General features: G+C 44.3%; 190 protein-coding genes, 7 tRNA genes, 6 pseudogenes and 1 other annotated feature (1 of these 204 running past the window's edge). Of the genes and pseudogenes, 70 read left to right on the top strand and 133 right to left on the bottom strand.

All coding sequences use genetic code 11. The features are described from left to right. Nucleotides 1-658: the 3' portion of a nitrate/nitrite transporter gene (locus LQ247_RS06645; RefSeq protein WP_023857806.1), read on the top strand. The gene continues 548 nt to the left of window position 1, outside the view; only the last 658 of its 1,206 coding nucleotides appear in the window; the start codon falls outside the window, past its left edge; the stop codon is at nucleotides 656-658. An 88-nt stretch (nucleotides 659-746) separates the two neighbouring features. Here LQ247_RS06645 and LQ247_RS06650 read toward each other — a convergent pair whose 3' ends face one another. From LQ247_RS06650 to LQ247_RS06695, 10 genes are all read right to left on the bottom strand, one after another. Beyond that, complete coding sequence (locus tag LQ247_RS06650; RefSeq protein WP_025810794.1) at nucleotides 747-947, bottom strand: hypothetical protein; 201 nt, start codon at nucleotides 945-947, stop codon at nucleotides 747-749. Nucleotides 948-981: 34 nt separating this feature from the next. Beyond that, the gene (locus LQ247_RS06655; RefSeq protein ID WP_026580495.1) at nucleotides 982-1,683 is read right to left on the bottom strand and encodes a cytochrome c biogenesis CcdA family protein; all 702 of its coding nucleotides are present in this window, start codon (nucleotides 1,681-1,683) and stop codon (nucleotides 982-984) included. Between the two features lie 151 nt (nucleotides 1,684-1,834). Continuing rightward, complete coding sequence (locus tag LQ247_RS06660; RefSeq protein ID WP_020450069.1) at nucleotides 1,835-2,929, bottom strand: toxic anion resistance protein; 1,095 nt, start codon at nucleotides 2,927-2,929, stop codon at nucleotides 1,835-1,837. 16 nt (nucleotides 2,930-2,945) lie between these two features. Beyond that, nucleotides 2,946-4,550: a YceG family protein gene (locus LQ247_RS06665; RefSeq protein ID WP_231005768.1), complete on the bottom strand. Its 1,605-nt coding sequence runs from the start codon at nucleotides 4,548-4,550 to the stop codon at nucleotides 2,946-2,948. Nucleotides 4,551-4,555: 5 nt separating this feature from the next. Then, nucleotides 4,556-4,777, bottom strand: a complete 222-nt coding sequence (locus LQ247_RS06670; protein WP_003178729.1) for a helix-turn-helix domain-containing protein — start codon at nucleotides 4,775-4,777, stop codon at nucleotides 4,556-4,558. A gap of 150 nt (nucleotides 4,778-4,927) precedes the next feature. Continuing rightward, nucleotides 4,928-6,109, bottom strand: a complete 1,182-nt coding sequence (locus tag LQ247_RS06675) for an HpcH/HpaI aldolase/citrate lyase family protein (protein ID WP_020450067.1) — start codon at nucleotides 6,107-6,109, stop codon at nucleotides 4,928-4,930. Between the two features lie 92 nt (nucleotides 6,110-6,201). Then, nucleotides 6,202-6,975 (bottom strand): TerC family protein, encoded by a 774-nt coding sequence (locus LQ247_RS06680; protein ID WP_020450066.1) that lies wholly within the window; start codon nucleotides 6,973-6,975, stop codon nucleotides 6,202-6,204. Between the two features lie 65 nt (nucleotides 6,976-7,040). Next, on the bottom strand, nucleotides 7,041-7,619 hold the full coding sequence (locus LQ247_RS06685) for a TerD family protein (RefSeq protein ID WP_020450065.1): 579 nt from the start codon (nucleotides 7,617-7,619) through the stop codon (nucleotides 7,041-7,043). Nucleotides 7,620-7,698: 79 nt separating this feature from the next. After that, nucleotides 7,699-8,280 (bottom strand): TerD family protein, encoded by a 582-nt coding sequence (locus LQ247_RS06690; protein ID WP_020450064.1) that lies wholly within the window; start codon nucleotides 8,278-8,280, stop codon nucleotides 7,699-7,701. A 27-nt stretch (nucleotides 8,281-8,307) separates the two neighbouring features. Next, nucleotides 8,308-8,910, bottom strand: a complete 603-nt coding sequence (locus tag LQ247_RS06695; protein ID WP_020450063.1) for a TerD family protein — start codon at nucleotides 8,908-8,910, stop codon at nucleotides 8,308-8,310. Between the two features lie 315 nt (nucleotides 8,911-9,225). Between LQ247_RS06695 and LQ247_RS06700 the strand changes: the two genes are divergently transcribed. Next, nucleotides 9,226-9,789: a PadR family transcriptional regulator gene (locus LQ247_RS06700; protein WP_025810795.1), complete on the top strand. Its 564-nt coding sequence runs from the start codon at nucleotides 9,226-9,228 to the stop codon at nucleotides 9,787-9,789. Further along, nucleotides 9,782-10,270, top strand: a complete 489-nt coding sequence (locus LQ247_RS06705; protein ID WP_023857802.1) for a DUF4188 domain-containing protein — start codon at nucleotides 9,782-9,784, stop codon at nucleotides 10,268-10,270. Before LQ247_RS06700 ends, LQ247_RS06705 begins: the two co-directional genes overlap by 8 nt. 44 nt (nucleotides 10,271-10,314) lie before the next feature. On the opposite strand, the gene LQ247_RS06710 is transcribed toward LQ247_RS06705, so the two are convergent. Beyond that, nucleotides 10,315-12,210, bottom strand: a complete 1,896-nt coding sequence (locus LQ247_RS06710; protein ID WP_231005769.1) for a DUF2207 domain-containing protein — start codon at nucleotides 12,208-12,210, stop codon at nucleotides 10,315-10,317. Nucleotides 12,211-12,323: 113 nt separating this feature from the next. Then, nucleotides 12,324-12,911, bottom strand: a complete 588-nt coding sequence (locus LQ247_RS06715) for a TetR/AcrR family transcriptional regulator (RefSeq protein ID WP_023857800.1) — start codon at nucleotides 12,909-12,911, stop codon at nucleotides 12,324-12,326. Between the two features lie 148 nt (nucleotides 12,912-13,059). On the opposite strand from LQ247_RS06715, the gene LQ247_RS06720 reads away from it, so the two are divergent. Both LQ247_RS06720 and LQ247_RS06725 read left to right on the top strand, forming a co-directional pair. Further along, nucleotides 13,060-13,947, top strand: a complete 888-nt coding sequence (locus LQ247_RS06720; RefSeq protein WP_212110303.1) for an ABC transporter ATP-binding protein — start codon at nucleotides 13,060-13,062, stop codon at nucleotides 13,945-13,947. Next, the gene (locus LQ247_RS06725) at nucleotides 13,944-14,756 is read left to right on the top strand and encodes an ABC transporter permease subunit (RefSeq protein WP_023857798.1); all 813 of its coding nucleotides are present in this window, start codon (nucleotides 13,944-13,946) and stop codon (nucleotides 14,754-14,756) included. The genes LQ247_RS06720 and LQ247_RS06725 overlap by 4 nt, the downstream gene beginning before the upstream one ends. Nucleotides 14,757-14,807: 51 nt before the next feature. Here LQ247_RS06725 and LQ247_RS06730 read toward each other — a convergent pair whose 3' ends face one another. Further along, complete coding sequence (locus LQ247_RS06730; protein ID WP_043054039.1) at nucleotides 14,808-16,154, bottom strand: C40 family peptidase; 1,347 nt, start codon at nucleotides 16,152-16,154, stop codon at nucleotides 14,808-14,810. A 297-nt stretch (nucleotides 16,155-16,451) separates the two neighbouring features. Here LQ247_RS06730 and LQ247_RS06735 point away from each other — a divergent pair, with 297 nt between their 5' ends. Beyond that, nucleotides 16,452-17,444 (top strand): LLM class flavin-dependent oxidoreductase, encoded by a 993-nt coding sequence (locus LQ247_RS06735; RefSeq protein WP_223254832.1) that lies wholly within the window; start codon nucleotides 16,452-16,454, stop codon nucleotides 17,442-17,444. Nucleotides 17,445-17,490: 46 nt separating this feature from the next. Here LQ247_RS06735 and LQ247_RS06740 read toward each other — a convergent pair whose 3' ends face one another. Further along, on the bottom strand, nucleotides 17,491-17,919 hold the full coding sequence (locus LQ247_RS06740) for a cell wall hydrolase (RefSeq protein WP_023857795.1): 429 nt from the start codon (nucleotides 17,917-17,919) through the stop codon (nucleotides 17,491-17,493). A gap of 154 nt (nucleotides 17,920-18,073) precedes the next feature. Here LQ247_RS06740 and LQ247_RS06745 point away from each other — a divergent pair, with 154 nt between their 5' ends. Next, nucleotides 18,074-18,925, top strand: a complete 852-nt coding sequence (locus LQ247_RS06745; RefSeq protein ID WP_231005771.1) for a sulfurtransferase — start codon at nucleotides 18,074-18,076, stop codon at nucleotides 18,923-18,925. Between the two features lie 53 nt (nucleotides 18,926-18,978). Here the strand turns inward: LQ247_RS06745 and LQ247_RS06750 are convergent, their stop codons facing one another. From LQ247_RS06750 to LQ247_RS06760, 3 genes are all read right to left on the bottom strand, one after another. Beyond that, nucleotides 18,979-20,376: a YcdB/YcdC domain-containing protein gene (locus LQ247_RS06750; RefSeq protein WP_231005773.1), complete on the bottom strand. Its 1,398-nt coding sequence runs from the start codon at nucleotides 20,374-20,376 to the stop codon at nucleotides 18,979-18,981. Between the two features lie 86 nt (nucleotides 20,377-20,462). Next, nucleotides 20,463-21,293, bottom strand: coding sequence for a DUF1835 domain-containing protein (locus tag LQ247_RS06755; RefSeq protein WP_231005775.1), 831 nt, complete (start codon nucleotides 21,291-21,293; stop codon nucleotides 20,463-20,465). Between the two features lie 157 nt (nucleotides 21,294-21,450). Next, nucleotides 21,451-22,224: a glucose 1-dehydrogenase gene (locus LQ247_RS06760; protein ID WP_020450052.1), complete on the bottom strand. Its 774-nt coding sequence runs from the start codon at nucleotides 22,222-22,224 to the stop codon at nucleotides 21,451-21,453. Nucleotides 22,225-22,395: 171 nt separating this feature from the next. Here LQ247_RS06760 and LQ247_RS06765 point away from each other — a divergent pair, with 171 nt between their 5' ends. Then, nucleotides 22,396-23,346 carry a trypsin-like serine peptidase gene (locus LQ247_RS06765; protein WP_023857791.1) on the top strand — a complete coding sequence of 317 codons (951 nt, stop codon included), beginning with the start codon at nucleotides 22,396-22,398 and terminating at the stop codon, nucleotides 23,344-23,346. A 58-nt stretch (nucleotides 23,347-23,404) separates the two neighbouring features. Here the strand turns inward: LQ247_RS06765 and LQ247_RS06770 are convergent, their stop codons facing one another. From LQ247_RS06770 to LQ247_RS06785, 4 genes are all read right to left on the bottom strand, one after another. Further along, nucleotides 23,405-25,486, bottom strand: coding sequence for a glycosyl hydrolase family 18 protein (locus LQ247_RS06770; protein ID WP_231005777.1), 2,082 nt, complete (start codon nucleotides 25,484-25,486; stop codon nucleotides 23,405-23,407). Between the two features lie 90 nt (nucleotides 25,487-25,576). Next, nucleotides 25,577-27,373 (bottom strand): glycosyl hydrolase family 18 protein, encoded by a 1,797-nt coding sequence (locus LQ247_RS06775; protein ID WP_023857789.1) that lies wholly within the window; start codon nucleotides 27,371-27,373, stop codon nucleotides 25,577-25,579. A gap of 403 nt (nucleotides 27,374-27,776) precedes the next feature. After that, the gene (gene chbG / locus LQ247_RS06780) at nucleotides 27,777-28,511 is read right to left on the bottom strand and encodes a chitin disaccharide deacetylase (RefSeq protein ID WP_023857788.1); all 735 of its coding nucleotides are present in this window, start codon (nucleotides 28,509-28,511) and stop codon (nucleotides 27,777-27,779) included. Continuing rightward, complete coding sequence (locus tag LQ247_RS06785; protein WP_020450047.1) at nucleotides 28,508-29,242, bottom strand: GntR family transcriptional regulator; 735 nt, start codon at nucleotides 29,240-29,242, stop codon at nucleotides 28,508-28,510. Before LQ247_RS06785 ends, chbG (LQ247_RS06780) begins: the two co-directional genes overlap by 4 nt. 162 nt (nucleotides 29,243-29,404) lie before the next feature. On the opposite strand from LQ247_RS06785, the gene LQ247_RS06790 reads away from it, so the two are divergent. The 6 genes from LQ247_RS06790 (at nucleotide 29,405) to LQ247_RS06815 (ending at nucleotide 35,511) form a co-directional block, all read left to right on the top strand. Continuing rightward, nucleotides 29,405-30,739: a 6-phospho-beta-glucosidase gene (locus LQ247_RS06790; protein WP_101561653.1), complete on the top strand. Its 1,335-nt coding sequence runs from the start codon at nucleotides 29,405-29,407 to the stop codon at nucleotides 30,737-30,739. Next, nucleotides 30,726-32,012 carry a PTS cellobiose transporter subunit IIC gene (gene celB / locus LQ247_RS06795; RefSeq protein WP_020450045.1) on the top strand — a complete coding sequence of 429 codons (1,287 nt, stop codon included), beginning with the start codon at nucleotides 30,726-30,728 and terminating at the stop codon, nucleotides 32,010-32,012. The genes LQ247_RS06790 and celB overlap by 14 nt, the downstream gene beginning before the upstream one ends. A gap of 16 nt (nucleotides 32,013-32,028) precedes the next feature. Beyond that, on the top strand, nucleotides 32,029-32,361 hold the full coding sequence (locus tag LQ247_RS06800; RefSeq protein ID WP_020450044.1) for a PTS lactose/cellobiose transporter subunit IIA: 333 nt from the start codon (nucleotides 32,029-32,031) through the stop codon (nucleotides 32,359-32,361). Beyond that, entirely contained in the window at nucleotides 32,358-32,660 is a 303-nt protein-coding gene (locus tag LQ247_RS06805) for a PTS sugar transporter subunit IIB (protein ID WP_023857786.1), read from the top strand. The genes LQ247_RS06800 and LQ247_RS06805 overlap by 4 nt, the downstream gene beginning before the upstream one ends. 119 nt (nucleotides 32,661-32,779) lie before the next feature. Beyond that, a complete protein-coding gene (gene glcD / locus LQ247_RS06810) occupies nucleotides 32,780-34,192 on the top strand; it encodes a glycolate oxidase subunit GlcD (RefSeq protein ID WP_023857785.1) in 1,413 nt (470 codons plus the stop codon). After that, nucleotides 34,189-35,511, top strand: a complete 1,323-nt coding sequence (locus tag LQ247_RS06815; protein ID WP_231005780.1) for a (Fe-S)-binding protein — start codon at nucleotides 34,189-34,191, stop codon at nucleotides 35,509-35,511. Before glcD ends, LQ247_RS06815 begins: the two co-directional genes overlap by 4 nt. Nucleotides 35,512-35,570: 59 nt before the next feature. Here LQ247_RS06815 and LQ247_RS06820 read toward each other — a convergent pair whose 3' ends face one another. Then, on the bottom strand, nucleotides 35,571-37,286 hold the full coding sequence (locus LQ247_RS06820; protein ID WP_020450040.1) for a serine hydrolase: 1,716 nt from the start codon (nucleotides 37,284-37,286) through the stop codon (nucleotides 35,571-35,573). A 170-nt stretch (nucleotides 37,287-37,456) separates the two neighbouring features. On the opposite strand from LQ247_RS06820, the gene LQ247_RS06825 reads away from it, so the two are divergent. Both LQ247_RS06825 and pepF read left to right on the top strand, forming a co-directional pair. Next, on the top strand, nucleotides 37,457-37,726 hold the full coding sequence (locus LQ247_RS06825; RefSeq protein ID WP_017474015.1) for a GlsB/YeaQ/YmgE family stress response membrane protein: 270 nt from the start codon (nucleotides 37,457-37,459) through the stop codon (nucleotides 37,724-37,726). Between the two features lie 111 nt (nucleotides 37,727-37,837). Beyond that, nucleotides 37,838-39,673, top strand: coding sequence for an oligoendopeptidase F (gene pepF, locus LQ247_RS06830; protein ID WP_231005783.1), 1,836 nt, complete (start codon nucleotides 37,838-37,840; stop codon nucleotides 39,671-39,673). A 22-nt stretch (nucleotides 39,674-39,695) separates the two neighbouring features. Here the strand turns inward: pepF and LQ247_RS06835 are convergent, their stop codons facing one another. Continuing rightward, nucleotides 39,696-41,195 (bottom strand): amidase, encoded by a 1,500-nt coding sequence (locus tag LQ247_RS06835; protein ID WP_020450038.1) that lies wholly within the window; start codon nucleotides 41,193-41,195, stop codon nucleotides 39,696-39,698. A 100-nt stretch (nucleotides 41,196-41,295) separates the two neighbouring features. Between LQ247_RS06835 and LQ247_RS06840 the strand changes: the two genes are divergently transcribed. Beyond that, nucleotides 41,296-41,748 (top strand): GNAT family N-acetyltransferase, encoded by a 453-nt coding sequence (locus tag LQ247_RS06840; protein ID WP_020450037.1) that lies wholly within the window; start codon nucleotides 41,296-41,298, stop codon nucleotides 41,746-41,748. A gap of 31 nt (nucleotides 41,749-41,779) precedes the next feature. On the opposite strand, the gene LQ247_RS06845 is transcribed toward LQ247_RS06840, so the two are convergent. After that, nucleotides 41,780-42,910, bottom strand: a complete 1,131-nt coding sequence (locus LQ247_RS06845) for a type II asparaginase (protein WP_216921582.1) — start codon at nucleotides 42,908-42,910, stop codon at nucleotides 41,780-41,782. 173 nt (nucleotides 42,911-43,083) lie between these two features. Then, entirely contained in the window at nucleotides 43,084-44,253 is a 1,170-nt protein-coding gene (locus LQ247_RS06850) for a M20 family metallopeptidase (RefSeq protein WP_020450035.1), read from the bottom strand. A gap of 125 nt (nucleotides 44,254-44,378) precedes the next feature. Between LQ247_RS06850 and LQ247_RS06855 the strand changes: the two genes are divergently transcribed. Next, nucleotides 44,379-45,779, top strand: coding sequence for a YfcC family protein (locus LQ247_RS06855; protein WP_231005785.1), 1,401 nt, complete (start codon nucleotides 44,379-44,381; stop codon nucleotides 45,777-45,779). Between the two features lie 618 nt (nucleotides 45,780-46,397). After that, complete coding sequence (locus LQ247_RS06860) at nucleotides 46,398-47,474, top strand: DUF4352 domain-containing protein (protein ID WP_020450033.1); 1,077 nt, start codon at nucleotides 46,398-46,400, stop codon at nucleotides 47,472-47,474. A 10-nt stretch (nucleotides 47,475-47,484) separates the two neighbouring features. Here the strand turns inward: LQ247_RS06860 and LQ247_RS06865 are convergent, their stop codons facing one another. The 3 genes from LQ247_RS06865 to LQ247_RS06875 all read right to left on the bottom strand — a co-directional run bounded on the left by LQ247_RS06865 (nucleotide 47,485) and on the right by LQ247_RS06875 (nucleotide 50,797). Next, the gene (locus LQ247_RS06865; protein WP_231005786.1) at nucleotides 47,485-49,569 is read right to left on the bottom strand and encodes a class I SAM-dependent methyltransferase; all 2,085 of its coding nucleotides are present in this window, start codon (nucleotides 49,567-49,569) and stop codon (nucleotides 47,485-47,487) included. Between the two features lie 87 nt (nucleotides 49,570-49,656). After that, a complete protein-coding gene (locus LQ247_RS06870) occupies nucleotides 49,657-50,397 on the bottom strand; it encodes an SDR family NAD(P)-dependent oxidoreductase (protein ID WP_231005787.1) in 741 nt (246 codons plus the stop codon). After that, complete coding sequence (locus LQ247_RS06875) at nucleotides 50,381-50,797, bottom strand: tautomerase family protein (RefSeq protein WP_130569400.1); 417 nt, start codon at nucleotides 50,795-50,797, stop codon at nucleotides 50,381-50,383. Before LQ247_RS06875 ends, LQ247_RS06870 begins: the two co-directional genes overlap by 17 nt. Nucleotides 50,798-50,906: 109 nt before the next feature. Here LQ247_RS06875 and LQ247_RS06880 point away from each other — a divergent pair, with 109 nt between their 5' ends. Next, nucleotides 50,907-51,806 carry a LysR family transcriptional regulator gene (locus LQ247_RS06880; RefSeq protein ID WP_144498657.1) on the top strand — a complete coding sequence of 300 codons (900 nt, stop codon included), beginning with the start codon at nucleotides 50,907-50,909 and terminating at the stop codon, nucleotides 51,804-51,806. Nucleotides 51,807-51,862: 56 nt separating this feature from the next. Here the strand turns inward: LQ247_RS06880 and LQ247_RS06885 are convergent, their stop codons facing one another. The 16 genes from LQ247_RS06885 to LQ247_RS06960 form a co-directional block, all read right to left on the bottom strand. Further along, nucleotides 51,863-53,233: a sensor histidine kinase gene (locus tag LQ247_RS06885; protein WP_075213797.1), complete on the bottom strand. Its 1,371-nt coding sequence runs from the start codon at nucleotides 53,231-53,233 to the stop codon at nucleotides 51,863-51,865. Then, the gene (locus LQ247_RS06890; protein WP_020450027.1) at nucleotides 53,224-53,886 is read right to left on the bottom strand and encodes a response regulator transcription factor; all 663 of its coding nucleotides are present in this window, start codon (nucleotides 53,884-53,886) and stop codon (nucleotides 53,224-53,226) included. Before LQ247_RS06890 ends, LQ247_RS06885 begins: the two co-directional genes overlap by 10 nt. Before the next feature lie 20 nt (nucleotides 53,887-53,906). After that, complete coding sequence (locus tag LQ247_RS06895) at nucleotides 53,907-54,677, bottom strand: lantibiotic immunity ABC transporter MutG family permease subunit (RefSeq protein WP_020450026.1); 771 nt, start codon at nucleotides 54,675-54,677, stop codon at nucleotides 53,907-53,909. 1 nt (nucleotide 54,678) lies between these two features. Further along, the gene (locus tag LQ247_RS06900; RefSeq protein ID WP_039073152.1) at nucleotides 54,679-55,437 is read right to left on the bottom strand and encodes a lantibiotic immunity ABC transporter MutE/EpiE family permease subunit; all 759 of its coding nucleotides are present in this window, start codon (nucleotides 55,435-55,437) and stop codon (nucleotides 54,679-54,681) included. After that, on the bottom strand, nucleotides 55,434-56,150 hold the full coding sequence (locus tag LQ247_RS06905) for a lantibiotic protection ABC transporter ATP-binding protein (RefSeq protein ID WP_020450024.1): 717 nt from the start codon (nucleotides 56,148-56,150) through the stop codon (nucleotides 55,434-55,436). Before LQ247_RS06905 ends, LQ247_RS06900 begins: the two co-directional genes overlap by 4 nt. 120 nt (nucleotides 56,151-56,270) lie before the next feature. Next, complete coding sequence (locus tag LQ247_RS06910; RefSeq protein WP_231005788.1) at nucleotides 56,271-57,338, bottom strand: YecA family protein; 1,068 nt, start codon at nucleotides 57,336-57,338, stop codon at nucleotides 56,271-56,273. A gap of 537 nt (nucleotides 57,339-57,875) precedes the next feature. Continuing rightward, a complete protein-coding gene (locus LQ247_RS06915; protein ID WP_216921603.1) occupies nucleotides 57,876-58,820 on the bottom strand; it encodes a DMT family transporter in 945 nt (314 codons plus the stop codon). 19 nt (nucleotides 58,821-58,839) lie between these two features. Beyond that, a complete protein-coding gene (locus tag LQ247_RS06920; RefSeq protein WP_020450020.1) occupies nucleotides 58,840-59,001 on the bottom strand; it encodes an anti-TRAP regulator RtpA in 162 nt (53 codons plus the stop codon). A 100-nt stretch (nucleotides 59,002-59,101) separates the two neighbouring features. Further along, nucleotides 59,102-59,360: a binding site (T-box leader), on the bottom strand. A gap of 58 nt (nucleotides 59,361-59,418) precedes the next feature. Further along, complete coding sequence (locus LQ247_RS06925; RefSeq protein WP_231005789.1) at nucleotides 59,419-59,934, bottom strand: DUF2812 domain-containing protein; 516 nt, start codon at nucleotides 59,932-59,934, stop codon at nucleotides 59,419-59,421. Continuing rightward, the gene (locus LQ247_RS06930) at nucleotides 59,927-60,274 is read right to left on the bottom strand and encodes a PadR family transcriptional regulator (RefSeq protein ID WP_020450018.1); all 348 of its coding nucleotides are present in this window, start codon (nucleotides 60,272-60,274) and stop codon (nucleotides 59,927-59,929) included. The genes LQ247_RS06925 and LQ247_RS06930 overlap by 8 nt, the downstream gene beginning before the upstream one ends. Nucleotides 60,275-60,289: 15 nt before the next feature. Further along, on the bottom strand, nucleotides 60,290-60,469 hold the full coding sequence (locus LQ247_RS06935; RefSeq protein WP_146874279.1) for a hypothetical protein: 180 nt from the start codon (nucleotides 60,467-60,469) through the stop codon (nucleotides 60,290-60,292). A 211-nt stretch (nucleotides 60,470-60,680) separates the two neighbouring features. Next, complete coding sequence (locus tag LQ247_RS06940) at nucleotides 60,681-61,433, bottom strand: MerR family transcriptional regulator (protein ID WP_020450017.1); 753 nt, start codon at nucleotides 61,431-61,433, stop codon at nucleotides 60,681-60,683. A gap of 117 nt (nucleotides 61,434-61,550) precedes the next feature. Beyond that, entirely contained in the window at nucleotides 61,551-62,378 is an 828-nt protein-coding gene (locus LQ247_RS06945; RefSeq protein ID WP_231005790.1) for a DUF4885 domain-containing protein, read from the bottom strand. 26 nt (nucleotides 62,379-62,404) lie between these two features. After that, nucleotides 62,405-62,752, bottom strand: coding sequence for a hypothetical protein (locus tag LQ247_RS06950; protein ID WP_231005792.1), 348 nt, complete (start codon nucleotides 62,750-62,752; stop codon nucleotides 62,405-62,407). Nucleotides 62,753-62,863: 111 nt separating this feature from the next. Next, on the bottom strand, nucleotides 62,864-64,078 hold the full coding sequence (locus LQ247_RS06955; RefSeq protein WP_231005794.1) for a serpin family protein: 1,215 nt from the start codon (nucleotides 64,076-64,078) through the stop codon (nucleotides 62,864-62,866). A gap of 107 nt (nucleotides 64,079-64,185) precedes the next feature. Continuing rightward, nucleotides 64,186-65,697, bottom strand: coding sequence for a class I adenylate-forming enzyme family protein (locus LQ247_RS06960; protein ID WP_231005796.1), 1,512 nt, complete (start codon nucleotides 65,695-65,697; stop codon nucleotides 64,186-64,188). 277 nt (nucleotides 65,698-65,974) lie between these two features. Here LQ247_RS06960 and LQ247_RS06965 point away from each other — a divergent pair, with 277 nt between their 5' ends. After that, complete coding sequence (locus LQ247_RS06965; protein WP_231005798.1) at nucleotides 65,975-66,394, top strand: MarR family winged helix-turn-helix transcriptional regulator; 420 nt, start codon at nucleotides 65,975-65,977, stop codon at nucleotides 66,392-66,394. A gap of 34 nt (nucleotides 66,395-66,428) precedes the next feature. Here the strand turns inward: LQ247_RS06965 and LQ247_RS06970 are convergent, their stop codons facing one another. The 21 genes from LQ247_RS06970 to blaP form a co-directional block, all read right to left on the bottom strand. Continuing rightward, a complete protein-coding gene (locus LQ247_RS06970; protein ID WP_231005800.1) occupies nucleotides 66,429-67,340 on the bottom strand; it encodes a macrolide 2'-phosphotransferase in 912 nt (303 codons plus the stop codon). Between the two features lie 417 nt (nucleotides 67,341-67,757). After that, a complete protein-coding gene (locus LQ247_RS06975; RefSeq protein ID WP_035337348.1) occupies nucleotides 67,758-68,930 on the bottom strand; it encodes a DUF4885 domain-containing protein in 1,173 nt (390 codons plus the stop codon). 150 nt (nucleotides 68,931-69,080) lie between these two features. Continuing rightward, nucleotides 69,081-70,154 (bottom strand): DUF3900 domain-containing protein, encoded by a 1,074-nt coding sequence (locus LQ247_RS06980; RefSeq protein ID WP_020450009.1) that lies wholly within the window; start codon nucleotides 70,152-70,154, stop codon nucleotides 69,081-69,083. A gap of 96 nt (nucleotides 70,155-70,250) precedes the next feature. Continuing rightward, complete coding sequence (locus tag LQ247_RS06985) at nucleotides 70,251-70,949, bottom strand: ABC transporter permease (RefSeq protein WP_231005801.1); 699 nt, start codon at nucleotides 70,947-70,949, stop codon at nucleotides 70,251-70,253. 15 nt (nucleotides 70,950-70,964) lie between these two features. Further along, the gene (locus LQ247_RS06990; protein WP_145929793.1) at nucleotides 70,965-71,648 is read right to left on the bottom strand and encodes an ABC transporter permease; all 684 of its coding nucleotides are present in this window, start codon (nucleotides 71,646-71,648) and stop codon (nucleotides 70,965-70,967) included. Beyond that, nucleotides 71,642-72,586 carry an ABC transporter ATP-binding protein gene (locus LQ247_RS06995; protein ID WP_025810825.1) on the bottom strand — a complete coding sequence of 315 codons (945 nt, stop codon included), beginning with the start codon at nucleotides 72,584-72,586 and terminating at the stop codon, nucleotides 71,642-71,644. Before LQ247_RS06995 ends, LQ247_RS06990 begins: the two co-directional genes overlap by 7 nt. 94 nt (nucleotides 72,587-72,680) lie before the next feature. After that, nucleotides 72,681-73,616 carry a HAMP domain-containing histidine kinase gene (locus tag LQ247_RS07000; protein WP_023857761.1) on the bottom strand — a complete coding sequence of 312 codons (936 nt, stop codon included), beginning with the start codon at nucleotides 73,614-73,616 and terminating at the stop codon, nucleotides 72,681-72,683. A 1-nt stretch (nucleotide 73,617) separates the two neighbouring features. Continuing rightward, nucleotides 73,618-74,295, bottom strand: coding sequence for a response regulator transcription factor (locus LQ247_RS07005; protein ID WP_126430477.1), 678 nt, complete (start codon nucleotides 74,293-74,295; stop codon nucleotides 73,618-73,620). Nucleotides 74,296-74,547: 252 nt separating this feature from the next. Next, on the bottom strand, nucleotides 74,548-74,901 hold the full coding sequence (locus LQ247_RS07010) for a hypothetical protein (RefSeq protein WP_020450003.1): 354 nt from the start codon (nucleotides 74,899-74,901) through the stop codon (nucleotides 74,548-74,550). 15 nt (nucleotides 74,902-74,916) lie between these two features. Then, on the bottom strand, nucleotides 74,917-76,839 hold the full coding sequence (locus tag LQ247_RS07015) for a DUF6792 domain-containing protein (protein ID WP_231005803.1): 1,923 nt from the start codon (nucleotides 76,837-76,839) through the stop codon (nucleotides 74,917-74,919). Nucleotide 76,840: 1 nt separating this feature from the next. Further along, nucleotides 76,841-77,551 (bottom strand): hypothetical protein, encoded by a 711-nt coding sequence (locus LQ247_RS07020; protein ID WP_020450001.1) that lies wholly within the window; start codon nucleotides 77,549-77,551, stop codon nucleotides 76,841-76,843. Between the two features lie 311 nt (nucleotides 77,552-77,862). Continuing rightward, nucleotides 77,863-79,389, bottom strand: coding sequence for a galactarate dehydratase (gene garD / locus LQ247_RS07025; protein ID WP_033155080.1), 1,527 nt, complete (start codon nucleotides 79,387-79,389; stop codon nucleotides 77,863-77,865). A gap of 88 nt (nucleotides 79,390-79,477) precedes the next feature. Continuing rightward, nucleotides 79,478-80,179: a FadR/GntR family transcriptional regulator gene (locus LQ247_RS07030; protein ID WP_154495802.1), complete on the bottom strand. Its 702-nt coding sequence runs from the start codon at nucleotides 80,177-80,179 to the stop codon at nucleotides 79,478-79,480. A 106-nt stretch (nucleotides 80,180-80,285) separates the two neighbouring features. After that, on the bottom strand, nucleotides 80,286-81,653 hold the full coding sequence (gene gudD, locus LQ247_RS07035) for a glucarate dehydratase (protein WP_231005805.1): 1,368 nt from the start codon (nucleotides 81,651-81,653) through the stop codon (nucleotides 80,286-80,288). A 37-nt stretch (nucleotides 81,654-81,690) separates the two neighbouring features. Further along, nucleotides 81,691-83,067, bottom strand: a complete 1,377-nt coding sequence (locus LQ247_RS07040; protein ID WP_020449998.1) for an MFS transporter — start codon at nucleotides 83,065-83,067, stop codon at nucleotides 81,691-81,693. A gap of 40 nt (nucleotides 83,068-83,107) precedes the next feature. Continuing rightward, nucleotides 83,108-84,574, bottom strand: a complete 1,467-nt coding sequence (gene gucD / locus LQ247_RS07045) for an alpha-ketoglutaric semialdehyde dehydrogenase GucD (RefSeq protein WP_020449997.1) — start codon at nucleotides 84,572-84,574, stop codon at nucleotides 83,108-83,110. Between the two features lie 20 nt (nucleotides 84,575-84,594). Continuing rightward, nucleotides 84,595-85,521: a 5-dehydro-4-deoxyglucarate dehydratase gene (gene kdgD / locus LQ247_RS07050; RefSeq protein ID WP_020449996.1), complete on the bottom strand. Its 927-nt coding sequence runs from the start codon at nucleotides 85,519-85,521 to the stop codon at nucleotides 84,595-84,597. A gap of 194 nt (nucleotides 85,522-85,715) precedes the next feature. Beyond that, nucleotides 85,716-86,450 (bottom strand): twin-arginine translocase subunit TatC, encoded by a 735-nt coding sequence (gene tatC, locus LQ247_RS07055; RefSeq protein WP_020449995.1) that lies wholly within the window; start codon nucleotides 86,448-86,450, stop codon nucleotides 85,716-85,718. A 75-nt stretch (nucleotides 86,451-86,525) separates the two neighbouring features. Beyond that, the gene (locus LQ247_RS07060) at nucleotides 86,526-86,738 is read right to left on the bottom strand and encodes a twin-arginine translocase TatA/TatE family subunit (protein ID WP_020449994.1); all 213 of its coding nucleotides are present in this window, start codon (nucleotides 86,736-86,738) and stop codon (nucleotides 86,526-86,528) included. 22 nt (nucleotides 86,739-86,760) lie between these two features. Further along, complete coding sequence (locus LQ247_RS07065; protein WP_020449993.1) at nucleotides 86,761-88,512, bottom strand: alkaline phosphatase D family protein; 1,752 nt, start codon at nucleotides 88,510-88,512, stop codon at nucleotides 86,761-86,763. Nucleotides 88,513-88,854: 342 nt separating this feature from the next. Then, nucleotides 88,855-89,778, bottom strand: a complete 924-nt coding sequence (blaP, locus tag LQ247_RS07070) for a class A beta-lactamase BlaP (protein ID WP_020449992.1) — start codon at nucleotides 89,776-89,778, stop codon at nucleotides 88,855-88,857. A gap of 364 nt (nucleotides 89,779-90,142) precedes the next feature. Here blaP and LQ247_RS07075 point away from each other — a divergent pair, with 364 nt between their 5' ends. From LQ247_RS07075 to LQ247_RS07085, 3 genes are all read left to right on the top strand, one after another. Beyond that, nucleotides 90,143-90,529 (top strand): BlaI/MecI/CopY family transcriptional regulator, encoded by a 387-nt coding sequence (locus LQ247_RS07075; protein ID WP_020449991.1) that lies wholly within the window; start codon nucleotides 90,143-90,145, stop codon nucleotides 90,527-90,529. Between the two features lies 1 nt (nucleotide 90,530). Continuing rightward, a complete protein-coding gene (locus LQ247_RS07080; protein ID WP_075212974.1) occupies nucleotides 90,531-92,336 on the top strand; it encodes a BlaR1 family beta-lactam sensor/signal transducer in 1,806 nt (601 codons plus the stop codon). A gap of 93 nt (nucleotides 92,337-92,429) precedes the next feature. Beyond that, nucleotides 92,430-92,966: a GNAT family N-acetyltransferase gene (locus LQ247_RS07085; protein WP_020449989.1), complete on the top strand. Its 537-nt coding sequence runs from the start codon at nucleotides 92,430-92,432 to the stop codon at nucleotides 92,964-92,966. 42 nt (nucleotides 92,967-93,008) lie between these two features. Here LQ247_RS07085 and LQ247_RS07090 read toward each other — a convergent pair whose 3' ends face one another. Continuing rightward, nucleotides 93,009-93,944, bottom strand: coding sequence for a DNA-binding domain-containing protein (locus tag LQ247_RS07090; RefSeq protein WP_020449988.1), 936 nt, complete (start codon nucleotides 93,942-93,944; stop codon nucleotides 93,009-93,011). Between the two features lie 6 nt (nucleotides 93,945-93,950). Further along, nucleotides 93,951-95,279 carry a sensor histidine kinase gene (locus LQ247_RS07095; protein WP_025810837.1) on the bottom strand — a complete coding sequence of 443 codons (1,329 nt, stop codon included), beginning with the start codon at nucleotides 95,277-95,279 and terminating at the stop codon, nucleotides 93,951-93,953. A 388-nt stretch (nucleotides 95,280-95,667) separates the two neighbouring features. Between LQ247_RS07095 and LQ247_RS07100 the strand changes: the two genes are divergently transcribed. The 3 genes from LQ247_RS07100 (at nucleotide 95,668) to LQ247_RS07110 (ending at nucleotide 98,636) form a co-directional block, all read left to right on the top strand. After that, nucleotides 95,668-96,651 carry a glutaminase gene (locus tag LQ247_RS07100; protein WP_231005807.1) on the top strand — a complete coding sequence of 328 codons (984 nt, stop codon included), beginning with the start codon at nucleotides 95,668-95,670 and terminating at the stop codon, nucleotides 96,649-96,651. 23 nt (nucleotides 96,652-96,674) lie between these two features. Beyond that, complete coding sequence (locus LQ247_RS07105) at nucleotides 96,675-98,105, top strand: alanine/glycine:cation symporter family protein (RefSeq protein WP_020449985.1); 1,431 nt, start codon at nucleotides 96,675-96,677, stop codon at nucleotides 98,103-98,105. A gap of 132 nt (nucleotides 98,106-98,237) precedes the next feature. Continuing rightward, entirely contained in the window at nucleotides 98,238-98,636 is a 399-nt protein-coding gene (locus LQ247_RS07110; protein WP_023857752.1) for a ribosomal maturation YjgA family protein, read from the top strand. Between the two features lie 220 nt (nucleotides 98,637-98,856). Here LQ247_RS07110 and LQ247_RS22025 read toward each other — a convergent pair whose 3' ends face one another. Together LQ247_RS22025 and LQ247_RS07115 are read right to left on the bottom strand one after the other, a co-directional pair. Continuing rightward, nucleotides 98,857-98,991 (bottom strand): hypothetical protein, encoded by a 135-nt coding sequence (locus LQ247_RS22025; protein WP_257878920.1) that lies wholly within the window; start codon nucleotides 98,989-98,991, stop codon nucleotides 98,857-98,859. An 86-nt stretch (nucleotides 98,992-99,077) separates the two neighbouring features. Continuing rightward, nucleotides 99,078-99,296 carry a hypothetical protein gene (locus tag LQ247_RS07115; RefSeq protein ID WP_101561661.1) on the bottom strand — a complete coding sequence of 73 codons (219 nt, stop codon included), beginning with the start codon at nucleotides 99,294-99,296 and terminating at the stop codon, nucleotides 99,078-99,080. 259 nt (nucleotides 99,297-99,555) lie between these two features. Between LQ247_RS07115 and LQ247_RS07120 the strand changes: the two genes are divergently transcribed. Both LQ247_RS07120 and LQ247_RS07125 read left to right on the top strand, forming a co-directional pair. Next, a complete protein-coding gene (locus tag LQ247_RS07120) occupies nucleotides 99,556-100,266 on the top strand; it encodes a gamma carbonic anhydrase family protein (protein WP_023857749.1) in 711 nt (236 codons plus the stop codon). Further along, nucleotides 100,254-100,976, top strand: coding sequence for a DUF421 domain-containing protein (locus tag LQ247_RS07125; protein WP_026580456.1), 723 nt, complete (start codon nucleotides 100,254-100,256; stop codon nucleotides 100,974-100,976). Before LQ247_RS07120 ends, LQ247_RS07125 begins: the two co-directional genes overlap by 13 nt. An 18-nt stretch (nucleotides 100,977-100,994) precedes the next feature. Here the strand turns inward: LQ247_RS07125 and LQ247_RS07130 are convergent, their stop codons facing one another. From LQ247_RS07130 to chbG (LQ247_RS07140), 3 genes are all read right to left on the bottom strand, one after another. Next, a complete protein-coding gene (locus tag LQ247_RS07130; RefSeq protein ID WP_144498636.1) occupies nucleotides 100,995-101,771 on the bottom strand; it encodes a MerR family transcriptional regulator in 777 nt (258 codons plus the stop codon). Nucleotides 101,772-101,892: 121 nt separating this feature from the next. Further along, nucleotides 101,893-103,266 carry a PTS transporter subunit EIIC gene (locus LQ247_RS07135; RefSeq protein WP_101561664.1) on the bottom strand — a complete coding sequence of 458 codons (1,374 nt, stop codon included), beginning with the start codon at nucleotides 103,264-103,266 and terminating at the stop codon, nucleotides 101,893-101,895. Between the two features lie 13 nt (nucleotides 103,267-103,279). Next, the gene (chbG, locus tag LQ247_RS07140) at nucleotides 103,280-104,020 is read right to left on the bottom strand and encodes a chitin disaccharide deacetylase (protein ID WP_101561665.1); all 741 of its coding nucleotides are present in this window, start codon (nucleotides 104,018-104,020) and stop codon (nucleotides 103,280-103,282) included. 211 nt (nucleotides 104,021-104,231) lie between these two features. Here chbG (LQ247_RS07140) and mmuM point away from each other — a divergent pair, with 211 nt between their 5' ends. Genes mmuM through LQ247_RS07155 form a run of 3 tightly spaced genes read left to right on the top strand, consistent with a single transcriptional unit; the run spans nucleotide 104,232 to nucleotide 107,040 of the window. Next, the gene (gene mmuM / locus LQ247_RS07145) at nucleotides 104,232-105,179 is read left to right on the top strand and encodes a homocysteine S-methyltransferase (protein WP_023857745.1); all 948 of its coding nucleotides are present in this window, start codon (nucleotides 104,232-104,234) and stop codon (nucleotides 105,177-105,179) included. Continuing rightward, nucleotides 105,179-106,633, top strand: a complete 1,455-nt coding sequence (gene mmuP / locus LQ247_RS07150; RefSeq protein ID WP_020449975.1) for an S-methylmethionine permease — start codon at nucleotides 105,179-105,181, stop codon at nucleotides 106,631-106,633. The genes mmuM and mmuP overlap by 1 nt, the downstream gene beginning before the upstream one ends. Nucleotides 106,634-106,659: 26 nt before the next feature. Next, on the top strand, nucleotides 106,660-107,040 hold the full coding sequence (locus LQ247_RS07155) for a DUF2512 family protein (RefSeq protein WP_025810846.1): 381 nt from the start codon (nucleotides 106,660-106,662) through the stop codon (nucleotides 107,038-107,040). Between the two features lie 33 nt (nucleotides 107,041-107,073). Here LQ247_RS07155 and LQ247_RS07160 read toward each other — a convergent pair whose 3' ends face one another. Continuing rightward, a complete protein-coding gene (locus LQ247_RS07160; RefSeq protein WP_231005808.1) occupies nucleotides 107,074-107,961 on the bottom strand; it encodes a Vgb family protein in 888 nt (295 codons plus the stop codon). A gap of 342 nt (nucleotides 107,962-108,303) precedes the next feature. Here LQ247_RS07160 and LQ247_RS07165 point away from each other — a divergent pair, with 342 nt between their 5' ends. After that, nucleotides 108,304-109,068, top strand: coding sequence for a sulfotransferase family 2 domain-containing protein (locus tag LQ247_RS07165; RefSeq protein WP_231005809.1), 765 nt, complete (start codon nucleotides 108,304-108,306; stop codon nucleotides 109,066-109,068). A 154-nt stretch (nucleotides 109,069-109,222) separates the two neighbouring features. Continuing rightward, entirely contained in the window at nucleotides 109,223-109,990 is a 768-nt protein-coding gene (locus tag LQ247_RS07170) for a SurA N-terminal domain-containing protein (protein WP_020449972.1), read from the top strand. A 50-nt stretch (nucleotides 109,991-110,040) separates the two neighbouring features. On the opposite strand, the gene LQ247_RS07175 is transcribed toward LQ247_RS07170, so the two are convergent. The 3 genes from LQ247_RS07175 to LQ247_RS07185 are packed head-to-tail and all read right to left on the bottom strand — an operon-like array spanning nucleotide 110,041 to nucleotide 112,918. After that, nucleotides 110,041-111,096 (bottom strand): iron-containing alcohol dehydrogenase family protein, encoded by a 1,056-nt coding sequence (locus LQ247_RS07175; protein ID WP_144498640.1) that lies wholly within the window; start codon nucleotides 111,094-111,096, stop codon nucleotides 110,041-110,043. A 17-nt stretch (nucleotides 111,097-111,113) separates the two neighbouring features. Continuing rightward, entirely contained in the window at nucleotides 111,114-112,229 is a 1,116-nt protein-coding gene (locus LQ247_RS07180) for a saccharopine dehydrogenase family protein (RefSeq protein ID WP_231005810.1), read from the bottom strand. Beyond that, complete coding sequence (locus LQ247_RS07185; RefSeq protein WP_231005811.1) at nucleotides 112,226-112,918, bottom strand: class I SAM-dependent methyltransferase; 693 nt, start codon at nucleotides 112,916-112,918, stop codon at nucleotides 112,226-112,228. Before LQ247_RS07185 ends, LQ247_RS07180 begins: the two co-directional genes overlap by 4 nt. A 111-nt stretch (nucleotides 112,919-113,029) precedes the next feature. Here LQ247_RS07185 and LQ247_RS07190 point away from each other — a divergent pair, with 111 nt between their 5' ends. Next, nucleotides 113,030-114,076: a helix-turn-helix transcriptional regulator gene (locus tag LQ247_RS07190; RefSeq protein WP_231005812.1), complete on the top strand. Its 1,047-nt coding sequence runs from the start codon at nucleotides 113,030-113,032 to the stop codon at nucleotides 114,074-114,076. A 118-nt stretch (nucleotides 114,077-114,194) separates the two neighbouring features. On the opposite strand, the gene LQ247_RS07195 is transcribed toward LQ247_RS07190, so the two are convergent. Then, complete coding sequence (locus tag LQ247_RS07195; protein WP_025810853.1) at nucleotides 114,195-114,662, bottom strand: helix-turn-helix domain-containing protein; 468 nt, start codon at nucleotides 114,660-114,662, stop codon at nucleotides 114,195-114,197. 252 nt (nucleotides 114,663-114,914) lie between these two features. Between LQ247_RS07195 and LQ247_RS07200 the strand changes: the two genes are divergently transcribed. The 5 genes from LQ247_RS07200 (at nucleotide 114,915) to LQ247_RS07220 (ending at nucleotide 119,957) form a co-directional block, all read left to right on the top strand. Next, complete coding sequence (locus LQ247_RS07200) at nucleotides 114,915-115,751, top strand: AraC family ligand binding domain-containing protein (RefSeq protein ID WP_231005813.1); 837 nt, start codon at nucleotides 114,915-114,917, stop codon at nucleotides 115,749-115,751. Then, nucleotides 115,748-116,656 (top strand): DMT family transporter, encoded by a 909-nt coding sequence (locus LQ247_RS07205; protein WP_231005814.1) that lies wholly within the window; start codon nucleotides 115,748-115,750, stop codon nucleotides 116,654-116,656. The genes LQ247_RS07200 and LQ247_RS07205 overlap by 4 nt, the downstream gene beginning before the upstream one ends. Next, entirely contained in the window at nucleotides 116,653-117,072 is a 420-nt protein-coding gene (locus LQ247_RS07210) for a DUF2000 domain-containing protein (RefSeq protein WP_231005816.1), read from the top strand. The genes LQ247_RS07205 and LQ247_RS07210 overlap by 4 nt, the downstream gene beginning before the upstream one ends. 117 nt (nucleotides 117,073-117,189) lie before the next feature. Then, entirely contained in the window at nucleotides 117,190-119,379 is a 2,190-nt protein-coding gene (locus tag LQ247_RS07215; RefSeq protein WP_231005817.1) for a glycoside hydrolase domain-containing protein, read from the top strand. A 113-nt stretch (nucleotides 119,380-119,492) separates the two neighbouring features. Next, on the top strand, nucleotides 119,493-119,957 hold the full coding sequence (locus LQ247_RS07220) for a tripartite tricarboxylate transporter TctB family protein (protein WP_231005818.1): 465 nt from the start codon (nucleotides 119,493-119,495) through the stop codon (nucleotides 119,955-119,957). Nucleotides 119,958-119,988: 31 nt separating this feature from the next. On the opposite strand, the gene LQ247_RS07225 is transcribed toward LQ247_RS07220, so the two are convergent. Beyond that, nucleotides 119,989-120,249 (bottom strand): YiaA/YiaB family inner membrane protein, encoded by a 261-nt coding sequence (locus LQ247_RS07225; RefSeq protein WP_231005819.1) that lies wholly within the window; start codon nucleotides 120,247-120,249, stop codon nucleotides 119,989-119,991. 149 nt (nucleotides 120,250-120,398) lie between these two features. Then, the gene (locus LQ247_RS07230) at nucleotides 120,399-122,033 is read right to left on the bottom strand and encodes a Na/Pi cotransporter family protein (RefSeq protein WP_231005820.1); all 1,635 of its coding nucleotides are present in this window, start codon (nucleotides 122,031-122,033) and stop codon (nucleotides 120,399-120,401) included. A 239-nt stretch (nucleotides 122,034-122,272) separates the two neighbouring features. On the opposite strand from LQ247_RS07230, the gene LQ247_RS07235 reads away from it, so the two are divergent. The 6 genes from LQ247_RS07235 to LQ247_RS07260 all read left to right on the top strand — a co-directional run bounded on the left by LQ247_RS07235 (nucleotide 122,273) and on the right by LQ247_RS07260 (nucleotide 126,576). Continuing rightward, complete coding sequence (locus LQ247_RS07235; RefSeq protein ID WP_231005821.1) at nucleotides 122,273-122,779, top strand: DUF1648 domain-containing protein; 507 nt, start codon at nucleotides 122,273-122,275, stop codon at nucleotides 122,777-122,779. A gap of 457 nt (nucleotides 122,780-123,236) precedes the next feature. Next, nucleotides 123,237-123,674, top strand: coding sequence for a DUF2712 domain-containing protein (locus LQ247_RS07240; protein ID WP_231005822.1), 438 nt, complete (start codon nucleotides 123,237-123,239; stop codon nucleotides 123,672-123,674). 91 nt (nucleotides 123,675-123,765) lie between these two features. Continuing rightward, complete coding sequence (locus tag LQ247_RS07245; protein ID WP_231005823.1) at nucleotides 123,766-124,521, top strand: hypothetical protein; 756 nt, start codon at nucleotides 123,766-123,768, stop codon at nucleotides 124,519-124,521. After that, the gene (locus tag LQ247_RS07250; RefSeq protein ID WP_231005824.1) at nucleotides 124,511-125,221 is read left to right on the top strand and encodes a WxPxxD family membrane protein; all 711 of its coding nucleotides are present in this window, start codon (nucleotides 124,511-124,513) and stop codon (nucleotides 125,219-125,221) included. Before LQ247_RS07245 ends, LQ247_RS07250 begins: the two co-directional genes overlap by 11 nt. Continuing rightward, nucleotides 125,218-125,931 carry a DUF2705 family protein gene (locus LQ247_RS07255; protein ID WP_231005825.1) on the top strand — a complete coding sequence of 238 codons (714 nt, stop codon included), beginning with the start codon at nucleotides 125,218-125,220 and terminating at the stop codon, nucleotides 125,929-125,931. Before LQ247_RS07250 ends, LQ247_RS07255 begins: the two co-directional genes overlap by 4 nt. 15 nt (nucleotides 125,932-125,946) lie before the next feature. Next, complete coding sequence (locus tag LQ247_RS07260) at nucleotides 125,947-126,576, top strand: ABC transporter ATP-binding protein (protein WP_231005827.1); 630 nt, start codon at nucleotides 125,947-125,949, stop codon at nucleotides 126,574-126,576. A 355-nt stretch (nucleotides 126,577-126,931) separates the two neighbouring features. On the opposite strand, the gene LQ247_RS07265 is transcribed toward LQ247_RS07260, so the two are convergent. Further along, the gene (locus tag LQ247_RS07265; protein WP_231005828.1) at nucleotides 126,932-127,804 is read right to left on the bottom strand and encodes an SDR family oxidoreductase; all 873 of its coding nucleotides are present in this window, start codon (nucleotides 127,802-127,804) and stop codon (nucleotides 126,932-126,934) included. A 266-nt stretch (nucleotides 127,805-128,070) separates the two neighbouring features. Here LQ247_RS07265 and LQ247_RS07270 point away from each other — a divergent pair, with 266 nt between their 5' ends. Together LQ247_RS07270 and LQ247_RS07275 are read left to right on the top strand one after the other, a co-directional pair. Next, nucleotides 128,071-128,808 (top strand): sulfite exporter TauE/SafE family protein, encoded by a 738-nt coding sequence (locus LQ247_RS07270; protein ID WP_035337405.1) that lies wholly within the window; start codon nucleotides 128,071-128,073, stop codon nucleotides 128,806-128,808. Nucleotides 128,809-128,882: 74 nt separating this feature from the next. Continuing rightward, entirely contained in the window at nucleotides 128,883-129,548 is a 666-nt protein-coding gene (locus tag LQ247_RS07275) for a GntR family transcriptional regulator (RefSeq protein WP_039073258.1), read from the top strand. 39 nt (nucleotides 129,549-129,587) lie between these two features. Here the strand turns inward: LQ247_RS07275 and LQ247_RS07280 are convergent, their stop codons facing one another. Then, nucleotides 129,588-130,205 carry a nitroreductase family protein gene (locus tag LQ247_RS07280; protein WP_020449953.1) on the bottom strand — a complete coding sequence of 206 codons (618 nt, stop codon included), beginning with the start codon at nucleotides 130,203-130,205 and terminating at the stop codon, nucleotides 129,588-129,590. A 289-nt stretch (nucleotides 130,206-130,494) separates the two neighbouring features. Here LQ247_RS07280 and LQ247_RS07285 point away from each other — a divergent pair, with 289 nt between their 5' ends. Together LQ247_RS07285 and LQ247_RS07290 are read left to right on the top strand one after the other, a co-directional pair. Beyond that, nucleotides 130,495-131,934, top strand: a complete 1,440-nt coding sequence (locus tag LQ247_RS07285; protein ID WP_231005829.1) for a pyridoxal phosphate-dependent decarboxylase family protein — start codon at nucleotides 130,495-130,497, stop codon at nucleotides 131,932-131,934. A gap of 33 nt (nucleotides 131,935-131,967) precedes the next feature. Then, nucleotides 131,968-132,741, top strand: coding sequence for a class I SAM-dependent methyltransferase (locus LQ247_RS07290; protein WP_144497529.1), 774 nt, complete (start codon nucleotides 131,968-131,970; stop codon nucleotides 132,739-132,741). Between the two features lie 24 nt (nucleotides 132,742-132,765). On the opposite strand, the pseudogene LQ247_RS07295 reads toward LQ247_RS07290, so the two are convergent. The 7 genes and pseudogenes from LQ247_RS07295 to LQ247_RS07325 all read right to left on the bottom strand — a co-directional run. Next, nucleotides 132,766-133,212 (bottom strand): annotated as a pseudogene (locus LQ247_RS07295) (MFS transporter); the annotation flags it as partial. 925 nt (nucleotides 133,213-134,137) lie between these two features. Further along, nucleotides 134,138-134,470, bottom strand: a pseudogene (locus tag LQ247_RS07300) (O-methyltransferase); the annotation flags it as partial. A gap of 412 nt (nucleotides 134,471-134,882) precedes the next feature. Beyond that, nucleotides 134,883-135,167: an AbrB/MazE/SpoVT family DNA-binding domain-containing protein gene (locus LQ247_RS07305; protein ID WP_268342021.1), complete on the bottom strand. Its 285-nt coding sequence runs from the start codon at nucleotides 135,165-135,167 to the stop codon at nucleotides 134,883-134,885. Between the two features lie 59 nt (nucleotides 135,168-135,226). Beyond that, nucleotides 135,227-135,472: a hypothetical protein gene (locus LQ247_RS07310; protein WP_035337421.1), complete on the bottom strand. Its 246-nt coding sequence runs from the start codon at nucleotides 135,470-135,472 to the stop codon at nucleotides 135,227-135,229. A gap of 198 nt (nucleotides 135,473-135,670) precedes the next feature. Then, entirely contained in the window at nucleotides 135,671-136,231 is a 561-nt protein-coding gene (locus LQ247_RS07315; protein WP_035337424.1) for a class D sortase, read from the bottom strand. 8 nt (nucleotides 136,232-136,239) lie between these two features. Next, on the bottom strand, nucleotides 136,240-140,526 hold the full coding sequence (locus tag LQ247_RS07320; protein ID WP_231005830.1) for an isopeptide-forming domain-containing fimbrial protein: 4,287 nt from the start codon (nucleotides 140,524-140,526) through the stop codon (nucleotides 136,240-136,242). 1,066 nt (nucleotides 140,527-141,592) lie between these two features. Further along, a pseudogene (locus LQ247_RS07325) lies at nucleotides 141,593-141,808 on the bottom strand (ATP-binding protein); the annotation flags it as partial. Nucleotides 141,809-141,810: 2 nt separating this feature from the next. Between LQ247_RS07325 and LQ247_RS07330 the strand changes: the two are divergent. Both LQ247_RS07330 and LQ247_RS07335 read left to right on the top strand, forming a co-directional pair. Beyond that, nucleotides 141,811-142,040, top strand: a pseudogene (locus LQ247_RS07330) (hypothetical protein); the annotation flags it as partial. Nucleotides 142,041-142,077: 37 nt separating this feature from the next. After that, a pseudogene (locus LQ247_RS07335) lies at nucleotides 142,078-142,245 on the top strand (DUF255 domain-containing protein); the annotation flags it as partial. 293 nt (nucleotides 142,246-142,538) lie between these two features. On the opposite strand, the gene LQ247_RS07340 reads toward LQ247_RS07335, so the two are convergent. The 3 genes from LQ247_RS07340 to LQ247_RS07350 form a co-directional block, all read right to left on the bottom strand. Then, complete coding sequence (locus tag LQ247_RS07340; RefSeq protein WP_144497531.1) at nucleotides 142,539-143,330, bottom strand: SDR family NAD(P)-dependent oxidoreductase; 792 nt, start codon at nucleotides 143,328-143,330, stop codon at nucleotides 142,539-142,541. Nucleotides 143,331-143,380: 50 nt separating this feature from the next. Next, nucleotides 143,381-144,490 (bottom strand): NADH:flavin oxidoreductase, encoded by a 1,110-nt coding sequence (locus tag LQ247_RS07345; protein ID WP_231005831.1) that lies wholly within the window; start codon nucleotides 144,488-144,490, stop codon nucleotides 143,381-143,383. 68 nt (nucleotides 144,491-144,558) lie between these two features. Further along, complete coding sequence (locus LQ247_RS07350; RefSeq protein ID WP_315897828.1) at nucleotides 144,559-145,176, bottom strand: TetR/AcrR family transcriptional regulator; 618 nt, start codon at nucleotides 145,174-145,176, stop codon at nucleotides 144,559-144,561. 265 nt (nucleotides 145,177-145,441) lie between these two features. On the opposite strand from LQ247_RS07350, the gene LQ247_RS07355 reads away from it, so the two are divergent. Both LQ247_RS07355 and LQ247_RS07360 read left to right on the top strand, forming a co-directional pair. Further along, a complete protein-coding gene (locus LQ247_RS07355; RefSeq protein WP_231005832.1) occupies nucleotides 145,442-147,499 on the top strand; it encodes a thioredoxin domain-containing protein in 2,058 nt (685 codons plus the stop codon). A gap of 58 nt (nucleotides 147,500-147,557) precedes the next feature. Continuing rightward, nucleotides 147,558-147,824 carry a hypothetical protein gene (locus tag LQ247_RS07360; protein WP_020449946.1) on the top strand — a complete coding sequence of 89 codons (267 nt, stop codon included), beginning with the start codon at nucleotides 147,558-147,560 and terminating at the stop codon, nucleotides 147,822-147,824. A gap of 119 nt (nucleotides 147,825-147,943) precedes the next feature. Here the strand turns inward: LQ247_RS07360 and LQ247_RS07365 are convergent, their stop codons facing one another. From LQ247_RS07365 to LQ247_RS07380, 4 genes are all read right to left on the bottom strand, one after another. Beyond that, nucleotides 147,944-148,135: a YbxH family protein gene (locus LQ247_RS07365; protein ID WP_003178500.1), complete on the bottom strand. Its 192-nt coding sequence runs from the start codon at nucleotides 148,133-148,135 to the stop codon at nucleotides 147,944-147,946. A 16-nt stretch (nucleotides 148,136-148,151) separates the two neighbouring features. Continuing rightward, nucleotides 148,152-148,400: a sigma-G-dependent sporulation-specific acid-soluble spore protein CsgA gene (locus tag LQ247_RS07370; RefSeq protein WP_003178498.1), complete on the bottom strand. Its 249-nt coding sequence runs from the start codon at nucleotides 148,398-148,400 to the stop codon at nucleotides 148,152-148,154. A 71-nt stretch (nucleotides 148,401-148,471) separates the two neighbouring features. Further along, on the bottom strand, nucleotides 148,472-149,698 hold the full coding sequence (locus LQ247_RS07375) for an MDR family MFS transporter (protein WP_144497534.1): 1,227 nt from the start codon (nucleotides 149,696-149,698) through the stop codon (nucleotides 148,472-148,474). Then, nucleotides 149,682-150,899: an ATP-grasp domain-containing protein gene (locus tag LQ247_RS07380; protein ID WP_105979379.1), complete on the bottom strand. Its 1,218-nt coding sequence runs from the start codon at nucleotides 150,897-150,899 to the stop codon at nucleotides 149,682-149,684. The genes LQ247_RS07375 and LQ247_RS07380 overlap by 17 nt, the downstream gene beginning before the upstream one ends. 122 nt (nucleotides 150,900-151,021) lie before the next feature. On the opposite strand from LQ247_RS07380, the gene LQ247_RS07385 reads away from it, so the two are divergent. Then, on the top strand, nucleotides 151,022-151,915 hold the full coding sequence (locus LQ247_RS07385) for a LysR family transcriptional regulator (RefSeq protein ID WP_231005834.1): 894 nt from the start codon (nucleotides 151,022-151,024) through the stop codon (nucleotides 151,913-151,915). A gap of 144 nt (nucleotides 151,916-152,059) precedes the next feature. Here LQ247_RS07385 and LQ247_RS07390 read toward each other — a convergent pair whose 3' ends face one another. The 8 genes and pseudogenes from LQ247_RS07390 to LQ247_RS07420 form a co-directional block, all read right to left on the bottom strand. After that, the gene (locus LQ247_RS07390) at nucleotides 152,060-152,767 is read right to left on the bottom strand and encodes a YjjG family noncanonical pyrimidine nucleotidase (protein WP_020449940.1); all 708 of its coding nucleotides are present in this window, start codon (nucleotides 152,765-152,767) and stop codon (nucleotides 152,060-152,062) included. Nucleotides 152,768-152,789: 22 nt separating this feature from the next. After that, nucleotides 152,790-153,737, bottom strand: coding sequence for an aminoglycoside phosphotransferase family protein (locus LQ247_RS07395; RefSeq protein ID WP_231005835.1), 948 nt, complete (start codon nucleotides 153,735-153,737; stop codon nucleotides 152,790-152,792). Between the two features lie 63 nt (nucleotides 153,738-153,800). Further along, nucleotides 153,801-154,670, bottom strand: coding sequence for an aminoglycoside 6-adenylyltransferase (locus LQ247_RS07400; protein ID WP_039073120.1), 870 nt, complete (start codon nucleotides 154,668-154,670; stop codon nucleotides 153,801-153,803). A 235-nt stretch (nucleotides 154,671-154,905) separates the two neighbouring features. Next, nucleotides 154,906-155,043, bottom strand: a complete 138-nt coding sequence (locus LQ247_RS07405) for a hypothetical protein (RefSeq protein ID WP_153247060.1) — start codon at nucleotides 155,041-155,043, stop codon at nucleotides 154,906-154,908. 196 nt (nucleotides 155,044-155,239) lie between these two features. Next, the gene (locus tag LQ247_RS07410) at nucleotides 155,240-156,379 is read right to left on the bottom strand and encodes an erythromycin esterase family protein (protein ID WP_231005836.1); all 1,140 of its coding nucleotides are present in this window, start codon (nucleotides 156,377-156,379) and stop codon (nucleotides 155,240-155,242) included. 4 nt (nucleotides 156,380-156,383) lie between these two features. Then, nucleotides 156,384-156,560, bottom strand: a pseudogene (locus LQ247_RS22285) (hypothetical protein); the annotation flags it as partial. Between the two features lie 66 nt (nucleotides 156,561-156,626). Next, the gene (locus tag LQ247_RS07415) at nucleotides 156,627-157,046 is read right to left on the bottom strand and encodes a hypothetical protein (protein ID WP_145624763.1); all 420 of its coding nucleotides are present in this window, start codon (nucleotides 157,044-157,046) and stop codon (nucleotides 156,627-156,629) included. 73 nt (nucleotides 157,047-157,119) lie between these two features. Next, the gene (locus tag LQ247_RS07420; RefSeq protein ID WP_039073117.1) at nucleotides 157,120-157,764 is read right to left on the bottom strand and encodes a DsbA family oxidoreductase; all 645 of its coding nucleotides are present in this window, start codon (nucleotides 157,762-157,764) and stop codon (nucleotides 157,120-157,122) included. Nucleotides 157,765-157,959: 195 nt separating this feature from the next. Between LQ247_RS07420 and LQ247_RS07425 the strand changes: the two genes are divergently transcribed. Then, a complete protein-coding gene (locus tag LQ247_RS07425; RefSeq protein ID WP_025810869.1) occupies nucleotides 157,960-159,696 on the top strand; it encodes an ABC transporter ATP-binding protein in 1,737 nt (578 codons plus the stop codon). Nucleotides 159,697-159,813: 117 nt separating this feature from the next. On the opposite strand, the gene LQ247_RS07430 is transcribed toward LQ247_RS07425, so the two are convergent. The 10 genes from LQ247_RS07430 to LQ247_RS07475 all read right to left on the bottom strand — a co-directional run bounded on the left by LQ247_RS07430 (nucleotide 159,814) and on the right by LQ247_RS07475 (nucleotide 171,137). Continuing rightward, entirely contained in the window at nucleotides 159,814-161,172 is a 1,359-nt protein-coding gene (locus LQ247_RS07430) for a sensor histidine kinase (RefSeq protein ID WP_145929768.1), read from the bottom strand. Continuing rightward, nucleotides 161,163-161,831 carry a response regulator transcription factor gene (locus LQ247_RS07435; RefSeq protein ID WP_023857702.1) on the bottom strand — a complete coding sequence of 223 codons (669 nt, stop codon included), beginning with the start codon at nucleotides 161,829-161,831 and terminating at the stop codon, nucleotides 161,163-161,165. Before LQ247_RS07435 ends, LQ247_RS07430 begins: the two co-directional genes overlap by 10 nt. Nucleotides 161,832-161,844: 13 nt before the next feature. Further along, a complete protein-coding gene (locus tag LQ247_RS07440) occupies nucleotides 161,845-162,612 on the bottom strand; it encodes a lantibiotic immunity ABC transporter MutG family permease subunit (RefSeq protein ID WP_023857701.1) in 768 nt (255 codons plus the stop codon). Then, entirely contained in the window at nucleotides 162,612-163,370 is a 759-nt protein-coding gene (locus tag LQ247_RS07445; protein ID WP_026580431.1) for a lantibiotic immunity ABC transporter MutE/EpiE family permease subunit, read from the bottom strand. The genes LQ247_RS07440 and LQ247_RS07445 overlap by 1 nt, the downstream gene beginning before the upstream one ends. 11 nt (nucleotides 163,371-163,381) lie before the next feature. Next, the gene (locus LQ247_RS07450) at nucleotides 163,382-164,086 is read right to left on the bottom strand and encodes a lantibiotic protection ABC transporter ATP-binding protein (protein WP_023857699.1); all 705 of its coding nucleotides are present in this window, start codon (nucleotides 164,084-164,086) and stop codon (nucleotides 163,382-163,384) included. Between the two features lie 126 nt (nucleotides 164,087-164,212). Next, entirely contained in the window at nucleotides 164,213-167,290 is a 3,078-nt protein-coding gene (locus LQ247_RS07455) for a lantibiotic dehydratase (protein ID WP_186440098.1), read from the bottom strand. Nucleotides 167,291-167,312: 22 nt separating this feature from the next. Next, on the bottom strand, nucleotides 167,313-168,626 hold the full coding sequence (locus LQ247_RS07460; RefSeq protein WP_145929766.1) for a lanthionine synthetase C family protein: 1,314 nt from the start codon (nucleotides 168,624-168,626) through the stop codon (nucleotides 167,313-167,315). Between the two features lie 65 nt (nucleotides 168,627-168,691). Further along, nucleotides 168,692-170,482 (bottom strand): ABC transporter ATP-binding protein, encoded by a 1,791-nt coding sequence (locus tag LQ247_RS07465; protein WP_231005837.1) that lies wholly within the window; start codon nucleotides 170,480-170,482, stop codon nucleotides 168,692-168,694. 203 nt (nucleotides 170,483-170,685) lie between these two features. Continuing rightward, entirely contained in the window at nucleotides 170,686-170,859 is a 174-nt protein-coding gene (locus tag LQ247_RS22290; protein ID WP_396021762.1) for a gallidermin/nisin family lantibiotic, read from the bottom strand. 140 nt (nucleotides 170,860-170,999) lie between these two features. Then, nucleotides 171,000-171,137, bottom strand: coding sequence for a gallidermin/nisin family lantibiotic (locus LQ247_RS07475; RefSeq protein WP_006639978.1), 138 nt, complete (start codon nucleotides 171,135-171,137; stop codon nucleotides 171,000-171,002). 679 nt (nucleotides 171,138-171,816) lie between these two features. Here LQ247_RS07475 and LQ247_RS07480 point away from each other — a divergent pair. After that, complete coding sequence (locus tag LQ247_RS07480; protein ID WP_224066838.1) at nucleotides 171,817-171,966, top strand: hypothetical protein; 150 nt, start codon at nucleotides 171,817-171,819, stop codon at nucleotides 171,964-171,966. 480 nt (nucleotides 171,967-172,446) lie between these two features. Next, nucleotides 172,447-172,971 (top strand): DinB family protein, encoded by a 525-nt coding sequence (locus tag LQ247_RS07485; RefSeq protein ID WP_231005838.1) that lies wholly within the window; start codon nucleotides 172,447-172,449, stop codon nucleotides 172,969-172,971. A 137-nt stretch (nucleotides 172,972-173,108) separates the two neighbouring features. On the opposite strand, the gene LQ247_RS07490 is transcribed toward LQ247_RS07485, so the two are convergent. Continuing rightward, a complete protein-coding gene (locus LQ247_RS07490) occupies nucleotides 173,109-174,290 on the bottom strand; it encodes an MFS transporter (protein WP_145929763.1) in 1,182 nt (393 codons plus the stop codon). A 142-nt stretch (nucleotides 174,291-174,432) separates the two neighbouring features. Next, the gene (locus tag LQ247_RS07495; protein ID WP_095292708.1) at nucleotides 174,433-174,735 is read right to left on the bottom strand and encodes an ArsR/SmtB family transcription factor; all 303 of its coding nucleotides are present in this window, start codon (nucleotides 174,733-174,735) and stop codon (nucleotides 174,433-174,435) included. Nucleotides 174,736-174,925: 190 nt separating this feature from the next. Here LQ247_RS07495 and LQ247_RS07500 point away from each other — a divergent pair, with 190 nt between their 5' ends. From LQ247_RS07500 to LQ247_RS07510, 3 genes are read left to right on the top strand one after another with little or no spacing between them, the layout of a single operon-like run. Further along, the gene (locus LQ247_RS07500) at nucleotides 174,926-175,303 is read left to right on the top strand and encodes a GntR family transcriptional regulator (protein ID WP_023857690.1); all 378 of its coding nucleotides are present in this window, start codon (nucleotides 174,926-174,928) and stop codon (nucleotides 175,301-175,303) included. After that, complete coding sequence (locus LQ247_RS07505) at nucleotides 175,303-176,184, top strand: ABC transporter ATP-binding protein (RefSeq protein ID WP_023857689.1); 882 nt, start codon at nucleotides 175,303-175,305, stop codon at nucleotides 176,182-176,184. Before LQ247_RS07500 ends, LQ247_RS07505 begins: the two co-directional genes overlap by 1 nt. Then, nucleotides 176,165-176,773 carry an ABC-2 transporter permease gene (locus LQ247_RS07510; RefSeq protein ID WP_101561680.1) on the top strand — a complete coding sequence of 203 codons (609 nt, stop codon included), beginning with the start codon at nucleotides 176,165-176,167 and terminating at the stop codon, nucleotides 176,771-176,773. Before LQ247_RS07505 ends, LQ247_RS07510 begins: the two co-directional genes overlap by 20 nt. A gap of 139 nt (nucleotides 176,774-176,912) precedes the next feature. On the opposite strand, the gene LQ247_RS07515 is transcribed toward LQ247_RS07510, so the two are convergent. The 13 genes from LQ247_RS07515 to LQ247_RS07575 form a co-directional block, all read right to left on the bottom strand. After that, nucleotides 176,913-177,233, bottom strand: coding sequence for a hypothetical protein (locus tag LQ247_RS07515; protein ID WP_025810876.1), 321 nt, complete (start codon nucleotides 177,231-177,233; stop codon nucleotides 176,913-176,915). A 149-nt stretch (nucleotides 177,234-177,382) separates the two neighbouring features. Next, the gene (glmS, locus tag LQ247_RS07520) at nucleotides 177,383-179,185 is read right to left on the bottom strand and encodes a glutamine--fructose-6-phosphate transaminase (isomerizing) (RefSeq protein WP_231005839.1); all 1,803 of its coding nucleotides are present in this window, start codon (nucleotides 179,183-179,185) and stop codon (nucleotides 177,383-177,385) included. Nucleotides 179,186-179,626: 441 nt separating this feature from the next. Further along, nucleotides 179,627-180,973, bottom strand: coding sequence for a phosphoglucosamine mutase (gene glmM / locus LQ247_RS07525; RefSeq protein WP_023857685.1), 1,347 nt, complete (start codon nucleotides 180,971-180,973; stop codon nucleotides 179,627-179,629). A gap of 20 nt (nucleotides 180,974-180,993) precedes the next feature. Then, nucleotides 180,994-182,310 carry a CdaR family protein gene (locus tag LQ247_RS07530; RefSeq protein WP_231005840.1) on the bottom strand — a complete coding sequence of 439 codons (1,317 nt, stop codon included), beginning with the start codon at nucleotides 182,308-182,310 and terminating at the stop codon, nucleotides 180,994-180,996. After that, nucleotides 182,303-183,124 (bottom strand): diadenylate cyclase CdaA, encoded by an 822-nt coding sequence (cdaA, locus tag LQ247_RS07535; RefSeq protein WP_003178443.1) that lies wholly within the window; start codon nucleotides 183,122-183,124, stop codon nucleotides 182,303-182,305. Before cdaA ends, LQ247_RS07530 begins: the two co-directional genes overlap by 8 nt. A 165-nt stretch (nucleotides 183,125-183,289) precedes the next feature. Then, nucleotides 183,290-183,910, bottom strand: a complete 621-nt coding sequence (gene rsiW / locus LQ247_RS07540) for an anti-sigma-W factor RsiW (protein ID WP_035337451.1) — start codon at nucleotides 183,908-183,910, stop codon at nucleotides 183,290-183,292. A 13-nt stretch (nucleotides 183,911-183,923) separates the two neighbouring features. After that, a complete protein-coding gene (sigW, locus tag LQ247_RS07545) occupies nucleotides 183,924-184,487 on the bottom strand; it encodes an RNA polymerase sigma factor SigW (protein WP_003178438.1) in 564 nt (187 codons plus the stop codon). Between the two features lie 225 nt (nucleotides 184,488-184,712). Next, nucleotides 184,713-185,627, bottom strand: coding sequence for an arginase (rocF, locus tag LQ247_RS07550; protein ID WP_025810878.1), 915 nt, complete (start codon nucleotides 185,625-185,627; stop codon nucleotides 184,713-184,715). A 125-nt stretch (nucleotides 185,628-185,752) separates the two neighbouring features. After that, a tRNA-Gln gene (locus LQ247_RS07555) sits at nucleotides 185,753-185,824 on the bottom strand. 4 nt (nucleotides 185,825-185,828) lie between these two features. Beyond that, a tRNA-Tyr gene (locus tag LQ247_RS07560) sits at nucleotides 185,829-185,913 on the bottom strand. A gap of 8 nt (nucleotides 185,914-185,921) precedes the next feature. After that, nucleotides 185,922-185,994, bottom strand: a tRNA-Thr gene (locus LQ247_RS07565). Nucleotides 185,995-186,053: 59 nt separating this feature from the next. After that, a tRNA-Val gene (locus tag LQ247_RS07570) sits at nucleotides 186,054-186,129 on the bottom strand. A 105-nt stretch (nucleotides 186,130-186,234) separates the two neighbouring features. After that, nucleotides 186,235-186,309: transfer RNA gene (locus tag LQ247_RS07575), tRNA-Glu, on the bottom strand. Nucleotides 186,310-186,493: 184 nt separating this feature from the next. On the opposite strand from LQ247_RS07575, the gene LQ247_RS07580 reads away from it, so the two are divergent. From LQ247_RS07580 to LQ247_RS07615, 8 genes are all read left to right on the top strand, one after another. Continuing rightward, nucleotides 186,494-186,946 (top strand): DUF523 domain-containing protein, encoded by a 453-nt coding sequence (locus LQ247_RS07580; protein ID WP_231005842.1) that lies wholly within the window; start codon nucleotides 186,494-186,496, stop codon nucleotides 186,944-186,946. 174 nt (nucleotides 186,947-187,120) lie between these two features. Beyond that, complete coding sequence (gene murQ / locus LQ247_RS07585) at nucleotides 187,121-188,038, top strand: N-acetylmuramic acid 6-phosphate etherase (RefSeq protein ID WP_231005844.1); 918 nt, start codon at nucleotides 187,121-187,123, stop codon at nucleotides 188,036-188,038. A gap of 18 nt (nucleotides 188,039-188,056) precedes the next feature. Then, nucleotides 188,057-188,914, top strand: a complete 858-nt coding sequence (locus LQ247_RS07590; RefSeq protein WP_020449916.1) for a MurR/RpiR family transcriptional regulator — start codon at nucleotides 188,057-188,059, stop codon at nucleotides 188,912-188,914. A gap of 16 nt (nucleotides 188,915-188,930) precedes the next feature. Continuing rightward, a complete protein-coding gene (locus LQ247_RS07595) occupies nucleotides 188,931-190,298 on the top strand; it encodes a PTS transporter subunit EIIC (protein WP_216922164.1) in 1,368 nt (455 codons plus the stop codon). A 66-nt stretch (nucleotides 190,299-190,364) separates the two neighbouring features. Continuing rightward, nucleotides 190,365-191,714: a penicillin binding protein PBP4B gene (gene pbp4b / locus LQ247_RS07600; RefSeq protein ID WP_145929762.1), complete on the top strand. Its 1,350-nt coding sequence runs from the start codon at nucleotides 190,365-190,367 to the stop codon at nucleotides 191,712-191,714. Between the two features lie 14 nt (nucleotides 191,715-191,728). Further along, complete coding sequence (locus tag LQ247_RS07605; protein ID WP_231005846.1) at nucleotides 191,729-193,663, top strand: glycoside hydrolase family 3 protein; 1,935 nt, start codon at nucleotides 191,729-191,731, stop codon at nucleotides 193,661-193,663. Then, nucleotides 193,660-194,889, top strand: a complete 1,230-nt coding sequence (locus LQ247_RS07610; protein ID WP_020449912.1) for an exo-beta-N-acetylmuramidase NamZ family protein — start codon at nucleotides 193,660-193,662, stop codon at nucleotides 194,887-194,889. Before LQ247_RS07605 ends, LQ247_RS07610 begins: the two co-directional genes overlap by 4 nt. Before the next feature lie 118 nt (nucleotides 194,890-195,007). Then, nucleotides 195,008-195,877 carry a PhzF family phenazine biosynthesis protein gene (locus tag LQ247_RS07615; protein ID WP_025810886.1) on the top strand — a complete coding sequence of 290 codons (870 nt, stop codon included), beginning with the start codon at nucleotides 195,008-195,010 and terminating at the stop codon, nucleotides 195,875-195,877. 29 nt (nucleotides 195,878-195,906) lie between these two features. Here the strand turns inward: LQ247_RS07615 and LQ247_RS07620 are convergent, their stop codons facing one another. The 3 genes from LQ247_RS07620 to LQ247_RS07630 form a co-directional block, all read right to left on the bottom strand. After that, nucleotides 195,907-196,320: a DUF5391 family protein gene (locus LQ247_RS07620; RefSeq protein ID WP_130569415.1), complete on the bottom strand. Its 414-nt coding sequence runs from the start codon at nucleotides 196,318-196,320 to the stop codon at nucleotides 195,907-195,909. A gap of 34 nt (nucleotides 196,321-196,354) precedes the next feature. Then, nucleotides 196,355-197,296, bottom strand: a complete 942-nt coding sequence (locus tag LQ247_RS07625; RefSeq protein ID WP_231005855.1) for a bile acid:sodium symporter family protein — start codon at nucleotides 197,294-197,296, stop codon at nucleotides 196,355-196,357. A 149-nt stretch (nucleotides 197,297-197,445) separates the two neighbouring features. After that, nucleotides 197,446-197,667: a hypothetical protein gene (locus LQ247_RS07630; RefSeq protein WP_020449908.1), complete on the bottom strand. Its 222-nt coding sequence runs from the start codon at nucleotides 197,665-197,667 to the stop codon at nucleotides 197,446-197,448. A gap of 175 nt (nucleotides 197,668-197,842) precedes the next feature. On the opposite strand from LQ247_RS07630, the gene LQ247_RS07635 reads away from it, so the two are divergent. After that, nucleotides 197,843-199,012: a serine hydrolase domain-containing protein gene (locus LQ247_RS07635; protein WP_231005848.1), complete on the top strand. Its 1,170-nt coding sequence runs from the start codon at nucleotides 197,843-197,845 to the stop codon at nucleotides 199,010-199,012. Nucleotides 199,013-199,446: 434 nt separating this feature from the next. Here the strand turns inward: LQ247_RS07635 and LQ247_RS07640 are convergent. Together LQ247_RS07640 and LQ247_RS07645 are read right to left on the bottom strand one after the other, a co-directional pair. After that, a tRNA-Thr gene (locus tag LQ247_RS07640) sits at nucleotides 199,447-199,519 on the bottom strand. 2 nt (nucleotides 199,520-199,521) lie between these two features. Further along, a tRNA-Asn gene (locus LQ247_RS07645) sits at nucleotides 199,522-199,596 on the bottom strand. Nucleotides 199,597-199,598: the final 2 nt, after the last annotated feature.

The raw sequence follows: 199,598 nt of genomic DNA on the forward strand, positions 1-199,598 counted from the left end.
TTTCCTTATGGCAAAAGAACCTCCGAATCAGCCGGCGCCTAAACCGCTCAAAGACTATTTTGCTGTTTTCAAAGAAAGGGACACTTGGTATTTTTGCCTTCTCTACAGCGTAACATTCGGAGGTTTTGTCGGCTTGTCCAACTTTTTAAGCTACTTTTTTGCATCCCAATATGCCGTTCCGGCGGTAAGGGCCGGCGAATTTGTCACGCTCGTCGTTGCATCGGGAAGCTGCCTCCGCCCTGTCGGCGGGTTGATTGCCGATAAAATCGGCGGCGTGCGTCTGCTGCAATTCCTCTTTATCGGGGTGGCTCTGTGCATGTTCTCAGTCAGTATGCTCCCGTCTCTTGGCGTTGTCACAGCCGCATTATTTATCGGCATGGGCTGCCTCGGGATGGGGAACGGCGCGATATTCCAGCTTGTACCGCAGCGATTTCAGCAAGAGATCGGGATGGTGACGGGAGTCGTGGGCGCTGCGGGGGGAATCGGCGGATTCTTCCTCCCGAATATTCTCGGAACGCTGAAGCAAATCACGGGTACGTATTCAAGCGGATTCCTCACCTTTACCGTTATCGCATTTTTGGCACTCGGACTGCTTTTGCTTGCTCAGGCCGGATGGAAAAAACAGTGGAAAACCGAGGAGAAATCAATTCGAATATAAAGGGAGCCGCTCGATTCTTTTCGAGCGGTTTTCTATTCCTGCCAGGACCGTGACGATTGGATGCTCGTGTGAATAGAAGCAGCGTATATCACCCTGATCCTCCCGATTGTTGAAATGAAGATTCAAGCACTTTTTTCGCGAATTCCAGCATCCCGCTATCGAGCGGGTAAAGCCCGTTTGGCTCTTCAGATTTGCGAACCTTCCAAAATCGATTGGCTAAATCCTCATGTCCCTTAAATGAGTGATCAAACAAGCACATGATATCCTCCGCGATTTTGCTGTTTTTCACAATCTTACTCACATAATGCGGCGCGGGAAGCTTTTCAAAAGAGATTCGTCAAATTCGAATACCAGATATTCATCCATATCATGTTGTCCGTATAAAGCAGGATGCCGATGACGATCATCAGCGCGCCGCCGATTTTCATGAGCATATTCGAATATTTCATAAGCGGCCTGATGTTTCCGATAAAAAACGCCATGAGCAAAAAAGGAATGGCAAAACCTAGAGAATATGCGGTGATCATCATGAATGCGCTCCCAAAATCAGGGTTCTGAAAATTTGCATATGCGATCGTTCCGAATATAGGCCCGATGCACGGCGTCCAGCCCGCCGCAAAAACCATTCCGACAAGCATTGAATTCAACAAGCCTATTTTCCCTCTTCTAAACGAAAGGCGCCGCTCCTTCATCATGAAAGCCGGCCGGAAAACGCCGAGGAGGAACAGGCCCATGACGACGACAAATATTCCACCCAGCATGCGGATCAAGTTATGGTATTGCAAAAACAGCAGGCCAAACGAGCTGGCGGAGAAACCCAATATGTAAAAAATTACAGAAAAGCCGACCAAAAAAGCAGCCGCGTGAATCATCACCGATTGTTTGATGCGCTTTGCATCTCGGTCTTTCAAATCGCTGACCGAAATCCCGGTGATGTAGGAAATAAATGATGGATACAAAGGCAGGCAGCACGGAGAAATAAACGACAGGAAACCGCCGCCGAATGCCAGCCATAAAGCGGCCATATACTTCCATCCCCTTCATGTTTATATATTTTTTACCATGCGATTCTCTTTCTCTAGCATAACATAAAAAACCGCCTATCATGGCGGTGATTTTTTGTATATTTGAAGCCGTCGCCAGATCATCCGGCGGACGGCTTCTTCACTATCCTTTTTAACCGTTTAAAGCGGCTTTTTTCATATTGTCCTGAAGTTCCAATATGCGTTTGGCCCCTTCTTCGCGCAGGCGTTTGTTCTCATCTTCAATCTGCTTCGTCTCCTGCATGCCTTTGACAATCGTATTCCAAGACTGTTCGATCGTTTCAATATCGATGCTCGGCCTTCCGGACATTCTCGCGATTTCAACGGACTGGCTCGAAATATTTTCCGCGTTTCGCTTCAGCATTTCGTTGGTGCGGCGGTCGAGTTCGCTCATTGAATCGGCGACAAGCTTTTGGCGCTTGGCGGTCACCGCCTGGATGATGCCGTTTTTGAAAATCGGAATCGTAATGATGAATGCCGAGTTGATTTTTCCGATCAGCTTTGTGTTTCCGCGCTGGAGCAGACGGATTTGCGGCGCGGTTTGAATCGCAACCATCCGCGCCATATCGAGATCATACACCCGTTCTTCCAGCGCTTGAATACCATTTCGAAGCGTATCAAGCTCCATCTGTGCCATTTGGTTACCGCTGGCCGCTTTCGCTTCATATTCAGGGATGAGCTGCTGCAATTCTTCTATTTTCATCTGGCCGGCTACGACGTATTTCTCCAGCTCCACATAGTAATTGAGGTTGCTTTCATACATTTCATCAAGCGTCACGGTCGATTTTGTCATTTCATCTTTATATTTCGAAATTTCGACGTTGATTTTTTCGATTTCACCGCCGAGCGTTTGATATTTTTTAAATATTTTCTCGATCATGCTGTTGCCGCGCTTAAATAACTTGGAAAGCAGGCCTTTCTGTTCTTCAAAGTCATTCTTGTCAAAGCGGTCCATGATTTTACCGAGCTGCGTCAACATCGCACCTGAATCTGTCACACTGTTTGTTCTCATCATAGAGAGAATACGGTCTGAGAACTTGGATATTTCAAGAGCGGGCTCTTTTCCGAATTCTAAAAGCTCCACTTGGTTTTTCACGTCAATTTGCCGTGTCAGAGCTTGCACATCGGGCTCCCGGCGGAGTTTGGCACGGATGTCTTCCGCTTTTTCAATCGTGATCTCTTCCTCTTTACTGATATTGACGATGCTTGTTTCATTTGGATTTGCCATCAGAGTGGCTCCCTCCTTAAAAGATTTTATTGATGAACTTCCGGACGATTGACGGCTCTTTAAACTCCTGGTTGAAGGACATGTCATCAAGCCAATGGATATCGAAATGCTGTCCATCGATATAGCGGTCAATACACTTATAGCCCGGCGGATTATAGATGATGATATCGATGCCGATTTCATTTAACAAAAGCAAGGCGGCCGCGTCTGAACGGGTGAGTGTTCCCGTCTGTTCAGTGTGGTACAAGATCAGCTTCGGCACTGTCTGTGAATAGTCAAATGTCTGAATCATATTCAAAAGCGCTGCCGGAAGCTGTACCGCCTGGGTGAACAAATACAGCTGCACATCGGCTGATTTTTCATTGTTCAAGGCCAGCATCTTCGGGCTTTTGCACAGCCTGGAAACCGCTTGGGCAATGCCGCGCTGCACTCCCTCAGGCAAATGCTTGTAGCGCCATATATTGCTCTCCATTAATCGGCCCGGATCGATCGTCCCCGTTTGATCAAGCGCATGGCTGTAATGGAATTGATAATTGGACGTCTCTTCCTTTGTAAACGGGAAGCGCCGGATCGTATGCGACTCCTTATACTCCGTCAGCGTCTGCAGACGGTCCCAGTACTCTTTTTCATTGCCGGAGACGCCCATGACCATCGCGAATAAGTTCGGAATGTTGACCGTTGATTGAGACGCTTGAAAATCGGGTCTGATAAAGGCGCGTTCCTTCGCAATTAAAAACAGTTCATCATACGTGGTCTTCAAAGTCACGGAGACCGGGGTATGCTCCCTGAACTGCCAAGGTTTGTACATGAGCGAATCCTCATTGTGCAGAACAGTATCCAGCTCCTTCGCGGAACGGTACGCCACCGTTGATTTTCGCTGAGGCTTTTCAGTCGGGAACGGCTCTAATGCAGACGTGCCCGGGTATGTGAAAACAAAAGAAAGCTTTTGCTCAGGATCAAGCTGGCGAAATTCGTCTTTTCCCTCCGGATGAAACAGCAGCACATCACATCCGACAAGCATCAAATAGTATAAAAAATACCGTTGGCTCTTTGTGGTGTCCCCATACCAAACCACTTTCGGCATCGCATTTTCGCAGTCGGCTTCTTTCAGCCACTTCTCCAAATGATTGCCCATCCATTTGACAAGGTCGAGGAGGACCCGGCGAAACTCCGGATCGTTCAATCCTTTTTCATGAAAGGACTGAAACATCTGCAGCACTTCGATAAGCGCCTTCCTTAAATGGCGGTGCATCGCGGCGTCAGGGTGCTTAGGAATGAGCTGCTCCCCGTCGAGAAAAGCGGCAAACCGATTGACGGAAAGCCCTTTTTCTCTCTGATTGACCATATGGATGCGCTGTATGGCCTGAAACCTTTCCGGAGAAATGGTCTTATCAAGCGTCTCGCTTAACACATGCACATCACCGGACTCATACAGCTCATGGAGATATATGTAGTAATCCGTTTCATCGTGCGGCGTTCCGAGAATCCGTCCCGCCAGACGGCTTATCATCAGATGTCCGTTTTTTTCATACGGGGTTCTCTCCGGCAGCGGCTTCTTGATGATCTGCTTCCATTCATCATCATTGACCAGGGCGTTTTGAATATTAATCTCTTGATTCATAGCGCTCAGCCGTCTCCCCTTTCTTCTGAGTCAGTGTCACTTTTCCGTCCAAATACGGCACACATGCCCGCTCTTGTTACGGCATAGGTTGTCCCGAACTTTCGGATTGTTCCTGCAGGAAAATCATGCGCTCTCTTTCGGAGCGTAGACGAATCAATCCCCCACTCTTCACAAGCCTGCTGGGAACTGAGAATCTCGCTGCTCGTGAGATCGACTATTTTCATCATGGCTGTTCATCCTAAACATTCATTTGTTTTCTCCTGAGAATATTCACAATATATGATTGCCGTCTACGGCTCTTATTTTTGAGACCGGAGAGATGGTGCGGCATTTATACAGCAAAGGCGCTTTGCCCATTTCTCAACACCCGGCCCGGCCTAACTTCCGAACGATCCAAGATTTGAAAGCGGTTTGGACGCTCTAAGTATGTCTGTATAGCTGCGGTTTTCATGATATACACCGTAGATTTCAGCCTTTAATAATATTTTTTTGGCCCAGCTGAGGTACGGCTTGATTTCGATCATTTTATTTGAAAAAGAGCTTTTCACAACGCCTCGGGTGCCGTCGGCACTTTCGACGATGCTCAGGGCATCCAGATAATCTTCCATTGAGATAACGTGCAGGCTTTGGACCGCTTTTATTTGTGACGGATGAATCACGCTCTTGCCGTGAATGCCGTTGGCCAGATCAAGAAGCGTTTCATTGATCAATCCGTCTATATACCGATTGATCACAAGCGAAGATTCCCCCGCATCAGCCCAATTCGGCCCAAAAGTCTGAACTGTTCGCGAAGCATCTTCAAAGTACTCCCAGACAGGCCCCGAAATCACAAATTGCAAGCCGAAATAATTGACGATATCTTTGATGAAATCAGAGATGACCAAAACGTCATAAATCGGCGTTTCCGGTTTTCTTCTTATCCCATACAGACCGCACAAATCAGTCGCGCCGATCCTAATATTCAGAACGATATCTTGATAAAAGCCCAGCGTTGATTTTAATTCCTGCAGCGCCTTTGCCCTCGTTTCCATTGCCAGCAGGTCGGGTGTCTCAAAGATCGGCATTCCGTACAGCACAATGCCGGATTCTTGCGACAATTTCGTTAAAGTATCAAGATAGTGCTCCGCATTCAGCATCGAAAACTTCGGAAATACGAATCCGGTAAACAAGTGAAGCGCGCGGCCGAGCTTGTTGCCCAATTCGAGCATTTGCTCCGGTTCCCGCACCCGGATAAACATCAGCGGCAGCACATCGCCGCTGATGTTCTGCAGTTTTTGCGCCTGGTAAATCATGTCGGCCTGACTGACAAGATTGTTTTCAGCCTGGAGAACCTCACAATCGCCGATCGAATCTTCAAGGCAAAAAACGACCGAGCACAGCTCAGGATACTTGTTATTGATCATGACATCTGCTATATCTTTTCGGTTCCCCGGAACATAAAGCGCAGCTCCAAGCGCATGCTCCAGAATGTGCTTCGGAGAGTCTTTAGTAACCGAACCCGGCAGTTTGAAAAAGACATCTTCTTTTTGAGAGGCGGATAAAAAATCAAAGTATTGCATATGGGTCACCTTCTTTGAATAAGAATCATACACCCCTTTGATGTAAAAAAGGGCGGAGCAGATATACTCCCCCCTTTATGTTTTGCAGTTTGTTATTCTTCCTTTGACGCCGCCGTTTGCTCTTTCACAGCTTTTTGCTTGTTCATATAGTGAATGATGAATGTCACGGCAAAAGCGATAATCAGAATGATAAAGAAGACGCTGTGCGGCATTTCAATATGCCATACACTCGCAGCCATTTTCAGTGCGATGATCCCGATTAAAACAAAGGCCGTTGCTTCAAGTTCAGGCACTTTGTCAATCAGCGTCAGGAAGAATTTCGCAACGGTTCTCATCATTAAGATGCCGAGCATGCCGCCGATCAGAAGCACCCATACCTTTTCAGATACGGCAAATGCCGCTAGGATGCTGTCCACCGAAAATGCGAGGTCCATGAGTTCTACCGAAATGACAGTCGCCCAGAAGACCCCGAAAACGCGTACCATCCAGCTGTCTTTTTTGATGGCGTTTGATTCATCATCGCCCTCACCGATGAAGAAGTGCTTGATGACGAGCCATGCCAGATATGCGGCTCCGAGCAGTTTGATCCACCAGAATTTAATCAGGATCATACCAAGTCCAATGAATAGAAACCTAAAGAAGTAGGCTCCGATTAAACCGTACGTCAACGCTTTTTTGCGCTGTTTTTCCGGTAGGTGCTTTACCATGACGGCGAGAACGAGAGCGTTATCCGCCGATAAAAGCCCTTCCAGCACGACCAGCGAGCCGATCAGCCCCCATGAAACGGGGTCCGTTAATACTTCCACCCACATTTCCCAATCGAAAAATGAGGCGTAAACTGACATAATATGATGAAATAAATCCACTTTGGTTACCTCCTAATGATGAAAAAGCAAGACTGAACCACGCAAACGTGATTCAGCCGGCAAAACTAGACTTGCAGGCCGTAGTTGCGGCAAAGCGATGCCAATCCGCCGGAAAATCCGCTGCCGATCGCATTGAATTTCCAATCGGCTCCGTGACGGTACAATTCGCAAACAACAACCGCTGTCTCAATCGAAAAATCCTCTCCCAAGTCAAAGCGAAGCAGCTCCTCATTTGTTGATTCATCAACGAGCCGGACAAACGCATTTGAGACTTGTCCAAAGTTTTGGCTGCGGCTTTCCGCCTCGTGAATCGTCACCGTGATGCCGATCTTTTCAACATGGTCGGGTATTTTTGAGAAATCGACGATGATTTGCTCGTCATCGCCTTCACCTTCTCCTGTCCGGTTGTCACCCGTATGAATCACGGCGCCGCTCGGATGCTCGAGGTTGTTGTAAAAGACGAAGTCGCGTTCATTGATGCAACGATCGTTCTGATCGACAAGAAAAGCCGACGCATCCAAATCAAAATCGGCGCCGCCAGTATATTTGTTTGTATCCCAGCCTAAACCGATCAGCGCTTTCGTCAAACCGGGGTTCGTTTTCGTTAAATCGATCCTTTGCCCTTTAGATAATTGAATCGCCATCGATAGGACCTCCTTTAAGAAATGTCAGGCACCGGACAAACGGACGCCAGGGCGGCGACTGCTGTCCGGATCGTCAAAATCAGCCGACCTGCAGGCCGAAATCGGTGGCGATCCTCGCCAGTCCGCCTTGATAGCCTGAGCCGATCGCTGAGAATTTCCATTCTTCTCCGTGACGGTACAGCTCTCCCGTGATCAGCGCTGTTTCAATCGAGAAATCTTCACCCAGATCATAGCGGATTAACTCTTCATTCGAGTCTTCATTGATCACGCGAACATAAGCATTTGACACCTGTCCAAAGTTTTGGCGGCGCGCTTCCGCTTCATGAATCGTAATCACAAAAGAAATCTTTTGAATGTCGGCAGGCACTGCATTCAAATTGATTTTTACCTGCTCATCGTCTCCTTCGCCTTCACCTGTCCGATTATCGCCTGTATGTATGACAGCTCCGCCTGCGCCTTCGGTCTGATTATAGAAAATAAAGTCCTTTTCAGAAGCGCATTTGCCTTCTGCATTGAGCAGAAACACGCTCGCATCCAGGTCAAAATCAGCGCCGCCGTCATATTGATTGACGTCCCAGCCAAGGCCCACGACGACTTTCGACAATCCGGGATTTGTTTTTGTTAAATCGATCTTTTGTCCTTTCGCTAATGAAATTGCCATGTTATCTCCCCATTTCTTTTATGAATGTCAGGCGTAGCGTTTGACGATTTCCGTAATGCTCGTATCGTTTGTGCCTTCTCCGACAGCGGTGAATTTCCACTCGGCGCCGTCACGGTAAATCTCGCCCGCGATCAGGCTTGTCCGTCCAGAATAATCGTCCCGCAGATTGTATTTGACCATCTCCACGCGATCGTTCATATTGACGATGCGTATGAAGGCATTTTCAATCATTCCGAAATGCTGGCTTCGTTTCACGCAATCGTATATATTCACGACAAAGACAAGCTTATGAATATGCGAAGGAACTTTTTGCAAATCTACGATGATTTGTTCATCATCTCCGCTGCCTTCCCCTGTCAGATTATCTCCGGTATGTTCGATGCTGCCGCATCTGCTCTTCAAGTTTCCGAAATAAATGACGTTCTTGTTCTCTGTGACTCTTCCGTTTTCCAGCATCAGCACGGATGCGTCACAGTCAATATTCGGGGCTCCTCCTCCAAACAGCTTTCCAAAAAAACCGCCGCTTCCGGATGCTACCGGGTCCCAGCCGAGACCGACCAAAATCTTCGAAAGCCCCGCTTTCCCTTTTGTTAAATCAATCCGCTGACCTTTCTCTAAAGAAATAGCCAAACTGTTCACTCCTCCGTTGAATCATGACTTTCAAGATCACAGTGCTGGATGAGAATAAGAGTTTGATAGATCCAATTATCACGCCAGCGTGATTCATATCTTCACAACTACAAGACCAATGAATCATTATTTAACCTGCTTAACTATATATACGGAAAGATTCAGGGGAAAGTTTCGCGGTTTTTCAATATTTTTTTATCATCTTTTCATCCTGGCCAAAAGAGAGACGACAATAGTAGCGATTGCACGAAGTCATCGTGTTTGGTATAGTATATCTAAAAGATATATATCAAAAAGATACAGAAGGCGGTATGTATGACAAAAAGAAATCACACGACTTACGCTCTCCTTGGATTGATTACGGCCGGCTACCAGACGGGTTACGAAATGAAACGAATGATCGACCAAAGTTTGAATCATTTTTGGAAAATCAGCTACGGCCAAATTTATCCCGCGCTGCGCCAATTAACAGAAGCAGGCTGGGTCGCTGCATCTCCGACGCTCTCGGACAAAAAGCCGGACAGAAAAGAGTACCTGATTACCGATGAAGGTCAAAAAGCGCTGCATAGCTGGCTTGAAGAACCGATCAATGGCATCGCCTCAGAAAAAAACGAATTTTTGCTGAAGCTGTTTTTCAGCAAGGAAGAAGAGCGGGAGAAAACCGCTTTGAAAGTCAAGGAGTACCAACGAAAGCTTGAAGAACGGCTTGAGGCATATCAAGCAATCGAGCAGTCAATTCTTTCATGCAGCTCCCATTCAAAGGACAGAGAGTACTGGCTTTTCACTTTGGATTATGGAAAACGCACCACCTCGGCCGGAATTGAATGGTGTGAAGCCACAATCAACCGGCTGAATGGAAAGGAAGGGACCAATGGGTAAAACGATCATCAACAAGCCTTTTACTGCCGCCCCTGAAGATGAAGTCGTTGTATTTGTGATCGGGATGAGAATAAACAAGTGGCATGCTGTTCATAAATGGTGGCCGGTTTTTACCGCCATGGCCCCAATGATAAAAGAGCTTCATCAAAACAAAGACCTCGGCTTTCTGGCAACGGAATCATCCATCAATTTCAGGACGATTTTTCTCATTCAATATTGGCGTTCTTTCGAAGATTTGACAGCATATGCAAAGGCTGATAAACATATGGCGGCTTGGCGCCGTTTTTATCAGAAAACTGCCGCATCAGGAGCCGTTGGCATCTATCATGAAACGTATACTGTTCCAAAAGGGCGCTATGAGGCTTTTTACCATAACATGCCGTTGTTCGGCTTGGCAAAAGCATACGGACATCAACCTGTCACCAGCAGAATCAAAACCGCTGAGCAGCGAATGCGGGGATCAGATATAGCGGGAAAATAAGCAGAAAGGAGCCTTATCGGTTACCCGATAGGCCCCTTTTCTGCTTAAAAAGCTCCTGCCCCGTCGCCTCCGCCCGCTCCGGGACCGCCCGCATCATATGCCCCGGCGTGCTCCTGCGAAGACGGCAGCTGCCAGCTGTAAAACGGATAATGCAAACAGCCTGCTGCGGCCATACCCAGGACAGGGGAAGCGTAATCAAGCCTGCTTGCTGATTGATTAAACCATCCTGCAAATTCATCCTCAACTTCAAGCACAATTGCATAGATCATCGTCTTTTCGTTTTGAGACAGGCTTCTCCCTGAAAACAAATCTTCTTTTCTCAGATGGTTTCTCCAAGAAAGAATCGATCTTCGGCAGATGGAAGCGTACCTGCTCTCTTTTACGGCCGGAATGGAGGCAATCAATAAGATAGACAGCCCGACGCATATGCCGTAATACAAAATGGTATGGATGCTGTCGATAAACACAGATGCTAAAAACAAGCCGGCCAAAAACAAAATCGTATACAGCTTTGATTTTGCAAGAACAATGCCCGCCGACAGTGCAAAGCCAAATATGACGCAAGCCGCCATGAATCCGGCCTGATGCACCACGTCTGCATACAGGATAAAGAGCAGGAGTCCGGTATGGACCGAAAGCAGTGAAAGCGACAGCATTCTCAGCCAGCGGTTTTCTTGAAACAGCTCCTTGAATTCAGGCGCTTGTCTGACACTTTCCGTCCATTTTTGAACCACGTTTTGAAGAATGATCCTCTTTCGTTCATATTTGCCCAGCTGTTCCTTATGCTTGCATTCTTCCTCAGTCGGCCCGCTGAGGGAATCCAGCCTGAACATATAGGTATCGCTGCCCGTTTGCTCAAAAAGTTTTTCAATTAAGAGCTGATCAGGCTTTGGCAAATCCGCCTTGCTCCCGGAAAATTCGAATTGGTATGTGTCATCAGGCGCCTCAGGATCGTCAAGAAACCTTTCTTCCGCCTGTACCTTCCGCATAGTGACCAATCCCCGTTGATAAAGCGAAAGCATGCCGGCCAGGAGATCACGGTCTGTGAAACGGCCTTTTTTGTAAAGAAAAGCGACAAGTACAGGATCTAAGGACTCGAGTTCTGCAAACGAAAGCATGGCACGGCGTCTCTTCTTCAAAAACGAAAGCATGACAGCCATGATGACCATGAACCCGACAATCCCCGAAAATATCCAAATCATCCTGTCTGCGCCGGCAATCCGTTCATCCCGATCGGCGTAGCGTTTCGCCTCGTCTTTCTCCTCCTTCAGCAGCTCATCCTTTGTCTGATAAGAAGGGTGCCGGACCGCCTCTTTCAAGGCGCTCTGCGGAAAATATATCCTCAGTTCCGAGCCCGTGCCTGCGCGATAGAGTCCTGTCTCGTAGATGACTGATGAATCGTTCACCTTCGTAATCTTTCCGTTTCCTTTTTCACGCAAAAACGCATGAATATCACGTGCCTTTACCGAATCAGGCAGATGCACTTCAATCTTTACCCGGCCGAAATCCGTATTTGCCTTTTGGTAAAATGAATGAATCAAAATCGACGTGTCTTCAAACTTTTGGGCGGCATCTTCGATCACATAGCGAAACATCACTTTTTTTGTTTCATCCTTTGATGCCGAATAAGCATAATAAGTCCCGTCTTCTTTCTTTGTCTTCAACGGGATGGCTTGATCGCCTTTTTTTTGATGATTGGGAAGCAGATAGGCTTTAAAATTCTTCAAGCGGCTCGCGGTTTCTTCGCTGAACGATCTTGTCGCCCCTTCGAAAGAGCCTTTAAAATCGTATGTGTAAACTTCCTCTACGCTTAAATTACCGTTTTCTTTTACTGTCGCGCGTATATCAGCCCGCTCGATCGAAAAGGATTTGCCTGCTTCAGAAAAGCCTGTGACGAGAAAAAAGGCAATGAACATAAAAAAGAAAAAGGAGTGCTTCATCGTTTAGTAAATCCTTTCGTTTTTTGTATCTGCCTTATATACGGAAAAGCAAGGAAATTGTTTCAGCGGTTCACAGAAATGACAGAGATGACAATTTTATTATAAAAGCACATCTACGGTCTGCCGCACAAGCCATAAAAGAAAATATGCATCATTTCCTCTGTAAACTGTCTGTTTTTTTCAAAGGCTTCACCCAAAGTTTTTGAATGTTCAATGATCATATTCATAAAGATGAGAAAGCTTTCCGCGGTGATCTTGGGAGAGATTTCGCCTGACCGATGACCTTTTTCAATCATTTGGAGCATAAGGGGAATGATTTTTTCATCGTATTGCCGCTTTACATAATCCATTATTTCACTGTCTTCGATCATCACCTCTTTGACGACCGTTAGAGCAAATTTTTGATTATTGGCTTCCCTTTTCTGCAAAATCATCAATTCGATCTTTTCTTTAACGGAAATATCTTTGTTCATATATTCTTCAAAATCGCTGATGGACTGATCGATATAGTCTTTGAAAACCTCTTTCAGGAGCGCTTCTTTGCTTCCAAAGTAATTATAGATCGTCACCTGCGAAACATTTGCCGCTTTTGCGATATCGGTTATCCGGATGCGCTTTGGCTCCCATGTTTTGAGCATATCCAAAGCCGTCTTTTTGATTTTCTCTTTAATCAGCAAAGCCCTTTTTTCAAATCCGTTCATATAACCATCCTTACATATCTTTCTTAATGAAATTATAACATAAAAATATTTCACTAATTCCGTTGACAAAAAAGTTCATAAGAACGTAAAATTAGTTTTGTAATTATTAATCACTATTATTTCATAATTTTCATTTTGGAGGTGTCACATGCTGACAGTTGAACGTCTTACGAAAAAGTTTTCCAATGGCAAAGGTATATTTGATGTTTCATTTCATGTTCAAAAAGGTGAAGTGTTTGGATTTTTAGGTCCAAACGGAGCTGGAAAATCAACAACCATTCGACATATCATGGGGTTTATGAAGCCTGATCAAGGCGATATCAAAGTAAACGGAATGAACGTCCGGAATCATCAAGGCGACATTCAGCGGCATATCGGCTATCTTCCCGGAGAGATTGCATTTATCGAAGGAATGACGGGAAAACAATTTCTCGATTTCATGGCAAACATGCACGGTTTAAAAGATACAGCTAAGCGCAATGAACTCATCGAACGGCTCCAATTCGATGTTCATACGCCGATCAGAAAAATGTCGAAAGGAATGAAGCAAAAAGTCGGGATTGTCGCTGCCTTTATGCACAGCCCTGAAGTCATCATTCTTGACGAACCGACATCAGGCCTCGATCCGCTGATGCAAAAAGTGTTTATTGAAATCGTGCTCGAAGAAAAAGCGAGAGGAACGACGTTTTTAATGTCTTCCCACAGCTTTCCTGAAATCGAACGAACCTGTGACAGAGCCGCCATTATAAAAGACGGCATCATCATTGCCGTCAAAGATATCCATGAACTGCAGTCGATGCAGCGAAAGGTATTCGAAGTTACATTTGAAAAAAAGGGCGACATTCCCGCCTTCATGAATTCGGGTCTGCAAATCGAATCCCGGACGGACAATCGTGTCAAAGTGGCCGTTTTAGGGAACCATGATCAATTTATTAAAGAAACCGCCAAATATCACATTCGGCACATTGATTCTTCTTCACAAAGCCTGGAAGAGATTTTCATGAACTACTATGACAGAAAGGGGACAGTGAAATGAACTTCTCCCTGTACAAACAAATGATGAGAACAAACATGAAAGGAATCATAAGCTACGGGGCAGGCTCCGCTTTCTATATTCTTTTGATACTGGGCATTTATCCAAGCATCGCGGGCAATGCGGAGGATATTGAGAAAATGATCAAATCAATGCCGGAAGGCTTTCTCAATGCTTTTGGGTTTGAAAACGGACTGGGGAATCTTGAAGATTTTATGTCTGGAGAGTATTACGGTTTAATCTTTATCGTGATTTTGTCGATCTTCTCTGTCATGCTGTCGACTAAGCTTTTGGCAAAGCTCGTGGATCAAGGGTCAATGGCCTATATTCTGTCTGCGCCGACAACGCGCGGCAAAGTGGCTTTCACCCAAGCAGCCGTTTTAACGACAGGTCTTTTGATCATTATGGCCGTGACGACAGCGGCCGGGCTGGCGGGCTACCATTTGATGCTGGGCGGTGATTACGATTTTAATGTGTCAAGGTTTCTCGTTCTGAACTTGCTCGGCTTTCTGCTCTTCTTTGCCGTCGGCGGCATCTCGTTCCTCTTTTCGGCCATTTCAAATGACGAAAAAAGAGCCCTCGGACTTTCCGGAGGCATCACGTTTTTATTCTTCAGCTTCGACTTGCTCGGCAAACTAAGCGAAAAGACGGAATGGATGAGGAGCCTATCGGTTTTCTCTTTATTCAGACCTGGCGATATTGTAAACGGGAGCGCCGATATCGCTCAAGTGTCTCTTGTTCTTGCCGCGGTCGGTTTTGCCGCCTTCGCACTCAGCATTCTCATCTTTAAAAAGCGCGACTTGCCGCTGTAATATAAAAACGCCGCTCCCGATCAGGAACGGCGTTTGTTTCTGTATGATATTTTATTCAACGACCCGTCTGACAACTCCGCTGAAGGCTTTCTTCCAATACGGGTTGCTCATAGAATCGACGGATACCCCGCGTGAGCTATTATCGTTCAAGAATGTGCCATTGCCAAGATAAATACCCACGTGGCCGTTCGTTTTGTATGTGTCAAAGAAGACCAAGTCTCCACGCTTCATTTCAGACGCGCTCACAGCTCGTCCTTTGCCGACAAGCGTGCTTGTTGTCGCACCGAATCCAAGCTCTACGCCTGCTGATGCATAAGCCCAGCGTACGAATGATGAGCAGTCGAAACGACGGTTGTCGATATCAGCTTGAGAACGTCCGCCTCCCCATACGTACGGAGATCTGCCGACGATGCTTGAACCTGTGCTGATGGCAGCTTCAATCGCGTTTCCATTGCTGCTGACAACAGAACCGGAAGAGTAGTTTCTTGACGGGCTGCTGCTTTTCTTGCTGCTTGAAGAACCGCTGTTGGACGATCCGTTGGATTTGCTGACTGAACCTGAGGTTGATCCTGAGTCTGATTTTTCAGCCGTAGCAGATTCTTCTTTCGCTTTTGCTGCTGCAGCCGCTGCAGCTCTTTCTTCTTTAAGTTTTTGTTCAAGAGCGGCTTCTTCTTTTGTCAGTGAGCCCGCTTCTTTTTTCAGATCGCTCAGCTCTGATTCTGCTGCCGCCTGTTTCGTTTGCAGCTGCTTAGAAAGGTTCGCCTGTTCTTTCAGCTGTTTATCAAGATCCGATTTAAGCGTTTTTAAATCGGCTAAAGTTTTTTGGATTTCATCCAGTTTTGTATTTAAGTCAGACATTGCTTTTTCAAGCTTGTTTTTATCTTTCTCCTGCTCGTCAAGCAGGTCTTTATCCGCGTCAACAATTGTTGAAACAGCCGTTGCACGAGTGATAAAATCTCCGAAGCTTTGTGCGCCCAGAAGGACATTCAGATAGTTTTGGGATCCGCCGTTTTCCTGCAGGCTGCGCACGCGATTTTTAATCACTTTTGAACGCTCTTCAATCCGCTTTTCAGTTTCTTTGATTTCTTTTTTCAGAGCTTCCACTTCTTTTTTGGTTTTTTTGTTTTCTTTTTCTTTGTCTTCGATTTTGTTGCTTGTTTCAAGTGCTTTTTTATCAAGCTCTTGGATTTTGGCTTCAAGCTTTTTCTGCTCGTCTTGCAGCTTGGCGATTTCTTTCCGTTTGCCCTCGATGCCTGAATTCACTTCAGAACGCTTTTGCTGAATTTCTTGTTTTTGCTGAGAGGTTTCTGCCGATGCCGTGTTGTTCATAAAGGGGGTAAATAGACTAGCTGTTCCGAGAATCGACGCTAAACCAAAAGTATAAACCTTTTTTTTCACTTTCTACTCCTCTTTCCTTTATGTATTCTTGTTTTTTCATTATGTAAATTCGCTTGAACATTATTAAAAAATGAATCTTATGACCTATGATTAATATATCCGTTACCGATGTACAGACGTTATTATACCATCTATTTTCGACAATAGGCGTCAATTTATATTACATTTATATTTCGTTTTTGTTTCAGCAGTGTCATGTTTTGACTCATCTTGTTTTAACTCTCGTATTCTCTTCGATTTGACCCTTCCTGCTGTTTTTCATATGCTTGTCTTACTGAAAAGGAAGGCCGGTGACAAATGATGCAGCTCAGTGTTCTTGACCAGGTTCCAATATCAAAAGGCTCAGATGCGTATTCAGCCTTGAAGCATTCTGCAGAGCTGGCGGAGCTCGCGGATCAATGGGGGTACAAAAGGTATTGGTTTGCCGAGCATCACAGCACACGCGGACTTGCCAGCACCGCTCCCGAAATCATGATCGCACACATTGCGGCAAAAACTGCAAACATTCGCGTCGGTTCGGGCGGTGTTCTGCTTCCTCAATACAGTCCCTTTAAAGTGGCTGAAAGCTTTCGGCAGCTTGAAGCCCTTTATCCCGGGAGGATTGACCTGGGGATCGGCCGCTCTCCGGGAGGCACAGCCAAAACGAGGCTGGCGCTGACAGACGGGGTTCATAAAAGCCTGGACGAATTCCCGAGACAGCTTCAAGACTTGTTGGGCTTTTTGACTGATTCCGTCCCTTCCGGACACGATTATTTCGGAATCAAAGCGGCCCCTTTGACAGATTCGCCGCCGGAGGTGTGGCTTTTAGGGCTTGGAGAAAACAGCGCGAAATTGGCCGGTGACATGGGAGCGGGATACGTATTCGGACATTTCATCAATTCCGCAAGAGGGAGGAACGCCTTTCAATTATATCGGGAAAGCTTTCGGCCTTCTCCTTTCTTTAAGCGCCCCCAATCTTTGGCCGCCGTTTTCGTCGTTTGTGCGGAATCCGATGAAAAAGCTGAGGAGCTTTGCTTGAGCCAGGATTTATGGCTTCTAAGAGTTGAAAAAGGATTGGACAGTCTTGTCCCAAGCATTGAGGAGGCAAGATCTGCCGCTTACACCGCTGCCGATAAAAAAAAGCTTGCCCACAACCGCAGCCGTATGGTGATCGGGTCTCCTCGAACGGTCAAAAGAAAACTGCTCGAGCTCTCTGACCGATATCAAACAGATGAGTTTATGGTTTTGACGAACGTTTACCGGTTTGAAGATAAGAAGCAGTCTTACGAAAGACTTGCAGAGTTATTTTGATCAAAAAACATCCCTTTTCAAAATCCGTTGAAAAGGGATGTTTTTATTAAAACGTATTATAGACATTCTCACACTCTTCCGCTGTCGGCTCATAAAAACAATGCGCTTTAAAGCGGCCGACATGCGGCTGATTATACCACTGTGCGGGACACGCCCCTGCCGGTCTGAAATACCACAAACTGAACTTTGCCGGCCAGAGCCGCTCTCCGTTGATCGCCCTGCGCGCCAAGCGCCTTTCGCTTTCCCGTGCCCTTTGATAGAAATAACCGTGCGTCACGGCTTCAAACGCATGCGGCTGATGGATCATCTGCGGAATGGTGCGAAGTCCCACAAAGTCGGAACAGTTTGCCCTGATGCGGTTGATTCCGACATTTCCGACCATCAGCATTCCTTGCACGCCTTCGCCTTCAGCCTCCGCTCTCAAAAGTCTGGCCAAAAGATTGATATCTTTAGAAGAAGCCTTAACTACTGCCATATTAGTCACCCCCATGATGTCGTCACCTTTATCATATTCTGTTTCATTTAGGTGATGACGATTTCGGGATTTATCTTTGACATTCCCCTTGAAAGAAAGCTATTCTTCTATTATCAGAACCCGAGAAAAAACAAAGGGGAGCGGAGGGATCGGATTGTCAGTATTGAAAAGCCCTGAATGGGTATACAAACGATTAAGGGAAAATCCGGACCAAACGGTTATTGTCGATGTGAGGTTTCATTTGACAAAACCGGACGAAGGCCGGAAAACGTATACGAAAAGCCATGTGCCGAGAGCCGTTTACATTGATTTAAAAGAGGATCTGTCGCGTAATGCGGAAGTGCACGGCGGCAGACATCCGCTTCAAGACCCTGACCGTCTGGCCGCAAAGCTTGGGAAAATCGGCATTGACCGGGAAACAGATGTCATTGTTTATGATGACAGCGGCGGCATGTTTGCAGCGCGCTTTTGGTGGCAGCTTCACTACCTCGGGCATGACAGCGTCTATATTATGGATGGGGGTCTGTCCAACTGGATCAAATCGGGCTATGCGATGACCGCCGAGGTTCCCCGTCCTATCCAGCGCGAGTTTAAGCCAGCGCTCAGAGAAAACGAACTCCTTGATGCCGGAGACGTGCTGAAGCGAATCGGCAGAAAAGGCTCCATCCTGATTGATGCGCGTGATCCTTCCCGATACACAGGGGAAAACGAACCACTCGATCACCGGGCCGGCCATATTCCCGGAGCCAAAAACTTTTTTTGGAAAGGCAATCTGACCGAAAGCGGATTATGGAAAAGCAAAGAACAACTCAGACAGCACTATGCTGTTTTAGACCCGGACAGTGAAATTGTCGTCTATTGCGGATCGGGCGTATCAGCCTGCCCAAATGTGCTCGGCCTGAAAGAAGCCGGATTTGAAAATGTGAAGCTGTATGCCGGCAGCTGGAGCGATTGGATCAGCTACCCCGACCATCCGATCTCCACTGGGAAAGAGGACGACACCTGATCTTACAAGAGACGGCGGCCGGGGGCCTTTGTGCCTTAGCCAGCCGCCGTTTATTACATGTTTTTGCTCATAAACGCCTTTCCGTCATGGGCATCGATAAAGTACGGGTAGACCGGCCGGTAAATAAGCCTGTAGAAGTCATCCTTTTCCCGACTGTAATCCCTTTCCCATTGCAGCTTCACATCAAATGCCGCTGCAAAAACCGCTTTCGCTTCTTCCTCTGAAATAGATGGCGAAGGACTCAGATCGGCCAGCGCTTCCGGCTCGATTTCCGGACCGTTATAACCGACGACCCTGCCGGTTGTCCGACTGATACTGATATTGGCAGAGCCAAGCCTTAACGGCACCTCTTTGTATTGAAGATCAAATTGAAAAAAAGCGTTTTGCCTGTCCCCGTCATTTTCCGCCGGATGCATTCGAAAAAGCTGATCTGCGCCGGGATAAAGCTTGTACAAAAATTGCAGCGCCCGTTTCAAGCAGTCTTCCACGCTCAAGGAAAGGTGTCCTTCTGATTTGATGAAAGAAGCTACCCCTTTGAGCATCCCTGACTTTTTATCTTTCATGATTTTCAACGTATTTTTGTTCCATGTTTCGAAGTAGCCGGCTATACTCCGGTCTCTTGGCTCAGGATCGTTTCCCAGGCGCCATACCGTTCCAATTGACTCTCCCATATCGGTTTCACGGATTTTCCGCATCGAAGGAGTATAGCCGATCATGTCATCGATATCAGCATGACGGTCAGCCTCAGGCAGCAAAGGGAGCGGCAATGTTTTCTCCTCTTCCTCTTCATCCGCCGCAGGCTTCATATGGCATTTTTCCGTGATATCGGCAGGATAGCTGAAAAACGGCAAGTCTGCTTCGTAAATGAGATGCGGGCGATCATCTCCCCCTTCATAAAGCTCACTGCGGACTTTTTCGACCGCCAATTCGAATTGAATATGTTTAAGATAATCGGCTGTCACCGATTCCTTATCAGCGATCTGCTTTGGAATGGAGAAAGAGCTTGTTCCACCGTTATAGCGAAACTCCATCACCTCTCCGTTCTTGGCGACCTTGACGTAAAAGCCTGTTTGCGGCAGCGGAAGATCAAGGACAGTCTGAACATACGTAAAACGGACGAATTGTTCTGTTTCCTTCTTTTCATGGTAAACAAATTCATGAGACGCACTCGGGTAATGCTGTTCTGTAAACTGAAGGGCGATTTTCAGCAGCCTTTCCTCCGGAAGAGATTCCTCGACCGCCGGTTCATACTCTTTTGTCAAACTGATTAAGCGGCCGTGATGATCTAACTCTACCGATATGTCCTGATCCGGCTCTTCAATATCCTGCCAGACGAAAAAAACCGGCCTCTCTTTTTCGTCCTTTTCTCCGTAATCTTCGATCATGAGCTGATAATGTGAGGGAACCTTACTGATGGACTGCGCTTTTTGTTTTAACTGTTCACGAACCAAATCCTGTCTACCTCTCTTTCATTTTCGTCTCCTTATGTATACGAAATATACCATTAATCGTTTCATGAAAATTGAGATAATTGGATTTAAATGGTGAACTTACATGGCGATTTTAACTTTATGCTAAAATATCTCATTCCTTTTGGTACGCCTTCCATCTCAAAAATGCCTTTGCGGATCAGCTCTAAAATGCGGTACTCGATGAATTCATCTCCGATGTTCTCCTTCAGATGGCCAATGACTTCGCCGATCAGGCGGGGACAGTTGATAAAGGTATTGGTTGAACGGTTTTTTTGAAGCTGTGCGAGCTTGCCGATGATGAACGAATCATAAAAGTCTTCTTTCACGCTTTTAATTCTGCCGTCTTCCCATACTCGCAACACGCTTGTCTGCTGAGACAGCGCTGTCCATTCCTCCGCAAGGCCCCGTCTTTCAGCGGCTGTCAAAGCCGACTGATCCCCTTGTTCATAAATGAATCTCAGTTTTTCATCATTCAATTCACCAGAACTTCGGGTATAGGGAAAGTACTTCGACGTATTCAGATGGAAAACAGCCAGGTTCATTTGCCTAAGGATATGATGTACAAATCTCAGGCCCGTTTGTTCGTGTGCATGATCGCCCGTCCACATAAAGACGGAGGCTTGCTCCTGAATACGGCTTAATGCAGAAACCGCATCTTCAAAACGGCTGTATATCTCTCCAAGCTCGTGAAATCGGTCATTGAGATATGTTTTCAACCATTCATAACGATTGACCCTGCCTTCTTTAATTTCCAGGTTTTGAAGCGGCCCGATGGAAAATAATTCAGGAAGGACGATCAGACTCTTTTCCTGGGTTCCTCCCGACTGTTTGAGCATCATGTTAATACTGCCGCCGGCAGATTCGCCGAAGGCAATGTGAACGACATTGTTTTGCATTATAATCTCCTTGTTAGTTAAGTTGTAATAGCATTAAAGCTATTAAACTCATCTTTTTAACTATTATATACAAAAACAGGATATAAAAGGTGACGCAATAAAAAACCCCCATTCCGCCATTCGAAAAAGGCAGAACGGGAGCTGAAAAATGCACTTGCTATTCCAGCTGTGACGGGTAAAGCGTCATACCGCCGTCAACGAACAAAGTCGCGCCCGTTACATAGGCGGCTTCTTTCGACACAAGCCATGCCGCTGCGGAAGCCACTTGTTCAGGCTCGCCAAATTCGTTCATCGGTATCTTTTTCAGCTGTGCCGACTTGTGGCTTCCCTCCAAGTCTTCATTGCTTTCGGTTGCGATCGTTCCCGGCGCGATCGAATTGACGCGGATTCCTTTGTCCGCATAATCAAGGGCAAGCGTTTCTGTCAAAAGCTTCATTCCGCCTTTTGAAGCGGAGTAATGAACATTTTTCGGTCTCGGAATTTGCTGATGAACGCTTGATATATTGAGTATGCTCCCTTTCATGTGGCGGTCCGCCATATATCTTAAGGCTTCCCGTGCGCCGAGAAACGTACCGGTTAAATTAACGTCGATCACTTTCTGCCATTCACCAAGTTCAAGTTCGTGCGGGAGGGCTTCTGCGCCGTTAAATCCTGAATTATTGACCATGACATCAAGTGAGCCGAAATGTTCAACTGCTGATTTAATCAGCTTTTTTATATCCTCTTCAGAAGACACGTCAGCTTCTACCGCAAGGGCGTTTCCGCCCGCTGCTTGAATATTGTCGACGGCTTCCCGTGCGCCTCCGGGATCGCTGTGATAATTGACAACCACATTCATCTTTTCTTTTCCAAACCGTTCTGCAACCGCCTTGCCTATACCTTTTGAAGAACCGGTCACAATTGCTGTTTTTCCTTTTAAATCACTGTACAACTTAAACCCCCCTCAATTTCTTTTCTTCATGTACATTACCCGGTATCAATATGATCAAACAAAATGTGAATACATGCCTCTAGCATGATCTTTTTTAAACATATGGAAAATTCAGAATTATTTTGTTAATATCTAACTTGAACTTACAACAAAATAAGGAAGTGATACGATTTGGTTAGTAAAAAGAGTGTTAAACGAGGTTTGATCACAGGTCTCATTGGTATTTCTATTTATTCTTTAGGTATCCACCCGGCCCAAGCCGCACCATCGCCTCATTCTCCTGTTTCAAGCGATCCTTCATACAAAGCGGAAACATCGGTTACCTATGATCCAAACATGAAAAGCGATCAATACGGCTCGTATTCAAAGGCATTTACAGGCACCGGCAAAGTGAATGAAACAAAGGAAAAAACGGCAAAAGAGTCCTCCGCCAAAGCTCCTTACAGCATTAAATCGGTGATTGGTTCTGATGATCGGACAAGGGTGACCAACACAAGCGCATATCCGTACAGAGCGATCGTTCATATTTCAAGCAGCATCGGTTCGTGCACCGGATGGATGATCGGTCCGAAAACCGTCGCAACAGCCGGACATTGCATCTATGACACATCAAGCGGTTCATTTGCCGGGACAGCTACTGTTTCGCCGGGACGGAACGGGACAAGCTACCCTTACGGCTCTGTTAAATCGACGCGCTACTTTATTCCGTCAGGATGGAGAAGCGGTAACACCAATTACGATTACGGTGCAATCGAACTAAGCGAACCAATCGGCAATACTGTCGGATACTTCGGATACTCGTACACCACTTCATCACTTGTCGGGACAACTGTTACTATCAGCGGTTATCCAGGCGATAAAACAACAGGCACACAATGGCAGCATTCAGGACCGATTGCCATCTCCGAAACGTATAAATTGCAGTATGCAATGGACACGTACGGAGGCCAGAGCGGTTCACCGGTATTCGAACAAAGCAGTTCAAGAACGAACTGCAGCGGTCCATGCTCGCTTGCCGTCCACACAAATGGAGTATACGGCGGCTCTTCGTACAACAGAGGCACCCGGATTACAAAAGAAGTGTTTGACAATTTGAGCAACTGGAAAAACAGCGCCCAATAACACACGAAGACAGCCCGCCTCCTTTTGGAACGGGCTGTTATATCTAACGGCTGCACACTTACTTCACTTTAAGCCTGTACTTTTTTCCATCTATTGATATCGTGAAATTTGAAGGGCCGCTGATCGGCAAATAATAAACAAGCTGAAACTCCGCCGCCTCACCAGGTTTAATCGTTTTCCAGCTTGATAGAGTCACTCCGATGCGGTGGAAATCTCCCGTCAGTCCGCCAATGTTCGGTCCCGTATGCCCTTTAGCAATCACTTCAACTTGATCGCCGCTCCAGCTTCCAAACCGAGGGGAAGTGGATGTCGGCACATCAAATTCGATAACAGAACCTCCCGTAATCGTGACATCGCTGTTATTGATCAGCTTCATTACCGGGTGGATCGGGTAATTTTGATCTCCTAATGGAAAGTTCGTCAGCTCTATGTCTACATCCAATGATTCATCAGGAAAAGGCGATGTGCTGAGCCGGTTATCGTATGGTGTTGTATCCGAGAATTTGTGATACAGCGTGCTCGTTAAAGTATTGCCAATATCGTATTCTCCTTTATTGCCGTTTCGTTCGGGATACCAGTCATAATCACCGCTCAAATCCCAAAACATGACACCCCCGATTCCTTTATCAACGACATAATCCGCCTTCGTTTTGATCGATTCCTCATCCTCTGTCGATAGAAACACTTTCTTTTCTGGATTCCAAAGCCAAGGCGCTGCCAGCCCCGCGTCATAATGCCTTTGATAAGCGCCTGTCAAATCAGCCTTGCTCAATCCATACCTTTCCAGATAAGAACCGGCAATGCCCTTTTCAAGGTTTTTGGCGTGCCACATCGGGTTTGCCCCTGCTCCAATTTCATTCCCCTGCTCATCTTTATCGTGCCAAATATTATCGATTCCGGTTGCTCCGTCACCGCACTGCCTGAGTCCCTGAGGACAATCTGCGCTTTTGGATGTTCCCCACAGCCCGTTTACTCCGCCGTTCACATTCTTCCAGCCTCTCGTATAATAAGGAACACCGATATTGATTCGCCCCGATTCCATAGCTCCTCTAAAATAATGGTAAGCCCAGTCCGTATTTAAATATCCGATCCCTTCATATTCCGGCGTAGTATATATGTTGGAATGCTTGAGTTCGGCATCTTCGCCGTTATCGAATAAAGAAGCGTTCGGTCCGACAAACTCATTCCAGGCTCCATGAAGATCATAGGACATGATATTGACATAATCGACATATCGAAGCGGCTTAAACGTTTCCATCCCTCTCAGTAAATATGCCGATGATGGCGCTGCAATGGTCAGCATGTAGTACTTTCCATCTTCAGCGGACGCTTGATCAAGCTTTTCTCTTAATATTTTCATCAATGCCTCAAAGCTTTTATTTAACCCGTTGCGCCGCGGATTGGCGATGTTCCAATCTGCAGGATTCCCTGCATCCTGCATTGATGTAGGGTACTCATAGTCAATATCGATTCCATCGATCTCGTATTTTCTGAGAAACGCAACGACCGACTCCGCAAAGGTGTGAATACCCTTGTGGTTTACAGATCCGTCTCCATTCGTTGTCATCGAATAAAAGCCGCCGCTTGGAATCCGCTTCCCGTCCCTGTCAACATAACCGCCGGTTTCGGCCCAACCGCCGACAGCCGCCAAAACTTTTACATTCGGGTATTTCTCTTTATATTGATGGATAAGGTTAAAATGCCCCTTATACGGCAAGGTTTGATCCATTTTTACATCGGAATGCTCCGGCCAGGTCATCCCGATGGACGGGTTGTTCTCATCTGTCTCATCTCCGACTGAAATCCGATGATCTTCCCCGATGTGGGCAAACGCATAATTAATGTGGCTCAAGTACTTCCAGGGGATACCATTTACTAAATAACGATCTTGATTGCCTTTTCCAGTACGCCAGCTTGTAAAGTACCCGATGATTCTCCGGTCTAACTGATTGGCAAGCTTTTCACGGCCGTCCCGGTCGTATACATCGCAGTACGGCACATGTTCAACGCCTGAGTCCCAAAGCCCTTCCGGACGGCAGTCCGGTTGTTCATTTGAAGTCTCTGCAGAAATGTGCCGGTTCGGGATAAAAAGCGCAAGGAGCAGCACACAGGATAAAATAGATGAAGCGGCTATCTTCATGTTTATTCAGACTCCTTTGTCCATAAAGAGAGACGTGAGAAGCTTTTTCCCAAATCTCTCTTTATCGTTTTCTATCCATTTGACTTTCTGTTATTCGCAGCCTCCGACCAGCCGCCATACGCCCCATTCACCGGATTGATCCGGCCGGTCGCCTTTCGTCCACCATTTCGCTTCATACACTTTTCCGTTAAATGCAACCCGCTCTCCGCCCGTGTATGCGTTCGTCTCTTTCCATTCGTCATATGAACATGCCTGGTCAGAATTCGTCGTGACCTTTACTGTTGGTCCGGTATGGAGCTCTCCATCGGCATCCTTTGCTGAAACTGTAAATGAGTAGGCCGTACCCGGCTTCAAGTTGCCGATTTCCGCTGATGTTTCTTTTACAGATATCGACCGGCTTTCAAATGACACGACATATTCCGTAATGTTTGCTCCGCTGCTCGGCGCATCCCACGCCAGGCTGACACTTGTAGCAGTTTTTCCGGTTACACGCACATTCACAGGTGCCGATGAAGGCGGCTCCGGATTGCCTCCGTCCGGTGCAAAATCTAAATCGGCTGCCAATTTATTGAGAAGCGTCCGATTGGAATCGCCGCTGAAATCCCAGAACATCGCTCCGCTTAATCCGTTTGCTTTAATAAAATCCGTTTTGTGGCCGAATGATTGTTCATCATCATAAGTGATGAAATTGCCATTTTCCGCGTTATACAAAAACGGCACTTTCGCTTGATCGTTCCAATACCTTTTATAGCCGTTTTGATTTACATAATTCTTTTCAAGATCTGAAAAGTCGAATACTCCATTTTCCCATGTCCCTTCTTTCGCCGGTCCGCACTTCTGATATTCTCCGTGGCCGCCGGACTCACAACCGCTCCAGCCCCTTCCGTAGAACGGTGTTCCAAGCACTAATTTGTCCCCCTTAACACCGGCTTCCTTATAGCGCTTCACAGTGTTTTCAATGTTGTAGGTCTCAGCATTTGGAACGCCTGCTTCTTTTGCTTTTGGATCATAGAACAGCGGCGCATTATGGGCGCTTATGCTTTGCCATCCGCCATTAAAGTCATAGGTCATGATGTTAATCCAATCCACGGTTTGAGCAATTTTATCAAGCTCAGTGTTGCTCACATACTCCGGACTTGCGCCGGATGCGATCGTCAGCAAGTATTCCTTGCCGTCCTTTGCTTCTGCAGCATCAAGTTTTTTACGCACCTCTTGCAGGAGCAGCGTGTAATTTCTTTTATCTTCCGGCCGTGTACTATTCCCCGGCAATCCTCCGCTGACCGGGTATTCCCAGTCAAGATCGACCCCGTCAAACCCGTATTTCCTTAAAAATTCAACGGCCGAAGCGGCGAAATTCCCCCTTGCCACAGGATCTGCCGCGACATCTGAAAAGCGGTTAGACCAAGTCCATCCGCCGACCGATATGAACGTTTTCAAATGAGGGTGGCTCTTTTTCAGCTTCAGCAATTGTTTAAAGTTGCCGCGGATCGGTTCATCCCAGACATCCCCGGGATTTGACTTTTGTGCGTCAATCCAGGGATCGCCCATTACGATTGTTCCATTTGGCGCGTCGATCACTCCTTTTTCATCCTGACATGACCATGTTTGGGGATTGGGGCCTGTCGGATCGGGGTTCCCGTGCCTTCCTTCCCAGCAAATATCAGCAAAAGCATAATTAATGTGGCTGACTTTTGAAACGTCCATATCCCAAACTTGAAAATTCCTTCCGTAAGCACCCCATGATGGATAGTAGCCGATGATTTTATAGTTTTTTCCGGAATCGGCCTTTGCAACTTCCCCATTTACAAATGACAAGCTCAGCAACATGACAAAAATGAAAGAAAAAACGAAAAACTTTTTGCTTTTGTTGACCAACACGATGTTCATCTCCTTTTCATCCAATTTTTTTGACAAACCATGAAACTAGAAATCTCCTATTCCTCCTCACCGCCTTTTTTGTTTGTTTTATATTTTTCCTTGTCATCTAATAGCTGCAGCTGCACAGAAGCCAACAAGGGAAAACGCTTACATAAATGAGATTGACATCATGATTTCATTAAAATTTCGGGTGTGTTCGTTTGGAAAAGCTGGTTGTGCTGAGGGTGAAACACGTATAGATGTCTATACATTTGCGTATAAAAGAAGACTTTTTAATGGCGAAGGGTTGCTGAATTTGTTATGACAAATCTATATTAATCAGAATTTTCTGAACTGTCAACTTGAAGACATTGACTACACAACCGCCGCTTTCTACTCCATTTAAGGAATAGAAGCGGCGCCTCTAGCCTCTTCATAGACTAGCGTAAGACGTAAGACGAATATCCGGACATTGTTGCAAAGCCGATTTAAGAGAAGGTTCCGTCAGCAGTGAAAGTTCATATACCCGAGGATAATGGAAAGACGATTTTTCAAGCAGACATTTATCGACGTAAGCCGGATGGCACATCACTTCAATCACTGCTGCGTCTTGATAATCACGAAGGATGCTCGAAAGATCCTTCAATCGATCGACTTTCAGCTCAAAAGCATCGTTCGACCTTACACCCTTCCACAGTGAAGGATGATCATGATTGACCTTTCTGCATGGCAGGTCATACTCTTTCGCAAGCTTTACAAACACCTCAGGGAGATTTCCGTATGTATGAATATGATGATGGCTGTCGATATGTGTCGGATTTAAACCGAAAGACAAAGCTTTCTCTATTTGCGCTTTCCACTCTCGGTATACTTCATCAAGGTCAATGTCGAAGAAACCCTGGTAGTACAAAAGCTTGCGAAAATTCCCTTCTTCATCCGTTATCGTATGCAGTCCGCCGAGAATCGGGCGCCCGGCCGTCAATGCCAAGTGGACGCCGACTCCGAGTTCACGATTTTGCCGTGCGAGTTCGACGGCATGCTCCGCTTCTTGCATATTGACCATGAGCGTAGTCGATGTGAGCACCCCGTGCTGGAAAGCTTCAATGATTCCAAGGTTGACTCCCCTTGAAAATCCAAAATCATCCGCATTTATGATTAGAGATTTCACCTTTCATTCCCCCTTTGTTCATAATCACGTTCAATGAAGAACTCAACACGGTCACCGCGAAAATAGGCCATAGAATACTCGACGACTTCTTCCGACGCCAAAAATGTTTGCGTCGATATCTGGAAGCAAGGTGTGCCTTGTGTAATATTTAAATGTTGTGCAATCTCCTCATCAGAAATCACAATTTTGATTTGTTCTTCTGTTCTTTTTATGTTGTTTCCTTGCCTGCTGATGCACTGGTAAAGTGAAATATTCGCCATTTCTTCCGTTACTTCGGGGACGAGATCCGTTCTGATATAGGCTGTTTCAAACTGGATTTCTTCATCGTCCGCATAGCGGATTCTTTTGATTTGATAGACCATTTGTTCAGCGTCGATTCCGAGGAGGGTTTGGATTTTTTCAGACGGCTTTATTTTTTGCAAATCAACAACTTTGATTTTCGGTTTAAAGCCTTGAGCCTTCAATTGCTCTGCATAACGGAGGCTGCTGGAGCTCAAGATCTGCTTTACTTTTCCTTTGGCGACAAATGTCCCTTTTCCCTGCTTTCGGTAAATGGCCCCTTCCATAAGCAAATGATTCAGCGCGGTCCGCAGCGTCGTCCGGCTGACATCATACAGTTTGCAAAACTCGGACTCCGTCGGCAGCAGGCTGCCAGGCGGATAATAACCGCTTTCAATCTTATCTACAATATCTTGTTTAATTTGACTGTGGAGCTGTGGTTGTTTCGCCATACATGTTCTCCTTTGGGGTGTGTTCGTAATTATAGAATAACACAAAAGGTTCCTAAAAAAAACAATTTGTCATAACAAATATGTATGGACAAATTTGTTATGACATGTTAAGTTTCAATTGTGTGAAGCGCTTTCATATAAAGAGAATGAAGGAGGGGGATTATGGCGCTGAAAGTAGTTGTTATAGGTGGAGGGTCCAGCTACACACCGGAAATTATTGAAGGCATCATCAAACGGCAGCATCAATTTCCGGTGAATGAGATTGCACTTGTTGATATCGAGGAGGGCAAAGAAAAACTTCGCATCGTCTCAGAACTCGCGAAGCGAATGATCAGGCATGCGGGGGTTCCCATCGAACTGAGCCATACAATAGATCGGGCAGAAGCGTTGCAAGGTGCCGATTTCGTCACGGTTCAAATCAGAGTCGGCGGACTGAAGGCGAGAGCTTTAGACGAAAAAATTCCGCTCAGCCACGGCCTAATCGGGCAGGAAACAAACGGAGCCGGCGGTATGTTTAAAGCTTTCCGCACAATTCCTGTCATGCTGGATATCGCTCGCGATATCCAAAAGATTTGTCCCGAAGCATGGCTGATCAACTTTACCAATCCGGCCGGCATCGTGACGGAAGCTTTGCTGAAGCACGGACCTCATCAAAAGGTCGTCGGGGTATGCAATATTCCTTACAACATGAAAAATAGCATTGCAGAAATATTCGGCGTGGATGTGAACCGCGTCATGATTGAATTCGCAGGCCTCAACCATTTTGTTTTCGGAAAAAGGGTATGGATCGACGGCATCGACCGGACGGAAGAGACGATTGAGCATCTGTTGAATGATTACCTCGGCTACTCGCCCTCCAATATTGCGGCGTTGCCGTGGAATCGCCAATTTCTGCGGTCTTTACGTATGCTTCCGAGCCCGTACCATCAGTACTATTATCAACATGAAGATGCGCTCGCAAAAGATATCGAAGCGTACAATAACAACGGAACGCGAGCGGAAACCGTCATGGAAGTGGAGCGGCAGCTGTTTGAGAAATACAAAGACGCCGAGATCCATGAGAAGCCTAAAGAACTGGAAGGCCGCGGCGGGGCTTACTATAGTGAATCAGCCTGCTCATTAATGAACTCGCTTTATCATCATTCAATGGATATTCAGACCGTGAACACACTGAATAAAGGAAGCATACCAGACCTTCCCGATGATGCGGTGATCGAAGTCAACAGTGTCATTACAAAAAGCGGACCGAGTCCTCTGACCGTCGGAAAACTGCCTGCTGCCATTTGCGGGCCGATCTGCCTGATGAAAAAATTTGAACAATTAGTGATTGAAGCTGCGGTCACCGGCGACTACAATACGGCATATTCAGCCATGATCACCAATCCGTTGGTCTCCTCTGATCACAAAGCTCAAAAGGTACTGGATGAAATGCTCGAGGCGCATAAACGTTACCTCCCGCAATTTTTTGAGGAGGTCTGTGAACATGAAACAAAATAAAATGATGGCATTCATCGAAGCAAACATCATGCCGATCGCCGGAAAGATCGGTTCCCAAAGACACCTGATTGCAATACGCGACGGATTCATCGCCATTATGCCTCTTATTATCATCGGTTCCCTCGCCATCCTGGTTAATAATTTTCCAATACCGGCGTTTCAAAACTTTATGACCGGCCTGTTCGGAGAGGGATGGACTGCTGTCGGCGGGGCGATATGGAATGGCTCTTTTGCTCTGTTGAGCCTTTTAGCCGTTGCGGCTGTCAGCTTTAAGCTGGCCGAGTCCTATCACACAGATGGCCTGTCTGCCGCATTAATCGGGATTGGCGCATTCGCCGTGCTTACGCCGACCACTGAAGACTTTGGCTTTTCAATGACTTGGCTGGGAGCACAAGGCCTGTTCGTCGGCTTAATCGTGGCTTTGCTGTCGACGGAAGTCTTCCGGCTGTTTTCACAAAATGAGAAATGGAAAATCAAAATGCCTGAAGGAGTGCCTGACGGCGTCACAAAATCCTTGAATGCTCTATTGCCGGCTGCCGTCATCTTATCCACTGCCGGGCTATGTAATGCTCTGATTGTTCATTATTCGGGACAAAGCATCCATGAGCTTGTTTTCAGCACGATTCAAGAGCCGCTTCAAGGTCTTTCCAACACGGTTGGGTCAGCCTTGATTTTCACTTTCTTGAATCATTTGCTCTGGTTCTTTGGATTGCATGGAACAAATATCCTCGGGCCGATCATGGAATCCGTCTACCTCCCGCTCATTCAGGAAAATCAACACTTATTCTCGCAAGGAATGAGCGCTTTTGAAGTGCCTTATATTGTGACAAAGCCTTTCTTCGATTCTTACGTATTTATGGGGGGATCGGGAACGACATTGGCTCTGCTTGCCGGCATTTTAATTGCCGTGAAATCGAAGCACTACAAAACGATCGGGAAGGTGTCTCTCGCACCCGGCCTTTTTAACATCAATGAGCCCGTTCTGTTCGGACTTCCTATTGTATTAAACCCGATCATGTTCATTCCGTTTATCTTGATTCCATTAATTTTAACGATTACGTCATATGTCGCTTTGGCTTCCGGTCTCGTCCCGAAAACTGTCGCGATCCTTCCGTGGACAACGCCGCCGATTGTCAGCGGGTATCTCGTCACCGGAGGATCAGTCCGGGGAGTCTTATTGCAAATCTTCAACCTGGTGCTGGCCACCCTGCTCTACCTCCCGTTTATAAAAGCAGCAGAACGTTCCGCCTTGCACCAGACAGAAAACGAATAAGTAAGGAGTGAATGTTATGGCAGATACACTACAATTGGAACAGGTCTCATTTGAAATCATTCTTCACGCCGGAAATGCGCGTTCTTCTGCAATGGAAGCATTGCAGCTTGTGAAACAACACGAATGGGAAACCGGATATCAAAAAATACAAGAAGCAGAATCGGAGCTGAGCCAAGCTCATCAGGCGCAAACCCGCCTTCTGCAAAAAGAAGCACAAGGCGAAGGCCTTTCACCCAATCTATTATTAATCCATGCGCAGGACCATTTAATGACAGCCATGACTGTAAAAGATTTGGCGAAAGAATTGATTCATTTATATCAAGAGCTTCAGAAAGGAAGGGAAAAATGAAGATCGCACTTGTATGTTCAGCCGGAATGTCTACGAGTATACTGGTCAAAAAAATGAGGGAAGAAGCGAAAAACCGTTCATTGAAGGCCGAAATTAATGCATATGCGGAGGCAGATTTGCCAAGTCATCTGGATGAAATTGATGTGATACTGATTGGTCCGCAGGTCCGGTATTTAAAAGGGCAAATGACAGAGCGCGCCGAGCCTTATCATACGCCCGTGGCCGTCATTGATCAAATGGCTTATGGAATGATGGACGGAGCAAAAGTGCTGAATCAGGCAATCAGCCTTGCAACCTGATGCCTCCTGCAAAGAACCGCGTTTTCTTTGAAAACGGGTTCTTTTTTTTGAAGTTTAAAAGAATGATTTTTTGAAAGCGTTTGTTTTTGTATAATAATTGGTAAAGGATGTGATCATACATGATTTCCTCACAAGTGAAATCCCAGTTGATTGAAATTGTCGGCTCTGTCAATTATGACGATTCGAACGCCGGACGGCTCGTCTATTCTTATGATGCGACACCCCAGTTTCAATCGATGCCTGACGCGGTCATAGCCCCGCGCAGCACAGAAGAAGTATCGCAAATCGTGAAAATCTGCAACACGCACCGCATTCCGATTGTGCCGAGAGGTTCAGGTACAAATCTTTGCGCCGGCACATGCCCGACTGAAGGAGGAATTGTCCTCCTGTTTAAGCATATGAATCGAATTTTAGAAATCGATGAAGAAAACTTAACGATAACCGTTCAGCCCGGCGTGATCACACTTGATTTAATTCACGCCGCTGAAGAAAAGGGATTATTTTATCCGCCCGATCCGAGCTCGATGAAGATCTCGACAATCGGCGGCAACATCAATGAAAACTCGGGCGGCCTCCGCGGGCTGAAATACGGAGTGACACGCGATTATGTCATGGCGCTTGAAGTCGTTCTCGCAAACGGGGATATCATCCGCACTGGCGGCAAACTCGCCAAAGACGTTGCCGGCTATGATTTGACGCGTCTTTTCGTCGGTTCTGAAGGAACGCTCGGCATCATTACTGAAGCAACATTGAAACTCATCCCGGCACCCGAAACAAAAAAAACCGTCCTCGCCCTCTATCAAGATATCGACTCTGCAGCCCAAACGGTTTCAAATATCATCGCACACAAAATCATTCCGACGACGCTCGAATTTCTCGATCAGCCCACGATTCAGGTGATCGAAGACTTCGCGAAAATCGGCCTTCCCGTCCATGCCAAAGCGGTTCTCCTGATCGAACAGGACGGCACCGAGGAAGCAGTCCGCCGTGACATTGCCCTGATTGAAGAGATTTGCACAAAAGGAAATGCTGTGTCCGTTCAAACCGCGCAAACAGAAGCTGAAGCGGAAAATCTTCGGGAGGCCCGCCGCACCGCACTTTCCGCTTTAGCCCGTTTAAAGCCGACGACCATTCTGGAGGATGCCACGGTACCGCGCTCTGAAATTGCCGAAATGGTAAAAGCAATTAATACGATCGCCGAAAAGCACAAAATATCGATTTGTACATTCGGGCACGCAGGCGACGGCAACCTTCATCCGACCTGTACGACAGATGTCAGAAACAGTGAAGAAATGAAACGGGTCGAACAGGCTTTTGAAGACATCTTTAAAAAAGCGGTTGAGCTGGGAGGAACAATCACCGGAGAACATGGGGTCGGCGAAATGAAAGCTCCTTATCTGGAACTGAAGCTGGGCAAAGCGGGAATCGCCGCCATGAAGGCGGTAAAACAGGCGCTGGATCCTAACAGCATCATGAATCCCGGGAAGATATTTGCGAAAGACTCCCGCAAGCGGGTGGTGGTGACAAAATGACGACAGCTAACGAAAGAAAGGTCATTGAACAGCAGTTTAAAAAAAGAATGGACGAGGAAGAGCTGCTGAATTGCATGCGCTGCGGCTTTTGTCTGCCGTCATGCCCCACCTATATCGAATCCGGTTTTCAGGAAAGCCATTCACCGCGCGGACGCATCGCGCTCATGAAAGCGGTCGTCGATGGGGCGATTGAGCCTGATGAGGATGTCGAACGGTCACTGGAGCTTTGCCTCGGCTGCCGGGCGTGTGAACCTGTATGTCCTTCAGGCGTAAACTACGGGCGCTTGCTTGAAGAAGCGAGGGATATTATTCAGCAGAACAAAAAACACACCCTTCCGGTTAAAGTGCTTCGCCGCGCGGTATTCAAAGGGCTTTTCCCCCACCAAAACAGAATCAGGGCGCTGACTGGAATACTCGGCGTGTATCAGCGTTCCGGCATGCAAAATGTGATTCGCAAATCGGGCTTACTTCGTCTTTTGCCGGACCATCTCGCGAAAATGGAGGCTGTTTTGCCGAAAGTTCCCGATATGAAACAGCTGAAAAAACGGCCGCACCTGCTCCCTGCGATCGGAGAGAGAAAAAAACGGGCCGCCTTTTTCTCGGGCTGCCTCATGGATACGTTGTTTTTAGATACGAATATGGCAACCATCGAGCTGCTGCGGCTGGCCGGCTGCGAGATCATCATTCCCGAACAGCAGACCTGCTGCGGTGCCCTCCACGGACACAGCGGCGAAAAGTCTGAGGCCGTCCTGCTCGCAAAACGAAATATTCAGGCATTCGAGGATTCAAACGCGGACTTTATCGTGACAAATGCAGGGGGATGCGGAGCATTTTTAAAGGAATATGATCATCTCCTGAAAGATGACTCTGAATGGCGGAAACGGGCAGCGGTTTTTACAGGGAAACTGAAAGACTTTTCTTCCGTCCTGTTGGAGCTGAACTTTGATCAGCGATCCCTTGAACTGCCGCAGCAAATCATCACCTACCAAGATTCGTGCCATTTGCGAAATGTCATGAACACCTCCGCTGAGCCGAGATACCTTATTCGCAGCATCAACGGCATTGAATTCAAGGAAATGAAAAATGCCGAAAGCTGCTGTGGATCAGCCGGTATTTATAACATTGTCGAATCCGAAATGTCGATGAAAATTCTCGATACAAAAATGGAAGCAGCAACAGCGACCCGGGCCGCTACGATCGTTACAGCTAATCCCGGATGTCTGCTGCAAATGAAGCTCGGCATTGAACGAGCGGGGCTTACAAACCAAGTGAGAGCTGTTCATCTGGCGGATTTACTGCTGGAAGCCGTCCAGGAGTGACGAGGCGGCTCACACTTGGTATATTTCTCGGGAAATAAATCGAAATATGTCTTCTGCTGCTATTTCCGAACAGCAGGAAATTCTCCATTCGGCTGGATGAAGCGCAAACCTGTTACCTGTCCGGAATCGCCGGCTTCGAACCGGACGCTGAAACCCGGCAGGTTTTTGATTTGAAATGTCAACTCACGGTAAGGCTCAAGTTCGTAATCAGGCTGACCGGGCAATGAAACCCAGAGCGTCCGGTTGTTTCTGAAAGACACAACGACATCTGTTCCGGCTTCCAATGCATATTCGCCCGTTAAAGAAGCAAGAAATTCAGGATCGTACAACCGCTGATCCGGCTTCCTGACAAATTCGATTTCTCCAGCGCCTTCCGCCATTTCAAACGGTACGGAAAGGCGGCTGATATGTCCGTGTATATCAGCGCTGAAAGATGAGAGCATCGCCATCTCCGTGAGCGGCATTTTCATCTCGAATATATTGTAATGATAATGCTTCAAAGGCATCACAAACGAATTGAAGAGCGCCTGTAACATACCGTCTTTACACTCTATTTTGATTTCACCGTAGCCGGGGTGCTCGTATACACCTGTGTAGTCCTTCAGGTCATGAGAAGGCTTCGTTCCTTCAATTTTGGTAAGATCCGCGGTTCGATCCACCCCTAAAGCCGCTTTCATTATTTTTTCCGCTTCGCCTTTCAGCCGGCCGTTCCAATCAATCTCTTCCAATCCAAGCAAGCGGTCAAAAATATTGTACGCCAGAACATTTGGGAGAAAGCTGCCGTTCATATTTGTCAAAATGGCAATCCCGATTTTTTCATAAGGCATGAAAGCAACAAGCGATGAAAAACCGTCAATATTTCCGCCATGATGAATCATATGACGGCCACGGTACGGTTCAACAAACCAGCCGAGCCCATAGCTGCAGACAGGGAGTTCCTTCGCTTTAAGAATGGAGTCGCAGGAAATGCAAGGCGTATGCAGCTCATGAAGGCTTCCCTCTGATAGAACACCGCTGAATTTGTCGCTGCCAAGCTGAAGCAGCACCCAATTTGCCATATCCAAGGCATTGGAATTGATCGATCCAGCCGGCCCGATCACATCGATATTGCGAAAAGGAATTTTTTCAACTGTTCCGTTTTTCTCTTGATATGGAAAGGCAAAATCGGAAAGCTTTTGCATATCTTCGACCGAGAAGCTGCTGGATGTCATATGCAAGGGTTTGAAAATCCGCTCATGAACAAACTCCTCCCATGTCGTTCCCGCTATTCTTCCTGCAAGATAACCGGCCGTCATGTACATCAGGTTCTGATACTGCCATTTTGATCGAAAATCCAGATTCGGCTCAAGGTAGCGGAGCCGTCTGAAAAGCTCTTCCCTTGAAAAGGAGGAATTATACCACATCATTTCGTGTCTTGGGAGGCCCGAACGATGGCACGCCAGATCACGGGGAGTCATCCGTTCGGTTGCCACCGGATCATACATCTTAAACTCCGGGAGGTATTCCCTTACCGGCTTGTCCCATTCCATTTTCCCTTCATCAGCCAAAACCGCCATCGCCGCCGTTGTAAATGCCTTGGAAGCGGAACCGATCGCAAATACCGTTTCCGGGTTCACTTTTAATTTCCGTTCTTTATCCCTGAATCCAAACCCTTCCGCCATGATGATCTCGTCTTCCTTAATGACTGCAACAGCGGCTCCGGGAACGTTCCACTCCTTCATTTTTTCCAGGGCAAATGCCCGAAAGCCTTTTAATTCCTTTATAGGCTGTCTCATTTTACTCTCCTCTCTTGATCTAAGCGTCTTATGCCTGTTCCAGGTGTCCGTATTCCATACGTTTGTTCGCCCGAATGGTTTCATTTAGAGAAAATTTGTATATTTATTCACGAATTCCAAAAGATAGGTATAAGGCTGAAAATGTCTAAAAAACAAGGAGGTTTTGTTCAATGTTTGGATTTATTTGGTCATTGATCATCGGCGGAATTTTAGGCTGGCTGGCCGGCCTCATTATCAGACGTGATGTACCCGGAGGAATCATTGGAAATATTATCGCGGGATTTATCGGTTCATGGCTCGGCTCCATGATTTTGGGACGCTGGGGTCCGATGATCGGCGGATTTAATATCATTCCGGCTCTGATCGGTGCGATCATTTTGATTTTCATCGTCAGTCTTGTCATGAGAAGTATGGGCGGACGAAACCGCAATGCTCAATAATGGATGATTTACGACGGTTTCATTAGAAACCGTCGTTTTTTATTTCATTCTGCTGCCGTCTTTTATATAATTAATTAGAAACACGAAATATTTTCAAGGGGAGGCTGTACATTGGAAAAAGTGGCAGAAAAAAGACCGAAGCGCTCTGAGGTGCCGCAGGAACTGACTTGGAATCTTACTGATTTATTTTCTTCTTATGAAGCTTGGGAAGACGCACTTGTGAAAATTGAGGAAGATCTCGTATCCATCGGCTCATTTAAAGGAAGGCTTCACGAAGGAGCTGACGTGTTGCTCGATTGTTTAATGCTGCAGGAAAAACTGCTAGAGCGCCTAGTCCGGGCCGCTGCCTATACTCACCTCAGAAAGTCCGAAGATTTGACAAACCCCGTCAACCAAGCCGACGCTTCAAGGATGGCCGCACTTCAAGCAAAACTAAACGCCGGGCTTTCATTTATCCAATCGGAAATTCTCGAATTCCCCGAAAATCAAGTGGAGACGTACATAAAAAATGAGAAAGGACTGGAGCCTTTCAGCAAAATGCTGTCCGAGATAATGGAGCGCAAGCCGTATAAGCTTGCTCCCGAAACAGAGGAAGCGTTAGCCGTTTTAGGCGAAGTGCATGATGCACCGTACAAAATTTTCGGGATGGCGAAGCTTGCAGATATGCAATTTTCACCGGTTCAGGACCGGAACGGCAATGAGTTGGCCAATTCGTTCGCGTTATATGAAGGAAAATACATGTTCTCTCCTGATACGCATATTCGCAGAACCGCCTTTGCCTCCTTTACAAATACCCTGCAAACATACAAAAATACCATCGCCGCCGTCTATGAAACAGAAGTCAAAAAACAGGTCGGCATGTCAAGGCTTCGCGGATATCAATCCGCCACCGATATGCTTCTTCAGCCGCAAAGCGTCACGCTCGAAATGTACCACAACCAGCTTGATGTGATTAAAAACGAACTTGCACCTCATATGCGCAAGTATGCCGCCTTGAAAAAACGCGTATTAGACCTCGACGACATGCGCTTCTGCGATTTGCAGGCTCCGCTTGATCACGACTTCAGTCCAAAGACGACTTACGAACAGGCCGGCCGGATGATCTTGGACGCTTTACAAGTGATGGGACCCGAGTACGCGGAAGTCATGGAAACCGCATTGACTGAGCGGTGGGTTGATCTCGCTGACAACATCGGCAAATCCACGGGTGCGTTTTGTTCAAGTCCGTACGGAGTGCATCCCTTCATTTTGATGACATGGACGGATACGATGCGGGACGCCTTTACCCTTGCCCATGAACTCGGTCATGCCGGTCATTTCTACTTGGCAAACCGCAAGCAGCGCATCATGAATGTCAGACCGTCTCTATATTTCATCGAAGCGCCTTCTACAATGAACGAAATGCTTCTCGCCCAGCATTTGTTTTCCAAAACAAATGACCCGAAAATGAAGCGCTGGGTCATCAACCAATTGATGGGCACGTATTACCACAATTTTGTCACCCATCTGCTTGAAGGGGAATACCAGCGGAGAGTCTACGAACTCGCCGAACAAGGGTGCGCACTTACCGCTTCCGTACTGTCTGAACAAACCACCGCCGTGCTGTCCGAATTCTGGGGCAACGGAGTGAAGCTTGATGAAGGGGCAGGTTTAACATGGATGCGTCAGCCGCACTACTACATGGGGTTATACCCTTACACCTATTCAGCCGGGCTGACAGCATCGACGATCGTCTCGCAGCAAATTAAAGAAGAAGGCCGCCCTGCCGTCGAGAGATGGCTGAACGTTTTAAAAACAGGCGGTACAATGAAACCGCTGGACCTGTTGAAACACGCGGGTGTTGACATGTCGACGGATCAACCGATACGCCAGGCAGTTGCGTATGTCGGAACATTGGTTGACGAGCTCGAAAAACTGTATGATCCAAAAGAAGACCGGCCTGATTAACAGCCGGTCTTCTTTTATGCGGTTACAGACTGCCGAACTTCGGATTGCCTTTCATTCCGATCCATAAGTCTGATTGCTCTAATAAATGTGCGGTGCGAAGCAGCCAATGTTCCTTTCCTTTCGGTGCCGTCACTTGAACGCCGAGCGGTAAACCTTCATTTGTGAGGTGGACCGGGACGCTCATCGCAGGCTGTCCGGTTAAGTTGGCAAGCTGTGTGAATGGTGTATATGTCAAGCTTTTCAAAAACATTTGATAAATCAACGACTGCTGCTCATTTTTTTCCAGCTCACTCACTTTCAGGAGCGCTTCGGCTTCTTTTTCGGTATGAGTAAGCTCGCCGACCTTTGGAGCGGGGTAAGCCGTTGCAGGGGTCACATACAGATCATAGGTCTCATGAAACGCCGCCATTTGTGCAGCTGCTTGATCCCAGGAAGCAAGGCTTGCCGTAAATTCGGCTGCCGACACTTTTTTGCCTGCTTCATTAAGCACCCATGTGACAATTTCAACATCCTGAACAGTGATCGCTCTTCCAAGCGTTTTTTCCATTCCCAGAATCATCGCGGAAATTTCGCCGCTGTTCATTAAGTAGTAGTTCTCCATTAACCGGAGTCCATCAACGCCGTTCGCCTGCTCTTCGACGCGGTGTCCCTGCGCTTCCAGCCATTTAACGGTACGGTGGACGGCTTGTTTGGCTTCATCACTGACAGGCGTTCCGACGGGTGATTCTACAGAAAATGCGATATTCAACGGGCGCTCCAGCCCTTTTTTCATATCCTCTTCATAATGGCCCGGAAATAAAGGCGTTTGAAAAGCGGCTTCAGGCTGAACGGTTTGCAGGATATCAAGGAGCGCAGCGCTGTCCCTGACCGTACGGGACAGCGCAAAATCGATCGATGCTCCCTGCCATTGCCGCCCGACGCCCGGTCCTACAGGCGTTCTGCCCCGGGTCGGCTTCAAACCGAATAGCCCGGTAAATGAAGCGGGGATCCTAATGGAGCCTCCCCCGTCACTAGCTCCTGCAAGGGGAACGATTCCGGCCGCCACCGCTGCAGCGGAACCGCCGCTTGAACCGCCGGGTGAATAATCGGTGTTCCAGGGATTTCGCGACGGCCCGTATAATTCAGGCTCAGAAATATTTTTCAATCCGTATTCGGGCGTATTCGTTTGGCCGAGAAATAAAAAGCCGGCGCCGCGCAATTTAGCAACGAAATTCGAATCGCGCTTTGGTTGATAAGATGAAAGCAGCTTGGCGCCGGCTGTAAGAGGCTCCCCTTTTAACGCTTGGGAAATGTCCTTTAAAAGGATCGGCACCCCGGCAAACGGCTGCTGTCTGATATCGAGCTGTCTGCATTCATGTTTGACTTGTTCTTTTCTCGTCCGAACGACCGCATTCAGTTCTGGATTGACTTCTTCAAGGCGGGAAAAAGCAGCATCGATTAATTCGTTCACCGTTACTTCCCCATGTTTGATAAGCTTAGATAAAGCAACTGCGTCATGCTTCATATAGTCAGATATATTCATATCAGTACCTCACTTTACTGTTCGCTTGTGTTTACTATTGTGCATGAGCCTTTTGAGGATTTCAATGTTTTCAGTTTAGATCAAAAAGGAGATGAGTGAAATGAATATTCGAAGGTTACACCCAGAACATGAGCCGCCGCTTGATTTACTGTTGACGGCAGACCCTTCCGAAAAACTGGTTATCGATTATCTCAAACGGGGACAATGCTATACAGCAGAAATCGACCGCCGGATTGTAGGTGTCTATGTGCTGCTGCCGACGAGACCAGAAACAGCAGAGCTCGTCAATATCGCCGTCAAAGAAGATCTGCAGGGAAAAGGAATCGGCAGACAATTGGTTATGCATGCGATTGAAACGGCAAAATCACAAGGATTTAAGACAATTGAAATCGGAACCGGGAATTCAAGCATCGGCCAGCTTGCGCTCTATCAAAAATGCGGATTTAGAATCACCGGCATCGACCGCGACTTTTTCTTGAGGCATTATGAGAAACCGATATACGAAAACGGCATGCGCTGCATCGATATGGTTCGCTTAGCGCTCGATCTTTAAAAAATCCGCCGGGCTCCCCGGCGGATTCTCGTCAATATTCATCAAAATAGGACTGGATCTTTTTCGGATCATCTGTTTTGGTCAGCGCCAGCATCAGCAAAATCCGGGCTTTCTGCGGGTTCAAAGAGTTGGAAGCCAATATGTTTTCCTTTTCAAGATCAGGATTGGGCGTAACAACCCCGCTGCCGGTGCGTGTAGAACGCACGACTGCCGCCCCTTTTTTCACCGCTGCGACTGCCCCTTTTTTCGCCTCGTCGGAGACTGAACCGTTTCCGCTTCCCGCATAGATAATGCCTTTCGCTCCCGCCTTGATTGCAGCGTCAAACAGATAGCGCCCGTCGTTTTGATACCCGTATATGATGTCGACTTGAGGAAGCTGATTGATCTTGGAAATATTAAAATCGGTATCTTTCGTATGCTTTTTTGTGATGTCATTATGAAAATAGATGCCGTCGGCAATATTGCCGAGGTACCCCATTTCTTCCGACTTGAAAGTGTCAGGAGCTGTCGTATGGGTTTTCGTCACATATCTTGCCGCAGCAATCCGGTCATTCAGCACCACCATGGTTCCTTTCCCGTAAGCTTCCTTGCTCGCAGCGACCTTTACAGCATTGTACAAGTTGGCAGGCCCGTCGGCTCCAATCGCTGTGGAAGGCCGCATAGATCCGACCACAACGACGGGTTTATCGCTTTTGAGGACGAGATTTAAAAAATAAGCCGTTTCTTCCAAGGTGTCCGTTCCGTGAGTGACGACAATTCCATCGACATCATCTGAAGCTAAAAGCTTCGCAGTGCGCTTGCTCAATTTCAGGAGCGTTTTATTAGTCATATTCTGACTTCCGATGTTTGCCACTTGTTCTCCGCTGATATTCGCGATATCCTTCATTTCCGGAACGGCTTCGATGAGCGTATCAATCCCGACTGCACCCGCTTTATAATTGGTCGTCGACGTTTTGGACTGATTCGCTCCGGCAATGGTCCCCCCTGTGGCTAAAATTCTTATGTTGGGCAGGCCCTCATTTCCTTGAGCAGTCTTAGCTGACGCAGTTTCCGTCTTCGCCCGGGCCTTTGTTTCATTTCGAGATTCGTTTGAACCGGAGCACCCGGCATTGATCAAAAGCAATAAGCCTAACACAATAAATAACATTCGTTTTTTCGTCATGTTTTGATCTCTCCCTGCTGCGAAGTCCGCTAATTATATATGTATTTTCTCTTTCCTCCTCTCTTTCATACCAGTTTAAAATGCATTTATACGCTGTCTATTTATATGTTAGATTTTCTTCTGCGTTTTTTTGCATTAAAAAAAGGGAAACCTCGTTTCCCTCTTCAGACCTTCTATTGTTTTAAAAAGCTGAATTCTTCCTTTATTTTTCTCAACAGCTCTTCATTGGTGAGCACATCATAGGCCGTGAATGCCATAGATTTTGCGCCGAGCATTAAGCCTTCGAACCCTTGGCTGCTCATGGCTGCCTCCCGAAACTCGGGTGTGTGGCACGCGTACGGTTCATCGCAAATTTGTACATAAGGATGAATGGAAGGTGCGATCTGGCTGACATTCCCCATATCAACTGAACCTCCTCCGTCCGCTTTTTCATGAATCGAATCGGGATCGACGCCCAACTCGATCATGTTTTGTGTAAAGGCGTCTGAGAGCGTTTCATTTGTTTTCAAATCATCGTAAGACAGCTCGTAAAAAGAGCTCTCAAGTCGGGCTCCAGTCGCAAGTGCGGCTGCTTTTGCACAATTTTTTACTTTATCAAGCAATTCATTGACATAAGCACGTTCCGTTCCTCTGACATAAAACTGGGCAACCGCATAATCCGGCACAACATTTGCCGCTTTCCCTCCCTCTGGGATAATCCCGTGAATCCGGGCATCAGGGAGAATATGCTGTCTGAGCGCATTAATGCCGTTGAATGTCTGAATGACGGCATCGAGCGCATTGATTCCTTCGTGAGGCGCTCCCGCCGCATGCGAGGCCTTTCCGAAGAATTCGAATTGAATCGCATCCATCGCCAGCGATGTTCCGCTTTTTTCATGCCTGCAATACGGATGAACCATCATAGCGGCGTCCAAGTGATCAAAAACCCCTTGTTCAGCCATGGTTACTTTTCCGCCTTTCGTTTCTTCCGCAGGCGTTCCGTAAACATACACTTTCCCTCCGCATGATGCGATGACTTTGCTGACGCCGATTGCGGCGCCGACCGCCATCGTGCCGATCAAATTGTGCCCGCAGGCATGGCCAAGGTCAGGTAATGCATCATATTCAGCCATAAACCCGATGGCAGGGCCGGGACGGCCGCTGTCAAATTCGGCCGTAAACGCCGTCGCAAGGCCGCATGTTCCTAACTCCACCTGAAAACCGTGTTTTTTCAGCTCCTCGGACAGAATCTTTGAAGCTTTGAATTCTTCATGCCCCAGTTCAGGGTGATTGCCTATATACTGGCTGATATGCAGCAGCTCTTCACGAATATGTTCGATCTCTTTCTCAATTTGTTTTTTCATAACGGTTCTCCCTTCTCCATTACCGGAAGTTCTTTTCTAGGGTTGACAAAGTAAAGCTCATATCCTCAAAATGATTAAATATATAATTATATGAATATTAATACATTATATAGGAGACGAACGGAATGAGCAATGGCACCCCCCAGAAAATAAAACTGCACTTCCCTCATACTTATGCTTTGATTTTTTTCATTATCATTTTAGCTGCACTGGCTTCATACTTCATTCCATCAGGAGAATTTGAGCGGGTTGAAGAAGACGGCCGAACGGTTATCGTACAAGGGAGCTACACACAGACTGACGCCGGTCCGGTCGGTTTTTTCGAGATGTTTAAAGCCATACCGGAAGGCATGATTCAATCGGCGGATATTATTTTTTACATCTTTTTAATAGGCGGAGCTTTCGGCATCATCCATCAGACCGGGATGATTCGTGCAGGTGTTCATGTGCTCGTGCAGCGCTTGAAGAAACGCGGTTTCCTCCTGATTCCCGTCACCATGTTCGTCTTTTCCATCGGAGGCGCAACGATCGGTTTATCTGAAGAGACGATTATTTTTATTCCGATCGGCATCGCTGTTGCAAGAGCGCTTGGCTATGATTCAATGACCGGGCTGGCGATGATTTCCCTTGGCGCGGCTGCAGGGTTCACCGGCGGCATGTTGAACCCGTTCACAGTCGGAATCGCACAGACAATTGCGGAAGTCCCGGTGTTTAGCGCCCTCGGTTATAGATTGGCCGTTTATGCCGCCATGCTCGGTTTCTCCATTTTTTATGTCATGCGGTACGCTGAAAAAGTCAAAGCGCACCCAAATACCGGTTTGATGTATGGAAGCGAAACAGAGATGAATGAAGAGACAGCCGCAGGACACGCTGATCTTTCCTTCACCGGAAGACACGGCCTCGTCATGCTGATTACAGCATTGGGCTTCGGCATCAATATGTTCGGTGTATTTCAATGGGGGTGGTTTTTAAGCGAGTTGTCGGCCGGCTTTCTCATCATCGGCTTTGCCGCCGGCCTTGCGGGAGGACTCGGCATCAACAACACCTTCCATTCATTTGTTGACGGTATGAAACAGGTTGTATACGGAGCGCTGATTGTCGGCTTCGCCCGTGCCATTGTCATCGTATTGGAAAACGGACAGATTATCGATACGATCATCAACAGCCTTGCTTCAGCCATCAGCTCACTTCCGAACGAAATCAGCGCCATTGGCATGTTCGCCGTGCAAATCGTGATTAACACATTTATTCCATCCGGAAGCGGACAGGCAGCCACAACGATGCCGCTTATGGCGCCGCTGGCCGATTTATTGGGATTCGAACGCCAGATTGCCGTATTCGCGTATCAATACGGAGACGGAATCACCAACTCCATCATCCCGACCTCCGGTGTACTGATGGCTTCGCTGTCAATCGCAGGCGTCACTTACGAACGCTGGGTCAAGTTTGTCTGGAAGCTGGTCGCAGGCTGGATTTTCATCGGCGCCGCCGCAATTGTTATCGCCATGATCATCGGTATTAAGTAAACATCCGGTCCACAATATGCAGCCGGAGCCCCCGGCTGCATTCCTCATACATGTCTCCGTCTCCCTGACCATAGAGAAGCCTAAACCATCAAAACCGGCGTTTCTGAGACGATTGATCTACTAAATTTTAAGCTCAGGTTAAGAAAACCCGAAAAAGGGACTTTTTATCCACCATAGTCCAATTTCAAAATTCATCAACAAAGTGGCGGATTCTAAACAAAACACTTATATTTTTCACCTGTTCTGCCTTGTCATGGCTAAGGTGGAAAATGGATCAATCTCAATTAAATGCACCGTTATGTAAGTCATTAGTTTTAGTCTATTCATACTACCCAAAGTTTGAAAACATGCCTAATCTTGCAAAACATTGACCAAAATTAGTATTTAACACCTATTTATTATTGATTCTTCAAACCTTAAAATGAGTGATGTTGTTTCTGTTTTTTTAAAGAAACTAAGGAAAAAGGAAGAATTATAATCAAATTTTCACTGTTAGATAAATGAAATGACCGGGACTTGAGTAAGATTTGTCCCGATGAAGGGCCTTTTTACCCTAACCACCTCATTCTTTTCATTTACATAACATTGAAAAAATAATAATAAAAAAGGAGACAGACCATGCGAAGTAAAAAGTTTTTTCTAATGATGCTTTTGATGATTGTAGCAGTCGTGTCAACAGCCTGCGGAGGCAGCAAAAGTGCGAGCGGAGAGAAAGAAGATACGAAAAAAGCAGATAATGCAGAAGTTAAAATACTAAGCTCCGAATATACGCTTCCGGATGATTCATCAACAAACCTGCACGAAAATGAACTTATACTAAAGATCAATGTTTCCGTTAAAAATACAGGAAAAGAACCATTGATGGTTGATAAAAGCCAATTCAGCCTTTACGAAGGCGACTCAAAAATGTCGGACGTCAGCGTATATGATGAAAGAAACAAGAGACTTCGTTCTTCCACGCTGAATTCTGACAAGGAAGTCGACGGAAATATCTATTACATCGTTGAAAAGGGCAAAAAGTTTCAGCTTGAATACACACCTGACATGTACGGTGAAAACAAAGCCGATCCTGTCAAATTTGAGATCGACGGCGGCAGCGACGATTTGCTGAAAACAGCCAAAAAACTTGAAGATCCGGCAAAAGCTTTGCTGGCTTACACAGATGTAACGATTTTCGGCAAAGATAATGATAACTTTGATAAACTGGTCGACGAAAATAAACGTGAAGTCGTTACCGATTACCTTGAGGGCGCTCAAAAATCAATCGTTCGCTCTTTAGGATATTATGATGAAGAAGATGTCGATAAAAAGAAATTGAATAAACTGATCAGCGCCATCCAAAACGCTTATCAAGAAAAATCTCAAGTCAAAGCAGTTACAAAATCAATTTCAGGCGATGAAGCAACTGTTGAGGCAACCGTTACACCAATCGATAATACGGATGTCCAAAAGAAAGTGAAGAAAAGACTGGAAGACTATGTGAAAGACAGCGGCAAAAACTTCATGTCCAGAGATGAATTGATCAATCCTGCGATTGACATCATGAGTGAAGAAATCAAAAAAGCACAGGCGACTTCAAGTGAGAAAACAGTTGAAGTTAAGCTTGAAAAATCAAAAAATGACAAATGGAAAATGGATGCTGATAATTACAAGACCGAACAATACTTCTCAAGCTTCCTTAAAAGCAACAACTAAAAAAAGCACCCTAGTGGTGCTTTTTTTCAATTACAATAAAACAAGTGCTGTCCGGCAGCGGCACGCGTCGGCCGAGCCGGTCTGTCAGCTCGATTTTAGGGTTAAGGTGTTCTTCATACCCTTCCTGTACATAGTGTTCGAACACAAGAATGTTCGCGCGTTCTCCCAACTCTTTCTCAATACAGCGCCGGAATTCAGTCGGCGTAAAATAGCCGAACTGCTCCTGCACTTCGTGCGGATAGGCTTCTTCTCCCCAAGTATATGTATAGAGGAATTCCATCGCGTCATTCACAAACAGTACGGCCGCATCCTTTTCAGCCTCAAGAATTTGCACCTTTCTCCCTTTAAAATCATGGATATACCGTTTCAAGAAATCCATTCCATCCGGGTTTTTAAAGCGAATCCGCCGCGTTTCCTCTTTGTTTTCGGTCATGATTCCGTCCCTGATGATGATTCTGCCTCCCCGCTTCAGAATATCAAAGGAACTTTTTAACGCTTGGGCAATGACGAGATGATTAAATCGTTTTCCTTCATACGGAATGTATGAAAACAATTCGTGCAATATCGATGAAAATACAATCGTGTCGACGCTTTCCTGTTCGAAGTACTCAGGAAGATCCAACGCATCAGCCTGTTTCACATGCCACGGCTTATGTTCGCGCACTTTTCTTTTTTGGAGCTCCTCAATGACATTAACGGAAAGGTCGATGCCGATGACCTCTGCTTCAGGATGCTGGTCCGTCAGCAAATCAAGCATCACGCCGCCTCCGGCTCCGATGTCGAGCATTCTTTCTCCAACTGCATAATCGGCAATCTTCTTTTTATAATCTTCCGCACCGTTCATGTCAGACAGATAAGCCGCTTCATTTTGCAGCCGGTCAAACGAATCCTTGCGAAACTCAAAAAAATCATAAAGCAGCACGATCGCCCGTTCATATAAAGCCGATTTCTCCGCTTCCTGGCAAAATTCAATCAGCTTCAGTCCGGCCTGCGAAAACGAAAACGTGACGCCGACAATCTCGGAAGCCTGATCAAACGGCTGAACAGCAAGCGAAACGTGTTCATTTACAGGCACCCCGCCGAAAAGCAAATCGCTGATCGACATCTCTTTTAAGCACGCTTCGATAATCCGTTTTTTATAAACATTCGTATGACGCACACCCTGGTAATCACGGTACATGTCCTTCATCAGCGGCTCAAAGCTGATATGCTTGACTGATAAAGGATTGACAGAACGAAGCACTAGCAAAAAGATTTTGACAAACTCTTCAAAACTGAACGATGACAAGGCGGATTCCACATACCATAAATCGATCCGCTGAAAGAAGCGTCTCAGCGCATCTTCCGCCGCATGTTCCCTCAAAAACCGCTCGTACCGGCTGCTGTCTTCGCCGGAATCGAGCGCCTGTCCCCGCAGTTTTCTGATCCTTTCCGCAAACGGCCAACCTTTGTTTCTTTCTCCTGTGCAGATTTGGCCGATTATCCGGTTCACGTCTTGTTCAATCGATTCCCAAAGTGCCGGCGAAACCCCTTCAATGATACATTTGTTCAGAACGTACAGAACCCGCCTGATGTCGATGTGCTGAAGTTCCGATGCTTCAATCCAATCGATAAGAGGAGTGAATTGGCGATACCTTGATTCCCCGCGGATATACTGCCCGACGAGTCCATGCGTCAAAATCAAAATATAGATGAGTTCCTCAATATCCTGCCGCTCCGGCATATACGCCTGTCTTCGATCAGCATAAATCTGCGCCGACCCGATATTATGGATCGCAAGCTGAAAGCCTTTCTCACGCCATTCCTTTCTTTTATGAGGCTGACCGCACTTAGCCGTTTCACTCCATATGAGAACCTCTTCAATGATTTCTTTTTCCCGCTCAGGAATGTCCGCTTTCTCCAAGATGGAGAGCGTCTGTTCCACATAAAGAAACACGGGATTCTGAGGCATGTTCTCCAGCGAAGATATCCGCTCCAGATTGACATTTTGTTCTTCAGTTAAAACAAGATACTTGAGCCATTCGGCATCACGCAAAACATGATAATCCCCGCTTTTCACTTTTTCAATGGCTTCTAACGATTGTAAACGCCTCATACGTTCTTCCCTCTTTTTTCTATTTCGATATGACTAATCATAAGGTAAATGGTTTCATATAGAAATAGGATAATAGACTTATAACCGCTATAATGTTTGGCCGCAGTCCGCCGTTAAGATTTGACCAGTAACCGTTTCTTGTTCGAGCAGCGCGCAAATGAGCAAGGCGATATCTTCCGGCTTTGCGATCCGTTCAAGCGGGAGCTTTTGGCTGAGCCGCTTCATTTTCTCTTCATTCCCCTCCCACCATCTCGTCGATACAGCGCCAGGTGCCACACAGCTGACCCTGATATCCGGAGCGAGCGCATGCGCCAATGATTTCGTCAGTCCGTGGACCGCCGCTTTTGATACGGCATAGGGGAGCGAAGAACCTGAGCCCGTCAGTCCGGCGATGCTGCCGACATTTACGATGGCGCCTTGCTTATTTTGCTTCATTAAAGATGCCGCCGCTCTCGCGCAATAAAACATCCCTTTGACATTTACCGCATACAGTTCATCCCAGACTTCTTCAGAAGCTCCATCCAAGTCATCAAGCTCGATATGCCTGGTGATGCTTGCATTGTTGACGAGCAGATCGACGGTGCCGAACTCACGGGCCGCCCGATCAAACATGCCTTGAACTTCATTGACCTTAGAAACATCGGCTTTAATCGCGAGCGCGCGGCCGCCTTGATTTTCAATCATCCCAACCGTCTCTTCAGCCTCCGCTTCGGAACGCGAAAAGTTGACAATAACCGCTGCGCCGCGGTTTGCCAAAGCGAGCGATACCGCTCTGCCGATCCCAGTGCCGCCTCCTGTGACAAGGGCTGTTTTATTTTTCATTTCCATTTTTCATCACTCCCTTTTCAACTGATGCAAGCTGTGCTGTTCCATTCCCAAACGACCAGTTCTCTTTCACGTTTTCGGCCGCAATGATCATGACGTCCTCTTGGCGGATGCCGGCGTTTTTTTGTAAACATTCTGCAATGCGTTGATACAGCGCCAGCTTTTTTTCGACCGGTCTCTCTTTCATTGTGATGTGAATATAGATCAAATCCTTCGTCCGTTCGATATTCATATAGCCGGGATCGAAAAAGAATTCTTCCTCATCGTGCTGGGTGATGACCTGAAAATAATCATCTTCCGGAACATCGATCGTCTCCGTCATCGCCTTGTGAACCGTTCTGCTGATCCGGCGAAGCTCTTCTTTTGATCTTCCTTTTAAAAGATCCATCCTGACAAATGGCATATATTTATTCCTCCTTTGTATTGTTTAATAGTGTATAACGGTTATATCATTTTGTATAATTGAATCATTTGAAGGATTCATTCAATTTTATTGAACTTGAGGTGATGGGATGGATTTCAAAACGTTAAAGACGTTTCATAAAATCGTGGCTTGCGGAAGCTTTAACCGCGCGGCTGAAGAACTGAATTATGCGCAGTCCACTGTCACAATGCAAATCAAAAAGCTCGAAGAAGACCTCGGCATCCGATTGCTCGAGCGGGGGAAAACATTCCGACTGACTGAAGCCGGCAGGCTTTTTTTTGAAGAAAGCAGCCATATTGTCAAGAATATGGATCACCTTCAACATCATATGGCCGACTTATTGCTTGGCGAAGCGGGAAATATCCGTCTGGGAGCGGTCGAACCAATCGCGAGCTGTGATTTGCCGCGGATGTTGGAGAGGTTTTTAGCGGATTATCCGAAGATCCGGGTTTCCGTAGATATCGCCAACTCATCGACATTGGGGGAACGGCTGGTTCAAGGCAGCCTGGACCTTGCCGTCTGTTCGACTCCGGCAATGGGAACTGATCTTTATTTTGAACCGCTATATGCTGAAGAGCTCGTAGTGCTGCTTCCTGAAGGACACCCCGCCGGAAACAATGAACACATCCATCTGAAAGATCTTAGGGAGCACCGTCTACTGATCACAGCCAACAATTGCACCTACCGGAAGAAAGTCGAAATCGCGTTTCAAGAGCTGCCGGGAAGCCAAATGAACACGATGGAGATTGGAAGCATGACCGCTTTGAAAAATTATGTTGCCGCTGGACTCGGCGTTGCCCTGATTCCGAAAAGCATCGTCTCCCCTCCTCCTCCCGGAACGATTGTCCGGTTTATCGGCGATGACCCGATCAGCGTAACCTTCGGCATCCTTTGCAAAACCGCGTCTTTCCCGCTGAAACAAGCGGACGCAAAGCTTTACCAATATTTGAAACAGGAACTGGGAGAACCGAAAAAACCTTCCGGCTGATGTCGGAAGGTTTGGGATTATGACATAATGGGACATTGAATGATGATGATCTGGTCTCAGAGGGGGATGGTTACTTGCACCTGTCCGCCCCCCGCTTCACCGTTTTTAATCGATAAATCGCCTTGATGAAGCTTGACAACACGAAGCGCAAAGGTAAGTCCCATACCGTAATGCCCATTCGATGTCCGGCTTTTATCTTCCATATAGAAAAGCTCGGCAGCTTTCTGCAGGCCTTCTTGAGAAAATCCTTTTCCGCTGTCAGTGATTGTGAAAATCAATTGATCATCCGTACACACAGCTTCAAAATCGATTCTCCCGCCTTCTGGTGTATGATCTGCAGCGTTCGTCATGATGTTCATCAACGCTCGATGAAGCAGCTGTTTGTCCAACAGTGCTTTTTTATCTTCAAGGTTCTGTTCCTTCAGCACAATGTCAACCGATTTGTTCCCTATGTATGCTTCAGTGTCATTGAGAACACTTTCGACTAACGGTTTCACAGCACTTTCTCTATAATCGATATTTAATGCTTCCTCCGTTTTTGACAAATGGATTAATTGGTCAATGTACTGGCCGATTTTTTGTCCCGCATCAAGTATGTATCTGATATATTCCGACTGCTCTTGATTTTGCGGTGATAAGCTCAGCAATTCCGCATTACCTTTAATAATGGTCATTGGAATTTTAATGTCATGAGCCAATGCGCCGATCTGTTCTTTTTTCGTTTTCTCTAAGTGCCACTGCGCGCGGAGGGAGGCTTGAAGGGCATTCCTCATGTCTATCAGGGAACTGATCACATGATCAAATTCCTTAATATTCGAAAACTCCGGAGTGAAATTTAAATTTTGTTTTTTAATTTGCTCAGCGATGGTGTTTAATGTTTGAAAATGATCTTTTAACCTGTTTGCAAATCGGGTTGTTACCGCAAAAACAACCGTAATTAGAAGCAGAATGATGATGCATAAGCTTGTCAGCTCATAGTTCGGGAGAAACCGTCTCAGCAGGGGAGACCGAAACTCAGCGCGCAAAGGATACTCCAACACACAATACTCGTCTTTGCGTTCGATGATCATATAGCCTTTTTGACTTAAGGTGACATACGGCCTGCTCTCAATTTTTTTCCGTACAATTGAAAGATTCGTTTCTTTCATATTTCCCGCTGTCTTTTGTTTCGACTTTTTATCCAATATGGCATACAGCATCGTATCAGGTATCATGTCTTCCGTTATCCGTTCAGCCGATTGAAGCTTGGGCTTAAGCTTTTCAGCTTCGATTTCATTGTAATTGGCAGGATAAAACAGCCCTGCATTCATTCCGATCATATTGATCAAAACATATACAGCCGTGATCGCGATCAGGCTGAAACTCAAAGTGAGCATATATTTGATCAGTTCTCTGCGCAGCGTCTTTTTTTTACGGATTATTCCCATCTGTACCCTACGCCCCATACCGTTTTGATCGGATCTCTTTCGTGTTCTTTGCATTTTTTTCGGATCGTGCGGATAAATTCGGTTATCGTGGAGTATAATGCATTGCCTTCCAGCCCGTATACATAATCATAAATTTCTTCTCGTGTAAAAGTTCGTCCTTTATGCTGAGCCAACAGCTCACATATTTTAAATTCATTTTTTGTTAAATTCAGCTTTTGATCATGAATAAATACTTCTTTGCTGTCAAAGTGAAATAAAAAACCGGAAATCACACGTTTAGTTTCGTGTTTCTCTCTTTTTTCCCTTCTCAAGTGTGCATTTACTCTCGCACTGAGCTCAAGAACGCCGAAGGGTTTTGAAATATAGTCGTCTCCTCCAGTCAGGAGGCCCTTAACGATGGCCTCTTCCTCCGTCTTAGCGGTGAGAAACAGGATCGGACAATCTACCAGCGGCCGGATTTTCTCGCATAATTCAAATCCGTCCATCCCCGGCATCATCACATCAAGCAAAATTAAATCATACCCTGAAAACACGTCGAGAGATTCGGCGTTAACTTGACTCAATGTATGAACTTGATGCTGATCGCGGCGCAAAATATTTTGTATGAGTACAAGAATATCTTTCTCATCATCTACTGCCAAAATGTTCGCCACTTGCTGACCACCCTTTTTCATTATTCATAAGCTTTTCTTCCTTCCCAGCGGATAAACCAAACGATGCTTAGAGCGAATACAGCTATTATAGCAAACACCATGATGAAAGCCCCCTGCTTGATTTCCCCGTCTAGAACAGAACGCAGAGACGAATCAATTTGGACAAATCGGTCAATCCCCTTATACCCTGTCAGCCTGATTCCCCATGCCCAGGGATTATATTTCCAAATGACATCGCCCAATCCCGTATTCATCAGTGCTGTCATCAAAAGACCTGCCCCGCCTATTAAAATCGAAGCCCCCATTCCAAATATGCAGCTGATCAGAAAATAAATGAAATAAAGTGTGACACTTCCGGCTGCCAGCCATGCCCCAGCCTCTAAAAAAAGGGCGATTGTCAGGTTCGGCACATGAAATAGAACTTTGAGCCCCAATACATAGAGTCCAATAGCCAAGAATACCGCACACAAGTTCATGAACAGAAGCAGTGTGACTTTGCTTAAATAAGCCGTTAATTTGGGCGCCGTGCCGCCCAACAGCACTTGAAAACGGCCTGCCCGCTCCTCTAATGAAGCCGTCATTCCGCACACTATTCCAATCAGAAGCGGCAGGGCAATCGCAATTGCCTCAAAATACGTGCGGTATAATTGATATGGATCATGATCTCTGTTATAGAAATAAAGCAGAAAAACACTCGCACAGATAACCGGAACGGTCAAGTGAAGCCAAATAAAAGATGTGCGCTTTGTTTTTTGAAAATCAGCCGCAAGGCATCTGAAAAATAGCAACAAATCAAACCGCCTCCCGTTTTATCGATTTGCGATCAACGGCAGGGGAAAAAGACCGCCTGGTCAGACGAGCCAAAATAGCAAATAAAACAATAGATAGAACAACAGCCGGAGGAACGACTGCCCAGCTTGTTAAAGGATCGCCATTTTCAAGAGGCACACCGTTGGGATGGATGCCAATTGTCGGACACATGACCCTGATCGGCCAGCTCCACGGATTCAGCCACCAAAAAGGACTTGATGCCGACATGATGCCCAACACGATACTGCCCAGCATATTGAACAAAACGGCAGATATAAACCCAAATTTTCGCGCTATCCATAAACAGATGGGGATCTCCCACAGTGTCGTAAGCCAAAGCAGCAGATTCGCTGCAATGACTGTCAAATGAATGCTCGAAAATTGAGGAATGACAAACTGCATCACAACCATGAACCCTAAAAAAACAGCTTGAGACGCTAAAGAATAGAGCGCGATGACGCTTATTTTTGCAGACCAGATCATATGTAAATGTACGGGAGAAGAAAAAATGCCGTTATAATTCGACGCTTTCATTTCTTTCTGGTGTGATAATGCACAAAGCAAAGCGATCATGACCGGCATCAAGATGACAGACCACCAATTATACGTACCTGCTACAAAGAATCCCGGATTCATTAAAAAGGCGAAGCAAATATTAATCAAAGGCACAATGAAGATCATCTTTCTCGAAAATGTTCTTTTAAACTTCAGGTTTTCCGCTTTTGCATAATATCCGATCATTGTTCTCCGCCTTCTTTCCCCCGCGTTGATTTGACAACATCCATAAAAAGCCGCTCGAGATCGTCCCCCTTATTGATTTTCCCCTGATATCCGAGGTATCCTCCGCTGATAATCCCGATATGGTCTGCGATCTGCTCGACTTCCGACAGAATGTGGCTTGATAAGATGACCGTCATCCCTTGCTTTGGAAATGACCTGATGAGTTCCCTTAACTCTTGTATACCGATCGGGTCGAGACCGTTCGTAGGCTCATCAAGTATGAGTAATTTAGGGCGATTTAAAAGAGCGATGGCGATCCCCAGCCTCTGCCTCATTCCCATAGAAAACTGCCCCGCTTTTTTCTTTCCGGCATGATGCATATCAACAGTTTTAAGCACCTCTGTTATTCTCGCATCAGGAAGACCCAATAATGTGGCATGCACCTTGGCATTCTCGTAGGCTGTTAAATTATCATACAGAGGCGGGGATTCTATTAAAGAACCGATGTCTTTTAATACAGACCTTTTCCATTTCCGCCCCTCAACCAAAATGTCCCCGGCAGTCGGGTTTAAGATTCCGGTTAAAAGTTTTAAAGTCGTTGATTTTCCTGCTCCATTCGGTCCAAGCAATCCGTAAATACTGTTCTTTTTAACTGACAGTGAGACGTCTGAGACCGCTTGCGACCTTCCAAACTTTTTTTGAAGATGCCTTGTTTCCAATAGAATTGTACTCATCTTAATCTCTCCTTGTTTGATCTGATCGGTACCGATATCTTAAAATACCTTTCTCAAGATTTAATCAGAATCAAACGCAAAAAACCTTCCGGTTCCCCGAAAGGTTTAGCGGCCTTTGCCTTAAGAAGGCATAAGCTCAAGATGATGATCCAGTTCGTCCTGCAGGACGGCTTCAATATCTTTAAAACGATTCGATACGGTCGAAGCGCTGACACCGTATTTTTTTGCAAGCTTCGCCTGGGATAACGATTTTTCCGATTTGGAGATCGTATTAATAAAATACTCCAAAGCAGCTGCAAAGGCTTCTGTTTTCTTGATGACCGGCGCTTTTTTAACACAATACGATTTCCAAAGGCCGACCGCCCAGGAGACAAATGGCTCAGAATGTCCTTCGTCAAGCATACCTTTCTCAAAGACAAGTGCTGTTTCTTTCTCCATCTCATTGGCCCATTCGATGTCTTCCGACCCTTGTTCAGACGGTGCACTCTCTTCCTGACGGCAAAGTTGCATTAACACATGATGAAAATCATCTCTCATCAGCTGTTCTTTTGTTCCGCCTTCTTCTGTGAAACGGCTTAAAGCATCGTTTAACCTGTCTTTGAGAGCATCCGCCATTTTTGCAGGATAGATGGTGAATTGTAAGAAGAACTCGGTATGGCTTCCGATCTTGATCGGAAAGCCGAGCACGTACTCGCCTACAAAAGGCCCTTCCCGCTTCACATTCATCCTTATAGTGAGCTCTTCATTTGTTACAGCATCCTCAAAGCGAATGCCGCCATCTGTTATATGTTTCACACGCAGCAGCGCAGGGGAGAGGTCTTTCCACGATTGAACGGCTTCCTTAGTCTGCGATCTGAGAATCGAAGAACCCTTTTTCTGTAAAAAGTCTTCGAAAATCGTCAATCCTCCGTCTGCCAACGGCCGGGAAAATACTCCCCACACGCCCAGATTAAAAACACATATCTTTTGTGCAGACTGATCCAAGTCTGACAGAAAAGAATACTGATTAAGAAATTGATCGATTGTGTCTTTATGTTCCGTAAAAGCAAATTCCATGACGTCTTTCTGGATTTGTTTCAATTCCTGCACCGCGACAGCCGGAAACGCTCCCTCCGCTTTGCCGCAGCATTTTTTATATTTCAGCCCGCTGCCGCAGGGGCAAGGCATATTTCTCTTTACTTTTCCCACGTTTAAACCTCCGTATCTTATACTACAACTTATTTATTTTATCAAAACTTTCAGGAGGGGGAAATCCGATAATGAAAATCAGTATGATTTAGCTGAAAAGTAAAATTTTATAAAAGGGGTCAAATAGAAAAAAAGACTATAAAATGGTTAGTTCTGCGTTTTTATCATCCATTTATGACAGAGGGTGTTATACATTTTGCAATACGCTGGTTTTTGGGTTAGAGCGGGTGCATGGTTGATCGATTGCGTATTGGCGGTCGGATTACACTTTTCATCCGCATTGATTTGGAGACGGATCTCCTGAGGTCGGTGCAACAGCACTGCTGGTATACGTTTTGTATCCGCTTTTGATGCCGCTGACAAAGCTCCGATGCACATTGGAAAAGCACTTTTTAGACTGATGATACAGGCCGACGGATGAAGCTATGGCAGGCTTTCGTGCGCTACTTCGTCTCATGGGTCATGAAAACAGGCGACACTGAGTAAGCGATCTTTATGTATTTAAGTGCATAGAAAAAGGGATATGAATCCCTTTTTCTATTTCCGGTATTCCAGCAGACTGATGGTCAGGAGCACAAGGAAGCACCCCAGCCACTGAATGGATGTTAAACGTTCGTTTAAAAACAAAACACCTCCGAAGATGGTAAGAACGGGGCCGATCATAGAAATGACGGCTCCCCGCTCCGCTCCTATCCGCTTCATGCCTTCCAGCATGAATAAAAAAGGAATGACCGTCGTCACCGCTGCAATGATCATAAAAAAACCATACATTGCGGGAGGATAAGAAAGCAGGATTCCCGGCTGTTTTCCTGTTGCGCGAAACAGCGCATAACCGGCCATCGCAAGACTTGCCGCCGACATTCCATAGGCATTCATCCGAATCCCGCCGATTTGACGGACAAGGCCTCCCGCCACAACAAGATAAACCGCATAGGCGACAGCGGACAATAAGATCAAAAAAGCTCCTGACAGGTTCGCTTCAAATGCTTGCACATCCCATCCGCCGACAGCCAAGAACAGCCCGGCATTCACAAGCAAGATGGCAGCAAACGTTTGACCCGAGATCATTTTTTTATTTACAAAGGCAGTGATGATCAATACGAACATGGGATAGCTCATCACAATCATCCGTTCAACGATTGCCGAAACATCATGAAGGCCGATAAAATCAAGCAATGGCGACAGAAAAAAACAAAGCAATCCGGCCGCATAAGCTTTAAAAATCTCCGCTTTTTCTGGTTTAGCCGGAAGCTTTGAACGATACACAACAAAAATCAACCAAAACAGCGGCGCCGCAAATAATTGCCGGTACAACAGCACCGCTTCCGGCTGTGCACCTTGTTCATAAGCCCATTTGACAAAAATGGATTTTGAAGCAAAACACATCGTCCCAAAGACCATAAAAACGACCCCGGCCGCTTTTCGAACGCCGCTTTGAATATGGCCGCTCTGCTCAGCTGTACTCTTCTCTGCTCGACTCAACTCGTATCACCCGTCCTTTTTATTCGTGGATATGTTTTTTTATAAAATGGAGCAATGTGCTTCCCTGGGCCGTCAAAATCACACCTTTTCCCAAACATTTTGGACAAGGCTCCGGCTCTTCTCTTCCGCTTCCATTGCAATTTGGACATGTCGTTTCCAAATCGTCCGTTGCAATCACCATTTACCATCACACCTCCGTTTCCGTTTAACATGATGCGGCCACTCCGGCCAGCCTTCCTCCATGGCCACCACCTCCTTAAAAATACAAAAAACCCCCGTCACAAAAGGACGAGGGTCTCGCGGTACCACCTTTATTAATCGCATCAACGATTCGCTTGGAACATACGGAAAGGGAACAGTCAGCCCTTTCGATACGCTTCTCTTGATAACGGAGAGAACTATCCCGGCCCCGCCTACTGTCCGTTTCAGCGAAGCGATTCAGAAGCCCATTCGGCGTCAGAAGGGCATCGGTTCACACCAGCCACCGACTCTCTTAAACCCATGCTCTGACACGTACTTGCTCTTCCTCAATATCGTTTAACCGTACATGATTTGTAAAAAATATATTACTCTGAAAATTAGCATGTGTCAATCAGCATTAAATTCTTGTTTTTTTACGAACCTTTAATATACACACGGTCAACAGACACAAAACAAGGAGATTGAATGCTGCTATCCAATAAAAATATCCAGGGATGCCTATGACGAGAAGCGGTAGTCCCAAGCTGAGAAATACACTGGCAAATGCAGCATACAGCACTTTTAGTAAGCCATTATATTTTTCTGCTTCAGATTCGCGGTCTGTATAAATCGCATTTGTTTGAACTTGACTGGGATCAGCCGCAAAGTAGTGCCAATTTAAAAACTGTGTCACATGCTTCCAGCCTGCATCCTCGTATATATGAATATATTCTTCCTGATCCAGGTTTGATGTTGTCTTATAGTCGAGCCGATATAATGTATTGCTTGGTTTTGTCTTTTCAAATATATAGATAAATAAAAAGAAGGACTTTAACATCCACCCCTGTTTTGCCATTTCATTCAGCCAGTTCTCCTCCTTCCGGTCTTGCCAAGCAAGAAAAAAACGGAATTTACGCTTTCTTTTTTTACTCATGACTTGTATCTCCCTCTTTTTGAAAAATAGATTGACTGATCGCCACTAATTTGGATAGGCGTTTAAATTCGAGTTCAATCACCTGCCATCCTTCATTCGTTAAAATATACTGCTTTCGCCGATTATCGCCGGATTCGCCTTCCTTTCTAATCAGCCCCTGCTTTTCGAGTTTGCTTAATGCACCATAAAGAGTGCCAGGCCCTAGTTTGACCTCACCCTCACTCATGCTCTCAACTCTTTGCATAATGCCGTAGCCATGTAATGGTTGAGTTAATGACAATAATATGTAATACGTAGCCTGCGTAAGCGGTAAATAGCTTTCCGCCGTTTTTTTCTTCACTTTTCGCACCTCATTTTAAGTATGGCGTTTTTCATTTATATATCTCATGAGCAGTACAACACCTATTAGATTGAAAATGATGCTGCCGCCAAGAGCTAGTCCCCACAATACACCGTTTATTCCTGATAAAATCGCTAAATTTAATAAAAAAATTCCGCTCAAAACAAATAACATCCCGGTAAAGTGTGTATTCAAATCATTCGCCTCCTTATTTTACATCGCCTTACGATATATCGACTGACGATATAATAACATATTAGAAGATTCGACACAAATCAAACACAGCATTTACCCTGCAAATCAAATAAGTGAGCACAGGCTATTGCCCAAAAGGAATAGCTCACATTAAAATTAAAAAAACCGCCTAAAAGGTCATTTCACGACCTTATCAGGCGGTTTCCGGCGATTATTCCTTATTCCTGTCAGCAAACACCGTCATGGCGTCGCACATGAACTTCGCCAAGCCGGCGCCGTATTGATCAATGTTTTTCGTAAAGCGCTCGTCAGCGACATACATTTGTCCCAGACCTTTGAAAGCTTCGAGCGAATAGCTGTGGCCGGTGTTATTGTTCAGAAAGTCGTACCATTCCTTTATAGCCGCCTGTGCTTCCTCTGAGTCTGAGGCGCCTTTTCTGAGGGCGGCGATTTTTCTGTAAATGGCATCATATTGCTGTTCCATCTTTTTCCGTTCACCTTCGGGCATGGATTCGATATAGGCCTTCGATCTGTCGACGGCTTCATCGCCCCAGCGTTCCCGCGCTTCTTCCTCATACGGGTTTTGACTGAAATCAAATCCCGCGAATTTTTCCTCGTTTGTCATGTTGATTTCTCCTTTCGCGAATTGGATCGTTTTATCGATTGTCGCAATCATTTGGTCAAGCCGGCTTCTTTTCTCCAGCAGCGCTTTGCGATGGAGCTGAAGCGCCTCATTCCTGTCAAATGAAGGGTTCTCAAGAATGCTTTTAATCTTTTTTAAAGGGAAGTCAAGCTCTCTGAAAAACAGGATTTGCTGCAGCTTTTCCAGATCGTCATCTGAATACAGCCGATACCCGGCTTCGGTCGTCTCCGACGGAGCTAATAATCCGATTTCATCATAATGATGCAGTGTGCGCACACTGATGCCGACTAAGTCGGCCACTTCCTTTACTTTCATTTTCATTTATCTGACCTCCCTTCGATATTGACTATAAAGTATCCCGCAACGTGAGGGTCAATGCGAAATTTGAAATTTTTTTATACAAACAAAAAACCCGGCAAAATTGCTTTGCCAGGTCTTTTAAGAATTGTTCAGCAAGACTTCTTTAAGAAACGGATCATCCAGCCACTCGTTCAGCTGGTCCGCGGAGAATCCTTTTGATACATTGAGATCGATGAGCGTTCCGCCGGCATATCCGAAAGAAGCCGATCTGTCCGCAATGGTGTCCGGCCCTTTCGCCAGAACATTCTTCAGCTTCTTCAGCATGTTTTGAAAGCTCTTCTCCAAGTCGCTTTTCGGGTCTTTAGCAGATTCAATCACTCTGATGAGCCTCTCATTTCCGCCTTCAAGCTCTCCTTTTTCATCCAAACTGACATCAGCCAAAGACAGACCGGCAATCGTTTTCAAAAACTCATTCACATGCCATTTTTCATAAGCTTCTTTATCCAGCGGCGTTCCATTTTGTTCACCGATCAGTTCCGCATGGCTCAACAGACGGGCGCCAAACCGTTTATCACTGTTATTTAAAACGGCTTCGATCCGGGTTCTTTTTTGTTCATCTTCGATGCCTTCAACTATAATCCGGTTATTTCCGTCTACATGCAATGTCAGATGTTCACTCTCGGAAAGAGAAATTCCGCTCTCGCGCAGCGTCTCATCGATCTGGCTGTTCAAACGCTGCCTGTCCACATAAAGATTATAGATCTCAAATTGAACGCCGTTCATTTGTGATCGTAATGACGGTGCATTTTTTTGAGCCGCTTCAGCCTGTTTGCTGATGGAGAGGGTGTCTGTTTGGCTGCCGGCCATTCTCTTGGAACCTCTATTCTCGGCCGGCATCTCCGCGGCGGCAGGCTTCATCAGCTGCTCGGAATAAAGCGAAAGTTTTACCCTGTCTCTAATATTCATGGGAGCTCCTTTCATGCCAATTACATTCAGCGGATGATTTCATTTTGGTTTCCCGTTCTTTCAGAAGATCCTACTGCAGAATAGCCGTAAGCATCTTTAAATAAGTAAAGATCATAGTCTGTATTTGCCGGGATGTTCTTTAGGTGAATGGCAAGCTGTTCTCCCTTTGTCGCGTAAAATTTGTAATAATCTTTATCGCTTTCGCTGTGAATCGTCGCCGAAATCGTCTTGTATTTCCACAATCCTAAATCATAAGCCTCAGCGAAAGAATTGTTGGGTTCATACTCATCTTCGTAAACATTTGCCGAAGCCGAAAATGCTGGAATCGCCATCAAAAACACACTGAACATGAAAAGAAACAAACTTTTTTTCATTTGTCCTTGCCTCCCGTTTATTCATCACCATAAAGGAACTCCCTTCCTAATATCGGTAATTGAATTGGAAGTTTAATGAATATTTTATAAAATAATATAATTTTTCCAAGTTTACCCATCCGACGGCTCTGCCACACTGCCCACAAAAAGGTTCATTCCGGATGTTTCATCAACAATCGCGAAATAAAACGGGTGGTCTGCAGTCATCGTCACTTCAGGGACGGGAGCTGATTCGATGATCTCAACCGCCGTTGCCGCGGATGCTTCGGTACCCGCTTCATCCACTTTGATAAATGTTTTATGTCTGACTTTATTAATTTGAGCGGCCCCCTGTCCAGAAAACATATTTGAAAAATCCGCGCTGCTAAACACGGTTTTCATTCCAAGCCGTTTAAGCGGTTCATTTAACATGTAGTCTGTTTGAAATGAGAAGCGCGGCAGCTTGAGCTCCACCTGTTTCATCGTCCAGCCCTTATGCAAGGCGCGCCATTGATCATACGTCATGCCAGCCAGAAGCTGTTCAAGATTTGCCGCTTTTTTCGGCAGAAAAACAGCCAATGACAGACCTTCGTCTTGAAAAGGAAGCTTGACGGCTTGAAAATGTTTGTTTTCCAGATAAGGAAAGCGGTTAGTCTGCGTCATCATGGGGTGTTTTTTTGCGGAGCCGTCCGCAGAATAAAATGGCTGTTCCGCTGTCATGTGAGGATCAAATGGATGCTTCCAGCTTTCTCTAAAATAGACGGCATTGATGATGTAGGCAATCGTATTCGACGAGACTTTGTCAACGATCTGATCAATGCGGTCTTTCGTTTTCTTTTTGACCCAGCCGTTGATTTCTTCTGCTGCCCGATTTGGATCATCATGAAGCTGATAGGCGTCGCCAAGGCCTTTGATCGCGTCTTGAAAGCTTTCTTTCAGCTCCCTTTTGGACCATATCGAATTGGCCGATGAAAATTCGCCGTGAGGCAGCGTTTCTAGCGAACGATTCACAGATCGTGACATCCTGTTGATCGATGTCATATCCGTCTGGTTGAGGTTTAAAGTGCCGAGCAGTTCCTTTCTGCTGTCTCCCGCGGCACCGTTTGCCGTCATCACAAGTGCCTGGTGAATACTGTAAGGCGAGAGGAAGATGTTTTTCCGGCTTCCTTCCTCTTTTATCATGTCTTGAAACAATGCGAGCGCAAACCGCTGTTCAGCTTCAGATAACGAGGCGTCCGTTTTTTGCGCGGATCTGACGGGCGGGGGATCGGCCTCCTTGTGCACTCCGCATCCGGCCAACAATAAAAGACCGGTACATATCACCATCGCACTCCATTTCGATTTCAATTGTCAACACCTCCTACTGTTGTAGTGGGTTTAGCATTGGAAAACGTTACAAAAAACGGCAGCAAAAAAAGCTTATCCAATGCTGGATAAGCTTTCTGTTACTGCGCTCACTGTCCTTTAACAGCCAGTTCGCGCAAATCTTTTTTGACGATTTTGCCGAGCCTGTTTTTCGGAAGGCTGTCGGTAAAAACGATTTCAGGAATTTTATAGTCGGACAGGCGCTCTTTGCAATACGCGATAATGTCCTCCTTCTTAAGGCCGGAGCTTTCGTTTTTCACCACATACGCCCTCGGAACTTCCCCGTACATTTCATCCGGGACGCCGATGACGGCCGATTCGACGACTCCGGGCACTTGATCGATGATCTCCTCCACCTGGTCAGGATAAATGTTGTCGCCTCCGTAGACAATGACGTCTTTATACCGGCCGGTAATATATAAAAATCCGTCTTCATCAAGTTTGCCGGAGTCCCCCATATAAAACCAGCCGTCTTTCAGCACCTTTTGCGTGGCGGAAGGATTTTGGTAATACCCTTCAAAAACATACGGGCTTTTGACGACGACTTCTCCGACTTCGCCCCTTGGCAGCTCTTCATGTGTATCAGGGTCTTCGATTTTTATGCTGACTTGCGGAATCGGCTTGCCGGCTGAATTGACTTTATCCCAGCCCATGTCAGGCCGCCATACGCTGACCGTCCATGCTTCTGTGCTGCCATACCCCTGCACCATCAGGATTCCCATGTCATTGTACTCCTTAATCAGCCGCGCCGGCACCTTGGTGCCGCCGGAGACAAGCATTTTCACAGACGACAGGTCGAATGGATGTCTTTTCATTTCCTCCAGCATGTAAGTGTAGACGGAAGGAAACGCCATCATCATATGAATGCGTTTCTTCTCGATCTCCTGCAGGATTTCAAACGGTTCGGGGTCCCATAAGAAATGAAGCCCAATTCCTTCAAAAGCCGCCTGAAAAACATGGTTGAGCGAGCTCATATGATAAAGCGGATGGCTCGCTAAAAAGCGCATGCCTTTCAGCTGTTTCGATTTCACGTTCACCTCTGTCAAGTATGCGGCCAGACTGCCGTGGTTGACCATACAGCCTTTCGGATTTCCGGTCGTGCCCGAGGTGAACAGCATTAAAGCCAAATCATGCTCGGTCACCTGGTCGGCCTCCACCTCCAGCGGCCTGTTTTTAAATAGGCTCTCAAACTGTTCAGTCGTGTTCATTCCCGCACCCGCTTCAATCATCAGGCAGAACTGAAGCTGTTCGCGGAGCGGCGTTAGTATATCGGCAAATTCCAAGTCATAAAACATCACCTTCGGCCGGCAGTTGTTCAAGATTCCTTTTAATTCATACGCTGTCAGCTGCCAGCTTAACGGCACGACTGTCGCCCCGATTTTAAGAGACGCCAGCAAAATGACGGGAAAATGATGATTATTTTTACATAAAACCGCGATGTGGTCTCCTTTTTGAACACCCTCCTCCAGCAGATAATGAGCCAGCTGGTTCACCCGTTGATGATACGCTTTGAACGTAAACGTTCGATCTCCTCCGGACAATGCTTCCAACCCATCTGACGTTTCCATATGATGATTGATTAATTGCTGAAGTGTACTCAAAATTTTCATCTCCAAATTTTCATTGTTTCTCACAAAACCTGGTGAGATTATGTGACGCACAAATTCATTCTAAAACAAAATATATCCATTGTAAAACTATTTCATAATAGAATTATTATCTTTATGAATTGATAACAAAAGAAATTAAATGACTCATGTTAAAATTCATAAAATCGTTTTTTGCGGAGCATTCGCTTATGATAAAATAGACCTATGTTTGTTTGACCAGCATAAAATTGCTGATCTACTACACGATGTCGGAAATGAGGAAACCTTCATGAATCACCATCGGATTGAAGCGAATCTATTGGATCATGCTTTCACGAAATATTTGCGGTCTTCAAAGAAATTGGACGAAGAAACGATTCCGAAAAGTATCACGAGCGGCAAAGGGTTTATTTTGCGTATCATTTACAGACACGGAACATGTACGATAAAGGAGATTTTACAGGAGGTCGCCCTGTCTCCATCAGCAACGACAACAGCTCTGAACCATTTGGAGAAAGAGGGCTTTGTGATCAGATCGAGAAATAACGATGACCGGCGCACCGTCTGGATCGAACTGTCGCAAGAAGGCACGAGGATCGCCGCACAAATGGTGGAAAACCGCCAGGCCTTGATCGACAAGCTCTTCGGCAAATTGTCAAAGGAAGAAAAAAAGGTTTTTTTTGCTATGATTGAAAAAATTATGATGTGAAACGGGCCGTCGATCGAAATCGACAGCCCTTTTTTTATTGTCTGACTCCAAGCGCGTCCAGCGCCATCTTCAAGTGCTCTTCTTGTTTTGTCTGCAGGGCGAACATGCCGATTTCGATGCCGTAGGCGGCCTGCAATTCTGTAATATGCTCTTTCATCCGCGGCCAGACCCGTCCCCCATCTTTTTCATAATAAGAGATGAGCCGGGCGGTTTCGGCTTCTCCTAAAATCGTCTCGTATAAAAGAAAGTCTTTTGCCGGGTCGGCGATTTTCGCTTCCGTCCAATCCAACAGCCCAGTTATGCTCTGATGCTGGTCAATTAAAATATGCGGGGGATGCAAGTCGCCGTGGATAAACGCAGTATGTTCAGGCCAATACGAGTCGTCGGACAGCCACTTTTGCCATCTTTCCCAGAGCTCGCCGCTGACCCCGAGCTCTCTTTTGATCTGTTCCATCTGCTCTGCTTTTGACCGCCTGACGCCATCCGGATTCATCACATGCATGCCCGCTTCTTCTGCGGCTTTATGATCAATGCTGTGCAATAGTGCGAGCGTTTTCGCCAATGACTTGACAAAGGCTTCAGCCGGAGGCTCATGATCCATGTTCCATACGTAATTCTTCATCTCCATGTCAATGACCGCGGCAGGAACCCCCGGAAGCTCCGGATATGCAATCAGTTCGGGAGTATGAATGCGCCAATCCGGCACAGCGGCGGGAAGATGGTTTTGCAGCAGCTTCAGCACTTTCCCTTCATACACTGCTCTTTCAATCACATCGTCGCGCCGCGGTTTTCTCAAGACCCATCTCTTGCCTGCTTCATCTTCGGCAAAGACGACTTGAAAATCCATGCCGGACTCGTTGATTTCCGCATGCTTTCGTTTCAGCCGAAGGCCGTGTTTTTCCGCAAGTTTTAATATTTGTTCAATTTGTTCATTTACATTTGTCATATACGATTTTCCCCTTTACTGAAGGTTTTTAATAAAAAAAAGCACAGGTCGTCTGCCTGCGCTGGAAAGTAAACGGAAAAAGATATGACAAATAAACTGAAGGCAAGCTTCAGATAAGCTATTTTTAAAGGCAAAAAAAGAGGCGCTGGAATCCGCGCCTCTCCCTCTGTTATTGCATAAAGGGTCCCCTAAAAACAGGCAGACTGATCCCGATTACCCTGCACACAGGCAGAGACTTTGTTCACGATTTAGTTAGCGAGGACAAAGTTCAATCGGAATCTGATGTATCCCATTTGGGAAATCCCTCCGTTCTTTAAAGTTATCCTTATTTTAACAGGTGGCAGGGTGACCCGCAACGCAAAATTCAATTATTAAGAAAATCAACCTGATAGAGGAAACCCATATGTTCCTGCCTAACTAATAATTAACACCCGTTCGGCGCTTTAATTCTCTTAGCCAAGCCGTATCCCCGGTTCCATAGCTTTTCTTTTGCCCTGTATCCCGCAAAGATCCGTTGCTGTAGTCAATAGATAAGATAAAATCCGGAACAGAATCATATCCGGCTTCTGCAAGTCTGTTCAGCTCTGCTCCATAATGAGCGATTGCGAAATGAGCCGTTTTCTTTTGGACAGGGTCCTTCTCCAGCTCTTCTTTATACACATCTAACAAATCCCGGCCGTCAGGTGTTACATATCGGCCATCAACCACTTCCAAGTCCTTCAGGTGATAGCCTGTCACCTCATATATCTCGCGAACCGTGTGATATTTTTGCTGCGCTTCTTTGGAATATTGGGCTGAATCGCTGCTCAAGCTTTTCATGATATGCAGAAATAACTGTTTGCTGTTTTCTCCTGATTGCAATATATGTTCAAGTTGATGGATGAGCTGCTCATCATCTGTTCCGCTCACTTTTACTTGATAATCAATCGGTGAAATTGTAAAGGTGAGCGCCGTATCCGCAGGAATGGCAATATGATATTGATCCAGCAGCGCTTGAAGCTGTTTGTTGACTTGGCTGCGCTGATATATTTTCTCATTCTCCGCCTCTACTTCCCCATTAAAATTCACATTTCGAAACGCGGCATCCTGCATATTATAGTTTTGCGCTTTTCCTTTGAACAGCCACTCAGTTTCATTGTCATATGCAGCTTGTCTTTCTGCTGCCGACAGGTCATTTCTGAAATAAGGGGAATTGGAATTTTTGTATTTATCCTTAATATAGCCTAAAGGATCAGGTTTCGTTTTGTTCATTGCATTGATTTTGCTGTATTTTTCATCTAAGATTTTTTTCCTGATATCACTTTCTGACTCATAGGGGTTTTGGGCATTGATCTTCGTTTCTTCCACAGTTTGATCATTTGCTGCTTCGTATGCCCGCCTGAAAGCTTCGGCATGATTCACAATACTGTCCTTTGAGTAGTTCAGCTTACTCAAACTTTCCTTCGATGGTCTTCCCGCTTGACTGCTGGCCTTCTTCGCAAAGGCAGTGATATCGGAAGAGACATTTTTTACAGTTGTATCAGCCGCATTCCTTTTCAACATATTCTGAATCATCAGCTGTGTACGGATGTATTGACTATTGAGACGCATTGGGTACCTCTCCTCAATTCTTTCTATAATCCCTATATCGGCTTGATTATGTTTATATTAACCTTATTAAACAGTAATTTACATAGCACCCTCATCAATTTGGATGAAAAATCAAAAGGCATCCGAAAAAACGGATGCCTTTCCTTATTTCTAATCTTCCCTGTCACTTTTATTCCGTATCCGCTCAATCACCTCATGCAGTCCCTCAGGTTTATAAAATTCCACCGGAGAACTGCCCTTTTCAAAGGAAATCGTCTCGGCTTCTATCAGCGCGACATAGCGCCCGTTTACCTTGGCAAGGTGGATCGAATCTCCGAATTCAGCCAGCAGTCCTTTAATCTCGGTTGCTCCCAGCTTCATTTTCAGCTCTGCCTCAGGCATATGCTCAACGATCTGGGCGGAGGCTTCGATGACTTGATGGGTGTCGAGGCGTTCCTGAATCTCCCGCTTTTCGCTCGCTTCCCAGATTTCGAGATCATGTTCAAATTGCTGGAGTTCTTCGCTTTTGTCTTCAAATGCTTCGTACACATGCTCCTGCACCATGTTCATCACTTGGGACTTCATGATTTCCGGCATCGACTCGCCGTACTCGACGAATTTTAAGAAGTCTTCAAAGTAGCGGGCGTGCGAGGCCTGGTGGATTTTCACTTCGCTTTCCTCTGTCATGCCCTCTTCAGGCATGTGCGGATACTGGATCGATTTCATGTTTTTCGTCGTGATCGCCATTTCGACCTTGCGGATCAGCGATGATTCATCGGCGATCGAAGCGACCTTCGGTTCAAAGTCGCACTTCATGACAAAGACAAATGTATCATCGAAGTATTTGCGCGGTACGGCTGTCGCCACCAAAAAAACGCCTCCCCTGACGGCGCTCGTGTCGAGGTATGTGCGGACGAACTGTTCGCTCAGCTCATTGAATTCTTCCTTTGTCTCCGCCAGTTTTGTTTTGTGAAACAGATTGTAGTTCGGATTAGAATCAAGCTCATGCCCCGGCTCTGTGATGAAGCGGCCGATTTTCGTCGGCACCTGCTCTGATTTCGGATGGCGTTCGGCTTTCCGCTTCACGATTTTTTTCAATTCCCCGTCTAAGAAATCCTTCAGTTCGCTGGTTTCAAATTCCTCTGTATCCAGCGTCTGAAAATGTTTATATTGCTTGTTGGCCTGCTCATCCTTGCCGTCGACCTGAATGACGTAAAAAGAAATATAGCGAATTTCAAATTCCATGACATGTTCACCCGTTTTCCTTGTTGTTTCAGTTCTTCAAGTATAGGTAAATGCCTGGAATCCGTCAATTTGCACCTTCACTATATAATTGATCCATTATAATACATCTTCCCGGTCAATTTTTCGGATCGACCAAAACGCAATAACAATCCCGATTACAGCCAATGAAACAGGAATATAAATAATAGATGCAATTGAGAATCCAGGACTTTGCTGACCGATCAGCGCAATCAAAATGCAGGATGTCACAATGGTGGCAGGAACGGATTGTTTGCGCATCCCAAAGTATAGTGGAATAAAACTCAACCCTGTCGAAGAAGCAGCGTAAATGAGCATACTGCCAATCTCATTTCCAATGGCTTGCAGCGTCAGTTTTTCCGGGCTGAATTGATAGACATCATTGAGCTGCGAGAAAATAAACGCAAGAATCAGTTCGGACACGATCATTGTCAAGAAGGTCAATCTGCCGGTGAGCAGCAGTTTTGCGGCGATCAGTTTTTTTCGGCTGACCGGATATGTAAACATGACCGTGATGGTTCTGTTTTTATACTCTCCGATGATCAGTTTGGCAATCAGCACGCCTGCAAAGACAATAAACACAGACCTTACAAAAGTTCCGAGAAGCAGCAGCGTGGATCCCGCGTCAGCCATCGCCATTTGGTCTTGAGTAAGATTTTTTTCCTCCGATCCGATCAGGCACAAAAAACCGAGTATACATAGATTTGCAATCACTGCACCTTTGTAATACCACCCTAGTTTCGTTTTTTTAAACTCCAATTTAATTAAATTCAGCATTGAACTTCAACTCCGTTAAAATACATCTATTTTTTCGATCCGCCTTACTGCCAAAAAGGAAAAAATCAGACCGACAGCGGCCAGAGATAAAGGAATATAAACAATTGAAGAAATGGAAAAGTCCGGGCTTGTGGAACTGATCAACATGCTGATCACGACAGACGAAATGATCGTTGCCACAGCGGAGTGCTTCCGCATTCCGAAAAAGATGGGCACTAAACTCGTTCCTGCGGCGCCAAAAGCAAAAACGATCATTTTCAGAGCCTGCTGAGAAACCATAGAAGCTGTTAATTCGCCGGGGATGACCCCATAGATTGAATTCAGCAGAAAAAAAGCAGCGGCAACGCATGCATTTGATATCAATATCGTAATGAAAGTCAGCCCGGCTGCGATCAGCAGTTTAGCAGCCAGCAGTTTTTTTCGGTTGATCGGGTACGTAAACATCACAAGTATTGTCTTGTTTTTAAACTCTGAAATGATTAATTTTGAAATCAGCACGGCTCCGAAAATGATAAAAACCGCTCTGACGAAAGTGCCGATCACAAGAAATGTTTCATCAATCGTTTGGAACGTATCCTTGCCTTCTGTGAAGGTCACCATCCACAGAAAACCGAGGATGATGAAATTGGCAAAGGCGGCTCCGCGTACATACCAGCCAAGCTTCATCTTTTTCATTTCGATTTTCAATAAATTCAGCAAGCATCTCCGCCTCCTTGTGCGCTGGCCGCATTGCCGTTGATTAAACTGAGGAAGTAGTCCTCAAGCGAAGTATGCTTTTTATTCATGGACTCAATTTCTATATCATTCAAAATCAGAGCTTTAGAAATGGCTGTTTGAGAAGCTTCGGCATCATAAATTCGGATCGTTTTATCATTTAGTATTTTAAAATTAGCAATCTGAAGCTCATGTTCAAGCACAAAGCAAGCCCGCAATTGATTCGGCGTCACGAGTTCAATGTACTCTGTGTTCCGGCCTCTTACGCTTTCCATCGATACTTCTTCAACTAGCCTGCCGTCCCGAATCACTCCGATTGTATCTGCAATCTGCTCTACTTCGTTCAGGATATGGCTTGAGATGAGCAATGTCATTCCATATTCTTTGCTCAATACTTGAAATAAGTTTCTGATTTCTTTAATCCCGATGGGATCAAGGCCATTAATCGGTTCATCTAAGATGAGCAAGTCGGGTTTGGTAAGAATGGCACGCGCGATTCCAAGACGCTGCTTCATACCAAGCGAGAATGTTTTGACAGGTTTGCTGTCGATATTTTTTAAATTCACCATGTCCAGCACTTCCTGAATCTTGGCTTTATTGTGATATCCCATATACTCACAGTGCAGATTTAAATTTTCATTGGCTGTCAGATTTTCATAAAAAATCGGGTATTCGATCATGCTGCCTATTTTGCCGAGAATCTCGTATGATTGATTTGTCAGCTTATGCCCGAGAATATTGATTTCCCCGCTTGTCGGTTTTACGAGGCTCGTCAGCATCTTCATGACGGTCGTTTTCCCGGCTCCGTTCGGGCCGAGAAAACCGTATATTTCTCCCTTTCGTATATGCATGCTTACATTTGACACAACTTCTTGACCTTTGAATGTCTTGGTAAGCCCGCTTGTTTGTACGATGTAAGTCAACTCTGTTTCCCCTTTCCTGTCTTTGCTATGTGTCTATTGTAGCGATGGACGCTGTCTTTTTTATTTCTTGTTTCTTAAGAAATTCTTACGTTTGCTAATAGGTCATTCGTTTTAGCGTGATGGAAAACGCTGTCCGTTCATACGGCTTGCTTTGGAGAGAGATGCCCCCTCCCATTTTCTCAATGAGCCTTTTTGTAATTGTTAAGCCGAGCCCGCTTCCCTGGAACGCTTTATTTCTCGATTCCTCAAGGGTGTACAGCCTTTCGAACACCCGCTGCTGATCATACTCGCCAATCCCTTTCCCACGGTCCCAAACCGTAATAACAATCTGCGTGTCATCATATGTAAGGGACAATCCGATCAGCTTTCCATCTGCACCATATTGAATCGCATTTGATAAAAGGTTTTGCAGAACCCGGTCAAGCGCTTCTTCATTTCCATGTGCATAAACCGGGGTATCCGGGATGTCGATGACAGCTTTAAAACCTTTTGCCTGAACGGCATCATAGTGTTGGAGAATGTTTTTTCTGCATATTTCGTTGATATGTATTTTCGTGAGCAGTATTTGCTTATCTTCTGATTCGAGTTTGGCCAAGTCGAAGAAAGAATTCATCAGCTGAATGATTTCTCCTGTTTTTTGATAAAGTTTTTCCAGCAGCCTTTCACGCTCTTCTTCCGCCATATCCGAGTCATTTTGAATCGCCTCGATATATCCGAGCACAACAGTCAGCGGGGTTTTCAGATCATGGGACATATTGGTCAGCATTCGTTTCATTGACTGCTCCGTTTTTGCAAAGCGGGCTGTTATGCGTTGACGCTCCTCAACAAACAGGTTCATTTGCACGAGCAGATCCCGCAGTACTTTATCATCCGTTCCTAATAAAATTTGATCAGCCGCCTGCTCATTTAGCATCATACTGAGCTTTTCCGTGATGTACTTCAAGTTTTGGTCCCGCTGTTTTTTCATTTTATATTGAACGATATTGAGAGACGCCAAAATCATCAGCATGCCAATCCATAACATTGTCATGCTAAAACTCTCCTAATTTATAACCGATGCCCCAAAGCGTTTTAATATATTGCGGAGAGGAAGGATCATCCTCTATCTTTTCCCTCAAGCGCCTCATATGGACGTTAATAATATTTTGATCGCCAAAATAATCCTCATTCCAAACCGAACGATAGATTTGTTCTTTTGTGAATACTTTTTTAGGGTTTGTCACAAACAAGGTCAGCATCTTCCATTCCGTTGATGTCAGCTGAAGCGGTTCACCATTTTTTTGTACGGATACATTTTCTATATCAATCGTAAGCTCGTGAATACGTAGTTTTTGATTTGCCGGCTCACTGGCGGAATACTGCGTTGCGCGCCGAATGGCGGCTTTTATTCTTGCGGTCAGTTCGATCATCGAAAACGGCTTGGCAATATAATCATCCGCACCAAAACCCAGCCCCAGCGCTTTATCGACATCCCCGTCTTTTGCAGAAATCATTAAAACCGGGACCTTGCTCTGTTCACGGATCAATTTCAGAAAATCCATCCCGTTCAGTTTAGGAAGCATGATGTCGAGCAGAATCACATCATAATTGCCCTGCTGAAACAAGCGAACGCCCTCTTCTCCGTCAAAAGCAAGCACGACCTCAAACCCTTCTTTTGTTAAATAATGATCGACCATTTCACTGATCGAATGATCATCTTCAATAAGCAATATGCGCTGCATCTTGTTCACCCATCCTTTTCAACATAAAAACACACGTGCAATTACACTCATTGTAATTGAAAAACGTGTGTTTTTTACAAAAATTATTTATATTTCTAGTTGAATCCTCTTGTAGCTTCCGGATCTATTGACTGATACCAATCTACTTTCCCACTAACACGAATCAAGTCACAGGCGCGGGGTTGTACAAACACAAGTCATTGGAACAAAAAAATGACCTCTGATGTCAGGGGTCATCTTTTATTGATCAAGGGGCTTATTCTTTTTATAGTAAAGTGTTACGTTTTGCTTCCGCAAAGTTTCAATCATGTCATGATAACTGTTTGCAAACTGCTCGTTGTCTGATTTCATCCGGGTGATGACGGTTTTGCGGTTTTCACTTTTGTGATCTAATTCTTCTTTAATTTTCGTGATCATCATACCTTTTTGCCCTTCGATTTCGCTTTTTAGCACTTTATCAAATTCTTTCAGTTCTTTTAAAACGCTTTTCAGCGGCGCGTTCAGCCGGGCCGCTTTATCCTTTGCTGAAATACTGCTTAAAAACATATATGTCGCTGAAACTGTTTCAGTTTCCTCCAATAACGGTTTTACCATCTTAATCCCCCTCCCCTATGCCTTAAAATCAAACAGCGCCGAAATTTGCTCATCTTCATCGAACAATTTTTCAATGCTGGCGCGAATGCTTTTTACAAATTTCTTTTTGCTGGAGGTTTGTTTTTTTAATTCGCTGACGACGCCGTCGCACTGAGGAAGCGGGGCCGTGTGGTACGAGTCGTGGACGACGATTTTATTCAGCTTTCCGTTTGATCCGGCGAAGCCTGAGGCGAGCTTGAACTGAATGTCGAATTGGTAGCGGGAAGGATTGGCTTCCATGTCATGAATGGCTTTTGTCAACTCAGATTTTTCAATTGCGAAATGATCGTGGATTTCATGGTGGAAAACACGTTGGTAGCGTTCAATTTCAGCCTCAATCTTTGAAATGGCAGCCATCCCCGCCTGGTAAATCCTGATGGCAGATGACAGATTGACCTTTATCTCTTTTCCGTCCTTGCCTTTCTTAGAAAAATAGATGTCTCCTCCTTTGTAGCTGATGCCTTTCTTTTTGGATAGGGCGTTTAGAAGCGGGGTGATGCTGTGGCCTTCGCCAATAAGATTGAGAAGGTCTTTTGTGTCTTGATCCAGTTTGCCTAAGGCTTCTTCCAATGCTTTATAAGTTGAATAAAATTCGATTAAATTTTTCATTAGTGATTGAGAGAGTTGTCTATTATTTAGAGTAAATATGACAGTCTTCCAGTCGACAAGAAATTTGATCTTTTCATATAAAACGTCAAGCCTTCCTGTCAGTCGCTCTACTTCGGCAACGTCTTTTTGAATGGTCTTTTTTTTCGCTTCATCAATATAACCGTTTGCTTCAAGCTGATTGAGAACAGGGCCGCTGTAGGCCTTGACTTTCGCAAAAAATGCTTTAAACTCTGGCAGCTTTTTATCAAGTGCACCCACCATATTCAAGAGGCGGGCCGGATGTTTCAAGCAATATGCTATTTGCTGAGCTGTACCCTCTTCATTCATTATTCCGTTTAAAAAATCCATATCTACGCCGATTGCTTCCATAGCAAAACCCTGAATGCCGCCCTTTCGATAATCAGCAGCATATTTTTGAAAGTACCCTTTCAGTTTGCTCACATCTTCATCAGGAATATGATCAATGACACTTCGGAATCCTTTTATATCCGGGTGTGTGTTCGTCATCTTCACATCGCCGAACGTAATAAAATCAGCCTTCCCGCTGACACCGTAGAGCGGATCGTTACTGGAAATGCGCTGGGTGATGTTGGCTGTGACGCCTTTGTCGTTGTAGTATTTGATGATGGCTTTTTTGAGTCTGTCTTTTGGGATTGTTGATAAATCGTTTACTTGATACTTCTTTCTTAGTTCCCTTGCCATTTTCTTATCAATCAACAATAAGTGATCTACACTTATTTGGGCCCCATTTACACCATAAACCTCATCAAATTCACCATTAACTAACTGCACTAAAACTTGGTTATTGTTTGCGAGAGAATGGCCCATAGCATAAGTTTTTAACTCTTTAGAGTTACCGACCTTTCTCTTGGAGGCCCTTGAAAATTCCCTTGTAGCCTTATATTGTCTGTTATCCATTCCCAAAAACAATCCAAAGAAATTATATTTCCAATCTTCATTATCGGCGCTGCCCTCGGAAATAATGTGGAGCTGATCGATATGTTTTGTCTTATCCTTTATATGAATAGCTGTTCCATCATAGCCTGATTGACTGATTGTTTTATCCTTACTATGTTCTAGAATTTCTTTTGACGTAAAAATCTCTATATTTTCTTTAAGTTCATGATTTGTTTCCTCTTTATAAATTCTGCGAACATCTGCCTCGAAATTATCTTTAGCTTTTTTCACTTCATTTGGATTATTTGAAGCAAACCTATTTTTATAGCTGTATTCCAGGTTTATTATACGAAGTTTCACATTTTCATTTTCAAATATATTTTTAGTTGCCATCCTATTTCTCCTTACCAGTTAAAAATACGATGGATTTGACTAACTTCTTAGCTTTCTTTTCAGCAGAATCAACATCAAGTGAACAAGGTTTAGAACTTTTTAGACAAGTAAAGTCAAATGTAAATTGTATGCCAACATAATTCTGTTTATTTATATAACCAATATAGGAATGAGTCTCATTATTTTTTTGATTTGTATCGTCGTGAACAGTTTTCATATACGCAAAATAAATATCCTTATCTTTTTCCTGGAACTTTTCAAATTGTCCTTTATATCCATTTTCCTCCCTCACTTGTTCTAACATTTCATTTGGATTATTGATGAAAGATTGATTTAGGTAATATTCTACAGAAGCATTAAGAGAAACATTCGTTTTTTCATCGTAGCTATAAAAAGAGATTATCTCTTCATCTTTTCCGAGAGAGGATAAATTGTCATCATATTTCCCATCCTCCGGAAACAACATCGTAAACCCTTTCAGTTTAGACTCAAGCAAATAATAGCCCGGCTCGACTTCCTTTGTTGATGCCATGTATTCTCTTGTTTTCTCATCCTGGAACGCCGGAACCTGCGGGAGGTCTTTCGGGTCCATATCTTTCGGCTTGACCGCTTCTTCTTGATTGCCGTTCTTGCCGTTTTGGCTGTCGTTCATACTGCATCCTCCTGTAAAGATTAGTATTATAGAAAAACACAATATCATCATCTTTTTCATTTTATTAAACCTCCAAGGGCTTTTAAGTTAAGCTGCAAGCACTTCATTTTAATGCGAATGACATGCTTGAAAATGATACTTTTTTATGTTACAACATGGAATAAATTAGATAAATAGGAAATAAGAATCACCACCCTGCAAATCGTATGCCGGCCCTCTGAAAAAACAGGCAGTATGGTTGATGCGCCAAGATTCCGAAAGGTACTGCGGTTTAGTTTACCAAAGAGGAAATATGAAAAAAGAACCACTTTATACTTCTTGTTAAAAACGAGTTCACAATTAAAAAAGCACCTTATCAAGGTGCTTTTCGATCAAGTCACAGGCGCGGGGTTGAACAAACACAAGTCATTGGAGAGTCCCCAATGTTCCGCCCATGTTTTCCTTCCGCTTGCGACGTTAAGGATCGTCCTGAAAATTTCCCAGCCGACTTCTTCTATTGAAGCTTCACCTGTTGCGATCCGTCCGGCGTTAACGTCGATTAAATCGCGCCAATCTTCTGATAATGACTGCCGGGTTGCCACTTTCATAACCGGAGCCATTTCAAGGCCGTACGGCGTTCCTCTTCCGGTTGTAAATACTTGCAAATGCATGCCCGAAGCCAGTTGCAGGGTGCCGCATACAAAATCGCTTGCAGGTGTCGCTGCAAAAGTGAGTCCCTTCTGTACAGCCCTTTCACCTGGCGCGAGTACGGCATTGATCGGGCTGCTTCCCGATTTCGCGATCGAGCCGAGCGATTTCTCAACCACGTTTGCCAGCCCGCCCCTTTTGTTCCCTGGCGACGGATTGGCGCTTCGGTCTGATTCGCCTCTTTCCAGATAGCGGTCATACCAAGCCATTTCCCGAATCAGGGCGCGGCCGACTTCTTCATTGACAGCGCGCGGTGTTAAGAGATGAACGGCATCGCGGACTTCGGTGACTTCCGAAAATAAAACCGTGGCCCCTGCCCGGACGAGTAAGTCGGCCGCATATCCCGCCGCGGGGTTTGCGGTCACTCCTGAGAAAGCGTCGCTGCCACCGCACTGAAGGCCAATCACCAGGTCTGAAGCGGGACATGTTGTCCGCTTCCGTTCATTCAGCCTTTTTAAGCGCTCTTCGGCCATTTCCATAATCGATTGTATCATTTGCTCAAACCCTCGCCGTTCCTGCAATGAAAGAATGTTTTCAGCGTCTCCTTCCGGCTCTATCCTCGTCGGAAGGAGCTTCTCGCAGCCGAGTCCGATCACCATCGCTTCCCCGCCGAAATTAGGGTGTCTGGCGATATTTTGAATCGTTCGGATCGGGATTTTGGCTTCCGGCGCATTAATCGCCACACCGCAGCCGTACTGATGATTTAATGCAGCGACACCGTCAACGTTCGGATATTTTGGAAGCAGTTCCTCTTTAATTCGTTTAACTGCGTAATCGAGAACGCCTGCGACGCATTGCACGCTTGTCATAATGCCAAGCACGTTTCTCGTGCCGACGCTCCCGTCTTCATTCCGGTATCCTTCAAATGTGTACCCTTCAAGAGGGGGAGCGGGTTTTGGAACTTTGTTGGCGATGGGCAGTTCATCGAGCGGCGGAGCTTCCGGAAGCATGATATGCGACTCGGAAATCCCCCCGCCTTTTTCGATTGGTTTGACGGCATAGCCGATAACCTCACCGTAGCGAATAACGGCTCCGCCCTGTGTAATGTTCGTTAAAGCCACTTTATGACCTTGAGGTATCCGCTCCTGCAGTTTAAGCCCGCAAGGAAACACCGTCCCTTTCGGCAGTCCGCCGGCATTGACGATGATTGCGGTATTGTCTTTTTCGTTCACCTTAATGTACAGCGGGGTTTCAGTTTGATTGACAAGCATAAGTATTGATCAACTCCCCTTTTCGATCAGCGCCTTTCCACAGCCCTTCTCCCGCTGCGGCACATGTTAGAAAGCGCTGTCAAACAACTTAATGATTGTTTTTTTCATCACGAAGACCATTCAGTATTTTGTCACGTACAAATTTTAAGTGCTCATACATATGGTGATAGGCTTGATATGGGTCCCTTTGTTGAAGGGCTTTCAAAATATTCGTATGATATTCGACAGTCCGGTCCCTTTCCCTGTATGGAATCTGGCTGTCGATTTTGGCGTGTGTGATCAAGAGTGATTGAATCATGCCCTCAAGCACCGGGTTGTTCGCGCTCAAAGCGATAATCCGGTGAAATTCTTTATCTGCTTCTCCATAATGATTATCCGTGCTGTTTGCAATGATATCGATCGTTTCCTGCAGCCTTTCGAGCTGACTGTCATTGATCTTTTCTGCGGCGATCGTGACAAGCCCGAGTTCCAGCGCCATCCTCGCTTCAATAATGGCCGGCAAATTATCAACCGCCAAAGCCAGCATGACAGAAAACGGCTGGATGCCAATTTTATCATTAAAATACGTGCCGTCCCGGGTTTTTCTTTTAATAATTCCGAGCGTTTCGAGTGATATTAAAGCTTCGCGGAGAACGGGTCTGCTCACATTCAGTTTTTCCATGAGCTCGATCTCCGTCGGCAGTTTGTCCCCCGGTTTCAATTGGCCGCTTGATAATAAATGGACGATTCGTTCTACAACCTGTTTCGCCAATGTCTTGCGATTGACTGATTCGACCTGCAATGTTTCCATATCTTCTTCCACGACTGTGGGCCCCCTTTCAGTTGTTCATATTGTAAGACAAAATATCGCGTATGACAATGTCGGCTAGGGGCCTCTCAAACCGCTGTTTCCGCAATTAACGAACAAGACAAGGACGTTTAGGGTCGAAACGCCAATTTTCAATCAAAAACTGCATGGCAACGGCATCATTCCGCTCGCCTGCTTTCATTTTCTCATACCGTTCATTTGCTTTTTCCACCTGTTCCATGTCGATTTCAATGCCGAGCCCCGGCTGATCAGGAACTTGGACATATCCGTCAGCAATTGAAAAAGGCTGTTTTGTCAGACGCTGTCCATCCTGCCAAATCCAATGCGTATCAATCGCCGTGATGTCGCCGGGAGCTGCTGCGGCAACGTGGGTGAACATGGCCAATGAGACGTCAAAATGGTTATTGGAGTGAGAACCCCACGTCAGCCCCCATTCATGGCACATTTGGGCAACGCGGACAGATCCCTGCATCGTCCAGAAATGCGGATCTGCCAGCGGTATATCAACAGCGTGCAGTTGTATCGCGTGCCCCATTTGCCGCCAGTCTGTCGCAATCATATTCGTCGCTGTCGGAATGCTTGTCGCACGGCGGAATTCGGCCATGATTTCCCGACCCGAGTATCCGGCTTCCGCTCCGCAAGGGTCTTCCGCGTAGGCGAGCACATCCCGTTTTCCCTTACAAAGCGCAATCGCTTCTTCCAATGACCACGCGCCATTCGGGTCAAGGGTGATTCTCGCCTCGGGAAACCGTTTTGCCAAAGCGGATGCCGCCTCGATTTCTTCTTCTCCCGAAAGGACGCCGCCTTTTAATTTAAAATCTTGAAAACCGTATCGTTCTTGAGCTGCTTCAGCAAGACGGACGATCGCCCCGGGTGTCAACGCTTCTTCGCGGCGGAGGCGGAACCAATCGTCACTTGCCTCTTGCTCACTAATATAGGGAAGCGTTGTGCGCTTTCGGTCGCCGATGTAAAACAAATAGCCGAGCATCTTCACTTTTTCCCGCTGCTGGCCTTCCCCCAAGAGCGACGCTACAGGGACGCCGAGAAATTTCCCGAGCAAATCGAGCAAAGCCGCTTCCAATGCGGTCACTGCGTGTATTGTCGTCCGCTGATCAAAGGTCTGCACCCCGCGGCCTCCGGCATCCCGGTCTTTAAAACGACGCCTGACAGACTGCAAAATCGATTGAACAGCGCCGAGCGGCTGACCGATGACAAGCGGCTTCGCCTGCTCCAGCGTCTGGCGGATCCGTTCGCCGCCCGGAACTTCGCCGACACCGAGAGCGCCTGATGAATCTTTTAAAATCACGATATTCCGTGTGAAAAAGGGGCCGTGAGCTCCGCTTAAATTCAAAAGCATGCTGTCGCGCCCTGCCACGGGTATGACCTGCATATCAGCAATTGACGGTGTTTGCGATGCTTTCTCCTCTTTTACATGCTGGTGGATGTTTGTATTCATATCGATTTAGCCTCCCTCTTGTTAAAGCGCTTACATTTCATGTGGATAAAGTGGTGTCCGCAGGGTCTTCCTCTTTCTGCAGTTCGATGCGCTTGATCGGCCCGACGAGAAACAGATAACTTAATACCGCGGCAATCGCGTTGGCACCGACAAACACAAGCGCTCCGTTAAATGAGCCTGTCGCATTCACGATATATCCGATGATAATCGGTGTCGTGATGGACGCAATATTTCCGAAGGTGTTGAAGATGCCGCCGCTCAAGCCGGCACACTCCTTTGGCGAGGTATCTGACACAACCGCCCAGCCCAGCGCGCCAAATCCTTTTCCGAAAAAGGCAAGCGACATGATGGAAACGACCAGCCAAGATGAATCTGCATAGTTGCATACGATCATTGAGCAGGACATCAGCATGCCGAGGATGATCGGTGTTTTTCTGGCAACCGTTATCGAGCAGCCCTTTTTCAAAAGGAAGTCTGACACGAACCCGCCCAGCAATCCTCCTAAAAATCCGCAGATTGCAGGAAGCGATGCGACAAAACCCGCTTCAAGGATCGACATGCCGCGTGCCTGAACGAGATAGACCGGAAACCAGGTCAGAAAGAAATAGGTCAACGTTGTGATGCAGTATTGGGCGATATACACCCCGAGCAGCATCCTGCTTCTTAAAAGCTGCTTAATGTAAGGCCATTGGGACTCCTTTTCCTTCTTTTCCGCGTTCTTTCCCTCATCCATCGAGACAAGCGCGCCGCCTTCTTCGATGTACGCCAGTTCGGCGGCATTGATTCTCGGGTGTTTTTTGGGTTCGTAAATCGTTTTCAGCCAAATAAACGACATCGCAATCCCCAGAGCACCCATAATGACAAAAACCGTATGCCAGCTGAATGAGTGGGCGAGCCACCCCATCAGCGGTGAAAAAATGACAAGTGCAAAGTACTGCGCCGAGTTGAAGATCGCCGATGCTGTTCCGCGTTCAGAGCTTGGAAACCAGGAAGCCACCACCCGGCCGTTGCCCGGGAAGGACGGCGCTTCTGACAGACCGACGAGAAACCGGAGCGCAAATAAAAGGATAACGGCCGTTCCCGCGGCGAAAAAGCCAAGCGTTCCCTGCAAAAGGGTAAACAATGACCAAAAGAAGATGCTGGCAGCGATGATGATTTTCGACCCAAAGCGGTCGAGCAGCCAGCCTCCGGGAATTTGGCCGACAACATACGCCCAGCCAAATGCGGAAAAGACATACCCCATCGCCACCGAACTCAGCCCAAGCTCATGCTGCACAGAATCGCCGACAATCGAGAGTGTCGCACGGTCGGCATAATTAATGGATGTGACGAGAAACAGCATAGACACGACAAACCAGCGGACAGAACTTCTTTTCCCCGCGGTATGGGGGGAGGCTGCACGATTTTTTTTCATAGCATCTTCTCCTTTATTCATTTGTACCGAAACGATTGATTTACGGTTTGAAAAATACGGTTTTCACAGCTGTAAAAAATTCTTTTGCTGCCTCCCCCTGTTCCCGTGAATGTGAGCTCGATTGTTTAACGCCGCCGAATGGCGCCTGCAGTTCGACACCGGCGCTTTCGGCGTTGACGCGAATGAGCCCCGCTTCAATTTCATCTATGAATGACAGCATCCAGCCGATGTTTTGCGTAAAAATGGAGGCGCTCAGGCCAAATTTGACGTCATTGGCCGTCTCCAAAGCTTCCTCAAGTGTATCCGCCTTGATTAATGCGATGACCGGGCCGAAAATTTCTTCTTGGGCAATCGTCATGCCGGAAGTGACATTGTCAAAAATGGCTGGCCTGATATAATAGCCGTTTTCGTATTTTCCATCTGCCAGCCTATCGCCGCCGAAAATGAGGTCCGCTCCTTCTTGCTTTCCTTTTTCAATATAGGACAGGCAGTTGTCAAGCTGCTGTTTGTTCGCAATCGGTCCCATCCAGACATCTTCTTTTAAGCTGTCGCCGATTGTAATTTCTTTTGTTTGTTGAAGCAGCTTTTCTTTAAACCGGTTATAAACACCGTTTAAGACGATGACGCGGCTTGTCGCCGTACACTTTTGACCCGTCGACCGAAACGCTCCGCTGATGACCGCTTCAACCGCACTATCAAGGTCGGCGTCATCTGCTATGATCACCGGGTTTTTGCCGCCCATCTCAAGCTGATACTTCGCCCCTCTTTCAAACGCCGTCCGGCCGATAATTTTTCCGGTTTGGTTCGACCCTGTAAATGTAATTCCGTTCACATCCGGGTGTTCGGCAAGCCTTTGGCCGGCCGATGATCCTGGCCCTGTCACCGCATTGACCACGCCTGACGGAATCCCTGCTTCTTCAAAGCACGAGATAATTTTAAGGCAGGTGACTGCGGTTTCTGTAGCCGGCTTGATGACGACCGTGTTTCCATAGATGAGGGCAGGCGCCATTTTCCAAATTGGGATGGCAATGGGAAAATTCCAAGGCGAGATGACGCCGACGACACCGAGCGGCACCCTGTCGGTGTACATGAAAGCGGATGTGTCGGTGGAGGGAATCACATCGCCCGTTTTCCGCATTCCCTCTCCGGCATAGTATCTGAGAATCGCGATTCCCCGCGCTGTTTCTCCTTTTGCTTCAGGCAGTGTTTTCCCCATTTCACGCGTCGCACACTCGGCAATTTCATTGAGGCGCTGTTCCATGATATCAGCGGCCTTGTAAAGAAATTGACCGCGCTCCGCTCCCGACAGCTTTCTCCAAGCCTTTTTGGCCTGCTTGGCCGCTTCAACCGCCCGGTCTACATCCGCAATCGAAGATTTTTGCACAAGCCCGACGATATCCCGTGTATCTGCCGGGTTCAAGCTCTGTTCCATCCCGCCCGATTCAGCCTTCACCCAGCGGCCGTTGATAAAGTTAAAATACGTTTTATTTTCAGCTGCAACAGACATCTTCAAATTCCTCCTTTTGTTTATAGGGCAGCGGTCGTTTTCGGATAACGCCCCATCGCGTTTTTCAGAATGTTTTCGAGCTGCCGGCAATGTTCTTTTTCCACCGGAACGATCGGCGGTCTCGCCGTGTTTTTCACATGAAGGCCCATGATTTCCATACCGGCTTTGATCAAAGACACGGCATAGCCCTTCCGAAGTTTGCGGATCTCGTTAATCGGCATGATGACATGCTCATAAATCTCTTTGACAAGCTGGTCGTTGCCGTTTAATAATGCCTCATAAAACATCCTTGAAATATGAGGAATATAATTGGATATCGCCGAAGAATAAGACGTGAAGCCAATCGGAGCATAGGCCGGCATCGTGACTTCAGCCATCGGCATTCCGTTGAGCCAGCCCAGCCTGTCTCCTATCGTATACGACAAACTGATATTCAACGCCATATCCCCTATGCCGTCTTTGAGCCCGACAAGCTGCTCGAGATCGGTCAGCCGCTGAATCTGTTCAAGTGTCAAAACCGCATTGTCTCGCTGATAAATGATGGCGTTTAAATCCGTGCTTTCAATGATTGTTTTCGTATACTGATAGAGGCCTTCCTGCTCTCCGTGTATCAAGTATGGCGGGAGAATCAGATAGCCGTCAGCCCCTTTTTCCTCGGAAATCCGCGCCCATTCCAAAGCGGTGCTCAAGTTGCCGCCCACTCCTGTGTAAACAGGCACCTTCCCGCCCGCCGCCGAGACGGCAATTTCGACCATTTGCTCATATTCCTTTGCGCTGAGAGACTGAAATTCTCCTGAGCCGCAAGCGATAAAAACCGCCTCAAGCCCTTCATCCAATAAAAAGCGGATGTTTTCGTAAAGTGCTTCTTCCTCCAGTTTTCCTTCCTTGTTGAAGGGTGCCACCGGGAAACCTAATATGCCTTCCGGCGCCTTCCGTAATTGACTCATCTCCGTCATCCCCCTGTCGTTCATTTCCTGAGAAAGCGTTATCATTCAGTTGAAATGCGATGTTTCTGTTTTAGAAAACCCCTCCATTCATCTTTTTGTTTAATTGTAAGACAAATAAACAAATTGTCAATATCATTATTTTCTGATTTTTTTATATCAAGCAAAAAAAAAGAGACTGAAGACACGGTCCGTCTTCAGCCTTGGGCCTCAGCCCCTGGTTGCACAGCGGTTTTTTTTCGGTAAATCAATGCCGATAAAGAGATGCTTAATTCGTATAATACAAGCAGCGGGACGATCACCAACACATCCGAGATAAAATCGGGCGGTGTGATCACAACTGATACGACGATCAGCGCAAAATAAGAAATTTTTCTCATTTTACTGAGCTTGGCCGGATTTAAAATCCCGAGGCTCGTTAAAAACATCACGATGAGGGGCATTTCAAACAAAAACCCGAATGGCAGTGTCAGGTTCATCATAAAGCGAAAATAATGCTCCGCCGTAAACATCGTTTGAAAATGGCCGGCGGATAATCCGATTAAAAACTGAAGAACGAGCGGAAAGAGCACAACATAACCGAATACAATCCCTAAAATAAAAAAAGTGAACAGCCCCGGAATATAAAATAATGCCGTCCTCCGTTCGCGGTCGGTCAGCGCAGGCGCCACAAACCGCCATGTCTGAAAAGCGGCCACCGGTATGGTGGCTGCGACCGCCAGCACCCCCGCAATCATCATATATACCCAAAGAATATCCCCCGGCCCCAGTACAGCAAGCTTTTCATCAAGGTCTCTGATCAGCCAGTCATAGATGTCCTGAACAAACAAAAAGCCGGTGATGAGAAACAGAATAAACGTCAGAAGCGTTTTAATGATTCGCTGGCGCAGCTCTTCAAGATGGGCAATCAAATGTGTTTCCCTTTTTTTCACCTTCGACTTCCTCCCCTTCACATGCTAAACAGAAAAAAAGAACAGACGGGTTCACCCGCCCGCTCTATTGATCATCTATTTTGCCGATGGATCGCTTTGCTTTTTCACATTAGTCTCTTGTCCGATCTCATTGTCATCGGCAGATACTAATGACTTTGTCGCGCTTTTGAATTCGGTCAGCGTTTTTCCAAAAGCCCGGCCGATTTCCGGAAGCTTTGAAGGCCCGAAAATGATCAGCGCAATTACCAGAACCAGGATGAGACCCGGAATACCGATATTTGAAAGCATTTTGCTGTCATCCTTTCATTGATTACTGGGTTACTTTTTTCTCCTTTTGCTTCACTTGCTTCTGATGGGCTCTTGTATGTGCGAGGAAACGGTCTTCTTCGACTTCGTTTGACTTCTTCACGCCTCCAGGCACAATGTTGGAAGCGGTCCGTTTCAGCCCTGTGTAGTCTTTATGATAAACATAGGAAGCTCTTGTCGAAATCGCGGCACCCGGTTCTGTCACATATGGGACCACGCGGTAATCTGTCCGCCATTCTTCCGGTGTGACCGTACAGCGCACATAGCCGCGGTAATCATTGAAAAACTTTATATGAGGATTGTTCGATAAAATCTTATCCGTATCCGCTCTTTTATCAGCGCCGTTTCCTCCAGATGTAATCGACGTCCCGACGAATTCCACACCGAAGATGTCCGATTTTGGATTGTCAAAGTCAACGAGCAGGTTATTTGCCCAGCTGGCATGCACATCACCGGTGAGGACGACGATGTTGTTCAGTTTTTGAGATTTGATGAAGTCGATCACCCGCTTGCGCTGAGCGGGGTATCCGTCCCACGAATCCATGCTGTAAATCGGCGCCGCGCTTGTCCCAAAGTTCCATTGCGCAAAGAAAATCTGCTGTGCGATAATGTTCCAGTGCGCCCCGGAACGACTCAGGTTGTCAAACAGCCAAGCCTCCTGTTCGGCTCCAAGCAACGTCCGCTTCGGATCATTCGATTCATCAGAAGGAGGCTTATTGCCATCTCCATTGGCTTGGTCATCGCGATACTGACGGGTATCAAGCACGCTAATGTCCGCCAGATTTCCGTAGGAAAAATTCCGGTACAATTGCATATCAGGACCGTTCGGCAGGGATTTGCGGCGGAGCGGCATATGCTCGTAATAAGCTTGGTATGCGGCGGCGCGCCGTTTAATAAACGCTTCTACTGACTGGCCTTTTTCAGGGATGACATTCGCGTAGTTGTTCTCCACTTCATGGTCGTCCCATGTGACAACCCACGGGAAGGCGGCATGCGCGGCTTTCAAGTTTGCATCTGAACGGTATTGGGCATGGCGGTTTCGGTAATCAAGCAGCGACATGATTTCAGGACCGCTGTGTGTCCTGACATTGCCTGTTTTTGAAACATATTCATTCGGACCGTACTCATAAATATAGTCGCCGAGATGAAACACAAGATCGAGCTTTTCCTTCGCCATATGCTGATAGGCGGTATAATAGCCGTGTTCGTACTGCTGGCATGAAGCAAAAGCGAATGTGAATGTAGCAACATCTGCCCCTGCCGCCGGAAGCGTTTTTGTCTTGCCGACGGGGCTCAGCTGGCTGCCGCATTTAAAGCGGTAATAGTACACATGATTCGGTTTCAGTCCGGATACCTCAGCATGTACCGAGTGTGCAAGGTGCGGTGTCGCTTTTTCGGTTCCCCGTTTGACGATACGGCGGAAGCGTTCGTCTTCCGCGACCTCCCATTTCACGGATACAGCTTCATTCGGCATCCCGCCCCCGTTTAGCGGATCGGGCGCCAGCCTTGTCCACAACACGACGCTGTCAGAAAGCGGATCTCCCGATGCTACGCCAAGTGTAAACGGATATTCGGAGAATGTCGGTGCTGCATTGACTTCCATTGCCCCCATCGATTGCGCAATTGCAAGTCCGAGCGAAAGCCCGGCTATTTTGCCGGCCCCTTGAATAAAACGGCGGCGGTCAAACGTATTGTCCTTGAGGCTTTCCTCGCTCAGCTTTTTCATCCATTCCTCCAGCGGTCCTTCATGTGTCATTCGTATTACCCCTCTCTATACAAATGATTGATCGGGTTCTATTATAGGCAGAGTTTATTAATGAACTGTAAAGTATTGTAAACAGGAGGAGGGACGCGGTTGATGGTCCATCAAGTCGCACCGCCAATAGATGTGTCGAATTTTGTCACAATCCAACCCATTCGCCTATGATTTCGACAAAAACCCGGTCCTTTCCCACAGACCGATTTTCCCGTTTTTCTTCACATGATCTTTAAAGAGAGAAAACAAAAAAAGCCCACACCATTGCCGGACAATGATATGAGCTTGATCACCAAGTGACTTTATGTAAGATGATGTTTTGACGGATTCATCGCAATGTTTTTATTTGCCGTTCATGTTTAAGGCTTTCATTACCACCTTTGTTGCCTCTGCAATAAGTTTATCATCATACTTGGCGTCCTTTTTATCCCTGCTGGATAATACTGCAAGAACGACAGGATCTCCTTTTGGCGGCCAAATGATGGCAATGTCATTCCGGGTTCCATATGATGCCGCTCCAGTTTTATCAGCCACTTCCCAACCGTCCGGCACACTGGCACGGATTAAGGCGTCTCCAGTGGTATTTCGTTTCATCCAATCGATTAAAAGCTCGCGTTTTTCACTTGGAAGTTTATCTTCAAGAGCAAAAGCTCGAAGGCTTGTGACAAGTGCTCTTGCTGTACTGGTATCCTGAGTTTCACCCGGATTCACTTCATTTAACTCTGGTTCGAATCGTTCGGGATTTGTAACCTCATCACCAATCTTCCTCAGTTCCTTTTTCAAACTTTCAGGTCCGCCAATTTGTTTAAGAATGAGATTCTGTGCCGCATTGTCACTATATCGAAGCGAAGCATCCGCAAGCTCTTTGAGCGTCATTCCCGTATCAACGTGCTTTTCCGTAATCGGGTTGTAGTTTACAAGATCATCACGTGTATATGTTATTCTCTGGTTCAGATCTTCTATTGATTTCTGTTGCAAAAGCACGCCTACAGTTAAAGCCTTAATCGTCGAAGCAAAAGCAAAACGCTCATCCGGCCGATACGCTACCGTCCGGTTTGTACCTGTATCCAATGCAAAGATCCCGAGTTTTGCATCAAATTGTTCCTCAAGTTTTGCAAAATCATCTTTCATCTCCGTCTTTTCATTCTTCTCGGCAGGTTGCGAGGCATTCGTTTGATTGTTAGCGCATCCTGCAAGCGCGACGCAAGAGAAAAGCAACACTGCTGCAGCCTTTTTCAGTTTTAAAGTACTGAACCATAATTTCATCAAAATCGTCTCCCTCCGTTTGAATATTTGATTGATCGTAACCAGATGAAGCACTCTTTCCACTATCCCTACAGTGTTATGGCTTGAACGATCACGAAACAATAATTGGTACGTACGATCTTTCAGCCGACTCAAACATCAAATCTTACAAATGTAGTCTTTGAAAGTATTACATATGTAAGATTTAAATGCAACCGTTTTTTCGGAAGGAAATGATGACCTCGTTTCCACCGGGGACAAATGAACGGAGGGAAGTGATGGAATTAAAAATGCAGAAACTGCATGTTCACTCCAGTTAAATTGACTTCTTAAAATGGCAAACCTATAATGAGAGTATTACATTTGTAAGTATAGGATGATTAAAATGAAAAAAATACCTCAAATCTCTGATGCGGAATTAGAAGTGATGAAAGTCATCTGGAAGCATTCTTCGATCAATACCAATGAGGTAATTAAAGAGTTATCCAAAACCAGTACATGGAGCCCTAAAACCATCCAAACCATGCTGCTGCGCCTCATTAAAAAAGGCGCTTTAAACCACCATAAAGAAGGACGGGTTTTCGTTTACACACCAAATATAGACGAAAGTGATTATATAGAGGTTAAGAGTCACAGTTTTTTAAACCGGTTTTACAATGGAACTCTTAATTCGATGGTATTAAACTTTTTGGAGAATGATCAGCTGTCAGGTGAAGAAATTAATGAATTGTATCAAATATTAGAAGAACATAAGAACAGAAAGAAGGAATGAAATGAGCAGTTCTTTCTTTATTCCCTTTTTGGTTAGTCAAATTCTATTGTCTCTGTTTTTTTCTATCATCATACTCATTAAAAAACTGCTCAGGACTCAAATCACTGTAGGCACCCACTATTATATTAGCGTGATTTCTCTTTTGGCATTGATCGCTCCTTTTATCCCCTTTCATTTTCTAAAAAGCCATCATTTTGACTGGATTCTGAATTTAGGAGGAGCTCAATCGGCATTATCCCAATCCCACTCCACAGACAAGACGACAGAAGCAATCGGCCAACATGTAAACTGGGTGCAGGACTTTTCGATGTCGATTGAACAATCGTCTTCCAAAATGATAGATTCAGCCTTTTTCGCAGTTTGGATATTGGGCGTTGCCGTTATGCTTTTGGCTACTCTTTATAGCAATCTAAAAATCGGCAAAATAAAAAAGAACCTGCAAATTGTTAACAACAAAGAGTTATTATCCCTTTTTCACACATGTAAAGAGGAAATACGCTTTCATCAAAAAGTCATTTTGGGCCGTTCCCCATTGATAAAATCCCCCATTACATTTGGGGTCATTCGTCCATATATTATCTTGCCAAAAGATATTTCAATGTTTTCAGCCGACGAAATGAAATGTGTTTTGCTTCATGAACTGTACCATTGCAAACGAAAAGATATGCTTATCAACTATTTTCTTTGCCTGTTGAAAATCGTCTATTGGTTTAATCCTCTCGTATGGTATTTATCAAAGGAAGCGAAAACGGAGATGGAGATTTCTTGCGACTTTGCCGTATTAAAAACGCTTGATAAAAAGTTGCACCTCAAATATGGCGAGGTGATTTTAAAATTCACTTCAATTAAGCAAAGAACATCGTCTTTGTTAGCCGCTTCTGAATTCAGCAGCTCATACAAACATATCAAAAGACGGATTGTTACAGTTGTCAACTTTCAGACGGCATCACCTTTGCTAAAGGCGAAAAGCGCCTTAGTGTTCACTCTTGTTCTTGGGGCCATATTAGCCGGTACTCCTTCTGTGTCTATATTGGCCATGCAAAAAGAAACACGCTTTTTACCCGGCACCAATGTAGAATACGAAGATTACAGCACTTTTTTTGATAAATTTTCAGCCTCAGGGGGCTTTGTCCTGTTTAATTCTAATAGGAAAAAGTATACAATATACAATAGGAAAGAAAGCACCTCCAGATTCGCACCTGCTTCCACCTACAAGGTGTTTAGCGCATTGCTCGCACTGGAATCCGGGATCATCACGAAGAACGACTCTCACATGACTTGGGATGGGACTCAATATCCGTATAAAGAATGGAATCAAGACCAGGATTTATTCTCTGCGATGAGCAGCTCCACAACATGGTATTTTCAAAAATTGGACCGGCAAATTGGGGAGGATCATTTACGTCATTATCTCAAATCTATACATTATGGAAATGAGGATTTTTCAGTCCCGGCCGATTATTGGCTGGATGGCTCTCTTCAAATTTCTCCACTTGAACAGGTCAATATATTAAAAAAGTTTTATGATAACGAATTTGATTTTAAACAGTCTAATATTGAAACTGTGAAAGATTCGATACGTTTAGAAGAATCAAATGGCAGGGTTTTATCCGGTAAAACCGGAACCTCGGTAATCAACGGGGAACTCCATGCCGGTTGGTTTATCGGGTATGTAGAAACTGCCGATAATACTTTTTTCTTTGCTGTTCATATTCAAGGTGAAAAACGGGCTGCCGGAAGCTCCGCTGCCGAAATTGCACTTTCCATTTTAGATAAAAAAGGGATTTATCCCTCCGTTTCCCGATAACAGTTTACTTTTTATTCTATGAACATGAATGATGCGCAAATCGATGAATGGTCCTTTCACATTCCTAATAATACGGAACTTGGAGGCAAGAACATGGAAACCCTTTATACAGAAAGATTGACTTTGAGAAAAATGGAATTGGAAGATGCAGATGTCCTCTGTCAATACTGGTCAGATCCGGAAGTCACAAAATATATGAATATCACGCCTTTTACAGACGTCTCACAGGCGCGGGACATGATCCAAATGATCAATGATTTAAGCCTTGAAGGGCAGGCAAACCGCTTTTCAATCATTGTGAAAGAAACGGATGAAGTCATCGGGACGTGCGGTTTTAATATGATCGACCAGGAAAACGGCAGAGCTGAAATCGGCTATGACTTAGGGAGAAATCATTGGGGAAAAGGCTTTGCTTCCGAAGCTGTTCAAAAGCTGATCGACTACGGCTTTACAAGCTTGAACCTCAACCGGATCGAAGCGAAGGTAGAGCCCGAAAACACGCCTTCAATCAAACTCCTCAACTCGTTATCCTTTCAAAAGGAAGGACTGCTAAGAGATTACGAGAAAGCGAAAGGAAGACTGATTGACGTATACATGTTTTCGCTGCTGAAAAGAGAATACGCTGGGTAACCGGCATGCAGAAGAGCTTCCTCTAAGGTGAGGAAGCTCTTTTTAACCCCTTTTTCCGGCGCTTTCGCTCAACCGCTTGGCTTCCAAAAAGAAAACCTGAATAAATTTCTTCGTGTTGACGCGGGCGGACGGCAAGGCGGCGGCAGAGTCTTTCTGCAGCTCTTTCATTTTTTTGCTGATGACAGTAAAGTCAAAAAAACGGGACGCATAGCTTTCAAACCGCGGATTTGAAAAATCTGTTAAACCGAGTGATGCGAAATGGTTTAGCGAATGGCTGACCGCCCGCCGTATCCGCTGCTCGGACGCTTTAATCTCCCTGTTGATCTCCACGGGTGAAGCAGCCGGCCCGAGCTTTTGCTCGGCAATCTGATGAAAAATCTGTTTGAGCGGCGGAAAGTCCTTTTCATATAATGAAGTCTGTTCATCATCAAACAAATACTGAAGGATGGCGAGTAAATCCTGGGACCCGCTCTCCCCGACGATTCCGAGTTCAGAAAGAAGAAATTCGCCCGTTTCCTGAATGCTTTTTTCCCTAAAGCCGTTTTTTCGTCCGCTGCCGAGACTCACGAGCCGGTTCAGCGAAGATTGTATGTCATGGATCGACCTTTCCAGCTCGATGCGCTCCTTGACTTTTTGAATGACGTTCAAGATTTCAATGCGGTTAATCGGTTTATGTATATAATATTCAATCCCCAAAGAATAGGCTTCACCGATCATTTCCTTCGATTCCACCTGGGAAATCATGATGATTTTCCCTGAGAAAGCGCCATACAAATGACGAACCGTCTCAATTCCGTCGCGGAGCGGCATTAAAAGATCGACAAACAAAATATCAATTTGCTGCAAATTCAGGACGTGGCCTTCCAAATCGCAGCCGTCTTCCGCTTCTCCGGCCACTTCTCCCAAATCTTCGTCTTCAATGATTTGTTTTAAAATCGATCGCACAGCACGGTCATCATCTGCAATAAAAAAACGCACAGGCCTTCACCCTTTCTGAATCAATTGTTGGACCGGAAGTCTGATCGTAAACACAACACCGCTTGCATCACTCTGAAATCGAATGCTCCCCCCGAGCTCCTCGACAGTTTCCTTCACATAAGACAAACCGATTCCGGTTGAAGGGGTTCCGAATTCATCATATTTTGACGTGTATCCCGGCTCAAACACCACATCCCCGACTTTCTCTGGAATGCCCGGTCCGTCATCTTCCACGCGGCATTCCAGCATGTCATCGGCGCGCCTATAGAGGCTGAGGCGGATGGAGCCCTGTCTTTGAATCGCTTCCACCGCATTCGCCATAATATTATTAATCACGGACAATACAGTATACACGTGGTATTTTGGATGTTCTCCGCCTATCGAATAATGAAAGTCAATGTCTTTTTCGAGCGATTCGGCATACTTTCGATTAATGCCGGTCACAAGCCGAACCAGATCTTCTGCCGCCATGTAGTCTCTGAAGCTTTCTTTCGAAATTAGTTTTGAAAGCCCGGCGAAAATGCGCTGGTTGTCTTTTTTGACCTCGTGGATTTCACCGGCGAGGCGCAGCACCTTCTGGCTGATCTGCCGGACAGAGGAATTGTTATCGCTCTGTCTATTTAAGAGCCTGTACAGCTGATAGGATTCGTTCGTAATCTCTTCAGTATTCTTCAACGTCTTTTTCAAATGAACGGTTTCTTCATATAAATTTGAAACGATCATCAACATGTGCTCATTTTGTTCGCGGATCTGCTTTTCCCGCGATTGCGTTTCATACAGCTTCATGACATTAAAAAAGCTCAGCACAATAAAGCTGTGGGAAAAAGCAATCGCCATCATGTCGCGGATCTTTCCCGGGGTGACGGTAGACTCGAACATCATATATTGAACGACCAGTTCGGCTCCATCGGCAATCAGTTCAATTCCGAAGCCCAGAAACCCGATGTAGAGCGGGCGAAATTGAAATCGCTTCACTTTTGCCAAGTAGAATAGAAACGCATATGTGAAATAAAAGAAAAAAGTCGGATAATGGTGATAAAAGGATGACAACCAATCGATCTGCCCCGGGCCGAATGCATCAAGCAGCACCCGAAACCCGACGACGGCCGCTCCCGTTAAAAAGCCGGACAGCACAGCCGGGACATTCCGCAGCAGCAACAAAAGAAAGAAAAAAGTTGGAACGCCGAAGCTGACCCGGAAGGTCTCGTTCAACGGATAGAACTTCAGCTCTCCTGCGAGCGGCACCGTTAACATCATCACTGTTAAGATATAGCCGTCTTTCTTTACAAGCCGGGCCGCCTGCTTCATCACGCTTCCCCAATTTCCACCCATCATGCTGATCCTCCATTACAAACGTGTTGCTTTATTTTGACTTTAACCGCACGTTTTCCGCAACTCCCATTTTACCCACAGTCGATTTGATTTTTAAATCAATTGGCTTATTTTTTAAATATTTTTGTCGCTTTTTGTAGGTTTATGTAGGTTCTATTATAAATTGAATGTATATTTTCTCTATTTGAAAACGCTTATATTTTCCCGCAACTCACTCCCTTGCGCAACCCAAACCCCTTTTCCCAGGAAAGAACAGGCTTTAAAACAACTTGTGCGGCAGAGGCTTATACCCCTTTGCCTTCTGCCGCCATGCCCTAATCACCGCTTTTTAGAGCCTCGTATTTTTTCAGCAAACCTGCAAGCTTTAACAGGTCAGATTGGAGGAAATTCGATGAATGAAGTATTGGAAGAACGCTATGACACCCGCTTCTGGCAATCCCGCCTTGAAGATTTGGTTGAACATTACCGTCCTTTTTCCGCAAGCGGACGCAACGCCGAATACATTCCCGCTTTAGGAAAAATCGACTCTAACCAGCTCGGCATCTGTGTGATCGGTTCTGATCAAACGGTGATCAAAGCAGGAACTTGGGACGTATCATTCACACTCCAGAGCATCTCAAAGGTGGTCAGCTTTATCGCAGCGTGTTTGACGAAAGGGATTTCTTACGTATTAGACCGTGTTGATGTAGAACCGACGGGAGACGCGTTCAATTCAATCATCCGCCTTGAAATGCACAAGCCGGGAAAGCCGTTTAACCCGATGATCAACGCCGGAGCGCTGACCGTTGCGTCGATCCTACCCGGTGAATCGGCACTGGAAAAAATGGAGTCGCTTCATGAAGTCATTGAAAAAATGATTGGAAAACGGCTTGAAATCAATGAGGAAGTATTTCGGTCAGAGTGGCAAACCGCCCATCGGAACAGAGCATTGGCCCATTATTTAAAGGAAACCGGCTTCCTCGAAGCAGACGTCGAAGAAACGCTTGAAGTCTATTTGAAGCAATGCTCCATGGAAGGAAGCACTGAAGACATCGCCTTGATCGGCATGGTTCTCGCAAATGACGGATATCACCCTCTCCGCCAAGAGCAGGTGATCCCGAAGGATGTCGCCAGGCTGACAAAAGCTTTAATGCTGACGTGCGGCATGTACAATGCTTCAGGAAAATTCGCGGCCTTTGTCGGCATTCCGGCAAAGAGCGGCGTCTCCGGCGGAATCATGTGCGCGGTGCCTGCCAGCATGAAAAGAGAACAGCCTTTTCGGCATGGATGCGGCATCGGCATCTACGGTCCGGCGATTGACGATTACGGCAACAGCATGACGGGCGGAATGCTGTTAAAACATATAGCCCGTGAATGGGATCTCAGTATTTTTTAAAATCACAAAAAAGAGGTGAAAGCATGCAGCAATTCCTTCAAGAAGTCATTGTTGTCACAAATGATTTTCTTTGGTCAAAACTATTAATTATTATGCTTCTGGCTTCGGGACTGTTTTTTACTTTTAAATCGAAGTTCTTTCAAGTTCGCTTGCTGAAAGACATGTTCCGGGTTTTAAAGGAAGGAGCACCCGACAAAAACGGAATCTCTCCTTTTCAGGCTTTTTGCATTAGCATGGCCGCGAGAGTAGGCACAGGAAATATTACGGGGATTGCGATCGCCATTGCCTTGGGCGGACCCGGCGCTATCTTTTGGATGTGGATCATCGCCATCATCGGTTCGGCGTCAAGCTTTGTCGAAAGCACGCTGGCGCAAATTTATAAAATAAAGGATAAAGACGGCTTCCGCGGCGGCCCTGCTTACTATATGGAAAAGGGTTTGAAAAAACGCTGGATGGGTGCGCTGTTTGCCGTCTTGATTACATTATCCTTCGGAATCGTGTTTAACGCGGTCCAGTCCAATACGATAACGGTCGCTTTTGAAAACTCATTCGGCACAGACCGTCTTACACTGGGGATTATCATTACGATTGCCTTCGGCATCATTACCTTCGGCGGTATCAAACGGATCGCCAAGCTGTCCGAATATATTGTCGTATTTCTCGCCGTCTTATATATCGGCGTCGCCGTTTTTGTCATGCTGATGAACATTACGAAACTGCCGGACGTCATCTCTTTGATTGTCGGTCATGCGTTTGGCCTTGAACAAGCGGCAGGCGGAGCCATCGGCGCAGCGCTGATGAACGGAATCAAACGCGGCCTCTTCTCGAATGAAGCCGGGATGGGCAGCGCGCCGAATGCAGCAGCCGCAGCGACAACGAGCCATCCTGTCAAACAGGGTCTTGTCCAGGCTTTAGGGGTTTTCACGAGCACTTTGGTGATTTGTTCAAGCACAGCTTTTATCATTTTGTTTTCCGATGCGTATCAAGAACCGGGGCTGAGCGGAATCGAGTTGACGCAAGCATCGCTCAGCACGCACATCGGAGCATGGGCCTCAGGCTTTCTTGCCATTATGGTGTTCCTGTTTTCTTTCAGCACCTTAATCGGAAACTACTACTATGGAGAAACGAATATCGAATTCCTGCACACGAACAAAGCATGGCTCTTCATTTACAGAATCTGTGTGCTTGCGATGGTTATCTTCGGATCGGTATCAAAAGTCCAGCTTGTGTGGGACCTCGCCGACTTGTTCATGGGCTTGATGGTCATCGTCAACTTAATCGCGATTTTCCTGCTGTCAAAAGTGGCATTTGCCGCCTTGAAAGACTATGTGAAACAGCGAAAAGCTGGAAAAGATCCGGTCTTTTATAAAGATGTTCTTGAAAACCATGAAGGCGTCGAATGCTGGGAACGCTCCGGCACCGAACAAAAAACCGAAAGCAAAAATGCGATATAACACAAGCCGCCGTATCCGGCGGCTTTTTTCGTTCATTTTAAACCGTCCAAAATAATAAAACGTTTTTCCTCTTGTATCCGTCATGTCTCCAAAGATTTACTTCACCTGCTTTGGCAGAAAAGGGGTCCAGCCATGAATATGAAAAGAAGCCGTATCCGCCGGCTTGCGCTGATATTCGCAGCGATGGCGGCGGGGCTTGCTTCAAGAAAGGCGGCCGATATGCTGCCGGACATCGTGAATGCCTATTTAGGGGATGCGCTGTGGGCGCTGATGATTTTCTTCGGCGCAGGCTTTTTGTTCAAAAACGCGAAGACAGCTTCAGTGGCGCTGATTGCGCTCGCATTTTGTTTTTTAATCGAATGCAGCCAGCTGTATCACGCTCCATGGATTGATGATATCAGAGCCGTTCCGCTCGGCGGACTCATTCTCGGTTATGGATTTTTGTGGAGCGATTTATTGGCTTATGTGCTCGGCGTTTCCGCAGGTGCCGTGGGCGAAGTGCTGTTCCGCAAACGAAAAAGACAGCCGTAACGCTGTCTTTTGGGGAATATTTACGCACTTTGATTTTGAGTCTTTTTACAGTTTAAAACAAACATAGCAAGTCCGATAATAAGAAGGATGGGTCCAATAAGTAAAGCACGGTACAGGCGATTATTTCCTGTATTCGGCAGCGGGTTGCCTCCTGTTTTTTTTGACATGTCCAATGTCTCTATCCTTTTTGGCAGGAGGAGCTGCGGTATTTGTCTCTTCCTTATGATTTTCTACCGCATGCTTTACGATTTGCCCATCTTTTTTGAGTTTCAAATTCGAACGTCTCTTCATTTAAAATAGATCCCTTCGGGGCAATCGTTTCCGTGTGTGTCAAAGCGAGCGATCCCGTTTTCATCGTTTTTTCTCCTTGCAATTTCTGCGCATTTTTCGTTATGACTGTGGCAATAATAAAAAGCCGGCAGCAGAAGAGAAGCGCTAATATTATTCGTTAAGCTGTATGATAACGGTTACTAATGCAGCCAACATCAAAAGAATGATAATGGCGAAATAAGTCCAAATAATGGAAGTAAAGGGATTGAGCGGCCTTTTTGTACTCTCATTCCAGTTTGCGTTTTTACGGTTATTGGATTTGAGTTGTGCCAGCTGAAATATATTTAAAAACACAGATATAACTAATGCAACTGCCAAAGATAGATTCAAAGTTTCAACCTCCCTTAAAATAGAGCTCTGTCGAGGAGTCAGCCAAGGCAAGCTGACCGTAAATTTCCTCCTCTAAATGAATCCTTTCCTTTGTTTTTTTAGAGATGAGAATGGTAATCGTCTTGAACGCTTCCTAAAACCTATTCCATTGCTTTATTAGCCGTTATCTCCCCATATCCTCTTTTTTAGTTTCAGACCGCCGCCCATAAATATTATCCCGTTTTTTAGACAGACTACCTGAATAAAGGAGGCAGGTCATATGAAATTAAGCAACAAACTCATCCTCGGGTTAACGGTTTCGTCACTCGCCGGGAAGTTTCTTGAAAAGCTGCTGATCCAAGACAATGTCAGCCCCAATATTACCGCGTCATTTAATCAAGAAGCTGATATTCCAGATATTGATGCGTCCTCATACATCCATCATTTCGCCTCGGTCATCGGCAGTGTGGTCATCGGGCGAAACGTTTTCATCGGGCCTTTCTCTTCGATCAGAGGAGACACGGGATTAAAAATCTACATCGGCCATGATTGCAATATCCAGGACGGAGTTGTCTTGCACGGTATGAAAAACTATGAATACAACAGCCCTGTTACTGAACAATCCGTTTTTAAAGATCGTGAATCGTATTCCATTTACATAGGCGAGAAAGTATCACTCGCCCCGCAATGTCAAATTCACGGCCCCGTAAGAATTGACAACAATGTTTTTGTCGGGATGCAAAGCCTTGTTTTTGATGCCTATATCCAAGAGAATACGGTGATTGAACCGGGAGCAACAGTAATCGGTGTTACAATTCCCCCAAAACGGTTTGTTTCGGCGGGTCGTGTGATTTCAAACCAGGAGGATGCCAACCGGCTTCCTGAAATAAGCGATTCTTATCCATATCATGACCTCAACTCGAAAATGACGGCCGTCAATCTTGAATTGGCAAAAGGCTATAAAAAGGAAGCGAGAAAATGGAAACTATGAAAGAAATTTTGGTTGTCTACGGGCGAATCATCACCATCCTTCCGCTTTTATTGGCTGTTACATTGCTAATGGGAAAACGCTCAATCGGCGAAATGCCTGTATTTGATTTTTTAATCATTATTACATTGGGGGCTGTCGTCGGAGCTGACATAGCCGATCCGAGGATTGAACATTTGCATACCGCCGCTGCGGTGGCTGCGATTGCCCTATTGCAAAGACTCGCTTCAAAAATCATGATCAAAAACAGAACACTCGGACGTCTGATTACATTTGAACCGACCATCGTCATCAAAAATGGAACGTTTATTGTCGGCAATTTAAAACGAATCAGATATTCGGTGGATAATGTTCTGCAAATGCTTCGTGAAAAAGATGTTTTCAATGTCAGCGACGTAGAAATGGCGTTTATAGAGGCGAATGGAAATTTAACGGTATACAAAAAGCCAAATAAAATGGAAGTCACGGCTGAAGATATGGGGATTCAAAAAAGCAGCGGCGAATTTTCATATCCGGTCATCATTGAAGGGAAAGTGTACACATCTGTCCTTCACCAATTGAATGTAACGGAAAGCTGGCTCAAAAACCAGCTGAAAAAAAAAGGGCTTGAACGAATGGATGAAATCTTTTTCGCTTCGGTTAATCAAAACCATCAACTGCATGTTTCACTTGATAATGAAACGGCGAAAATTGAGCCGGAGCTTTTGCATTAAAAGCTCCGGCGGATTTTTTCATCGGCCGTTTTCGGGACAGAAATCGTTGTGAATCATGTAATATTCGAACACCTGCTGCAGCCACTCATCCTCTTCTTTTGTAAAAGGTGAAGAAAACTTCTCTGCCAGCTGCTGCGATTCGATTGTCTCCATCTGTCCTAAAGCCGACAGCACGCCCTCTCCGACAAATTCCAAACTCGTCTTCATATATCGGTCCGCCATTTCCTGCACTTCGGGGTCATCAACCGGTTTTCCCATGAGCCGCTTGGCTACCTTAGATAAACGAACATACTCTTGATCCAATTTGGCCATCTCATCTTCTGATTTGCCGAATACATCATCGGCAAAACGTTTGGACACCTGCTGTTCAAGCCATATGCGCTGCTCCTTCTCAGTCTGGATGCTGTTCAGCAGGCTCATGAAAACAGAACTGTCGATTTCCTCTTCCTCCTCCAGAAGACCGATTGTCCTGTTTATCGCTTTCAGCCCTGTTTCAATATGTTCCTTTTTCTCCTCCAGCACCTTTTTCTGCTCCTGCAGCGCCTCAATCAGGCCGGCATCAAAGCATGCATCCTTCATGAAAGCGCGAATTTGTTCAAGACTGTACCCGAGAAACTTAAAACATGTGATTTTCTGCAACTCTCTCGCATCTCTGTCTGTGTAGAAACGGCGGCCTGTTCCCGGCTGTTTTTCAGGCTTCAACAGGCCGATTTCATCGTAATAATGGAGCGTCCGAATGGATGTCCCTGTCATTTCTGAAAAAACACCGATTGAATAATATCCGTCATTTTCCATAAAAATCCCCTCCAACTGACGATTTATTCCTATCATAACGCCTCACGCTGCTGGAGGTGCAAGCTTATTTTTCGCAGACTCGTGATTTTTCCAAAAGGTACGGGACAATCAACTCCAGTTTTTAATCCGGCGGAGTCTCCCCGATTAAGTTCTGCAAATCTTTTTTCACATTCCCAGCATCCGTTCCGATCACAATCTGGATATGATGCTGGTCAATTTTGACCACACCGTGCGCTCCTAATTGCTTTAATTGCGCTTCATCCGCCAAGGACGTGTCTTTTAATTTCATTCGCAAACGGGTTATACAGTTTTCGCAAGTCACGACATTCTCACGGCCGCCGATATGCTTAAGAATGCCTGCAGCCATAGACTGATGCAGCCGGTTTCCTTCAGGTGTTTCCTGTTCCCTTCCGATCACCGGAATGTTTCGCTTTATAATCACAAAGTAAAACGTAACATAATAGAGAGCAAAAAAGGCAAGGCCGACGGGTATGATCCATAATCCGCCGTCTGATAAATTAAGGTTCAGCAAATAATCGATTGCGCCTGCTCCCCATGAGAAGCCGTGACGAATCCCAAGCAAACAGAGCACCGCTCCGGCAAGTCCCGTATAGACCGAGTGAAGAAAGTACAATAAAGGCGAAGTAAATAAAAACGTGAATTCAACTGGTTCCGTAATCCCGGTGATCAGTGATGTGGCTGCTCCTGAAGACATGAGCGCTTTCGTTTCCTTTTTTCTCGTTCTGGCTGCATGCGCGATTGCCAAAGCGATCGCCGGAATGCCAAACATCATCGTGATAAAAAAGCCGCCGAGAAAGTAGCCGGCTGTCGGGTCTCCATTCAAAAACCGCGTAATTTCCCCTGTCACCGCTTCGCCGGATGCCGTCTCATAGCGCCCAAGCCCAAAATAAATATACGTATTCATGACATGGTGAAGGCCGAACGGCAGCAAAAACCGATTCAGAAATCCGAATACAAACACCCCGAAAGCGCCAAGACCTACAAGCGACTGGCTAAAAGTGTCGATCGCCGCTTCTGCATAAGGCCAGACGATTGAAAAAAAGCCTGCCACCGGAATCGTCACCAATACGATCATCGTAATCGGAAACTTCTCTCCGCCAAAAAATGAAAACATGCTTGGCAGTTTCGTATGTTGAAACCGGTTATAAATGAAAGCCGCCATCAGGCCGGCGAGCACCCCGCCGAAGACGCTCATATCAAGATCAGGATTCAAGATGCCGAGCCCCTCTTTTAATACGGTTATCGCCAAATATCCTGTCAGCGCAGGAATTCCTTTATCTTTTGAACGGGCAAAGCCCATGGCGATGCCGATTGCGATCAGGACATCCATATTGTTCAATATCACGCCTGACGCTTGAAAAAGCGGTATATTCAGCATATCTTCCGCAGAAAGACGCAGCAGCAGGCCGGCGATCGGAAGAACGGTAATCGGAATCAGCAAAGACTTTCCCAGCAGCTGAAAAATATGTTTCATTCCGGCATTCTCCTTATGTCAAATTCCTAAATGATACGAGCTGGACATCAGTAAGCTTATTCAAACGGATGACAACGTCCGGATCGGTTAAAAATTCAAGTTCATCGACTCTCGGATAAGTATAAGAAGAGTTCGTCAAAAGCTCCTTATCGAGGTATGCCGGGTGGGTCATGACCTCCACAGTATCATGCTCTTCAAACAGTTCAGAGACGGCTTCTTCATCCTTTAAAGCCGCTTCGAGGACAGGTGAAAAAAAGTCTGTTGTTTTCACTCCTTTTTCCGTGATCACAGCACTCTCCATATTGCGCCTGACAGGCAAACGGTACTCTTTGGCGAGCGTCAAAAATGCGTCTGAGATGCCCGGGGAAGCGTTGATATGATGGTGGCTGTCCAAATGATCGGGTTCCAAGCCCTTGTTGATGCATGTTTCAATCTGCGCTTTCCACTCGCGGTATACTTCATCAGTATCAATTGTAAAAGCACCTTGATAAAATGCGAGATTGCGAAAATTCCCCTTTGCATCGACGATCGTCCGGTGATCAGACAAAAGCGGTCTTCCGCAGGTCAGCACCAAATGTACGCCGATCCCGAGCCCGGGCGATTCGCGAGCCAGCCGCGCCGCATGACCTGCGCCCGGCATATTTGTCATGAACGTCGCTGATGTTAAAATCCCCAGCTTATAGGCATCAATAATTCCATAGTTCACGCCTCTTGAATATCCAAAATCATCAGCATTGATAATCAGTTTTTTCATCCATCCAATACTCCTTATCAGTCTTTTTTTAAAAAAATATGCGGAGACGTACCGTTTTACCCTAAATAGAAAACGACAAAAGCTACTAGTAAAAACTGATTTTTGGTAGATTGACAAAAGCTACTGAAGTCTTTTAAACTATTTTTCATATATTTTTAAAAACTCTAAAAAAGGAGGCCGGGGTCTCAAACGACAGATCCTCAACAATGAGATGACCAATCCGATCCAATCGATTTTAGAACAATTTCCTATCATCACACTTGACGGCGCGATGGCCACCGAGCTTGAACGGTACGGCTGTGATTTGAACGACAGCCTGTGGTCTGCAAAAATGCTCATCGAAAACCCCGAGCTTATCAAACAAGTGCATCTGGATTATTTCCGTGCGGGCGCCGATTGCGCGATGACAGCCAGCTATCAGTCGACGGTTGAAGGTTTCACAAAACGCGGCCTCAGTGAACAAGAAGCGCTCCACCTTATCCGGGAGTCTGTACGTCTTGCTGTAGAAGCACGCGATGAATTTTGGGCGGTTCCGGAAAACCGCAAAGGCCGGCCCAAACCGTTTGTAGCCGCTTCAGTAGGCCCTTACGGCGCTTTTTTAGCGGATGGTTCCGAATATCGGGGGGATTATGACGTCACAGAAGACGAATTGGCCGATTTTCACAGGCAGCGAATGGCCGCTTTAATCGATGCAGGCGCCGATATGTTAGCCTGTGAAACAATACCGTGCCTTTCAGAAGCAAAAGCAATCGTTCATTTATTGAAAGAATTCCCTGACACACATGCGTGGATCAGTTTCAGCGCTAAAGACGGACGTCATATCAGCGACGGCACGAAAGCCGGCGAATGCGCGAAATGGCTCGATCAGCATGACCAGGTTGCGGCAGTTGGCGTAAACTGTACGCGGCTGGAGCATGTCTCTTCGCTCATTGGCGGCATCAAAAAGCATACAGCTAAACCGATTATCGTCTATCCGAATTCCGGTGAACAGTATGATCCGGAGACAAAAACATGGCATGGTGCGGCATGCAAAGCTTCCTTCGGAGAAAGCGCCCGCAGCTGGTACAACCAAGGAGCACAGCTGATCGGCGGCTGCTGCAGAACAACACCTGAAGACATAAAAGCCGTCGCCGACTGGGCGAGAAAGCTGGAGATATGATGGAACAGTCAAACAACAATCGTCAGAACTTTCAAAGAAAAATGCAAACGAGACACCTGATCATGCTCTCCTTGGGAGGCGTTATCGGCACGGGTCTTTTCTTAAGTTCCGGCTATACGATCTCACAGGCGGGTCCTGCCGGAACGATTTTAGCCTACTTAGTCGGGGCTCTGATCGTCTACCTTGTCATGCTCTGCCTCGGCGAATTATCGGTCGCCATGCCTGTCACCGGATCGTTTCATATGTATGCCTCTAAATTCATCGGGCCGGGCACCGGATTCACCGTCGCCTGGCTTTACTGGCTGACCTGGGCTGTCGCGCTGGGTTCGGAATTTACCGCTGCCGGGTTATTAATGCAGCGCTGGTTCCCCGATACTTCGGTGTGGATGTGGAGCGCGGTTTTCGCTGCACTGATTTTCGTGTTCAATGCTGTCTCAGTGAGATTTTTTGCCGAGTCCGAATTTTGGTTTTCGAGCATTAAAGTGCTTGCCATTATATTGTTTATTATTTTAGGCGGAGCGGCGATATTCGGCATCATCCCGCTACAAAATACAGATTCCGCACCGCTTCTTTCAAACTTTGCAGGAGAAGGCGGGCTCTTTCCGAACGGTTTCCTTCCAATTTTTATGGCGATGCTCTCCGTGAATTTTGCGTTTTCGGGTACGGAGCTGATCGGGATTGCCGCCGGAGAAAGCGCCGAACCGGAAAAGAACATTCCAAAAGCGATCAAGACAACACTCTGGAGACTGGTGCTTTTCTTCATCGGAACGATTTTCGTGCTCTCATGCCTCATTCCGGTCAAAGAAGCCGGTGTGATCAAAAGCCCGTTCGTCGTCGTTTTTGACCGTATCGGTGTTCCATACGCGGCCGACATTATGAATTTTGTGATTCTGACGGCTCTGCTTTCCGCGGCCAACTCAGGCTTATATGCTTGCTCCCGGATGCTCTGGTCACTGTCAAAAGAAAAAACGTTACACCCCGTTTTTCAAAAGCTGACTTCACGGGGAATTCCGTTGAACGCGCTGATTTTCAGTATGATCGGCGGCATTCTGTCGCTGCTCTCCAGTGTTTTTGCACCTGATTCCGTCTATATCGTTCTTGTATCAATTTCAGGCTTTGCCGTTGTTGCCGTCTGGATGAGCATTGCAGCCTCGCAGTTCATGTTCCGCAGACGCTTTTTGGCTGAAGGAAACACCGCAGACGGCTTAAAATACCGGACACCGTTTTATCCGGCAGTACCGATTGCCGCTTTTCTATTATGTCTGGCATCCTGCATCGGCATTGCCTTTGATCCGAACCAAAGAATCGCCCTTTTTTGCGGTGTTCCATTTATGGCGTTATGCTATATCATCTACTATGCAAGAAACAGAAAGAATGGCGGAAAAATGTCTGAGCCCGTTAAAAAAGCAAGTTTGCATGTTTCGTTTTCTGAATACGAGGAAAAGAAAAACTAAAATCTCGTATAAAGGAGCGAATTGTTATGGAACATGTGAAAGCCCTTGCCATTAAAGGCATCATGACAATTGTGATACTGTACCTTGTTCTCGGGCTCGGGTTTAGTTTCAGTTTTGAAAACACCCTCTTCATCACAATTGTTCTTGGCGCGGTATCCTATTTGCTGGGTGATTTGTTTATTTTGCCGAAGACCAATAACATCACAGCCACTTTAGCCGATTTAGGCGTCGCTTTTCTTGTCGTTTGGCTGATGGCTCTTGCGACGGGAACGGCTGCAAACACCGCTGCATTGGCCGCGTTTTTTGCAGCAGTCGCTATGGCAATCGGTGAATACATTTTCCATTTTTACTTGATGAATAAAGGCCTTGGCTCTCCCAACCGCAGAATGGAAACGAGAACGGAATAATATATAAAAAACGTCCAGAAAACTGGACGTTTTTTAATCAAGAATAAAGATTTTCCCAATACGGCCGCACTCTTCTGCAAACCAGATCGATTGGGCTGGTCCGGCCGCTATCCCGTGCGGTTCAGACTCGGCCGTCGGAATTGGATATTCCGTAATATCCCCGTTGACTGTAATGCGGCCGATTTGACCCGCACCCCATTCCGTAAACCACAGGGCACCATCGCCGCCGGCGGTAATCGCGTGCGGGCGGGCATTGGGTGTCGGAAGCGGGTATTCGCTGATCTTCCCTGAGACCGCAATTCTCCCAATTTGATTTCCGTTTATTTCTGTAAACCACAAAGCTCCGTCCGGGCCTGCAGTGATTCCGACCGGTCCGGATTGTTCTCCAGGAAGCGGATACTCGCTGATGTCTCCATCTGCCGTTATTCGCCCGATGGAGCCGCTTTGATTTTGTGTAAACCAGAGTGCATCGTCTGCTCCCCTTGTAATAAATGACGGGAAGGCTCCCGGTTTGGGCAGTTTATATTCAGTTATTTCGCCTGAAGATGACAGCCTGCCGATTTGATGTCCGGCCATATCGGTATACCACATGGCATCGTCACAGCCTACGGCGATCCCAAACGGGGCAGTACCTGGAGGAAGGGCATACTCGGTTATTTCCCCTTGAGGCGTCATTTTTCCGATTTTCCCCGCTTTATACTCCGTAAACCATAGCTCACCGCTAATCCCGGGAGTAATAATCGAGGCGCCTGCGCTCTTCGTCGGAATCGTATATTCGGTAATATCTCCAGACTCTGTGAGCATACCAATCCGGTTTCCCTTTTGTTCAGTAAACCAAATGCGCCCGTTTGCACATACGGCGATCCCGTACGGCCCCGACTCGGGGTTGGGAACATGATATTCAGTCATGCGAATCTGCATGAGCGCCCCTCCCTTTATTCCATTTTCCTTGAGCATCTGATCTTTCAGAACGCTCCCAGGCATTTCTCATTTTCATGTTACCTCAGGCGGAGCATGCAGTGAAACAGAAAGTTCCATTAAATATAAACTGTACAGGCATGCTCTAGTATCATAAGATTGTTTTAAAGCATAAACTTATTTTTCTATATATGGTTCAATAAGGAACCATCTTCCAGATCTTATCATTTTGAAATATATTCATATTATCGCCCTATCAATTCATTGGTGACGGCATACTTTGTGTATAAAGGCAACCGCTGTCTCAGGCGGACCAAAACAAAGAAAGAAGTGGATGTGTTCTGCATGTTTGAAGATGAGAGACTGAATCGCTTGATTTACCTTTATACCCCTCTTTTTGCGAAAGATTTTCCGATCATTCTGTTCTGGATTCCAAAAAGCGGCTGCACGACGCTGAATCGCTGGTTCTTTTTCCAAAACGGACTGCTTGAAGATGTTGGCCGAAGATGCGCGGGGAAGGTTCATCACTACAGAAATACGATCTATACGCAGCAGCCGGATTATGTGAAGGATCTTCTGGCAGAATTAAAAGAGGGAAAAAAGGACACTTACAAGCTTGTGCGCAACCCTTTCCGGAGAGCAGTCAGTTCCTTTCTGGCGGCAATTTGCTCCCCGAATTTTATCTGTCTGTTCAACAGTAACATGAATACAGGGCTGTCTTTCACCCAATTCTTGCATCATTTAAAAGATTTGGGGCCGGAAATCAGCGCCATTGACCGGCACCTTGGTCCTCAGTATCTCGAAGGAGAAGAAGAGTTTGTCACCAATTATATTTACCTCGAGCAATTCAGCGCGCAAATCAGAGAGATTGAAAACAAATACAAATTATTGAAATCTCCGATATCACAGCTGTCGAAATCACCGCACCATCTTTCCGATACTATGCTCAAAAAAGGAAAATTCGCGGACACCGTTTTCACCATGTCATCCTTCGACTGGGTGTTACCGACTTTTGAGAGCTTTTACAATGACGAAACAAAAGAGCTGGTGCAGGAGATTTTTGCGAAGGACTTCGAAGTCTACGGCTTTGATCCGAAACATATCAAGTAAACCGGAACTCGGCCATCACATTACGATCTCCTTTCAATTCGATTACATTTTGGAAAATTGATTCCAAATGGTTTCTTTTTCAGAGACGATCGTTTAGAATGCCCACTAAAGGTCATTTTAAGAATCACTTCTGTTTGAAGAAAGGAGATATATTATGAAAAAAGGCATATCATCTCTCATGATTGGATTATTGGCTGTCGTATTGGGCGCCTGCACTTCAAATCATGATGATCAGCAATCCAAGGCAAACAATCAAGAAAAAACAGCCCAAAGCGGACAGCAGGATCAAGAAAAGCAAATGAAAGCCATGCAGAAAAAGCTTGATCAGCAAAAAGTCGATGATACAAAAACAGTGGCTGTCGTTAACGATGAAAAGATCACAGGCAAGGACTATAACAGCGTATTATCAACCGCACAAATGCAGTATCAGCAAACAGGACAGGATCCGACTTCAAAAGATGCGGCACAGCAAATCAAAAAGCAGGCCATCGACAGCCTGGTCGGACAGGCTTTAATTACCCAAGAAGCGGACAAAAAAGGCTACAAAGCATCTGAGAAAGAAATTGAAAAACAGCTGGACGAAAGCAAAAAGCAGTATAAAAATGAACAAGATTTTGAGGAAGCTGTCAAGAAAGCCGGCTTAAACATGAACACGCTGAAAAGTGACATTGCCGACAATATCAAAACAGAAAAATATATTGACAAAGAACTGCCGGCAGATCAGGTCACAGACAAAGAAATCAAAGATTACTATGATCAATTTGCCGCACAGCAAAAAGACAGCGGACAGAAAAACACACCTGCGTTTGACGATGTCAAGAAACAAATCCAAGACATGCTCAAACAGCAAAAAAGACAGGAAAAACTCGGACAGCAGGTTGAAAAACTGAAAAAAAGCGCCGATGTGAAAGTGGAAATTTAACAAAGTCAGCCATCCGTTACAGGATGGCTGACTCGTTTTATTTATCAGGTTTATTCAAGCGACTCTATCGCCGCCATCACATCAGCTTCATGAAAAGATCCCATCAGACATAAAGATTCATCCGGACGCACGGCATGAGCGGCAACGGTCCGTTTTGCCTCTTCAACGTTTTCTAAAATGCCTAAATCGCTAAGTCTTTTCGGAAAACCGAGCCCTTCATAAAAGGGAATCAGTTCGGCAATTTCATCTGTCCGTCCTTCTAAAGCAAGCTGCACGAGTATCCCGTAGGCTACCTTTTGGCCATGCAGCACACGATGGGTTTCGGGGATGAACGTTAAGCCGTTGTGAATGGCATGGGCTCCGGCCATTCTGCCATAGCGTCCCGCATATCCGCCTACTGTGCCAGCCAGCGCGATAACCGCTTCGAGGACATTTGCGAAAGATGAGGAGGTTTCGCCTTTTTCAAGACTTTCTATGGCTTTCAGACTTTCTGTCAACAAAATATCCCGAATATAGACAGACTGTCTCAGCCCTGTCTGAACCATGATGGAAAGCGAATCGGCCGTATTTCTGATGATCGCTTCGGCCTCATACCATTTCGCAAGCGTATCACCGATTCCGCTTTTCACATAAGCGACCGGCGAAGAAAGGAGAAGCAGCGGATCGACCAGCGTCAAATAGCTTGAGCGCTTATGGTATTGGACGCCCGAAAAGTTGCCGTCATCATCATAGATCACGCTTAACGGCGTGCTTGCCGCGCATGTTCCCGGGATCGTCGGAATCATCATGACTTCAATGTTCAACAAATCGGCGGCTGCCTTCGCCGTATCTAAGACGGTTCCCCCGCCTATCCCGATGATGACATCTGCCGATTCTGCTGCTTCTGCTGCTTTTTTAATCTTATTTAGGGAACTGCAGCCCGTATGCTGAACGACTTTCCAATTGTTTGGAGGCGTCGTATAACTCGTAAAAGCTTTAAACGATTTGACTCCAGTAATGATGACGGGCCGTTCGAATGCATTCGCAAATGACGGCAGTTCTTTCGCGATCCCCTCTCTGCAAACGTACTGGTTCGGACCGCTTCTGACAATATCTTCAGGCTGCATATTTCCCACTCCTTCTATTATTTTCTAATATTTATCATCTCACTTTCTAACAAGATGTCAAACGATATCACAAACCGGTCACCGGTTTCTTTCTGAATTAAGCAAGACTCTCTTCCTTCCCATTCAAGCTCAAACAGCTGTTCCAAATGAAATATTCCGTGCGGAAAGCTTCCGGTATACAAAGCTGACGCGGCTGCAGCGGCTGTCTGTGCGGTAATGAATGATTCATTTTCGCCGAACAGCGCGATGCCTGTCCCGGCGCTCCGGCCGTTTTTCAATCCTTCAGCATCCACCTTTACCGCGTAATGCGCTGATCCGATGTTGAGCGCCCCCAGCATACGGACCGCCAGATTTCGAATTCCCTTATTGTTTAAGAGCTTGACTGCGCCGATTTTTTGCATGGCCGCAATCAGCACAGTGGCAGGCCTTGAATCAAAGCAAAGCCGGGTAGAAACAGAAGGGACGGCTAATGTGCCTGGCAATGTCACCTGATCGGAAAAAGGAAACCGGTACGCTGTCCGGCGCCCCAATCGCCCGCCGAAGTTTGTCCGCCGGCAGTCTGTAAAACTGCTGACTTCCATCAAGCGTCCATTTTCTTTCACATCATACACCGTATTCAGATGATCAACTGTCCACTCGATGGCCGCTTGTCCGTGGCTGTCACCTAAACCGAGCATAATCGCAATATCAATCCGGCTCGTTTCATCGAGAGACTGGGCGGCTTTCTGCGCAAGTAAATTGGTAAGCCCCGGAGCCAGGCCGACGCTTAATAATCCCGTGTCGCGGCATGCTTTGTCATTCAGCTGTTCAAGCTGAGCCAAAAATGAACCGTTCGCCGTAATGTCGATATAATCCGTGCCGCTCGCCAGACAAGCCTCTGCCAACTCAGTGTTTTCCTGATCGATGCACACGATCACCAGCTTCGTCGTCTTGAGCCAATCCCAGTCAGCCGGTGCATCTCTGTTGAAACGCATCGGCTTCACTTGGCCGCCCGTTTCCTGACTAAAACGCTCGGCGTGATCCAGGTTTCTTCCGGCAGCATACACACGGCCCGGATATTTTCCCCCGAGACTCCGGCAGATTTGGGCGCCGACATGACCGTACCCGCCGATCACGACAATATGTTTCTTCATTGTTTGCCGCCTCCTTTCACAGCAAACCAGCCGTCGATTACATAAGCGCTGAAAAATCTCGTTGCGTTTGTAAAGCCTGCTTTGCCGAGCAGATCCTCCACCTCTGAAGCCGGCACCGGATGAGAGCGGCTGCCGATTGAAGCGGAAAAGCTCTCCCATTCCTGTTCAGAAATCCCGCCTGCCAGCATATGCTCCTTCCAGGCACACATCTGCCACTTGAATGTCTCTGACGTCATGTCGCCTTGAATGGCCGCAATGAAAAATGGAGCGCCATCCGCCAATCTTGAGGCGATCTGCTGCAAAAATTCAAGCTTATGGCGGACAAAGTGAAGCACAAGCATGCATGTCGCAGCATCATATTGAAATCTGCACTCAAGCTGCTGTACTTCTCCTTCAATCAGATCGGCTTGAAGCTGAATTCCGGCGAGCTCCAGCCTTTTTCTCGCCAAACCGAGCATGCTGGCAGACGGATCGACTCCTGTAAATGACCAATTCGGGTGTCTTTTTGCAAGCGTCACGAGCTCCTGCCCGCCTCCGGCCCCGACGACCATCACATTAGCCGCATCTTCAGAAAGCCGGACCGTCAACAAGCGATCCATCATATCGTAGAGCATTTCATAGCATGGGATTTTTAAAGGGATTTTCTTTTCGTATTGATAGACATCAGGATGATTCCAGTCCATGTTCATGACAAGCCGTTCTCCTTTTAGTAAAATTAATTAAGAATTGTTCTCAATTATAAAGGAGTTTCAACAAACCACCATCCCTTAAACCTGGGATTTTTAAAGAGGAGGACCGACATGAACCGGCCGTTAAAAGACATACTGAACGAACTGCAGCGCACAACCCGTTCTTCGCCCCAATATATCGAAGCCATGCTGTCTGCATTAAAACAGGCGATTCCGTTTGATGCATCATGCTGCACGGCTGTAGACCCCAAGACCTTACTGTCCATCGGAGCCGTCACAGACGATCAAATTGAAGCGATCCATCCGCAATTATTCGAGCTTGAGTACACGCAGGAGGATGTGAATCGATTCGAAGCCTTAATTCAGACACGGCAGACAGCGGCTATATTAAGTGAATCGGTCAAAGGAGACTTCCGGCAAAGCAAACGCTACAGCAACATTCTTGGGCCTGCAGGCTATGAAGATGAATTGCGCGCCGTTCTGCTCAGCAAGGGGGAGTGCCGGGGATACCTTACCCTATTGAGGAAAAGAGGACAGCCGCTATTCACAGAAAAGGATAAGAGCTTGCTCGCTTCACTCGCACCGCTTATCGGCCGGCACCTTCAGCAATTCAGACACCACCTGTCAAAAAAAGACGTGTTTCACATGAAACATGTCGGAGGCATTCTAATTTTGTCGGAAGACCTGCAGCCCTTGTCATGCAACCGAGCGGCCCTCCATTGGCTAAATATCTTGCGCGGCTGGGAAAGGATCGGCAGCGATGCCGTGCCGAGACCTATCCGGGCCGTCTGCACGCGGGCAGCGGCTGAAACTGCCGATCCGGCAAAAACGGTCATCTCGATTCCGGGTCATTCCTGCCTATCCATTAAAGCGAGTCGTTTAGACGGCTTTGGTCCATCAGGCCAGATCGCCGTTTCATTCGAGCCTGCTTCACCGGCAGAAACCATACCGCTGATAGCAGAAGCCTACAACCTGTCCGACCGGGAAAAAGACATCGTGTACCGGGTCATCCGCGGACTTTCAACAAAATCCATCGGAGACGAATTGCATATATCGGCTTACACCGTTCAAGACCACTTGAAATCGATTTTTTTGAAGACGGGCGCAGGAAACCGGAGGGAGCTGATGTGGAAGCTGCTTGATGATGTGCTGGAGTGAGAATAAGGTAGAAAACTGTTCTCAACTCCGATTCCACAGACAAGACACGCAGTGTTTTTCACTATGTCTTATCTTGGAGGAATGAAGACCAGTAAATTCAGAGGACTTAACTTTTTCTTCATTCCACCCCATCCTGTTCATTGAACAGCTCGTCCAAACGCGCCACAGCATCCTGTTTTTCAAAGGTGCTGAACCATAGGTCGTCATACGAATCCAAAATGCGGTAATGGTGAGAAATCAAGTTTTGCTGAAGGCGAAACTCGCCTTTTTTCTCAATGTCCCGCCACCACACTTTTCCGCCAAGCGTCTTCCCTTTTGGTCTGTCGATGCTTCGATGAGCGACAGTCTCCACCACCTCAAGGGGCTCATCCCCGAGCACGGCCTGCAGCACCTCACTGTTCCGAAAAAGCGCGCATACCGCGACAACATGCGCCCACCCCGCTGCCGACCTGCCCTTTTCAATTTGCACGAGCGTTTTCTTCGACATCCCGAGCACGTTCGCCATTTTCTCCTGCGTATAGCCGCTTTCCGCACGGATTAATCTTAACTTGGATGAAATGAGTTCGGTTATGTATTCTTTATCCATGGAGGAACCTCCGATGTTCTTTTTAGTGTAATATTACACCAAAAGTTACAATGGTTCAATTTTTATGACCCTGTAATTGCTGTCAGTTTAACCCTCTCCTTATGATCTTCACCATTGTGATTCCATTCCACGACAGCTTCAAATTGCTCATTCTTTTCACAAAAAATACGATTTTTTCATTAAGCAACATCATACAAGAAATTTCTCAAAAACATGATAAACTTAAACATCATCACACCAAGGAGGCCCGACATGCGAAATGAAACCCGCACGCTTTTCCTCGACCCTGATCTAAATGTTGAAGCCTACCGCTTTAAAGGCATTATGCAGAAGTTTCCGAATCACTTTCACGAGTACTTTGTGATTGGTTTTATTGAGAAGGGGGAGCGCTATTTGCTTTGCAAAGGAGAAGAATACATCATTAATCAGGGCGATCTCGTGCTTTTCAATCCTTATGACACGCACAGTTGCGAGCAGATTGACGGAAAGGCGCTCGATTATCGCTGCATAAATGTGATGCCTGACGTTATGAGAAAATTTGTGAAGGAGATCACCGGAACCGACACCCTCCCATATTTCACGGAAAATGTCTTGTTCCGTCATGAGCTGAACGCCAGCTTGAAGGAGCTTCACATTCAAATATTGCAGAAAGAAAAAGCTTTGAAAAAAGAGGAACTTTTTCTCAATCTTCTCGAAGAGTTGATTCGAACGTATTCTGATGTCGCGTTTCTCGAAAATGCGCCTGAACCGTCCGACGAAGTCAAAGCGGTGTGCGGTTATTTGGAATCCCATTACCAGGAAAACATTACGCTTGAACATTTAAGCAAGCTGGCAGGCTGGAGCAAGTATCACCTCCTGCGGTCGTTTACGAAGCAGAAAGGAATTTCCCCCTACAGCTACTTGGAAACCGTCCGTATCAATCATGCGAAAAAGCTGTTGGAAGAAGGCGTAAAACCAATCGATGCCGCTTTCCAAACAGGCTTCAGCGATCAGAGCCATATGACGAAATTTTTCAAGCGGCAGGTCGGGCTGACGCCGAAACAATATATGAAAATCTTTGAATATGACAGGCAGGAGATCAAAGGATGAAGACAAGACGCGAAACCGTTGGACACCTCGCAGCTGTCATCACGATCATCATCTGGGGTACCACTTTTGTCTCGACAAAGGTGCTGCTCGAGGATTTTGCGCCCGTAGATATATTGTTTTACCGGTTTCTCATCGGATTGATCGTGCTGATTATGGTGCATCCGCATGTGCTGACATTCCGGAGCTGGAAGCAGGAAGCGCTGTTTGCGGGAGCAGGCTTATGCGGGGTGACGCTTTATTTTCTGTTGGAAAACATCGCGCTTACCCTTACCTACGCCTCAAACGCCGGCATGATCGTCGCAGTTATTCCGATGATCACCGCGGTATTGGCGCATTTTTTCCTTTCGGGCGAAAAGCTGGAGCCCCGTTTCTTCATTGGATTCGCCGCCGCTTTTACAGGACTTGCGCTCATTTTCTTTAACGGACAAATGATGCTCAAGCTGAATCCGCTCGGCGACATTCTTGCTGCTGCCTCTGCATTCGTCTGGGCGGCATATGCGATTTTGATGAAAAAAATCAGCACATTCGGTTATCATACAATCCAATGCACACAGCGGATCTTTCTGTACGGCTTGCTATTCATGGTTCCCGCTCTGTTCCTGTTTGATTTCCGCTTCGACGCCAGCCCTTTCGCCTCCCCCGCCAATTGGCTGAATATCCTGTTCTTAGGTGCGGGCGCATCTGCGCTTTGCTTTGTGACATGGAACTGGTCGGTCGGTGTGCTTGGGGCGGTAAAAACGAGCGCTTATATCTATATGGTACCCGTCATCACCATTGCCGCATCCGTCGTCATTCTGCAAGAAAAACTGACATGGGTTGCTTTTTGCGGAGGAGCGCTCACATTGGCCGGTCTTTATATTTCTGAAACAAAACCAAAACCTCAGCTGAAGGAGGAACAAATTTGATAGAAGAGACAAAATGCGCATTGATCATCGATGAAAGCCTGCCGCTCGGGCTAATTGCCAATACAGCTGCAATCCTGGGGGCTGCACTCGGCAAAAACAACCCCGGCCTGCTCGGAGAACATGTAACGGACGGCTCGGGAATCGACCATTTGGGTATCGTCAAACTTCCAATCCCCATTTTAAAAGGCAACGCCGAGCTGCTTCATCAATTAAGACAAAAGCTGTTGACCGACGAATTCAACGATATTCTGACGGTCGATTTCACCGATGTCGCGCAAGGCATTCATACATATGAAGAATTTATTGAAACATTTCAAAGCACCGCAGCTTCCGATTACCGCTATTTTGGAATCGGCGTTTGCGGCGATAAGAAAAAAGTCACGCGGCTGACAGGAAGCTTGGGGCTGTTGAGATAAACAAAATACGGAAATTGACTTCGCTTCATTTAATGAAGGAGTCAATTTCCGTATTTTTTTATGTCATACGTTTGCCACCTAATAGTGAAAGCACAATGAAAGAAAGAGGGATCATAAATGGATGAAATGGTGTTGAAAACGCAGGAATGGCTAAACAAAACCTACAGCGGGAAACACGGTTACAACAAGGTGGAGGAGAACGGAATACCGAATTGGAAGACGATTTACGGTTTAACGAGAGCATTGCAGATCGAGCTCGGAATCGCGGAGCCCGCTGATAATTTCGGAGCGGCAACAGAGAGTAAGTTTATTCCGCTCAAACGGCAGGCCAAAAATGAAAAACCGACAAACCTCAATTACATTCTACAAGGCGCTTTTTGGGTGAAAGGAAGCGGGTTTAATCCCGGCGGATTAACAGGTCAATTCTTTGAAGGTACAGAGGAAGCCGTGAAAAAATTTCAAAAAGCTGCGGGCCTGGCCAAACAAGATGGTGTTGTCACAGCACAGATCATGAAAGCATTGCTCAACATGAGCGCTTTTACATTGGTTTCAAACGGCGATACGAAAATCCGTCAAATTCAGCAAAATCTAAATCGGGATTACAACAATTATTTCGGACTAATGCCTTGTGACGGCGTTTATTCCCGAGAGACAAATAAGGCGCTCATTTATGCCTTGCAAAAAGAAGAAGGTATGAGTACAAGTGTGGCTAACGGCTTTTTTGGACCAGGTACAACAAGCAAATGCCCGACACTCTCACCCGGAGACTCCCGAACCAAGCTCGTGCTGATTCTTCAGTACGCACTATATTGCAATGGCTATCCTTCTGGTGAATTTGACGGCATCTACGATGCTGAAGTAAAATCTGCCGTCTCACGTTTCCAAAGTTTCATGTGTTTGCCGGTAACAGGAGTTGCCAATATGGCAACGATTAAAGCCTTATTGGCAAGCTCCGGCGATACTTCACGTGCTGCTGCGGCATGCGATACTGCCACAATCTTAACGGCGGACACTGCGAAAACTTTACGGACCAACGGATATAAAGTGGTCGGCAGATATTTGACTGGCAATGTGCGGACAAGCAGTGGGCTTAAATCAAAAGCGATGACTCCTGCCGAGCTTTCAATCATTTTTAATGAAGGTTTGAGAGTGTTTCCGATTTACCAAGACGGCGGCTATGAATCCTCGTATTTTGTAGAAAATCAAGGAACAACAGATGCGTATGCCGCTGTCAACGCAGCGCAAGGATTAGGCTTCCCATCCGGCACAACCATTTATTTTGCCGTTGATTTCGACGCGTATGATTATGAAGTAACAAATAAAATCATCCCGTATTTTAACGAAATCAGAGCAGCGTTTGATAAAATGCAAAGCATTCCGAATACCCCTAAATATAAGATCGGTGTATATGGCCCAAGAAACATTTGTATCAGAACAGCAGACGCCGGATTAACGGAATACAGCTTCGTCGCCGACATGTCGACCGGCTTCAGCGGCAACCTCGGGTATACGATGCCGCAAAACTGGGCCTTTGACCAATTCTACGAATATTCAATCGGCACAGGCAGCGGCGCCATCGGCATTGATAAAGACGCTTATTCTGGCAGGGACAAAGGAACAGCAAGTGTCACCCCATCGTCAGATCCGGTCTATGACGCACGAGTAAGAACGTTGAGAAATATTTTAGCGAATATCCCGGCATTGAGCAATATTCCAAAATTATTTACAACAATGTTTGTTTTTGATAAAACTGAGACAGTTTACGAGTCATTAAACTTGGATATTACGTTGTCTACTTCACTCATATTTAAAAACCCAAGTGATACATCACCAGGGACTATACAAGTTAAAAACGGTAAGGTTGGAGCGACGATTACAGAAATCCTGGGAGACTCCAAAACATCATTGAGTTCTTCACAAATTCATTCATATGATGAGCTTTTAAAAAATATCGGCTTGTCGGTGCGTAACGGATATATCATGGTAAACGTTTCACCTTCTGTTGAATCATTGGATCTTTCATTAACGATTTTCAGCAACGAAATTCCTGTAGTTGGCGATACAAAAACTGAGCTTTCAGCAACAATTACTTTTAAATTAAAAAATTATAAAGGGGTACCCGTCACCTCCCCAGAAAGCGAATTTTCCATCAATTGGGGACAAGTGCGCCAAGAGGTTCTGCCAATTATAGCTATTGGTGGAATCGTCGTTGCAGGAATATATTTTGCACCGGAAGCTGCAGCTGCTACTGTTGTTGCTAAGGTTGGTGAGTTTATTTTGTCTCTATTAGGAAAAATTGCATTATAAGACTTCAAAAAATAGTGTTTTTTTATAAGTAAGGAAATTAATATAACGAATATGATATGATGATAATTGGTAATTATCATCATATCTTTTTATTGATTTGGAGGACAAGAGACATGCAAACAGACAAACAATTATTCGAAAAAACAAAACAAATGGCAGAAGCTATATTATTATCGAAAACTGAAAACGATGAAGAGCTGATGGCATACCTCGAAAAACAAGATTTATCCACGTTAAACCAGTTGAAAGTTTATTTTTCGGGTCCAACGCTAAAAATTAGCCACGTGATCAAAGCTTCCCTCGCCAGTTCCATATTCGCTTCCATTCTAACTACTGTATTCTCGGGTCAGGCCAATTCCATTTTACCTGACGTTTCAAAAGGTTATTTTCCGACTATGTTATCGATATTACTTGTAATAAGCTCCATCTGGGTGTTCGGCACGATCACTAAATCACAGAGAAACAAAGACCAAAACTTCTTACACTTTAGAAAAAAATCGAACCATACAAAAATCATTGGAATGATTAATGTCTTACTAGAAAATAAATACAAAAATATTTTAAACACCAAAAAATAAAGAAGGCATCCTCTGATGCCTTCCTCCACAATCACTCACCACTAGACAAATTCTGTCTTCTCTCCTGCTCCGCGATGATTTCATTATCCTCAGCGTTGTCTCTCGTCACTTTCTGTGTCAAAATCGCGCCGACCGCCACTAAAATCATCACAGCTATGTAATAGCCTTTTTCATTGAGCTGCAGATTGTCCGCATTGTAAAGGCCGATACCGAACAAAAAGACCCCCGCAAAAAATGTGAAATATGACATAACCGTAAAGGCCATTGTGTTTCTTCTTCTGTGTTTCTGCATCTTAATACCTCCTAAAGAATAAAACTATTATACTTTATTTAGGTCAACAGAAGAAGAATGTTCTTCCTCCCCACACATAATTTAGTAAATATGTCACATGGCGATAAAAAAGGCCTACAAAATAAAAAACCGGGAATGACTCCCGGTTTTTAATGCTTTTCTTCGCCTAAAACAGCTTCTGCAATATTGACGGCATGGTCGCCGATCCTTTCCAGATTGCTGGTGATATCGACGAAGATCACGCCTGCTTGTCCGCTGCATAATCCGTCGTTTAAGCGAAGAATGTGCTTTTTGCGAAGCTTGCGTTCCATTTTATCGATTTGATTTTCTTTTTCGACTACACGTCTTGCGGCACCTTCGTTATTTTCTCCAAGAGCTGTGATAGACTCCTTAACAGTGGAAATGGTCAGATCAAGCATTTCTGTTAAGTCCGCCATTGCAGCTTCGGAAATTTTCACCCTGTTGGATTGCTGGTACTCGCCAAGCTCAACCAAGTTTTCAAAATGATCGCCGATTCTTTCAATGTCTCTGACTGTGTCCATTAACATATGATGTTCTTCAGATTCTTGTTCAGAAAGAGTGGTCGCTGACAGTTCGATCAAGTAATCGGTAATCTTTCTGTCTAAATTGTTGATCGCATCTTCTATTTGAAAAGCGCTTTGCGCATGTTTTGCCTGTTTTGTATTAAAAAACTCTTTTGTTTCCTCAAGTCCCTTTACTGCAAATTCACCCATACGCAGTACTTCTTCTTTGGCCTGTCCCAGGGCAATTGAAGGCGACTGCTGAATGAACAGCGGGTCCAGATGTGTTGCTTTATAGTCCACAACCGAATCTTTGCCCGGAATAAGCTTCGTAACGATCAAAGCCAATATGCCGACAAACGGAAGCTGAATCAGCGTATTTGACGTATTAAAGATCCCATGGGCAAACGCAATCACCATCTTAGGATCCAGTCCTAAAGAGGATTGAAGCATTAAAATCAAACTTGTGAACGGCTTCAGCAAGATCAGGAAGATTGCTGTTCCAATCAGGTTAAACAATACATGAACGGCCGCAGCCCGTCTCGCTGCGACGGAGGCGCCAAGAGATGCCAGTACAGCAGTAATCGTCGTACCGATATTGTCTCCGAATAATACAGGAAGAGCGCCATTTAGATCTATTAATGAATCGGCAAACAGCCCTTGCAGGATCCCGATGGTTGCACTTGAACTTTGGACGAGAACGGTGAAAAGCGTGCCGACAAGCACTCCGAGAACAGGGTTCGTACTCATGCTGACGGTTAAATCATGAAAAGCTTCAATCGTTCGAAGCGGCTTCATTCCGCTGCTCATTAATTCCAAGCCATAGAAAAGTGCACCAAATCCGAACAGAACTTGGCCGAGGTTCTGAAATTTTTTGCTCTTTAAGAAAAACAACAAGAATGAACCAATGGCGAGGATCGGAAGCGCATATGCACCAACGTCAAAGCCGATAATAAATGCCGTGACCGTCGTTCCGATGTTCGCACCCATAATGACGCCGATCGCCTGGCGGAGGGTCATAAAGCCGGCGCTGACGAGACCGACAGTAATAACGGTCGTGCCGGAACTGCTTTGAATTAAAACCGTGACAATGATACCAGCCAAAACACCCATCAGAGGATTGCTTGTAAAACGATCCAAAATGTCTCTCAGCTTATCTCCGGCTGATTTTTGGAGTCCTTCTCCCATAAACTTAATACCGAGAAGAAAGATCCCGAGACCTCCAATGAATTCAAAAAGCAATTTCTGCACATCTATTTCCAACGTCTTGCCCCCCTAATTCGACATAAATCTACAAACCAAACACTATGATTATGATGGAGATTAAAGCCTATGTAAACGATTCAAATCGAAAATTTACAATAACTTAACATTGGCGGCTGATGATTTACATTCCCTTAACATTGCCTGGACTCATCGCAAATATACCCTATTCCAACAGGCAAAAATCCCGAACTTTTTCATGGGTTAAACCGTATTTAAAACTAAAGGAGAGATCACATATGCCAAACAGAGCTAACGGTACTCACATTAAAATTAAAAAGACAAAAGGGGAACGGGTTTGGAACGCATTTGGCTATTTCTTTTACCTGGGATCAATTATCTTTTTGGCCGCTGTCTGGGGATCGCTCCCCGAAAAGGTGCCTGCACATTACAACGCACTCGGTGAAGTCGATCGCTGGGGGGCAAAATGGGAGCTTTTCATTTTGCCGGGAATCGGATTACTTATCCTTTTGTTCATGCAATTCTTAGAAAAGCATCCTGAGATTCACAACCATCCAAAGCGCCTGAATGAAACAAACGCTGAACAGTTCTACCTGCTCAGCCGAAAGTTGATCAACCGCTTAAAAAATGCATGCTTAATCATTTTTTCTCTCATATTAATTGAATCTGTGTCAATCGCTTTAGACTGGGGAAGCGGATTTGGCGGATGGTTTCTTCCGGTTGCCTTACTCGGTACCGTCATGCTTGTGGCCGTAAGTTTAATACAGCAAAAGAAGATCAAATAATGCCGCATCAATTCAAAAAATTGTCACTTATGAGACACAATCGTGATTTGGACACTAATCATCAACTCTGAAAAAAGGAATGGTAGTATGCCAAAAAATAAAAAAAGAGTCTCATCTTTGGAGTTATGATGTGTACCGGAAGGGTATTGATCATGTCAATCTATAACTATTCACAACTTTTAACCTGAATAATGTCACGGAAAATATAGTATGATGTCAAATGAAGATCGATCAAATTTATCCCAAAGATAATATAACTCTTTTTGAATATGCAAACAATAATTGTTTCATCCCTTAAGACAAATGACTTATAACGCATGAATAATCAATGGGCTTAACTCTATCTCCCCTGAAATATATAGGATAATATATGAAAAAATCTCCTTAATAAGGTTTACATGTAATAAATCCCATGACATAATTAAAGCTATTAATACAAAGAAAGGAAGTTGTTTTTATGCTAAAGGTTGTAAGGAAAAATTTTCGGTTGATATTAGCCGGCACCTTAGGTATCTGTATCATGGCAAGTGGAAACTTTGTCGAAGCCAGCAATGATAATTACAGCTTTGGAGAACCCATTAAACCTTATCACTCTAATTCTTATACGTCAGAAAGATGGAGACAGACAACCCATACAAATAATCCATGGAAAGTAAATTTAAAAGAATCTGATGAAGGCAAAGGTACAATTACAACATTTTGGATAGCAAATACAATGTATAATTCAATTCCATTAGCTTCCAAAACTTATAATGTTAAACAAGGAAGCGGAAACCACTATTACAATGCAAACAAAAAAGGAAATGAAGCATATGTAACTTTAGGTATGGAAAACAACAACTACTCTCCAAACTGGTATTATGTGAAAGGAGTGTGGGACGAAGAAACATGGTAATTATATAATTTACATTTAAATAAAATGATAATCTTTTAAAAAGATTATCATTTTATTTGATTTTAATCTTATTATAGAATTGAGTGAGAATATGAAAAGCCATATTTATCGTATTGCCAAAAATAAGTTAAGTTTATTAATATTTTTAATAATGATTTTCATACCATGTATTGATATTGTTTTGTTATTATTAACAAACCCAAATTATGATCCCACTTTTGCCTTTTTTCTTTCTGGAGCATCAAGGGGTCACGCAGCACAAATGATTCTGTTATGGTTCCTCCCCCTCTATTTATTATTACTTTGTGCAGATGATCCGATTCAGGACTACAAAACGGGCTTTTATCAAGTTCTTGTAAGCAAGGTTGGCAGAAAGAAATATTGTACAGAAAAAATAATGACGTCATTCCTTATATCATTTTCAACGATGTGTGTTTCACTTTTTATTAATTTTATAATGGTTCACATACTCTTTTTTAATAGAACATTTAAGAATGACCTAGAACAAATTAAGTTCCCGGATAATCTTCTTTATACATTTAGCATGTCTCATCCATATTACGCAATTTTACTTTTTTCTATTGTTTGTTGTATGCTGGCTGGATTGATTGGAGCGCTTGGTGCAGGAATCAGTTTACTTTTTCGCGATAAAAAATACGCCTATCCTGCCTGCTTTTTTATATGGTTCTTACTTGTGTTGAAAAAGAATTCGTTGGTGTATTTATTCCAGCCATTTACTGAATATGGTCTTGATGTATTGCTGCCTATTTTAATTACTAGTGTATCAATCTTCGTCATCTTAATTTTTATAATTATCATTTATCAGGTGAAATATAATGAAAACTAAAAGAATATTTTTGATTATTGGATTGATTATATTTTTTTCCATCGTGTGGATTGGTCAAAACAGTGCCTATTTTGAAAATAAAACTTATGAAACTTTACTATATATCAATAACGGTACTTTTGGCTATAATTCGATAATGGCCTATAGCTTGCTATTCCCTGTTCCTTATCTTATTTTTTTAATTAACTTTTTTCATTTAGATACTTCTTATAGAGTGGTGCGATTCACCAAGAGACAAAGTTTTTATAAATCTATAGTTGTTCAAATTTTGATTTCCAGCCTAATATTTTCAGCCATACATACATTAATTAATTTTGTTTATACATGTTTTTTCATTAATTCTACTATATTAGAAGATGCGAACTTTTGGCTAGCTTGTTTGTTAAACATTATGAGTGTTATGTTTTTTTATACGGTGATAGGTATCCAGTTCAGAATGATATACGATCGGTGCAACTTAATTAGCGTTTCAATTTTTATAACATATTTGCTTATCGGTAGTTTATATTCTTTTGTTAAATTGTTTTTGTTTGATGGTATGTGGACTCCTCTTAAAGATTTTAGTGTATTTGCAGATATTTTAAAAAAACAGTCGCCCTTTTTTTATCTTTTCAATGTTTTTGTTCGTCAAATTTTCCTAGTTTTTATTTTTTACATTGTCGGCTCTTCAACATTTCTTAAAAAGGATTACATAAAATGAAAATAAAAGGTTTTTTATTTGTTGTTGCAGCTATTATCTTACAGGCAATGTTAATGATTTCTGTAAGTACCGACGCTTTTCCTTTTCTCGATGGTATTCCAATTGCCGCTTCAGAGTTCTTAATTTTATATTGGTACTTACCAATTGTATCATTAAGTTTTTATTTCACAGGATATGTAAAATTCAATTTAAATTCTTATGGAATTTTAAAATTATCAAGAAAATACAGTAAGTCAAAATGGATAGTCTCGCGATATATAAGTACTATGTTGGTTCTATTCATTTTCACGCTTACTCAACTTTTTGTCTTTTATATTAATACGATTATGATACACGATAATCAATATGTTTTTAATAATAATTTTTTTAAGCTGACCATCATGTATTATCTAACTTTACTCGTTTTGTATAGTATTCAATTATTATTAGAACTTTTTGTATCTCCCCACATAGCACAATTAATTGTAAATATATATATTGTCTTTTCATTATTCATTGCAAAACAATTATATTTACTTGAAGCTCCAAAAGCTATGAACTACTTTTTGATTTCTAACTATAGTAATGGTTATAGGAATGGTTTAAGTTCTTTATTTGATATTGAAAATGTCTGCATTGATTATTCAGTTGCATTTTTCATTTTAATTATATTGCAAATTACCATTGTTACTATGTCTATTTTAAAAGTTAGAAAAATGGATATCATTTAAAAGCGAGGGAATTTAATGATAGATTTGAAGAACATTACAAAAAAAATTAAAAAGAAAACAATCCTTGAAGACATTTCTTATACGTTTGAAAAAGGAAAGATTTACGGCTTATTTGGGAGAAATGGTTCCGGCAAAACGATGTTACTTCGTACAATAGCAGGATTATTAGTTCCTAGTGAGGGAAGTATAACGATTAACGGAGAACAATTACATAAGGATACTTCTTTTCCGAGAAGCGTGGGTTTGATTATAGAAAATATGCAGCTTCTCCCCCAATTTGATGCATTTACTAATCTTAAAATGTTATCAAAGATAAAAAAAATTGCCTCTGATCATGATATAGAGTCCAGTATTAAAAGAGTTGGATTAGACCCCTCTTCAAAAATGAAAGTAAAAAAGTTTTCTCTAGGAATGAAACAAAGATTAAACATTGCTCAGGCCATTTTTGAAAAACCTGAAATTCTATTACTTGATGAACCGACTAATGCGATAGATGAAATAGGTGTAGCAGAAGTTCATAACATCCTTTTAGAAGAAAAAAAGAGAGGGGCCACTATTATTATTGCTAGTCACCACAAGGAAGATATATCTTCTTTATGTGATTATACACTTAAGATGAATGATGGGTGCTTGGAGAATGAATAAGAGCCGAAAAGTATAAATTGATTATAAGATCTCCACCGTAAGATCAGATTACGCTTCCAAAAAACATAATTAAAAAATAAAAGGACTACACTTTCATAGTCCTTTTATTTTTTAATAAGAGGGTAGATTTAACCGATACTCGATTAAGATGATGACCGCTTTCTTCTCTCTAGGTTATTCCCTTACCAGTAAAATCAGACCGCATTAAACCCATTCAAAACGATAAAAATCTTGATTAGCATAACCGGCAAACCAAATGATGAACATTTCCACCAAATTGATTAAATTATAAATTTTTTATCAATCTCTAATTAAAATCCTGGTTTGTAAAAGTCAGGAAAATCGTTTTTTTGAATTACTTCTCTTCTGAGATACCTCCAACAATTTGAGCCAATCCTTCTTTAATTGGAGTGAGCGGACGGCCGAGCACTTTTTCAAAATCATCGCTTTCGACTTCAAGTGTGCCTTCACGAATGCCTTTTTGGATTTCGACAACCATCGGAATCAGAAAATCGGGCACACCGGCATTTTTCATGATATCGCGATAGGCAGCATCGTCAACATGCTGGACGGGTACTTCTTTGCCCAATACTTCTCCAAGGGCTGAAGCGATTTCTTCCTGAGTTAATAGTTTGCCTGAAAGTTCGTAGACGGTGTTTTCATGGCCTTCGCCGGACAGAACCGCCGCCGCTGCATCCGCGTAATCCTGCTGCAGCGCCCAGCCCACCTTGCCGTTCTCTGCTGACGTCACCCAAGGGGCTCCCGCCAAAACACCTTGAATACTCGACATTTCATTTTCCAAGTACCAGTTATTGCGCAAGAAGGAGTATGGAATCCCCGTTTTCAAAATCGCTTCTTCAGTTGCTTTGTGAGTCGGCGCAAGGAAGTTTTTGCTTTCGCGGGCATTCGCAATACTCGTATAAGCGATAAACCGAACTCCCGCGCGTTCTGCGGCGGCTACCGCATTGCCGTGCTGACGGATTCTCGTCTCATTGTCTCCATCTGCAGAGATGATCAGCAGACGGTCAACGCCTTGAAATGCGGATGCCAATGTTTCCGGGCGGTCAAAATCCCCTTGACGCACATCGACTCCTCGCGCCTGCAGCGCTTCCGCTTTTTCCGGATTGCGCACGCTGACCGCCAACTGATCCGCCGGTACAGTTTCCAGCAGTTTTTTCACAACTTTCGATCCTAATTTTCCAGTTGCTCCTGTTACTAACATTTTCATAATCAAATTCCTCCTAATGTTTTAATGTCGAACTGTAACAAAAAACGTTACACTTGATGTAACTATCATAATTACAAATAGACTGATTGTCAACAGGAATGTCTTTCACTTGGCTAAAAAAATAAAAGTAGACGACATACGCCCTCCTGGCTCTCTTGTCAATATGGAAATAATAGAGTAAGATGTTATCATTGATTTTGGTCGACCAGATACCGTCGACCCTCAGATGATGCGAAATCAGTTATTCATAAAGGGGAAGAAGCAACATGTTGATTGTGTTGGTTATGTTTTTATTAGGTCTTGTGCTTGGCTTTGTCGGGGCCGGCGGAGCCGGATTCGTCATCGCACTGTTAACGATGATGTTTCACATTCCGATTCATACAGCATTGGGAACATCTCTGGCCGGTATGGCTTTTACGAGCTTATCAGGAACGTACAGCCACTTTCGCGAAGGAAATATCAAGCTGAAAATCGGCTTAACCGTCGGCTGTTTTGCTGCAATAGGATCCTTTGCAGGAGCTAAGCTGACTTCTCTGATACCTTCAAGTTCATTGCACTATATGACCGCAGGAATGTTATTCTTATCGGCCATTCTGATTTTAATCAGATTATTCTTTTTGCAAGAAAAAGAAGCTGACCAGGGAACGAACCTTGCCTTTTGGATCAAGGCCAGTTTATTGGGAATCGTAGCCGGCATCCTGTCCGGAACGTTCGGAATCGGCTCGGCGCCTTTTATTCAAATCGGGTTGATGATGATGCTGAACCTGTCTATTCGCCATTCCGTAGGAACGACGATGCTCGTCATTATTCCGCTCTCGTTAGGCGGTGGGGCGGGCTATATTTCAGAAGGCTTCGTCGATTATGTTCTGTTGGTCAAAATCTTGATCGGTACGATGTGCGGCGCTTATGTCGGAGCTAAATTCACCAATGTCCTGCCGAAAGTCGTCTTGAAATCGGGTTTATTTTTAACTCCCGCCGTTTCAGGGTTCATTCTCTTATTTTAATTAACTTGGAATGGCTATAGCGGGAGATCACGAAGGAACCTGTGGTAAAATACGAAATGAAAACGAATACGAGGATGAGAAGCGTGATTGAAAAACCAAAACCGTTTTATGAACAATCCTACCATGCGATTAAGCGAATGATATTTGAAGGGAAATTAAAGCCCGGTGAACGAATCGCCGAAGCGAAGTTAGCTAAGGAGCTCGGCGTCAGCAAAAGCCCTTTGAGAGAAGCGATCAGAGTTCTGGAAAAAGAGGGGCTCATCGTCATCGACTCAAGAGTGAAGGTCTATCAGCCGACAATCAAGGACGTTGAAGAAATCTATTTTTGCAGAACGGCGCTTGAATCATTCGCTGCGGGATTGACGGCAAGAATTGCAACGGCAGAGGAACTGAAAACGATTGAAGACGTTTTGCAAAAAACGGAGGAAGCCATCCTTCAATCCAAGGATCAAAACACAATTATCCAATTAAATGATACATTTCACGACTTAATTATCCAATATACACGAAACAGTCTATTGCGGAAGCAGCTCAACGATTTGGAAGGATTAATTTATTATTTCCGCATTTTGAATTTTGAAGGAGAAAAACGGGCTGAAGCCATTTTGGAGCAGCATCGGGAAATTTTCCGCCATATGAAACAAAGAGACGACGAGCAGGCATCAAAAGCGATGATTCGCCACCTTAAGCTTGATCTTGACCACTTAGTCGAAGTACTGTCTCACCGCGGGGAAAAATGATAAAGAGGGCTGCCTGTCTTAAGGCGCCCTCTCCTTTTTTTAATAGAAAGAAACAAATTCATTAACCGGCTTGCGATATCCTCTCAAGCGTCGGCTGCTTTCTTTTTCTTTGCCGATCGTAATCATGAGGACGATTTCATGTGTATCCGGGATCTCTAGCAACTCGCGGACCTGATCGCTGTCAAATCCGATCATTGGGCATGTGTCCCACCCCCGGTTTTTGGCGGCAAGCATAAACATCATCGCAGAAAGAGAAGCATTGCGAATCGCTTCTTCCTTCATGAATGGCTCCCCGCGCGTCTCGTAAAATTGGGTATTGTTTTCAACCATTTCCTGCAGCTCAAAGTCCTTAATAATTCCTAAATCCCTCATGCCTTCGTTGATTTTTTCCGTTTGCCGGTAGGCGTAGCGGTCTCCCGTCACTAAAATCACGGCAGAGGCTGAATGCACTTTATATTGGCCGCTCGCAGCTTCCCTGATTTTTTCTTTTAAATCCTTCTCCAATACCACTTTATACTCTGCGTGCTGCAAATTGAACGCTGAAGGCGCTAGCTTGATATCCTCAAAGATAGGCTCCAAATCTTTCACCGTAATTTGAACATCTTCCAGAAAATTATTTGCAGAGTGACGCGTTTCGATAAGCTCGTTAAATTCCATTTTCAAAAAACTCCATTCATCTATCCTTTTGCATCAATATCCTTACTTTTATGATCGACGATAAGCTACCTATTGTTTAGCGATGCTCACATGAACCAAAGAGAACGCGGCGTGGTGTCGGGCTTCTGTCGATAGACATGCTCAAATGTCTTGTGACCGGCGTCATAGCAGCTTCTGTCACCACATTAATTTTTCCTTCGAACCTTCTATACTCAGCAATCAACCATGCTACGCCAAAATCAAAATGCTATAATTGAGAAAAAATGTGAAAGAAAGCAGCGTGTGAACTATGAAACTATCCTTTTTGCCCAGTAACACTTTTATCGATCCGAACGGTGAGAATATTAAGGAAATATCGATTCTTGTTGATCAAATCGTCAAATTTGTCATTGAGCATGCAAGCAACGCTGGGAATCACCGCACTTTGCCTTCTCCGGAATCATCACATTACGGCGATATACCCGAGACCGGAATCGAATTAGAAGAGCTCTTAAAAAAGTTGCAGGCGATTGTAAAAAACTCCATGAATCCTCTAGGCCCGAATTATATGGGGCATATGGATTCCATACCGACTCTAATGTCTTGTCTGGGCGAATTCGTCAGCACTTCAATCAATAACAATATGCTGAGCCTTGAAATGTCGCCTGTCTTTTCGAAGATGGAAGTACAGCTTTTGGGCACCATTGCCCGTATGTTTGGATATGACGACAACTCAGGGGGTGTGATGACAAGCGGCGGAAGCCTCGCGAATCTTCAAGCGCTCGCAGCAGCGCGAAACAATCAATTGAAGGTAAAGGAATCGGGGTTATTCGGTCTTTCCGGACAGCCGGTCATCTTTGCTTCAGACGTCAGCCATACTTCCTTACATAAAGCAGCGATGCTGTTGGGACTGGGTACCTCCAGCGTAATCCCGGTGAAAAGCAGCAGCGATTCGAAAATGGATCTTGACGATTTAAGAAAGAAAATCAAGCAGGCAAAAAATGAAGGCAAGATTCCTTTTGCAATTGCAGCCACGGCCGGAACGACAGTCACAGGAAGCATCGACCCCATTCGATCGATCGCTGACATCGCAAAGGAAAACGGATTATGGCTGCATGTCGACGCGGCATACGGAGGAGCACTCATTTTTTCAGAAGCTTACCGCGATAAGCTGAACGGAATCGAAATGGCAGATTCCATCACATTCAATCCGCAAAAATGGATGTACATTGCGAAGACTTGTGCAATGGTTTTATTCAAAAATCACGGCGTTTTGGAAACCGGTTTTCGCATTTCCGCCCCTTATATGAATGAAACAGACTTTGCTAACTTGGGCGAAATCAGTGTTCAGGGCACGCGGCATGCGGATATCCTAAAGTTATATTTATCGCTTCAGCACATTGGATTAAAAGGCTACAGGGAGCTGTTGCATGAAAGCCTCGCATTAAAAGACGAGTTTACCAAGCAGGTGAAACAGCGCCATTATCTCGAACTGTCCAGCGAGCCGGATACAAACGTTGTCTGCTTTAGAGGCATCCCGCATCACCTTGATGAAGCTCAATGGGATAACTGGAATCTCGAATTGCAGCAGTTTTTGTTGAATGAAGAAAACGTCTTCTTTTCATTGCCTGCATATAGGGGAAACCGCTGGCTCCGTGCCGTTTTGTTAAATCCTTTTATCTCTAATACCCTTATTCAAAGGGTCTTTGAAAAAATTGATCAGTTTTATGATCAGGGGATATCGCGTTAAATGAATAAACAGACTTTGAAAAGGAGGAGAAATATGACAAAGAAAATTGGCACAGAAGAAGCCATTCAAAGATGGAATCGATTTGCCGATGCTTATGCTGCCAATCATACCGAACTTGGAGACATCCACAAAGAAGTGTTTTTAAATCCTGCTATTTTTTCTCTCATTGAAACGGTAAAGAATCAACATGTGCTCGATGCCGGGTGCGGTGAGGGGTATTTCAGCAGGCTGCTGGCCAAGGCCGGAGCCAATGTAACGGCTGTCGATTACTCGCCGAGAATGATCGACATTGCCAAGGAAAGGACGCCGGATGATTTGCCGATTGAGTATCAGCACGGGAACTGTGAAGACCTGAATATGTTGGAAGACAATAGCTTTGATTTAATTATATCGAATATGGTCATGCAAGACCTTGCGGATTATGAAAAAGCGTTTCAGGAAATGCATCGGCTGCTGACAGACCGCGGATTTTTTATTTTTTCAATTTTGCATCCCTGCTTCATTACGCCGGAAAGCGGCTGGGAAAAAACAAAAGACGGAAAAAAACTGCATTGGAATGTAGACCGGTATTTTTATGAAGGTACATACGAACAAAAGCTTGGCGATCGGGAGAATATGCTGTTCTTCCATAGAACCTTGACGAGCTATATTAACACTTTGAGGAAAACGGGCTTCATGCTCGAAAGCATAGTAGAACCAAAGCCATCAGAAGAAATACTGAAAAAATATCCGTCATTTGCAGAAGATTTCAGATGTCCTGATTTTATCGTTTTTAAATTAAGAAAGCCCTGCGGCGATGTCCGATAGGCCTCATATCGATGGAACCTTTTCCTATCCTTTTTGAATGTCTGTTTTTCTTCGCGACCAAATGACGGATGGAATCAGAGCCAAGATAACAGCCCTCCCGCCAAAGATAATGCAGCATAGCTTGAATGAGCGACAACCATTCCTGAAAGAGTCCCGCCGGAAGCTCCCGCCAATGCGATCAAAACATCAAGCGTTCCTTGCCCTTTCGCACGTGTAGAAGGCAACGATCAATAAAACGAGCGAATCACTGGGATCCAGCGCCACCACTGCACCAGCGAGCAGTAAGGTTACTTCTGAGGCGATGCTGATGGCTGTCCGGCCAATTTTGTCAACAAGAACCCCTGTGACAAGTGATGGAAGATACATTGAACCGATATGAAAACCTATCACGATCCCGACATCTCCTAAGCTGTGTCCGTGGCACTGCATATGAACGGGAGTCATGATCATAATCGCAACCATCACAATTTTTGCACCTTTTGTAAAGTTGTTAAGAGCATGTCCCCTTCAACATTTTACGAACCTGAATCTATCCATATTCCGATTTTAGATTGTGGTGGTATTTCGGTTTCAGGTATTAAAAAAACTAGCCACCGAATCAGTAACTAGCCAGATGATGTTCTGTTAATTCTGACTTGCGACAACTATTAAATCTTCCTATTTACACTTGTTACATAAAATTTCGTGAGCAAATTTAGATAACACTCTATCTAAAGGACCGACAGGCATCCGCCTTTTATTCGGCATTCTAATAGCTACAGTCATCTCATCATTTTCGTTTATTTCTTTTCCACATCGAGAACATTTTAGTTTTACGTCCTTAAAAAAACCTTTAAAAGAAGCCGTCATATTAAAAACCTCTATCCTGTTCATTTATTCTAAGTAATTCCAGAAAACAAATTTAACGTTATTTTTATTCCTATACTAGCTACTGTATTAAAATTGGAGCCCATATGGTATTTATTAATTTCTTAATCGATAAATATTTTTCAAACTTTGAAGTGCAAAACGATGATTCTCGAAGCGACTGCTGCAATATGCTTTATTATTTTGTTTTAAAAGTAATTTCATAATATAAATAGCAGTTGCAATTAAAATAATAGGAAATTGCAAACCTGTATTTCCTATTTTAACATAACTTACCTTTCAATCCTAGATCAAAAATAATAATACAGCGACAACAGCCGCCCTATCGAAGATATACTTAACACACCCACAATCTTGTGGCGGTACACTTTAAGAGAAGAAGCGAAGTGAAAAAACAAGATTGTGCTTTGTGCATTTCCTATACGTCCTAACAATGGAAGCCCCCTCCTATATGATTGTAGTTTGGTCTTCCTTTAAAATACAGTTTTAGCACCGTTATTTGCTCTTTAACAAGATTACAGCAATATTCTTTTTTCACTCTTGAAACGGTCATCCCATCGCCGATCGGCATCAACAGGGATTCTAATTGAGGATGGGCGGCGACCGCTTGATCGAATTTCTTCATGGATTCTGTATGACGCTTCGGTGCAGCATAATCGTCTGCTACACTTCCCCCTGTAAGTGCGCAATCGGCAACAATTAAAGCACCCGGCACCGTCAATTTGATACAATACGCCAAGTAATGTTCATAATTTCCTTTGTCTGCATTGATAAAGGAAAAAATTGAATCGCTTTTGATTGTCGGCTAATGTTTCAAGACTTTCCATAGCCGGTCTATCATATCCGATACCTGGCTGCCGAATAGGGATAATTGGTATTTTAATTCTTGCTATTGTATTTAGAGTCATTAAGACACCCTACAATTAGTTTATGAATCTTCTTCAAAAACAGTCCAAGCAGTATTAATTGGCTATACGACTTGACAATGAATCACTGTTTTTCAATGGAGAAATTATTCAAGGCTTGAAGACTCATTCTATCCCTGAAAAAAATTGCCCCCTAGTAACAAAAGGGGGCGTTCTTCTATTTTCTTTATATTGCTCTTTTTTCAACTAAAAAATGCTTTATTGTTTTATCAGCAGCAGGGATTTCCCAATTCTTATTTTTCCAGTTTGCAAACAACACTCCCTACATGGTCATGCTTTAACGGATAATCTGACATTTCCCGAACCGCCTTTTCCGCCATTGATTTGCAAGCTTGATATTGGGTTACTTTAGATTTCTTTTTGTAATCGGAGAGACAATAGATCTTGCAGTAGAATTCTCGCTCCTTCAGGGCTTAACACAATCCCGCCTGATAAAATTTTATTATTATCCGACACCGTGCCGGTAACAAAACACGCTTTGCCTTCTAAATATTTGCGCAATATGACTTTTTCATCTTCAACAAATATCTCTATTGAATCTTGTTCGTTTATTTTCAATACTTTTCTTATCCTTTTAGGTAAGACAATTCTCCCCAGGTCATCCATTTTCCTAATAAATGCTGCTTTTTCCAAAAAACATCCTCCCTATCTTTTTTGAATTTTCCTGTATAAAACTCAGGCAGAATGATTTTTCAGATAAATTCCGAAGGCATTAACACCTTAGCTGCATATAAATCAATTTTTCCGCAGCCGGCACATACGACAGCGACGGAAGGAATCGCTTCAGGCCTAACATTCAAAACAGAAGAATAATCTTGCAGATCCAGCCTTACATATGGGTCTATTATGATCGCTTCATCATGATTGCAATTTGTGCAGGGTTTTATAAGGCCTTTCTTTATCATTGCTTTTTTTATTCTGCTTTTTAATTGTTCCATATCTTTCACCTCTAACCTGAAAGGCTGATTAATACGAGCAGCGAAAACGAGCATAACTACATCAAATCATAATTCTTCATCTACAGCCAACAGGTTGTACATGTTTCGCTGTAACCCATCAAAAACCTCATCGAAAGAACGGTATGTAAATCGAATTTTTCGATTTAAATAAGTCGCAGGGATTCCTGCGACTTATGATCAAACTCTTTTTCCATAAATGATGTACCGTTTCGGGGCATTGCCGATATACGTAAAGGGATAGCAAGTCGTAAGAATGAGCTCCTCTTTGTCATGCTGCAGCGTAATAATGGATGTATCATTTTTATCAACGATTTTTGTCTTTTCAATTTCATATGAAAAGCTTCCATAAGGCAGCAAAATCTTCAATTGATCCCCTCTTTTTAGTTCACCCGTTCGCCGAAAGACTGTATCCCGATGGCCCGACAAAACAATTTGTCCATTATCATTTGGATAGTAGCTGCCTTTATAGTGCCCGACTCCTTTTTCCAAATCATCCGCATCCGTTCCCTCCACAATCGGAAGCTCTGCGTGGATTTTTGGAATCTCCAGAATACCGGCTGCTTCGCCGAACTTGGGTTTGAACCGGTCTCGATCTGCTTTTTGAGGATGCTCGATTGCGAGTTTAGCTGCTTCTAATGTTTGTTCCGTCTTTTTGCTGGTATCCATCACCTTCCAGACACCATAGCCAATAAGGACGAGTCCGGCTGCAATGATGAGGATAGGAAGATTCTTTTTCACGACAGAGATTAGACACTTCTCTTTCTTCTCAAGTACCAAATGGCCGATCCAACCAACAGCAACCCTAAGCCGCAAAGAATCAGATTAAATGTATTTGTAGCAGTATCCGGAAGCTCATGTACTCCGCCTGTCTTCTTAGCTTTATCTTTCGGTTCAGATGGACTTGGCTTTTCTGGTTTTTCAGGCTCTCCTTGGTTATTAGGCTCGGGATCCTTCGGTTCAACCGTAATGTCTGTTCCCGGTTTATCCGGTGTATCGATATTTCCCCCGTCTACAGATGCAACGTTTTTAATCGTTTTGCCCGCATAGCCGGACTCGATTTTCGCTTGGAATGTCACCGTTCTCCATTCCGTATCGCTTACATCTCCAAAGTTCGCTGTAACCTTGCCGTCTGTAAATGTACCTTTACCACCATGGCTCACTTTTAGGCTGCCTTTTACATATGACAGGCCGGCTGGAAGCTTGTCTGAGATGACCAGGTTTTCAACTTTGCTGTCTGTTACCGTATTGCGGGTTTTAATCGTGTAGACCACCGTGTCGCCCGCTTCATACTTTTCCTTATCAGAATCTAGGTTTTTCGCTGTTTTCTCAGATTCTAAAATTGGATCACGCGGATATACTTTCACTTCATGGCTTGGCTTGTCAGGCTTATCAATATTGTCTCCGCCGATCGTCGCCGTATTGACAATGTCTTTGCCTGTTTGACCCGCTTTGACTTTCACTTCGAAGGTCACGGTATGCCATTTCGTGTCGGCGACATCGCCAAATTGGCCCGCAACCGTTCCGTCTTCATAATGGCCTTGATCATCGTCTTGGTCGTCGCTTACTGCAGTGCCGTCTACTTTCAATGTACCTGGGATATATTCAAGGCCTTCTGGTAGCGCATCCGTAATCGTAAGGTTTTTCACCAGGCTGTCTTCAATTGTGTTTCGCGTCTCGATCGTGTAAAGAAGCGTGTCTCCGACTTCAGGGTGATCCGCATCGGTGTTCCCTTCAGCTTTTTCTTGAAGGTTTGCCGTTTTCTTTGATTCAAGCTTAGGATCTTTTGGATCGACTTTGATGTCCGTTCCCGGTTTATCAGGATCATCGATGTTTCCGCCGTCAACGGTTGCCACGTTTTTAATCGTTTTACCAATATAGCCGGACTCGATTTTCGCCTGGAACGTCACAGTTCGCCACTCCGTGTCGGTGACATTGCCGAAGTTTACTGTGATCTTGCCGTCTTCAAATGTCGCTTCGCCGCCGTTGCTCGCTTTTATGCTGCCTTCGACATATGTCAGGCCGGCTGGGAGTTCGTCCGAAATCGTCAAGTTTTCTACCAGGCTCTCTGTTACCGTATTGCGGGTTTTAATCGTGTAGACAACCGTGTCGCCCGCTTCATACTTTTCCTTATCAGAATCTAGGTTTTTCGCTGTTTTCTCAGATTCTAAAATTGGATCACGCGGATACACTTTCACTTCATGGCTCGGCTTGTCAGGTTTGTCAACATTGCCGCCGCTGATCGTCGCTGTATTGACAATGTCTTTGCCCGCTTGGCCGGACCTAACTTTCACTTCAAATGTTACGGTATGCAACTTCGTGTCCGTGACATCGCCAAATTCCCCTGAAACTTTTCCGTCTCCATAATGCCCTTGATCATCGTCTTGAGCGTCTGTCACCGCAGTGCCGTCCACTTTCAATGTACCTGGAACATATTCAAGGCCTTCCGGAATGGCGTCGGAAATGGTGAGGTTTTTGACAAGGCTGTCTTCAACCTTGTTTTGGGTCTGGATCGTGTAAAGAAGCGTGTCCCCGACTTCAGGGTGATCCGCATCGGTGTTCCCTTCAGCTTTTTCTTGAAGGCTAGCCGTTTTCTTTGAGTCAAGCTTTGGCTTTTTCGGATCAACTTTGATGTCTGTTCCCGGCTTGTCAGGATCATCGATGTTTCCGCCGTCAACGGTTGCCACGTTTTTAATCGTTTTGCCTATATAGCCGGACTCGATTTTCGCTTGGAACGTCACAGTTCGCCACTCTGTGTCGGTGACGTCACCGAAATTCGCCGTGATCTTTCCATTTTCAATTTTCGCTTCGCCGCCGTTGCTCGCTTTTATGCTGCCTTCGACATATGTCAGGCCGGCTGGAAGTTCGTCGGAAATGACGAGATTTTCTATCGTACTTTCAGTTATCTTATTGCGTGTCTTAATCGTGTAGACGACCGTGTCGCCCACTTCAAATATATCCTTGTCCGAATCGAGGTTCTTTGCCGTTTTCTCAGATTCTAAAACTGGATCACGCGGATAGACTTTCACTTCATGATTCGGCTTATTAGGCTTGTCAACATTATCGCCGCCGGCGGTTGCCGTGTTGACAATATCTTTCCCTGCTTGGCCAGGCTGCACCTTCACTTCAAATGTCACATGATGCCATTCCATATCGGTGATATCGCCGAATTGGCCGTTTACTGTGCCATCTGTATAATCGCCCTGATCATCGCCCTGTGCGTCAGTTACCGCTTTACCGTCCACTTTCAATGTCCCCGGAACATATTCAAGTCCTTCCGGAATCGCGTCTGAGATCGTAAGATTTTTTATGAGACTGTCTTCAGAAATATTTCGGGTCTGAATCGTATACAGAAGCGTGTCCCCGACTTCAGGATGGTCTGCGTCTGTATTTCCTTCAGCTTTTTCCTGAATGGACGCGGTTTTCTTCGATTCGAGCTCCGGATTACGCGGATACACTTTCACTTCGTTGTTCGGCTTATCCGGATCATTGATATTGTCTCCGTTTACGTTTGCCGTGTTGACAATATCCTTACCGGATTGGCCGGACTTTACCTTCGCCTGGAATGTCACGGTGTGCCATCCGGTGTCCGTTACATTGCCAAACTGGCCTGTCGCTTTGCCTTCGGCGTAATGGCCTTGATCACCGTCTTGGGCATCGCTTACCGCTTTACCGTCCACTTTTAAAGTATCCGGGACATATTCCAAACCTTCCGGAATCGCGTCTGAAATGGTGAGATTTTTTACGATACTGTCTTCAGAGGTATTTCGGGTCTGAATCGTGTACAGAAGCGTATCTCCCACTTCCGGATGGTCGGCATCTGTGTTGCCGTCCCCTTTTTGTTGTATGGATGAGGTTTTCTTTGATTCAAGCTTGGGTTCATTAAAGATGATCGGCGTCGTTACTTCATTTGATTCCGTTTGTTCATCTTTTTTCGTTAATAAATTGTCGTAGTTTATTTGCGCCTTGTTATTGACTTTTGTAACGTCGTAGTCCGTTAGCGTTTTCACTTTAAATTGAACAGTGACCCCATTAGGCAAGTCGGTCGTATTTGGCAAATTACCCAGCTTGACGTTTACTTTGCTGCCGTCAAAATGGCCTTCGTCACTGTCTGATGCATCAGTTAGATTTTTTGTCGTCGAACCTTTGATCAATTTTAACGATCCAGGGACATATTCCGTTCCCTTCGGGATAAGATCGGAAAAGCTTGCATTCGCTGCGATGTCTCCGCCTTCGTTTTTGACTTGAACCGAATATGTCAGCTCATCGCCGGCGTGCACCTCTCCCTGCGGAGAAACCGTTTTATTGGCAGTTACACACGGTTCTGTGCCCAAGAAGATATCATCCAAAAAGTTCCCGGCTCCTAAGCTTCCGCCGGCGGAACTCACTGCCTCAAAGCCGAATCGTGTTGTCGTCTGTCCAGCTGGAACGGTATAAGAGCCAGTATGAGTCCCCCATGCTGCTCTCCCATCAGACAGTTGTTTTTGGACCACGGTATCGTACGGGTTATTAGTCGCTGCCCCAATGCGAACCTGCATGGTGTCAACGCCTTGCCTTCCCATATGGGACAAGCGCCAGTAGATGGTTTGACCAGGCGTTGTCTTCACATCTTGATACAGCATGCCGTTTTCAAAAGCGTTCAATTCAGCCCACCGGTTTCCATCAGGAGGTGCAGGCCAATTTTTCACCGTTGAAGGGAGATTCTCTGCGTAATTCCATATTTCAATCACTTTATAACCAACGGCTTCGTCAGTTGTCTTCCAGCCTGGAACTTCAGATTCGTAAAAAAAATAACCTGAATTATTATATGCAGTTCCTCTGGCAGCACCTTGCTCAAAGCTGCCGTTAATCAGCGCTACCGGAGCTGGGCAAGGATTTTCTGCCGCTTGGGTTGCTTCCGTACTTTCCTCCGCATGCACCTGATTAGGCAAAACAGCAGCCGACAGATTGCTTGCGATTAATAGCAAGATTGCAAAAAACATTAGACATTTTCTGAGCTTCAGTTTGTAAGCTTTAGGCAGAAAATTCTTTTGCATCAATTCCTCACTCCAATAGTCATTTTTTCACAGACAATATTTGCTGTAACGGTTGCTGAAATATCATATTTCAACCTAATATTTTCAAATATGTTCTCAATATGACCCTCCTTTCAATAAAAACTTACCAAAATAGTTTTATATTTCACAATATAACAAAATATTGATATTTAAATTCAAATAATCGACAAATTTGTATATTTTTTATCTGTATATTATTAATAAATGGAAATTATCAAGATGATTTAAGATCATTTTTATGACAGTTTATGAAACTATATTATTTTGAGAGTCTTGAATCCGAGCTAAATCTTATGACTAATCCGAGGCATGAACATTTGAGCTGACAAAGAGCTGTATCTTTCCTCCGCGATACTCGTTCCCAATTAAAAATCTTCCTTCTCTGTAAACCAATAGTACCAAGAAGAATGAAAACACTGAATGTGACGATACACTCAAATTTCGCAAACCGAATCAAAGCCAAGGAGCATCCAATATATAGTTTTTTTACCAATCCTATCTTTGCCTCTTCTTAGCTTTTTTTCATTCTTCAAGTCGGGTTCGCAATTCAGATGCTTTACATCTCATCAAAGATATTTGCTAATAATCGGGTTTGTAAATTTCCAATTTTCCGGTTCATCATTTGTCTTTTTATGAAAATATTTGGTTCGTTTTATGAAAAAATGATAAGGGTCGTTTTTTAAATTTTTTTTGAAAACTGTGCATAATCATGTCCAAGGAGGGAATGAAAAGGGGGGCCATGAAAAGGTTTTGAGTATTTTGCGGTTATTTTTACAATCAAAGATGCGGGGAAGTGCTGTTGTGCTTCCAAAACGTCTAATCGCGAAAAAAAGCCGATGCTCGTCAGCATCGGCTATTCGACTAGTATCTCTATGGCAAAATCAACAAAGCTGCAAAGTCGTTCGGTAACTTCACTTTGCTTCTGCTTTAAATTGGCTCAAATTTTAATGGGGATACAATAGAAATCAAAACAAACCCCTCATAAGCTATGAGAATGAAAAAACACCTTTCACAATGCCTAGGGAACTTTTAATCCCATAAGCCATTACATCCGGATTGGATGTTCAACAATAAAGCTTATCCAGCCTTCTTTATACTCCGCATGGATATGACCTTGATCAAGTTCAACAATTCTTTTTGAGATAGCAAGCCCAAGTCCGGTTCCTTGATTATCTGTTCTGGCCTTATCTCCCATGAAAAACCGTTCAAACAATTTGTTTATATTGTTAACAGGGAATTGATCAACTTTGTCTGATACTTTTCCAGGGGATTAAGGAGATTAGGGCAAGTAAAACATCTTTATTTTTCAACCTTGTTCCCGGTGTAACGATGATTATTTCATTTGCTGATGGAACACAGATAAAGGTATTTCAAGTTATTGGTCTTTGTTAGTTATATTAGGTGTTTTAAATGCTTCGGGGATAATACGTATAATTTTAAAGAACAGTCAGCTGTATAAAGAAACAGGGATTATTTTTGAAAAAATGTGTTAAGTTAAATATAAACTAATTATAGGAAGAAGGTGATCCCATGCCAAACAAAAGTAAACCCAATAGATTAATCGCTGAGAAGTCACCATACTTACTCCAACACGCCCACAACCCCGTTGACTGGTACCCCTGGGGCGAAGAAGCCTTCGAAAAAGCGAAACGCGAAAACAAGCCGGTACTTGTCAGCATCGGTTATTCGACTTGTCATTGATGCATGGCATAACATATCCTACCTGTTTTCCAAAGGTTACGCTATTAGGTTTACCAGGACAATCCCTTTGTCGAATTACAAGAAGAATTTAATCGCAGCATAATGGAACGGGTGTAAGATTTCGATTAAAGACAAAGTGATGCATGAACTCCTTACAAAAGCTTTACGAGAATCACTGGTGACACAAAAAATGATCGCAGCCATTAAACAAAAAAGTGGTGGCAATTTTGGAAAATCTAATTAATTTGCTCACCACTCTCTCTTATTCTTTTATATTTTTTATTTAATTATTAAAATATATTTTTAATACCGCCACCATCGACTCGCATCGCTGAACCGTTAATAGCAGACGAAAGCTTACTGCTTAGAAAAGCAATAAATTCGGCGATTTCTGCTGTTTGTATGGGACGCTGTAACAGTGAAGTATGTCCATTATCTTTCATGAACCTTTTCCCCGCCTCGTCCGAGCCAATCTTGTTTCCATAGGCTGAAAGCATCATGCTTTCAACGAGTTCGGTCAACATTAAGCCCGGAAGCACCGTATTAACCGTTACATTCGTTCCTCGTGTCAACTCGGCAAGATTTCGAGAGACACTCAACTGCATAGTTTTGGTCACGCTGTATTGAGGCATTTCAAGCGATGGCAGAAGCGCAGCCCCGCTGCCTACAAAAATAATGCGTCCATCATCTCGTTCCAGCATTGATTGAATGTAATGGCGGGATAAACGAATCCCACTCATGACGTTCACTTCAATAAATCTAAACCATTCCTCATCCGAAATATCCAGAAGGGGCCTCGCTTCAAAAATCCCCATGTTATTAATTAGTATATCCACTTCAGGAAGGTTGGCCAGAAGCTCCTCACATCCCGATACATTGCCCAAATCCGCGGCCGCCGACTTGACATCAGCAGATGGATGCTGTTGCTGAATTTCTTCAATAGCTGAACGTACTCTTCCCTCATCTCGACCATTAATATACACCGTCGCACCCTCTCGAACCAGTACCTTTGCAACAGCTTTACCAAGTCCCTGCGTCGAACCTGTGACCAGTGCCTTTTTTCCTTTCAAGTCTAAATTCACGATGATACTCCCCCTTTATAAAATGGCATTTACGGATTTGTTACTCATAGTTAAATTTCGTCTACACTTAACATTTCGGAGTCTTTAATGGTTGGCCCATCTGCCAACACATCACCCGTAAATGGATTCAGCGGAAGGCCTTCACGAACTTTGATAGGCCAATCATGATTAGCCAGTGCCATTCTTGCGATCGAAATCAAATCGCCGCCTTCGTTGAGAACCAGCTCTGCGTCTTCCGGTTCCATAATGCTTCCATTAACGATAACAGGAATCTTTCCGTATTTTTTAGCCAACGCAGCGAGCGTTGGGCCGCTCTCTCCAAAAGCAGGCGCATTGGCCATATAGTCCGTCACATGAATATAATCGGCGCCCGAATGAGCTATGCTCTCAAAGATAATCTTCGCATCGGCCTCTCCATTCGGCCATTTGTAACCGAAGTTGTTCATTTTATATTGCGAAATCTCAACACCAACGATAAAGTTATCCCCTGTGCTCGCACGGATGGCTTGTACCGTTTCAATGATAAACCGTAGACGATTCTCCAATGACCCGCCATATTCGTCCTCGCGATTATTGGTGTATTCTGTTAGGAACTGATCATGAAGGAAACCCTTCCCGACATGCAGTTCAATGCCGTCGGCGCCTGCTTTTTTAGCGTTGGCGGCGGCTCTCGCAAAATTTTGTACAAGCTCCTTAATTTCCTCCACCTTAAGGGCCGTTGAAACTGGAAATTCTCCTCCCGGACCGTAAGCCGGAACCCTTTCTCCCTCCGGTTTATAAGACGAAGGAGCAACCGTTACGTCTTCGTCTTTATACCACTGCGATAACGCGCCCGCATGTGCCAACTGAATAATCATTTTGGCACCTTTGGCATGAACCGCGTCAATCACCCGTTTCCAGCCTTGAATATGAGATTCATTCGTGATGCCAGGCATATCTAAGGACCCTTTACTCAACTTGTCATCCATATAGGTCGATTCCGTAATGAGCATTGCGAAGTCCCCTGCCGCGAAGCTCGCGTAATAACGTGCCATTCTCTCGGTAGGTCGACCATCCGGATCGGCGGAAGCTCGTGTCATCGGGGCTAAAACGACCCGGTTTTTCAAAGTCAAATGCCCAAGTTGGTAACTGGATAGTAAAGTCTGTTTTTTCGATGTCATTATAAATTCTCCTTTTTTATCTTACTTGACTACATAGTCAAAAATGATGCAAAAAAATTATGCATAAATTAATGCATAATTAATCCAAATGCCGTTCTTAAGACGACTTCTGTTTGTTGATGATCAACGCCTGACTTTTGCAACACTCTAACACCCTGCAGAGCGTTAGACAGGTGAAGAGCGAGTTCCCTCGAAGTGAACTTGGTGGTAAATTGTCCAGCAGCTTGTCCTTCCTCAATCACCTCCTCCAATGCAAGCTGAACATCGTTATGCATTCCTTCGACCTGTTTTGTTACTTCAAGATCGCTTACTCCAAATTCCAAAGCAGTATTCACCATAAGACAGCCTCTTCGGGCATCTTCGCTATTCGTACATAATGAAGCACGTAAAATAGCCTCAATCTTACCTGCAGGCGAATCAGCTCGAGCCATAATTTCTTTAAGGTTCTGAAGATTATAGTCACGATACAGAGCCAAAGCTTTTAGAAATAGAGTACGCTTATTCTTAAATACCCCATATAGACTTTGCTTTTTAACTTTCGTCTTATTCGTGAGGTCTTCGAAAGAAGTGGATCTAAATCCTTTGGTCCAAAACACTTCCATTGTCTGAAATAATACCTGATCAACATCAAATTCTCTTGGTCTTGTCATACGGGGATTATATATTGTTTTTGACTCTGTAGTCAAGTATGTCACCTAGTGTGAAAGAAGAACTTTGCGATTGGTCTATTATGTGAGATCGCAGAAGTATCAGAAAGTGGCTATTAGTGGTTAAAATCTTATATCAACTGATTAAACTTTTGATGGTGTAAGTTAATGGGTACTTTAAAAAGTCCTCCAAGTTTTTTCATAGACCGATTCTTTAAACCTAGATAAATAAATTAAAGAGACGAATTAATTTCACTACATGTGTTACATTAATAAATAAGAAAATTAGAAAGAAGGTGATCCCATGCCCACTAACAATAAACCCAATAGATTAATCGCTGAAAAGTCACCATACTTACTCCAACACGCCCACAACCCCGTCGACTGGTACCCCTGGGGCGAAGAAGCCTTCGAAAAAGCGAAACACGAAAACAAGCCGGTACTTGTCAGCATCGGTTATTCGACTTGTCATTGGTGCCATGTCATGGCTCATGAAAGCTTCGAAGATGAAGAAGTTGCGAAGCTCCTGAATGAAAAATTCGTCTCTATTAAAGTGGACCGCGAAGAGCGGCCTGATGTGGATTCAATTTATATGACGATCTGCCAGATGATGACGGGGCAGGGCGGCTGGCCGTTGAATGTGTTTTTAACGCCTGATCAGAAGCCGTTTTATGCGGGTACATATTTTCCGAAGACGAGCCGGTTTAACCGGCCGGGATTTGTTGAGGTGGTGAAGCAGCTTTCCGATACTTTTGCGAACAACCGGGAACATGTTGAGGATATTGCTGAAAAAGCCGCCAACAACCTGAGAATCAAAGCGAAAAGCGATGCCGGCGATTCGCTCGGCGAAGACATGTTGAGACGGACGTATCAACAGCTGATCAACAGCTTCGATGCGGCGTACGGCGGTTTCGGAAGCGCACCGAAATTTCCGATCCCCCATATGCTGGCATTTCTGCTTCGCTATCATCAATACAGCGGCGAGGAGAACGCGCTGTACAGTGTGACGAAAACGTTGGACAGCATGGCGAACGGCGGCATTTACGATCATGTCGGCTACGGGTTCGCCCGCTATTCGACAGACGACGAATGGCTCGTTCCCCACTTTGAAAAAATGCTTTACGATAATGCTTTATTGCTGATCGCATATACTGAAGCCTATCAAATCACGAAAAACGAACGGTATAAACAGATTTCCGAGCAGATCATCACATTTGTCCGCCGCGAAATGACCGATGACAGAGGCGCTTTTTATTCAGCGCTTGATGCCGACACGGAAGGCGTGGAAGGCAAATATTATGTGTGGTCAAAAGACGAAGTCCTCGAAACGCTCGGGGATGAACTAGGCGAATTGTATTGCGCTGTTTACAACATCACGCAAGAAGGGAATTTTGAAGGACACAATATCCCAAACTTGATCTACACCAGGCTGGAAAACATCAAGGATGAATTCGCGCTGACAGATGAAGAGCTTCAGAACAAGCTTGAAGAAGCGAGAATAAAACTTTTTGAAAAACGGCAGGAAAGAACGTATCCCCATGTCGACGACAAAGTGCTGACATCTTGGAACGCTCTGATGATCGCGGCTCTTGCCAAAGCGGCGAAAGTCTACACTGCGCCCGAATACTTGGAGATGGCGCGAGCTGCAGTCGCGTTCATCGAGAATAAATTGATTCAAGACGGACGCGTTATGGTCCGCTACCGTGACGGCGAGGTGAAACATAAAGGGTTTATCGATGACTACGCCTTCCTGCTGTGGGCCTACATCGAATTGTATGAAGCATCACTTGATTTAACCGATTTGCGAAAAGCCAAAAAGCTCGCAGAGGACATGACGGGGCTGTTCTGGGATGAAGAGCACGGGGGTTTTTATTTTACGGGAAACGATGCCGAGGCTTTGATCGTGCGGGATAAAGAAGTATACGACGGCGCCCTCCCGTCCGGAAACGGCGTCCTGGCCGTGCAGCTGTCCCGGCTTGGTCGGTTGACCGGCGATTTAACGCTCCATGATCAAGCGGCAAAAATGTTTTCTGCATTCAATGGAGATGTCTCCGCTTATCCGAGCGGCCATACAAACTTTCTCCAAGGCCTGTTGAGCCATGTCATGCCGCAAAAAGAAATCGTTGTGCTCGGAAAGCGCCATGACCCGGACAGACAGAAGATCGTAAGCACTTTGCAGCAGGCTTTCCAGCCGAATTACGCCGTCCTCGCCGCAGAATCGCCTGACGATTTCAAAGGGATTGCCGACTTTGCGGCCGAATACAAAGCAGTCTATAACAAAACGACTGTCTATATTTGTGAAAACTTCGCCTGCAGACAGCCGACCACGAATATAGACGAAGCGCTCGATCAGTTGGTTTAAACGGATGCCATCATGGGAATAACATCTGCAAACACCTAATCAGAAAGGGGTTATGACCATGAAGCAAAAGAATCTGATCTCAGGTCTCGCCGTTGCCGCCGGAGTCACCGCATATATGCTCAAAGACGAAACAAGAAGACAAAAACTGAAATCGTACTTGCAAAGCGTCAAAGAAAAGATCCCTTACTTTTCGGAAAAACACAACGTAGATTCATTCCCGGTTGAAAAAGCAGGCCATCCGTCTCCGCATGATATCGAAGATAACAAAATGGTATCGGAAGGATCCATGTACCCTGTTCAATACTACGATGAAAAGAAAAAATAGCGATGCATGAGCTGTCATATTTATGGCAGCTTTTCTGCTGCCGTGTAAAAACTGCAAGCGGATGATAGATATCAAAAAATCCAAAAATAAAAGCCGCCCGTCGGCAGCCTCTTCAAACCTTATATTTTATTTTCATAGCAATAATGATTGACAAGCTCTTCAATTAAATCATGTTCTGGAAACTCTCCGTGAAACTCAAAGGGAATCTCCTCGACAAACCGGCCGCGCCGGTATACATGGATGGCGCCGTTTTGTCTGGTCACGCTGTATTCCGGTTCAAACGTGTATCCGTTCCGCTCTATTGCACCCATTGTTCATGCCCGCCTTTCAAAACAACAGTTCATACACTTCGTTTAATTCTCTTGTTCGTTTATGGTCCTGTTCATTCAGCGCATATTTCATCTCATGTTCAAGCACTTGATTCAGAAATTCCATTTCCCGCTCCTCCAAGTGCTCGACAAACTCTTCCTCATTGGCATATCGCCCGGAAACGATTTTTCTGTAAATGTTTTGTCCTATGCCGTGTTCAAGGTGATTCGACAGTGACTCACGGAGGTAGCCCAATGTTGTGTCCATGATTCAATCTCCTTTTTTACCTTATAGGTTGGGTGAATTCTTGATGATTCATGCATGAGCGGCCTAAATTTTCAATAAGAAAAAGGCGATACACCATGATGCTGTGCAGATAAAAACTTTCTCCTTCCCAGATGGTAGGCACCTAGAGCGAAGAAGACTGAACACGCAGCAATGAGAAAGACGGCTTTTCCCCCGTACAAGGCAAGCATCATTCCCCCCAGCCAAGGCCCTAAAAATTCACCGATGTTGTATAAGTTTTGCATGCCGTAATACGCGCCCTTCATATGATCCGGAGCAAGCTCGTCCAAAAGGACATTCATTGAAGGAAAACATAAAATTTCGCCGATTGTCAGAACAAACATCGAAAGCATAAAAACAATCCAGCCATTTGCGACAGAAAAACCGACATTCCCCAACATGCAAAAAACGGTTCCAATTGATATTGTTGTTAAGGATTTATACTTCTCAAATAAACGGGTGAGCGGCACTTGTAAAAGGATGACCGTCACTGCGTTTAACGTAATTAAAGTCGAAAATATTTTAACTCCGTTTGCAAAGTCGTTATTTAAATACTGCAGCAAAGTACTTTCCATTTGCGAATAGCTGAACAAAAAAAGGATGCCGCCGGCTATGTAAAATCGAAGAGCCTTGTCTTGCTTTAACGTTTTTAAAACGGAACCTGCCTGAATTTTTTCAGAAGCGGTTTTTGTCTCTTTCACCGTGATCAGCCGAATCATCATCAAGCTTAAAAGTGCAGCATAGCCAAAATAGACAAGCCCTGTGATGATAAACGGCATTCCGGTTTTGGCAAGACCGAAATAAGTGCCCAATAAAGGTCCGACAGCGGCTCCAATATTAATGGCCAAATACCGCAAAGAGAAAATGCGGAATCTCATCTCCCGTTCCGATAACTCAGCCATCAAAGCCTTTGACACAGGTTCAAAACACGAATGGCAAAGCCCGCTTAAAATATTTAGCAATAAAAACCACATGAAATCATGGACAAGTCCAAAAAGAATGAATACAAAGCTCCAAATGAAAATGGATGAAAGCATCACTTTTTTTCTGCCGATTTTATCTGAAAGCGCTCCTCCGACTACCCCTCCTACAGTGCTTGAAAAATAGCCTAAACCGATCACAAGCCCGATGGTTCCAAAATCGGCTCCCGTTTTCATATGAAGATAGAGTGCCAAAAACGGGGTTGTCATCGACTTAGCCGCCTTTGTGACAAGCGTGCCTATCAGCAAAAATCGGATCAACGGGTGAAGGCGGCTGAATGCTTTAAATTGCGCAAACATCCGAAGTCTTTTCCCATTCGGTATGATCATGAAACCACGTTGCAAGCCGGCTGATGCGGCCGCTTAATTCGGCTTCTGTGTGCCCGGTAATCAAACAGCCTGCTATTGCGTCTACACTGGAAGACGAGCCGTGGAACCTGTCTCCGGCTTGAGCGAAAATATTTTGTTTCGCTAGCCAGTCTGTAGCTGGTGCCGGCATGATTTCTTTCAGCACGCCGTCTTTTGGTGGAATCAACAGCCAGCCGCTTAGGCGGTGCGGATTGTTGTTCACCGCCGGAATATGAAAGTCCAGGCCGCATTGCGCTTTAACACACGCTTCATTGATATCAAAGCCGAAAGTCTGCGCAGTAGCTTCACGGACCATAGCGCCGCCGGTTCTGCTGGCCACTTCACAAAACACCAGTTCATCATCCGGTGTATGAAACACTTCAGCATGGAATGTTGTAATATCCGGAACAGGAAGGGCAGCAAGCGCTTTTTGAACAAAATCAGTCAACCGCCGGGTGAGCGGATTTTCCCGTTCAAGCTGGAGGCTGCCTAAAAACTGTTGTTCCTGAAAAGCCAGACATCCGTTGATATAACGCGACGGCCAGCTGAGGACAGTCTCTCCATCAAGGATCAGACCGTCTATATGATACATATCCCCTTCGATAAACGACTCAACCTCCAGATGATCAGGAAAACCTTTCGAAAGAAAATTCCACACGTCCTGCCGATCCCTTAAAACGGTTGTATCAACAGACCCCGATCCGCAAATAGGCTTAACGACCACAGGAAAACCGAAAGTTTGAACAAACGTATATAAGTCGGCCGCCGAGTCGATTTTCTTAAAGTCCGGAACCTTTACACCGGCTTTTCTGACCTGCTCTTTCATTAATATTTTGTTGCGGAACAACAGAGCGCTTTCGTAAGACTGCCCTTTTATACCCAAAAGCGACCTCAGCTTCCCCGCCCTCAACATATCAAATTCTGATGATGCAATAATCGTTTTAAAGTGATACGTTTCATTCAGCTCCAAAGCACGCATTTCGATGCATCCATTAACCGGATAATCGTCAAACGCTTCGATCACATCATAATTTCTGCATTCATCCGCACGATCGGTTGAAGTCAGCATGGCCACCGGTTCGTTCAATTCCTCCAGCCATACATCATACGGAGACTTGCAATAAGCTGTTTTATTTAGGATAAGCGTACTCATAGCCGTTTCTCCTTTCTTGTAAAACATGTTGTTCAACTTTATAATAGTAAAAGTATTTAGATAACTCTAATATATCTTTATTTGATATTGATAACTTTTATTTATAAATAGAGGTGTGAAATATGAATCTTCATGCACTGCGATTGTTCTATTCGGTCGCGGAAACAGGCAGCGTCACCCAAGCTGCCAAACAGCTAAACATCAGCCAGCCTGCCGTCACCTCGCAAATTAAGAAATTAGAACGCGAGATCGACTGTACCTTATTCGTTCCTAAAGGCAGGGGGATTCTGCTGACACAGTCCGGCGCAGGGCTTGCAAAACAGGCAAAGCGGCTGTTTTCACTTGAAAAAGAAATTGAATTGTACGTGGAACAGTTAAGGGAAGGGTCAATTGGAAAACTGCGTATTGCCGCCACCTTCCTCCCCGCCAATTATTTGCTGCCAAGATGGCTCAGCCGCTATAAACAGCAATTTCCCAAGACAGAAGTTGAAATCACGACAACGAACTTTCAAAAAGCTTGTGAACAGCTGATCAACTATGAAGCGGACATTGGCCTGATCGGCGGGACAACGGAATTCGATCCTTTCATAAAAGGGACGCTGCTTTTAGAAGATGACATGCTGTTTGTCGTCAATAAAAATCATAGGCTTGCATCACAGTACACGACATTGGAAGAAGTGGTGAAAGAACCGTTTATCTTTCGTGAAGAAGGAAGTCTTTCCCGGGAGAAATTAATTTCTTTATGCACATTGCATCATGTCGACAAACCCAGAATAGGTATACAAATAAACGGATTGAATGAAACGATCAGAACGGTTATGGAAGGTTATGGAGTCGCTTTCACATCCTCTCTTGAAGTAAACGAATATATTGACCGGGGAGATATAGCGCGGGTTCATGTCAAACAAGTCGATTTAAAAAATCCTATTTCATTATGCATTAGAAGAGATGATCACCTTGCTCCTTCCGCCAGCAACTTTATTCAAATGATTCAAACGGCTTCGTATAGGCCTTAGCCGGCAGTTGTGACTGAGCAGGGGTTAGGCGTTTTCAAGGTCAACAGATCATAAATACTTCAAAAAAGCTCTCGCAAAAAGCGAGAGCTTTCTTTATGACTTGAGCCAGTCAAGCATCGCGTTCTTTACTCGTATCGGCAGCAATCAGGCCGAAGGTACTTTTCCATGATTTAAAATGTGCTGGAGTTCATTAAGCCTTTGAATTTGATAAGTCGGCTCAATGTCCGTATGATTCGCTGACATGTCTGGATTCATCCAGCATGTATCCAATCCGGCCAGCCGCCCCCCTTTTATGTCCGCTGTCAATGAATCCCCGATGATCAGCCCTTGATCGGCAGAAAAATGAGGAATTCGTTCAAAAACGTAATCAAAGTATTCTTTCATCGGTTTTTGAAAACCGGTGTCCTCTGAAACAAAAATCCCTTTAAACATCGGGTATAATCCCGAAGCTTGCAGACGCTTATACTGCGTTTTTGAAATACCGTTCGTCACGATATATAAATCATATTGATCCTGCAGGCTTTCAATTAATTCAAAAGCGCCGTCTATCAGTTGATGCCCTTCTTCAAGGAAGCTGCGATACTTCTCCTCAAGCAAAACGCCGTCAGCCTCTAGACCATATTCTTTGAATAAAAGGGAAAAACGCGTATTGACCACTTGGCCGCGGTCTATCTCCCCTTTTTCAAACGCCCTCCATAAACCTTGATTGATACGTCTATAATTCGCTTCTATTTCAGCTGTTAAAGGAATTTGCTGTTCCTGAAAAAGCTTCCGCAGTGCTGACTTTTCCGCTGCACCGAAGTCTAATAGTGTGTCATCCACATCAAAAAATAAAGTACGATAATTTTTCACAGATGTTCCTCCATTTAGCTTTTTAACAGTCGATCTTGCTGTCCTCTATGGCCTCAAGCTCGTTTTTCAGCAAGCTCATCGTCTCTGCCTTTTCTTTTTCTGTCTGAATGTCAAACGCCAGCTGCTCTGTAAACTCCCATATGTCCTCCAGTCTTCGCCTGATCTGATAAAACCGCAATGCGTTCTGATCAATTTCAAACCCTTTATGAGTCTCGCGATAAACCCGCAAAAACTCTTGTACATACGGTTGATTGGCAAAAAACATCAGATCCGCTTCAACAGGGGCCAATTTCAAGCCCTCCCAATCGATCAAAATCAATTCCCCGCCCGTTTTCATCATATTCCATCCATGAATATCTGTATGGCACAAAGCCAATCTTCTGTCGCTGCATTTCAAATCATCCGCCAGGGACAAGGCTGCCTCCATCATCTCGCGGATTGATCCGATGTAGGGTTGAATGAGTGGCGCCAGCTCACAAGGAAGGTGATCAAGCCATTGTTTCATCTCGCCTAAAAACGAAATATCATAGTTTTCTTTTATTCTTTCTGTCTTCACCGGGATCGTCTCGTCATATCGGTGCAGCTCCGCTATGATGCTGGCGAGCTTCTTCGCGCAGCCTTTGCCGAGCGGCCGGCCACCAATGGTTTCCCCGGCGATGTATTCATAAAGCACATAAACCGCATCATCATCTTCGCACTTGTATTCTCCATTTGTTGTTAAAAGCGGCACAGGCAGTTTCCCGCTGAGAGCGGTGCGGTCACTCAGCCACCTGAGAACAGGCATATAATCATCAATCAGAGCCGTCCATTTCGCTGTCGATGCCCTATTTTTATCATACACTTTTAGAAAGAAAGCGGCTTTTCCATCGGTTACTTGATAAGCGAGTGCTGTCCATCCCCCTTGCTCGGGAGAAATGTTCACACTGTCGATTCCATAATGCTCCTTCAATATTTTTTTAAGACTGAACATGGCGTTCACCTCCGCAAAAAACACACTCCCGGCTCACCTGCCGGGAGTGCGGCCATCATCTGATTAGTCAATTACCTTTGCATCAGGCTTCAGCTGCTGAACGCGTCTCACGTACTGTTTGACTTTCTCGGCTTCTGCGAAAAGATATTGTTCAGCCAGATGTTCAGCGACTGCTGCCGCTGTCTCTTCAAACAGATCCCACATCTTAAACAAACTGTTCCATACACGCTCATAATCAGCTGGCGGATACGTCTCCAAAAGCCTTTCCCACGTATTTCGATCAACATAGCGATCAAGAAACTTTGCATTCTTGCCTATGCTCAGCGAAAAGCCCGTTTCAAAACCGACCTTCCATTCGAGCATTTTCAGCAGCATGGCCCTGACGAGGTTTAAATGATCGAGTGCATAAAGAATTTCCTGCCGCCACAACCCTTTGGCCACATATGTCGACGTCCACCAAAATTCATTGCAGCAGTCGGCGAAGCATTGCGGGGACGGTTTTTGCACCCAATATTCCCGATCCGTCGGCGGCGGGATAACGGGCAGGTCCTGATCCTTATCGAGCAGGATCACGGTTAATCCGTCTTCCCGGCAGTATTCCAGCTTTTCTTCAAGAGGCACAAGAATCAAATCAATGCGGCTACCGTCAGTAAATAACATCAAATAAGAAAAGCGGTTGCCAAGCTCATTCGGAAACAGCTCCATCGCTTCCGGCGTCTGCATGATGATCCGCTCCCCAAAAACGTCAACCCAGCCCGGCTCATCAAGAAAAGACTGCATATCTGTTACAACATAGACCATATCATAATCGCGAAAAGGGTCTTTCGGAACATTCGGATTCGTCCGCGAACCGTTCATACCGACCGCTCTAACGCGGTCGTCCTCCCGTGCGACCTTCAGCACCAAATCGATGATTTCCTGCTCTGTACGCATGTATATCAACCTCCTCTTTTTAATGGTTATAGAAAAACTTGATGAGGAGGTCCGCGATTACGTGGTTATATGAAATGCTCAGGAAACGTCGTCATCAATATACCCTCCCTCTTTTAACGAATGGCTTTCAGATCGTCTTCAAGGCGATCCAGCTGTGAAGAAAAGCCTTCGGCCATCCCTTTATCATGATTTGTTGAAGATCTTCCTCTCAAGAAACTGTGAACGCGTTACCAATTTACCTTTGGAGTTCTTCATATTTCTCCTCAACCACCATCTCCGGCATCTCGGGAACAGGATTCCCTTCCTCATCTGCCGAACATATCTTTTCATGGATGTCCTGATAAACGCCTTTACCAAAAGTTAATACGTCCATGAAATTACCCTGGGTCTGACTTGTGCACTCTATGCAATAATCCCATTCACCATTGAAAACCAAAAAAACAGCTTTCAGTTTTCCTCCCTTTGGCCGCCACCAGCAATTTAATATAACGAAAAAGTTCTTTTCCCAACAAAAAATTCCTATAAGCAGAGATCTTCACCTTAGAGGTTATGCTTAACCCGTCAACATCCTATTCAACATTAACAACTGCTGGGGTTACTTTTTTAAAGAATAAAACTCCGTCATACTGTTGAACCGGCTTGAAAGAAATACGCAAGCCTCCTCCCTCAAAAGCCTTCCACTTTTTTTCCCCCCACTTTGAAGCACATGGTATAAAAAAATTGGGATGGGGTGAATTGCTGAGCAGCCACTCCATGTGCTTTTTGTTAACTTTTTTGATAGGATGATCGCCTCCTTGGTTGTCACCCATTCTTCCTTCTCCCGCGTAAAGACCAATAACAAAACTGTCCTCTTTCATAAATTCCGGAAGGTTTTCTACAAATGATCGATATGGTGAAAACCGATTGACGCTGCTTTGTTTTTTGATGTGAAGGTTGTGAGCCCAAATGATAAATTTCTCATCAGGATAAACATGCTGAGATAAAAATTCAAGATTCTTCGCCATTAATTCATCACGATATTCAAACAATTTTGAAAAACCTTTTGTAAAATTCGCCTTAAAATAATTGAGTCTGTTTTTCATCGTCTGTAACACGACATCACGAAGCATAGCAGAGGGGAAAGTCTGTTTTTCAAGCTCCCTTATCATTCCTTGGCCTATTCTTTCAATTTCTTCTACTGTTTTCCTAAAACGCCGCTTTAACATATAATCTTTATCGAGCATCTCATTTGTACGCGTATCAAATGTTACAAACGTTTTCCTGAGATCCCCTGTCAAATGCGAACGCATGTAGGAGGAAAAGTGCTTATCCATGCTCTGCTGAACATCAACGCCTGTTAAATGCAAAGGCTGCCGCTGTTGAGTTTCCTTCATATACTCAAACAAATCAAGCATAAATTCGTTTTGCCAAACTTTCCCGATGGAACCGGACATATTTTCTTTGGCACTAAGTTCTTCTGAAAGATAATTTCCTATGCTGCAATCTCCCAATTCACTTTCGAAAGCAAGAATACGAAATCCTAATTCCTGATGCAGATATTTGATCAAGCTTGCCTTCGCCTCAATATATTCTTTGACGCAATGGCTGCTTTCACCAAGAAATACAAATCTTTTATTTCGCAATATCTCTTTTAAGGAGCCGAATTTGTAACCATCAATCCCCCCAATATTAATCGACTCATCTCTTATTTCATCAAATAAATCATTCACTGTTTTAGCCTCCTCCCACAATCGCTTGGTCATTGTTTGAATTGTACAATTTGGTGTAAAACCCTTGGTTGCGAATCAATTGTAAATGGTTGCCCATCTCTTGAATCTCTCCGTCTTTTAGCACTAATATGAGATCTGCATCCTTAATCGTACTTAGCCTGTGAGCTATGACAATGCGCGTGCACTGATTGAACATCTAAATGAACCGGCCGAAAAAAGGTGTGAAAACCCTGCGCCAGCAAATGTTTTATTTACGAATCTTGACCAGCTGCCGCTCCTCAAAATAAAACATGCCTGCAATTTCATCGATGTATTTCTTTTTATCCAGCTTGACATGCTTGCCCAGCTGAAGAGCCTTTAGATCAATAAAAAAGTCTAAGCGGTCGTCTTTTTCTCTGTCTTCCTCACCGTCCCAGCAAGAGTAAACTTCAATATCTTCGCCATCGGCAATATTTGAATTGATATAGCTGAATAGCGCTCGTATACCATTTCCGGGTCTATGCAAACAGCCGGTTGCCTCATACACAAACGGCTTGCTGAATTTTGTTTTGATCATTTCGTACCCTTGATCAAGCTCATCGATGCTAATCAAACCTTCTTCTGTTTGATCCAGGAAACTCCCCAGCGGAAGCTCCTGATCGGCTGCAATAAAATGATGGAGTGTCAACTGTCTTCCCTCTTCTTTCCGGTATAAAAAAGAACCCTATTAAAGGGTTCTTCAAATCGCTCATTTTTCCTGCTCAGCAGTTATTTCCGTCAAGGTCGCACTGCAAGCCGGCTGCAGGCTTTTGTTTGCTTTCTTTTTCAATCACCTGTTCAAACACTTCCCTCGCAGCGGCCCCGGCGATCCGTTCATTGCCAATGATAAATGTCGGAACGGCCGTAATGCCTGCTTCTTCGTAAGCGTGTTGGAGCGCCTTCCGCTGCACGTCCTGATATGTTCTGGAGCTTAAAGCTTCTTTAAAAGCCTGCTCATCCAGTCCGGCTTCTTTAGCCAGCGCTGTTAATACGTCGATGTCGCCAATATTTTGATCTTCCTGGAAAAAGGCTTGATAAACCCGGTCATTGTACGCTTTCGCTTTACCGTGTTCTTTTGCAAAGTGATAGCCTTCATGAGCCAAATCTGTATAAGGATGCGGTGAGACGTTTGGCAGCTTCATGTTGACGTCCCAAGCCTCGATTCGCGGCTTAATGGCGCCGTCCCACATTGCCAATTTGGACGGGTCGTTTAACGGATCAAGCTGCTCCGATGGACGCGGCCTCAGTTCGAATGGCAGCCACTCGACTTCCACATCTTTGCCTTCGATCGCTTTTTCGAATTGGTCTTTTCCGAGGAAACAGAATGGACAGACATAATCGGAATATACTTTAATATTTATCGTCATGTTTTTTCTTCCTTTCATATATGCAATCAACTATATGTAACAATAATAGTTACAATTATCTCTCCTGTCAATCTTTTTAGCATGAAGCTAAAATCGGCAATGATCGGGAACTTTCTGCTGTGTATATCGTAATATGATGAGTTACAGCTTGCGCCATCCACTTCTTTGACATTATATCGATAAGGAGTTTATCAAATGAAAACAGAAAACAACAATAGCATGAAACCGTTTTTCACCATGATTCTCACATCCGGCGTCCCCAGGCTGGCTTTAACCGTCGGTTTGGCCGCAAGCCTCGTCACTACATTGGTCGGCCTGTCCATTCCACTGTTGACAAGGGAAATGGTTGACGGCTTTTCCGTCCATTCGATCAATCTGGCCTTAGCGGGAATCCTTGCGCTCGTTTTTATTGTTCAAGCGGTCTGCGACGGGTTTTCGACCTATTTTCTTTCCTATGCCGGGCAAAAAGTGGTCGCTTCCCTGCGCGAGCGCATGTGGTTCAAGCTGCTGCGCCTGCCTGTCCGCTACTTTGACGAAAAGACGAGCGGTGAAACCGTCAGCCGCGTTGTCAATGACACCGGCATTGTTGAAAGCTTGATTTCCGACCATTTTCCGCAGTTTGTTTCCGGCATCATCACCATTGTCGGATCGGTAATCATTTTGCTGATCATGGACTGGAAAATGACACTGCTCATGCTGATCTCCGTTCCGATCACGACCTTCATCATGATCCCGCTCGGTATGAAAATGCAGCGCATCTCCAAAACGCTGCAGGATGAAACAGCTTCCTTCACCGGACATGTCCAGCAGACATTGAGCGAAATCCGATTGATGAAAGCATCAAACGCCGAGCATACAGAAAAAATGAAAGGGTTATCAGGCATTTCGAAGCTCTTTCAATACGGCCTCAAGGAAGCCCGTATATTCGCGCTCGTCTCCCCGTTTATGCACCTTGTCATTATGATTGTGATCGTCGCCATCATCGGCTACGGCGGCATCCGCGTCTCTGAGGGGACGATGTCGGCAGGCTCGCTGATCGCCTTTTTGCTTTATCTGTTTCAAATTATCTTCCCGATCACATCGTTCACAATGTTTTTCACTCAGCTGCAAAAAGCAAAAGGGGCAACAGAGCGGATCATCGAGATTTTGCATACTGAAGAGGAAGAGGGCCAGGAAGGGCTTGAGATGGATATCTCCAATCTTCCGATACATGTCGAGAATGTATCTTTCTCTTACGGCGATGACGAGCCTGTCTTGCGGGAGGTATCTTTCGACGTCGATCCCGGGCAGATGATTGCATTTGTCGGTCCGAGCGGCGGCGGAAAAACGACGATGTTCGGCCTCTTGGAACGATTTTACGAACCGGACTCAGGGGCCATTAACATCGGGGAAACACCGATCAACAAACTGTCGATGAAATCGTGGCGCAGCCAGATCGGCTACGTATCTCAAGACAGCCCGATGATATCCGGCACCATCCGTGAGAACTTATGCTATGGCTTGGACTACGCCGACAGCATTGACGATCCAGAACTGTGGAAAGTCGCGGAAATGGCTTATGCCGACACATTTATTAAACAATTTCCAGAGCAGCTTGATACGGAAGTCGGCGAACGCGGCGTCAAGCTGTCCGGCGGACAAAGACAGCGGATCGCCATCGCTCGCGCCTTTCTGCGTGACCCAAAAATTTTAATGATGGACGAAGCGACAGCCAGCCTCGACAGCCAATCAGAAGCCATCGTCCAGCAGGCGCTCGCCCGCCTCATGGAAGGCCGCACCACCTTCGTCATCGCCCACCGGCTATCGACAATCGTGAACGCGGACCAAATTATATTTATCGAAAAAGGCGAGATCACAGGGCGGGGGCGGCACCACGAGCTGATTGCTTCGCATGCGCTGTATCGTGAGTTTGCGGAGCGGCAGTTGACATAGTCTCAAAAATATAAAAGGGTGTCCCGAACGAGGATTCGGGACACTTTAAAATTAAAATTTCACACAAAAGCTGTCAAGTATTCTCTTTTAGTCATTAAAATGAACTTATCTTTTGTATTATCCCTTTCTCGATAGAATCGGTAATTCTACCAGTACCTCCCCAGAGTTGTTGGCATTATTTCTAAGCTTCATTCTTCCATTATGCTGCTTGATTACCTTTTCGGTAAACGTTAATCCTAATCCATAATGGCTGTTATTAGTCCGTCCAAAGTTTTCAGTGTAAAAAAGCTCAGTACCTTTTTTTAGAGCTTCTTCCGAAAAACCGGGTCCTTGATCGATGATAACAAATTGAATACGGTCTTTATCCTGCTTGACGATCATTTGCACTTTTTCATGCGGCGGCGTTCTTTCTATTCCGTTTAATACAATATTATTTATTGCTCGAATAAGCAGGATTACGTCTATATAAAGGCTAGTAGCCTCTTTATGTGTCCAATCTTCGACAATGATATTATTACCCAAGCTTTTAACTTCGGCTTCCAGCTTGCACAAGAAATCGGTTACAGATACTTCTTCCATATTCGTATTGTCTTGTTTGTTGTCCAGGTTGATATCGATAACTTCCTGAATGTATCCTTCAATCTGCTGTATAGAATTCATAATGTCGCTAAAATTTTCCTTAGCATCCTCATCTCCCATTGTCTCCAAAAGTTCTATATTCCCTTTTATCACAGTCAGTGGAATTTTTATATCGTGGATTAAATAACTGATCTGTTCTGACTTTGAATTGGTAATCTCAATTTCCTTCTGAATGGATTTAACAAGTGCTTCCGATAAACTCTCCATTGCGCCCATTACATCTTTGTACTCATTAAATCGAACTCGCGGAAATTCGATATTTAAGTCTCTTTCTTTTATTTTACGGGCTACTTGAATAAGCTTTTGGTTTTCTTGGACAATAATTCGAGAAAAACTTCTTATATTCCAAACTAAATAAACACAATAAATTAAAATTGAAAAAACTGATATCCATACGCCAGGGTTCGGAAATACCTTTCTTAATTCAATATTTGCAAACTGGATTTTCAAGCTATAATGAATCAAAATGCTTTCATATCGACTGTCATATCTTATAAAAGAGCTCATTCTATCCTTACTAGGATGCAGATAAGCTTCTATTGATCTTTGTTTATTTCTGGAACTCATATTACTCTTTACAATTTTGTTTGTTTGCTTATTAAAAATAGTATAATCCAGTTCTGGAGGAATGATGCTGTGATCAATATAATTGGCATTTTCAACTTTACTCTGTATTTTTTCCGCTTTTTTTATCGGTTCATTTGCCGGAAGGAAAAAATGATGATTAATTCCCCAAGTCACGAATCCAATATTCAGGGTCAAAATAAACAAACCTGCAAAACCTAATTTTGTAATCCATTTAATAAAATAAACCGATAACGTATTCTTTATTCCCATATATACCCTACACCCCAGACCGTACTGATAGGGGCTAAATTGAACTGGGCAATTTTTTTCCTTATCACTCTGATATGTTCAACAACCGTTGAAATTTGAGAATCGCTTTCTATTGAATAGACAGACTCATAAATATCTTCTTTGGAAAAGATTTTCCCCTTGTGTAATGCGAGCAGTTCACAAATTTTGTATTGAGTTTTAGTAAAGTTTACTTCCTCCCCTTTCACCATTACTTTTTTTGCTTCCAAATCAATAAGGATGTCACCATCGATAAATACACTTTTTGTATCCTTTTTCGGCCTTGCTTCCCGCCTTAAATGGGCCTCAATACGTGCATTCACTTCATGAATGCTGAATGGCTTTACAATATAATCATCTCCGCCAATGGATAAACCTTTAATTATTGAAGATTCATCACTTTTGGCAGTCATAAAGATGATCGGTATATCAATTAAAGATCTAATCTTCTCACATATTTTAAATCCATCTTCATCTGGCATCATGACATCTAATAAAATGAGATTATATTTATTTAACTCCTCTATCGTGATATCTTTAATACTTTGCAAAGTTGTAACCTCATGTTTTTTTATACTCAACATTTTCCTGACCAGTCTTAGAATTGCAGCGTCATCATCAACCGCCAAGATTTTGGCCAAATTGAACCACCCTTTAATCGTTTGTTTTTTTTCCGGACCACCTATTTATCCAAACGATACTTAGAAGAATTATTCCTGTTGTCATAATTAAAAAAGAATAACCTCCCATTACAAGTGTAGAATTTCCAACCGGTTTTACACCTGTCATTTTCAAATAATCCATTACATATTCACCGAATCGGTTTGCCCAAGCCCAAGGCAGGAGCCACCAGATTTTATCTCCTATTGTGGTCAAGCACAGAGCTGCGATAATCACTCCTCCAAACCCACATATACTGCACATTCCTATCCCATAATTATAACCAACGAATTGATAGAAGAAATATTGAAAGATGGAAGTTCCTGCAAAAATTATACCTGTTAAATAGTAGAGAGTAAAGTTAACTTCACCTACTCCAATCAGGTGCTTCAGAGCTAGGGTATAGATTGATATCGTTAAAAACATCGCAGCAAAATAAGAGAATATCATCATTGTTGTTTGACTTGTGAATGAAACGGTTCTGCTCTGAATTAATCCAAGTATATTTTGAAAATGGCCTGCCTCGTTTTCAGAATCGGCCACCAGACCACAAATAATCGAAATGATGACCGGTGTACCTACTCCTATTAATTCGAAAAAAATGATATAGCTTGCTTCCGGACCTACGGGTACATTCCTGAATAAGAAGTACATCACCAAAACACCAGATAAAACGAGCGGAATGCTTAAGTGTAATAATGAAAATATACTTCGCTTTCTTTTTTTACATTCGCCAAGAAAACATCTATAAAATTGCAGCATTATTTCACCTCAAGTTTATTAAAAGACCTAACAGTAATCAATGTCAGTATGAAAAAAAATGTAAGGCTTAAAACAAGAGCAGTCGGAATAACTGAATAGCTCAGAAGTTCATCATTTTGCGGCAAAGGGATTCCATTAGAGTGTAGCTTCGTTAAAGGCATTTGCACTCTTAAATGCCAGCTGTATGGAACAAACCACCAATCTCCCGTAGGAGCAAAAACTGAACCTAAATTTAAATTAAGCATGCTATTCAACAGTAAGGTGATAAAAAGATTCGTTTTTCTAGAAAGCCACAAGCAAAACGGGATCTGCCATAGTGAAGCTATAAACATTAAGGTAACCGCTAAAATACAAGAAGAAAGTGAAACCAAATATGGACTTGTATTAACCAGCAAACTTGTTAGGATTATAAAAATTATTAACAGAAGAGACCCTAGCCCCATTAATCCAGTTGTAAATAAAACTCTGCTTATTTCCTTTTTTTGAAGATCTATTGGTAAGCCAATAATCGTTTTAAAATTCGTCGATTTTTTTTCGAGATTATTTAAAAGCCCAGTGGAAAGGGCTACGAACACGGATAGCCATAATATTCCCCAATGATTAATGATCGTTTCTACACTCAGCCTTACGATATCCGGGCCGCCTAGAAAATTAAAACCTAGTGCAAGAATGGAACATATTAGGGGTATCACCAACAACATTTTTCTAATCATTGTTCTTTTTGTTTTTATCATTTCTGATTTTAAATATAAATACATTCGGTAACCTCCTATTGGGCTCTATGCTTTCGTACAACATCTGTAAATAGATTTTCTAAGTTATCATATGAATGATATTTACCTTCATAACCGAGTATTCCATTGCTGATAATGCCGATATCATCAGCTAAATGTTCAACTTCCGATAACAAGTGGCTGGATAAAAGAACGGTCATTCCCTGCTTCGGAAATGAAGCCATCAATTCTCTTAATTCTTGAATCCCAATAGGATCCAATCCATTAGTAGGCTCATCTAAAATTAATAGCTTGGGACGATTCAAAATGGCAAGGGCAATGCCAAGTCGTTGTTTCATTCCCATAGAAAAATTCATCACTTTTTTACTTCCCGTATTTGTTAACCCAACAACTTGAAGAACCTCCTGAATTCGCTCTTTTGGCAGGCCAAGAATCGTATTTATCACCTCAAGATTTTCTATAGCAGTTAAATTCCCATAAAGCGGAGCATTTTCAATTAAAGATCCGATATAAATCAAATCTTTCCTTGTCCACTGATTTCCATTGAAAATTACCTCTCCTGATGTTTGTTTGAGCAAACCGGATATTATTTTTAGCGTCGTTGACTTACCTGCCCCGTTGGGACCCAAAAGGCCGTAAACAGTGTTCTTTCTTACATTAATTGATACACCGTTTAAAATGGTCGATTTTTTGTATTTCTTGGTTAAGTGCCTCGTTTGCAAGATATACTCATTATTCATCTTCAAATAACTCCTTTTCGTCTTTATAAATGGAGTTTAGCAATAAAAAATCAAGACTCCATCAATATCGAAAAAAAACAGATGATTGATCAGTTAATCTGTTCAACCATCTGTTTAAGATGTTTTTTAAAGTTTCTGTAAATGAAGCATTTTTCTTCGAACTCTCTGGCCATATAATGTTTGGTATGCGTAAACATATAGTTTATTTTCGAAATCGCGGTCAATCTCAAACAACCTATTAAAATGCAAGTGAATGATGCTCCCCATAATGTTAATGAAATCACTCGTATGCTTATTGCTTCTGTTAATATGTTCTCTATAGACATTAATACTTTTGCTCCTATATTCTAGGATATCAATAATTTGTTTTAGGTCTTCTCTTTTTTTAGCCTTTTCCCAATTGTTATAAGAATCTAGTTCATTGATGAAATCAAACTTTTCTTGTTTGAATTCCTTTTTATGAATGTCACTGTTTTTTAAGTTTAGCTGCAAGTAATTTAATTGATTTTCAAAAGATAATCCAAAGTCAATCAAGTAGTGAAGTAAGGAAATCACTCCAACTTGTTCTTGGCTCAGACTATTTTGTTTCATGACTTTAAGAATTTCCATCACAACTAAGCTATCATGGTAGAATAAATTTTCAGCATCCTTTATCAGCACCGACCCACCATACCTGTTGATTTCAGGGAAATAAGTATTGATGGTTACTTCATAAATGATGCTCATTTTTTGTAATTCAATTATGTACTCACTCAGCTTGTCGTAAATAATCTGAAGATTGTTTGGTTCTATTGAACGAAACCTCAATCTTATATGAGGTTTTGGGTCATTGTATCTCATATAAAAAAACTTATCATAAACACTCCTATCCAGTTGTGTTGAAATGAAGTATTTCATGTATTCTATTAATTCATCTTGGCGGTCTTCAGGGCCATAGAGTTTTAAAAACAGCCATTCTTTAAAAGGAGGATAGCTAACCTGCTGATATATACTTCCATTAAAGAATTCTTTCTTACTCTTATTGTCTCTGTATTCCTCTTTTAGAACAAAAGGAATTACCGCCTCTGCTGAGAAATATTCCTCACCTAAGGTAATAGCGGGGTTTCCAGCCTCTGCTTTCTCTAAAGCAGTACTTGGAAACTTGAATAAATTCTTATACAACAAGTTGAGGTTAGTTTTTCTTGATAAATCCAATAAAATTCGATTATCAGCAAATTGAAAATAAACATTATCCGGGACTGAATAAACTCTTCTGAACTTTTGGAACTCCGCCATAAATTCTTCAATTTTTGGGATTCTTTCAAACTGCCCTCTCAGATTTTGTAAACTCCATTTCTCATTTGAGAGAATAATATTTTCATATCGAATTTCTGGTATATGAATAAATTCTTTATAATATACACCCCATGGAGTATTACTCCATTCTAAATACTGATTTAAGGAGATATCGCTCAATAATCGAATGATATTGCTTGAAGAGCTCAGATTGAGCATATTCATTCCTGATATATTCAGCAATCTTCCATTCCGTTTATTTTTCAAATAAAACTTTTCATTGTCACATCCAACAAGAATATCAGCTAATGTTAATTCATTGTTCGGATTATATGAATTAGTAAACATTGAAAGGTTATACTCTCTCGGTGTATTGATACGGGTAACATTCGCCATTCTAATGTTTGATGGAACAAAACACAGCTCAACTTGATCGATTTCACTTTCTTTTAACTCTCTGCCTACTTCGTCCAACACTTCAGAAAATTCATCGCTCAAATAACTAAATCTTCCAAATGTTTTCCCTGCAGCAGATGAACCTATATTGGGTCCCAAATAAAGAAGATTTTCTCCGTTATTGTTTTTTCTTATGATAAAATTTAATTCGAGAGAACTCGGTAACCTTTTCTCGTCTACCTTCATATTTAACTTGTTAATTTCTTCATCTGTTATGATAATAGGATGCTTATTTTCAACAGCAGCTAAATACTTATTCATAAAATATCTTTTCAAAAGGTTATGTTCTTCAGTTGTTACCGGAGTATCTTGAGCAAATCTATTTTTAGGCCTACTATAAGATGTTAAAGCACCAATTCCATTAACTTCATCTAAAACATCCGCTATTGGTACTTCAACGTAAGTTCCAAACTTCTCAATAAACTTTAAGCGATATTCTTCAAAAATATTTTTATAGCTTTTAGAGTCTTCAATTTCAGAAGCAAATTTCATTAATAATGTAATACATTTATTGATATTCTTGATATCTCTCTCATTTATATAAACTCCTTCTAAATCTAATTTTGTATCTACTTGTAAATGTTTTTCATTTGTAAAAGAATGGATGCACCTTAATTTTTCTTGGATTGTTAAATAATTTTTAGTTCCCTGGCCGATAGGAGCATCATTATACTTTCCAATCAGCACATCCACTTCACTGAGTGGTTTACCGTATTTCTCGTATAAAAAAGGTATTTTTGACAATTTATTAATTGTGTAAGTTAGAAGATTCGTATTACAAAGGGGAGGTCTTATTTCAGAAATAATAAATTCTTTTTCAATCAAGGTTTTTACATAGGCTACAAGATCGTCAACATCCCTTTTCGGATATCTTTCTTGTAATGCCCGAACCATTTTTTTGAAACTTACATGTTCTTTTATACATAGCTTCTCAATAAGCATTAAGGGCTTACTGTAATTAACATTGATTTCTACTGTCTTTCCATCCAAGTTATAAGGAATATGTAGGCGATTACCTTTACGATAAGATGCTGTGTTCATTTTAAACTTTAAGTCATAAAAATGCTCTACTTCTATCTTTTTGATAAGTTTAAATAACCATTCTGCATCAATACGACTGTTCTTTTTAATATTGATTTTTGAAGGCTTGGACACCTCAGTCTTCTTTAGATCGAGTATTCCAACTCCTGTAAATAAACCAAAAGGAGTGGTTCTAGTCGCAGCTCTATTAATGTAGTTTCCCAGGGAAGTAATCAGGTTTCTCTTCTTTTTCTTAGATAATGTAGAGAAATCTTTATTTAATAACGTTTTATAAATATTTTCGCTTGCTACCAAAAGCTGTTCGCATAAAAATGTATCGTTCTTTATCGCCCCTATACTTTTTTCGATGTCATAAAATCTTTCAATTAATGAGTTCGGATGTAACGGTACTCTAAGCATATATTTACTTATAGGTTTAAAATAACTTGTCATAATACTCTTTCCTTTCTTCAAATTAGTCATCTAATAAAAAGGCAACATTCCATATCGAAGGACTGTTCTCTTCAAAAGATAGAAGGGAAAGCAATATTCCCGCAACACCTTTTAAAAGCCCTATTGAATTAAGTTTCAATTTATAGTTATCCTTAATTTCAATATCGCAATAACCGAAGGGATTTAAAAAATCAAAAAATTCTTGGGTCTTTGATTTTAAGCGCTTTGATTCATTATCAAACTCCTGCACACCCGTTTTTTCATAAAATCTTTTATAAAGATACGATATACCAGCATAACCATGACAAAAGGAAGGCGAAAAGATTTTCTGTTCATTTCCGATTAGATCCTTCATGGCTTGTTTTGCAATCTCGGAAAGTTCCCTATCATTTAATGCTTCAGCGGCAGTCAATAACGAAAAAGCTGTTCCAGGTGTTCCATAGCACCAAGCTGAACGTGTCGGTAGACGAAGTGGACATTCTTGGTTAAAATATTGTTGTACGTCTATCATCCCCCCCCAATTATTGTCATACTGGTTTTTGAGTTTTACTAAATCATAGGCTATTCTTTTTATAGCTTCGAAATGCCCTTTTACAAGAATCCCTCTTTTATAAGCCTTACTTAAAATAATTAAAGGGCCAGGAATTCCATGTGACAAACCTACATTCAATATTCCGTTCTTATAGGTTTCTTTTTCACTATCTGAAAATAAAAACTCATTTTTTATGTGCCAATTGGGTATTTTTTCACCTGAAAATTCCTTATAACCAGATAAAGAAACAAAATAGGTCAAGATTTTTTTTAAATACTTTTCACTTGTTGGATCATTTTCTATGATGAAAAGATAATTTGCGATTCCTGCTAATCCTTCCATGACATCATAGTCAAACATCTCATAGTTCGTCTTAAAGTTTAAATTGGTTAGTATTTCATCTAGTTGGTCGTACAAAAAACGATCTAAAGACTTTTGTAATTTAGAATAGTAAAGCCCCCGCATACTAGCTATTCTTATCGAAAATGCAATTCCCGCAGTCCCTGAAAATAATGAAGCTCCAAATATTCCTCTCTCATTTATTAAATTAACAATCTGCTGGACATACCTATTGGAATACTCTATCCAGCAATTCTCATTATCAGTTACTCCCAAATTACTAAACAATATGCATAAAGAAGGATAACCATGGCTAAGAGTCATTGGAGACAGTGTTTGTGTAATCTCTCCTGCATTACGATAATTTAGTTCATTTCTTTTCGACTCCGTTTCTACGTACGATATGTCGGCAATTCGTGAAGCAATATCCCGAATACTAGTTTTGGTTCTTATGCTATCCAACATATTGATCTAACCTCCCCAATTAAAGCCTTTAAAAAACAGCCTTCTTGAACTGAAGCTTACACTCATTAATTACTAACCATAGAAGAGTTGCTATCAATTTGATCTTTTTCATATAAACTGCGGTACACATCACAGTTCCTGATGAGGTCCGAATGATTTCCAATCCCTTCGACTGCACCATTATTAATCACCAAAATTTCCCCTGCATGTTTTGCAATTTCTACCTTATGAGTGATAAAGATGCTAATTTCATTAGTAGCCAATTTAAAGAAACTTTCGAATATATGTTTCTCGGAAATTGCATCTAGGGCTGAACTTGGTTCATCTAACAAAAATAAAGATGCTTCCCTATAGTAAGATCTTGCAATTGCTATCTTCTGCCATTGACCTCCTGATAATTGTGTTCCATCATCAAACCAATTGCCCAGTTGAGAGTTTAATTGATATGATTTATTCCCATCCTTTAAAAAAGTGACATTTGCCATTTCCAATGTTTTATTTATTTTTTCCGGATCATTCATATTTGAAGTATCCCCCACAGAAACATTGTCTCCAAGTGTAAATTCATACTTTAAATAATCTTGAAAGAGGACAGATATACATTTTCTATAAGATTCATGGTCAATTCTTTTAAGCTCTATACCATTAATTAAAATTTCACCACTATAATTAGTGTATAATCCGCAGATTAATTTGAGTATGGTACTTTTTCCTGATCCATTGACGCCGATAATCGCAAGTAAATCTCCCTTTTTGATACGAAAAGATACATTCTCTAAGGAATTTTTACTTCCATCATAACTGAATGAAACATTTCTAAATTCAATCTCATCAATAGAATTTATCTTAATTTTATTAGAATCTACTGTTTCTATTTCAAGATTTAAAAACTCATCTAGTAGTTCCATGTATAAGTTACTCTCATACAGCTGATAAATGCTATTTATTAATGATTGACTATTAGATTGAACCATACTAATCGATTTAATATAAGTTGCTACATTACCTATTAATAATTTTCCTGTAAATGCACTAATTACAGCAATGAAAACAACAACACCCATGCAAATATCTTGAATCGTATTAAAAATAAATCCATATATCATTTTCTTTTTATTAATACCATTATCTTGGTCTCTAAAGCGTTGTTTAAGCCTCCAAAACCGGTTTAAAAAATAGTTTCTCAAACCATACATTCTTATTTCTTTAAAAGAAAAATCGTGCGTCATCAAATAGCTGATGTACCAGGCTTCTCTTTCTGAATTACTTCTTTCAAAGTGAATCTTAAAGTTCTCTTGTGCAATTTTTAAGTAATAAAACAAAGATAAAAACGGGAGTAAAAAGAGGATTATTATTAGGTATGGTTTCCATAATAGCAAAATAATCGATGAAGTTATGATAGTTACACATGCTGAAATAATTCCCAACAAGGCCTGAAAAGTTTGAAAGGGCCTATATCCAACTTCATTTTCCAAGCGTGTAAGTTTATTATATATATCTGAATTCTCAAAATCCCTCATTGAGAGCAAGCTACTTTTTTCGATAAGCAGAAAGTTTATTTTATATTCAAGTAGAAGCCGCAACTTATCATTAAAATAAGACGATATATTATTCAACCACTCAGAAAACAAATTAAATCCCAAATAGATAAATAACATAATACATATTTCTTCAAGCAAGCTCTTTTTTAACTCAATTGCATTCAATAGCTGTTGAAACAATAAGACAGATACGACTGAAGTCAAAGAAGTTCCAATTGTAAGGATTACTACAAAATAAAAATTTCTACCAGTTATATTAAAAATCATCTTAATCGTCTTGCACAAAAGCGTTAGATTCTTCTTAATACTTTGCATTATTATCATTCCGTTTTATTTTTTTTGTTAGCAATTTATTATACAAATTTTAAGACTCATCATTTTTCTGTATGCAGTTCCTTTCATCCCAAAATTATGTATAGATTAAAAGGACTCTAGCACTTAACCTATTATTTCTTAGGCTAGCAGTTAAGCGCTAAAGCCCTAAGACGAACAATTCAGCTTTTAATTAGAACAATATATTACGCAGTTGTTGTGAAGCAAACCCACTTCCAACAAGATCCTGGGGTACATAAATATCTACTTCCGACTTCCGGTTTGACTACATCTTTTTCACTTGCTTGTTTTACGTTTAAATCAAAATCATCAAATTTTGGCAATTTCAGTCTCTCCCTTTCTAAATTTTTCAATTTCAAAAATCTCTATTAGATAATTTGCAAAACCTTTATCTCATATTCTTCCAATGGTTTAATTAATGATGTAGATCTAAAGGGTGTCTCAAAAACTATGTACTCCCTCCTATAACATTGATTGAAAATTACCTCACTTTAACTTTTTAAGCAGTCGTTGTGAAGCAAACCCATTTCCAACAAGATCCTGGGGTGCATAAATATCTGCTTCCAACCTCTGGCTTAACCACATCTTTTTCACTTGCTTGTTTCACATTTAAGTCGAAATCATCAAACTTTGGCATTATCAGTCACCTCCTGTCAAGAACCATATTTTCAGAAGTACATAAAGCTCAATTAAACCTTTTGAACCGGATTTTCTATATGATATTGGTTTTGCAATTTCGATAATATTAAAAAAATATCAAGATTTTATCAATTTTTTATATTTTTTTGATATTTTGACCATTTAATGGTTTATTTTCCATACCAGGTATCTAATATTTTATGCTCATATCAAAAACACTCTTTCCTTATTTCGATCAAAAGCAAAAGGGCAATGAGGTTTTTGGGTACAACTTTATTACTCTCAGATTATTTCATACTAGGCGAGAACTTGCTCCACAGTGATGGTAAAGTGTTACTAGTATGCAGGTTAATTTCTCCTGTCATTCTTTGACGTTACCGAAGGTATAGTTTTAATTTTCAAGGGTATGCTGTCTTTGAATCCATCAAAGTTATGAGTTTTTATTTAAAGGAATTTGTAAATTCATCATCTCTTCTACACATAAAGCATCAGCCGTAACTAAACCAATGAATCAAAACAAAATGTAATATCACATTAAATAATTCCCCACTTCATCATCTGGATACACAAATATGAATTTTTAATATAGAAATCTTGGAACGCACGCCAAAAATGCTGAATTATTGCTGACCGGATTATCGACTGATTGGATCAGCTGCAATGAAGGCGAAGACACTTTGAATACCTTTGATGTTGTCGGTCACCTGATTGAAGGAGAAAAAAATATCCCGCGGATTGAAATAATTATGACAAAAGGGGAAACCAAAGCTATTCCGCCATTCAACCGCATCGATCAGATGCAGCAAAATGCTGGAAAAACCTATTGAACAATTATTAAGCGAGTTTGTGGAACTCCGCCGTCAGAACCTGAAGAATTTACGGCATGTCATTGATAAAGAGACTGATTTCGAACAAGCGGAGGAGCACCCTGAATTTTGTTATCCAAAACTTGAACGATCAAATTAGTGAGTTCATTCACAAGCTTCTAACCTTACAAAATACTCCGTTGTATCTGATCGTCGGCATGTCGGTTATTATCCTATATGGATGTTCATGGCTTCTGTTGAATCATTTACAGAAATAAAGTGTTTTAAAGATAAAGAAGCTATCCAAATAAGATCGAACCTGGATGTCCACCCATGGGAAGTCTTTAAAACTCAGGTTTATAAAAATATAAATGAAAGTATTTTAGCCTGTTTAGAGTTTCTTGATTGGGTGAATACTTCCAACTATTCAATTAAAATAAATGTAAAACACGTCAGTCCTATCTCATCCTTTTATCTCAAATTGCAAAGGAGGTCACCCACATGAACTTTCAACTCGAGGAAGCAATCGAAATCCTGGAGCGCACACCACAAACGCTGAGTCAGCTGCTGACCGGATTATCAAGTCCCTGGATCAGCTGCAATGAAGGCGAAGACACGTGGAACGCCTTTGATGTCGTCGGCCATCTGATTGAAGGAGAAAAAAACAATTGGTTACCGCGCATCAAATTGATCGTGACAGAAGGAGCAACGGAACCTCTTCCGCCGTTCGACCGCTTCAGCCAGTTGAATCAAAACGACGGAAAAACGATGGAACAGTTGCTTAACGAGTTTGCAGACATCAGACGGGCGAACCTGAAAACATTACAGCAGATCATTGATCCTGAAACCGACTTCGAACAAACGGGGATGCACCCTGAGTTTGGAATCGTCAAACTGAGAGAACAGATCTCGACATGGGTTGCCCACGACCTTACTCACATCTCGCAAATTGCAAGAGTGCTGGCGAAACGGTATCAGGATGATGTCGGCCCCTGGAGGGCTTATTTGCGGATTTTAGCGGACTAAATAAAAAACACCCGCTCGTTTTACAACGGGCGGGTGTTAGATTTTTCGGCTCAACACTACCTGCCAGACTTCCAAAAAAACAAGTAAGATATGAGGAATGAAACCATTGAATTTTCAACACCAATCAACGCAACGTATTATGAGCTGATTTCTCTTACAGATCCTGCTTTCCGTTTGTAATGCGAACTGAAAGTCACCAAAACAACAACAATCGCAAGTGTAACCTCCAGTGCCCCAAACCACGTAATAGAAGCCAGCGATATTTTTTCTACAAAAATCCCTCCGATTCCTGCACCTGCGGCCATGGCGAATTGCATCATCGATTGATTGATGCCGAGCAATACACCTGACAATTCCGGTTCGAGTGTCGCTAAGTGATATTGCTGTGTCGGGCCGGTAGACCATGCGGCAAACGACCATAATATGAGAATCAACAGTACTCCGACATAGGAATGGGTGACAAGCGACAGTAAAATCAGTGCGATGATATGCAGCGCCATCCCGCCAACGAGTGTAAAAGGAACGCCCCATTTATCGGTGCTATATCCGCCAAACTTCGATCCAACCAAGCTGGCGATTCCAAATATAAGCAAAAAGCCGCTAAGCAAATTGCCGCTTATCCCTGAAACGGTCAGAAGATAAGGAGACAGATAAGTATATGCAACGGAATACCCTCCGAGCCAGAAAAAAGTGATTGATAACCCCATTGCTACTTTCCGGTTCTTTAAAAGAGAAAGCTGTTGAAGCAAAGGAACAGGCTTATCGCCTTCGGTATGCGGCAAGATTAAGAATATAACAATCATTGCGATGAATCCCAGTAAAGCAATTCCTCCAAATACAGACTTCCAGCCTAATGCTTCTGCCGTCATTCTTCCGAGTGGAACACCTATGATCAGAGAAGCGGTAAACCCCATGACCACTGTAGCAATTGCACTGCCCTGCTTACCCGCCGGAGCGATTTTGGCGGCAATCGTTAATGCCGTGACCACAACCATGCCTGCCCCCAATGCCATAATGACCCGCGCTGCAACAAACCAGCCATAGCCAGGCAGGGTAAAGGCCAGAATATTTCCGATCACAAACAAAGCGAGAGCATACATCATTAACTTGCGCCTATCCATACTTGCCGTCAACGCCATGAGAACCGGTGTGAAAACTGCATACACAAGTGAAAAGATCGTAATCAGCTGGCCCGCGGCAGCTAAAGTTATTCCGAGTGTTTGGGCGATCTGATCCAAAATCCCGGAAATAATGTACTCTGAGGTTCCTACCAAAAAACTGATGATCGCTAAAATATAAATTTTCCAAGCACTAAACATCATCGTTCGCTCCTTCTTCGTTTTATACATTTACATATCACGAAATAACGATATGTAAATCAAAAAAATAAACACATCGGAATATGTCGATATGTATGGTGTAAAAATAAACATCATCTAGAGATGTTTATTTTTTGAATGCTCATATCTCTGTTTTAAGAAAGTCAGCAAGATTTCTGATGGCCTCTTCGTCTCTTTTGTAGTACGTATACTTTCCGATTCGTTCCGCCTTAATCAAGCCGGCTCTTAAAAGAATGGCGAGATATTGAGAAGCCGTTGATTGCGTCATTTTCAATTTGTCTGTGATTTGGCTGACACATACCCCGATTGTGTTCATATCAATCCCTTCATGGGGTTCAAAATGACGATCAGGCTCCTTCAGCCATTGCAAAATTTGCAGCCTTGATTCATTTGATAAAGCTTTGAAAACTTCAATAGGTTCCATACCAATCATTATATCTTCATATCGCAAATTGTCAATATGTATGGTGCCCTTTTATCTTTCATATCATTTCCTGTCTGACCGTTCACTCCCGTTATTCAAAGAGTACATAAAAAAATCGTTGCCATTCAGGTAATCTTTGTGTATATTGTACATATTGTATATATTGTGTATAAATAAAAGAGGTTTTGAAATGAAAATTATAATTTCGAATCGTTCAAAGCAACCCATTTATGAACAAATTTACACCCAAATTAAGGATCATATTCTTGCCGATGAATTGAAGCCTGGACAGCCGCTGCCTTCTATGCGCCAATTGGCAAAAGATCTAAATGTCAGCCTTATTACGTCAAAGCGCGCCTATGAAGAACTTGAGAAGAATGCCTTCATTTATTCCGTAGTCGGGAAAGGCTCTTTTGTATCAGATCAGAATAACGAAATGATGAAAGAAGGAAAAATGAAAGCAATTGAAGAGCAGTTGACAGCAGCGATAAAAAACAGCAAAGACATTGGCGTTCCCCTTACAGAATTAAAAGATTTGCTTACCATTTTATATCAGGAGGAAGAATGATGGACAATGTAATTGAACTCCGGCATGTTCATAAATCGTTCGATGGTTTTCAACTAAAGGACTTTTCAATGAATGTAAAAAAAGGTTTTGTCACCGGATTTATCGGCGGAAATGGCGTGGGGAAATCGACAACGATTAAACTGATCATGAACTTATTGCAGCCTGACAGCGGAACGATTACGGTATTTGGCTTGAATTACAAGGAGCATGAGAAAGAAATCAAACAACGAATTGGCTTTGTATTTGATTCAAACATATTTTATGAACATTTAACATTGACTGAAATGAAAGATATTGTGAAAAGATCCTATGTCAATTGGGATGAACAAGTATTCAATGATTATGTGAACACATTTAACTTGCCGCTCACTAAAAAAATCAAGACGTTCTCAAAAGGGATGATGATGAAAGCATCATTAGCCGTCGCTTTGTCCCATCATGCGGAACTAATTATTATGGATGAACCGACGGCCGGACTGGACCCGATTTTCCGCCGTGAGCTGTTGGAAATCTTGCATCAGCTCATGCAAGATGGGGATAAGACGATCTTTTTTTCAACTCATATAACAACTGATTTAGATAAGATTGCAGATTATATCACGTTCATTCATAAAGGAGAGCATATCTTTACAAAGGACTTTTACGAGATTGAAGAACAATATGCAATTGTAAAAGGCGGCATGGAGTTGTTGGACCGGGAAACCGAACAGGAGTTTATAGCGGTTCGAAAATCAACTCATGGATTTGAAGCATTGACTGCGAATAAATCACGAACAGAAAACATTTTTGGGGATATGGTGTTAATTGAAAAACCGACTCTGGAAGATATTATGTTTTATACGAAGAAAGGAGCTAAAGAGCATGTTCAACTTAATACGTAAGGACATTGTCTTGCAGAAAAAAACATTGGCAGTTTTATTTTTGGGGTTATGTGTTTATTTAACATTAGATGCTTCCCCCATCTGGGTTGGAATTGCATTTAGTATTGCTATTTTTATGAATACCATTTCAATAGATGAAAAGTCCTCTATACATATGCTTCTCAATTCTTTGCCTTATACACGGAAGGAGATTGTCAGTTCAAAATATATTGTCGTCGTTCTCTTTACATCTATGGTGGCTGCAGCCATATTGATCGTAAACTTTATCATTCACCGGGAACTTACGATCTGGAAAGACATTTTGCTAATGGTCGCCATTGTGATGACAGCTGCTTCATTCATGCTGCCATTCTGTTATAAATTCAAAAGTAACTATTTGTTGATTGCTTCTATTGTTGCATTTGGCTTGTATATGCTAACGGTTAATTTTGTTGTCCAAAATTTGAACGATCAAATTAGAGAGTTGATTCACATGCTGCTATCTTTACAAAATGCTCTGCTGTATCTGATCGTTGCCATATCAATTATTACGCTATACGGGTGTTCATGGCTTCTGTCGATTCGGATTTATAGAAATAAGGTGTTTTAAAAAGGATGAGGCTTTTTCTTTCATTGACACCGCTTCATGTTCATCTGCGGATAAAAAACTGCACCGTCACACTTTTCGTCAGGTTGTTACGGTGCAGCGTATGATGGCGATGATGCAGACCAAAGCTGCTTGCAACCGCCTATTCCTGCTCAATAAACGAATACTTTTCTGGATCGGCCAATACATAAAAAAGTCCGAAGAACATCTTCCATCCACGAACCGGACTTCCGCATCTAAACTTTAAAGCTTCTCCTTCATCTAACGTAAACCTCAAAGTTTGGCTTACACACCAATCAATTTTCACTTGGATCTCATGTTCGCCAGGCTCCAAATCAATTCGCAGCCTCCCGCCATCTTTGATTTTCCCAGCCTCGACACCATCAATCAGCACTGAGAATTTTCTCATTTTATTCATCAACTGCGATGTTCTGTTGACTTCAATGTACGTCTCGTTGTTCATGGTTACACATCCTTTCAATTATAATCTAGCGCACTTTCAGACTACCAGAGTTCAATTTTTGATAAGACTTATTTCTCTTTCAAACACAAAAATACCCCTCCAGATCATCCAATCCAAGAGGGGTACAAACTATTATTTCAAACGTCGCCTTACTCCACCGTCACACTCTTCGCCAAGTTCCGTGGCTTATCAACATCACAGCCGCGGTGCAGCGCTGCGTAGTATGCGATTAGCTGCAGCGGGATGACGGAGACGAGCGGTGCGAGCTCCGGATGCACTTCAGGCAGGACGAAGCGGTCGTCTGCTTCTTCCAGGCCTTTCAAGGAGATCACGCAAGGGTTGGCGCCGCGGGCTGTCACTTCTTTGACATTTCCGCGGATGCTTAAGTTGACGTGCTCTTGTGTCGCAAGGGCAATGACTGGTGTGCCGTCTTCGATCAATGCGATTGTACCGTGCTTCAATTCGCCGCCGGCGAAGCCTTCAGCTTGAATGTAAGAAATCTCTTTCAGCTTCAGGGATCCTTCGAGGCAGACGAAATAGTCGAGGCCGCGGCCGATGAAGAAAGCATTGCGTGTTACTGTCAAATATTCGCGCGCGATCATTTCCATTTCGTCTTTCTGGTCGCAAAGGGTTTCCATCGCGTTTCCGATGATGCCGAGCTCTTTGACAAGATCAAAGCCGAGTGCTTTGCCGCGGGTTTCCGCAGTTACAGCTGCCAAAATAGCGAGAACTGCGATTTGCGCCGTATATGCTTTTGTTGACGCTACCGCGATTTCCGGGCCGGCATTCAGTAAAAGCGTGTAGTCCGCTTCACGGGAAAGCGTGGATCCCGGTACGTTGGTCAATGTCAGCGCTTTGTGTCCGAGCTTTTTCACCTGTACGAGAACCGCGCGGCTGTCAGCCGTTTCTCCGCTTTGAGAAATAAAGATAAACAGCGGCTTCTCAGAAAGCAATGGCATATTGTAAGAGAATTCGCTTGCGACATGGACTTCAGCCGGAACTTTCGCCCATGTTTCGATAAATTGTTTGCCGACAAGACCGGCATGATAGCTCGTTCCGCAGGCGATGATATAGACGCGATCCGCTTCTGCAACAGCATTTGCAATGTCTCCAGGAATGGAAAGCTTGCCGTTTTCATCTTGGTACGTCTGAATGATTTTCCGCATGACAAGCGGCTGTTCATCGATTTCTTTTAACATGTAGTGAGGGTATGTGCCTTTTTCGATATCGCTCGCATCAAGCTCTGCAATATATGAGGCACGTGACATCAATTCTCCGTCAAGGTTTTTGATCACAACTTTTTTGTCTGTGACAATCACCATTTCTTTATCCATAAGCTCCACGTATTCGTTTGTCACTTGAAGCATCGCCATCGCGTCAGACGCGATCACATTGAAATTGTCTCCAAGGCCGACAAGAAGCGGGCTTTTATTTTTCGCAACATAGATTGTTTCTTTGTTTTCATGATCGAATAATGCAATCGCATAAGAGCCTTTGAGCAGCATAAGCGTTTGGCGGAACGCTTCTTCCGTGTCAAGACCGTTATTGACGAATTGCTCGATCACTTGAACGACAACCTCTGTATCCGTATCACTTTTAAGGGTTACATCTTGTAAATATTCGCGCGTCAGCTGAACATAGTTTTCGATGACGCCGTTATGAACAAGTGTAAATCGGCCTGATGCGCTTTGATGCGGGTGAGCGTTTAGACGGCTCGGTTCCCCGTGAGTCGCCCAGCGTGTGTGTCCGATTCCCGCTTGCGATATCACATTTGCATCAACGACTTCGCGAAGATCGGCAATCCGTCCTTTTTCTTTAAACACGTGTACGCCGTCTTCGTTCGCTACAGCGATTCCAGCTGAATCGTAGCCGCGATACTCCAGCTTTTCCAAACCTTTAAGTAAAATTTCCTTTGCATCAAGCTGGCCAATATAACCTACAATACCACACATAATTTTCTTCCTCCTAAAGTCGCAGGCAGGAGACGAAGAAAGTCTGCTTATCAGGCGGGGACATTCTTCGTCCCCTCCTACATGTTTTTTATGGAAGATCATGCGATTTCCCTTTGTTCAAAGAGTCGCCTCTTTGGTTTGAGGAAATCCTTGCGGCTGTGATCTTGTGGTCAGCCGGGAGGCATCCGCCGAAAATTCGATAAACCTCCATCCTCGTCAACTAAGCTGTTTCATCCGCACGCTTAGTCCGGGCGCTATAACTATAAAAAATGGTTCTGCCCTGCCTTTCCTTTTAAATTAAACAAGACAAGCTGATTTTACTATACACTAAAGGAACCGTCAAACATTTTTCAAAATGGTTCACATTTTTTCCAAGATTGAACGGTTCCCTTTATCTTATGTCAAATCAGCATGTCTCGTTCGTCAGTCTTCTGCGGAAAATCACTCCGCTCCCATTTCAGCTTTCACGACATCTGCAATGCGGCCTACGTATTTCTCGCAAAGCTCCTTCGTTTTCGCCTCAGCCATAACACGGACAAGCGGCTCGGTGCCGGACGGGCGCACAAGGATGCGGCCGTCACCGTTCATTTCCTTCTCAACCTCTTCGATGACCGCTTTTACCTTTTCGTTCTCCGCTACTTTATGTTTATCGGTTACTTTCACGTTCAAGAGGAGCTGCGGAAACTTCTGCATCTCTGCCGCAAGCTCTGACAAAGACTTACCTGTCATTTTGATCGTGTTCATCAGCATGATCGCAGAAAGCAGGCCGTCGCCTGTCGTATTGTAATCAAGGAAAATCAGATGTCCCGACTGTTCTCCGCCGAAAGTAAACCCGTCCTTTTTCATCGCTTCCACTACATAGCGGTCGCCGACAGCTGTCTGAACGCTTTTAATGCCTTCCGCTTCAAGCGCTTTGTAAAAGCCGAGGTTGCTCATCACCGTAGAGACAACTGTATTGTCCGCCAGGCGCCCCTCGCTCTTCAAGTACTTCGAACATATGTACATGATTTGATCGCCGTCTACGATATTCCCCTTTTCGTCAACAGCGATCAAGCGGTCGCCATCCCCGTCAAACGCCATGCCGACGTCAGCTCCCTTTTCTTTCACAAATTCGGCCAGGGCTTCAGGGTGGGTCGAGCCGACTCCGTCATTGATGTTTAATCCGTTCGGAGAAGTTCCCATCGTCGATACATCTGCGTCAAGATCGGCAAACAGGTGGGTCGCCAGCGAAGATGTCGCCCCGTGCGCACAGTCAAGCGCGACATGAATGCCTGTGAAGTCTTCATCAGCAGACTGCTTAAGAAACTGCAAATATTTCTGTCCGCCTTCAAAGTAGTCGTTCACCATACCCAGATCAGCGCCTACAGGCCTTGGCAGGTGATCTTCAGGCTGATCCATCAGACGCTCGATTTCAAGCTCCTGCTCATCGGAAAGCTTAAATCCGTCGCCGCCGAAAAACTTAATTCCATTGTCCTCGACAGGGTTGTGGGAAGCTGAAATCATCACACCCGCTTCCGCGTCCATAGCCTTCGTCAAATATGCGACGCCGGGCGTCGAAATCACGCCGAGACGCATGACTTCTGCTCCTATCGAAAGAAGACCTGCAACAAGGGCACCTTCCAGCATATGCCCGGAAATGCGCGTATCACGGCCGATCAGCACCTTGGGGCGCTCCTTATCTTTTGTTAGGACATATCCGCCAAAGCGTCCGACTTTAAAGGCCAGCTCGGGTGTAAGTTCACTGTTTGCCACGCCTCTTACACCGTCTGTACCAAAATACTTGCCCATTAATATCGCTCCTTTTTGATTCATGAAGGTTGTGAATCCTTTTCAGAATGATTCTCTTCTTCTTCATTCTGACCATTATTTTTTTCGTTGTGGGTTGTTTGAGATGAGATTTTCACTCGAATGCTCTGCCGCGGCAGCGACCATGTCATGTTCTGCGGTCCGTTTACTTCCAGCTTCACGTTATGCTCGCCGTCATCGAGATCCGCCACATTGACATAGAGCTCGACGTCGGAAGGCTGGAGTTTTTCGATCGCGGCTGTCGAGCCCTTTGCCGAGATATCCAGCTTGCCTGACTTCGGATCGAGAAATTCAAGATCCCGGCTGTCATTCAGCCCCGCGGTTTTAATTGAAACGTTCTTCAGTTTTTTCTCTTCTTCCTTGTCAACTTTCACCTTGATTTTCACTTTTTCGGGTGACACTTTTTTAGCGCCGTCCGGCACTTTAATGTTGGCTTCCAACTCAGTGTCATCTTTCATTTTACTTAAATCAACCTCATCAGCCTCGACAAATTCTAACGAATCAAGAACATTTTGCGGCCCGTAGACGGTTACCTCTCCCGGACTGATATCGAGGCTGGAAATGCTGATACCGTCCGGAAGGCTCCCTTTCCGGTCAACTTTGACGGGAATCTTTTTGCTAGGGCTTGTCACGGGAACGGTGATTTTAACGACGGATGGACTGACTTCAACCGGAAGAACATTTCCGTCCCTGTCGTAGACTGTTAGCTTAGCTTCTTTTTCAACCGTCTGGTCGACGCCCTCTAAATTGATCGTCGCCTTGATGTTTTGGATTCTGTCGATCACGGCTTTTGAGCCGGTGACGCTGACGTTTTTCGGGTTGATAATCGGCAGCTCCGGCGTGTAGCCATCTTTCATTTTGTTTTTATTATAAAAATCAACCTCGACCGGGAATTCCTTCGTCGTTTTTTCTTCGATGGTCACGGTTGTCACCGATGGATTGATGGTCAGAGTGAGGCCTTCGGCAACATTTCTGGCCTTCAACTCGACTTTGTGCCTGCCTGTTTTCAGATGCTGCATATCGGCATAAATCTCAAAATCCTTCACTTGTCTGACCTTCTTGACGGTTCCTGTCGGGCCTTTAATCGTGACATTCACCGTCTGGGGCACGCCTGTTACGACGTAGTTTTCATCATCATAAAACGATTTGACCGGTATATCGGTGAGCGTCGCTTCGTCTGTCGTCGATGTCGGGAAAAACGATTCACCTGGTTTCTTCGGAGTCGGCGCTTGAGCGCTGTGGACCGCAAAGTAAAGAAGAAACGCGAATAATAATGCGACTACTTTGACAGCCCAGGGATTGTTTAAGAACTTATCCATTTTTCTTCGCCCTCCAATACCAGCGATTTGAGGAAGTTTCTCGCGAATTTTTCTTGAATTCCGCTTCAAGCATGTTTTTCAATGCCTCTTCCGATAAATCACGGTGAAGGTCTCCGTTTTTGGCGACGCTGATGCCGCCCGTTTCTTCGGATACGACAACCGTCAGACTGTCGGTCACTTCACTGATTCCCACTGCTGCTCTGTGCCTCGTCCCAAGCTCTTTTGAAATAAAAGGGCTTTCAGAAAGCGGAAGGTAGCAGGCGGCTGCAGCAACCTCATCATTTTTCATAATTACGGCGCCGTCATGAAGCGGTGTATTCGGAATAAAGATGTTGATCAATAGCTCAGAGCTGACCTTTGCATTTAAAGGGATCCCCGTTTCTATGTAATCGCCCATTCCCGTCTCCCGTTCAATCGTCAGAAGCGCGCCAATCCGGCGTTTCGCCATATATTTAATCGCTTTTGTAATCGCATCAATCGTTTTCTGCTGCTGCTCTTCCTCAGGTGTTCCGCTCCTCGAAAAAAAGCGCCCCCGCCCCAGCTGTTCCAGCGCTCTCCTCAATTCAGGCTGGAAGATGATAATGATCGCCAGGAACCCCCATGTGATCGCCTGGTCAACCAGCCACTGCAGGGTGCTTAATCCTAAATATTGACTGGCCAGCCTGACGAGAACAATGACCACGATTCCCTTTAAAAGCTGAACCGCCTTTGTCCCGCGGATGACCATCATTAATTTATATATTACGTACCAAACAAGGAGAATATCAACGGCATCGCCGAGGTACTGCAAGAAAGGGATATCCTCAAAAGCCATTTCCTCGTCCTCCAAGAATTCAGTCATTAGTAAGGTTAATATGTTTCAAAATGGTATGATCTATTATTTTTACATATACAGAGGCTATTATAGCACAAATTGATTTTCCAAGTGAAATGGCGGCCCTTCATAAAAAAAGAGCAAAGCTCATTCGCCCGCTTTGCTCTACTCTTTAGACTCCTTCATGTCAAAAACCGATTTTCCGGTCGATTTAATCTTATACCACATCCAGTCGAACACTTCGTTGATCTCATGGATCTGACCGGTGACTTGTCCTGCTGAAGCCGTATATTTTTCGCCATTAACAATCGTGACATCGCCGTCGACTTTGCCCTCTATAATCAGCTTTCCGTTTTTCACGGTCACATCGCCTTTGACAACTTCGCCTTCAGGTACGATGACCGTGTTGTTTTTCACTACGAGATTGGGCTGGCTTGATACGCTGAAATCCTGATCGTTTTTCCAGCTGGAGAAAAAGCTGCCGCCCATCAAAATGATAAACAAAGCTGCCGCCACTAAAAACGGATGGGCTTTAAGCCACCTGTTGATCGATGCCGTTCGCTTTTCCTTCGGCAGATTCGCCAGCACATCGGCTGTAAAGTTCGCCGGAGCTGTAAGATGCGACGTGCTCTGGACAAGAGCGATAGATTTTTCCATTTCATGAAGGTGCTTTTTGCAGTCTTCGCATGATTGGAGGTGCTCTTTTAATTGCGATTCATCTTCCGGTAGTATGTCTCCGTCAAGGTATTTATGCATAAGCTGAACAATATGCTCCGGACAGCTCATTTCATCACCCCACTTAAAGATCCCTTAATTGTTTTCTGAGAGCCTCTCTGCCCCTGTGTATCCTCGTTTTCACCGTACCTACGGGAATATTAAGGATTTCACTGATCTCAATGAGTGAGAGCTCATCAATGTACTTTAATACGATGACCGTCCTGTATTTATCGGGAAGCCTTAAGATTTTTTCCTGGATGGTGCTGTGCAGCTCCAAAGAAACCACTTCATCCTCTGGAAGCGCAACATCCGCCGCAACCTGGGAATACATCGTCAGTCCTTCAGTCCCCGCCACCTCTGCATCCAAGTAATAGTCCGGCTTTTTTTTACGGATACGATCGATGGTCAAATTGGTTGCGATTCGATAAAGCCATGTGGAAAATTTCCGGTTGATATCAAAACTGTCGATATTCACGTATGCTCTGATAAACGCTTCCTGCGCAATATCTTCCGCCTCATGCGCATTGCCGAGCATACGGTAGCAAAGCTGATAAATTTTGTCTTTGTAAATATCCACGATGTCTGCAAATGCATTACGATCGCCTTTTTTCACCTGTTTGATTCTTTTTTTAATCATTGTTTCCATATTTATCTAACCTCTGCCTTCACCGGTCTTTATGTATACGAATTGATTTTTATAAGGTTTCATTAAATTCATAAAAATAGTTTATCAAATTTTTGGCAGGGTGTAGATGCTTTGACAGGGATCATGCGCTTAATATTAGCTTAAAATTATTATACAACCTAAATATTATGAAGTTGAGACTTTTTTTATAAAAAAAAGCAGCCTAAGGCCGCTCTTCAACCGCACCTAAAGCAGCTTTTCGCCAAACAGCGACCCCATTAAGGCGACTGCCGCTTCAGCCGTCCTGTTTTTCTCATCCAATATCGGGTTGACTTCGACAAACTCAGCGGACGTAATCAGCTTCGATTCTTCCAGCATTTCCATCGCCAGGTGGCTTTCCCTGTAGCTGATGCCTCCCGCTACCGGGGTTCCGACACCCGGGGCATCGTTCGGATCAAGCGCGTCTAAATCGAGTGACAGATGGACACCGTCCGTTCTGCCGCGCAAATAGTCTATCGTTTCTTCCATCACCCTCGTCATACCGAGGCGGTCGATTTCATGCATTGTATACACTTTGATCCCTTTGTCGCGAATCAATTCTTTTTCCCCGTCATCAAGTGACCTCGCACCGATGATGACGATGTTCTCCGCTTTAATTTTCGTTTCTTTTCCATAGATGCCTGTCAGCCCTTCATGGCCGATCCCCAGGCTGATGGCGAGCGGCATGCCGTGAATATTGCCTGAAGGAGACGTTTCTTTCGTATTTAAATCAGCATGGGCATCATACCAGATCACACCCAGGTTTTGATAATGCTTCACAAGGCCGGCCAGCGTTCCGATCGCTATGCTGTGGTCACCTCCCAGCACGAGCGGAAAAGCACCTGAAGCCACGATCTTATCAACGGTCTCAGCAAGTTTTGCACTCGCTTTTGTAATCGCTTTCAAGTTTCTCAGCTCTTCAGATGCCGGCTCCCCGCCTTCTTTCTCATCCTCTCTTTGCCCGATTGTCATATCGCCGAGGTCTTCAATATCCTGACAAAGGCTTTCCAACCGTTCATTAACACCGGCACAGCGAATCGCGCTCGGTCCCATATCGACTCCCCGCCTCAGCTGACCGAGATCCATCGGTACGCCAATCATTGAAATCTGCTGTTTTAACATATGATATCCCCCTTTCAGACCTTCATTGTACCTTCCAATTCGGAATTGACTCAACAAGACATTTTTTTGAATAGTTATACAAAAAAGACAAAATAAAAAGGACATCCTAACAGGATGTCCAAAAACTGGGCTAGCTGGATTCGAACCAGCGCATGACGGAGTCAAAGTCCGTTGCCTTACCGCTTGGCTATAGCCCAATAATGGTGGAGGGGGACGGATTCGAACCGCCGAACCCTGAGGGAGCGGATTTACAGTCCGCCGCGTTTAGCCACTTCGCTACCCCTCCAAAAACAGTGCCGGCCAGAGGACTTGAACCCCCAACCTACTGATTACAAGTCAGTTGCTCTACCAATTGAGCTAGACCGGCATGATACGGTATCTTATGCAGTTACCGGCGCGGTTGTGACAAAAACCGATCCAGAAAAATGGTGGAGGATGACGGGATCGAACCGCCGACCCTCTGCTTGTAAGGCAGATGCTCTCCCAGCTGAGCTAATCCTCCGCAGTACAGGACGTACAAGTGCATGCGTTGCAACAGGACGTTGCGACCTTAGCATGCCTTCCTTTTAAAAATTCCGGCATTCGCAGCGTGCTGTCCAAAAAAGAATGGTGACCCGTACGGGATTCGAACCCGTGTTACCGCCGTGAAAGGGCGGTGTCTTAACCACTTGACCAACGGGCCATCATCGTGTTTCAAGCAGCTCTCGTAAAGCTGACAAAAGTTATTATATACAGGTTCCTCCCCATTTGTAAAGGGGTAAATTAAAATTTTTATTTTCAAATTTTTTATTCATAAACATTGAGAAAAACGCAGAAATTTTGTTTAAAATAGGGCTATCTGATGTGCAAGAGAGGGGACGCGAAAAATGATACTGGTAAGTTCATGTCTGGCCGGGGTGGAATGCCGCTATAACGGATCGCACAGCTATGTGGGGAAAATCAATAAGCTTGTTAAAGAAAAAAAAGCGGTGATTGCTTGTCCCGAGCTGCTCGGCGGATTTCAAACGCCAAGGGAACCGGCCGAGATTATAGGCGGGTCGGGAGAAGACGTTTTAGACGGCAGGGCGGTGATCAACACAGAATCGGGAAAAGACGTAACAGACCTGTATATAAAAGGAGCTTATCTAACATTGGAGATGGCAAGGCAAATCAAGGCTGATACGATCGTGTTGAAGGAAAACAGCCCGTCTTGCGGCAGCGGCCATATATACGATGGAAGTTTCTCAAGCCAAAAAATAGCCGGCAACGGCGTTACAGCAGCGCTTCTGAAAAAAGAAGGCTTCCGCGTGATTTCCGAACACCAAATAGACGAGCTGTAATACCTGAACATAAGCGCAGTTCATCTGCGCTTTATTTTATGTCGGCAATCCGTTGTTTAGAACTTCATTGAAATAAAATTTTAATATTTACCTTTTGTTATTGAAATAATATTCCACCCTTAATATACTGAAAATTAAGAAATATATGCACTTCATCATCAGGAGGAGTTGTCGATGGAAAACAGCCATTTAGGTTCATTAACGACCGAACGCCGGAATGAAAGATCCAGGCGCATTCACCAGGCAAAGACGATTGATATTTTGAAAATCATCAATGATGAAGACAAAATGGTGGCCGAAGCTGTACAAGAAGTCTTACCGGAAGTTAAGACCGCCGTTGACTTCGCCGTCGGGTCGTTAAAGAAAGGGGGACGGATCATCTACATCGGTGCCGGTACAAGCGGGAGACTCGGCGTACTCGATGCAGCTGAATGCCCGCCGACGTTCAGCATATCTCCCGAGTCGGTCATTGGCATCATTGCAGGAGGAGAAAAAGCTCTGTACAAAGCCGTCGAAGGCGCTGAAGATCACGAGGCATTCGGCAGACGGGATTTATCAGCCGTTAACCTCTCAAACAATGATACCGTAATCGGAATCGCCGCCAGTGGTCGGACTCCATACGTTCTCGGCGCTTTGAAGTATGCCAGGGAAAGTGGCACCAAGACCGTCTCACTGACATGCAACGAAAACTCGGCGATCAGCCAGGTGTCAGATCACAGCATAGAAGTGGTCGTCGGCCCTGAAGTTATTGCCGGATCGACGAGAATGAAAGCAGCAACCGCTCATAAAATGATTTTAAACATGATCTCAACGGCGGCCATGATCAAAATGGGAAAAGTCTATGAAAACCTCATGGTAGACGTAAAAGTAAGCAATGACAAATTAAAGGAGCGGGCGATTCGCATCATCCAAACGGTCACAGGTGTTCCAAAAGAAGCGGCGGCACTAGCGTTAGAAAAATCCCATAACCAAGTCAAAACCGCCATCATCATGCTGAAAACAAACGAAGATGCGGCCGCTTCCGAAAACCTGCTTGAGAAATCAGAAGGCGATATCGAAAAAGCTCTATCCATTTATGAAGACCAAGTTTAAAGAAGAAAGGAAGAAACAATGGCTGCAGGAGGATTGGAAATCATTCAGAATATGCTTCACAGATTGCCGCAATCTGAACGAAAGCTTGCCGAATACATTTTGAAAAACCCACACGAGGTCGTAAACGGCACCATTCAAGAGGTGAGCTCTTCGGCAAAGACAAGCGGGGCGGCGGCAATACGGCTCTGCAAATCTCTGGGGCTGAAAGGCTTTCAAGATTTAAAAATGAGGGTCGCCGGCGATTTAATGAAACCGTCTGATCAGGGATACCGGGATATCGAACCGCAAGAGCCGCTCCATTCAATCGTTCAAAAAACAACCAGCAATTCGATTCAGGCGATTCGCGATACCTTTGAAAACATTGACCACGAAGATCTTCAAAAAGCGATTCAAATACTGATCAACGCAGAAACGGTTCATTTTTGCGGGATCGGGGCTTCAGGAATCGTCGCACAAGATGCCCAGCAGAAATTTTTGCGCATCAATAAAAAAGCCACCGCTTTTAGTGATATGCATCTTGTCGCGACATTAATCGCCAATGCCGGCGAGAATGACGTTCTGTTTGCCATATCCCATTCAGGAGAAACACATGAAATCGCCAATGCAGTCAGACTCGCCAAAAAACATGGCATTAAAACCATTGGACTGACGCGGTTTGGACAGTCTGCTGTCTCTTCATTAAGCGATATCGCCCTGTATACGTCATGCTCAAACGAAGCGCCGTTTCGCAGCGCCGCCACCTCCTCTCGTTTAACTCAGCTTTACATGATTGACATTCTGTTTTTAGGCATAGCCGCGGAGCGCTACGAGGACATCATTCAGTATATTGATCAAACAAAAGCGGCCATCCGCATGATGGGAATGAGCGAATTGTAAAAAAGGGGGATATAAAATGAGCGATGAGAAAAAATATGCCGGCCTGGCAAAACTGATTTTACAACACATCGGCGGCCCGTCTAACGTCGCGGATTATACCCATTGTATGACGCGCCTGCGCATCACGCCTGTCAACAGTCAAAAAACCGACATCGGCTCAATCAAAGCGCTTGAAGGCGTGATTGGCGTCGTTGAGGAGGAAACGCTTCAGATTATCCTCGGCACCGGCGTCGTACAGCACGTATCAGACGAGTTCGGGAAGCTGCTTCAATCCGCGGAAGACGTTGACTTAAAACAATCCGCAGCCAAACATAAAGCTGAGATTTCCAAGAAAAACGCGACACCTTTTAAATTGTTTCTTCGGCGGATCGCAAGCATTTTTATACCGCTGATCCCCGCTTTGGTCGCCTCAGGCTTGATTACCGGAATCACCAAAGCCGTTATCCAAGCAGGCTGGCTCGCTGAAACATCACAAACCGCCATTATTTTAACGGTAATAGGTTCAGGTTTATTTACGTATTTGGGCATCCTGGTCGGGGTCAATACGGCGAAAGAATTTGGCGGCTCCCCCGCACTCGGCGGATTAGCCGGTATTTTAATCATTAACCCGGCCGTTGGTGATATTTCGCTTTTCGGTGAAGCGCTTTTGCCGGGACGCGGCGGTTTAATCGGTATTTTATTCGCAGCTGCATTTATCGCTTTTCTCGAAAAACGGGTCAGGCGCATTGTACCTCATTCACTCGACATCATCATCACACCTACAGTCTCCCTTCTCATCACAGGAATCGTCACTTACGTTGTCTTCATGCCTGTCGGCGGCTTGATATCTGACGCCATTACGTCAGGACTTCTCGCCATCTTAGATCTCGGCGGCATTATCGCCGGCTTTGTACTGGGGGCCACCTTCCTTCCGCTCGTCGTAACCGGACTGCACCAGGGATTGACACCCGTTCATATGGAATTAATCAATTCAATCGGAGATGACCCGTTGCTGCCGATTCTGGCTATGGGGGGCGCAGGTCAAGTAGGCGCCGCTTTTGCGATCTATTTCAAAACAAAAAAAGCAAAGCTCAAAAGAGCCATTGCCGGCGGACTGCCGTCAGGCCTGCTCGGAATCGGTGAACCGCTCATATTCGGTGTGACTCTTCCACTCGGACGTCCGTTTTTAACCGCGTGCCTCGGCGCCGGAGTAGGTGGAGCCTTTCAAGCGTATTTCAAAATCGCGACCGAATCGATAGGCGTATCAGGTCTTCCTTTGTCATTTTTAGTCCATACCCACCAAGTTCTTTTGTATATTCTCGGTTTGTTTATTTCCTATGCTGCCGGCTTTGCCTTAACATATCTCTTTGGTTTTAAAGACGATATGGCAGTTGAATTTGATTAAACGTTTGTTTAAAATTCCCACTATGCATTTTTTGACAGAAAGGAGTGAAGCAAGCTGAAAAAGTTTATGATCAGCGCTGCAGCATCGTCCCTATTGTTGCTGACATGCTTTTTCCCGCTTCCGTCATCAGCACAGACTGCAATTGCGAACGAGACAACAGGTCAGCTGACATATCCCGTATTAACGAAGGCGAAAACACCTGAAGAAGCCGGTTTTTCTTCGGAAAAGCTTAAAGCCGTGGACCGTCTGATCGAACAGGATGTCAAAGCGGGCTTTCCCGGGGCTGCCTTGATTTTGATAAAAGACGGAAAAATCGTCAAAAAAGAAGCATACGGCTACAAGCAGAAATACAACGGCCTCTCGACGCTCAAACATCCAAAAAAAATGAAAGCAAACACGATGTTTGACCTCGCCTCCAATACAAAAATGTATGCCGTCAATTTTGCCTTGCAGCATTTAGTGAGCACCGGAAAGCTTGACTTGAACAAAAACATTTCACATTATCTTCCTGATTTCAAAGATCACCCGGAAGACGATGTAAAGGGAAAAAACCGGCTCCGCGTCATAGATTTGCTCCACCATCACGCAGGCTTCCCTGCAAGCTGGAACTATTACGACCCGAAAGCAGCCGGACACCTCTACTCTCAGTCACGGAGCAAAACGCTTGAATATCTTGTCAAAACCCCCTTGTCATATGAACCCGGCACAAAACAAATTTACAGTGACATCGACTATATGCTCCTCGGGCTGATCATAGAAAAAGTCACAAACGAGCGTTTAGATACCTTTGTTGAAAACCAATTTTACCGGCCTCTCGGGTTGCGGCATACTTTGTTTAACCCGCTCCAAAAGGGCTTTAAACCGCCGCATTTTGCAGCTACGGAACGAAAGGGAAACACCAGAGATGGCACCATCTTGTTTCCAAATATCAGAACTTACACGCTTCAAGGGGAAGTCCACGATGAAAAAGCGTTCTATTCAATGGAAGGCGTCTCTGGGCATGCCGGCCTTTTTTCCACCGTTGACGACGCAGCAGTGCTCCTTCAAGTCATGCTGAACGGCGGGGGTTACGGGAAACAGCATCTATTCAGCCGTTCGGTCATTTCACAATTTACTAAGCCGTCAAAAACAAATCCCACATATGGACTAGGATGGCGGCTTAACGGCAATACCGATATGGAGTGGATGTTCGGCAAGCACGCCAGCAACAAGGCATACGGCCATACCGGCTGGACGGGAACCGTCACCATCATTGATCCCGTGTATCAAATCGGCATTGTGTTGTTAACCAATAAAAAGCACTCTCCTGTCATCAACCCTAAAGAAAACCCGAATCAATTCGAAGGTGACGCATTTGCAACCGGAAAGTACGGCAGCGTCATTACAGCTATTTACGAGGCGTTACATCACCAATAGGAGGCGACCCTTATATGAAAAGATTTCTTCAATGCGCGTTGATTGCATTGCTGTTATCGTCTCTCGCTTTGCAGCCCGCCGCTCGCGAAGCAGAAGCGAAACAGCAGCCGGAACAACACCTCAAACAAATGGTCAGCAGCATGTCGCTTGAAGAGAAAATCGGACAAATGCTGATGCCTGACTTTAGAAACTGGAAGAAAAAAGGGGAATCGAACGCCAAAGGATTAACAAAAATGAATGACGAAGTCGCGGGAATCATTCAAAAATACCGGCTCGGCGGTGTCATTCTTTTTGCTGAAAATGTCACAGGCACAGAGCAGACTGTACGGTTAACGGACGGCCTGCAAAAAGCAAGTCCTGACATTCCGCTCTTTATCACGATCGATCAGGAAGGCGGGATTGTCACCAGACTCGAATCAGGCACAAACCTGCCCGGCAATATGGCAGTCGGTGCATCGCGAAGCTGCAAAAATGCCTTCAAATCAGGAAAAATCATCGGAAAAGAATTAGCATCGCTGGGCATCAACGTGAACTTCAGTCCTGTACTTGATGTCAACAACAATCCCGGCAACCCGGTCATCGGCGTTCGTTCTTTCAGTTCCAAGCCTGAGCTGACTTCAAAGCTCGGCATCCAAATGATGAAGGGCCTGCAGGACGAGCAAATGATCGCTACAGCAAAGCACTTTCCCGGACACGGCGATACAGCGGTTGACAGTCATTACGGATTGCCGCTTGTTCCGCATGATGAAAAAAGGCTGAGAAACATTGAACTTGCGCCATTTCAAAAAGCGATCGATGCAGGGATTGACATGATCATGACAGCGCATGTCCAGTTCCCCGCCTTTGACAATACAACCTATAAAAGCAAAAAAGACGGCGAGGACATCATGGTGCCTGCAACACTTTCCAAAAAAGTCATGACAGACCTTCTCCGCAAAGACCTCGGCTTTAAGGGCGTTGTCGTAACAGACGCTTTAAATATGAAAGCCATTTCTGATAATTTCGGACAGGAGGAAGCCGTCGTCATGGCTGTCAAAGCAGGAGTCGACATCGCCCTCATGCCCGCACAAGTCACATCGCTTGAGACCGAAAAAAATCTAGCGCGTGTATTCGAAGCTCTTCTGACAGCCGTTAAAAAAGGTGAGATCCCTATCGAACAAATCGATCAGTCGGTGGAGCGAATCCTTCAATTAAAAATAAACCGCGGTATCATCGATCACACCGGCTCCGAACCGCTTCAGAAAAAAATCAAATACGCCTTGAAAACGGTCGGCAGCAACAAACACATGAAATCCGAAAGAAAAATGGCAAGAGAAAGCGTCACCATTCTTAAAAATGAAAAAAGCACCTTGCCATTCAAACCGAAAAAAGGGGATACCGTCCTCATTCTCGCCCCATACGAAGAGCAAACAGCAGCAATCGCCAAAACCATCAGCAAAATAAAGAAAAACATCAAGGTGGTCGAATATCGATTTGCAGAAAAAGCGTTTGATGAAGAGATTCAAAAGAAAATTGACGAGGCCGATTATGTCATCACAGGATCATACGTAGTCAAAAACGATCCTGTTGTGAACGACGGTGTCATTGATGACAGCATTCAAGACTCAAGCAAGTGGGCAACTGCTTTTCCGCGCGCCGCCATGAAATACGCTCAGGCAAACGGGAAAAAATTTGTCTTAATGAGCTTACGAAACCCTTATGACACGGCAAATTTTGAAGAAGCCGCTGCCGTGATCGCAGTATACGGCTTTAAAGGCTATGCAAACGGGGGCTTCAGGCAGCCGAATATTCCGGCCGGAGTGGAAGTTATCTTCGGAAAGGCAAAGCCTAAAGGAACATTGCCCGTAGACATTCCTTCGGTCACACGCCCCGGAGAAACCCTTTACCCGTTCGGCTACGGGTTGAATATTAAAAACGGCAAGCCGCTTCACAAAGGAGGGGCAAAATGAGAAAAAAAGCGATCTGGCTGCTTGCGGGAATGTTTGTTTTCAGTACATTAACCGCAGCAGCGGCCTTTCCGGACAAAGAAAAGAAAGCAAAGGTCTCACCGGGTATTGAAGTGATCATGAACAAGAAAAGCATATTAAAAGGAAAAAGGGTCGGTCTCATCACAAATCCAACCGGTGTCAATTCAGCATTAACAAGCAGCATCGATTTGCTTCACCAAGCCCCCGGTATTGAGCTGACCGCTCTCTATGGTCCAGAGCACGGTGTAAGGGGAGACGCTCAAGCCGGCGATAAGGTTGACTCTTATATTGATGAAAAAACCGGTCTCCCCGTCTACAGCCTTTACGGAGATACGAGAAAACCGACACCGGAGATGTTGAAAAACGTTGACGTCCTGCTATTTGACATCCAAGATGTCGGAACGCGGTTTTACACTTACATTTACACAATGGCTTATGCGATGGAGGCGGCAAAAGAAAACGGCATTCCATTCATTGTTCTTGACCGGCCAAACCCGCAAAGCGGCTTAAAAGTTGAAGGACCTGTCCTTGATCCGGATTATTCTTCATTTGTCGGAATGTATCCCATCCCTTTAAAGCACGGAATGACCGCAGGAGAACTGGCAAAGCTGTTTAATGACGAATTTAACATCGGCGCCGATTTAACCATCATCAAAATGAAAGGGTGGAAGCGACAGATGTTCTTTGAAGACACTGGTCTTCCTTTCGTCCTGCCTTCCCCGAACATGCCGACGCCGGATACGGGCATCGTCTACCCGGGCACAGGTTTAATTGAAGGAACCAATATGTCAGAAGGAAGGGGCACGACAAAGCCTTTTGAATTAATTGGTGCGCCCTACATGAAAAGTACGGAACTCGCCGAAAAATTAAACGGTCTGAAGCTTCCTGGCGTCCGATTCAGAGCCGCCTCGTTCACTCCGACATTTTCAAAGCATCAAAATAAACTGTGCCACGGGGTGGAGCTTTACGTGACAAACAGGTCCGCTTTTAAGCCTGTAAATACCGGTATCGCGATCATCAAAACCGTCCATGACCTCTACCCGGACGACTTTGAGTTCCTCCCTTCAGGCAATTTCAACCGTCTGATCGGGAATGGATGGGTCAAAGCTATGATTGAACAAGGCGCTTCAATTGATGAAATCGTCAAAAAATACGAAGCAGATCAAAAACGGTTTATGAATATCAGAAAGAAGTATTTGCTTTATTAGGAAGAGCGGGATCCGCTCTTCTTTATTTTTTTAGACTGTTCAATGATTCTCATCTCATGTAAGATATGTAAAACTGCCTTTAGGGCAGGAAGGTCATTTTAAAGGGGAGAGACATCGGATGGAATTTTACCTTGTGGACGTGTTTGCAGAAACAAAATATACAGGAAACCAGCTCGCCGTTTTTAAAGCAGAAAAGAACCTATCAAGTGATAAAATGCAAAAAATAGCTAGGGAAATTAATTTTTCCGAAACAACATTTATATTAGGGAAACAGGAAAACAGCGGGTATGATGTCCGAATCTTCACCCCGGAAAAAGAAATTCCGTTTGCAGGACATCCGACGCTGGGCACAGCGTTTATCATAAAGAATGAAATCGAAACTGAACCATCTTCAAGCGTCATTTTAAATGTTCGAGCAGGCGCAATACCGGTATCGTTTGACAAAGGTGAAGATCAGATCATTTGGATGAAGCAAAATCCGCCTGTATTTAATCGAACTTTTGATAAAGAAATGATGGCAGAAGTACTCGGTATCGACACATGTGATATGGATTTGGATTTCCCGATACAAGAGGTTTCCACAGGTCTGCCAGCAGTTATCGTCCCGTTAAATTCGCTAAGTGCAGTTAAAAAATGCAAAATCAACAAGGATCGGTTTGAAGCTTTTATGAAAGAAACAGAAGCCAGTCTGCTCGTTTTTTCTACGGAAACCTATCATGAACAAAATCACATCAATACACGAGTTTTTTGCGACTGTCTCAGCGTTCCCGAAGATCCGGCAACAGGAAGCGCAATCGGGGATCTCGCAGGATATTTACTGCATCACGGTTATTTTAATCAAAATGACCTCAGCATAAGGGCTGAACAAGGGTATGAAATAAACCGGCCTTCCCTGCTTTATATTGAAGCGCACACAACGGAAAACAGCATAGAAATTCACATCGGGGGAAACGTCCACCTGATCGCAAAAGGAACCTGGCGAACTTGAACACAACGCGGGAAAGCGGTTTTTAAATATTAGAAAGAAGCAGCCGCTGACGGCCTGCGAAAAGCGGCGACTAACCAAATCACATTCACGATCGCTGACAGAATGCAAAGGCATACGACGCCCAATAAAGCAGAAGCATATCCGCCAAAAGCGCCAATCAACATAACCACTGGAATCATGGTCAGCGTGATGATTAATCCAATTCCGCAAAGAACAGCCATTACAAACTTCATCGCATCAAACCCGGCCATATAAACAGCAAGGGGAAGGATATAAAAGAGTAAAACGGTTCCGATTGCCGCCCACATCCCCAAAGTGCCAAACTCATTAGCATGGGGGCCTGAATGAGCGAGCGGAGAAAGTGAAGCTGTGACTAATAAAGAACAAAACAAAAATGCGGAAATTAAAGTCCAAATCATCACACTTACCCTATTGGTTTTCATTGTTTTTCACTCCTGTAAGGTTTGAGTCTGCCAACTATGAGGGCAGACTCGTTTTTTTGTCTAAATGATACGTTTTTTTCAGCTCGCTTCTTGTAAGCAAATGCCCATATAGCGCAGCCAGGATCTGCTGAAACAGCATGCCGATGACAACGGGCACAGCCACTTGCGGCGGAAAAAATCCGGTGGCCAACACAGCGCCGGCGCTAATATTCCGCATTCCTCCGGTAAAAATTAAAGCCACGATTTCCTCCTGGGGCCGTTTCATCAGCCGACCGATCAGCCAAGCTGTCATGTAGCCAGTAAATGCCACCAAAAAAACCGTAACGGCTATCGTTAAAAACTTTAAATCGACGTTTTTCAGGTAAGGAGCGACAACTGAGCTGTTAATCGCCACCACGGCGGCTAACCCGATTTTCGAAAATGGAGCGCAATTCGCGCTTAAACGCGCTGTCCGCTCCGATATTGAAAATTGATTGACGAGCATTCCTAGCAAAGAAGGAATCACAATCATTCCGACTAAACCTTTCATCATACCGATTACATCCATTTCAACATGCGCCCCGGCCAGGATGGAAAGACTGAACGGAACGATGAAAGGCGAAAGAATCGTGTCCACTAAAATAATCGATAGGGTTAAGCCGATGTTTCCTTTATACATGGCAGCCCAAATCATACTCGTAATACCCGTCGGAATGACAACACCAAGGGTAAGCCCTGTAATCGTTAATGAATCTCCGCTAAACACAAGATGCCCCGTGCCCCATGCCAGAACAGGCATAAATATGTGCAAAACAAATAAAGCGAGTAGCATCGGCAAGGGATGAACCATCGCTGTTTTCAGCGACTGAAAATTTGCCCCAAGGCTGCCGGCAAATGTCATAAACGCAAAAATCCACGGCACAAGACCCGCCAGCCCATTTAAGTAATCCGCAAGCAACACCCCGCTGACAACACTTAAAGGCGTCAGTAAAGGCATAATCTTACCAAGTGTTTTATTGATCGTCTGAAGCATAGATGTAAAACGCCCGCTCTCTTTAAATCGAATTTACATTCATTATAACAAAAGATGGAATATCAAAACAGGAAGGGAATACAGAAAAAGACAGCAAGATGAAAGAGTAGCTTTTAGGCATAATGAGCTATGCTTCTTTTTTTATAGGGGAACACGGTTAAAATGGCCTCTATCTTAAACATTCTGAACTGCTGTTTTTGGAAGCAAAATGCTTTCACATAACCGTTTTTAATTTCTTTCACGAGAATCGCCCGTTTAGAAAAACTACTTTCTTTCATGTAAATGATTTCTACCGGAAAACCGTCTTCCATTGAACGATACAACAGCTTATTCATCGTCTCACCTCACATCTTTATTTTATACGAACATTTGTTCTTATTCAAGTGTAAACAAAATGTAAATTTTGGCATTATCCCAAACCATGTATGAAAATATTAGCATTTTGAAGAAACTTTTTAAGGGGTTATTGCGTCAGTAAATACGTCACATATAAAAGAAGGAGTACTCGCCATGGCAAGAACATACAGAACGCGAATAAAGAAAAGAAAAAAGAAGAAAACAAAAAGAAGGCTCATCATTCTTTCCTTTCTTCTTGTTTGTGCGGTAATTTATCTTGCACTTCCAAGCGGTATGCGAGATCACCAAGAAAATCAACTACAGGCAACTGAAAAAAAAGAACAGCCTGAAGCAAAGAAGAAGACAAATCAAAATGAAACAAAAAAGAACCCTATCATCACAAAAAATGATAATGCTCAATTGGATCAATATTTAAAAAGCATTGGATTCAGCGGCACAGCATTAATTGTAGAAGACGGAAACGTTGTGACAAGCAAAGGGTATTTATATGCAAACCGCGAGGAAATGGTCCCCAATACACCGGACACCGTCTTTTATGTTGGGTCATCACAAAAAGCCATTATTGCAACGGCAATTTTACAGCTTGAGGAAAAGGGATTGCTATCAGTAAATGACCCCGTTTCTAAGTATCTTCCTGACTTTCCAAACGGCTCAAAGATCACCCTTTATCATTTCTTGACACACACATCAGGGATTAGGGGGCACAAAGAAGGCCACGGATATATTTCGCCGGAAGATTTAATGAAAGATATCGAAAAACGAGGCGTAAAATACCCAACTGGGAAATGGGATTATAGAGACTCCAATTACTCGGTTCTGGCATACATTGTCTCCATGGTAAGCGGTGAACCAGTCGATCAATACATCAAAAAGCACGTTTTTAAACCTGCCGGTATGAAACACGCAGGCTTTTATAAAACATTTGCTAAAGAGTCAAATCCGTCGACAGGGTATAAATTAAACCCGCAAAAAGAGCTTTATACGCCTGACATGCCGAATTTATCACAGCTTTATGGGGCTGGTGATATTTATATGACCGCTTATGATATGTATTTATTTGATAAAGCACTTTACGAAAGAAAAATCATTTCCAATGAAAGTTTTATGAAAATGTTTACGCCAAACAAAGCAACATACGGTATGGGCTTTTATGTGTCGCCGGGAAGCTATTCTAGTCACGGTGTCATGCCCGGCTATAACATATTAAACAGTTTCAGTCTGACAGGGAGCAGATACGTCATTCTATTTTCTAACATCCAAAACAACATCAAATCTTTTGGCAGTGTAAACAATCGGATCTTCTCTATTTTAAATGGATTTTAAACATATTTAAACAAGCTCTCTGTCATCCGAGTCAGAGAGCTTGTTTAATAGCAGAAAAAGTTTTTACGGTTAAAAGGGATTTTAATTATAAATATGGAAGATGGATAATAAATAATTTTCAATATAAAGGAAGGTTGTCATGTCTTTATTAACGCTTAGCAAAATCGTGACCGTTATTGGCGTTGTAGCATTATTTATATGGACTTTTAAAGACTCAAAACAGCATGAACCTGATACGTTAAAGTACGGGAGTTATATGTTGTTCCTTCTTGTTTTAGAAGTCACAATTAACGTTTTATATGAGTGGATATAGCAATAAAAGCAGGCATTAAGCCTGCTTTTATACATTCTATAAGTTGAAAGCAAAATATCATAAAACAAAAAAAGCTTTCTCCACCATAGGAGAAACCTTGTCATATCAACGTATTCACTTAAGCTTCCAAGCGGGCTCGAACCGCTGACCTCTTCCTTACCATGGAAGTGCTCTACCTGCTGAGCTATGGAAGCATTGGCTCCGCAGGCAGGATTCGAACCTGCGACCGATCGGTTAACAGCCGATAGCTCTACCACTGAGCTACTGCGGAAT

It is taken from the genome of Bacillus sp. BS3(2021), assembly GCF_021043345.1.
Lineage (GTDB): Bacteria > Bacillota > Bacilli > Bacillales > Bacillaceae > Bacillus > Bacillus paralicheniformis.

Coding starts and splice junctions, on each gene's coding strand:
- LQ247_RS06655 (WP_026580495.1), bottom strand. CDS start 1,683: ATGGCCGCTTTATGGCTGGCATTCGGCGGCGGTTTCCTGTCGTTTATT.
- LQ247_RS06660 (WP_020450069.1), bottom strand. CDS start 2,929: ATGGCAAATCCAAATGAAACAAGCATCGTCAATATCAGTAAAGAGGAA.
- LQ247_RS06665 (WP_231005768.1), bottom strand. CDS start 4,550: ATGAATCAAGAGATTAATATTCAAAACGCCCTGGTCAATGATGATGAA.
- LQ247_RS06670 (WP_003178729.1), bottom strand. CDS start 4,777: ATGATGAAAATAGTCGATCTCACGAGCAGCGAGATTCTCAGTTCCCAG.
- LQ247_RS06675 (WP_020450067.1), bottom strand. CDS start 6,109: ATGCAATACTTTGATTTTTTATCCGCCTCTCAAAAAGAAGATGTCTTT.
- LQ247_RS06685 (WP_020450065.1), bottom strand. CDS start 7,619: ATGGCGATTCAATTATCTAAAGGGCAAAGGATCGATTTAACGAAAACG.
- LQ247_RS06690 (WP_020450064.1), bottom strand. CDS start 8,280: ATGGCAATTTCATTAGCGAAAGGACAAAAGATCGATTTAACAAAAACA.
- LQ247_RS06700 (WP_025810795.1), top strand. CDS start 9,226: ATGACAAAAAGAAATCACACGACTTACGCTCTCCTTGGATTGATTACG.
- LQ247_RS06705 (WP_023857802.1), top strand. CDS start 9,782: ATGGGTAAAACGATCATCAACAAGCCTTTTACTGCCGCCCCTGAAGAT.
- LQ247_RS06710 (WP_231005769.1), bottom strand. CDS start 12,210: ATGAAGCACTCCTTTTTCTTTTTTATGTTCATTGCCTTTTTTCTCGTC.
- LQ247_RS06715 (WP_023857800.1), bottom strand. CDS start 12,911: ATGAACGGATTTGAAAAAAGGGCTTTGCTGATTAAAGAGAAAATCAAA.
- LQ247_RS06720 (WP_212110303.1), top strand. CDS start 13,060: ATGCTGACAGTTGAACGTCTTACGAAAAAGTTTTCCAATGGCAAAGGT.
- LQ247_RS06725 (WP_023857798.1), top strand. CDS start 13,944: ATGAACTTCTCCCTGTACAAACAAATGATGAGAACAAACATGAAAGGA.
- LQ247_RS06735 (WP_223254832.1), top strand. CDS start 16,452: ATGATGCAGCTCAGTGTTCTTGACCAGGTTCCAATATCAAAAGGCTCA.
- LQ247_RS06740 (WP_023857795.1), bottom strand. CDS start 17,919: ATGGCAGTAGTTAAGGCTTCTTCTAAAGATATCAATCTTTTGGCCAGA.
- LQ247_RS06755 (WP_231005775.1), bottom strand. CDS start 21,293: ATGCAAAACAATGTCGTTCACATTGCCTTCGGCGAATCTGCCGGCGGC.
- LQ247_RS06770 (WP_231005777.1), bottom strand. CDS start 25,486: ATGAAGATAGCCGCTTCATCTATTTTATCCTGTGTGCTGCTCCTTGCG.
- LQ247_RS06775 (WP_023857789.1), bottom strand. CDS start 27,373: ATGAACATCGTGTTGGTCAACAAAAGCAAAAAGTTTTTCGTTTTTTCT.
- LQ247_RS06785 (WP_020450047.1), bottom strand. CDS start 29,242: ATGGCGAAACAACCACAGCTCCACAGTCAAATTAAACAAGATATTGTA.
- LQ247_RS06790 (WP_101561653.1), top strand. CDS start 29,405: ATGGCGCTGAAAGTAGTTGTTATAGGTGGAGGGTCCAGCTACACACCG.
- celB (WP_020450045.1), top strand. CDS start 30,726: ATGAAACAAAATAAAATGATGGCATTCATCGAAGCAAACATCATGCCG.
- LQ247_RS06800 (WP_020450044.1), top strand. CDS start 32,029: ATGGCAGATACACTACAATTGGAACAGGTCTCATTTGAAATCATTCTT.
- LQ247_RS06805 (WP_023857786.1), top strand. CDS start 32,358: ATGAAGATCGCACTTGTATGTTCAGCCGGAATGTCTACGAGTATACTG.
- glcD (WP_023857785.1), top strand. CDS start 32,780: ATGATTTCCTCACAAGTGAAATCCCAGTTGATTGAAATTGTCGGCTCT.
- LQ247_RS06815 (WP_231005780.1), top strand. CDS start 34,189: ATGACGACAGCTAACGAAAGAAAGGTCATTGAACAGCAGTTTAAAAAA.
- LQ247_RS06820 (WP_020450040.1), bottom strand. CDS start 37,286: ATGAGACAGCCTATAAAGGAATTAAAAGGCTTTCGGGCATTTGCCCTG.
- LQ247_RS06825 (WP_017474015.1), top strand. CDS start 37,457: ATGTTTGGATTTATTTGGTCATTGATCATCGGCGGAATTTTAGGCTGG.
- LQ247_RS06835 (WP_020450038.1), bottom strand. CDS start 41,195: ATGAATATATCTGACTATATGAAGCATGACGCAGTTGCTTTATCTAAG.
- LQ247_RS06840 (WP_020450037.1), top strand. CDS start 41,296: ATGAATATTCGAAGGTTACACCCAGAACATGAGCCGCCGCTTGATTTA.
- LQ247_RS06845 (WP_216921582.1), bottom strand. CDS start 42,910: ATGACGAAAAAACGAATGTTATTTATTGTGTTAGGCTTATTGCTTTTG.
- LQ247_RS06850 (WP_020450035.1), bottom strand. CDS start 44,253: ATGAAAAAACAAATTGAGAAAGAGATCGAACATATTCGTGAAGAGCTG.
- LQ247_RS06855 (WP_231005785.1), top strand. CDS start 44,379: ATGAGCAATGGCACCCCCCAGAAAATAAAACTGCACTTCCCTCATACT.
- LQ247_RS06860 (WP_020450033.1), top strand. CDS start 46,398: ATGCGAAGTAAAAAGTTTTTTCTAATGATGCTTTTGATGATTGTAGCA.
- LQ247_RS06865 (WP_231005786.1), bottom strand. CDS start 49,569: ATGAGGCGTTTACAATCGTTAGAAGCCATTGAAAAAGTGAAAAGCGGG.
- LQ247_RS06870 (WP_231005787.1), bottom strand. CDS start 50,397: ATGGAAATGAAAAATAAAACAGCCCTTGTCACAGGAGGCGGCACTGGG.
- LQ247_RS06875 (WP_130569400.1), bottom strand. CDS start 50,797: ATGCCATTTGTCAGGATGGATCTTTTAAAAGGAAGATCAAAAGAAGAG.
- LQ247_RS06880 (WP_144498657.1), top strand. CDS start 50,907: ATGGATTTCAAAACGTTAAAGACGTTTCATAAAATCGTGGCTTGCGGA.
- LQ247_RS06885 (WP_075213797.1), bottom strand. CDS start 53,233: ATGGGAATAATCCGTAAAAAAAAGACGCTGCGCAGAGAACTGATCAAA.
- LQ247_RS06900 (WP_039073152.1), bottom strand. CDS start 55,437: ATGATCGGATATTATGCAAAAGCGGAAAACCTGAAGTTTAAAAGAACA.
- LQ247_RS06905 (WP_020450024.1), bottom strand. CDS start 56,150: ATGAGTACAATTCTATTGGAAACAAGGCATCTTCAAAAAAAGTTTGGA.
- LQ247_RS06920 (WP_020450020.1), bottom strand. CDS start 59,001: ATGGTGATTGCAACGGACGATTTGGAAACGACATGTCCAAATTGCAAT.
- LQ247_RS06925 (WP_231005789.1), bottom strand. CDS start 59,934: ATGAGTAAAAAAAGAAAGCGTAAATTCCGTTTTTTTCTTGCTTGGCAA.
- LQ247_RS06940 (WP_020450017.1), bottom strand. CDS start 61,433: ATGAAAATGAAAGTAAAGGAAGTGGCCGACTTAGTCGGCATCAGTGTG.
- LQ247_RS06945 (WP_231005790.1), bottom strand. CDS start 62,378: ATGAATATTAGAGACAGGGTAAAACTTTCGCTTTATTCCGAGCAGCTG.
- LQ247_RS06950 (WP_231005792.1), bottom strand. CDS start 62,752: ATGAAAAAAAGTTTGTTTCTTTTCATGTTCAGTGTGTTTTTGATGGCG.
- LQ247_RS06965 (WP_231005798.1), top strand. CDS start 65,975: ATGAATCACCATCGGATTGAAGCGAATCTATTGGATCATGCTTTCACG.
- LQ247_RS06970 (WP_231005800.1), bottom strand. CDS start 67,340: ATGACAAATGTAAATGAACAAATTGAACAAATATTAAAACTTGCGGAA.
- LQ247_RS06975 (WP_035337348.1), bottom strand. CDS start 68,930: ATGCGTCTCAATAGTCAATACATCCGTACACAGCTGATGATTCAGAAT.
- LQ247_RS06980 (WP_020450009.1), bottom strand. CDS start 70,154: ATGGAATTTGAAATTCGCTATATTTCTTTTTACGTCATTCAGGTCGAC.
- LQ247_RS06985 (WP_231005801.1), bottom strand. CDS start 70,949: ATGCTGAATTTAATTAAATTGGAGTTTAAAAAAACGAAACTAGGGTGG.
- LQ247_RS07000 (WP_023857761.1), bottom strand. CDS start 73,616: ATGACAATGTTATGGATTGGCATGCTGATGATTTTGGCGTCTCTCAAT.
- LQ247_RS07010 (WP_020450003.1), bottom strand. CDS start 74,901: ATGGTAAAACCGTTATTGGAGGAAACTGAAACAGTTTCAGCGACATAT.
- LQ247_RS07015 (WP_231005803.1), bottom strand. CDS start 76,839: ATGGCAACTAAAAATATATTTGAAAATGAAAATGTGAAACTTCGTATA.
- LQ247_RS07020 (WP_020450001.1), bottom strand. CDS start 77,551: ATGAAAAAGATGATGATATTGTGTTTTTCTATAATACTAATCTTTACA.
- garD (WP_033155080.1), bottom strand. CDS start 79,389: ATGCTTGTCAATCAAACTGAAACCCCGCTGTACATTAAGGTGAACGAA.
- LQ247_RS07030 (WP_154495802.1), bottom strand. CDS start 80,179: ATGGAAACATTGCAGGTCGAATCAGTCAATCGCAAGACATTGGCGAAA.
- gudD (WP_231005805.1), bottom strand. CDS start 81,653: ATGAATACAAACATCCACCAGCATGTAAAAGAGGAGAAAGCATCGCAA.
- LQ247_RS07040 (WP_020449998.1), bottom strand. CDS start 83,067: ATGAAAAAAAATCGTGCAGCCTCCCCCCATACCGCGGGGAAAAGAAGT.
- gucD (WP_020449997.1), bottom strand. CDS start 84,574: ATGTCTGTTGCAGCTGAAAATAAAACGTATTTTAACTTTATCAACGGC.
- kdgD (WP_020449996.1), bottom strand. CDS start 85,521: ATGAGTCAATTACGGAAGGCGCCGGAAGGCATATTAGGTTTCCCGGTG.
- LQ247_RS07060 (WP_020449994.1), bottom strand. CDS start 86,738: ATGCTTTCAAATATCGGTATTCCGGGTCTCATCCTGGTTCTGGTAATT.
- LQ247_RS07065 (WP_020449993.1), bottom strand. CDS start 88,512: ATGACACATGAAGGACCGCTGGAGGAATGGATGAAAAAGCTGAGCGAG.
- blaP (WP_020449992.1), bottom strand. CDS start 89,778: ATGAAATTATGGTTCAGTACTTTAAAACTGAAAAAGGCTGCAGCAGTG.
- LQ247_RS07075 (WP_020449991.1), top strand. CDS start 90,143: ATGAAAAAAATACCTCAAATCTCTGATGCGGAATTAGAAGTGATGAAA.
- LQ247_RS07080 (WP_075212974.1), top strand. CDS start 90,531: ATGAGCAGTTCTTTCTTTATTCCCTTTTTGGTTAGTCAAATTCTATTG.
- LQ247_RS07085 (WP_020449989.1), top strand. CDS start 92,430: ATGGAAACCCTTTATACAGAAAGATTGACTTTGAGAAAAATGGAATTG.
- LQ247_RS07095 (WP_025810837.1), bottom strand. CDS start 95,279: ATGATGGGTGGAAATTGGGGAAGCGTGATGAAGCAGGCGGCCCGGCTT.
- LQ247_RS07100 (WP_231005807.1), top strand. CDS start 95,668: ATGAATGAAGTATTGGAAGAACGCTATGACACCCGCTTCTGGCAATCC.
- LQ247_RS07105 (WP_020449985.1), top strand. CDS start 96,675: ATGCAGCAATTCCTTCAAGAAGTCATTGTTGTCACAAATGATTTTCTT.
- LQ247_RS07110 (WP_023857752.1), top strand. CDS start 98,238: ATGAATATGAAAAGAAGCCGTATCCGCCGGCTTGCGCTGATATTCGCA.
- LQ247_RS22025 (WP_257878920.1), bottom strand. CDS start 98,991: ATGAAAACGGGATCGCTCGCTTTGACACACACGGAAACGATTGCCCCG.
- LQ247_RS07120 (WP_023857749.1), top strand. CDS start 99,556: ATGAAATTAAGCAACAAACTCATCCTCGGGTTAACGGTTTCGTCACTC.
- LQ247_RS07125 (WP_026580456.1), top strand. CDS start 100,254: ATGGAAACTATGAAAGAAATTTTGGTTGTCTACGGGCGAATCATCACC.
- LQ247_RS07130 (WP_144498636.1), bottom strand. CDS start 101,771: ATGGAAAATGACGGATATTATTCAATCGGTGTTTTTTCAGAAATGACA.
- LQ247_RS07135 (WP_101561664.1), bottom strand. CDS start 103,266: ATGAAACATATTTTTCAGCTGCTGGGAAAGTCTTTGCTGATTCCGATT.
- chbG (WP_101561665.1), bottom strand. CDS start 104,020: ATGAAAAAACTGATTATCAATGCTGATGATTTTGGATATTCAAGAGGC.
- mmuM (WP_023857745.1), top strand. CDS start 104,232: ATGACCAATCCGATCCAATCGATTTTAGAACAATTTCCTATCATCACA.
- mmuP (WP_020449975.1), top strand. CDS start 105,179: ATGGAACAGTCAAACAACAATCGTCAGAACTTTCAAAGAAAAATGCAA.
- LQ247_RS07155 (WP_025810846.1), top strand. CDS start 106,660: ATGGAACATGTGAAAGCCCTTGCCATTAAAGGCATCATGACAATTGTG.
- LQ247_RS07160 (WP_231005808.1), bottom strand. CDS start 107,961: ATGCAGATTCGCATGACTGAATATCATGTTCCCAACCCCGAGTCGGGG.
- LQ247_RS07165 (WP_231005809.1), top strand. CDS start 108,304: ATGTTTGAAGATGAGAGACTGAATCGCTTGATTTACCTTTATACCCCT.
- LQ247_RS07170 (WP_020449972.1), top strand. CDS start 109,223: ATGAAAAAAGGCATATCATCTCTCATGATTGGATTATTGGCTGTCGTA.
- LQ247_RS07175 (WP_144498640.1), bottom strand. CDS start 111,096: ATGCAGCCTGAAGATATTGTCAGAAGCGGTCCGAACCAGTACGTTTGC.
- LQ247_RS07180 (WP_231005810.1), bottom strand. CDS start 112,229: ATGAAGAAACATATTGTCGTGATCGGCGGGTACGGTCATGTCGGCGCC.
- LQ247_RS07185 (WP_231005811.1), bottom strand. CDS start 112,918: ATGAACATGGACTGGAATCATCCTGATGTCTATCAATACGAAAAGAAA.
- LQ247_RS07190 (WP_231005812.1), top strand. CDS start 113,030: ATGAACCGGCCGTTAAAAGACATACTGAACGAACTGCAGCGCACAACC.
- LQ247_RS07195 (WP_025810853.1), bottom strand. CDS start 114,662: ATGGATAAAGAATACATAACCGAACTCATTTCATCCAAGTTAAGATTA.
- LQ247_RS07200 (WP_231005813.1), top strand. CDS start 114,915: ATGCGAAATGAAACCCGCACGCTTTTCCTCGACCCTGATCTAAATGTT.
- LQ247_RS07205 (WP_231005814.1), top strand. CDS start 115,748: ATGAAGACAAGACGCGAAACCGTTGGACACCTCGCAGCTGTCATCACG.
- LQ247_RS07215 (WP_231005817.1), top strand. CDS start 117,190: ATGGATGAAATGGTGTTGAAAACGCAGGAATGGCTAAACAAAACCTAC.
- LQ247_RS07220 (WP_231005818.1), top strand. CDS start 119,493: ATGCAAACAGACAAACAATTATTCGAAAAAACAAAACAAATGGCAGAA.
- LQ247_RS07225 (WP_231005819.1), bottom strand. CDS start 120,249: ATGCAGAAACACAGAAGAAGAAACACAATGGCCTTTACGGTTATGTCA.
- LQ247_RS07235 (WP_231005821.1), top strand. CDS start 122,273: ATGCCAAACAGAGCTAACGGTACTCACATTAAAATTAAAAAGACAAAA.
- LQ247_RS07240 (WP_231005822.1), top strand. CDS start 123,237: ATGCTAAAGGTTGTAAGGAAAAATTTTCGGTTGATATTAGCCGGCACC.
- LQ247_RS07245 (WP_231005823.1), top strand. CDS start 123,766: ATGAAAAGCCATATTTATCGTATTGCCAAAAATAAGTTAAGTTTATTA.
- LQ247_RS07250 (WP_231005824.1), top strand. CDS start 124,511: ATGAAAACTAAAAGAATATTTTTGATTATTGGATTGATTATATTTTTT.
- LQ247_RS07255 (WP_231005825.1), top strand. CDS start 125,218: ATGAAAATAAAAGGTTTTTTATTTGTTGTTGCAGCTATTATCTTACAG.
- LQ247_RS07260 (WP_231005827.1), top strand. CDS start 125,947: ATGATAGATTTGAAGAACATTACAAAAAAAATTAAAAAGAAAACAATC.
- LQ247_RS07265 (WP_231005828.1), bottom strand. CDS start 127,804: ATGAAAATGTTAGTAACAGGAGCAACTGGAAAATTAGGATCGAAAGTT.
- LQ247_RS07270 (WP_035337405.1), top strand. CDS start 128,071: ATGTTGATTGTGTTGGTTATGTTTTTATTAGGTCTTGTGCTTGGCTTT.
- LQ247_RS07275 (WP_039073258.1), top strand. CDS start 128,883: ATGAGAAGCGTGATTGAAAAACCAAAACCGTTTTATGAACAATCCTAC.
- LQ247_RS07280 (WP_020449953.1), bottom strand. CDS start 130,205: ATGGAATTTAACGAGCTTATCGAAACGCGTCACTCTGCAAATAATTTT.
- LQ247_RS07285 (WP_231005829.1), top strand. CDS start 130,495: ATGAAACTATCCTTTTTGCCCAGTAACACTTTTATCGATCCGAACGGT.
- LQ247_RS07290 (WP_144497529.1), top strand. CDS start 131,968: ATGACAAAGAAAATTGGCACAGAAGAAGCCATTCAAAGATGGAATCGA.
- LQ247_RS07310 (WP_035337421.1), bottom strand. CDS start 135,472: ATGGAACAATTAAAAAGCAGAATAAAAAAAGCAATGATAAAGAAAGGC.
- LQ247_RS07320 (WP_231005830.1), bottom strand. CDS start 140,526: ATGCAAAAGAATTTTCTGCCTAAAGCTTACAAACTGAAGCTCAGAAAA.
- LQ247_RS07345 (WP_231005831.1), bottom strand. CDS start 144,490: ATGACATCGAAAAAACAGACTTTACTATCCAGTTACCAACTTGGGCAT.
- LQ247_RS07355 (WP_231005832.1), top strand. CDS start 145,442: ATGCCCACTAACAATAAACCCAATAGATTAATCGCTGAAAAGTCACCA.
- LQ247_RS07360 (WP_020449946.1), top strand. CDS start 147,558: ATGAAGCAAAAGAATCTGATCTCAGGTCTCGCCGTTGCCGCCGGAGTC.
- LQ247_RS07365 (WP_003178500.1), bottom strand. CDS start 148,135: ATGGGTGCAATAGAGCGGAACGGATACACGTTTGAACCGGAATACAGC.
- LQ247_RS07370 (WP_003178498.1), bottom strand. CDS start 148,400: ATGGACACAACATTGGGCTACCTCCGTGAGTCACTGTCGAATCACCTT.
- LQ247_RS07375 (WP_144497534.1), bottom strand. CDS start 149,698: ATGTTTGCGCAATTTAAAGCATTCAGCCGCCTTCACCCGTTGATCCGA.
- LQ247_RS07380 (WP_105979379.1), bottom strand. CDS start 150,899: ATGAGTACGCTTATCCTAAATAAAACAGCTTATTGCAAGTCTCCGTAT.
- LQ247_RS07385 (WP_231005834.1), top strand. CDS start 151,022: ATGAATCTTCATGCACTGCGATTGTTCTATTCGGTCGCGGAAACAGGC.
- LQ247_RS07395 (WP_231005835.1), bottom strand. CDS start 153,737: ATGTTCAGTCTTAAAAAAATATTGAAGGAGCATTATGGAATCGACAGT.
- LQ247_RS07400 (WP_039073120.1), bottom strand. CDS start 154,670: ATGCGTACAGAGCAGGAAATCATCGATTTGGTGCTGAAGGTCGCACGG.
- LQ247_RS07405 (WP_153247060.1), bottom strand. CDS start 155,043: ATGGACGTATTAACTTTTGGTAAAGGCGTTTATCAGGACATCCATGAA.
- LQ247_RS07420 (WP_039073117.1), bottom strand. CDS start 157,764: ATGACGATAAATATTAAAGTATATTCCGATTATGTCTGTCCATTCTGT.
- LQ247_RS07425 (WP_025810869.1), top strand. CDS start 157,960: ATGAAAACAGAAAACAACAATAGCATGAAACCGTTTTTCACCATGATT.
- LQ247_RS07430 (WP_145929768.1), bottom strand. CDS start 161,172: ATGGGAATAAAGAATACGTTATCGGTTTATTTTATTAAATGGATTACA.
- LQ247_RS07440 (WP_023857701.1), bottom strand. CDS start 162,612: ATGCTGCAATTTTATAGATGTTTTCTTGGCGAATGTAAAAAAAGAAAG.
- LQ247_RS07445 (WP_026580431.1), bottom strand. CDS start 163,370: ATGTATTTATATTTAAAATCAGAAATGATAAAAACAAAAAGAACAATG.
- LQ247_RS07450 (WP_023857699.1), bottom strand. CDS start 164,086: ATGAATAATGAGTATATCTTGCAAACGAGGCACTTAACCAAGAAATAC.
- LQ247_RS07455 (WP_186440098.1), bottom strand. CDS start 167,290: ATGACAAGTTATTTTAAACCTATAAGTAAATATATGCTTAGAGTACCG.
- LQ247_RS07460 (WP_145929766.1), bottom strand. CDS start 168,626: ATGTTGGATAGCATAAGAACCAAAACTAGTATTCGGGATATTGCTTCA.
- LQ247_RS07465 (WP_231005837.1), bottom strand. CDS start 170,482: ATGCAAAGTATTAAGAAGAATCTAACGCTTTTGTGCAAGACGATTAAG.
- LQ247_RS07475 (WP_006639978.1), bottom strand. CDS start 171,137: ATGCCAAAGTTTGATGATTTCGACTTAAATGTGAAACAAGCAAGTGAA.
- LQ247_RS07485 (WP_231005838.1), top strand. CDS start 172,447: ATGAACTTTCAACTCGAGGAAGCAATCGAAATCCTGGAGCGCACACCA.
- LQ247_RS07490 (WP_145929763.1), bottom strand. CDS start 174,290: ATGTTTAGTGCTTGGAAAATTTATATTTTAGCGATCATCAGTTTTTTG.
- LQ247_RS07495 (WP_095292708.1), bottom strand. CDS start 174,735: ATGGAACCTATTGAAGTTTTCAAAGCTTTATCAAATGAATCAAGGCTG.
- LQ247_RS07500 (WP_023857690.1), top strand. CDS start 174,926: ATGAAAATTATAATTTCGAATCGTTCAAAGCAACCCATTTATGAACAA.
- LQ247_RS07505 (WP_023857689.1), top strand. CDS start 175,303: ATGGACAATGTAATTGAACTCCGGCATGTTCATAAATCGTTCGATGGT.
- LQ247_RS07510 (WP_101561680.1), top strand. CDS start 176,165: ATGTTCAACTTAATACGTAAGGACATTGTCTTGCAGAAAAAAACATTG.
- LQ247_RS07515 (WP_025810876.1), bottom strand. CDS start 177,233: ATGAACAACGAGACGTACATTGAAGTCAACAGAACATCGCAGTTGATG.
- glmS (WP_231005839.1), bottom strand. CDS start 179,185: ATGTGTGGTATTGTAGGTTATATTGGCCAGCTTGATGCAAAGGAAATT.
- glmM (WP_023857685.1), bottom strand. CDS start 180,973: ATGGGCAAGTATTTTGGTACAGACGGTGTAAGAGGCGTGGCAAACAGT.
- LQ247_RS07530 (WP_231005840.1), bottom strand. CDS start 182,310: ATGGATAAGTTCTTAAACAATCCCTGGGCTGTCAAAGTAGTCGCATTA.
- cdaA (WP_003178443.1), bottom strand. CDS start 183,124: ATGGCTTTTGAGGATATCCCTTTCTTGCAGTACCTCGGCGATGCCGTT.
- rsiW (WP_035337451.1), bottom strand. CDS start 183,910: ATGAGCTGTCCGGAGCATATTGTTCAGCTTATGCATAAATACCTTGAC.
- sigW (WP_003178438.1), bottom strand. CDS start 184,487: ATGGAAACAATGATTAAAAAAAGAATCAAACAGGTGAAAAAAGGCGAT.
- rocF (WP_025810878.1), bottom strand. CDS start 185,627: ATGTTAAAACAGCAGATTTCAATGATTGGCGTACCGATGGATCTCGGT.
- LQ247_RS07580 (WP_231005842.1), top strand. CDS start 186,494: ATGATACTGGTAAGTTCATGTCTGGCCGGGGTGGAATGCCGCTATAAC.
- murQ (WP_231005844.1), top strand. CDS start 187,121: ATGGAAAACAGCCATTTAGGTTCATTAACGACCGAACGCCGGAATGAA.
- LQ247_RS07590 (WP_020449916.1), top strand. CDS start 188,057: ATGGCTGCAGGAGGATTGGAAATCATTCAGAATATGCTTCACAGATTG.
- LQ247_RS07595 (WP_216922164.1), top strand. CDS start 188,931: ATGAGCGATGAGAAAAAATATGCCGGCCTGGCAAAACTGATTTTACAA.
- pbp4b (WP_145929762.1), top strand. CDS start 190,365: ATGATCAGCGCTGCAGCATCGTCCCTATTGTTGCTGACATGCTTTTTC.
- LQ247_RS07605 (WP_231005846.1), top strand. CDS start 191,729: ATGAAAAGATTTCTTCAATGCGCGTTGATTGCATTGCTGTTATCGTCT.
- LQ247_RS07610 (WP_020449912.1), top strand. CDS start 193,660: ATGAGAAAAAAAGCGATCTGGCTGCTTGCGGGAATGTTTGTTTTCAGT.
- LQ247_RS07615 (WP_025810886.1), top strand. CDS start 195,008: ATGGAATTTTACCTTGTGGACGTGTTTGCAGAAACAAAATATACAGGA.
- LQ247_RS07620 (WP_130569415.1), bottom strand. CDS start 196,320: ATGAAAACCAATAGGGTAAGTGTGATGATTTGGACTTTAATTTCCGCA.
- LQ247_RS07625 (WP_231005855.1), bottom strand. CDS start 197,296: ATGCCTTTACTGACGCCTTTAAGTGTTGTCAGCGGGGTGTTGCTTGCG.
- LQ247_RS07630 (WP_020449908.1), bottom strand. CDS start 197,667: ATGAATAAGCTGTTGTATCGTTCAATGGAAGACGGTTTTCCGGTAGAA.
- LQ247_RS07635 (WP_231005848.1), top strand. CDS start 197,843: ATGGCAAGAACATACAGAACGCGAATAAAGAAAAGAAAAAAGAAGAAA.